At 63.7% G+C, this 230,686-nt stretch carries 185 protein-coding genes, 7 tRNA genes and 2 pseudogenes (1 of these 194 cut by a window edge); 134 read left to right on the forward strand and 60 right to left on the reverse strand.

What is annotated here, in order from left to right; genetic code table 11:
• Window positions 1-210, reverse strand: a pseudogene (locus AABE10_RS28385) (MFS transporter); the annotation flags it as partial.
• Window positions 211-999: 789 nt separating this feature from the next.
• On the opposite strand from AABE10_RS28385, the gene AABE10_RS28390 reads away from it, so the two are divergent.
• Window positions 1,000-1,257, forward strand: a complete 258-nt coding sequence (locus tag AABE10_RS28390) for a hypothetical protein (RefSeq protein WP_342936534.1) — start codon at window positions 1,000-1,002, stop codon at window positions 1,255-1,257.
• Window positions 1,258-1,331: 74 nt separating this feature from the next.
• Here AABE10_RS28390 and AABE10_RS28395 read toward each other — a convergent pair whose 3' ends face one another.
• Window positions 1,332-1,607: an oxidative damage protection protein gene (locus AABE10_RS28395; protein WP_012400884.1), complete on the reverse strand. Its 276-nt coding sequence runs from the start codon at window positions 1,605-1,607 to the stop codon at window positions 1,332-1,334.
• Between the two features lie 62 nt (window positions 1,608-1,669).
• Complete coding sequence (argA, locus tag AABE10_RS28400) at window positions 1,670-3,049, reverse strand: amino-acid N-acetyltransferase (RefSeq protein WP_342936535.1); 1,380 nt, start codon at window positions 3,047-3,049, stop codon at window positions 1,670-1,672.
• Window positions 3,050-3,072: 23 nt separating this feature from the next.
• Between argA and hrpA the strand changes: the two genes are divergently transcribed.
• Window positions 3,073-7,413: an ATP-dependent RNA helicase HrpA gene (hrpA, locus tag AABE10_RS28405; protein ID WP_342936536.1), complete on the forward strand. Its 4,341-nt coding sequence runs from the start codon at window positions 3,073-3,075 to the stop codon at window positions 7,411-7,413.
• Between the two features lie 155 nt (window positions 7,414-7,568).
• Here the strand turns inward: hrpA and AABE10_RS28410 are convergent, their stop codons facing one another.
• On the reverse strand, window positions 7,569-8,867 hold the full coding sequence (locus AABE10_RS28410) for a YadA family autotransporter adhesin (RefSeq protein WP_342936537.1): 1,299 nt from the start codon (window positions 8,865-8,867) through the stop codon (window positions 7,569-7,571).
• Window positions 8,868-9,487: 620 nt separating this feature from the next.
• On the opposite strand from AABE10_RS28410, the gene AABE10_RS28415 reads away from it, so the two are divergent.
• From AABE10_RS28415 to AABE10_RS28430, 4 genes are all read left to right on the forward strand, one after another.
• Window positions 9,488-10,501, forward strand: coding sequence for a beta-propeller fold lactonase family protein (locus tag AABE10_RS28415; RefSeq protein ID WP_342936538.1), 1,014 nt, complete (start codon window positions 9,488-9,490; stop codon window positions 10,499-10,501).
• A gap of 102 nt (window positions 10,502-10,603) precedes the next feature.
• The gene (locus AABE10_RS28420; protein ID WP_342936539.1) at window positions 10,604-11,593 is read left to right on the forward strand and encodes a sterol desaturase family protein; all 990 of its coding nucleotides are present in this window, start codon (window positions 10,604-10,606) and stop codon (window positions 11,591-11,593) included.
• A gap of 217 nt (window positions 11,594-11,810) precedes the next feature.
• Complete coding sequence (locus AABE10_RS28425) at window positions 11,811-12,689, forward strand: EI24 domain-containing protein (RefSeq protein WP_342936540.1); 879 nt, start codon at window positions 11,811-11,813, stop codon at window positions 12,687-12,689.
• Window positions 12,690-12,708: 19 nt separating this feature from the next.
• Window positions 12,709-13,545: a competence/damage-inducible protein A gene (locus AABE10_RS28430; protein WP_342936541.1), complete on the forward strand. Its 837-nt coding sequence runs from the start codon at window positions 12,709-12,711 to the stop codon at window positions 13,543-13,545.
• A gap of 243 nt (window positions 13,546-13,788) precedes the next feature.
• Here AABE10_RS28430 and AABE10_RS28435 read toward each other — a convergent pair whose 3' ends face one another.
• Window positions 13,789-14,253 (reverse strand): rhodanese-like domain-containing protein, encoded by a 465-nt coding sequence (locus AABE10_RS28435; protein WP_342936542.1) that lies wholly within the window; start codon window positions 14,251-14,253, stop codon window positions 13,789-13,791.
• 447 nt (window positions 14,254-14,700) lie between these two features.
• Between AABE10_RS28435 and glnA the strand changes: the two genes are divergently transcribed.
• The 3 genes from glnA to ntrC all read left to right on the forward strand — a co-directional run bounded on the left by glnA (window position 14,701) and on the right by ntrC (window position 19,046).
• Window positions 14,701-16,116, forward strand: coding sequence for a type I glutamate--ammonia ligase (glnA, locus tag AABE10_RS28440; RefSeq protein WP_342936543.1), 1,416 nt, complete (start codon window positions 14,701-14,703; stop codon window positions 16,114-16,116).
• A 241-nt stretch (window positions 16,117-16,357) separates the two neighbouring features.
• Window positions 16,358-17,500, forward strand: coding sequence for a nitrogen regulation protein NR(II) (gene glnL / locus AABE10_RS28445; protein ID WP_342936544.1), 1,143 nt, complete (start codon window positions 16,358-16,360; stop codon window positions 17,498-17,500).
• 34 nt (window positions 17,501-17,534) lie between these two features.
• Window positions 17,535-19,046, forward strand: a complete 1,512-nt coding sequence (gene ntrC / locus AABE10_RS28450) for a nitrogen regulation protein NR(I) (protein ID WP_342936545.1) — start codon at window positions 17,535-17,537, stop codon at window positions 19,044-19,046.
• Window positions 19,047-19,133: 87 nt separating this feature from the next.
• On the opposite strand, the gene AABE10_RS28455 is transcribed toward ntrC, so the two are convergent.
• Window positions 19,134-20,423, reverse strand: a complete 1,290-nt coding sequence (locus AABE10_RS28455) for an amidohydrolase family protein (RefSeq protein ID WP_342936546.1) — start codon at window positions 20,421-20,423, stop codon at window positions 19,134-19,136.
• Between the two features lie 195 nt (window positions 20,424-20,618).
• Between AABE10_RS28455 and AABE10_RS28460 the strand changes: the two genes are divergently transcribed.
• From AABE10_RS28460 to xth, 3 genes are all read left to right on the forward strand, one after another.
• The gene (locus tag AABE10_RS28460; RefSeq protein ID WP_342936547.1) at window positions 20,619-21,323 is read left to right on the forward strand and encodes an aspartate/glutamate racemase family protein; all 705 of its coding nucleotides are present in this window, start codon (window positions 20,619-20,621) and stop codon (window positions 21,321-21,323) included.
• 134 nt (window positions 21,324-21,457) lie between these two features.
• Window positions 21,458-21,534 (forward strand) — tRNA-Met (locus AABE10_RS28465).
• Between the two features lie 166 nt (window positions 21,535-21,700).
• Window positions 21,701-22,477 carry an exodeoxyribonuclease III gene (gene xth, locus AABE10_RS28470; RefSeq protein WP_342936548.1) on the forward strand — a complete coding sequence of 259 codons (777 nt, stop codon included), beginning with the start codon at window positions 21,701-21,703 and terminating at the stop codon, window positions 22,475-22,477.
• 137 nt (window positions 22,478-22,614) lie between these two features.
• On the opposite strand, the gene AABE10_RS28475 is transcribed toward xth, so the two are convergent.
• On the reverse strand, window positions 22,615-24,729 hold the full coding sequence (locus AABE10_RS28475; RefSeq protein ID WP_342936549.1) for a M3 family metallopeptidase: 2,115 nt from the start codon (window positions 24,727-24,729) through the stop codon (window positions 22,615-22,617).
• A gap of 424 nt (window positions 24,730-25,153) precedes the next feature.
• Between AABE10_RS28475 and AABE10_RS28480 the strand changes: the two genes are divergently transcribed.
• Window positions 25,154-26,314: an acyltransferase gene (locus AABE10_RS28480; RefSeq protein ID WP_342936550.1), complete on the forward strand. Its 1,161-nt coding sequence runs from the start codon at window positions 25,154-25,156 to the stop codon at window positions 26,312-26,314.
• 89 nt (window positions 26,315-26,403) lie between these two features.
• Here AABE10_RS28480 and folD read toward each other — a convergent pair whose 3' ends face one another.
• The 5 genes from folD to fixL form a co-directional block, all read right to left on the reverse strand.
• Window positions 26,404-27,261: a bifunctional methylenetetrahydrofolate dehydrogenase/methenyltetrahydrofolate cyclohydrolase FolD gene (gene folD, locus AABE10_RS28485; RefSeq protein ID WP_342936551.1), complete on the reverse strand. Its 858-nt coding sequence runs from the start codon at window positions 27,259-27,261 to the stop codon at window positions 26,404-26,406.
• 346 nt (window positions 27,262-27,607) lie between these two features.
• A complete protein-coding gene (locus tag AABE10_RS28490; RefSeq protein ID WP_342936552.1) occupies window positions 27,608-28,606 on the reverse strand; it encodes a DUF2950 domain-containing protein in 999 nt (332 codons plus the stop codon).
• Window positions 28,607-28,680: 74 nt separating this feature from the next.
• Window positions 28,681-30,027, reverse strand: a complete 1,347-nt coding sequence (locus AABE10_RS28495) for a DUF3300 domain-containing protein (protein WP_428983404.1) — start codon at window positions 30,025-30,027, stop codon at window positions 28,681-28,683.
• 488 nt (window positions 30,028-30,515) lie between these two features.
• A complete protein-coding gene (gene fixJ, locus AABE10_RS28500) occupies window positions 30,516-31,160 on the reverse strand; it encodes an oxygen response regulator transcription factor FixJ (protein WP_090864927.1) in 645 nt (214 codons plus the stop codon).
• Window positions 31,157-33,673, reverse strand: a complete 2,517-nt coding sequence (fixL, locus tag AABE10_RS28505; protein WP_342936553.1) for an oxygen sensor histidine kinase FixL — start codon at window positions 33,671-33,673, stop codon at window positions 31,157-31,159. Before fixL ends, fixJ begins: the two co-directional genes overlap by 4 nt.
• A gap of 275 nt (window positions 33,674-33,948) precedes the next feature.
• On the opposite strand from fixL, the gene aceE reads away from it, so the two are divergent.
• The 3 genes from aceE to lpdA all read left to right on the forward strand — a co-directional run bounded on the left by aceE (window position 33,949) and on the right by lpdA (window position 40,634).
• The gene (aceE, locus tag AABE10_RS28510; RefSeq protein ID WP_342936554.1) at window positions 33,949-36,648 is read left to right on the forward strand and encodes a pyruvate dehydrogenase (acetyl-transferring), homodimeric type; all 2,700 of its coding nucleotides are present in this window, start codon (window positions 33,949-33,951) and stop codon (window positions 36,646-36,648) included.
• 85 nt (window positions 36,649-36,733) lie between these two features.
• A complete protein-coding gene (gene aceF, locus AABE10_RS28515) occupies window positions 36,734-38,398 on the forward strand; it encodes a dihydrolipoyllysine-residue acetyltransferase (RefSeq protein ID WP_342936555.1) in 1,665 nt (554 codons plus the stop codon).
• A gap of 178 nt (window positions 38,399-38,576) precedes the next feature.
• Complete coding sequence (lpdA, locus tag AABE10_RS28520) at window positions 38,577-40,634, forward strand: dihydrolipoyl dehydrogenase (protein ID WP_342936556.1); 2,058 nt, start codon at window positions 38,577-38,579, stop codon at window positions 40,632-40,634.
• Window positions 40,635-41,034: 400 nt separating this feature from the next.
• Here lpdA and AABE10_RS28525 read toward each other — a convergent pair whose 3' ends face one another.
• Entirely contained in the window at window positions 41,035-41,619 is a 585-nt protein-coding gene (locus AABE10_RS28525) for a phasin family protein (protein ID WP_012400861.1), read from the reverse strand.
• Between the two features lie 764 nt (window positions 41,620-42,383).
• On the opposite strand from AABE10_RS28525, the gene pbpG reads away from it, so the two are divergent.
• On the forward strand, window positions 42,384-43,550 hold the full coding sequence (gene pbpG, locus AABE10_RS28530) for a D-alanyl-D-alanine endopeptidase (protein WP_342936557.1): 1,167 nt from the start codon (window positions 42,384-42,386) through the stop codon (window positions 43,548-43,550).
• Between the two features lie 156 nt (window positions 43,551-43,706).
• Here pbpG and AABE10_RS28535 read toward each other — a convergent pair whose 3' ends face one another.
• A complete protein-coding gene (locus AABE10_RS28535) occupies window positions 43,707-44,516 on the reverse strand; it encodes an IclR family transcriptional regulator (protein ID WP_342936558.1) in 810 nt (269 codons plus the stop codon).
• A 199-nt stretch (window positions 44,517-44,715) separates the two neighbouring features.
• Here AABE10_RS28535 and AABE10_RS28540 point away from each other — a divergent pair, with 199 nt between their 5' ends.
• Both AABE10_RS28540 and AABE10_RS28545 read left to right on the forward strand, forming a co-directional pair.
• Window positions 44,716-45,438, forward strand: coding sequence for a (Fe-S)-binding protein (locus tag AABE10_RS28540; RefSeq protein WP_342936559.1), 723 nt, complete (start codon window positions 44,716-44,718; stop codon window positions 45,436-45,438).
• Window positions 45,439-45,521: 83 nt separating this feature from the next.
• Window positions 45,522-46,934 (forward strand): lactate utilization protein B, encoded by a 1,413-nt coding sequence (locus tag AABE10_RS28545; protein ID WP_342936560.1) that lies wholly within the window; start codon window positions 45,522-45,524, stop codon window positions 46,932-46,934.
• Window positions 46,935-47,065: 131 nt separating this feature from the next.
• Here the strand turns inward: AABE10_RS28545 and AABE10_RS28550 are convergent, their stop codons facing one another.
• The gene (locus AABE10_RS28550) at window positions 47,066-47,554 is read right to left on the reverse strand and encodes a hypothetical protein (RefSeq protein WP_342936561.1); all 489 of its coding nucleotides are present in this window, start codon (window positions 47,552-47,554) and stop codon (window positions 47,066-47,068) included.
• A 273-nt stretch (window positions 47,555-47,827) separates the two neighbouring features.
• On the opposite strand from AABE10_RS28550, the gene AABE10_RS28555 reads away from it, so the two are divergent.
• The 10 genes from AABE10_RS28555 (at window position 47,828) to iscX (ending at window position 54,999) form a co-directional block, all read left to right on the forward strand.
• Window positions 47,828-48,064 (forward strand): hypothetical protein, encoded by a 237-nt coding sequence (locus tag AABE10_RS28555; RefSeq protein WP_342936562.1) that lies wholly within the window; start codon window positions 47,828-47,830, stop codon window positions 48,062-48,064.
• Window positions 48,065-48,167: 103 nt separating this feature from the next.
• A complete protein-coding gene (locus AABE10_RS28560; protein WP_342936563.1) occupies window positions 48,168-48,695 on the forward strand; it encodes a low molecular weight protein-tyrosine-phosphatase in 528 nt (175 codons plus the stop codon).
• A gap of 110 nt (window positions 48,696-48,805) precedes the next feature.
• Entirely contained in the window at window positions 48,806-49,330 is a 525-nt protein-coding gene (iscR, locus tag AABE10_RS28565) for a Fe-S cluster assembly transcriptional regulator IscR (protein WP_054924799.1), read from the forward strand.
• Between the two features lie 69 nt (window positions 49,331-49,399).
• The gene (locus AABE10_RS28570) at window positions 49,400-50,623 is read left to right on the forward strand and encodes an IscS subfamily cysteine desulfurase (RefSeq protein WP_342936564.1); all 1,224 of its coding nucleotides are present in this window, start codon (window positions 49,400-49,402) and stop codon (window positions 50,621-50,623) included.
• A 57-nt stretch (window positions 50,624-50,680) separates the two neighbouring features.
• Window positions 50,681-51,100 (forward strand): Fe-S cluster assembly scaffold IscU, encoded by a 420-nt coding sequence (gene iscU / locus AABE10_RS28575; RefSeq protein ID WP_342936565.1) that lies wholly within the window; start codon window positions 50,681-50,683, stop codon window positions 51,098-51,100.
• Between the two features lie 160 nt (window positions 51,101-51,260).
• Window positions 51,261-51,584, forward strand: coding sequence for an iron-sulfur cluster assembly protein IscA (gene iscA / locus AABE10_RS28580; RefSeq protein WP_090864914.1), 324 nt, complete (start codon window positions 51,261-51,263; stop codon window positions 51,582-51,584).
• A 115-nt stretch (window positions 51,585-51,699) separates the two neighbouring features.
• Entirely contained in the window at window positions 51,700-52,227 is a 528-nt protein-coding gene (gene hscB, locus AABE10_RS28585; protein ID WP_342936566.1) for a Fe-S protein assembly co-chaperone HscB, read from the forward strand.
• Between the two features lie 151 nt (window positions 52,228-52,378).
• Window positions 52,379-54,250 carry a Fe-S protein assembly chaperone HscA gene (gene hscA / locus AABE10_RS28590; RefSeq protein WP_342936567.1) on the forward strand — a complete coding sequence of 624 codons (1,872 nt, stop codon included), beginning with the start codon at window positions 52,379-52,381 and terminating at the stop codon, window positions 54,248-54,250.
• A gap of 194 nt (window positions 54,251-54,444) precedes the next feature.
• Window positions 54,445-54,786 carry an ISC system 2Fe-2S type ferredoxin gene (gene fdx / locus AABE10_RS28595; RefSeq protein WP_342936568.1) on the forward strand — a complete coding sequence of 114 codons (342 nt, stop codon included), beginning with the start codon at window positions 54,445-54,447 and terminating at the stop codon, window positions 54,784-54,786.
• A gap of 15 nt (window positions 54,787-54,801) precedes the next feature.
• Entirely contained in the window at window positions 54,802-54,999 is a 198-nt protein-coding gene (gene iscX / locus AABE10_RS28600; protein ID WP_087735476.1) for a Fe-S cluster assembly protein IscX, read from the forward strand.
• A 138-nt stretch (window positions 55,000-55,137) separates the two neighbouring features.
• On the opposite strand, the gene AABE10_RS28605 is transcribed toward iscX, so the two are convergent.
• The 5 genes from AABE10_RS28605 to AABE10_RS28625 form a co-directional block, all read right to left on the reverse strand.
• The gene (locus AABE10_RS28605; RefSeq protein ID WP_342936569.1) at window positions 55,138-55,923 is read right to left on the reverse strand and encodes a glycine zipper 2TM domain-containing protein; all 786 of its coding nucleotides are present in this window, start codon (window positions 55,921-55,923) and stop codon (window positions 55,138-55,140) included.
• A 383-nt stretch (window positions 55,924-56,306) separates the two neighbouring features.
• Complete coding sequence (lysS, locus tag AABE10_RS28610) at window positions 56,307-57,848, reverse strand: lysine--tRNA ligase (RefSeq protein ID WP_342936570.1); 1,542 nt, start codon at window positions 57,846-57,848, stop codon at window positions 56,307-56,309.
• Window positions 57,849-57,950: 102 nt separating this feature from the next.
• Window positions 57,951-59,055, reverse strand: a protein-coding gene (gene prfB, locus AABE10_RS28615) for a peptide chain release factor 2 (RefSeq protein WP_342936571.1) whose coding sequence is annotated in 2 segments (ribosomal slippage) — window positions 57,951-58,973 and window positions 58,975-59,055 — 1,104 coding nt in all. Because the reading frame shifts where the segments join, the coding sequence is not laid out codon by codon here.
• An 828-nt stretch (window positions 59,056-59,883) separates the two neighbouring features.
• Window positions 59,884-61,590, reverse strand: coding sequence for a single-stranded-DNA-specific exonuclease RecJ (recJ, locus tag AABE10_RS28620; RefSeq protein ID WP_342936572.1), 1,707 nt, complete (start codon window positions 61,588-61,590; stop codon window positions 59,884-59,886).
• 46 nt (window positions 61,591-61,636) lie between these two features.
• Window positions 61,637-62,746 (reverse strand): regulator, encoded by a 1,110-nt coding sequence (locus AABE10_RS28625; protein ID WP_342936573.1) that lies wholly within the window; start codon window positions 62,744-62,746, stop codon window positions 61,637-61,639.
• Between the two features lie 310 nt (window positions 62,747-63,056).
• Here AABE10_RS28625 and AABE10_RS28630 point away from each other — a divergent pair, with 310 nt between their 5' ends.
• The 9 genes from AABE10_RS28630 (at window position 63,057) to ftsB (ending at window position 74,156) form a co-directional block, all read left to right on the forward strand.
• On the forward strand, window positions 63,057-64,310 hold the full coding sequence (locus AABE10_RS28630) for a lipoprotein-releasing ABC transporter permease subunit (RefSeq protein ID WP_342936574.1): 1,254 nt from the start codon (window positions 63,057-63,059) through the stop codon (window positions 64,308-64,310).
• Window positions 64,303-65,058, forward strand: coding sequence for a lipoprotein-releasing ABC transporter ATP-binding protein LolD (lolD, locus tag AABE10_RS28635; RefSeq protein ID WP_428983405.1), 756 nt, complete (start codon window positions 64,303-64,305; stop codon window positions 65,056-65,058). The genes AABE10_RS28630 and lolD overlap by 8 nt, the downstream gene beginning before the upstream one ends.
• Before the next feature lie 55 nt (window positions 65,059-65,113).
• Window positions 65,114-65,902: a TatD family hydrolase gene (locus AABE10_RS28640; RefSeq protein WP_342936575.1), complete on the forward strand. Its 789-nt coding sequence runs from the start codon at window positions 65,114-65,116 to the stop codon at window positions 65,900-65,902.
• Window positions 65,903-66,004: 102 nt separating this feature from the next.
• The gene (locus AABE10_RS28645; protein WP_342936576.1) at window positions 66,005-68,539 is read left to right on the forward strand and encodes a DNA internalization-related competence protein ComEC/Rec2; all 2,535 of its coding nucleotides are present in this window, start codon (window positions 66,005-66,007) and stop codon (window positions 68,537-68,539) included.
• Between the two features lie 50 nt (window positions 68,540-68,589).
• Window positions 68,590-69,384 carry an alpha/beta hydrolase gene (locus tag AABE10_RS28650; protein WP_342936577.1) on the forward strand — a complete coding sequence of 265 codons (795 nt, stop codon included), beginning with the start codon at window positions 68,590-68,592 and terminating at the stop codon, window positions 69,382-69,384.
• 237 nt (window positions 69,385-69,621) lie between these two features.
• A complete protein-coding gene (locus tag AABE10_RS28655) occupies window positions 69,622-71,283 on the forward strand; it encodes a CTP synthase (protein WP_342936578.1) in 1,662 nt (553 codons plus the stop codon).
• Entirely contained in the window at window positions 71,280-72,134 is an 855-nt protein-coding gene (gene kdsA, locus AABE10_RS28660) for a 3-deoxy-8-phosphooctulonate synthase (RefSeq protein ID WP_342936579.1), read from the forward strand. Before AABE10_RS28655 ends, kdsA begins: the two co-directional genes overlap by 4 nt.
• A 141-nt stretch (window positions 72,135-72,275) precedes the next feature.
• Window positions 72,276-73,559 (forward strand): phosphopyruvate hydratase, encoded by a 1,284-nt coding sequence (eno, locus tag AABE10_RS28665; RefSeq protein WP_342936580.1) that lies wholly within the window; start codon window positions 72,276-72,278, stop codon window positions 73,557-73,559.
• A gap of 168 nt (window positions 73,560-73,727) precedes the next feature.
• The gene (ftsB, locus tag AABE10_RS28670; protein WP_342936581.1) at window positions 73,728-74,156 is read left to right on the forward strand and encodes a cell division protein FtsB; all 429 of its coding nucleotides are present in this window, start codon (window positions 73,728-73,730) and stop codon (window positions 74,154-74,156) included.
• 148 nt (window positions 74,157-74,304) lie between these two features.
• Here ftsB and AABE10_RS28675 read toward each other — a convergent pair whose 3' ends face one another.
• From AABE10_RS28675 to AABE10_RS28685, 3 genes are all read right to left on the reverse strand, one after another.
• Entirely contained in the window at window positions 74,305-74,694 is a 390-nt protein-coding gene (locus AABE10_RS28675) for a hypothetical protein (RefSeq protein WP_342936582.1), read from the reverse strand.
• A 133-nt stretch (window positions 74,695-74,827) separates the two neighbouring features.
• Complete coding sequence (gene hslO, locus AABE10_RS28680) at window positions 74,828-75,778, reverse strand: Hsp33 family molecular chaperone HslO (protein ID WP_342936583.1); 951 nt, start codon at window positions 75,776-75,778, stop codon at window positions 74,828-74,830.
• Between the two features lie 62 nt (window positions 75,779-75,840).
• Window positions 75,841-76,365 carry a gamma carbonic anhydrase family protein gene (locus tag AABE10_RS28685; RefSeq protein WP_342936704.1) on the reverse strand — a complete coding sequence of 175 codons (525 nt, stop codon included), beginning with the start codon at window positions 76,363-76,365 and terminating at the stop codon, window positions 75,841-75,843.
• Between the two features lie 203 nt (window positions 76,366-76,568).
• On the opposite strand from AABE10_RS28685, the gene AABE10_RS28690 reads away from it, so the two are divergent.
• From AABE10_RS28690 to AABE10_RS28735, 10 genes are all read left to right on the forward strand, one after another.
• Window positions 76,569-77,423: a ferritin-like domain-containing protein gene (locus tag AABE10_RS28690; protein WP_342936584.1), complete on the forward strand. Its 855-nt coding sequence runs from the start codon at window positions 76,569-76,571 to the stop codon at window positions 77,421-77,423.
• Between the two features lie 88 nt (window positions 77,424-77,511).
• Window positions 77,512-78,408, forward strand: a complete 897-nt coding sequence (locus AABE10_RS28695) for an alpha/beta fold hydrolase (RefSeq protein WP_342936585.1) — start codon at window positions 77,512-77,514, stop codon at window positions 78,406-78,408.
• A 95-nt stretch (window positions 78,409-78,503) separates the two neighbouring features.
• Complete coding sequence (locus AABE10_RS28700; RefSeq protein WP_342936586.1) at window positions 78,504-79,334, forward strand: 3',5'-nucleoside bisphosphate phosphatase; 831 nt, start codon at window positions 78,504-78,506, stop codon at window positions 79,332-79,334.
• A gap of 77 nt (window positions 79,335-79,411) precedes the next feature.
• Window positions 79,412-80,047 (forward strand): L-threonylcarbamoyladenylate synthase, encoded by a 636-nt coding sequence (locus AABE10_RS28705; RefSeq protein ID WP_342936705.1) that lies wholly within the window; start codon window positions 79,412-79,414, stop codon window positions 80,045-80,047.
• Between the two features lie 58 nt (window positions 80,048-80,105).
• Window positions 80,106-80,768, forward strand: a complete 663-nt coding sequence (locus tag AABE10_RS28710) for a site-2 protease family protein (protein WP_090864892.1) — start codon at window positions 80,106-80,108, stop codon at window positions 80,766-80,768.
• 9 nt (window positions 80,769-80,777) lie between these two features.
• The gene (locus AABE10_RS28715) at window positions 80,778-81,980 is read left to right on the forward strand and encodes a tryptophan--tRNA ligase (RefSeq protein ID WP_342936587.1); all 1,203 of its coding nucleotides are present in this window, start codon (window positions 80,778-80,780) and stop codon (window positions 81,978-81,980) included.
• 19 nt (window positions 81,981-81,999) lie between these two features.
• Window positions 82,000-82,614: a class I SAM-dependent methyltransferase gene (locus AABE10_RS28720; protein WP_342936588.1), complete on the forward strand. Its 615-nt coding sequence runs from the start codon at window positions 82,000-82,002 to the stop codon at window positions 82,612-82,614.
• Window positions 82,615-82,656: 42 nt separating this feature from the next.
• Window positions 82,657-83,565, forward strand: a complete 909-nt coding sequence (gene dapA, locus AABE10_RS28725; protein WP_342936589.1) for a 4-hydroxy-tetrahydrodipicolinate synthase — start codon at window positions 82,657-82,659, stop codon at window positions 83,563-83,565.
• A gap of 105 nt (window positions 83,566-83,670) precedes the next feature.
• Window positions 83,671-84,819, forward strand: a complete 1,149-nt coding sequence (bamC, locus tag AABE10_RS28730; RefSeq protein WP_342936590.1) for an outer membrane protein assembly factor BamC — start codon at window positions 83,671-83,673, stop codon at window positions 84,817-84,819.
• Window positions 84,820-84,827: 8 nt separating this feature from the next.
• Window positions 84,828-85,601, forward strand: coding sequence for an MBL fold metallo-hydrolase (locus AABE10_RS28735; RefSeq protein WP_342936591.1), 774 nt, complete (start codon window positions 84,828-84,830; stop codon window positions 85,599-85,601).
• A gap of 122 nt (window positions 85,602-85,723) precedes the next feature.
• Here AABE10_RS28735 and AABE10_RS28740 read toward each other — a convergent pair whose 3' ends face one another.
• A complete protein-coding gene (locus AABE10_RS28740; RefSeq protein ID WP_342936592.1) occupies window positions 85,724-86,422 on the reverse strand; it encodes a Bax inhibitor-1/YccA family protein in 699 nt (232 codons plus the stop codon).
• Window positions 86,423-86,722: 300 nt separating this feature from the next.
• Between AABE10_RS28740 and ndk the strand changes: the two genes are divergently transcribed.
• The 17 genes from ndk (at window position 86,723) to AABE10_RS28825 (ending at window position 106,459) form a co-directional block, all read left to right on the forward strand.
• Complete coding sequence (gene ndk, locus AABE10_RS28745; RefSeq protein ID WP_342936593.1) at window positions 86,723-87,148, forward strand: nucleoside-diphosphate kinase; 426 nt, start codon at window positions 86,723-86,725, stop codon at window positions 87,146-87,148.
• A gap of 115 nt (window positions 87,149-87,263) precedes the next feature.
• Window positions 87,264-88,412: a 23S rRNA (adenine(2503)-C(2))-methyltransferase RlmN gene (gene rlmN / locus AABE10_RS28750; RefSeq protein WP_342936594.1), complete on the forward strand. Its 1,149-nt coding sequence runs from the start codon at window positions 87,264-87,266 to the stop codon at window positions 88,410-88,412.
• 209 nt (window positions 88,413-88,621) lie between these two features.
• Window positions 88,622-89,728 carry a helix-turn-helix domain-containing protein gene (locus tag AABE10_RS28755; RefSeq protein WP_342936595.1) on the forward strand — a complete coding sequence of 369 codons (1,107 nt, stop codon included), beginning with the start codon at window positions 88,622-88,624 and terminating at the stop codon, window positions 89,726-89,728.
• Window positions 89,729-89,852: 124 nt separating this feature from the next.
• Window positions 89,853-91,166: a flavodoxin-dependent (E)-4-hydroxy-3-methylbut-2-enyl-diphosphate synthase gene (gene ispG / locus AABE10_RS28760; RefSeq protein WP_342936596.1), complete on the forward strand. Its 1,314-nt coding sequence runs from the start codon at window positions 89,853-89,855 to the stop codon at window positions 91,164-91,166.
• Between the two features lie 32 nt (window positions 91,167-91,198).
• Window positions 91,199-92,539 carry a histidine--tRNA ligase gene (gene hisS, locus AABE10_RS28765; protein ID WP_342936597.1) on the forward strand — a complete coding sequence of 447 codons (1,341 nt, stop codon included), beginning with the start codon at window positions 91,199-91,201 and terminating at the stop codon, window positions 92,537-92,539.
• Window positions 92,540-92,626: 87 nt separating this feature from the next.
• Window positions 92,627-93,256, forward strand: coding sequence for a tetratricopeptide repeat protein (locus tag AABE10_RS28770; protein WP_342936598.1), 630 nt, complete (start codon window positions 92,627-92,629; stop codon window positions 93,254-93,256).
• A gap of 68 nt (window positions 93,257-93,324) precedes the next feature.
• The gene (gene bamB, locus AABE10_RS28775; RefSeq protein ID WP_342936599.1) at window positions 93,325-94,470 is read left to right on the forward strand and encodes an outer membrane protein assembly factor BamB; all 1,146 of its coding nucleotides are present in this window, start codon (window positions 93,325-93,327) and stop codon (window positions 94,468-94,470) included.
• A gap of 530 nt (window positions 94,471-95,000) precedes the next feature.
• On the forward strand, window positions 95,001-96,338 hold the full coding sequence (gene der, locus AABE10_RS28780; RefSeq protein WP_342936600.1) for a ribosome biogenesis GTPase Der: 1,338 nt from the start codon (window positions 95,001-95,003) through the stop codon (window positions 96,336-96,338).
• A 166-nt stretch (window positions 96,339-96,504) separates the two neighbouring features.
• Window positions 96,505-96,741 (forward strand): RNA chaperone Hfq, encoded by a 237-nt coding sequence (hfq, locus tag AABE10_RS28785; protein ID WP_007580427.1) that lies wholly within the window; start codon window positions 96,505-96,507, stop codon window positions 96,739-96,741.
• A 73-nt stretch (window positions 96,742-96,814) separates the two neighbouring features.
• Window positions 96,815-98,044 carry a GTPase HflX gene (gene hflX / locus AABE10_RS28790; RefSeq protein ID WP_428983407.1) on the forward strand — a complete coding sequence of 410 codons (1,230 nt, stop codon included), beginning with the start codon at window positions 96,815-96,817 and terminating at the stop codon, window positions 98,042-98,044.
• Window positions 98,045-98,074: 30 nt separating this feature from the next.
• The gene (gene hflK / locus AABE10_RS28795) at window positions 98,075-99,490 is read left to right on the forward strand and encodes an FtsH protease activity modulator HflK (protein WP_342936601.1); all 1,416 of its coding nucleotides are present in this window, start codon (window positions 98,075-98,077) and stop codon (window positions 99,488-99,490) included.
• 11 nt (window positions 99,491-99,501) lie between these two features.
• Window positions 99,502-100,422: a protease modulator HflC gene (locus tag AABE10_RS28800; RefSeq protein WP_342936602.1), complete on the forward strand. Its 921-nt coding sequence runs from the start codon at window positions 99,502-99,504 to the stop codon at window positions 100,420-100,422.
• A 43-nt stretch (window positions 100,423-100,465) separates the two neighbouring features.
• Window positions 100,466-100,657: a DUF2065 domain-containing protein gene (locus tag AABE10_RS28805; RefSeq protein ID WP_342936603.1), complete on the forward strand. Its 192-nt coding sequence runs from the start codon at window positions 100,466-100,468 to the stop codon at window positions 100,655-100,657.
• A gap of 281 nt (window positions 100,658-100,938) precedes the next feature.
• Complete coding sequence (locus AABE10_RS28810; protein WP_342936604.1) at window positions 100,939-102,090, forward strand: ATP phosphoribosyltransferase regulatory subunit; 1,152 nt, start codon at window positions 100,939-100,941, stop codon at window positions 102,088-102,090.
• Between the two features lie 249 nt (window positions 102,091-102,339).
• Window positions 102,340-103,686, forward strand: coding sequence for an adenylosuccinate synthase (locus tag AABE10_RS28815; protein WP_342936605.1), 1,347 nt, complete (start codon window positions 102,340-102,342; stop codon window positions 103,684-103,686).
• A 3-nt stretch (window positions 103,687-103,689) separates the two neighbouring features.
• The gene (locus tag AABE10_RS28820) at window positions 103,690-104,274 is read left to right on the forward strand and encodes a phosphoribosyltransferase (protein WP_342936606.1); all 585 of its coding nucleotides are present in this window, start codon (window positions 103,690-103,692) and stop codon (window positions 104,272-104,274) included.
• Window positions 104,275-104,572: 298 nt separating this feature from the next.
• Window positions 104,573-106,459 (forward strand): potassium transporter Kup, encoded by a 1,887-nt coding sequence (locus AABE10_RS28825; protein WP_342936607.1) that lies wholly within the window; start codon window positions 104,573-104,575, stop codon window positions 106,457-106,459.
• A 164-nt stretch (window positions 106,460-106,623) separates the two neighbouring features.
• On the opposite strand, the gene AABE10_RS28830 is transcribed toward AABE10_RS28825, so the two are convergent.
• Window positions 106,624-108,963: a Tex family protein gene (locus tag AABE10_RS28830; protein ID WP_342936608.1), complete on the reverse strand. Its 2,340-nt coding sequence runs from the start codon at window positions 108,961-108,963 to the stop codon at window positions 106,624-106,626.
• Window positions 108,964-109,125: 162 nt separating this feature from the next.
• Here AABE10_RS28830 and AABE10_RS28835 point away from each other — a divergent pair, with 162 nt between their 5' ends.
• From AABE10_RS28835 to AABE10_RS28845, 3 genes are all read left to right on the forward strand, one after another.
• Window positions 109,126-110,154, forward strand: a complete 1,029-nt coding sequence (locus AABE10_RS28835) for a colicin transporter (protein WP_342936609.1) — start codon at window positions 109,126-109,128, stop codon at window positions 110,152-110,154.
• 102 nt (window positions 110,155-110,256) lie between these two features.
• On the forward strand, window positions 110,257-110,475 hold the full coding sequence (locus AABE10_RS28840; protein ID WP_087735434.1) for a DUF465 domain-containing protein: 219 nt from the start codon (window positions 110,257-110,259) through the stop codon (window positions 110,473-110,475).
• A 69-nt stretch (window positions 110,476-110,544) separates the two neighbouring features.
• The gene (locus AABE10_RS28845) at window positions 110,545-112,803 is read left to right on the forward strand and encodes an ATP-dependent DNA helicase (RefSeq protein ID WP_342936610.1); all 2,259 of its coding nucleotides are present in this window, start codon (window positions 110,545-110,547) and stop codon (window positions 112,801-112,803) included.
• A gap of 282 nt (window positions 112,804-113,085) precedes the next feature.
• On the opposite strand, the gene AABE10_RS36485 is transcribed toward AABE10_RS28845, so the two are convergent.
• Entirely contained in the window at window positions 113,086-113,361 is a 276-nt protein-coding gene (locus tag AABE10_RS36485) for a hypothetical protein (protein WP_428983406.1), read from the reverse strand.
• 231 nt (window positions 113,362-113,592) lie between these two features.
• Window positions 113,593-114,840, reverse strand: coding sequence for a cupin domain-containing protein (locus AABE10_RS28855; protein WP_342936612.1), 1,248 nt, complete (start codon window positions 114,838-114,840; stop codon window positions 113,593-113,595).
• 32 nt (window positions 114,841-114,872) lie between these two features.
• On the opposite strand from AABE10_RS28855, the gene AABE10_RS28860 reads away from it, so the two are divergent.
• Window positions 114,873-115,424: a peptidylprolyl isomerase gene (locus AABE10_RS28860; protein ID WP_342936613.1), complete on the forward strand. Its 552-nt coding sequence runs from the start codon at window positions 114,873-114,875 to the stop codon at window positions 115,422-115,424.
• On the opposite strand, the gene AABE10_RS28865 is transcribed toward AABE10_RS28860, so the two are convergent.
• The 4 genes from AABE10_RS28865 to AABE10_RS28880 form a co-directional block, all read right to left on the reverse strand.
• Window positions 115,404-116,792, reverse strand: coding sequence for a hypothetical protein (locus AABE10_RS28865; RefSeq protein ID WP_428983408.1), 1,389 nt, complete (start codon window positions 116,790-116,792; stop codon window positions 115,404-115,406). The two genes, AABE10_RS28860 and AABE10_RS28865, sit on opposite strands and share 21 nt — an antisense overlap.
• Entirely contained in the window at window positions 116,779-119,460 is a 2,682-nt protein-coding gene (mutS, locus tag AABE10_RS28870) for a DNA mismatch repair protein MutS (protein WP_342936615.1), read from the reverse strand. Before mutS ends, AABE10_RS28865 begins: the two co-directional genes overlap by 14 nt.
• Window positions 119,461-119,586: 126 nt before the next feature.
• A complete protein-coding gene (gene lplT, locus AABE10_RS28875) occupies window positions 119,587-120,885 on the reverse strand; it encodes a lysophospholipid transporter LplT (protein ID WP_342936616.1) in 1,299 nt (432 codons plus the stop codon).
• A gap of 204 nt (window positions 120,886-121,089) precedes the next feature.
• Complete coding sequence (locus tag AABE10_RS28880) at window positions 121,090-121,893, reverse strand: inositol monophosphatase family protein (protein ID WP_342936617.1); 804 nt, start codon at window positions 121,891-121,893, stop codon at window positions 121,090-121,092.
• A 414-nt stretch (window positions 121,894-122,307) separates the two neighbouring features.
• On the opposite strand from AABE10_RS28880, the gene AABE10_RS28885 reads away from it, so the two are divergent.
• On the forward strand, window positions 122,308-123,129 hold the full coding sequence (locus AABE10_RS28885; RefSeq protein WP_342936618.1) for an RNA methyltransferase: 822 nt from the start codon (window positions 122,308-122,310) through the stop codon (window positions 123,127-123,129).
• Window positions 123,130-123,490: 361 nt separating this feature from the next.
• Window positions 123,491-124,312, forward strand: coding sequence for a serine O-acetyltransferase (gene cysE / locus AABE10_RS28890; protein ID WP_342936619.1), 822 nt, complete (start codon window positions 123,491-123,493; stop codon window positions 124,310-124,312).
• 158 nt (window positions 124,313-124,470) lie between these two features.
• Here cysE and AABE10_RS28895 read toward each other — a convergent pair whose 3' ends face one another.
• From AABE10_RS28895 to AABE10_RS28910, 4 genes are all read right to left on the reverse strand, one after another.
• Window positions 124,471-125,271 (reverse strand): UDP-2,3-diacylglucosamine diphosphatase, encoded by an 801-nt coding sequence (locus AABE10_RS28895; protein ID WP_342936620.1) that lies wholly within the window; start codon window positions 125,269-125,271, stop codon window positions 124,471-124,473.
• A gap of 67 nt (window positions 125,272-125,338) precedes the next feature.
• Window positions 125,339-125,833 carry a peptidylprolyl isomerase gene (locus AABE10_RS28900; protein WP_012400789.1) on the reverse strand — a complete coding sequence of 165 codons (495 nt, stop codon included), beginning with the start codon at window positions 125,831-125,833 and terminating at the stop codon, window positions 125,339-125,341.
• A gap of 281 nt (window positions 125,834-126,114) precedes the next feature.
• A complete protein-coding gene (locus tag AABE10_RS28905; RefSeq protein WP_342936621.1) occupies window positions 126,115-126,696 on the reverse strand; it encodes a peptidylprolyl isomerase in 582 nt (193 codons plus the stop codon).
• Between the two features lie 75 nt (window positions 126,697-126,771).
• Window positions 126,772-127,575, reverse strand: a complete 804-nt coding sequence (locus tag AABE10_RS28910; protein ID WP_342936622.1) for a tetratricopeptide repeat protein — start codon at window positions 127,573-127,575, stop codon at window positions 126,772-126,774.
• A gap of 274 nt (window positions 127,576-127,849) precedes the next feature.
• Here AABE10_RS28910 and cysS point away from each other — a divergent pair, with 274 nt between their 5' ends.
• The 7 genes from cysS (at window position 127,850) to AABE10_RS28945 (ending at window position 135,813) form a co-directional block, all read left to right on the forward strand.
• Complete coding sequence (gene cysS / locus AABE10_RS28915; protein ID WP_342936623.1) at window positions 127,850-129,247, forward strand: cysteine--tRNA ligase; 1,398 nt, start codon at window positions 127,850-127,852, stop codon at window positions 129,245-129,247.
• A gap of 47 nt (window positions 129,248-129,294) precedes the next feature.
• A complete protein-coding gene (locus AABE10_RS28920; RefSeq protein WP_342936624.1) occupies window positions 129,295-130,377 on the forward strand; it encodes a DNA-3-methyladenine glycosylase in 1,083 nt (360 codons plus the stop codon).
• A gap of 122 nt (window positions 130,378-130,499) precedes the next feature.
• On the forward strand, window positions 130,500-131,471 hold the full coding sequence (locus tag AABE10_RS28925) for an acetyl-CoA carboxylase carboxyltransferase subunit alpha (RefSeq protein ID WP_342936625.1): 972 nt from the start codon (window positions 130,500-130,502) through the stop codon (window positions 131,469-131,471).
• A 45-nt stretch (window positions 131,472-131,516) separates the two neighbouring features.
• Complete coding sequence (gene tilS / locus AABE10_RS28930; RefSeq protein ID WP_342936626.1) at window positions 131,517-132,944, forward strand: tRNA lysidine(34) synthetase TilS; 1,428 nt, start codon at window positions 131,517-131,519, stop codon at window positions 132,942-132,944.
• Window positions 132,945-133,425: 481 nt separating this feature from the next.
• Complete coding sequence (locus AABE10_RS28935) at window positions 133,426-134,676, forward strand: aspartate kinase (protein ID WP_342936627.1); 1,251 nt, start codon at window positions 133,426-133,428, stop codon at window positions 134,674-134,676.
• Between the two features lie 216 nt (window positions 134,677-134,892).
• Window positions 134,893-134,986, forward strand: a tRNA-Ser gene (locus AABE10_RS28940).
• 479 nt (window positions 134,987-135,465) lie between these two features.
• Window positions 135,466-135,813, forward strand: a complete 348-nt coding sequence (locus tag AABE10_RS28945; RefSeq protein WP_342936628.1) for a hypothetical protein — start codon at window positions 135,466-135,468, stop codon at window positions 135,811-135,813.
• A 120-nt stretch (window positions 135,814-135,933) separates the two neighbouring features.
• Here AABE10_RS28945 and fabI read toward each other — a convergent pair whose 3' ends face one another.
• The gene (gene fabI, locus AABE10_RS28950) at window positions 135,934-136,725 is read right to left on the reverse strand and encodes an enoyl-ACP reductase FabI (RefSeq protein WP_342936629.1); all 792 of its coding nucleotides are present in this window, start codon (window positions 136,723-136,725) and stop codon (window positions 135,934-135,936) included.
• A gap of 109 nt (window positions 136,726-136,834) precedes the next feature.
• On the opposite strand from fabI, the gene AABE10_RS28955 reads away from it, so the two are divergent.
• From AABE10_RS28955 to AABE10_RS28975, 5 genes are all read left to right on the forward strand, one after another.
• A complete protein-coding gene (locus AABE10_RS28955; RefSeq protein ID WP_342936630.1) occupies window positions 136,835-138,757 on the forward strand; it encodes an extracellular solute-binding protein in 1,923 nt (640 codons plus the stop codon).
• 79 nt (window positions 138,758-138,836) lie between these two features.
• Entirely contained in the window at window positions 138,837-139,877 is a 1,041-nt protein-coding gene (locus AABE10_RS28960; protein WP_342936631.1) for a microcin C ABC transporter permease YejB, read from the forward strand.
• 1 nt (window position 139,878) lies between these two features.
• Window positions 139,879-140,985: an ABC transporter permease gene (locus tag AABE10_RS28965; protein ID WP_342936632.1), complete on the forward strand. Its 1,107-nt coding sequence runs from the start codon at window positions 139,879-139,881 to the stop codon at window positions 140,983-140,985.
• A gap of 17 nt (window positions 140,986-141,002) precedes the next feature.
• Window positions 141,003-142,613, forward strand: coding sequence for a dipeptide ABC transporter ATP-binding protein (locus AABE10_RS28970; protein WP_342936706.1), 1,611 nt, complete (start codon window positions 141,003-141,005; stop codon window positions 142,611-142,613).
• Window positions 142,614-142,763: 150 nt separating this feature from the next.
• Window positions 142,764-143,435 carry a C40 family peptidase gene (locus AABE10_RS28975; RefSeq protein ID WP_342936633.1) on the forward strand — a complete coding sequence of 224 codons (672 nt, stop codon included), beginning with the start codon at window positions 142,764-142,766 and terminating at the stop codon, window positions 143,433-143,435.
• Between the two features lie 156 nt (window positions 143,436-143,591).
• Here the strand turns inward: AABE10_RS28975 and AABE10_RS28980 are convergent, their stop codons facing one another.
• Window positions 143,592-144,545: a patatin-like phospholipase family protein gene (locus tag AABE10_RS28980; protein ID WP_342936634.1), complete on the reverse strand. Its 954-nt coding sequence runs from the start codon at window positions 144,543-144,545 to the stop codon at window positions 143,592-143,594.
• Window positions 144,546-144,951: 406 nt separating this feature from the next.
• Between AABE10_RS28980 and gltX the strand changes: the two genes are divergently transcribed.
• From gltX to AABE10_RS29015, 7 genes are all read left to right on the forward strand, one after another.
• Window positions 144,952-146,361, forward strand: a complete 1,410-nt coding sequence (gene gltX / locus AABE10_RS28985) for a glutamate--tRNA ligase (RefSeq protein ID WP_342936635.1) — start codon at window positions 144,952-144,954, stop codon at window positions 146,359-146,361.
• Window positions 146,362-146,503: 142 nt separating this feature from the next.
• Window positions 146,504-146,579: transfer RNA gene (locus AABE10_RS28990), tRNA-Ala, on the forward strand.
• Between the two features lie 144 nt (window positions 146,580-146,723).
• A tRNA-Glu gene (locus tag AABE10_RS28995) sits at window positions 146,724-146,799 on the forward strand.
• A 79-nt stretch (window positions 146,800-146,878) separates the two neighbouring features.
• Window positions 146,879-146,955: transfer RNA gene (locus AABE10_RS29000), tRNA-Asp, on the forward strand.
• Window positions 146,956-147,021: 66 nt separating this feature from the next.
• Window positions 147,022-147,097: transfer RNA gene (locus AABE10_RS29005), tRNA-Glu, on the forward strand.
• A 78-nt stretch (window positions 147,098-147,175) separates the two neighbouring features.
• Window positions 147,176-147,252: transfer RNA gene (locus AABE10_RS29010), tRNA-Asp, on the forward strand.
• Between the two features lie 163 nt (window positions 147,253-147,415).
• Window positions 147,416-147,880 (forward strand): GNAT family N-acetyltransferase, encoded by a 465-nt coding sequence (locus AABE10_RS29015; RefSeq protein ID WP_090864827.1) that lies wholly within the window; start codon window positions 147,416-147,418, stop codon window positions 147,878-147,880.
• Between the two features lie 108 nt (window positions 147,881-147,988).
• Here the strand turns inward: AABE10_RS29015 and AABE10_RS29020 are convergent.
• Window positions 147,989-148,876 (reverse strand): annotated as a pseudogene (locus tag AABE10_RS29020) (AraC family transcriptional regulator).
• Window positions 148,877-149,072: 196 nt separating this feature from the next.
• Between AABE10_RS29020 and rraA the strand changes: the two are divergent.
• On the forward strand, window positions 149,073-149,567 hold the full coding sequence (gene rraA / locus AABE10_RS29025; protein WP_342936636.1) for a ribonuclease E activity regulator RraA: 495 nt from the start codon (window positions 149,073-149,075) through the stop codon (window positions 149,565-149,567).
• 46 nt (window positions 149,568-149,613) lie between these two features.
• On the forward strand, window positions 149,614-150,021 hold the full coding sequence (locus AABE10_RS29030; RefSeq protein WP_342936637.1) for a gamma-glutamylcyclotransferase family protein: 408 nt from the start codon (window positions 149,614-149,616) through the stop codon (window positions 150,019-150,021).
• Between the two features lie 206 nt (window positions 150,022-150,227).
• On the opposite strand, the gene aceB is transcribed toward AABE10_RS29030, so the two are convergent.
• Both aceB and AABE10_RS29040 read right to left on the reverse strand, forming a co-directional pair.
• The gene (gene aceB / locus AABE10_RS29035) at window positions 150,228-151,820 is read right to left on the reverse strand and encodes a malate synthase A (RefSeq protein WP_342936638.1); all 1,593 of its coding nucleotides are present in this window, start codon (window positions 151,818-151,820) and stop codon (window positions 150,228-150,230) included.
• A gap of 82 nt (window positions 151,821-151,902) precedes the next feature.
• Window positions 151,903-152,703, reverse strand: coding sequence for a haloacid dehalogenase type II (locus AABE10_RS29040; RefSeq protein ID WP_342936639.1), 801 nt, complete (start codon window positions 152,701-152,703; stop codon window positions 151,903-151,905).
• 154 nt (window positions 152,704-152,857) lie between these two features.
• On the opposite strand from AABE10_RS29040, the gene AABE10_RS29045 reads away from it, so the two are divergent.
• Both AABE10_RS29045 and AABE10_RS29050 read left to right on the forward strand, forming a co-directional pair.
• Window positions 152,858-153,760 (forward strand): LysR family transcriptional regulator, encoded by a 903-nt coding sequence (locus tag AABE10_RS29045; RefSeq protein ID WP_087735403.1) that lies wholly within the window; start codon window positions 152,858-152,860, stop codon window positions 153,758-153,760.
• Between the two features lie 258 nt (window positions 153,761-154,018).
• The gene (locus tag AABE10_RS29050; protein WP_012400765.1) at window positions 154,019-154,453 is read left to right on the forward strand and encodes a universal stress protein; all 435 of its coding nucleotides are present in this window, start codon (window positions 154,019-154,021) and stop codon (window positions 154,451-154,453) included.
• A 342-nt stretch (window positions 154,454-154,795) separates the two neighbouring features.
• Here the strand turns inward: AABE10_RS29050 and aceA are convergent, their stop codons facing one another.
• The 3 genes from aceA to AABE10_RS29065 form a co-directional block, all read right to left on the reverse strand.
• Window positions 154,796-156,103 (reverse strand): isocitrate lyase, encoded by a 1,308-nt coding sequence (aceA, locus tag AABE10_RS29055; protein WP_342936640.1) that lies wholly within the window; start codon window positions 156,101-156,103, stop codon window positions 154,796-154,798.
• Between the two features lie 392 nt (window positions 156,104-156,495).
• Entirely contained in the window at window positions 156,496-158,148 is a 1,653-nt protein-coding gene (locus tag AABE10_RS29060) for a DEAD/DEAH box helicase (protein WP_342936641.1), read from the reverse strand.
• Between the two features lie 399 nt (window positions 158,149-158,547).
• Complete coding sequence (locus tag AABE10_RS29065) at window positions 158,548-158,817, reverse strand: acyl-CoA-binding protein (RefSeq protein WP_342936642.1); 270 nt, start codon at window positions 158,815-158,817, stop codon at window positions 158,548-158,550.
• A gap of 158 nt (window positions 158,818-158,975) precedes the next feature.
• Here AABE10_RS29065 and tsaB point away from each other — a divergent pair, with 158 nt between their 5' ends.
• From tsaB to AABE10_RS29085, 4 genes are read left to right on the forward strand one after another with little or no spacing between them, the layout of a single operon-like run.
• Window positions 158,976-159,821, forward strand: coding sequence for a tRNA (adenosine(37)-N6)-threonylcarbamoyltransferase complex dimerization subunit type 1 TsaB (gene tsaB / locus AABE10_RS29070; RefSeq protein ID WP_342936643.1), 846 nt, complete (start codon window positions 158,976-158,978; stop codon window positions 159,819-159,821).
• Complete coding sequence (gene rimI, locus AABE10_RS29075; RefSeq protein WP_342936644.1) at window positions 159,818-160,312, forward strand: ribosomal protein S18-alanine N-acetyltransferase; 495 nt, start codon at window positions 159,818-159,820, stop codon at window positions 160,310-160,312. Before tsaB ends, rimI begins: the two co-directional genes overlap by 4 nt.
• Window positions 160,299-161,378, forward strand: a complete 1,080-nt coding sequence (locus AABE10_RS29080; RefSeq protein ID WP_342936645.1) for a uracil-DNA glycosylase family protein — start codon at window positions 160,299-160,301, stop codon at window positions 161,376-161,378. The genes rimI and AABE10_RS29080 overlap by 14 nt, the downstream gene beginning before the upstream one ends.
• A complete protein-coding gene (locus tag AABE10_RS29085) occupies window positions 161,375-162,358 on the forward strand; it encodes a DUF1853 family protein (RefSeq protein ID WP_342936646.1) in 984 nt (327 codons plus the stop codon). The genes AABE10_RS29080 and AABE10_RS29085 overlap by 4 nt, the downstream gene beginning before the upstream one ends.
• Before the next feature lie 43 nt (window positions 162,359-162,401).
• Here AABE10_RS29085 and thiD read toward each other — a convergent pair whose 3' ends face one another.
• Together thiD and lplT (AABE10_RS29095) are read right to left on the reverse strand one after the other, a co-directional pair.
• Window positions 162,402-163,208, reverse strand: a complete 807-nt coding sequence (gene thiD, locus AABE10_RS29090) for a bifunctional hydroxymethylpyrimidine kinase/phosphomethylpyrimidine kinase (protein WP_342936647.1) — start codon at window positions 163,206-163,208, stop codon at window positions 162,402-162,404.
• 130 nt (window positions 163,209-163,338) lie between these two features.
• Entirely contained in the window at window positions 163,339-164,646 is a 1,308-nt protein-coding gene (lplT, locus tag AABE10_RS29095; protein ID WP_342936648.1) for a lysophospholipid transporter LplT, read from the reverse strand.
• 219 nt (window positions 164,647-164,865) lie between these two features.
• On the opposite strand from lplT (AABE10_RS29095), the gene alr reads away from it, so the two are divergent.
• The 3 genes from alr to AABE10_RS29110 all read left to right on the forward strand — a co-directional run bounded on the left by alr (window position 164,866) and on the right by AABE10_RS29110 (window position 167,790).
• Window positions 164,866-165,936, forward strand: coding sequence for an alanine racemase (gene alr, locus AABE10_RS29100; protein WP_342936649.1), 1,071 nt, complete (start codon window positions 164,866-164,868; stop codon window positions 165,934-165,936).
• A gap of 73 nt (window positions 165,937-166,009) precedes the next feature.
• Window positions 166,010-167,386, forward strand: a complete 1,377-nt coding sequence (gene radA / locus AABE10_RS29105; protein WP_342936650.1) for a DNA repair protein RadA — start codon at window positions 166,010-166,012, stop codon at window positions 167,384-167,386.
• Between the two features lie 140 nt (window positions 167,387-167,526).
• On the forward strand, window positions 167,527-167,790 hold the full coding sequence (locus tag AABE10_RS29110) for a DUF2866 domain-containing protein (RefSeq protein ID WP_342936651.1): 264 nt from the start codon (window positions 167,527-167,529) through the stop codon (window positions 167,788-167,790).
• A 91-nt stretch (window positions 167,791-167,881) separates the two neighbouring features.
• Here AABE10_RS29110 and AABE10_RS29115 read toward each other — a convergent pair whose 3' ends face one another.
• Window positions 167,882-168,934, reverse strand: coding sequence for a CaiB/BaiF CoA-transferase family protein (locus AABE10_RS29115; RefSeq protein ID WP_342936707.1), 1,053 nt, complete (start codon window positions 168,932-168,934; stop codon window positions 167,882-167,884).
• A gap of 89 nt (window positions 168,935-169,023) precedes the next feature.
• The gene (locus AABE10_RS29120; protein ID WP_342936652.1) at window positions 169,024-170,976 is read right to left on the reverse strand and encodes an ATP-binding cassette domain-containing protein; all 1,953 of its coding nucleotides are present in this window, start codon (window positions 170,974-170,976) and stop codon (window positions 169,024-169,026) included.
• A 127-nt stretch (window positions 170,977-171,103) separates the two neighbouring features.
• Between AABE10_RS29120 and AABE10_RS29125 the strand changes: the two genes are divergently transcribed.
• Window positions 171,104-171,595 carry a glutathione peroxidase gene (locus tag AABE10_RS29125; RefSeq protein WP_342936653.1) on the forward strand — a complete coding sequence of 164 codons (492 nt, stop codon included), beginning with the start codon at window positions 171,104-171,106 and terminating at the stop codon, window positions 171,593-171,595.
• Between the two features lie 110 nt (window positions 171,596-171,705).
• On the opposite strand, the gene AABE10_RS29130 is transcribed toward AABE10_RS29125, so the two are convergent.
• The 6 genes from AABE10_RS29130 to dapC form a co-directional block, all read right to left on the reverse strand.
• Window positions 171,706-173,307: a cardiolipin synthase gene (locus AABE10_RS29130; RefSeq protein ID WP_342936654.1), complete on the reverse strand. Its 1,602-nt coding sequence runs from the start codon at window positions 173,305-173,307 to the stop codon at window positions 171,706-171,708.
• A gap of 356 nt (window positions 173,308-173,663) precedes the next feature.
• Window positions 173,664-174,548: a 50S ribosomal protein L3 N(5)-glutamine methyltransferase gene (gene prmB / locus AABE10_RS29135; protein ID WP_342936655.1), complete on the reverse strand. Its 885-nt coding sequence runs from the start codon at window positions 174,546-174,548 to the stop codon at window positions 173,664-173,666.
• Window positions 174,549-174,563: 15 nt separating this feature from the next.
• Entirely contained in the window at window positions 174,564-175,703 is a 1,140-nt protein-coding gene (gene dapE, locus AABE10_RS29140; RefSeq protein WP_342936656.1) for a succinyl-diaminopimelate desuccinylase, read from the reverse strand.
• 211 nt (window positions 175,704-175,914) lie between these two features.
• Window positions 175,915-176,286 (reverse strand): ArsC family reductase, encoded by a 372-nt coding sequence (locus AABE10_RS29145; RefSeq protein WP_342936657.1) that lies wholly within the window; start codon window positions 176,284-176,286, stop codon window positions 175,915-175,917.
• Window positions 176,286-177,113 carry a 2,3,4,5-tetrahydropyridine-2,6-dicarboxylate N-succinyltransferase gene (gene dapD, locus AABE10_RS29150; protein ID WP_342936658.1) on the reverse strand — a complete coding sequence of 276 codons (828 nt, stop codon included), beginning with the start codon at window positions 177,111-177,113 and terminating at the stop codon, window positions 176,286-176,288. Before dapD ends, AABE10_RS29145 begins: the two co-directional genes overlap by 1 nt.
• Before the next feature lie 114 nt (window positions 177,114-177,227).
• Entirely contained in the window at window positions 177,228-178,445 is a 1,218-nt protein-coding gene (gene dapC, locus AABE10_RS29155) for a succinyldiaminopimelate transaminase (RefSeq protein WP_342936659.1), read from the reverse strand.
• A gap of 527 nt (window positions 178,446-178,972) precedes the next feature.
• Between dapC and AABE10_RS29160 the strand changes: the two genes are divergently transcribed.
• From AABE10_RS29160 to AABE10_RS29170, 3 genes are all read left to right on the forward strand, one after another.
• On the forward strand, window positions 178,973-179,938 hold the full coding sequence (locus tag AABE10_RS29160; RefSeq protein WP_342936660.1) for a DMT family transporter: 966 nt from the start codon (window positions 178,973-178,975) through the stop codon (window positions 179,936-179,938).
• Window positions 179,939-180,110: 172 nt separating this feature from the next.
• Window positions 180,111-183,629 carry a chromosome segregation protein SMC gene (smc, locus tag AABE10_RS29165; protein WP_342936661.1) on the forward strand — a complete coding sequence of 1,173 codons (3,519 nt, stop codon included), beginning with the start codon at window positions 180,111-180,113 and terminating at the stop codon, window positions 183,627-183,629.
• A gap of 161 nt (window positions 183,630-183,790) precedes the next feature.
• Window positions 183,791-185,029: a cell division protein ZipA C-terminal FtsZ-binding domain-containing protein gene (locus AABE10_RS29170; protein ID WP_342936662.1), complete on the forward strand. Its 1,239-nt coding sequence runs from the start codon at window positions 183,791-183,793 to the stop codon at window positions 185,027-185,029.
• 254 nt (window positions 185,030-185,283) lie between these two features.
• On the opposite strand, the gene AABE10_RS29175 is transcribed toward AABE10_RS29170, so the two are convergent.
• On the reverse strand, window positions 185,284-186,126 hold the full coding sequence (locus AABE10_RS29175; protein ID WP_342936663.1) for a hypothetical protein: 843 nt from the start codon (window positions 186,124-186,126) through the stop codon (window positions 185,284-185,286).
• Window positions 186,127-186,334: 208 nt separating this feature from the next.
• On the opposite strand from AABE10_RS29175, the gene ligA reads away from it, so the two are divergent.
• Window positions 186,335-188,386: an NAD-dependent DNA ligase LigA gene (gene ligA, locus AABE10_RS29180; RefSeq protein WP_342936664.1), complete on the forward strand. Its 2,052-nt coding sequence runs from the start codon at window positions 186,335-186,337 to the stop codon at window positions 188,384-188,386.
• Window positions 188,383-188,916 (forward strand): peptide deformylase, encoded by a 534-nt coding sequence (def, locus tag AABE10_RS29185; RefSeq protein ID WP_342936665.1) that lies wholly within the window; start codon window positions 188,383-188,385, stop codon window positions 188,914-188,916. The genes ligA and def overlap by 4 nt, the downstream gene beginning before the upstream one ends.
• A 119-nt stretch (window positions 188,917-189,035) precedes the next feature.
• Here the strand turns inward: def and AABE10_RS29190 are convergent, their stop codons facing one another.
• From AABE10_RS29190 to map, 3 genes are all read right to left on the reverse strand, one after another.
• Window positions 189,036-190,322 (reverse strand): pseudouridine synthase, encoded by a 1,287-nt coding sequence (locus tag AABE10_RS29190; RefSeq protein WP_342936666.1) that lies wholly within the window; start codon window positions 190,320-190,322, stop codon window positions 189,036-189,038.
• 828 nt (window positions 190,323-191,150) lie between these two features.
• The gene (locus AABE10_RS29195; protein WP_342936667.1) at window positions 191,151-193,730 is read right to left on the reverse strand and encodes a [protein-PII] uridylyltransferase; all 2,580 of its coding nucleotides are present in this window, start codon (window positions 193,728-193,730) and stop codon (window positions 191,151-191,153) included.
• Window positions 193,731-193,749: 19 nt separating this feature from the next.
• The gene (map, locus tag AABE10_RS29200) at window positions 193,750-194,562 is read right to left on the reverse strand and encodes a type I methionyl aminopeptidase (protein WP_152757440.1); all 813 of its coding nucleotides are present in this window, start codon (window positions 194,560-194,562) and stop codon (window positions 193,750-193,752) included.
• Window positions 194,563-194,987: 425 nt separating this feature from the next.
• Between map and rpsB the strand changes: the two genes are divergently transcribed.
• The 16 genes from rpsB to AABE10_RS29280 all read left to right on the forward strand — a co-directional run bounded on the left by rpsB (window position 194,988) and on the right by AABE10_RS29280 (window position 211,316).
• Complete coding sequence (gene rpsB / locus AABE10_RS29205) at window positions 194,988-195,740, forward strand: 30S ribosomal protein S2 (protein ID WP_087735373.1); 753 nt, start codon at window positions 194,988-194,990, stop codon at window positions 195,738-195,740.
• Between the two features lie 191 nt (window positions 195,741-195,931).
• Complete coding sequence (tsf, locus tag AABE10_RS29210; protein ID WP_342936668.1) at window positions 195,932-196,813, forward strand: translation elongation factor Ts; 882 nt, start codon at window positions 195,932-195,934, stop codon at window positions 196,811-196,813.
• Between the two features lie 244 nt (window positions 196,814-197,057).
• Window positions 197,058-197,771 (forward strand): UMP kinase, encoded by a 714-nt coding sequence (gene pyrH / locus AABE10_RS29215; RefSeq protein WP_090864794.1) that lies wholly within the window; start codon window positions 197,058-197,060, stop codon window positions 197,769-197,771.
• A 96-nt stretch (window positions 197,772-197,867) separates the two neighbouring features.
• A complete protein-coding gene (frr, locus tag AABE10_RS29220; protein WP_342936669.1) occupies window positions 197,868-198,428 on the forward strand; it encodes a ribosome recycling factor in 561 nt (186 codons plus the stop codon).
• A gap of 73 nt (window positions 198,429-198,501) precedes the next feature.
• Window positions 198,502-199,284, forward strand: a complete 783-nt coding sequence (gene uppS / locus AABE10_RS29225) for a polyprenyl diphosphate synthase (RefSeq protein ID WP_342936670.1) — start codon at window positions 198,502-198,504, stop codon at window positions 199,282-199,284.
• Complete coding sequence (locus tag AABE10_RS29230; protein WP_342936671.1) at window positions 199,278-200,099, forward strand: phosphatidate cytidylyltransferase; 822 nt, start codon at window positions 199,278-199,280, stop codon at window positions 200,097-200,099. Before uppS ends, AABE10_RS29230 begins: the two co-directional genes overlap by 7 nt.
• Window positions 200,100-200,121: 22 nt before the next feature.
• A complete protein-coding gene (locus AABE10_RS29235) occupies window positions 200,122-201,327 on the forward strand; it encodes a 1-deoxy-D-xylulose-5-phosphate reductoisomerase (protein ID WP_342936672.1) in 1,206 nt (401 codons plus the stop codon).
• A gap of 7 nt (window positions 201,328-201,334) precedes the next feature.
• Window positions 201,335-202,726 (forward strand): RIP metalloprotease RseP, encoded by a 1,392-nt coding sequence (rseP, locus tag AABE10_RS29240; protein WP_342936673.1) that lies wholly within the window; start codon window positions 201,335-201,337, stop codon window positions 202,724-202,726.
• A 65-nt stretch (window positions 202,727-202,791) separates the two neighbouring features.
• Window positions 202,792-205,104, forward strand: coding sequence for an outer membrane protein assembly factor BamA (gene bamA, locus AABE10_RS29245; RefSeq protein WP_342936674.1), 2,313 nt, complete (start codon window positions 202,792-202,794; stop codon window positions 205,102-205,104).
• A gap of 41 nt (window positions 205,105-205,145) precedes the next feature.
• On the forward strand, window positions 205,146-205,700 hold the full coding sequence (locus AABE10_RS29250; protein WP_342936675.1) for an OmpH family outer membrane protein: 555 nt from the start codon (window positions 205,146-205,148) through the stop codon (window positions 205,698-205,700).
• 115 nt (window positions 205,701-205,815) lie between these two features.
• Window positions 205,816-206,892: a UDP-3-O-(3-hydroxymyristoyl)glucosamine N-acyltransferase gene (lpxD, locus tag AABE10_RS29255; protein WP_342936676.1), complete on the forward strand. Its 1,077-nt coding sequence runs from the start codon at window positions 205,816-205,818 to the stop codon at window positions 206,890-206,892.
• Between the two features lie 151 nt (window positions 206,893-207,043).
• Window positions 207,044-207,505: a 3-hydroxyacyl-ACP dehydratase FabZ gene (gene fabZ, locus AABE10_RS29260; RefSeq protein WP_342936677.1), complete on the forward strand. Its 462-nt coding sequence runs from the start codon at window positions 207,044-207,046 to the stop codon at window positions 207,503-207,505.
• A 215-nt stretch (window positions 207,506-207,720) separates the two neighbouring features.
• Window positions 207,721-208,509, forward strand: coding sequence for an acyl-ACP--UDP-N-acetylglucosamine O-acyltransferase (gene lpxA / locus AABE10_RS29265; protein WP_342936678.1), 789 nt, complete (start codon window positions 207,721-207,723; stop codon window positions 208,507-208,509).
• Between the two features lie 3 nt (window positions 208,510-208,512).
• On the forward strand, window positions 208,513-209,682 hold the full coding sequence (lpxB, locus tag AABE10_RS29270) for a lipid-A-disaccharide synthase (RefSeq protein ID WP_342936679.1): 1,170 nt from the start codon (window positions 208,513-208,515) through the stop codon (window positions 209,680-209,682).
• Window positions 209,679-210,431 (forward strand): ribonuclease HII, encoded by a 753-nt coding sequence (rnhB, locus tag AABE10_RS29275; protein WP_342936680.1) that lies wholly within the window; start codon window positions 209,679-209,681, stop codon window positions 210,429-210,431. The genes lpxB and rnhB overlap by 4 nt, the downstream gene beginning before the upstream one ends.
• A gap of 84 nt (window positions 210,432-210,515) precedes the next feature.
• Window positions 210,516-211,316 (forward strand): RNA methyltransferase, encoded by an 801-nt coding sequence (locus tag AABE10_RS29280; RefSeq protein WP_342936681.1) that lies wholly within the window; start codon window positions 210,516-210,518, stop codon window positions 211,314-211,316.
• A 17-nt stretch (window positions 211,317-211,333) separates the two neighbouring features.
• Here the strand turns inward: AABE10_RS29280 and ppsR are convergent, their stop codons facing one another.
• Entirely contained in the window at window positions 211,334-212,149 is an 816-nt protein-coding gene (gene ppsR / locus AABE10_RS29285) for a posphoenolpyruvate synthetase regulatory kinase/phosphorylase PpsR (protein ID WP_087735357.1), read from the reverse strand.
• A 429-nt stretch (window positions 212,150-212,578) separates the two neighbouring features.
• On the opposite strand from ppsR, the gene ppsA reads away from it, so the two are divergent.
• The 3 genes from ppsA (at window position 212,579) to AABE10_RS29300 (ending at window position 216,569) form a co-directional block, all read left to right on the forward strand.
• Window positions 212,579-214,984, forward strand: a complete 2,406-nt coding sequence (gene ppsA, locus AABE10_RS29290; RefSeq protein WP_342936682.1) for a phosphoenolpyruvate synthase — start codon at window positions 212,579-212,581, stop codon at window positions 214,982-214,984.
• Window positions 214,985-215,102: 118 nt separating this feature from the next.
• The gene (locus tag AABE10_RS29295; RefSeq protein ID WP_342936683.1) at window positions 215,103-215,552 is read left to right on the forward strand and encodes an NfeD family protein; all 450 of its coding nucleotides are present in this window, start codon (window positions 215,103-215,105) and stop codon (window positions 215,550-215,552) included.
• Window positions 215,553-215,642: 90 nt separating this feature from the next.
• The gene (locus tag AABE10_RS29300) at window positions 215,643-216,569 is read left to right on the forward strand and encodes a stomatin-like protein (protein ID WP_342936684.1); all 927 of its coding nucleotides are present in this window, start codon (window positions 215,643-215,645) and stop codon (window positions 216,567-216,569) included.
• 113 nt (window positions 216,570-216,682) lie between these two features.
• On the opposite strand, the gene smpB is transcribed toward AABE10_RS29300, so the two are convergent.
• On the reverse strand, window positions 216,683-217,129 hold the full coding sequence (gene smpB, locus AABE10_RS29305) for an SsrA-binding protein SmpB (protein WP_342936685.1): 447 nt from the start codon (window positions 217,127-217,129) through the stop codon (window positions 216,683-216,685).
• A 131-nt stretch (window positions 217,130-217,260) separates the two neighbouring features.
• On the opposite strand from smpB, the gene AABE10_RS29310 reads away from it, so the two are divergent.
• The gene (locus AABE10_RS29310; RefSeq protein WP_342936686.1) at window positions 217,261-217,698 is read left to right on the forward strand and encodes a type II toxin-antitoxin system RatA family toxin; all 438 of its coding nucleotides are present in this window, start codon (window positions 217,261-217,263) and stop codon (window positions 217,696-217,698) included.
• A complete protein-coding gene (locus AABE10_RS29315) occupies window positions 217,695-218,027 on the forward strand; it encodes an RnfH family protein (protein WP_342936687.1) in 333 nt (110 codons plus the stop codon). Before AABE10_RS29310 ends, AABE10_RS29315 begins: the two co-directional genes overlap by 4 nt.
• Before the next feature lie 172 nt (window positions 218,028-218,199).
• Here AABE10_RS29315 and AABE10_RS29320 read toward each other — a convergent pair whose 3' ends face one another.
• Entirely contained in the window at window positions 218,200-219,186 is a 987-nt protein-coding gene (locus AABE10_RS29320; protein WP_342936688.1) for a DMT family transporter, read from the reverse strand.
• 283 nt (window positions 219,187-219,469) lie between these two features.
• Here AABE10_RS29320 and guaB point away from each other — a divergent pair, with 283 nt between their 5' ends.
• From guaB to AABE10_RS29350, 6 genes are all read left to right on the forward strand, one after another.
• Window positions 219,470-220,930 (forward strand): IMP dehydrogenase, encoded by a 1,461-nt coding sequence (gene guaB, locus AABE10_RS29325; protein ID WP_342936689.1) that lies wholly within the window; start codon window positions 219,470-219,472, stop codon window positions 220,928-220,930.
• A gap of 6 nt (window positions 220,931-220,936) precedes the next feature.
• A complete protein-coding gene (locus AABE10_RS29330) occupies window positions 220,937-221,716 on the forward strand; it encodes a hypothetical protein (RefSeq protein WP_342936690.1) in 780 nt (259 codons plus the stop codon).
• A gap of 273 nt (window positions 221,717-221,989) precedes the next feature.
• Entirely contained in the window at window positions 221,990-223,573 is a 1,584-nt protein-coding gene (guaA, locus tag AABE10_RS29335) for a glutamine-hydrolyzing GMP synthase (RefSeq protein WP_342936691.1), read from the forward strand.
• Window positions 223,574-223,894: 321 nt separating this feature from the next.
• Entirely contained in the window at window positions 223,895-225,157 is a 1,263-nt protein-coding gene (locus AABE10_RS29340) for a tyrosine-type recombinase/integrase (protein ID WP_342936692.1), read from the forward strand.
• Window positions 225,158-225,686: 529 nt separating this feature from the next.
• Window positions 225,687-229,178, forward strand: coding sequence for a DUF3320 domain-containing protein (locus AABE10_RS29345; RefSeq protein WP_342936693.1), 3,492 nt, complete (start codon window positions 225,687-225,689; stop codon window positions 229,176-229,178).
• Between the two features lie 49 nt (window positions 229,179-229,227).
• On the forward strand, window positions 229,228-230,686 hold the 5' portion of the coding sequence (locus AABE10_RS29350; RefSeq protein WP_342936694.1) for a KAP family P-loop NTPase fold protein. The gene runs 2,627 nt beyond the window's last position; 1,459 of the gene's 4,086 nt are visible here — the first part of the coding sequence; the start codon lies at window positions 229,228-229,230; the stop codon falls past the right edge of the window.

Here is a 230,686-nt window from a genome sequence, read left to right on the forward strand (position 1 = left end):
GAGCGTGACGGCGATGTAGCTGTACACGCCGAAGTCGAACCATTCCATTGCGTTGCCGAGCGCCATCGCGCCGACGGCACGCTTGAGCAGCGTGTTGTCGACAACCGTGATGTCGTCGAGGGTGAGGCTGTTGTCTTTGGACTTGTGTCGCCAGAAGCCGTTGCTGGTAGCGGTCAAGGTTAAAACTCCTATGACTGCGGCCGAACGCATAAGCGCTCCGCCACGGATTGCTGGAAGTGCAGTTTCGCGAGCGGCCAAAGGCATCTTGCCTGGCGCGGACCGCGTAAGGGCGCACTGCGCGAACGTGCGGGGCACCTGCGCAGAAAAAATGACGCCCGTGCAACGCGAAGGTCGTCGCGAAACTGCACTCGTGGGGTTGCTGCTAAACGTTGGTATCCGCGTGGCCTTGCAGGGGGCAGATACCGGAGGACATTCGCGCACGCAATGCGCTCATGCCGCTTGAAAGGCTTGAAACGAAAAAGGCCGGCGAGGCGTCGCTTTGGATCGCGTCAGTTCAGGCGGGCGCGACTTGCAACGAAACAACCGACAAGCCTTCTTGTATAAAACAGCTCAATCCGAACCCCGCACGCATGGCTGGGTTATGAACTGAACGCGAATGAAGGGTTAATGCTGTTAGAACGACACACATGATAGCACGATGAGCGAGGATCGTGCAAATCGCCCGTCCGGCAAGGCGGTGGGAACGCGCGCAATCCGTTGCCGGGCGGACGATTGCGGGAATTCGGCGACGGTTGAAGAAGTGGGGTGGGATTAACGGTTTCGTTCAAATCCGGCTTCTGACTGCCCCGAAGCCAGAAGAAATCGAGCGCTTGGGGAGAACCGGCTCAGTTTGTCCGAAAGATCGCACACGAGCGACGTGATGCTCTGATTGTCGTTGACGATGCGGAAATTGACCATCACGGTGCCAGTCAGCGCTGGCGTTCTGATGCGATCGCCCGATGACAGGTTCCCACAACCATATCTGCAAGGATACTGACGATGAACAAGCTCGCCGCCGTGCTGCTTTTCCTTTCCATAACGCCTTCGGCGTTTGCGGACCAATACGTGCACGGCTATACCCGGCGTGACGGTACCTACGTCAACGGATATCACCGGACGGAACCCGATTACACTCGCAACGACAACTACTCGACGCGCGGAAATTTCAATCCCTATACTGGCGAGCCAGGCCATGCGCCGCGGGATGAAGACTACTGGGGATCGCGCTCATACGGCGCACAGGACGACGGCTTTTAGCGCCGGCATCGGACGGGCGAAAAAAATCCGCGCCTGTAGCGCGGATTTTTCTACCATTGGCTCGCGGCGACCGCTCAGCCTTGCGCCGGCGGCACGTAGCCCGAAGCCTGGTCGGCTCCTTCGCCGAAAAAGAATTTTTCCGTCTGCTTCATCAGGTACTGACGCGCGCGCGGATCGGCCATGTTCAGCCGGTTTTCGTTGATCAGCATCGTCTGTTGCTTCAGCCACTGCTGCCACGCTTCCTTCGAAATGCTCTCGTAGATCCGCTTGCCGAGTTCGCCCGGCAGCGGCGGGAAATCGAGACCTTCGGCTTCCTTGCCGAGCTTCGTGCATTGAACCATGCGAGTCATGCTGTGCTTCTCCTGTAATCGATATGGGACGGCGTCGCGCGATAGGGCGTTATGTTGAGCGTTCAGAGCTGTTTCATCAGCACGAGCGACTTGCGCTGCCAGTTATAGAGCCGTCGGCGATCTTCGGGCAGATCGTCGACGGTGGCCTTCACGAAGCCTCGCTTGAGGAACCAGTGTTCGGTGCGCGTCGTCAGCACGAAGATGCGCGTGAGGCCGCGCGCCCGCGCGCGCTGCTCGATGCGCTTCAGAAGCCGCTCACCGTCGCCCGAACCCTGCGCTTCGGGCGCGACCGTCAGGCACGCCATTTCGCCGATGCGCTCCTGCGGGTACGGATACAGCGCCGCGCAGCCGAACAGCACGCCGTCGTGCTCGATCACCGAGAAATGGTCGATGTCGCGCTCGATCTGGTGACGTCCGCGCCGCACGAGCGTCCCATCCGTCTCCAGTGGCTCGATCAGCGTGAGAATGCCGCCGACGTCGTCGGGCGTTGCTTCGCGCAGGCTCTCGAGGTTCTCGTACGAGATCATCGTGCCGACGCCATCGTGCAAGAACAGTTCCAGCAGCAGGCTGCCGTCGAGCGCGTACGGAATGATGTGCGCGCGCGCCACGCCGCCGCGACACGCGCGGATCGAGTGCTTCAGATAGAAACCGGCGTCTCCCGTCACCGCGCCGCTTTCGTGCAGCCGGTAAGCGTCGTCCAGCGACATTTCGCGGATCAGCGCGCGTTCTTCGTCGAGCAGGCCTTCCGTTTCGGTGAGAAACACGATCTTGTCCGCGCGCAGCGCAATCGCGGCCGCCGACGCGACGTCTTCCATCGCCAGATTGAACGCTTCGCCCGTTGGCGAGAAGCCGAGCGGCGACAGGAGCACGAGCTTGCGGCTCGCCAGCGAATGACGGATGGACTCGGCATCGATCTTGCGCACGACACCCGTGTGCTGGAAATCGACCCCGTCCAGAATGCCGACCGGGCGCGCCGTCACGAAGTTGCCCGACACGACGCTGATGTGCGCGTGCGCCATCGGCGTGTTCGGCAAGCCCTGGCTGATTGCGGCCTCGATGTCGAGACGCACTTCGCCCGCCGCTTCCTTCGCGGATTCGAGCGCGCGCGCATCGGTGATGCGCATGCCGTGCGAAAACTCGGACTCGACGCCATGCAGGCTCATCTGCTCTTCGACTTGCGGACGAGACCCGTGCACAAGCACGATCTGGATACCCATGGCCTGCAACAGCGCGATGTCGGAGACGAGCGCGTTGAGCAGCCCCTGATGCACGACTTCGCCGCCAAAACCCACGACGAACGTCTTGTTTCGGAACGCGTGAATGTACGGCGCGACCGATCGCATCCAGTCGACGAATTGCGCATGCTGCAACAGGATTTCCGCGTCGCTGGACGAGGCCGGCGAGCTGGCGGGCGAGGGGACGAGGTCGGTTTGGGAATTCATGCCCCGGATTATAATGCGCCCCCATGTCGAATGTACCCAAAAGCTCCGCTGGAGCCGATACGAAAAACGCGGCTGACGCTGCTGCGAAGGACGCCGCGAAGCCGACCCCGCGCGACCGTCAAGACGCGCGGCGCGACGCACGCGGTGAAGCTTCGCGTCGTGATGTTTCCGTGAACGCTGCGAATGCGCCGCGTTCGGGCGATTCCGCGTCCGGTGACGCGATGAAGAAAGAAGCGGGCGCCGCTCGCGATCGCGCAAAAAGCGGCGCGCACGGCCAGCCGCGCGCTGAAGGCGGCAAGCACGCCGCCGGCCAGCAAAAAGAAAAGCAGCGTGAAAATCCGCGCGAAAGGCCGCGCGCAGGCCCGCGCGAACCGCAAAAACCCGCACGTGCAATCGAACCGAATCCGGTTCCGCCCATCACGTTCCCCGAAGCGTTGCCCGTTTCCGGCAGACGCGAGGAAATTGCGCGCGCGATCGCTGGCCATCAGGTCGTGATCGTGAGCGGCGAGACGGGTTCGGGCAAGACGACCCAGCTGCCGAAAATCTGTCTCGCGCTCGGACGCGGGCTGGGCGCGGGCGGCAGCGGACTGATCGGCCACACGCAGCCGCGCCGGATTGCGGCATCGGCGACGGGCCGGCGCATCGCCGAGGAACTCGGCACGCCGTTCGGCGAAGTGGTCGGCTATAAGGTGCGTTTCACCGACAATCTCGCGCAGGGCGCCTCCGTCAAACTGATGACGGACGGCATTCTGCTCGCGGAAACGCAGACCGATCCGCTGCTGAAGGCGTACGACACGCTGATCATCGACGAAGCGCACGAGCGCAGTCTGAACATCGATTTTCTGCTCGGCTATCTGAAGGAAATCCTGCCGAAGCGTCCCGATCTGAAGCTGATCGTGACATCGGCGACCATCGATGCCGACCGTTTCGCGCGCCATTTCGGCAGCGAAGAGAAGCCCGCGCCCGTGATCGAAGTGAGCGGGCGGCTCTATCCCGTCGAAGTGCGCTATCGCGCCGTCGCTGAAGACTCGCCGGCCGTGAAAGCGGCGGAAGGCCATGCGGGCCGCGAGCGCGGCGACCGGCCGGATCGTGCGAAAACGCAGCGCGAGACGGATCGCGATCTGATGGACGCGATCGTCGAAGCCGCCGACGAGTTGTGCCGCGAAGGCCCCGGCGACGTGCTCGTGTTCCTGCCCGGCGAGCGCGAGATTCGCGACGCGGCGGAGGCGCTGCGCAAGCACCATCCGCCGCACACGGAAATCCTGCCGCTGTTCGCGCGGCTCTCCGCGGCCGAACAGGAGCGCGTGTTCCGTCCGTCGAACGCGCGGCGCATCGTGCTCGCGACCAACGTCGCCGAAACGTCGCTGACGGTGCCCGGCATCCGCTATGTGATCGACACGGGCCTCGCGCGCGTGAAGCGCTACTCGTATCGCAACAAGGTCGAGCAGTTGCAGGTCGAGTCGATCTCGCAGGCGGCCGCGAACCAGCGGGCAGGGCGCTGCGGCCGCGTCGCCGATGGCATCTGCATCCGTCTCTACGAAGAAGCCGACTTCGCGGCGCGGCCGCGTTTCACGGACCCGGAAATTCTGCGTTCGTCGCTGGCCGCCGTCATCTTGCGGATGAAGTCGCTGCACCTGACGGCGATCGAAACGTTCCCGTTCATCGAGCCGCCGCCAGGGCGCGCAATCGCAGACGGCTATCAGCTGCTCAACGAACTCGGCGCCGTCGACGACGACAACGCGCTGACGCCGCTCGGCCGTGAGCTTGCGCGTTTGCCGCTCGATCCGCGCGTCGGCCGGATGATTCTCGCCGCGCGCGACCAGCAGTCGCTGCGTGAAGTGCTGATCATCGCGAGCGCGCTGTCCGTGCAGGACCCGCGCGATCGCCCGGTCGATGCGCAAGAGCAGGCGGACCAGGCGCATCGCAAGTTCGCCGACGAGCGCTCGGAGTTCCTGCAATGGCTCAAGATCTGGGCGTGGTTCGAAGAGGCCGTCGCGCACAAGAAGTCGAACAGGCAGCTCACCGATGCATGCCGGCAGAATTTCCTGTCGCATCTGCGGCTGCGCGAATGGCGCGACGTGCATTCGCAACTGCTGACGGTCGTGCGCGAACACGGCTGGCGCCTGAACGAAAGCGACGCGACTTTCGAGCAGATCCATCTCGCGCTGCTGACGGGCCTGCTCGGCAACATCGGCCTGAAAGCCGACGACGAGCCGTACTATCTCGGCGCGCGCGGCATCAAGTTCTATCTGTGGCCGGGCTCGGCGCTCGTAAAGAAGGCGGGCAAGTGGGCGATGGCGGCAGAACTGGTCGAGACGAGCCGGCTGTACGCGCGCTGTATCGCGAAGATCGAGCCGGAATGGGTCGAGCGGGTGGGCGCGCATCTGTTGAAGAAGTCGCTCTCCGAGCCGCATTGGGAAAAGCGCGCCGCGCAGGTGTCGGCATTCGAGCGCGCGGTGCTGTACGGCTTGCCCGTCTATCACCGGCGGCGTGTGAGCTTCGGCAAGCAGGACCCGGCGCGCGCTCGGGAATTGTTCATTCGCGGCGCGCTCGTCGAAGGCGAGTTCGACACGAAGCTCGCGTTCTTCGCGCACAACCGCAAGCTGCTCGGCGAAATCGAACAGTTGGAGCACAAGTCGCGCCGCCAGGACGTGCTGGTCGACGACGAACTCATCTACGCGTTCTACGATCAGGCGATTCCGAACGGCATCTATACGGGCGCGTCGTTCGAGCGCTGGTATCGCGATGAAGTGAAGAAGAGCGGGCAGCAGGAAGACAAGCTGCGTCTGCTGTATCTGTCGCGCGACGATCTGATGCGTCACGAAGCGGCCGGCGTCACGACCGATCTGTTCCCGAAGCGGATGACGATGTCGGGCGTCGAAATGGCGCTGACGTATCACTTCGAACCGGGCTCGCCGCGCGATGGCGTGACGCTCGCGGTGCCGCTTTTCGCGCTGAACCAGGTGGATGGACGGCGCGTCGAATGGCTTGTGCCGGGCATGCTGAAAGAGAAGACGCAACTGCTGCTGAAGTCGCTGCCGCAGAAGCTGCGCCGTCACTGCGTGCCGTTGCCGGAGTATGCGGCGGGTTTCGTCGAGCGTCATGGCGGCACACGCTTCGGCACGGGCGGTCTGCTCGACGCGCTGATCGCCGATGTCCGCGAGCAGAAGCAGGTCGCGATGAAGCAGTCGGACTTCAAGCTCGAAACGCTCGCGCCGCATCTGTTCATGAACTTCAAGGTCATCGACGAGCACGGCCGTCAGCTCGCGATGGGCCGCAACCTCGCGCCGTTGCGCGCGGAACTCGGCGGCCAGGCGCAACAGCATTTTCAGAAGATCGCGGCGAGTGCGGCAGGGGCGGCGCTCGCCAATGCGGCTTCGGGCGGCGGCACGCCTGCGCGAGGTGCAACGGGCGACGGCTCGCGCGGTACGAAGAGCGCCGCCGCGCGAAGCGCTTCGAGCGCGCCGCACACGCCGTCGACGGCCGAATCCGCCGCGGCATCCGCGACAGCGCTGTACGAAAACCTGACGACCTGGAATTTCGGCAAGCTGCCTGAACTGCTCGAAATTCGCCGGGGCGGACAGATGCTGTTCGGCTACCCCGCGCTCGTCGATTGCGGCACGCATTGCGACGTGGAAGTGTTCGATTCGCCCGACGAGGCTGCGCGCATCCATCGCGCCGGGTTGCGGCGACTCTTCGCGTTGCAGTTGCGCGAGCCGATCAAGTACCTTGAAAAGAATCTGCCGGGCTTGCGCGAAATGGCGATGCAGTTCATGCCGCGCGGCACGCAGGAAGAGCTGCGCGATCAGCTGATCGATACGGCGCTCGACCGCGCGTGCCTGCAAGACCCGCTACCCGACGACGACGCGAGCTTCCACGCGCGCAAGGACGAAGGCCGCAGCCGGCTGACGCTGCTCGCGCAGGAAATCGCGCGCCTCGGCGGACTGATTCTCGGCGAGTACACGGCGGTGGTCAAAAAGCTCGCGCAGGCGAAGCCGTTCGCCGCGCCTTATGCGGACATGCAGAACCAGCTGGATGCGCTGATCGGCAAGCGTTTTATCGTCGATACACCGTACACGCAACTGAGCCATTTCCCGCGCTATCTAAAGGGCATTGCGCTGCGCATCGACAAGCTGAAAGCCGACCCGGCGCGCGATGCACGTCAGTCCGCGGAATTGCAGCCGCTTGCACAGCATTACCAGCGCGCGCTCGCGCAGCGCGGCGGCGTGCCCGATGCGCGGCTCGCCGAGTTTCGCTGGCTGCTCGAAGAACTGCGCGTGTCGCTTTTCGCGCAAGAACTGCGCACGCCGATGCCTGTTTCCGTCAAGCGGCTCTACAAGGTCTGGGAATCGATGCAGCGGTAATGGAGTTCGGCGCTTTTTGTTCAGTGCGCCGGACGGCTCGCATCCCGCGCTCGTCGCGCGGCGTGGCGCGGCGTGCCATTGCGGACGAAAATCACGTGGGCAAAATCACACCCTGTGATTTTCGTCATCCGCTCACTCGCGAGGCGACCCGCGTCTCACCAGTGCATCCCCGCGCCGATCGACGCGCCGACTTCGCCGCGCGAGCTTGCTGTGCCCTGGAGTTTGTACACCCACTTGCCCGTGTCCGACAGTTGCGACACGCCGACGGCCATCGCCGACTGTCCGCCGTATGTGCCCGCAGCGAGCGCGACCATGCCTCGGCCGGGCAGCACCGCTTGCGGAAGGCCCGCCATCGCGATCGCCGCGGCTGCGCCGCCGTAGCCGTCCTTGCGGACCGAGCGCACCTGGTCATCGGTATAGCTTTTTGCCCGGCCGACTGCGCTGCTCACGCTCTGATTCAACTGGCTGACGTTGACGGCATCCGTGCCCTGGACGCCTGCCGCGACGTTCGTGATTTGCCGCTCCTGTCCCGCCGCGCCGACGGACACGGTATTCGCGCGATCGGCGACCGAGCCCTGGCCGAGCGCGACGGCATTGTCCGCGCTCGCGTTCGAGCCGGCGCCCAGAGCCACAGCATTCGCGCCGTTCGCATGCGCATTGGCGCCCGCAGCGATGGAATGCGCGCCGCTGGCCACTGCCGGTTCGGTGGCAGGCAAGCCCTCTGAACTGAACATCGGATTCGACGTGTTGACCGTCACGTTGCCTGCGGCGCTGTCGAGCAGCGCGGAAAGCTGGCCGAGATTGACGGCATCGTGGGCGTCGACGGCATCCGCGACGTTGCGCACGCGTGTGCCGCCGTTCGCCGGATCGCCTTGCAGCGTAACGCTGCCGTCGTTGATCGTGCCGTCCGGGTTGCGGTCGTACATCACCGCGCCGTCGATCCTGCTCGCCACGGCTTGCAGTTGCGCGACGTTGACGGCGTCCTGGTCGACCCGGCCCGCAGCCACGCCGCTGATCGTGCGATTGCCGACGTTGACCTCGCCGGATGAAGTCTGCGACGCATCCAGGCCAAACGCCGCGTACCCGGACTGCGCGCCGAAGAGCGTTGTCGAACCTGCGCCGAGCGCCACACTGTTGCTGAAGTTCGCCATCGAATTCGCGCCGAGCGCGAGCGACTCGAAGGCAATCGCTTGCGCCGCATGACCCAGCGATGTAGCCGATGCCGCCATCGCGCGCGAGTGAGCGCCGATCGCCGTTGTATTGTCTGTGCCCGCAGTCGAGGTATCTCCGATGGCGCTTGCATCGACGCCACCGGAGTACGATGCATTGCCGAACGCCAGGCCCGTCTCGTCGAGCACCACCGCGGCTTCACCTATCCGTATCTGGGCGTTTGCATCCGTCAGCGTGAAGGAGAACGCGGCGCACGCCAGCATCAGTTCGGCGATACGCTTCACGCGCCGCCTTTTTCCAGTACTCGAGACGGCGCGATGTTGCGTAATTGGCGCGCACGCCATTTCAATCGTTATTTTCATGCCTCAAAACTCCGGGTAAAGCAGGGCAGCAATCGTTCGGAAACGCCGGGCGGCTGGACAAACATCGGTTGTGGCAAGACCCGCTTTGCTGGGATGGCGAGATGCTTGTGGAGGCACGGGCTCGTTTCGCCCGCGCTGGCCGGCGCGTATCCGTTCTGCTGGCAAGCGTCAAAACGGGTATTGCACTTACGGATTTTTGTGGCGAATGACGAGGCGCCGATATGAGGTAACTCTTAATTAATAACGATCTGAAATTTCCGTCTGCAATCAGTGAAAACCGCTCGCGATTAATCCGCTTTTACCTTCAGTTTTTATAGCCGGATTAAAGAGCGGCAGTGGAATTCCAGAGGCAGAAATCCGATTGATTCGGCGATGCGAACGGCGATGTTCGGACCCGCGCGCCGACGGCAAGAATGCCCGCGTCGGATCGCGCGAGACCCTCGCGACAACCGGCCGCAAGTGCCTGTTTTTCCGCGATCCAGGTCAACCGTTGGGCCGTGCAAACGTTCTACAATGGCGACTGTCCCCTGATGTGAGTTTTCATGCGCAAATTTTCCCTTCCCGGCTTGAACAGTGCGTTTGCAGCCGGCGCGGCGCTCGTCGCGGCAGCAAGCTTCTTCTCCCCGGCAGTTCAGGCGAACAACGTGATCGTGCTCAATTCCGGCGAAGCCACGCTGAGCCTGATCGACGAGGCCACGCGTCAGGTTGTCGACACCGTGCCGACCGGCAAGGAGCCGCATCACCTGATGGCGACGCCGGACAATTCCTCGCTGATCGTCGCGAATTCGGTGTCGAACAATCTGATGTTCGTCGACCCGAAAACGGGCAAGCTGCAGCGCTGGATCGAAAACATCGAAGATCCCTATCAGATCGGTTTCTCGCCGGATCGCAAATGGCTCGTGACAACGGGCTTGCGTCTCGACAGGCTCGACATTTACCACTACGACGGCCACAACATGACGCTGGCGAGCCGTCTGCCGCTCGCCGTGATGCCGAGCCACATCGCGTTCACGAACGACAGCAAGACAGTGTTCATCACGTTGCAGGTGTCGGGCGAACTGGCGGCTGTCGATCTCGCCACGCAGACGGTCAAGTGGAAGATGAAAGTCGGCAAGGTGCCGGCCGGCCTGTGGATGACGCCCGGTGACAAGTACCTGCTGGTCGGCATGACGGGCGCGGACTATGTGGCTGTCGTCGACTGGAGAAACCAGAAGGTCGTGAAGACGATCACGACGGGCAAGGGCGCGCACAACTTCCGCTCGCTCGCCGACGGCAAGCACGTCGCGGTGTCGAACCGGGTGGCCAGCACGATCAGCATCATCGACGAGGACACGCTCACCAACGTCGGCGACATCACGGGCCTGCTGCCGGGACCGGACGACATGGAACTTTCCGCGGACAAACGGTATCTGTGGGTGACGTTCCGTTTCGCGAAGCACGTCGGCGTGATCGATTTGAGCACGCGCAAGCTGATCCAGACGATCGCCGTGGGCCGCTCGCCGCACGGCATCTATTTCTTCGATCGCGCGCCCGTCACCGCGCCGAACGGAGCGTAACGCGGCATGCCACGCGGGCGGCGCGCCTCCCTGAGCGCCCGCCTGCGAGCCGCGAAGCCACGCGGTAAAGTCACGGTAATGCCGAACGCGACGAAGAGCCCCATGTTCCACCTGATCGTTTCCAATCTCGACAGCTTCATCTCGTCGATCCAGACGCTGCTGTACATCGATATCGTGCAGCCGCTGCTGTTTCACTTCGGCCTGATGGACTACGACGAAGACACGTACGACAGCCTCTACTGGGTGATCGTCGGCGTGCTGGAAGTGCTCGCCATGTACGCGCTGCTGCGGCCGCTCGAAGCGCTGCGGCCGGTGGAGCAGTGGAAGGACCGCAGGGCGGTGCGCGTCGACGTGCTGTACACGTGGATCGCGAAGCTCGGCATTCTCAACCTGTTCTTCTTTTTCGCGCTGCAGCCGTTTTTCGACTCGGTGCAAGGCTGGCTGCGCCTGCATGGCATCGCGAATATCGAGCTGGACAACCTGTGGCCCGGCGTGACGACGCAGCCGATCGTCACGTTCATCATGTATCTGCTGGTGCTCGATTTCGCGGGCTACTGGTATCACCGTGGGCAGCACAGGATCGGCGTCTGGTGGGAGCTGCACGCGGTGCATCACAGCCAGCAGCAGATGTCGCTCTGGGCCGACGACCGTAACCATCTGCTCGACAATCTGCTCCAGGCGTGTTTCTTCGCGGTCATCGCGCTCTTCATCGGCGTGCCGCCGTCGCAGTTCGTCGTGCTGGTCGCCGTCACGAATCTTGCGCAGAGCGTGCAGCACGCGAATATCCGGATGTACTTCGGCTGGCTCGGCGAGCGTCTGCTCGTCAGCCCGACGTTTCACCGCCGTCATCACGCGATCGGCTACGGCCACGAAGGGTTGAAGTACGGCTGCAATTTCGGCGTGCTCTTTCCGTGGTGGGACATGCTGTTCGGCAGCGCCTCGTGGAGCCGCGAGATGGAGCCAACGGGCATCCGCGATCAGCTCAGCGGCCGACACTACGGCGAAGGTTTCTGGGCGCAGCACTGGCTGGCGTTCGTGCGCATCGCGCAGCGCATCGGCGGCAACAGGAAGCAGCGGCGCGCGGCCTCCTGACGCGCGCTGTCGACGTAGCTTCTCCATTGCATCTTTCACAAGCGCACGCGCGCCCGGTAATCGCCGGGTTCCCGTGCGTGGCTCGCGCCGGCGCAACCGCGCACGCAGGTTGCTATCCGCGCGGCAAGTTCTGCATTCGCCGTCCGAACTCGACGTGGTTTATCCTGTCCACGTTTTCTTCTTTTCCCTGCGCTTCCGCTACCGGCACTGACTTCGCATGAATGACCTTTTGCGCTCGTTTGGGCGCGCGCTTTCTTCTGTGCTGCATCCGCGCATGCTCTGGCTGACGTTCATGCCGTTCGCTGCGGCGGCGATCGTCTGGGGCGTGGTCCTCTGGTTTTCCTGGCAGACGCTGATTGGCGCGACGCGCGGCTGGCTCGAAGGCTGGCCGCTCACGACCACGCTTTACAGGCTGTTCGACTGGCTCGGGTTTTCGTCGCTGCATGCGGCCGTTGCGCCGTTCATCGTGATCGCGGTCGCGATTCCCCTCATCGTCGTGACGGTGCTGCTGCTGATTGCGACGCTGTCGATGCCCGCCGTGATCCGGCATCTGTCCGCGCGTCAGTTTGCCGGGCTGGAGATGCGGCGCGGCGGCACGTGGTACGGCAGCCTCGTCCATGCCGTCTGGACGACGCTCGTGTGCCTCGTCGTGCTCGTGGTCACGTTGCCCCTGTGGCTGATTCCTCCTTTTTTCGCGCTGATCCCGCCGCTGCTCTGGGGCTGGCTCACGTATCGCGTGATGACGTACGACGCGCTCGCGCTGCACGCGAGCAGCGAGGAGCGGCGCGCGCTCGTGAGCCGTCATCGTTTGCCGCTGCTGCTGATCGGCGTGGCGAGCGGGCTGCTCGGCTCGCTGCCGACGCTCATCTGGGCGTCGTCCGTCTGGCTGATCGTACTGTTTCCCGTCATGACCGCGGCGACCATCTGGATCTATGCTTTCATCCTGGTGTTTACGGCGCTGTGGTTCGGCTTCTACTGCCTGCGCGCGCTGCAGCGGATGCGCGCCGAAGAGCACGGCGCGAACGGTCATCACGGTCGCGATGGCCCACGCGATGGTCCTTACGGTGCGCGGGACCCGGCGCGCATTTCCTACTGATACTGGACACGAGGCTGCAATGGCATTTGGCGTCATCATCATCGGCGATGAAATCCTGTCGGGCAGGCGCGTCGACAAGCATCTGCCTAAGGTTATCCAGCTTCTGAGCTCGCGCGGGCTGTCGCTGTCATGGGCCGAATATATCGGCGACGACCCTGCGCGCATCACCGCGACGCTGCGCCGCTCGTTCGCATCGGGCGATGTCGTGTTCTCAACGGGGGGCATCGGCGCGACGCCGGACGATCACACGCGTCAATGCGCGGCCGCCGCGCTCGCCGTGCCGCTCGAACTGCATCCGGAAGCGAAAGTGCTGATCCAGGAGCGCATCCGCGAGATGCATCCCGCCAACGCGTCGACAGCCGTCGATTTCAATTCACCCGAGAACCTGCATCGTCTGAACATGGGCACGTTTCCGCGCGGCGCGTCGATCATTCCGAACGGCTACAACAAGATTCCTGGCTTCTCTGTCAGCGATCACCATTTCGTACCCGGCTTTCCGGTGATGGCCTGGCCGATGATCGAGTGGGTGCTGGATACGAAGTACGCGCATCTGCATCACTCGACTCCGCACGCAGAAAAGTCGCTGCTGGTTTTCGAATTGCCTGAGTCGACGCTGACACCGTTGATGGAAAAGATCGAGCACGACTTCCCGGGCGTGCGCGTGTTCAGCCTGCCGAGCGTCGGCGATGCGGAGCGTGGCGGCATCTATGCGCGCCGCCATATCGATCTTGGCGTGAAAGGCGAGCCCGAGGCCGTCGCTGCGGCGTTCGTGAAGCTGCGCGAAGGCGTGCATCTGCTCGGCGGCGATATTGTGGAGCCGGAAACGGCTGCGGCACAAGCGCAGTCACGCGGCTGATCGCGCCGAGGCGATATCGGCGCTGACATCGCATGAGCGGTGCGTGCGACGCGCGCCGTCTGAAGAACCTCATGCGCGTGTCACATCGCGCGCGGACGATTCAAATGGAAGGGCAAACGAAAGCGGCGCACGGTTAGCACCGTGCGCCGCGTGATTCTGGAAAGCCGTCGGCTTCGCTTCGTCGTATTCGAAGCGGGCGCGAATCGGGCGCGAATCGGCCGAGTCGTATGCGAATCGTGCTTCTTACGCGCCGATCCACGGCAGTCCGCGGAAACACCAGCCCGATACCGTCTTGCGATGTCCCTGCCCGTCCTTGTCGCCTTCGAAGCCTTCGAGCAGATCCAGCGCCTTCGTGAAGCCGGCCTGCGTCGCGGCAATCGCGGCGAGCTTCGAGCGCGCGGCGCTGCGGCACAGGAGCAGCACGGGCGTATCGGGTGTCGCGATCTGACGCAGCTGGTCGATGAATTCGACATTCGGTACGCCGCCCGGATAGCGCGTCCATTCGACATGCGCATACTGGCCGTCGCCGACGACGGGGCGGCCGACCCAATCCAGCTCGGCGCGCGTGCGGACGTCGACGAGGCGGGCGCGTGGGTCGAGTTGCAGAAGCTCGAACGCTTCGGCAGGCGAGACGGCGCCCGCATATGGAAGCTGGTTTTCGACGCGGCGCTTTTCCGCCTGGCTGTACAACTGTTCGAGCGTACTCATGACAGCAGATCTCCTCGGAGCCAAAAAATCATTCTAGCAAGCACGCGCATACCGGGCGCCACAATCGGAAACGGAAGCCGACGGCATGCGCAATGCTTCATTTTGGTGCAAGATGACCGTCATGCACCAAATTGGCCTGTTAAGTGATGGCGGATTTTTATGATGCACGACGATGGTGCGGCAGCCCGGTTTCGGGCCACGCAATTCCCGCAAAGGGTGTGCGCCGATTCCCCGCAAACGCGCGTCGGTACTGGCGTTGTAGCGAGCCGGCGCGCGCGCGGCAAGAATATGGCATGGAAGCTGCTTTAATGGTCCCGATCAAACTGGCCCGACGCCAGAAACGGTCGACCCCGGAATGCCGGTATTGGAGGGGTGGACGCGTCGGGGCTGGTCAGCTAGATTGGGCGGCGGCTCAACCCGCCGAATTCGTTAATCAGGAGATAGGTTATGAGTAAATCCGTGGCCGACGTCATGCAGCTCGTCAAGGACGAGGACGTCAAGTTTGTCGACTTCCGTTTCACCGACACGCGCGGCAAGGAGCAACACGTTTCGGTGCCGGTGTCGGCATTCGACGAAGACAAGTTTGAAAGCGGCCATGCATTTGACGGTTCTTCGATTGCCGGCTGGAAGGGCATCGAGGCATCGGACATGCTGCTCGTGCCGGACGCGAACACCGCCTTCATCGACCCGTTCTACGAAGAATCGACTCTCGTGCTGACCTGCGACGTCGTCGAACCGGCTGACGGCAAGGGCTATGAGCGCGATCCGCGCTCGCTCGCGAAGCGCGCCGAAGCGTACCTGAAGAGCACGGGTCTCGGCGACACGGCTTTCTTCGGTCCGGAACCGGAATTCTTCATTTTCGACTCGGTCCAGTGGAACACGGACCAGTCGGGCTGCTTCGTCAAGATCGGGTCGGAAGAAGCACCGTGGTCGTCGGGCAAGGAATTCGAAGGCGGCAACACGGGCCACCGTCCGGGCACGAAGGGCGGCTACTTCCCCGTCGCTCCCGTCGATTCGTTCCAGGACATCCGCTCGGAAATGTGCCTGCTGCTCGAGCAGATCGGCATCCCCGTCGAAGTCCACCACCACGAAGTGGCGGGCCAGGGCCAGAACGAAATCGGCACGAAGTTCTCGACGCTGGTTCAGCGCGCGGACTGGACGCAGCAACTGAAGTACATCGTCCACAACGTCGCGCACACGTACGGCAAGACGGCGACGTTCATGCCGAAGCCCATCGTCGGCGACAACGGTTCGGGCATGCACGTTCACCAGTCGATCTGGAAGGACGGCCAGAACATGTTCGCAGGCAACGGCTACGCCGGCCTGTCGGAATTCGCGCTGTTCTACATCGGCGGCATCATCAAGCACGCTCGCGCGCTGAACGCGATCACGAACCCGGGTACGAACTCGTACAAGCGTCTCGTGCCGCACTTCGAAGCGCCTGTGAAGCTGGCTTACTCGGCACGCAACCGTTCGGCATCGATCCGTATTCCGCACGTCGCGAACCCGAAGGGCCGCCGTATCGAAACGCGCTTCCCGGATCCGCTCGCGAACCCGTACCTGTGCTTCTCCGCGCTGATGATGGCGGGTCTGGACGGCGTGCAGAACAAGATCCATCCGGGCGAAGCGGCGGACAAGAACCTGTACGACCTGCCGCCGGAAGAAGATGCAAAGATTCCGACCGTGTGTGCCGGCCTCGACCAGGCGCTGGAAGCACTCGACAAGGATCGCGAGTTCCTGACGCGCGGTGGCGTGTTCACGGATGCGATGCTCGACGCTTACCTCGAACTGAAGGAAGGCGAACTGCAACGCGTGCGCATGACCACGCACCCGGTCGAATTCGAACTGTACTACTCGCTGTAAGAGGCGCTGCGCCTTGCCTGCGCGTATGCGGGCAGGCGTAGCCCCGACGCTGCGATCGGTCATGAAGGGACGGCGGCGCCGTCCCTTTTTCGTTGGACAGAAGCGATGACTTTTTTATTGCAGATTGATGTTGCCGTATTGAACAGCGTGCACTGAAGCCCGCTTCACCATCGCTGCCGGCGGGAGTCAGCGCTCGAGCGCTTGCTCCCGCCTCATGCAACGCTCTCTACCCGACTGCAAGATGGTACTGAAGAACCTGATCAAGGCCAGAAAAGGGCATGCCGACGCGCTGTCGGACGATGTGCAGCTCGTCGAGTCCGGTTTGCTGCCTGGCTTCGAGGCGCTGCCGACTGTCGTGCTCGTGCTCGACAAGCGAACGCTGCGTGTCGCGTTCGCGAACCCGTCGGCGGAATCGATGCTCGAAATGTCGCGCCGGCAACTGACGCAGATGGCGTGGCCCGAGATCTTCGCGAACGGCGACGAGCTGACTGCGACCATCGCCGCGATCGCCGCTCATCGTTTTCACGCGACGCATCTCGATGCCGTGCTCGAACGTCCCGGCCACGAGCCGCTGCATGTGCATGCCGTCGTCGGCTTTCTGGAGAGCGCGCAAGACTACGTGCTGCTGGAACTCTTCGAGAACGAGCGGCACTTGCGCTCCGATCGAGAAGAGCGCATTCACGATCTGACGGCCGTCAACAAGCAGTTAATCCGCAATCTCGCGCATGAGATCAAAAATCCGCTCGGCGGCATTCGCGGCGCGGCGCAACTGCTCGAATTCGAACTCGGCGCGCGCGAACGCGACGAGCTACGCGAGTACACGCAGGTCGTCATCAAGGAATCGGACCGGCTGCAGACGCTCGTCGACCGGTTGCTCGAACCGCATCGTCATCCGCATATCGTCGGCGACGTGAACATTCACGAAGTCTGCGAGCGCGTGCGCGCCGTGATTCTCGCGGAGTTTCCGCGCGGCCTCACGGTCGAGCGCGACTACGACGTGAGCGTGCCCGATCTGCGCGGCGACAAGGAGCAACTGATCCAGGCGCTGCTGAACATCGTGCGCAATGCGGCCGAAGCCTTGCGCGAACGCATCTCGCAAGGCGATGCGCGCATCGAGTTGCGCACGCGCGTCGCGCGCAAGGTGACGATCGCGAAACGTCTTTGCAAGCTGGCACTGGACTTGCATGTCGTCGACAACGGGCCCGGCATTCCCGAAGAAATACGCGAGCGCATCTTTTATCCGCTCGTATCGGGGCGCGACGATGGCAGTGGCCTCGGCCTGACGCTCGCGCAGACATTCGTGCAACAACACGAAGGGATGATCGAAGTGGAGAGCCGTCCCGGTCACACCGAGTTTCAGATCCTGCTGCCGCTCAACTGCTGACACGACACGCATACAAGACTTCTGACGGACCTATATGAAGCCGATCTGGATAGTAGACGACGACCAATCGATCCGCTGGGTGCTCGAGAAAGCACTCGCACGCGAGAACTTCGCGACGCGCAGCTTCGCGAACGTCCGCGAAGCCGCGGGTGCGCTGGAACACGACAGCCCGCAGGTGCTCGTCTCCGATATCAGGATGCCAGGCGGCTCCGGGCTCGAACTGCTGCAGACCGTGCGCGACCGCGTGCCGGGATTGCCCGTCATCATCATGACGGCGTTCTCGGATCTCGACAGCGCCGTTGCTGCATTCCAGGGCGGTGCATTCGAATACCTCGCGAAGCCGTTCGATGTCGACAAGGCCGTCGAACTGATTCGCCGCGCCGTCGACGAAAGCGTGCGCGGCGAGCATACATGGGACGACCGCGTGGCCGAAGCGCCGGAGATGCTCGGCCAGGCGCCCGCGATGCAGGACATGTTCCGCGCGATCGGCCGGCTGTCGCATTCGGCGGCGACCGTGCTCATTACGGGCGAATCAGGCACCGGTAAGGAACTTGTCGCGCGCGCCTTGCACCGACATAGCCCACGCGCGAACGGTCCGTTCATCGCGCTCAACACGGCAGCGATTCCGAAAGATCTGCTGGAATCCGAACTGTTCGGTCACGAGCGCGGCGCATTCACGGGTGCGCAGGCGATGCGCCAGGGACGATTCGAGCAGGCTGAGAACGGCACGCTGTTTCTCGATGAAATCGGCGATATGCCGTTCGATTTGCAGACGCGTCTGTTGCGCGTGCTGTCGGATGGGCAGTTCTATCGCGTCGGTGGACACAATCCGCTGCGGGCGAACGTGCGCGTGATCGCGGCGACGCATCAGAATCTCGAATCGCGCGTGCGGCAAGGGTTGTTTCGCGAGGACCTGTATCACCGGCTGAATGTGATCCGCTTGCGTCTTCCCGCTTTGCGCGAGCGCAGCGAGGACATTCCGCTGCTGACGCGCCACTTCCTCCAGAAAAGCGCGCGCGATCTCGGCGTCGAGCCGAAGCGCGTATCGGACGAGGCGCTGGCTTATCTCACGTCGCTGCCGTTTCCGGGCAACGTGCGTCAGCTCGAAAACCTCGCGAACTGGCTGACGGTGATGGCGCCCGCGCAGACGATCGAGGTCAAGGACTTGCCGCCCGATCTCGTGTCGACGCAACAGGCGGGTGTGGAACTCGTGTCGACTGGCGGAGCGATGCCGATCGATGCCACGTCGGGCGCAGCCGTAGCAAACGGCGTGGCGCCGCTGCTGGGCACGCCCGCCGTGCAGGGCGGCGCGACGATACCGTCGCCTGTCGCCGCATGGGAGAACGGGCTGCGGACAGAAGTCGCGAAGCTCTTGCGCGAGAACGCCGCCGATGTAATGGACGAGCTGTCGCGCCGTTTCGAGGCGGCCGTGATTCGCGAAGCGCTCGACTTCACGCGCGGACGCAAGGTGGAAGCGGCGGAGCGCCTCGGCATCGGACGCAATACGATCACGCGCAAGATCCAGGAGTTGAACCTCGAATCCTGATTGCTGGCGCTTTCACTGCGCTCCGCTCACGCGATGGGAATGAAAGCGGCTCGACGGCGCCACGCGCCATCGGGCCGCCTTTCTTTTCTATTCGCGATGTAGCTTGAAGTCCACTTCCGCCGGCCGCCCTTCGAGCGACAGTTGCGCCCGCGCCGCCGGCGCGCGGCTCGCCACTTTCCCTCGACTCACGACGGCGAGCCGCGCCGCGCGCAAGCGTATCGCTTCGACGGCATCGCGCGCGTCGAGCACGACGAGGTTCGCATCGCACCCCGGCTCGATGCCGTAACGCTCGAGCCCGAGGATGCGCGCCGCATTTGCCGTCACCGCATCGAAGCACGCATGCATCGCGTCGATGCCCGTCATCTGCGCTACGTGCAGGCCCATATGCGCGACTTCGAGCATGTCGCCGGAACCGAGGCTGTACCACGGGTCCATCACGCAATCGTGACCGAACGCGACGTCGATGCCCGCCGCCATCATCTCCGGCACGCGCGTCATGCCGCGCCGCTTCGGATATGTATCCGAACGCCCTTGCAGCGTGATGTTGATCAGCGGGTTTGCAATGGCCGCGACGCCCGCCTCGCGCATCAGCGGCAGCAGCTTGCTGACGTAGTAGTTGTCCATCGAATGCATCGACGTCAGATGCGAGCCCGTCACGCGGCCTTGCATGCCGAGACGATGCGCTTGCGCGGCGAGCGTTTCGATATGGCGTGACATCGGGTCGTCGGATTCGTCGCAATGCATGTCGACGCGCAAGCCTTTCTCGGCCGCGAACTCGCATAGCAGACGCACCGACTCCGCGCCGTCCGCCATCGTGCGCTCGAAATGCGGAATGCCACCGACCACATCGACGCCCATCGCGATCGCGCGCTTGAGGTTGTCGAACGCGCCCGCGCTGCGCAGCAGCCCGTCTTGTGGAAACGCGACCAGTTGCAGATCCATATAAGGCGCCACGCGGCGCTTCACTTCGAGCAGCGCTTCGACGGCGAGCAGGCGCTCGTCGCATACATCGACATGCGTGCGGATGGCCAGCAGCCCGCGCGCGACGGCCCAATCGCAATACTGCAACGCGCGAGCGACGAGCGCTTCCTGCGTGAGATGCGGCTTCAGCTCGCCCCATAGCGCGATGCCTTCGAGCAAGGTGCCCGACGCGTTCACGCGCGGCAAGCCATACGAGAGCGTCGCGTCCATATGGAAGTGCGCATCGACGAACGGCGGCGTGACGAGCGAACCATTCGCGTCGATCTCTTCGCGCGCGGTGGCGGCGAGCGTCGGCTCGACAGCGATGATGCGGCCGCCCTCGATGCCGATGTCAACAGGGCCATTCGATTGAGCCGCGCTGCGCGGCAATACGGCACGACGGATGATCAGGTCCATGGGCGGCTCCTTTGCATGACGTCGATTCTATCGGTGGAACAAATGCGTGTGGCGCTGATCCGCATCGTCCCGACGGCATAGGACAAACGACCCTGCTGTACCGGCTGGCACCACGCGATCCGTACCGCTCGCGCGTGCGCCGCCGTCCTATACTTGGCGACGGGACACAACCAACATGAACGGGCACGAAGCGACATGAAGACGATAGGCGTGATCGGCGGGATGAGCTGGGAATCGTCGGCCGAGTACTACCGGCTGATGAACCGTCACGCAAAGGCGCGCCTCGGCGGCCATCACAACGCGCGCAGCCTGATGCTGACCGTCGATTTCGCGCCCGTCGAAGCGAATCAGCGCGCGGGCGACTGGCATGCGCTCGGTATGCAGATGGCCGATGCCGCTCGGCAACTGGAACGCGGCGGCGCCGATCTCGTGCTGCTCGCGACGAACACGATGCACCGCGTGTACGAAGCGATCGAGGCGGCGATCACGGTGCCTTTCCTGCACATCGCCGATCCGACGGGCGAAGCGCTGCGCGCGGCGGGTGTCGAGCGTGTCGGCTTGCTCGGCACGCGCTATACGATGGAGCAGACGTTTTACGCCGGGCGTCTGCGCGAGCGCTTCGGGCTCGATACGCTGGTCCCCGATGACGAGGGCCGCGCGAACGTGCACCGGATCATCTATGACGAGCTCTGTCATGGCGTGATCGAGCCGCACTCGCGCGAGATCTACCGGAGCGTAATCGACGACTTGAAAGCGCGCGGTGCGCAGGCCGTCATTCTCGGCTGCACGGAGATCACGCTGCTGATCAAACAGGAAGACTCCGCGCTGCCCGTCTTCGATACGACGGCGCTGCATGCGCAAAGAGCCGTCGACTGGGCGATCGAAGAGGACCGGCAGTGAGCCCCCTTCTGTGAGTCCCATGCAGTGAGTCCCTGATGCACGAGCGTCGCCGGCCTCAAACAGAAGGCAGCTAAAAAAATTCGCTCAAGTGTTTGACGTGTGCCACAGGTGTCAGTACAATTCGCTTCCTCTGACGCGGGGTGGAGCAGTCTGGCAGCTCGTCGGGCTCATAACCCGAAGGTCACAGGTTCAAATCCTGTCCCCGCAACCAGTTTCATGGCATCGTGTCCTGCTCCACACGGCCAAAGCGTTCGAAGCCCGCATCGCCGCAAGCGTTGCGGGCTTTTGCTTTTTTATTTGCGCACGTTGCCGCACGCAGCCGCGCTGCGCGATCGCGGTAAGATTCCGTCCAGCACCCGAGACAACGAGAACGAGCGATGAAATTAGCCACGTGGAACGTGAACTCCCTGAAGGTTCGTCAGCAGCATGTGATCGACTGGCTCGAACTCAGCCAGACCGACGTGCTGTGTCTTCAGGAACTTAAGCTGCCCGACGAAAAATTTCCGCGCGCCGAACTCGAAGCAAAGGGCTACCGCAGCTGGTTCGCGGGACAGAAGACCTATAACGGCGTCGGCATTCTGGTGCGCGACGGCGTGAACGTCGATGAAAGCCACATCGTGCGCAACATTCCCGGCTTCGATGATCCGCAGCAGCGCGTGATCGCCGCGACCATCGACGGCGTGCGCGTGATCTCCGCTTACTTCCCGAACGGCCAGGCGCCGGGCACCGACAAATTCGCGTACAAGCTGCGCTGGCTCGACGCGCTGCACGACTGGATCGCGGGCGAACTGGCGCAGTATCCGAAGCTCGCGCTGCTCGGCGATTACAACATCGCGCCGGAAGACCGCGACGTGCATGATCCGAAGGCGTGGGAAGGGCAGAACCTCGTGTCGCCGGAAGAGCGCGCGCAGTTCCAGCGTCTCATCGAACTCGGCCTCGTCGATTCGTTCCGGCTCTTCGAGCAGCCCGAGAAAACCTTCACGTGGTGGGACTACCGGATGCTCGCATTCCGCCGCAACGCGGGTCTGCGCATCGACCATATTTTGCTGTCGAAGCCGCTCGCGGCGAGCTGCACGCATTGCGACGTCGACAAGACGCCGCGCAAGTGGGATCAGCCTTCGGATCACGCGCCCGTCATCGCGCTGACAGAATAAGCGCATGCGCGAATAAAAAGCGGGTCCAGTCATCCCGAACCCGCCTCTCTTGCAGCAGCATTGCAGCAGAACTCGCGAGCCCGAATTGAAGCGCTACGCGCGGGCGCGCCGGCTGCGCGCCCGTATCCGCCTCGACATCAATGCGTTGAACCAGGCACCGCGTCAGGCGCCATGCCGTTGTGACGCAGCAGCGCGTCGATGTTCGGCTCCCGGCCGCGGAACGCCTTGAACGAGTCCATCGCGGGACGGCTGCCGCCCACTTCGAGAATCTCCTTGCGATACCGCGTGCCAGTTGCCGCGTCGAGCACGCTGCCGGTGCCCGACTGTGCCGCTTCTTCGAATGCCGCATACGCATCGGCGGACAGCACTTCAGCCCACTTGTAGCTGTAGTAGCCCGCCGCATAGCCGCCCGCGAAGATATGGCTGAACGTATTCGGCCAGCGCGAGAACGCAGCCTGCGGAATCACATGGAAGCGCTCGTTCATTTCGCGCGCGAGATCGTTCGCGCTCTTCGCACCGGACGTGTCGAAGTCGACGTGCAGCTTCATGTCGAACATCGAGAACACGATCTGACGCAACGTGCCCAGGCCGCTCTGGAAGTTCTTCGCGGCGAGCATCTTGTCGAACAGATCACGCGGCAGCGGCTTCGCCGTATCGACGTGCGAAGTCATATCGCTCAGCACGTCCCACTCCCAGCAGAAGTTCTCCATGAACTGCGACGGCAGCTCGACGGCATCCCATTCGACGCCGTTGATGCCCGACACGCCCAGTTCGTCGACGCGCGTCAGCATGTGATGCAGCCCGTGCCCGAACTCGTGGAAGAGGGTGATCACTTCGTCGTGCGTGAAGCACGCGGGCTTGCCGCCGACGGGCGCCGAGAAGTTGCACGTCAGATACGCGACGGGCGTCTGCACCGCGCCGTCGACGGGCTTGCGCCGCGAGCGCGCATCGTCCATCCATGCGCCGCCGCGCTTGCCTTCGCGCGCGTACAGGTCGAGATAGAACTGCGCGACGAGGCCGCCGTCCTGATTCTCGACGCGGAAGAAGCGCACGTCCGGATGCCACGTGGCCGCTTCGTCGCGGCGGATCTTCACGCCGAAGAGCGTCTCCGTGACCTTGAACAGACCCTTGAGCACCGTGTCTTCCGGGAAGTATTGCTTCACTTCGTTTTCGGAGAACGAGTAGCGCTTCTGACGCAGACGCTCGGCAGCGAACGCGACATCCCACGGCTGCAATTCGCCGAGTCCCAGTTCGCTCGCGGCGAACTCGCGCAACTCCTGCCAGTCGTGCTCGGCGTGCGGACGCGCGCGTGTCGCGAGGTCTTCGAGGAACGTCATTACCTGCTCGGGCGACTCGGCCATCTTCGGCGCGAGCGACACTTCAGCGAAGTTTTTGTAGCCGAGCATATGCGCTTCTTCTTCGCGCAGCTTCAGGTTTTCGGCGATGTTCGCGGTGTTGTCCCAGTCCGCATTGCCCTTGCCGTATTGCGGCCCGAGCTCCGATGCGCGCGTGACGTAGGCGCGGTACATCGTCTCGCGCATCGCGCGGTTTTCGGAGTACTGCATCACCGGGAAGTACGACGGGAAATGCAGCGTGAACTTCCAGCCGCTTTTGCCCTCGCGCTCGGCCGCTTCGCGGGCGGCTGCGATCACGTCTTCGGGCAGTCCCGCCAGTTCATCCTGGCTTTCGGCGACATACGCATAGGCATTGGTTGCGTCGAGCACGTGATCCGAAAATGCCTTCGACAGCGCGGCCTGACGTTCCTGCAATTCCGCGAAACGCGGCTTCTGGTCTTCGGGCAGTTCGGCGCCCGACAGGCGGAAGTCACGCAGCGCGTTGTTAAGGATCTTCTTGCGCTCGCCCGTCAGCGATTCGAAATCGCTGGCGGCGGCAATCGACTTGTACTTCTCGTACAGCGCGAGATTCTGTCCGACGCTCGACCAGAACTCGGTGACGCGCGGCAGGTTCTCGCCATAGACGGCGCGTAGTTCGGGCGTATCGGCGACGGCGTTCAGATGGCCGATCACGCCCCATGCGCGTGACAGCGGTTCCGTCGCGCGTTCGACGGGCTCGACGACGTCGGCCCACGACGCGGGCGTCGACGGCTCGCTCGCGCGTTCGACGGCGGCGTTCGCGTCCGCGAGTAGCACATCGAGGGCGGGCGTCACGTGTTCGGGGCGGATCTCGCCAAAGCGCGGCAGATCGGAGAAATCGAGGAGCGGATTGTCGGATGTCGATTGGGATGTGGACATGTTGCTTCCTGTCTGACGCGTTGAGTGGAGGCCCGGATGACGTCAGCCGGGCCCGAAACGGAGCGGCGCACAGGGCGCGGCCCGCACGCGCGCGGGCCGCCGTCTGGCGTCCTGTGGAGCATATTGGGGCGCCATTCGCCATTTCCAGCCGGGATCGATCGATTGCAGCACAAATTATCAGAACTGCCGGCCGCGCGCAGAAGCGGCGGGCTCACGCATATTTGTACCAGAACGGGAAAGTGGGCAAGCGAACGGTCGCAACAGGGATTTTCGCGCATCGTTGGACGGTCGGCGCGCGCGTTTCGTGTGTGTCTCGCATGTGTCCCGCGCGTACCCGTCGTTCGCGCCCCGTTCGCCGATTTGCGCATCCTTCAATTGCCGCTCGCCGTTGCGCGGCGGCCGCTTCGCAGCAGGTAGCATCCCGATGACTCCGCCTTCGAGCACTCTTTCGCGCGCCCTCGCTCGCGACGCCAACAACTTCGATCTCGTGCGACTGGTCGCCGCGTGCGCCGTCGTCTATTGCCATGCCTACGTCGTCCAGAGGACGGCCGCGACCGACGGCGTTGCGTCCGCGCTGGGATTCGACGGCGCGGGCAGTCTCGGCGTGTACGCGTTCTTTCTGCTGAGCGGACTGCTGGTCAGCGCGAGCTTCGACAGGCAACGCTCGGTGCCGCGCTTCATCGCGTTGCGTCTTGCGCGTCTGCTGCCGGCGCTGGTCGGCGCGTCGCTGGCGGCGATCTTTATCGTCGGGCCGATCTTCACGACGCTCACACCGCACGACTACTTTTCGTCGGGCGTCACGTGGCGCAATCTCGACTATTTCTCGACGCTCATCATGAAGCGCGGCTGGACGCTGCCGGGCGTGTTCGAGCACAACCGCTTCGCACGCGATGTGTGCGCGCCGCTATGGACGTTGCCGCTCGAAGTGCGCTGCTATCTGCTCGTGCTGGTCACGGGTGTGTTCGGTCTGCTGTCGACGCGCAAGGGCAGCCTGATCGCCGTGCTGCTCGCGGCGGCCGCGTTCTCGCTTCGCGTGAACGTCGCGGAGTTGCATATAGGCTGGCGCGATTTCGCGGAGAAGGCGGGCGGCTATTCGTTCTTCCCCGAGCCGTTCTTCTTTCTCGGCATGCTGCTGTATGGATGGCGCGAGCACGTCAACATCAACGGTCTGGCCGCGCTGGGACTGATGCTGGTGTATCTCGTGTTTCGCGATACGGCGGGCGCGCAAGCGCTGTTCTATCTCGCGTTCGTCTACGGACTGCTGTGGGTGAGCGTGACACCGGCGTTGCGCCGCTGGGTGCCGCGCCACGACTATTCGTACGCGATCTATCTGTATGGGTTCATGGTGCAGCAGTGCGTGGCGGCCCTCGCGCCGCGCATGCCGCCACTGCTGTCGATAGTGGTCAGCGCGCCGTTTATCGTTGCGTGCGCGGCGCTGTCGTCGCGCTGGATCGAGCGGCCCGCGATGAACGGGTGCCGCGCGTGGCTCGCACGCAGCGCGGCCCGCAAACGCGAGCGCAACGCGACGGCCGAAAGCTCGCCGACGACGGCAGCGGATCTGACCGTCCGCTGGCCGCCTTTCTGATGATGCGTTGATCCGCTGAGAGCACGCGCGCGGATGGCTTTGGCGATCGGCGCGATTCGACGAAAGAGGGCGTTTGTCGCGAGGCCCGTTCAGGCCTTGCCTGCCGCGCGCTCGGCGGCTTCGATCGTATTGACGAGCAGCATCGTGATCGTCATCGGGCCAACGCCGCCCGGCACCGGCGTGATATGGCCGGCCACTTCCTTGACGCTCGCGAAGTCGACGTCGCCGCACAGCTTGCCGAGGTCGTCGCGATTCATGCCGACGTCGATCACGGTTGCGCCGGGCTTCACCATGTCTGCGGTCAATGTGTTGCGCAGGCCCGTCGCGACCACGACGATATCGGCATGGCGGGTGTACGCGGCGATATCGCGCGTCTTGCTGTGGCAAACCGTCACTGTCGCGTTCGCCTGGAGCAGCAGCAGCGCCATCGGCTTGCCGACGATGTTCGAGCGCCCGATCACGACGGCGTTCGCGCCATTCAATTCGATGCCGTACGCTTCGAACATCTTCATCACGCCATACGGCGTGCACGGGCGAAAGAGCGGCTTGCCCGTCATCAGCGCGCCTGCGTTCGCGATGTGAAAGCCGTCGACGTCCTTCTCGGGCGCAATCGCTTCGATCACCTTGTGGCTGTCGATATGCGCGGGCAGCGGCAGTTGCACGAGAATGCCGTGAATCTTCGGATCGCGGTTGAGTTCGTCGATGCGCGCGAGCAGGTCCGCTTCCGTCATGCTCGCGGGATAGCGGTCGTAAGACGAGAAGAGTCCGTTGTCCTCGCAGGCTTTCACCTTGTTGCGGACGTAGACCTCGCTGGCGGGATTGTCGCCGACGAGCACGACGGCAAGACCGGGCTGATGTCCGCGGGCGGTGAGGGCGGCGGCGCGTGTGGCGACGCCGGCGCGCAGGGTCTTGGAAAGGGCGATGCCGTCGATCAGTTTGGCTGTCATGGTCGGTCGAGATACGGTGTTCGGAATGCGGGCGGGACGGGCAGGCGCGGGGCGGGTGATCACGTTGCCGCGCATGCAGCGCGTGCTGCGCGCGCGTTCGCGACATGCGCTCTCGCGCGGCCGTCGCGAATCGCACGGATGGCGCTCGGAGGCAGGAACAGGTCGCGTGCCGAAAAGCGCACGGCGCGAAAACCGCGCCGCAGCGAAGTTCGACATTATACCGTCGGGGATGGGATCGGTTGGCTTCGTGGATCAGCGCACTGGCCGCCGCCGGGTCAAGCGGCCAGTGCGACACGCGGTCGTCGGGAAGATTTCGATGTGCGTTCGAACTACGTTCAATGCGGGTTCAGGGCTGCGTCGCCGTCCACGACGAATCGGGATTGAACGACGTGATCGCGCTCGCCGCGCGCGACGTCTGCGCGCCGAGATTCTTCTCGTAGACCTGCCCGCTCTGGTTGACGATGAAGCTCATCACGCCTGTCTTGCCGTATTCCGCCGGCCACGCGACGAGGCCGAAGCCTTTCGACAGCGCGCCATCCTGCACGTAGTTCTGCGCGCCGCCCTCGGCGTTCGCGCCTTGCGACGTGAGGATGCGGTAGTGATAGCCGTTGTACGCTTCGCCCGGCGCGACCTGATGCGGCATCGTCGCGGCGAGCGGCCCGAGCGGGCTTTCGGGCTCGCCGGGCGCGGTGGCCCAGTAGAGTCCGTCGCGCTGGCCGGGCGAGCTGATGAACTTCTGCGCGTAGTGCTGCATCTGGCTTCGATAGTCGTTTTGCGCATCGACGTAGGCGAGCGATGTGAGTATCGCCGCGCGCTCGTTGCGGCCGATGCGGCGCGTGAGCATCTCGTCGGTGGCGGCGGGCGTATCGAACTGCCAGCCGCGCGCGCTCTGCACGATCGGAATCGGCAGCGTCCAGCCGTCGTTGCCGACGGCCAGATGCACGCTCTTGCGGCCGCGGCGCGGCGCCGGATCGTCGACGATCTGATGACCGTCCGCCCATTGCCCGAGGAACGCATAGATGTCGTCCTCGCCGATGTTGGTCGTCGGGATGTAGCGGCCGTAGTTCTTGCCGAGCACTTTCTCCATCGCCGGATGATCGTTCGTCGCGAGCGCGTCGGCAAACGCGCTGGCGGCCGCGTCGGGCGTCGGATAGACGGCTTGCGCAGCGGCAGTTTGCGCAGCGGCGCACAGCGTCACGGCGACGACGGCCGCGAGCGCGTTCGATGTGCGCGCAAACGGCGAGACGGTTGAACCGGATGGAACCTGTGAAACGGCAGCGCGCTGCGCAATCTCACGCGCGCAAAGCAGCGCGCGCGGTGCGCGGCGGGTCGAAATGCGGATCATGTGTGCCTCCTGTCGATCATTCGTGATCGTTCGCGACGGGTTGCGATTGCTCGTGACTGTTCTTGATCGTTCGCTCAGCGGCGATGGAACTGGCGTCCGCCGCCACCGCCCGCACCGCCGCCAAAACCGCCTCCGCCCCTGCCTGCGCCGCCGCCTCCGCTGAAGCCGCCGCCTGCCTGTCCTGCGCCGCCGGCCCCGAGCCGGCCGCCTCCCGCCTCGCCGCCGCCGAACTGCTGACCGCCTCCGCCCGCGCCGACACGATTGCTCGCGCCACCGTTGCTCGCGAGCGACTGACGGCTTGCCTGTCCGCGCTGCAAATCCTGACGCGAGCCCGCGCCATCGCCGGCGCCGCGCAATGCGTTGTCGCGGTTCAGGTTTTGCGCGCTGTTACGGATCTCGCCCGCGTTCGCGCCGCCTTGATGGATGTTCTGCACGCGCTGGCTCGCGTTGCCGCTCAGGTTCTGGCCGGTGCGGTTCTGCAGCGTCTGCTGTGCCTGCGCGCGCGATGCGTCGCGTCCGCGATATTGATCGCGCTGCGCGGCGAGGTTGTTGTTGATGTTGGCGTTGTTGCGATTGAAGTTCGCGTTGTTGCGGTTGACGTTCGCGTTGCGGTTCCAGTTCGACGTCGCAGTGTTCGAATTGATCCGGTTGTTGACGTTGACGTTGTTGTAACGATTGACGTTGATGTTGACGTCATGGTTGTTCCAGTTGAATCCGCCCCACAGCGAATTGACGACGGCCACGCCCGCGCCGAACGCAAGCCCTGCCGCGAAGCCCGACGCGATCGCGTAGCCGGGAGGGGGCGGCACATACACGGGCGGATAGGCGGGATAGGGCCACGCGCCGTAGACGACGGTCGGGTTGTACGTCGGCACGTAGACCACTTGCGGATTGGCCGGCTGGATCTGGATCGTGTTCTGCTCGACGATCACCTTCTGCTGCTCGGTCGTCTTCAGATTGCCTGCCGATTGCGCCTGCTTGCGCAGCCGCTGCACGGAGTCCATCACGTCGTTCGGCTGCGCGAGAAATGCGTTGCCGAGCTGCGTGACCCAGTCGGGCTTCGAGGCCATCGTCGCGAGCACCTGCGGGAACGCGACGAGCGATTGCACGCTCGGGTCCCATGGTTCCGATGCGACGGCCTTGACGGCATCGTCGCCCTTGTACTGCGTGTTCGACTTCGACCACGCGGCGGCCGCATCGACGTCCTGCGGAAAGGTCGATGCCATCAGCACCTGTGCGAGCAGCGCATCCGGGTAGAGGGCGATGGGCGCCGTCAGCGAATCGAGTTGCTGGCTCGAGATCTTCGCGGGTGTCTGCGCGATGGCGTCAACGGGTGCCACGCTGCCCGCAGCGAGCGGCATGCCCGCAAGCGCGGCGCAAAGCAGCCATGTGCGGGGCCGGTAGCGTTCGTATCGATTCACGGTGAGAACCTCCTTGCTGCGTTGTGAGCGCCGCGGGTGTCGGTCGAATCCGACGTGCCGCAACGCGTGTTGTGGCAATGGAGCGAATGGGGGAACGACGGTGTAAATCGACTGATAATAGAAGTGAGGTGCGGGCGCAAGCGCGATGTGAACCGGCGATGTGAGCGATGTATGTCGCGCGCATCGCAGCGGCGTTGATGACGGAAACTGCAACAGAGCGAGGATGACGCGTCAAAACGCGGCTCGTTGCGCGCTGCGATTTAGTCTGGATGTCTAACGAAAAGCGGCGTCGCGCGCGAAATGCGAGACGGCCGAGATGCGCGAGGGCGGGGTAAAGAGGGGAGTCGACGAAGGGCGCCGCGAATGCAGCGCCGCATGATGCGATCAACGATGCTTCGGACGCCCGCGCAAGATCCAGCGAAGAGCGGGCGAGGGCGCCGAACTGCGAGGCCGTCATCACATGATGACGCCCGCACGCCGCGCAGGGGCTATTGCGCCTGCTGCGGCTTGTTAGACAACGCGAGACGCAGCAGGTCGGCCACCGTGTTCACGTTGAGCTTTTCCATGATGTTTGCGCGGTGCGCTTCGACCGTCTTGATGCTGATGCCGAGATCGTCGGCGATCTGCTTGTTCAGGCGGCCCGCGATGATCCGCTCGAGCACCTGATGCTCGCGCGCCGTGAGCTTGCCGAGGCGCTCGGCGGCGGCGCGCTGCTGCTGGACGCTGGTGCTTTCGCTGCGCGCCTTGTCGAGCATGCGCTCGACGAGCTTGCGCAGTTCGGCTTCGTCGAACGGCTTTTCGATGAAGTCCATCGCGCCTTTCTTCATCGTCGACACGGCCATCGGCACGTCGCCGTGACCCGTCACGAAGATGATGGGCAGCAACGTGTTGTCGGCGATCAGGCGCTCCTGCAATTCGAGGCCGCTCATGCCCGACATCCGCACGTCGAGAATCAGGCACGCGATCTGGCCGGGATGCTGATGCGGCTGCCATGCGTCGAGGAACTGCTCCGCGGCGGAGAAGCATTGAACGCGATAGCCGTTCGCCTCCAGCAGCCAGCGCAGCGAATCTCGCACCGCTTCGTCGTCATCGACGACAAACACGGTTTCCTGTGTGGTAACTGGGGTGTTCATAGCTCTCCCGTAACGGTTTGTGGTGTCGGCGCCTCGGACCCGCCGTTGCTCGGGCCGTCAGGCTCTCCAATAGGCAGACTGCAATGGAAAGTGGCGCCCGTGATGTGGCCGTCGGACTCGACGTTGTTCACCACCCACAGGCGTCCGCGATGCGATTCGATGATCGAACGGCAAATGTTCAGCCCCATGCCCATGCCATCGGACTTGGTGCTGTAAAACGGTTCGAAGAGACGCTCGGCCGTGGCTTCGTCGACGCCCGGACCCTGGTCGACGACGCTGATGCACACGAAGCCGGAGTCGAGCCGCACGACCACGCGAATGACAGGGTCGACGGCATCGGGCCGCGCGTCGTGCATCGCTTCCGCGGCGTTTTTCAGCAGGTTCACGAGCACCTGCTCGATCAGCACTGGATCGACATAGATGACGGGCAGGCGCGAGCGCATGTCCGTCACGATGCGGATGCGGCGCTTGCGCGCTTCGATCTCGGCAAGACCCACGGCGTCGGCGACGATGTCGGCGACGCGGGTGGCCTGTCGTTTCGGTTCGCTGCGTTTCACGAATTCGCGGATGCGCTTGATGATCATGCCGGCCCGAACCGCCTGCTGCGCGGTCTTTTCGAGCACTGGTAACAGGTTGTCGGGAGTTGTCCGACCAGATTTAACCAGCGCCACGGTTCCAGAGCAATAGTTATTGATGGCCGCGAGAGGCTGGTTCAGCTCGTGCGCAAGCGACGATGCCATTTCGCCCATCGTCATCAGGCGGCTCGTGAATTGCAGCTTTTCGTCCTGCTGGCGCGCGAGTTCCTGCGCCTGCTTGCGCGTCGTGATGTCGGTTGCGATCTGCATCTGCGCGAGGTGGCCGTCGACCCACTGGATGTACTGCCGGCGCACTTCGAACCATTTCTGGATGCCTTGCACGTAGACTTCCTGCGCGTCGGCCGTGCTTTCGGTGAGCGCGGCGGCTGGCAGGCCCGCGAACGCGTCGACCATGTCGATCGAGTCCGACGACGCAGCGGAGCTGTCGAAGCTGCCGCCGCCCGCGAGTTCGAGATGACCGTCGGGACGGATGCCGAACAGATGCCGGTAATAGCGGTTCGCGAACAGCAGTTCGGCTTCGTCGGCGGCGAGCACGGAGACGGCGGCATCGAGGCTTTCGAGCACCGTCGTGAAGCGTTCGTGCGCGGCGGCGAGTTCTTCGCGCGCGCGCTTCGGCTCCGTGATGTCCGTCATCGACGACATCCAGCCCGTTTGCCGTCCCGAACTGTCGATCAGCGGCGATACGTACAGCCGCGCGTGGAAGAGCGACCCGTCCTTGCGGCGCACGCGCAACTCGAAGCCGGAAGAGGGCGCCTTGCCGCGCAGCGTCATGTCGAGCTGCCGCTGCATCTCCGGGTACGAATCGCGCGGCCAGTACGGGAACGGCGCGTTCTTGCCGACGAGATCGCTTTCGTCCCAGCCCGTCATCCGGCAGAACGCGGGATTCACGTGCGTGATCCGGCCGTGCATGTCGAGCACGCGCATGCCGATCAGCACGGAGTTTTCCATCGCACGCCTGAAGAACGCTTCGGCGTACAGCGCCTGCTGCGCCTCGAAGCGCTGGCGCGTGTGCTTCCACAGGCTCCACAGACTCCACAGCACGAAGCACGACAGCCCCGCGACCAGCCACACGAGCGTGTTGTTCGTGAAGTTGGTCATCTGCGGATACGCGTAGACGCGCACCGACACGCCTTGTCCGGGCGGATCGAGCGGCAGGTCGTAGTACGCGTCGCGCGGCAGGCGCGGGCGCGTCGACGTCGTGGCCAGTTCGCGGTTGTTGATGTCGATGATCGAGATCTTGTACTTCGCCGACAGCTCGGGCGGGATGTCGCGCTTCAGTATCCCTTCGATCGAGAACACGGCGGCGACCGTGCCAAGGAACTCGCGGTCGCGATAGACGGGGGTTTGCAACGTGATGTAGCCGTTGCCGACATCGTCGTACATCAGCGGCGAATAGACCTGGCGGCGCGTGTTGCGCGCTTCGGCGAACGCGGCCTTGACGGCCTCGTCCATCTGCTGGTCATTCGGCTTGGCGAGACGCTGGCCCAGGCCGGGCAGCGCATTGTTCGGCCAGCGCGGCTGCTGCGCGCTCGTGTACCAGTTCATGTAGAGGATCTCGGGATGCCCCTGCATGATGTCGGCCGTCGACACCTGGAAGGAATGCGGGTCTGCGTGACCGGAGACGAGATCGCGCGACAGCGCCTGCAACTGCTCCTGCGCGCCCGTCATCGACAGCCGGATCTGCTGCTGCGCCCACGCGACATTGCGGTAAAGCGTGTCTTCCTGCTGCTGCTGTTCGCGCCGGTTCAGGCTCCACAAAATCAGGCTCATGACGACCAGGAAAACGAGGATCGACAGGAGCGGCGTCAGCAAATAGGAGTTCGACCACCAGGGTCCGTGGTGCCAGCGAGAGGGCGACGAGTCCGCCGACGAACCGGCGGAGCGCGCCGAGCGTGCGAAAAGCCGATCGGTCAACATGGCTCGCATTGTAGCGCAGCGGCTGACACGCAATTGCCGCAAAAAAGCGATGAAAGTCGCGCAATTCGGCGCAAACTAGCCGACGTACTCGCTGATGGGCAGTCAAACCAGGGTGCGCCGCAACAATTTTCCGCATTATGAGAAACGCTCTCGTAATCTGAAAATTTCCTTGCGTAGGCGTTGTGGGCCTTATTACAATCGGCCGGAAGCTGCCGCGGTCGACGTTCGTCCGCGCCGCCTGTTCACAGTGCGTTCCCCATATCCAGGAGACGAGCATGTCCGCTGTACCCGACGAAGTCATGAAGTACGTCGCCAATGCCAAAGACGATGGCGACCCGCAAGAAACCGCCGAATGGCTCGAAGCGCTAGATGGCGTGATTTCTGCTGTCGGTCCCGACCGCGCGCACTACCTCATCGAGAAGCAGATCGAATTTGCGCGCGTGCATGGCGAGCATCTGCCGTTCTCCGCCAACACCCCGTACATCAACACGATTCCCGTCGCGAACCAGGCGAAGATCCCCGGCGACCAGGACATCGAGCACCGCATCCGCTCGTACACGCGCTGGAACGCGATGGCGATGGTGCTGCGCGCCGGCAAGGAAACCAACGTCGGCGGCCATATCGCATCGTTCGCGTCGGCTGCGACGCTGTACGACGTCGGCTTCAACCACTTCTGGCACGCGCCGTCCAAAGATCACGGCGGCGACCTCGTGTTCGTCCAGGGCCACTCGTCGCCGGGCGTCTACTCGCGCGCGTTCCTGCTGGGCCGCCTGTCCGACAAGCAGCTCGACAATTTCCGCCAGGAAGTGGGCGGCGAGGGCATCTCGTCGTATCCGCACCCGTGGCTGATGCCCGACTTCTGGCAGTTCCCGACGGTGTCGATGGGTCTCGGCCCGATCATGGCGATCTACCAGGCGCGCTTCATGAAGTACCTGGAGGCGCGCGGCATCGCGAAGACGGACGGCCGCAAGGTGTGGGCGTTCCTCGGCGACGGCGAAACGGATGAGCCCGAATCGCTCGGCGCCATCGGCATGGCCGGCCGCGAGCGTCTCGACAACCTCGTGTTCGTGATCAACTGCAACCTGCAACGCCTCGACGGTCCCGTGCGCGGCAACGGCAAGATCATCCAGGAACTGGAAAGCGAATTCCGCGGCGCGGGCTGGAACGTCATCAAGGTGATCTGGGGCAGCCGCTGGGACGCGCTCTTCGCACGCGACAAGTCGGGCGCGCTGATGCGCCGGATGATGGAAGTCGTCGACGGCGAATACCAGACGTACAAGTCGGAGTCGGGCGCGTTTGTCCGCGAGCACTTCTTCAACACGCCTGAACTGAAGGCGCTCGTCGCCGACTGGTCCGACGATGACATCTGGAACCTGAACCGCGGCGGTCACGATCCGCACAAGATCTACGCGGCATTCCACGCCGCGACGCAGAAGAAGGGCCAGCCGACCGTGATCCTCGCGAAGACGATCAAGGGCTACGGCATGGGCGAAGCCGGCCAGGCGATGAACATCACCCACCAGCAGAAGAAGATGCAGGTGGAGGCGCTCAAGCACTTCCGCGACCAGTTCCGTCTGCCCGTCTCGGACGAGGAGATCGCGCACGTGCCGTACCTCACGTTCGAGGAAGGCTCGAAGGAACTCGAATACATGCGCGCCCGCCGCCAGGAACTGGGCGGGTATCTGCCGGCGCGCCGCCAGAAGGCGGAATCGCTGCCCGTCCCGGCGCTCGACGCATTCGAGCCGCTCCTGAAGGGCACGGGAGAAGGCCGCGAGATTTCGACGACGATGGCGTTCGTTCGCATCCTCAACATCCTGTTGAAGGACAAGGCGATCGGCAAGCGCGTCGTGCCCATCGTGCCGGACGAGTCGCGTACGTTCGGCATGGAGGGTCTCTTCCGCCAGATCGGCATCTGGAATCAGGATGGGCAGAAGTACGTGCCGGAAGATTCCGACCAGCTGATGTTCTACAAGGAATCGGAAACCGGCCAGATCCTGCAGGAAGGCATCAACGAAGCGGGCGGCATGTCGGACTGGATCGCAGCGGCGACGTCGTACTCGACGCACGGCGAGATCATGATCCCGTTCTACATCTTCTACTCGATGTTCGGCTTCCAGCGCATCGGCGATCTGGCGTGGGCGGCGGGCGACATGCGTTCGCGCGGCTTCCTGCTGGGCGGCACGGCAGGCCGCACGACACTCAACGGCGAAGGCCTGCAACACGAAGACGGCCACTCGCTGCTGTGGGCGGCATCCGTGCCGAACTGCATCAGCTATGACCCGACGTTCGGCTACGAACTCGCCGTCATCATGCAGGACGGTCTGCGCCGCATGGTGCAGGAGCAGGAAGACGTGTTCTATTACGTCACGGTGATGAACGAGAACTACGAGCACCCGGCGATTCCGCAGGGCGAGAGCGTGGCGAAGGACATCATCAAGGGCATGTACGCGTTCCGCAAGGGCGCGGACAACGCGAAGGCGCCGCGCGTGCAGCTGATGGGCGCGGGCACGATCTTCAATGAAGTTATCGCCGCCGCCGACCTGCTGAAGAACGACTGGGGCGTCGAGGCCGACCTGTGGAGCGTGCCGAGCTTCACGGAGCTCGCTCGCGAAGGCCACGAAGTGCAGCGTCAGAACCTGCTGAACCCGCTGGCTGAAAAGAAGTTGTCGCACGTCGAGACGCTGCTGAAGGACGCGAAGGGCCCCGTCGTTGCCTCGACCGACTATGTCCGCGCGCTCGTCGAGCAGATCCGCGCATTCGTGCCGCAACGCTTCGTCGTGCTGGGCACCGACGGCTTCGGCCGTTCGGACACGCGCGAGAAGCTGCGTCACTTCTTCGAAGTCGACCGCTACTGGACTACGGTTGCTGCGCTGAACGCGCTGGCCGATGAGGGTACGATCGAGCGCAAGGTCGTGGCCGACGCGCTGAAGAAGTACAACCTCGATCCGTCCAAACCCAACCCGATGACCGTCTAAGGCATCGCCCCCGCGAGCCCCTGACGCGCACCTCGTCGCCCGAAGCGGGCGGCCGAGGTGCGCGCGGCCCTGGAGACAGAAAACAATGAGCCAAGCGATCGAAGTCAAGGTACCGGACATCGGCGATTACAAGGACATTCCTGTAATCGAGGTGCTGGTGAAGGCGGGTGATACCGTCGAGAAAGAGCAGTCGCTCGTCACGCTGGAATCCGACAAGGCGACGATGGATGTGCCGAGCCCGGCGTCGGGCACGGTGAAGGAAGTGAAGGTCAAGCTTGGCGATACGGTGTCGGAAGGCACGCTGATCGTGCTGCTCGACGGCGAAGGCGGCGCGGCTGCCGCGAAGCCCGCGCAAGGCAATGGAGCGGCCGCACCCGCGCCTGCACCGGCTTCCGCCGCTGCACCGGCTCCCGCTCCCGCTGCCGCATCGAAGGGCGGCGGCGTGCAGGAAATCAAGGTGCCGGACATCGGCGACTACAAGGACGTGCCCGTGATCGAAGTCGCCGTGAAGGTCGGCGACCGCGTCGAAAAGGAGCAGTCGCTCGTCACGCTCGAATCGGACAAGGCGACGATGGATGTGCCGAGCCCGGCCGCCGGCGTCGTCAAGGAAGTGAAGGTCAAGGTTGGCGACAACGTGTCCGAAGGCACGCTGATCGTGCTGCTCGAAGCCGAGGGCGCCGTCGCTGCGCCGGCTCCCGCGCCCGCTGCCGCGAAGCGCGAAGAAGCGCCATCGGACGCGCCCGTCGCGCCGTCGCCGGCTCCCGCTCAACCGTCCGCGCTCGCGCAGGCGCCCGTCATTCCCGCAGGCGAAGGCGGCGCGTATCGCGCGAGCCATGCGTCGCCGTCGGTGCGCAAGTTCGCGCGCGAACTGGGCGTCGATGTGTCGCGCGTGCAAGGCACGGGTCCGAAGGGACGCATTACGCAGGACGACGTCACCGCGTTCGTCAAGGGCGTCATGACGGGCCAGCGCGCGGCGCCCGCTGCGGCTGCCGCGCCGGCTGCGGCGGGCGGCGGCGAGCTCGGCCTGCTGCCGTGGCCGAAGATCGACTTCACGAAGTTCGGCCCGATCGATCCGAAGCCGCTGTCGCGCATCAAGAAGATTTCCGGCGCGAACCTGCACCGCAACTGGGTGATGATTCCGCACGTCACGAACAACGACGAAGCAGACATCACCGACCTCGAAGCGCTGCGCGTCCAACTGAACAAGGAGCACGAAAAGGCGGGCGTGAAATTCACGATGCTCGCGTTCGTGATCAAGGCCGTCGTCGCGGCGCTCAAGAAGTTCCCGACGTTCAATGCGAGCCTCGACGGCGACAACCTGGTGTTCAAGCAGTACTACCACGTCGGGTTCGCCGCCGATACGCCGAACGGTCTCGTCGTGCCCGTGATCCGCGATGCGGACAAGAAGGGTCTCGTCGATATCGCGAAGGAGATGTCGGAGCTGTCGAAGCTCGCTCGCGAGGGCAAGCTCAAGCCCGACCAGATGCAAGGTGGCTGCTTCTCGATTTCGTCGCTCGGTGGCATCGGCGGCACGCACTTCACGCCGATCATCAATGCGCCTGAAGTCGCGATCCTGGGCCTGTCGCGCAGCGCGATGAAGCCGGTCTGGGACGGCAAGCAGTTCGTGCCGCGCCTGACGCTGCCGCTGTCGCTGTCGTATGACCATCGGGTGATCGACGGTGCGGAAGCCGCGCGCTTCAATGCGTATCTCGGGTCGATTCTTGCCGATTTCCGGCGTGTGATTCTTTGATTGTTGATGTGATGGCCGTCGCCTGAACCTCGCGTCGATGCGTTCGTTCAGGCGCGTTCGCTGGATCTGCGTTGCCGTCCCGCCTTGCTGGCGGACGGCATCGGGCCTGCGCTTCGTGTCGCGGGTTCGGCGTTTTGGCGGCCTTCTTTCAACACGGTCAATAAGAGAAGGGGACACTATGAGTCTCGTCGAAGTGAAGGTGCCGGACATCGGCGATTTCAAGGACGTCGATGTCATCGAAGTCAATATCAAGCCGGGTGACACGATCGAAAAAGAGCAGTCGCTGTTGACGCTCGAATCGGATAAGGCATCGATGGAAGTGCCGAGCGACACGGCCGGCTCCGTCAAGGAAGTCCGCATCAAGGCCGGCGACAAGGTCTCGCAGGGCACCGTCATCGCCGTCGTCGAAACGTCCGGCGAAGCGAAAGCCGGCAAGGAACCGGAGAAGGCCGCACCTGCGCCTGCTGCTGCTTCGACGGCAGGCGGCGGCGTGCAGGAAATCAAGGTGCCGGATATCGGCGACTACAAGGACGTGCCCGTCATCGAGATCGCTGTGAGGGCCGGCGACCGCGTCGAGAAGGAGCAGTCGCTCGTCACGCTCGAATCGGACAAGGCGACGATGGACGTGCCGAGCCCCGCGGCTGGCGTGGTCAAGGAAGTGAAGGTAAAGGTCGGCGATACCGTGTCCGAAGGAACCGTGCTCGTGCTGCTCGAAGGCGCGGGCGCTCCTGCGGCTGCACCGAAGGCGGCGGCGCCTGCACCGGCTGCAGCATCGGCTCCCGCCGCTGCGCCTGCGCCGCAAGCAGGCAGCTATTCCGGCTCGGCGGATATCGAGTGCGACATGCTCGTGCTCGGCGCGGGTCCCGGCGGTTACTCGGCCGCGTTCCGCTCGGCCGACCTCGGCATGAAGACGGTGCTCGTCGAGCGCTACCCGACGCTCGGCGGCGTGTGCCTGAATGTCGGCTGCATTCCGTCGAAGGCACTGTTGCACACGGCGCTCGTCATCGATGAAGCGGAAGAGCTCGCATCGCACGGCATCTCGTTCGGCAAGCCGCAGATCGATCTCGACAAGCTGCGCGACTTCAAGTCGGGCGTCGTCAAGAAGCTGACGGGCGGTCTCGCCGGCATGGCGAAGGCGCGCAAGGTCGAAGTCGTCACGGGCGTCGGCACGTTCGTCGATCCGCATCATATGGAAGTGCAGGGCGAGAGCGGCAAGAAGGTCGTGCGCTTCAAGCAGGCGATCATCGCGGCCGGTTCGCAGGCCGTGAAGCTGCCGTTCATTCCGGAAGATCCGCGCGTCGTCGATTCGACGGGCGCGCTCGAACTGCGCCAGATTCCGAAGCGCATGCTCGTGATCGGCGGCGGCATCATCGGGCTGGAAATGGCGACGGTTTATGCGACGCTCGGCGCGCAGATCGACGTCGTCGAAATGCTCGACGGCCTGATGCTGGGCGCGGACCGCGATCTGGTGAAGGTCTGGGAGAGGTTCAACAGCAAGCGTTTCGCCAATGTGATGCTCAAGACGAAGACCACGGCCGCCGAAGCGAAGGCCGACGGCATCTACGTGTCGTTCGAAGGCGAGAAGGCGCCTGCCGAGCCGCAGCGCTACGACCTGGTGCTCGTCGCCGTGGGCCGCAGCCCGAACGGCAAGAAGATCGGCGCGGACAAGGCGGGCGTGGCCGTGACGGATCGCGGCTTCATCGAAGTCGACAAGCAGCAGCGCACGAACGTGCCGCACATCTTCGCGATCGGCGATATCGTCGGCCAGCCGATGCTCGCGCACAAGGCCGTGCATGAAGGCCACGTCGCGGCGGAAGCGGCGCGCGGCGAGAAGGCGTACTTCGACGCGTTGCAGATTCCGTCGGTGGCCTACACCGATCCGGAAGTGGCCTGGGCAGGCAAGACGGAAGACCAGTGCAAGGCCGAAGGCATCAAGTACGGCAAGGCGGTGTTCCCGTGGGCCGCGTCGGGCCGAGCGATCGCCAATGGCCGCGACGAAGGCTTCACGAAGCTGATCTTCGACGAAGAGACGCATCGCGTGATCGGCGGCGGCATCGTCGGTCTGAACGCGGGCGATCTGATCAGCGAAGTGTGTCTCGCGATCGAAATGGGCGCGGATGCAACGGATATCGGCAAGACGATCCATCCGCATCCGACGCTCGGCGAATCGATCGGCATGGCCGCCGAATTGTATGAAGGCGTCTGTACGGATCTGCCGCCGCAAAAGAAGAAGTGAGCGGCACGCGGCGTGAACTCGTCACGCCGCTTTCGCGATCGGCGCATGTGACAACGGCGCGTCCCTCTTTCGAGGGGCGCGCCGTTTTTCATGGCGTCGCGTTGGCGTCGCGATTGCCGCCGTCGCGCGGTCGCATCTTGCACGAAACGCACGATGACGCAGATGGCAAAGCGAACGCTCAGCGAGCGGACAAAAAAATCCCGGCCTGAGCCGGGGAAACGATACGCTGTTTAACGTATCGGAGCGTCTGGCCGCCCGGTCGCCGAAGCATTGACCGTGCGGCGCCATTCCGTTCCGCCAGTCACTTCGACAGTGTTTCTCGCGGCTGCGCCTCGACGGATGCCGGAGCATCCGTCAGGCGCGGGTGAGGCCCGATCCGTTGAAACCGTTTCGTTGATTCTCAGACAGCAGCCTTCTTGGCCGATGCTGCCGTACGCGAAGCCTGAGCAGCAGCTTGCGAAGCGGCCTTCGATGCAGCCGTTGCAGCCGCGTTGAAGTTGCTTTCAGCGATTTCGACAGCTTGCTTCGTTGCCTTGTGAACCGTTTCGTACGTCGTGTTAGCAGCGGTGATGGCCGACTTGATCACGGCGACAGCCGTTTCCGAACCAGCCGGTGCGTTCTTCGCGACGTTCTCGACGAGCGCTTGCACCTTCTTGTTCTGCTCTTCGTATTGAGCTTCAGCGACACGTGCGAATTCCGCTTGCGTAGCCGATGCGATTTCGTACAGGTGACGGCCATACGACAGAACCTTTTCTGCCACCGGCTGCGTCAGGCCCGCTTGCAGCGCGAGCAGTTCTTGCGCGTCCTTCACTGACAGCGCGCGTTGTGCGTTTTCCTGGCTTTCCGCGATCGTCGACTTGACGACTTGCAGATTCAGCTCGACCAGCTTTTCGACGCCTTCAAATGCCTTCGAGGTCAGGCCGAACAGGGTTTCGAGGTTTGCCTTCTGCGCTGCGGCGAATTGCTCAGGGGTCAGCAGAGTCATGTTTACGCTCCTGGATTACCGGCCCGTCTATTGCGGACCGAGTTGGGTTAACTGCAGATCGGATGAGTTCGCTGGTCCGCAGTGCGTTGTGCGTCGCAGCAACGGTTCCCATTTTAGGACGGCGCCGATGGAAGTCAAGAACTATTTTGTGCAACGCACAACGCATGGAAACTGCTGTTAAAACAGTAGGTTATGTAGCGTTTATGACATTGCGGTGAAGCGCCCGCACACTAGGGTTTGCACTGATGTGGTGCCGCAAAATACGCGCTCTCCCAAGCCGTGAAAGGCGGCGACAAGCCAGCGGCGCATTTTTGGTCGAAAAGGTAAAATTCTCAGGTAAACCGAAAACCGTAGCGGAACGTTAAAACTCCATTCCGGTCGAACGCGCGATGTGCTGTTTCCAGTAATCGCTTAAAAGCCGGCGGCTTGCGGTGTCTGCGGAACGCGCATCGGTTGCGGATGGTGACGTTCCGGGACGTTTGCGAGTCGGATCGATTCTCTACCGTACGCGACCGTACTTCCCCTGATCAAGTTTCTGTCGAATATGCCGATATGCTGATCGAGTGAGTCCCGTTCAGTGGCAAGGCAGTGGCGACATGCCGGCGTGTCATTGGTTTTTTCGATGACACACCGTGGCTTATTGTCTTTCTTAACAAGGCCTGACAACTTGGTTTAAGGAAGGTGGATAAGTGCTTAATATTGCTAATTTTTAACTGTTTTACTACACTGGCGAAAACTCTCTCGCCGCTCCAATCAGAACACCAATGAAAACCGACATGTTTTCGTCACTGAAAGTGATGCACGGCGCGGCGCTCAGCACCGCTCTGTCGGTGGCTGCCTCGGTGGTCATCGCAGCGGCTTTTGCCGCACCCGTCGACGCGTTCGCCGCGTCCACCACGGCTCCCGCCAAAGCTGCGAAAGCTGGCAAGAAGGCGTCCAGAAAGGCGTCTGCCGAGAAGGTCTCCAGCCGGTCGTCGAAAGCAGTGAAGGCGGCGGCTGTTGCCAACGACGAAGAATCCCGTCCCGTTTCGAAGAAGCGCCGTGTCGCGTACACGATGAACGGCCGGCATCACACGGCCGTTCGCCGCGTCGCGTTCGAGCCGCGTCAGCCGTCCGTCGGCACGGCGTTCGGGCTGCACGAAACGCCCGATGCGCTGATGCTGCGCTCGAGCGTCGCTTATGTGGTCGACCAGAATACGTCGGAGACGCTGTTCGACAAGAACTCGCGCGCCGTCGTGCCCATCGCGTCGATCACGAAGCTGATGACGGCGATGGTCGTGCTCGATTCGAAGGCGCCGATGACCGAGCAGATCGAAGTCACGGACGAAGACCGCGACTACGAGAAGAACACAGGCTCGCGTCTGTCCGTCGGCTCGGTGCTCTCGCGCGAAGACATGTTGCACATCGCGCTGATGGCGTCGGAGAACCGCGCCGCAGCCGCGCTGTCGCGCTATTTCCCGGGCGGCCGTCCCGCTTTCATGGCGGCGATGAACGCGAAAGCGAAGGCGCTCGGCATGACCGATACGCACTTCGAGAATCCGACGGGCCTGACGAGCCAGAATGTGGCGAGCGCGCGCGATCTCGTGAAGATGGTCAATGCCGCGTATCAGTATCCGATGATCCGCAAGTTCTCGACGGATCGCAGCTACGAGGTGTACACGGGCAAGCGCACGATCGCGTACAACAGCACGAACGCGCTGGTGCGCAATTCGTCGTGGGATATCGGCCTGCAGAAGACGGGCTTCATCAACGAAGCGGGCGAGTGCCTCGTGATGCAGGCGACGATTCACGACCGTCCGATGATCCTGGTGCTGCTCGATTCGTCGGGCAAGTACTCGCGTTTCGCCGACGCGCAGCGTCTGCGAACGTGGCTCGACAACGGCGGCGAACAGCGCATCACGAGCGCGGACGCCAACGGCGCAGGCACCTGAGCGCAAGCCTGATCCCGACGAGACACAACAAAAAAGCCCCGCATCAGCGGGGCTTTTCGCTTGCGTCCGTTCTAACGGCTTGCAGCGTGCTTATGGGCATGCTTATGGGCTTGCTTGTGAGCTTGTTTGCGAGCGTATGACGCGGCAAGACGCAAGTCACGCGGAATGCGCGGGCGACGTAGCGGCCTGCTGTTCCTGCGGGTGATAGCCGAGCGATTCGGAAATCACCAGCGCCGTTTTGCTCAACTGGCCGAGCCACGAATCCTGCAGGCGGTCGGCGGGCGCGGAAAGCGACAGGCCCGCGACCAGCTTGCCCGTATCGTCGTAGATGCCCGCCGCGATGCAGCGCACGCCCAGTTCCAGCTCCTCGTTGTCGCGCGCACAGGCTTGCTGGCGGACGTACAACAGCTCGCGTTCGAGTTTCGCGAGATCGGTGATGCTGTTCTGCGTATGGCCGGACAGGCCGGTGCGCGTCGCATACGCGCGCACGCGGGTCGATTCGTCGGCGGCGAGGAAGAGCTTGCCGACGGAGGTCAGATGCAGCGGCGCGCGGCCGCCGATCGCGCGCACGACCTGCATGCCAGAGCGTTCGGAGTAGGCGCGTTCGATATAGACGATCTCGTCGCCCTGGCGCACCGACAGATTCACGGTCTGGCCCGTCAACCGGTGCAGCTCGCGCATCGGCATTAGCGCGGCGTCGCGCACCGACAGGCGTGCTTTGACGAGGTTGCCGAGTTCCAGCAGCCGCATGCCGAGGCGATAAGTGCCCGGGTCGGAACGGTCGACGAGACGGCACGTCACCATGTCGTTCAGGATGCGATGGGCAGTGGAGGGATGAAGATCGGTGCGCTGCGCGAGTTCCTTCAGACTGACGGGATCGCTGTGCGCGGCGAGGGCGTCCAGCAGGCGCATCATGCGCTCGATCACCTGGATCGAGGTTTTGGGGTCCGGGTTCGTGTCGCTCATAGGACTAAACGGTTGACGCGTCAAACAGCGGAAAACCGATTGTATCTCGTATTGTGAAAAAAGCGAACGCCGGTCGAACCTGTATCGACTGGCGGCAGCGCGCGGCGCATGACGGGTTCATTGCGCGTAGGGGCCGTCACGCGTTGGTATTGCGCGCCAAACAGCGGATAATCAGGGACGTTTCCCCGGAGGAGCACTCATGCGAGTCGGTTTTTTCGTCACCTGCCTGATCGATCTGATGCGCCCCGAAATCGGCTTTTCCGCGATCAAGCTTATCGAGCGCGCGGGGTTTGAGGTTTTCGTGCCGCCGGCGCAAACGTGCTGCGGACAGCCGGCCTACAACTCCGGCGATCGCGGCATTGCGCGCGATCTCGCCGAAAAGACGCTGCGCGAGTTCGAGCAGTACGATTATGTGGTCGTGCCGTCGGGGTCGTGCGGCGGGATGATCCGCACGCACTACGGCGATCTTTTCGCGGACGACCCCGAGCTGATGGGCCGCTTCGCGCGCCTGCGTCCGAAGGTCTATGAGCTGACCGATTTTCTCGCCACTGTCGCAAAGATCGAGTTGACCCCGGGAGACTTCCGCGGGCCCGTCACGTATCACGATTCGTGCTCGGGGCTGCGCGAACTGGGTGTCAAGGAGCAGCCGCGCGCGCTGCTCGCGCAGGCGGGCGTCGCCGTAACCGAGATGAAGAACTGCGAGCACTGCTGCGGCTTCGGCGGCACTTTCGCGCTCAAGTTCGGCGATATCTCGACGGCGATCGTCGACGAGAAATGCGCCAACATCCAGGCAAGCGGCGCGAATACCGTCGTGCTGGGCGACCTCGGCTGCATGCTGAACATCGAAGGGCGCCTGCGCCGCACAGGTGATACGACCACGCGCGTTCTGCACATCGCGCAGGTGCTGGCGGGCGACGCTTAAGCCACGTTCTGGCCGGAGCCATGCCGTCAACGGCAAGTCAGCAACTGGCAGTCAACACCGATAACCCGATCCCCAAGGCCGTCATGCAAGTCCAAACGATGCAGTTCAAGGCGCGCGCGGGCCAGAAGCTCGCGGACCAGCGCCTTCAGCAAAATCTGACCAAGCTGTCGACGAAATTCGTGTCGGCGCGTGCTTCGGCGATGACCGCGATCGATTTTCCGGCGACGCGCGCCGCGCTCAAGGAGCGCCGCAACCGTGCACTGGAGAACCTCGATGTCTGGCTCGAAACGTTCGAGCGTGAGGCGACGCGGCGTGGCGTCAACGTCCTGTTCGCCGAGACGACGCAGGACGCCGCGAAGCTCGTCGCCGATATCGCGCGCAAGCACGACGTGAAGAAGGTGATCAAGACGAAGTCGATGGTGTCCGAGGAGATGCGCCTGAACGAAGTGCTCGGACAGATGGGCGTGCAGTCGATCGAAACCGATCTCGGCGAGTACATCCTGCAGATCAACGACAACGAGCCGCCGAGCCACATCATTGCGCCCGTCGTCCACAAGGACAAGGACGAAATTGCCGACCTGTTCGCGAAGACGCACGAGCGGCCGCGCCTGACCGAAATCCCCGAGATGACGCGCGAAGCACGCGAGATGTTGCGTCCGCATTTCATGACGGCCGACATGGGCGTGACGGGCGGCAACTTCGTAATCGCGGAAACGGGCTCGGTCGCGCTCGTGACGAATGAGGGCAACGAGGGCATGTGCACGGTGATGCCGCGCGTGCACGTCGCGGTGACGGGCATCGAGAAAGTGCTGCCGACCCTCGAGGATCTCGCGACGGCCATGCGTCTGCTGCCGCGCTCGGCAACGGGGCAGGACATTTCGAACTACTTCTCCGTGCTGACGGGGCCGCGCGCCGCGGACGAGCAGGACGGGCCGGAGCATATGTACGTGGTGCTCGTCGACGGCGGGCGCACCGGGCTGATCGGCGGCGACTTTCAGGAGATGCTGCGCTGTATCCGTTGCGGCGCGTGCATGAACCATTGCCCGGTGTATCAGAAGGTCGGCGGCCATACGTACGGCTGGGTCTATCCGGGGCCGATGGGCTCGGTGCTGACGCCGAGCTATGTGGGCATCGAGAAGGCGCTCGACCTGCCGCAGGCCGCGACGCTCTGCGGCGAATGCAATAGCGTGTGTCCCGTCGGCATTCCACTGTCGGACCTGCTGCGCAAGCTGCGCGAGCGGCAGATGGAGCGTCATCTGCGGCCGTGGCAGGAGCGGTTCGGGCTCGCCGTCTGGGGCTATCTCGCGATGCACCCGACGGCTTATGGACTCTTCACGAAGCTCGCCGTGCGAATCCTGGAGTGGATGGGCGGCGGCAGCAAGTCGATCGCGAAGCTGCCGCTCGGCAGCGGCTGGACGAACACGCGCGAAATGCCCGCGCCCGTGGGACGCACGTTCCGCGAGCTGTATGCCGCGAGCAAGACGCATATCGGATAGACTGCTGCTCGCTTGTCGATGGCATCGCTGCCGTCAAGGGCATCAACAGAAAGAGGCTGCATCGCCTGAGCGATGCAGCCTCTTGTTCTTTGGCCGCATATGGGAGCCAGTCGGCGGGCCGACGATGTCCGTCAATGCCAGTTGCTCTGGCCACCGGCCCACGGGTTGTGGTAATTGCCGCCGCGATCTCCGCCGCCCCGGTTGCCACCCTGCGGTTGTCCCCCACCGGGTTGAGCCGGCGGCCGGCTGCCGTGCCCGCCGCCGCCCGCGTTCGGCGGCGGGTTGTTCGCTTGCGGCGGCGGCCCGTGCGGTCCACCGCCCCCGTTCGGTCCGCGATGATCGTTCCAGTTTCCGCGATCGCGATCATGACCACGGTCACCCCAATGGCGGTTATCGTAGTCGCGGCCCGAATAGCCGCCACCGCCAAAGCCGAGGAACAGGCTCGATTGCACAGGCGGCTCGGCATAGCCGTATGCGGGCGCGCCGTAAGGGTCGTAATAGCCGTCGCTGTAACCATACGCGGGCGCTCCGCCATATGGATAGGCGGCACAGCCACTGAGCGCGGCAGCCGCGCAGACGGCTACGGCAATGGGTGCGAGAGAAGGAATAAGACGTTTCATTTGAGTGTTAGACAGACTGACGAGAGGCACATTGCCCATACGTTATTTGTAGCGCCAGCCGAGTATTACCTGTGTGTGCTTTTGTAAGGATTTCTTTCGGCTGTCGAAAGGCATGGCTCGCGGTGACTGCAAACCGGTCAGTGGTCCGACTGTTCATCCGACTGCAACGCAGCGTTGTCGTGGGGTGGGTTTTTCCGGATTGCGCCTTCATCTACCATTTCGACTGGGCAAAGTGCGCCTGTGCACCTCGGCCCGCTTTGAGAGAACGACATCATGAAAAAGAAAGTATCGGTGTATTGGCCTTGGGCAATCATCCTGCCGCTCGCGGCCGCTGCGTACCTGCATCTGTACAACGACGCGGGTGCGCAATCGTCGCAGTCGCCGCTCGCCGCCGATCGCGTGTCGGCGGAACTGGCGCGCGCCGTGTCTTATGGATACGTCGGCGACGAAGCGTCGATGCCCGCTGCCACGATGCACCCGGCCTCCCACATGCCGGCCCAGCCGCTCTGACGGCCGGGGCTGGCACGGCGCCGGCGTGATTTTGCACGGCTTTGTATAATCGCGACACTGTTTCACCTTTTATGACATATGCGGCTGAGCCGCTCAGCCATCGATGAATACCGTCGCCATCTGCTTCGTGTGCCTTGGGAACATCTGCCGTTCCCCGACCGCGGAAGGCGTCATGCGAGGCCTGCTGGCCGAGGCGAAGCTGACTGATCGCGTGATCGTCGATTCGGCGGGCACGGGCGACTGGCACATCGGCGAAGCGCCGGACGAGCGCGCGCAGCGCGCGGCCAGAAGCCGCGGTTACGATTTGTCGACATTTCGAGGGCGTCAGATCACCGCCGCCGATTTCGAGCGCTTCGACCTGATCGTCGCGATGGACGACAAAAACGTCGCGGCGCTCAGACAAATCTGTCCGCCGGCACAGCGTGACAAGATTCGTCTCCTCATGGAATTTGCGACGGATGCAGGCGCGCCGGTCGCGGATGAGTTGGAAAAGGTTGCGCCAGGTTTCGATATGCGCGAGGTCGTCGATCCATACTTTGGCGGCGGCGAGGGCTTCGAAATCGTGCTGGACCAATGCGAAGCGGCCTGCCGTGGTCTCATTGCGGCACTTCGGCCCCAATTGACCCTGTAACAAAAGTTTTCGTTAAGCGAATGACCCAATTCACATTGGGGATACTTGACTAAAACTGTCATGTATTTATACTTGACCAAACTTGTCGAGAATTGCGGTTCCCACCAGATATGAGACTCACCACGAAAGGCCGTTTCGCCGTCACGGCGATGATTGACCTGGCACTGCGCCAGGAGCAGGGCCCGGTGACGCTTGCAGGTATCAGCCAGCGCCAACACATCTCCTTGTCCTACCTCGAGCAGCTGTTCGGCAAGCTGCGCCGGCACGAGATCGTCGAATCCGTGCGCGGACCAGGCGGCGGCTACAACCTCGCGCGTCGCGCTGAGGATGTGACGGTGGCGGACATCATCATCGCCGTGGACGAACCGCTCGATGCCACGCAATGCGGCGGCAAGGGCTCGTGCGAGGGCACGAAGCATCACGACGGCCATTGCATGACGCACGAACTGTGGTCGACGCTGAATCAGAAGATGGTCGAATACCTCGACTCCGTTTCCCTGAAAGACCTGGTCGACCAGCAGCGCTCGCGCGAAGGCGCGACGGCCGTGCTGCGCGACCGCCGCACCGAAGCGCCCGCCGTCGAGCCGCGCGTGGTGCCGAAAGGTCCGAATTCCGTTTTCAATATGGCCGGCTGACCGAGCGCGCAATCAGACGCGTACGCCAGAACCGCAACGCCAAATGCATTGATGTCCCCGGAGCGATTGATGAATAACGACATTCCCCACCTGCCCATTTACATGGACTACAGCGCGACGACGCCTGTCGATCCGCGCGTGGTGGACAAGATGATTCCGTATCTGCGCGAGCAGTTCGGCAATCCGGCGTCGCGCAGCCATGCATACGGCTGGGACGCGGAGCGTGCCGTCGAGGAAGCGCGCGAGAACGTCGCGGCGCTCGTCAACGCCGACCCGCGCGAAATCATCTGGACGTCGGGCGCGACGGAATCCGACAACCTCGCGATCAAGGGCGCTGCGCACTTCTACAAGACGAAGGGCAAGCACGTGATCACGGTGAAGACCGAGCACAAGGCCGTGCTCGACACTTGCCGCGAGCTCGAGCGCGAAGGCTTCGACGTGACGTATCTGGACGTGAAGGACGACGGCCTGCTCGATCTGGACGCGTTCAAGGCAGCGCTGCGCCCGGACACGATTCTCGTGTCGGTGATGCACGTGAACAACGAGATCGGCGTCATCCAGGACATCGAGACGATCGGCGAGATCTGTCGCGAGAAGGGCATCGTTTTTCACGTCGACGCGGCGCAGGCGACGGGCAAGGTGCAGATCGACCTGCAGAAGCTGAAGGTCGATCTGATGTCGTTCTCGGCGCACAAGACGTATGGCCCGAAGGGCATCGGCGCGCTGTACGTGCGCCGCAAGCCGCGCGTGCGCATTGAAGCGCAGATGCACGGCGGCGGCCACGAGCGCGGCATGCGCTCGGGCACGCTGGCCACGCATCAGATCGTCGGCATGGGCGAAGCGTTCCGTATCGCGCGCGAAGAAATGGCGACGGAAAACGAACGCATCCGCATGTTGCGCGACAAGCTGCTGCGCGGGCTGCAAGAGATCGAAGAAACGTATGTGAACGGCGACATGGAACAGCGTGTGCCGCACAACCTGAACATCAGCTTCAACTTCGTCGAAGGCGAGTCGCTGATCATGGCGGTGAAAGATGTCGCTGTGTCGTCGGGCTCTGCGTGCACGTCGGCTTCGCTGGAGCCGTCGTATGTGCTGCGCGCGCTCGGCCGCAACGACGAGCTGGCGCACAGCTCGATCCGCTTCACGGTCGGCCGCTTCACGACGGAACAGGACGTCGATTACGTGATCAACCTGCTGAAGAGCAAGATCGCGAAGCTGCGCGATCTGTCGCCGCTGTGGGAAATGCACAAGGACGGCATCGATCTGTCGACGATCCAATGGGCCGCGCACTGAGCGCACCCGAATCAGTCGATCACGAACGCAGGTTGAATCGAATCAAGGAGTGACAACATGGCATATAGCGACAAGGTTCTGGACCACTACGAAAACCCGCGCAACGTCGGCTCGTTCGCGAAAGACGACGATACGGTCGGTACGGGCATGGTCGGCGCGCCGGCTTGCGGCGACGTGATGAAGCTGCAGATTCGCGTCGGCGCGGACGGCGTCATCGAGGACGCGAAGTTCAAGACGTACGGCTGCGGTTCGGCCATCGCGTCGAGTTCGCTCGTCACGGAATGGGTGAAGGGCAAGACGCTCGATCAGGCGCTCACGATCAAGAACACGCAGATCGCCGAAGAACTGGCGCTGCCGCCGGTGAAGATCCACTGCTCGATCCTCGCGGAAGACGCGATCAAGGCAGCGGTTGCCGACTACAAGCAGCGTCATGGCGAAACGGCTGCCGCGGCAGCGAGCGCCGAGCAGTCGGCGTAAGCAGGCACATAAGCACGCATTGCGCGCCGCTTGAGCGCGATAGTGGCGCGGCGCGGCGACCGATACTTGAAATCGTCGCCCGCCGGAACGATTTGAGATGCAGGCAGGGTCGCGACACCCGTCGTGAGGAATGACGGCGTGCCGCACATTGAGAAACGCTATGGCAATTACGTTGACCGAAAAGGCAGCACAACACGTCCAGAAATATCTGACCCGGCGCGGCAAGGGCGTCGGACTGCGGCTCGGTGTGCGCACGACGGGGTGCTCGGGGCTTGCATACAAGCTCGAGTATGTCGATGAGCTCGCACCCGAAGACCAGGTGTTCGAATGCAATGGCGTGAAGATCGTGGTCGACCCGAAGAGCCTCGCCTATATCGACGGCACCGAACTCGACTTCGCGCGCGAAGGGCTGAATGAAGGCTTCAGGTTCAACAATCCGAACGTGAAGGATGAATGCGGCTGCGGCGAATCGTTCCGCGTGTAAGCGCGCGAATTACGCGGAAAAGGCGGCCTGTGCCGCCTTTTTTCAATTTCGCCACGAGCATCGCGGGATGCCTGCCTGACCTTCGCCTCGCGCTTACGACGGACAAACCAATCTGATGGCCTCGCTGAACGACAGTCACTTCAAGCTTTTCGATCTGCCCGAGCAGTTCGCGCTCGACGCATCCGCACTCGATCACGCGTACCGCACGGTGCAGACGCAGGTGCATCCCGACCGCTTCGCCGCGGCGGGCGACGCGCAGAAGCGCATCGCAATGCAATGGGCGACGCGCACGAACGAGGCGTATCAGACGCTGCGGGATCCGCTCAGGCGCGCGCGCTATCTGCTGTCGCTGCGCGGCGTCGATGTAGGCGCAGAGAACAACACGGCGATGGAGCCGGCATTCCTGATGCAGCAGATGGAATGGCGCGAGAGCATCGAAGACGCATCGACCGCGAAGAACGTCGATGCGCTCGACGCGCTGCTCGCGGAACTGCGCGACGAAGAGAAGGCGCGCTTCGCAAAGCTCGCCGCGTTGCTCGACAGCGGCTCGAACCAGGCAGCAGGCGAAGCGGTGCGACAACTGATGTTCATCGAGCGCGTGGCGTCGGAGATCGGCACGCAGATCGAACGGCTGGACAGCTAGTGCGACGCGTAGAATTGCGCCGCGTGAATCCAGAGCCGTCTGATTAACGCTGCACGAATGCGCCGCCCGAACGACACGCGAACCTACATGATCAGGACCGGGGGCCTAATCGATTGCGATGGACCCCGACGGACCCCGAAGAAGATTCCAGATGGCTTTACTGCAAATTTCCGAACCCGGCATGGCGCCCGCGCCGCATCAGCGGCGACTCGCGGTCGGCATCGACCTCGGCACCACCAACTCTCTCGTCGCGGCGGTGCGCAACGGCGTGCCCGACGTTTTGCCCGACGACGAAGGCCACTATCTGCTGCCCTCCGTCGTGCGGTATCTGGAGAAGGGCGGCCGGCGCATCGGGCGCGTGGCGAAAGCGGAGGCCGTCACCGATCCGCGCAACACGATCGTCTCCGTCAAGCGCTTCATGGGGCGCGGCAAGAGCGAAGTCGAGCACGCGGAAAACGCGCCGTATGATTTCGTCGACGCGCCCGGCATGGTGCAGATCCGCACTGTCGACGGCGTGAAGAGTCCCGTCGAGGTATCGGCGGAAATTCTCGCGACGCTGCGCTACCGCGCGGAAGACACGCTCGGTGACGAACTCGTCGGTGCGGTCATTACGGTGCCCGCCTATTTCGACGAAGCGCAGCGCCAGGCGACCAAGGACGCCGCGCGTCTCGCCGGTCTCAACGTGCTGCGGCTGTTGAACGAACCGACGGCGGCCGCGATCGCCTACGGTCTGGATAACGGCGCGGAAGGCCTGTACGCGGTATACGACCTCGGCGGCGGCACGTTCGATCTGTCGATCCTGAAGCTGACCAAGGGCGTTTTCGAAGTGCTCGCGGCGGGCGGCGATTCCGCGCTCGGCGGCGACGACTTCGATCACGCGCTGTATCGCCACGTGCTGGAAAAAGCGAATGTCGCGGCACAGTCGCTGACGCCCGAAGACGTGCGCCAACTGCTCGACACGGTGCGCGAGGCAAAAGAGGCGCTGTCGTCGGCGCCCAGCACGGCTGTCCAGGTGGCGCTCGCGAGTGGCGCGAAGATCGACGTCACCGTCGACGAAGCGACGTTCGAGACGATCACGCGGGCGCTCGTGCAGCGCACGCTCGGGCCGACGAAAAAGGCACTGCGCGATGCGAAAGTGACGCCCGCCGACATCAAGGGCGTCGTGCTGGTCGGCGGCGCGACGCGCATGCCCGTCATTCGCCGTGCCGTCGAAAACTTCTTCGGTCAGCCGCCGCTGATCAATCTCGACCCCGACCAGGTCGTGGCGCTCGGCGCCGCGATTCAGGCCGACCTGCTCGCGGGCAACCGTGGCGGGGATGGCGACGACTGGCTGCTGCTCGACGTCATACCGCTGTCGCTTGGGGTCGAAACGATGGGCGGGCTCGCCGAGAAAATCATTCCGCGCAACTCGACGATTCCGACCGCGCGCGCGCAGGAATTCACGACCTTCAAGGATGGCCAGACGGCGATGGCGATTCACGTCGTCCAGGGCGAGCGCGAGCTCGTGTCCGATTGCCGTTCGCTCGCGCGCTTCGAGCTGCGCGGCATTCCGCCGATGGCGGCGGGCGCGGCGCGCATCCGTGTCACGTATCAGGTGGATGCCGACGGACTGTTGTCCGTGTTCGCGCGCGAGCAGCACTCGGGTGTTGAGGCATCGGTGGTCGTGAAGCCGTCGTACGGTCTCGCCGACGACGACGTCGCGCGCATGCTCGAAGACAGCTTCCAGACAGCCGAAGTCGATATGCGTGCCCGCGCATTGCGCGAAGCGCAAGTCGAAGCGGAGCGTCTGATCGAAGCGACGGAAGCGGCACTTGCCGCCGACGGCGAGCTGCTCGACGCCGACGAGCGCGCGACGCTCGATAGCCTCGTGGAGGCGCTGCGAGTGGTCGCGCCAAGCGATGACGTCGACGCAATCGAAGCGGCAACGAAGACGCTCGCGGAGGGCACCGACGAATTCGCCGCGCGCCGGATGGACAAGAGCATCCGGCGGGCGCTCGCGGGCCGCAAGCTCGATGAGATCTGAAGCGGCGTTTTGACGGCAAGGCGAGCGGGGCATCAAGATGCGCCTCGCGCAATGACGGCGATGCAGTGAAAACGCGATTCACGCGTCGCCGGCGGAGAATCACGCAGCGCGTGCCAAAAACGGCCGCGCGATCAGTAAAATGGTACGGTGCCTGAAGGGCGGCGTCCGTGCCCCACAGACCAAACGGAATTTGTATGCCTCAAATCGTTGTGCTGCCTCACGTCGAACTGTGTCCGGACGGCGCGGTCATCGACGCCGTGCCGGGCAAGAGCATCTGCGACAACCTGCTCGACAACGGCATCGAGATCGAGCATGCGTGCGAGAAGTCCTGCGCGTGCACGACGTGTCACGTGATCGTGCGTGAAGGCTTCAACGCACTGGAACCGTCGGAAGAAGACGAGGACGATCTGCTCGACAAGGCATGGGGTCTCGAGCGTGAATCGCGGCTGTCATGTCAGGCGCTCATGCCCGAGGACGACGATCTCGTCGTCGAGATTCCGCGTTATTCGATCAACCACGCGAAGGAAAATCACTAACAGGAGCATGCAGCCATGAAGTGGACCGATACGCAAGACATCGCGATGGCCTTGACGGACAAGCATCCGGAAATCGACCCGCAACAGGTGCGCTTCACCGACCTTCACCGCTGGGTGATGGAGCTGGACGGCTTCGACGACGATCCGAACCGCTCGAGCGAAAAGATCCTCGAAGCGATTCAAGCGGCATGGATCGAAGACGCGGACTACTGAACGCGTTCCGTCCGTTGCTTGCCGTATCAGGCGCGGCAAAAGAAAAGGCGACTCACGCGTGAGTCGCCTTTTTCGTATGTGGCGCGGGAATGGCGCTCGCGAACAGGGCGCGAACAGGGCGCGCCTGATCGTCTTCGCCTAGCCGGCCACCAGTGTGCCGTTCTGCACGCGTACGCGCTGGCCTTGCTGGAACGGCGGCGCCTCGTGATATGTGAAGTAGCGTGTCTTGCCGTTCTCCATACGCACACGCACCGAATAGCTGGTCGTGCTGCGCAGATGTTTTTCGACCGAATTGCCGGCGAGTCCGCCGCCGAGCGCGCCGAGCAGCGTCATCGCGGTACGGCCGCCGCCGCTGCCGAACTGGTTGCCGACGACGCCGCCCGCCACCGCACCGCCGACAGCGCCGATGCCCGTGCCATGCCCTTCCTGACGCACGGCCGAGATCGCCTCGACCGTGCCGCAAGTCGAGCAGCGGGCCGGTTGCGCCGGCTGTTGCGGCGCATATTGCTGCTGCGGTTGCTGCGCGTACTGCGGCTGTTGCACGTATTGCGGGTTCATCGGCGCCGGCGCGCGCGGGGCCTGCTCGGCCCGTTGCTGTGCGCCTTGTTGCTGTGCGGCTTGTTGTTGCGCCGCCTGCTGTTCAGCGGCTTGCTGCTCAGCCGCCTGCTGTTGAGCGGCGGCTTGCGTCTGTGGCTGCGCGGGCAGACGTGCCGGTTGCGCTGTGTCGACGACAGGTTGCTGCTGCTGCGTGACTGCAGCCGATTGCGTCTGATCGTTGACCGCGCCGTTGCTCGACGCCTTCGGGAACAGGCCCGTTACGGCTGCAGTGGCGGCGAGACTGGCGATGATAACGGCGCCTGCTGCCACCGCAATGAGCGGGTGAAGCCGGCGCGGCGAGGTTTGCGGGTTGTTCGGATTGTTCATAGTGATCGGCCTCCGTCTGGACAGAGTTGCCTTTCGAGACTCGGGGTGAGGCATCAGGATGCGCCAAAAGGCCCAGCCCTAAGTGTCGGACATGCCATTCGTGCCTGGGTTTCAATTTGTAACGCCAGGCGCGCGCAGTATTTACGCGCATGAAATGCAAGAAGCGCACCCGGCGGCGCAATCGGCGTCGTCCGTGGGTGTCAGCAGGCTTCGATGAACCTGACGCGCGCTGGCATCGTGCAGCTTTTACCGCTGGTTACAAACGACCAGCCGCCGTCGGCAAGAAAGGGAAGGGTAGTGAGGCGAGGAAACGCACATGGCCCGGGAACACGGGCCATGCGCGAATGCCGCCGCGCGGGGCAGCAGATGGGACAACGGCGCGATCAGTCTTCGCGGCGCAGATGCGGGAACAGAATGACATCGCGGATGCTCGGGCTGTCGGTGAGCAGCATCACCAGACGGTCGATGCCGATGCCGCAGCCGCCCGCAGGCGGCATGCCGTATTCGAGCGCGCGGATATAGTCGGCGTCGTAGTACATCGCTTCCTCGTCGCCGGCGTCCTTCTGGTCGACTTGTTTTTTGAAGCGCGCAGCCTGGTCTTCCGGATCGTTCAGCTCCGAGAAGCCGTTAGCGATTTCGCGGCCCGTGATGAACAGCTCGAAACGCTCGGTGATGCCTTCGACGCTATCCGATGCGCGCGCGAGCGGCGACACTTCGACGGGGTAATCGATGATGAACGTCGGCTCCCACAGCTGCGATTCCGCCGTTTCCTCGAAGAGCGCCAGTTGCAGCGCGCCCGTGCCCGCATTGAGGAACTGCGGCTGCGTCGTATCGACGCCGAACCTCTTCAGTTCCGTGCGCAGGAACGCGCCGTCCGTCAGTTGCGCGTCCGTGTATTGCGGCGCGTATTTCTGGATCGCCTGCGTGATCGTCAGCCGATGGAACGGCTTCGACAGATCCAGTTCGCGGCCCTGATACGCGATCGTCGCGGTGCCGAGCGCGTCGACGGCGGCCTGGCGGATCAACTGCTCGGTGAAGTCCATCAACCACTTGTAGTCGGTGTAAGCGGCGTAGAACTCCATCATCGTGAATTCCGGATTGTGACGCGGCGACACGCCCTCGTTACGGAAATTCCGGTTGATCTCGAACACGCGCTCGAAGCCGCCGACCACCAGCCGCTTCAGATACAGCTCGGGCGCGATGCGCAGGAACATCTGCATGTCGAGCGCATTGTGGTGCGTGACGAAAGGCTTCGCCGCCGCGCCGCCGGGAATCGGGTGCAGCATCGGCGTTTCGACTTCCATGAAGTTCGCGTCGGCCATGAACTTGCGGATCGACGACACCGCCTTCGTGCGCGCGACGAACGTCTTGCGCGCTTCCGGTGTGACGATCAGATCGACATAGCGCTGGCGATAGCGCATTTCCTGGTCGGCGAGACCGTGGAACTTGTCGGGCAGCGGGCGCAGCGCCTTCGACAGCAGACGCAGTTCCGTGCAGCGCACCGACAGCTCGCCCTTGTTGGTGCGGAACAGCACGCCTTTCGCCGCGACGATGTCGCCCAGGTCCCACTTCTTGAAGGCTTCATACGTCGCTTCGCCGACGTCGGCGGGCGTGATGAAGAACTGGATCTGGCCCGAACCGTCGCGCACCGTCGCGAAGCTCGCCTTGCCCATCACGCGCTTGAGCATCATGCGGCCGGCCAGCGCGACTTGCAGCGCCTGCGCTTCGAGCGCGTCCTTGTCGGTGTCCGCGAATCCGGATTGCAGATCGGCGGCGTGATGGGTCGGACGGAAGTCGTTCGGATAGGCGACGCCTTGCTCGCGCAGCGCGCGCAGCTTTTCGCGACGCTCGGCGATGATCTGGTTGTCGTCCAACTCGGCGACAGCGTTCAGCGGGGCCGCATTCGGCTGGGTCGGTTCGGTCATGGTGATGATGGTCGGTGTTCGGTGCCTCGTGCGCGCCTTCACGGCGTGGACGCACAGGCGGTCAAAAATACGGCGCGGCGAAATGCGCCGCGCCCGTTGCGCTCAGATGCCCTGTTTGAGGCTCGCGCTGATGAACGCGTCGAGGTCGCCGTCGAGCACGCTCTTCGTATTGCTGATTTCGACGTTGGTGCGCAGATCCTTGATGCGGCTGTTGTCGAGCACGTACGAACGGATCTGGTGGCCCCAGCCCACGTCCGACTTGCCCGCTTCGAGCTTGTCCTGCTCCGACTGACGCTTGCGCATTTCGGCTTCGTACAGGCGCGACTTCAGCATCGCCATCGCTTCCGCGCGGTTGCGGTGCTGCGAGCGGTCGTTCTGGCACTGCACGACGATGCCCGACGGGATATGCGTGATACGCACGGCGGAGTCGGTCTTGTTGATGTGCTGACCGCCCGCGCCCGAAGCGCGGTACGTGTCGATGCGCAGATCGGCCGGATTGACTTCGATCTCGAACGAGTCGTCGATTTCCGGATACACGAACACTGAAGAGAACGACGTGTGACGGCCGCCCGACGAGTCGAACGGCGATTTGCGCACGAGGCGGTGAATGCCTGTTTCGGTGCGCAGGAAGCCGTATGCGTATTCGCCTTCGACTTTGATCGTCGCGCTCTTGATGCCGGCGACGTCGCCTTCCGATTCTTCGAGTACTTCGGCCTTGAAGCCTTTGCGTTCGCAGTAGCGCAGATACTGGCGCAGCAGCATCGACGCCCAGTCGCACGCTTCCGTGCCGCCGGCGCCTGCCTGGATGTCGATGAACGCGTTGTTCGGGTCGGCCGGGTTCGAGAACATCCGGCGGAACTCCATGTCTTCGATGCGCGCTGTCAGCTTCGTGGCGTCTTCTTCGCACGCGACGAGTGTGTCCTCGTCGTTTTCCTCGCGCGCCATGTCGAAGAGATCCTTCGTGTCGCGCAAGTCGTTATCGAGCGCGCCGAGCACCTCGACGACGCCTTCGAGCAGCTTCTTTTCCTTGCCGAGCGCCTGCGCGTGCTGCGAGTCGTTCCAGACGTTCGGGTCTTCGAGTTCCTTGTTGACTTCGATCAGCCGTACTGCCTTGGCATCGTAGTCAAAGATACCCCCGTAGCTCGCCTGCGCGCGTGCGCAGGTCGGCCAGAGAGGCTTCGATCGCGTTGAGACGTTCCGCTTCCATGTCGATCCACTTAGTGATGAATAAGGTTTTTTGTCTGCGACGCCTGGTTGGTTTTTTGCCTTTGCGTGGGCATCCGCGATGCGGTTTTTTTACCGTTGCGCTGGCATCCGCGATGCGCCTCGCGGCGCGGGCGTTGCCCCTGTGCGGGGCGGCACCTGCTTTTCTTTGCCGCCGCAAAGAAAAGCAGGCAAAAGAAAGCCGCTCACACCGCCAGCGCTTGACCTTTACCCACGGGCTCTCAACGTCCCCACAATTCGAGCGGCAACTTGCTGGTTCGCCTTCGTTGCCAGCGAACTATCAAACGCCTCACCCGCTTCACACACCCGCGTTGCAGCCCACGATACCGAACGTTCCGCGCCCCTTCGCGGCAAACTGTGTGCAGGCATTCGCACCACACAGGAAACCCTCGCTACGCGATGCCGCCACAAGGGAGGGTGGCGTCCTGCACGACACTGCGCCCACATTCACTACCGCAAGGCGGCGCTGAAACGTTCGATATCCTTCGTCGTGCCACGCGTGCATGAAGCGGGTGAGGCGCTTAGCCAGCACGTTGGCAACTATATGAGCCAGCACACTGCCGAGTGAAGGATGGGAACGTTGAGAGCCCGTGGGTAATGGTCAAGCGCGGGCGGTGTTAGCCCGCTTTCTTTTGCCTACTTTTCTTTGCGGCGGCAAAGAAAAGCAGGTGCCGCACCGTACAGGGGCAACGCCCGCACCGCGAGGCGCAATCGCGGATGTCAGCGGCAGGCTAAAAAACCACAACAACCAACGACGCAGCCAAAAACCAAAATTATAACGGATCAACGCGCCAGAGACGGCGCCACCGCCCTACAACACCGCGTGCTCGACGATCAACTGCACCCGCGATACCCCATTCCACGTATCCGCCGAGAGCCGATAGGCGACCGTCGTCCGCGCAGGTAGCGGCTGCGTATGGTTGAACCATATCGCACTGAAACGCTGGCGGCCGCGCATCAGTTGCAGCTTCAGGTGCTTGTCCTTCACCAGCGCCTGCGACATCACATCGAACTCGCCCGAGAAAACGGGCGCCGGAAAGCCCTGTCCCCAGACAGCTGCATCGAGCATCTCGACGAACTGCGGCGTGAAGTACGCATCCTCGAGATCGCCGTCCGTCTCGACCGTGCGCGCAAGCACGTCCTCGGTCAGCCATTCGCGGCCGACCTGCTCGAAGGCCGCAGTGAAACGCGGGACATCCGTTGCCGCGATCGTCAGGCCCGCCGCCATCGCGTGGCCGCCGAACTTGAGGATCAGCCCCGGCTCGCGCTTCGAGACGAGATCGAGCGCATCGCGCAGATGAAAGCCCGGAATCGACCGGCCCGAGCCCTTGACCGTCGCGCCGCAGTCGTCGGCGGGCGCGAACGTGAACGACGGCCGGTGGAATTTTTCCTTCAGCCGTCCTGCGACGATGCCGATCACGCCCTGGTGCCACGCCGCGTTGAAGAGCGTGATCGTCGTCGAGCCGGCGGGATCGACCGTCGACAGATCGTCGAGCGCCTGCTGCTGCATGCCCGCTTCGATCTCGCGCCGCTCGCGGTTCATCGCGTCGAGCTGCTGCGCGAGTTCCCATGCGCGTCCGACGTCGTCCGTGGTCAGGCATTCGATGCCCAGCGACATATCCGACAGCCGTCCCGCCGCGTTCAGACGCGGCCCGAGCGCGAAACCGAGATCGAAGCCCGACGCGCTGCGCGCATCGCGGCCCGCCGCGCGAAAGAGGGCGGCGATGCCCGGCTGCATGCGTCCGTTGCGGATGCGCTGCAAGCCTTGCGCGACCAGCACGCGATTGTTGCCGTCGAGCTTCACGACATCGGCGACCGTGCCGAGCGCGACGAGATCGAGCAGTCCGTCGAGGCGCGGCTCCGGGCGCGCATCGCCGAACGCGCCACGCCGGCGCAGTTCCGCGCGCAGCGCGAGCAGCACATAGAACATCACGCCGACGCCCGCCATGCACTTGCTCGGAAACGTGCAGCCCGGCTGGTTCGGATTGACGATTGCGCGCGCGGGCGGCAGTTCGTCGCCGGGCAGGTGATGATCGGTGACGAGCACGTCGATGCCGAGTACGTTTGCTGCTTCGACGCCGTCGACGCTCGCGATGCCGTTGTCGACGGTGATCAGCAGATCGGGTTTCCCGCCCGCGCGTTGCGCCGCCAGCGCGACGATTTCGGGCGTGAGGCCGTAGCCGTATTCGAAGCGGTTCGGCACGAGGTAGTCGATCTGCGCGCCGAACATCCGCAAGCCGCGCACGGCGACCGCGCAGGCCGTCGCGCCGTCGCAATCGTAGTCGGCGACGACGAGCATGCGGCGCTTGCCTTCGAGCGCATCGGCGAGCAGCGTCGCCGCCGCGTCGCAGCCTTTGAGCGACGCGGGCGGCGTGAGGCGCGCGAGGCCGGTTTCGATTTCATCGGGCAGGCACACGCCGCGCGACGCGTACAGGCGCGCAAGGACGGGGTGCAGGCCGTGGCGGATCAGAGCTTCGGCGTCGGCGGGAGAGCACGCGCGCGTAACGATTCGAGTCATGCGGCAAGACCAGGAAATGGCGCAGAAAAATACGCAGAAAAACGGTTCATTCGATAAAGAGCGACGCGAAAAGACGCCGCCGCCAGAATTTGCGCAGATCGCCGCGCGTGATGGTGAGCGTCACCGAGCCGGTATCGCCGCACAGCGTAAGACCGAGCTCGCCGAGTGCGCCTGCCTGCAGCGCTTTCAGCGCGGGCGCGAACCAGTCGCGCTCCAGCGTCGCGAACGCGTCGTTCCAGCGGCCCCAATCCTGCTCGATGAACGGCGCGGAGAACGGATCGAGTTCGATCAGCGTGGCGGTCGCGCTGCCGTTGGCGCCATTTGCCCCATTCGCGCGCCAGGCGTCGAAGGAAGCGGGCGGCGCGTCGATCGCCGCTTTCGCCGCGAGCGCGAGACCGCGCGTCGCCGCCGCATCCGACAGCACGCGCGTAAAGCCGCTCTTGACCGGTTGCGCCGCGCCCTGCGCGTGGAACCAGATCGAATTGACGGCGGGCAGCCCGCGCGCCTCGCGTGCTTCGTTCACCGGGTGCTCGAACCAGGCCATCTGCACTTCGTTCTGGAGCTTCATCCACGCGCGCGAGCGCTCACCCGTGTGCGCTTCATGCGGCAGCCAGATTTCGATGTTGCGCCCGCTCGCGCGCAGCGGCGACGCGCCCGCCAGCGTGCCGAATGCGTCGCTCGACAGATACCAGCGCGACGGCTGCGGCGCTTCGATGCGCACGCCTAGTTCCTCGATCAGCGGACGCGCGACGCCGAGCAGCGTGCGCGCGTCGTCCTCCGTCAGTTCCAGCGACGCGGGGTCGATCAGCACCAGATGGTCGTGCGCGATCCGCACATGCACGGGCTCGACGCAGGCCCATGTCGCGTCGCCGGGGTTGCCGCCGTCGGCGAGCAGCATGTACGGCGCGAGCGGCGCCTCGTCGGCGGCTGCTGTTCCGGCGGGCACCGCGCCGAAGCTGCGCGCGACCCAGCGCTCGTGCGGCAGCGTGCGCTGAAAGTCCTCGCCGATTACGCGCTCGACGAGCGTCGCGCGGGCAACCAGTTTGTCGAGAGCCGGGATGTCGAGGGAATGCAGCGCAGTGGACGCATCGGCAGCAGCGGGCAGCGCGAAGGGCAGAAGGAGGTGCAGTCGGTTGGCGTTCATGATGCTGCGCATTGTATGGCAAACTTCGCCCCGTTGATCCGCGATGACGGGGAACGGAAACGGCGACTTGTGCGTCGATGCGTACGATTCGCGCAATGATTGCGCGACGGGGCGCGTGGCGTTGGAATCGGCCGCGACCCGGCACGATCCGGCACCGCGCATGCGTCGTACGAGGAGACGGCCGCAAGCCGCGTTCTGGAACCATCGGCCGTCATTCGCGCCCAATCGACACGGCTTTCACGCTTGCCGCAGCGGAATTCCCCGCGCGGCGCACGAAGGCATGCCCATGCAGAACAGCGCAAGCGCGCTGAAAAGGACTCGCTTGAAACTTCCATACGAATGGCAGATTGGCTGGCGCTACACGCGCGCCGGCAAACGCACCACGGGTAACGGCTTCATCTCGTTCATCGCGCTCGTGTCGATGTCGGGTATCGCGCTGGGCGTGGCCGCGCTGATCGTCGTGCTGTCGGTGATGAACGGCTTCCAGAAAGAGGTGCGCGACCGGATGCTGTCGGTGCTCGCGCACGTCGAAATCTTTTCGCCGACGGGCTCGATGCCCGACTGGCAACTGACCGCGAAGGAGGCGAAGCTGAACAAGGAAGTGACCGGCGCGGCGCCTTACGTCGAGGCGCAGGCGCTGCTGACGCGCCAGGACGCCGTGAGCGGCGTCGCGCTGCGCGGCGTCGAGCCGTCGCTGGAACCGGAAGTGTCGGACATCGGCAAGGAGATGAAGGCGGGCAGCCTGAACGAACTGAAGCCCGGCGAATTCGGCATCGTGCTCGGCGCGGATCTCGCGGCGAACCTCGGCGTGATGGCGGGCGACAAGATCACGCTTGTCGCGCCCGAAGGATCGATGACGCCCGCGGGCATGCTGCCGCGGCTCAAGCAGTTCAACGTGGTCGGCATTTTCGAGTCCGGGCACTACGAGTACGACAGCACGCTCGCGCTGATCAACATCAAGGATGCTCAGGCGCTGTTCCGGCTGCCCGCGCCGACGGGCGTGCGGCTGCGGCTCAAGGACATGCAGCGCGCGCCGGAAGTCGCGCATCAGCTGGCGCGCACGCTGTCCGGCGATCTCTACATCCGCGACTGGACCCAGCAGAACAAGACGTGGTTCTCGGCGGTGCAGATTGAAAAGCGCATGATGTTCATCATTCTCACGCTGATCATCGCGGTGGCGGCGTTCAATCTGGTCTCGTCGCTGGTGATGACGGTGACGAACAAGCAGGCCGATATCGCGATTCTCCGCACGCTCGGCGCGCAGCCCGGCTCGATCATGAAGATTTTCGTCGTGCAGGGCATGACGATCGGTTTCGTCGGCACGGGTATCGGCGTTGCGCTCGGCTGTCTGATTGCGTGGAGCATTCCGTGGCTCGTGCCGATGATCGAGCACGTGCTCGGCGTGCAATTCCTGCCGCCGTCCGTGTACTTCATCAGCGAACTGCCATCCGAGCTCGTTCCCGGCGATGTCGTCAAGATCGGCGTGATCGCGTTCCTGCTGTCGTGTCTTGCGACGCTGTATCCGAGCTGGCGTGGCGCCAAGGTCCGTCCGGCGGAGGCGCTGCGTTATGAATGATCGTCCCAACAAGAATCTGATGGCTACTGACGAGACGGGCCTGCATCCGGGTCTACACCCCTACGTGCTCGAAGCGACGGGCATTTCGAAAGCGTTCGTCCAGGGCGGCTTGAACGTGCCCGTGCTGAACAACACGCAGCTGTCGGTGCGGCGCGGCGAGAAGCTCGCGATCGTCGGCGCGTCGGGCTCCGGCAAGAGCACGCTGCTGCACGTGCTCGGCGGACTCGACGACCCGAGCGCGGGCCACGTCGAAGTGATGGGCAAGCCGTTCACGAAGCTCTCCGAGCGCGAGCGCAACGATCTGCGCAACCGCGCGCTCGGCTTCGTCTATCAGTTCCACCATCTGCTGCCGGAATTCAGCGCGCTCGACAACGTCGCGATGCCGCTGCGCATCCGCCGCATGACGACCGAGGACGCGCGTGCGCAGGCACTCGGCATGCTTGAGCGTGTGGGGCTCGCGCATCGGGCGAAGCATCGTCCGGGCGAACTGTCGGGCGGCGAGCGCCAGCGCGTCGCGATTGCGCGGGCGCTGGTGACGAAGCCCGCCTGCGTGCTGGCCGACGAGCCGACGGGCAATCTCGACGGCGGCACGGCGGATACCGTGTTCAATCTGATGCTGGAACTGTCGAACACGCTGTCGACCAGCTTCGTGATCGTCACGCACGATCCCGATCTGGCCGCGCGCTGCGACCGGATCATGCGGCTGCGCGACGGCGTGCTGTACGAGGAGCCGACGGTTCCCGTCTGACGCCCGGCGCTTTCCATTCGACACTGACCGACACGATCGGCACGAGGCTGCGCGCATGTGGATCGATACGCACTGTCATCTTGACGCTTCGGAATTCGACGCGGACCGCGACGCGGTCGCGGACGCCGCGCTCGAAGCGGGCGTCAGCCGGATCGTGATTCCAGGCATTGCGCGCAGCAATTTCTCGACGGTGCGCGAACTTGCGCATCGCGTGAAGGGCGGGGCATATGCGCTCGGCGTCCATCCGCTCTTTACGCCGCAGGCGCAGCCGTCCGATCTCGACGCGCTGCGCATGGAAATCGAGGCGAGTCTCGACGATCCGCTGTTCGTCGGGCTGGGCGAAATCGGGCTCGACTACTTCGTGCCCGGACTTGACGACGAGACCCAGCAGTTCTACTACAACGAGCAACTGAAGCTTGCGCGCGATTTCGATCTGCCCGTGATCTGCCATGTGCGCAAGTCGCAGGATCAGGTGTTGAAAGGCCTGCGGCGCAACCAGGTGCATCGTGGCATCGCGCATGCGTTCAACGGCAGCTTTCAGCAGGCGCAGGCGTTCATCGATCACGGCATGCATCTCGGTTTCGGCGGCAACGTGACGTTCGGGCGTGCATTGCAGATTCGCCGGCTCGCGGCGCAATTGCCGCTGGATGCGCTCGTCGTCGAAACCGACGCGCCCGATATTGCGCCCGCATGGCTCTACAGGCAGCGCAACACGCCGGACCAGATTCCGGCGATCGGCGCAATCCTGGCCGAACAGCGCGGCATCGACAAAACCGAGCTTGCGATAGGCACAACGGCTAATGCGCACGCTGCATTGCCGCGGCTCGCGCTTTACTCTGCATAATCACTGTGTTTAATCACTGTTTGGCTCGCGTCCCGTCTCGCCGCCGTAGATAATTCGGCTTCCTGATGAAAGCGCTACGCGAGCATCAGGCGCGGAGGTGGCATGCGGGCAGTGTGGTGCGGATTTGCGTTGGGCGTCGTGTGGTTGCAGCAGCAGGCGTCGCTGCCGGGGTGGCTCGGGTCTCTTGGGCTTTGGGTGATGGCCGGCGCGCTGATCGCTATCGCGTGCATGTGCTTTCGACGCGGCGGCGCCCGGACCATCCGAGGGGGCTGGTGCGCGGTGTTTTGCGCTGCCGGATGCCTCGGCTTCGGCTACGCGTCGTGGCGCGCGCAGACGCGCCTCGCGTTCGATCTGCCGCATGCATGGGAAGGGCGTGACATCGTCGTGATCGGATCGATCAAGGGCTTGCCGACGCGCAGCGCGGACGGCGTGCGCTTTCTCTTCGCAGTCGAATCGGCGGATGTGCCCGTCGGACGCTTTCCCCGCACGCTGCAACTGTCATGGGTCGCGGACGATGCTCCGTCTCCCGCGCTCGATCCCGGCTCGCGCTGGCGCCTGAACGTGCGGCTCAAGCGTCCGCATGGCAATGCGAATTGGGGCGTGCGCGACGGCGAGGCGGCCTTGCTGGCGCGCAACGTTCGGGCGACAGGTTATGTGAGCGCGCCGTCGCAGGCCGTGCGGCTGCGGGGCATGGCAAGCGGCGCGAGCGTCGTGATCGATCGCTGGCGATGGGCGATTCGCGAGCGCATCGCCGCCGTGTTGGGCGATGCGCCGCATTACGGCATCGTCGTCGCGCTCGCGATCGGGGCCCAGGATGCCGTCAGCACCGCCGATTGGCTCCTGATGCGCCGCACGGGCACGAGCCATTTGGTCGCGATTTCGGGCTTGCATATCGGCTTTGTCGCGGGGCTTGCGGGTTGGTTGATGGGTGCGTTATGGCGCCGCTCGCTTTTCGTCGGGCGAAGCTGGCCTCTGCTTATGCCCGCACAGAAAGTGGCGATCGCGAGCGGAGCCTTGTTTGCCGCGTTTCATGCGGCGCTCGCCGGCTTTAACGTGCCCGCGCAGCGCTCGCTATGGATGGCGTGCGTCGTTGCGCTCGCCTATATCGGCGGAAGGCGCGCCGCGCCTTCAATGGTGCTCGCGTGGGCGCTCGGGCTCGTGGCGCTCGTCGATCCGTGGGCTGTGGTGTCGGCGGGATTCTGGCTGTCGTTCTGCGCGGTCGGCGCGATTCTGTTCGCGATGTCGTCACGCGCGCGAGTCGTTCAAAACGATTCGCCTGTTCCGCAGCAGGACGAAGCACGCAAGCGTTCGATTGCTTTGCGTTGCGCGGACACCTTGTGCTCGTGGCTCGGCGCAATAATCGAGCGGATACGCGGTGCCGCTCGCGTGCAGTTCGCGGTGACGATCGCGCTCGCGCCATTGACGGTCGTCTTCTTCTCGCAGATTCCGTTGATCGGGCCCGTCGCGAATGCATTTGCGATTCCCTGGGTCAGCGCCTTCGTGACGCCGGCTGTGATCGCGGGCGTTGCGTTGCCAGCGCCGCTCGATGCATTCGCGTTTCGCTGCGCGCATTGGTTGCTCGAGTGGCTCGCGAGCGCGCTGCAAATGTTGTCGGGGCCCGCGTGGACGATCTGGCAATTGCCGCAGCCGGGCGTGTGGGCGATGGCGTCGGCGGCCGTCGGCGTCGCGTGGTGTCTCGCGCCTTCCGGCTGGCCGTTGCGCTGGGCCGCGCCGCTCACGTGGCTGCCGCTGCTCGCGCCCGCGTCGTCCGCGCCCGCCGACGGAACCTTCCGCCTGACGGCGCTCGATATCGGCCAGGGCTCGTCGATCGTCGTCGAAACGGCGCGTCATACGCTGCTTTTCGACGCCGGTCCCGGTCCTGAATCGACGCATGCGGGCGAGCGCATCGTCGTGCCGTACCTTCAGTCGGCGGGCATCTCGACACTCGATGCGCTGATTATCAGTCACGCGGACTCCGATCACTCGGGCGGCGCACCCGCCGTGCTCGACGCAATCGCGGTGCGGCAACTGCTTGCGGGTCTCGCGCCGGAGAATCCGTTATGGATTCAGGCGCGCCGGTTGGGAGCGCAAACCGTGCGCTGCGCGGCTGGCCAACACTGGCAATGGGATGGCGTCGACTTCGCGATACTGTGGCCCGATCCGGGACCGTTGCAGGGCAAGCCGAACGCGCATTGCTGCGTGCTGCGCGTGAGCGCACCCGGCGTGCTTCGTGACGGCGCGCGCGTTCAGACGCCCATCGTCGCAAGAATGCCGATGACGGCCTTGCTGGCCGCGGACATCGAAGCGCCCGTCGAACGCACGCTGCTCGCGCGCGACCGCACGGCCTTGCGCGCGCAAGTTCTGCTCGTGCCGCATCACGGCAGCAGGACTTCGTCTACCGAGCCGTTCCTCGACTCCATCGAGCCGTCCATCGCGGTATTTCAGGTAGGCTATCGCAACCGGTTTCATCATCCTCAGCTCGGCGTCTACGAGCGGTATCGCGCGCGGCACATCGAACTTTCGCGCAGCGACGACGACGGCGCCGCGCGTATCGAGGCGGACGGTGCGACGTTGTCGCTGGAGCGCTTTCGGCAGACGCATCGTCGGTACTGGATGGATACGACGACCGGTCCATGACAGCGCAACTGAGAACGAACTAGAACGAACTGAAACGGAGGCGTCAGCGCTTGAAGAACATCATCCATTTCTCGCATGCAAACGGGTTTCCGGCGTCCACCTATCGGACGATCTTCGCGGAACTGGCAGACGACTACGACTTGCGTTTCATCGATCGGATAGGACACGACGCGCGCTATCCGGTGACGCGCGATTGGCCGCATCTTGTCGAAGAGTTGCTGGATGACATTGAGCGTTCTTATGAGAATCCGGTGTGGCTGGTCGGGCATTCTCTGGGTGGTTATCTGTCACTGATGGCGGCGCTGAAAAAGCCGCAGTGGGTGCGGGGCGTGGTGATGCTCGATTCGCCTGTGATCGCGGGTTGGCAGGCGAGCATGCTGCGCGTGTCGCAGTGGACGGGTCTCGACGAACGGCTGTCGCCGGCCGCAGCGACGCGGACGCGGCGCACGCGCTGGGCGAGCCGCGACGAAGCGTGGCGCCACTTTCACGCGAAGCCGGCGTTCGCGCGGTGGGACGAGCGGGTGCTGTCCGATTACATCGAGTTCGGCATTCCGCAAGTATCCGCGGACGGCACGCGCGAACTGGCCTTTGACCGGCAGACGGAATACCTGATCTATCGGACATTGCCGCACACGTGCGGAAGCCGCCTCGCGCGGGGCGCGCCCGTGCCCTTCGGGTTCGTGGCCGGGACGCGCTCGGTGGAAGTGCGGCAAGCCGGTCTGCACGCGACGCGGCGGCTGGCTGGCGAACATTTCGAGTGGATCGAAGGGAGTCATCTTTTTCCGATGGAGCGGCCGCTGGAGACGGCGCGGGCCGTGCAGCGGCTGCTGCGCGAACTGGACTGACGGATCGGCTGAACACTGCTGAAGGTTGGCGGGAGGGGCCGAAACGCCGCGCGGCAAGCTCACAAGAAAGGCAAGAAAAGCCACGAAGCGGGTGAAGCGAAAAGTCCCAATCCGCATATCGGGAACGATGCCGTGAGTGCGTCAAAAAGCACGTTCGATCGGCGCGAGGGAGCGGCCTCGGGCTGGGCTGAAACGGCACGTTCGGGTATAATCCGTTTTTCCCGCGAGCATCCAGCGATGACCAAATATGTTTTCGTCACCGGCGGCGTAGTTTCTTCCCTCGGCAAGGGTATTGCCGCCGCTTCCCTCGCCGCGATCCTCGAATCGCGCGGTCTGAAAGTCACCCTCCTCAAGCTAGATCCCTACATCAACGTCGACCCCGGCACGATGAGCCCGTTTCAGCACGGCGAAGTGTTCGTGACGGAAGACGGCGCTGAGACGGACCTCGACCTCGGCCACTACGAGCGCTTCATCAGCACGAAGATGCGCAAGGCCAATAACTTCACGACGGGGCAGATCTACGAATCGGTGATCCGCAAGGAACGCCGCGGTGACTATCTCGGCAAGACGGTTCAGGTCATCCCCCACATCACGAACGAAATCCAGGCTTTCGTCGAGCGCGGCGCGGCATCCGCGACGTGCGGCGAGCCGGATGTCGCGATCGTCGAAGTGGGCGGCACGGTCGGCGACATCGAATCGCTGCCGTTCCTCGAAGCCGCGCGTCAGATGAGCCTGCGCCTCGGCCGCAACAGCGCATGCTTCGTGCACCTCACGCTAGTTCCGTTCATCGCCACCGCGGGCGAACTGAAAACCAAGCCCACGCAGCACAGCGTGCAAAAGCTGCGCGAAATCGGTATCTATCCGAACGTGCTGCTGTGCCGCGCCGACCGCCGCATTCCCGACGACGAGCGCGCGAAGATCTCGATGTTCTCGAACGTGCCGGAAGACGCCGTGATCTCGGTGTGGGACGTCGACAGCATCTACAAGATTCCGCAGATGCTGCACGATCAGGGCCTCGACGAACTGATCTGCGAAGAGCTGAAGCTGACGGCCAAGCCGGCCGATCTGTCGATCTGGTCGGAAATGGTCGAGAAGCTCGAACACCCGAAGAGCGAAGTGACGATCGGCATGGTCGGCAAGTACGTCGAACTGACAGAGTCGTACAAGTCGCTGATCGAAGCGCTGCGCCATGCGTCGATCCACACGTCGACGAAGGTCAACATCGAATACATCGACTCCGAAGAGCTGGAAGAAAACGGTGTCGACGGCCTCAGGCATCTGGATGCCGTGCTCGTGCCGGGTGGCTTCGGCCGTCGCGGCACTGAAGGCAAGATCAAGGCGATCCGTCATGCACGCGAAGCGAAGGTGCCGTATCTCGGCATCTGCCTCGGCATGCAGCTGGCCGTGATCGAATTCGCGCGCGATGTCGTGGGCCTGAAGGATGCGAACAGCACGGAGTTCGACCCAGCTACGCCGCATCGCGTCGTTGCGTTGATCACCGAGTGGTACGACCGCGAAGGCAAGGTTGAGAAGCGTACGGAAGAATCCGATATGGGCGGCACGATGCGCCTCGGTTCGCAGCGCTGCCCGATCAAGCCGGGCACGATGGCCGAAGAGATCTACGGCAAGGACGTGAACGAGCGCCACCGTCACCGTTATGAGGTCAATAACCGCTACGTGCCCCAGCTCGAAGGCGGCGGCCTTATCATCAGCGCCCGTACCCCGAGCGAAGACCTGCCGGAAATGATGGAACTGCCGCGTTCGATGCACCCGTGGTTCGTCGGCGTGCAGTTCCACCCTGAATTCACGTCGACGCCGCGCGACGGCCATCCGCTCTTCAAGGCATTCGTCGAAGCGGCGCGCGCGCATCGCGAAGCGGCCGTCGAGGAGAAAGTATGAAACTGGGCGATTTCGAAATCGGCCTCGACAAGCCGTTTTTCCTGATCGCGGGCACTTGTGTCGTCGAATCCGAACAGATGACGATCGACACGGCCGGCAAGCTGAAGGAAATCTGCGCGAAGCTGAAGATTCCGTTCATCTACAAGTCGTCTTACGACAAGGCCAATCGCAGCAGCGGCAAGTCGTTTCGCGGGCTTGGAATGGATGAGGGCTTGCGCATTCTGTCCGAAGTGAAGCGTCAGCTCGGCGTGCCCGTTCTGACCGACGTTCACACGGAAGAAGAAATCGGCCCGGTGGCATCGGTGGTCGATGTGCTGCAAACGCCCGCGTTTCTGTGCCGCCAGACTGACTTCATCCATGCGTGCGCGCGTTCGGGCAAGCCCGTCAACATCAAGAAGGGTCAGTTTCTCGCGCCGCACGACATGAAGAACGTGATCGACAAGGCGCGCGACGCTGCGCGTGAAGCCGGTCTGTCGGAAGACCGCTTCATGGCGTGCGAGCGCGGCGTGTCGTTCGGCTATAACAACCTCGTGTCGGACATGCGCTCGCTCGCGATCATGCGCGAGACGGGCGCGCCAGTCGTGTTCGATGCGACGCATTCGGTGCAACTGCCGGGCGGGCAGGGCACGAGCTCGGGCGGCCAGCGCGAATTCGTCCCCGTGCTGGCGCGCGCCGCCGTCGCGACGGGCATCGCGGGTCTCTTCATGGAAACCCATCCGAGGCCGGCCGAAGCGAAGTCGGACGGTCCCAATGCCGTGCCGCTGCATCGCATGGCCGATCTGCTCGAGACGCTGATGACGCTCGATCAGGCCGTGAAGCGCGCGCCGTTCCTCGAGAGCGATTTCAACTGATGCGCGGGCGCGCGAGGTTCGCCGTGATCCGGCGTGGCTCGCGCGCGCCAACCCGATGGTCGTCGAACGCGTCTGGACGCGAGCAGTCCAAGTGAACCGGACGTCTCACCTTAAGAATTCATCGTCATTTCAGAGGAAACCATGAGTGCTATCGTAGATATCATCGGTCGCGAGATTCTCGATTCGCGAGGCAACCCCACCGTCGAATGCGACGTGCTGCTCGAATCGGGCACGATGGGCCGCGCGGCCGTTCCGTCGGGCGCATCGACGGGCTCGCGTGAAGCGATCGAACTGCGCGACGGCGAAGCCGGCCGCTACAGCGGCAAGGGCGTGCTGAAGGCCGTCGAGCACATCAACACTGAAATCTCCGAAGCGATCATGGGTCTCGACGCTTCCGAGCAGGCATTCCTCGACAAGACGCTGCTGGAGCTGGACGGCACCGACAACAAGTCGCGTCTGGGCGCGAACGCGATGCTGGCCGTGTCGATGGCCGTCGCGAAGGCCGCCGCTGAAGAAGCCGGCCTGCCGCTGTACCGCTACTTCGGCGGCTCGGGCGCGATGCAGTTGCCCGTCCCGATGATGAACATCGTCAACGGCGGCGCGCACGCGAACAACAGCCTGGACATTCAGGAATTCATGATCGTCCCCGTCAGCCAGCCGACGTTCCGCGAAGCGCTGCGCTGCGGCGCTGAAGTGTTCCACGCGCTGAAGAAGATCCTGTCGGACCGTGGCATGAGCACGGCCGTCGGCGACGAAGGCGGCTTCGCGCCGAACTTCGGCAGCAACGACGAGTGCCTGTCGACCATCCTGCAGGCCATCGAGAAGGCAGGCTACCGCGCCGGTGAAGACGTGCTGCTCGCGCTCGACTGCGCGGCGAGCGAGTTCTACCACGACGGCAAGTACCAGCTGGCGGGCGAAGGGCTGCAACTGTCGTCGGCGGAGTTCACGGACTACCTGGCCACGCTCGCCGACAAGTTCCCGATCGTCTCGATCGAAGACGGCATGCACGAAGGCGACTGGGAAGGCTGGAAGCTGCTCACCGACAAGCTCGGCAAGAAGATCCAGCTGGTCGGCGACGACCTGTTCGTGACGAACACGCGCATCCTGAAGGAAGGCATCGAGAAGGGCATCGCGAATTCGATTCTGATCAAGATCAACCAGATCGGCACGCTGACGGAAACCTTCGCGGCGATCGAAATGGCCAAGCGCGCGGGCTATACGGCCGTGATTTCGCACCGGTCGGGCGAAACGGAAGATTCGACGATCGCGGACATTGCGGTTGGCCTGAACGCCGGTCAGATCAAGACAGGTTCGCTGTCGCGCAGCGACCGTATCTCGAAGTACAACCAGCTGCTGCGTATCGAAGAAGATCTCGGCGATATCGCCAGCTATCCGGGCAAGTCGGCGTTCTACAACCTGCGTTGAACGACGCCCGACCGGCTCCCTTCGAGACAGGTCGACGCGCGAGAGTGACGCTTGCCGTCAACAATTTGTCTCATTAACCGCTAAAACGGTTATGCTTCGCTACTGACTCACCCTTGCCGCCCTGCGTACAGCGCAGGGCGGCGCGTATTCCACCCTGCAATTCAATTCATGCGGCTCGTCACCGTCGTTCTGCTCGTCCTGCTGGTGCTGATCCAATATCCGCTGTGGTGGGGCCATGGCGGCTGGCTGCGCGTTCACGAGCTGCAACAGGAACTCGCTCAGCAACTGCAAAAGAATGCTGACGAGAAGACGCGCAACGAACGCATTCAGGGCGAAGTGCAGGATCTGCAGAGCGGCACGGCCGCCGTCGAAGAGCGTGCCCGCTACGAGATGGGCATGGTGAAGGACAGCGAAGTGTTCGTGCAGTTCGTGTCGCCGAACGCGCCGCTGTCCGCTTCGAGCGCCGCGCAATCGAATACGTCGACGCGCGGGCAGATCACGGGTGCGCCGTTGCGCGTGGTGCCGAATCCGGAGTCGCGCGCGAAGCCGGATCGCAAGCACCCGAAGAAGGATGCGAAGGAGAAGAAGCCGGGTTGATGTCTGGCGCGGCGTGGCGACAAGCCAATGCGGATGCAACGAAAAAGGCGCGGTTCATGATGAGCCGCGCCTTTTGTTTTTGATCGCGCAGGCCGATCGAACGAGCCGTGCGGCGCCTGCTCATGCAAGCAGCGATCCAAGGGGCGTATTACCAGCCCCAACCCCAGCCCGGCGCATATCCATAGCCGATGCCCGTGCCCCAGCCATGTCCCCAGCCGCCGCTGGAGTAGCTGCCATAGACCGTGACGGGCGGAGCGGCATAGCGCGACCAGGCCTGCGCGGCGGCATCGGCGGCCATGGCCTCGTTTTGCTCGACCATCACCTGCTTGTCGATTGCGTCGTAACGCGCGCGTTCTTCGGGCGTGAGCGGATGCGCGGTCGCCGCGATACCCGACTGGTCGGCGGGCAAGCGGCTGTAGATCGGCGACGGACCGGGCGGGTCCATCATGCAGCCGGACAAGGCGGCAGCGCCGGCAACGAGTGCAAGCGCCGACATCCGGGCCGGACGAGCGATACGTAACAGGACAAACGTCTTCATTTCGATCTCCATCGATCGGATGCCTAAGCAATTCCGCTATCAGCATTTGCGGAAATCAGGCAACCGCCAATGTCCGATGATACTGCGCCGCCCGCCGACGAAAGCGGCTCGCGGCGACGCAGTCTGTTCCGGCTCAATGCCGCTGGTCAGCGGCCGGCGCCACACCCTCTGAGAGCCCGGCGGCGACGAAAAGTTGCGCCACGTCGACGGGGTCGAATTCATACCGCTGATTGCAGAACTCGCAGTGAATCTCGACGTGACCGCGTTCTTCGATCACGCTGTCCACTTCCTCGCGCCCCAGCATCTTCAGCATGCGGCCGACTTTTTCGCGCGAGCACGTGCATTCGAAGCGCGTTCTCGCCGGCTCGAAATGCTGGACGTTCTCCTGCCAGAACAGGCGCCGGAACAGCGTGGTCGGCTCTTCGCTCAGCAGTTCATCCGACGACAGCGTGCCGCCGAGCGTGCAGAGACGATTCCATGTATCGGCGTCGATTTCGCTGGGATGCGGGACGATGCCGCCGTCGCCGGGCAGCTTCTGCAGCAGCATCCCGACTGCGCGCTGGTCGTTGGCCGCGAGCCACAGACGCGTATCGAGCTGCTCCGAGTGATGCATGTAATGCTCGAGCACTTCCGCCATCGACTTAAGCGGCCCGTCCTCGCCCGACAGCGGCACGATGCCCTGATACGGTTGCTGGCCGGGCGTCTTGCTCTTCGGATCGAGCGTGATCACGCAGCGGCCATGGCCGCCCGCATTGAGGAGATCGACGAGCGTGAGATCGTCGGTGATCGTGTGCGCGGCGTCGCCCGCGAACTTCGCGGTCGCGCGCATCGACAGGTCCGAGTTGCATTGCACGACGAGCATCTTCACGGGACCGTCGCCGAAGATCTGCATGATCAGTGTGCCGTCGAATTTCAGATTCGCCGACAGCAGCGCGCACGCGGCCATCATCTCGCCGAGCACGTTCCGCACCGGGGCGGGATAGCTCCTGCGCGTCAGCACTTCCTGCCACGTATTGGCCAGCGAAACGATCTCGCCGCGAACGGGCGCCGCGCTGAACATGAATTTTTGCAACTGATCACTCACAACTTTTCCTCGGTCGAACCGCGCGGCGGGAAGGCCGCGCTTGACGCGTCGTGCCGCCGGCCTTAGCCGATGCGGACGAGTTGCGCCTTGAAATAGTCCCTGCGCTCGACGTAATTATCGGCGACGCGCTGCAGGCCTTTGATATCTGCTTCAGTCAATTCCCGGACGACCTTTGCGGGCGCGCCGAGAATTAGCGAATTGTCGGGGAAAACCTTGCCTTCGGTAACGACGGCACCCGCTCCGACCAGACAATTGCGGCCGATGACCGCTCCGTTCAAGACCACAGCCTGAATGCCGATCAACGCGCCTTCCTTGACCGTGCAGCCGTGCAACATCGCCTGGTGGCCGACCGTCACGTTCGCTTCGAGCGTCAGCGGAAAGCCAGGATCGGCATGTAGCACGGCGCCTTCCTGAACGTTGGTGCCCGTGCCGACGATGATCGGCTCGTTGTCGCCGCGGATCGAAGCGCCGAACCAGACGCTCGCGTTTTCTTCGACCGTCACTTTGCCGATGATGGTCGCGGTGTCCGCGACGAACACGCTCTCGTGAATGGTCGGGGCGGCGTCGCCCAGCTTGTAGATTGCCACAGTGTCTCCTCGGTCGTCGGACGCGTTGCCGCCGCTCATCGGCGGCCGGCGCGGCACGTTGCGCGGGATGGCGGCATCCCGCACTGTATGGTCGGATCGCGTATTGTAAACGGTTGTGCAATAAGCCCGCCTCCAGCGTGTGCGCTCCGGGCGTTTGGCAGCATCGCCGATTTCCCTTTTCACGTATCGCCCAGTAAAGCACCATGCATTCTCCCGATTCCGCCCGTTCCGATGCCCTGATTTGTGCCCGCACTGAAGCGCTGGCCGTATTGGGCGAGCGCGTGCCCGCGACAAAGGCCGCAGCGGCGCAGGCTCTCCATGCGCGGGTGCAGGACGGCACGGCGGCCGTGTCGCCGGAACGTATGCTGGAAGAGCCTGCCGGACTGCCTGGGCGTCCCGAGCGTCCCGAACTTGTCGAGCCGCGCAAGCTCGGCCGGCGCAGCATGCAGTCGGCCGAAGGGCGCGCGGTGCTGCTGCACGCGCTCGCGCATATCGAGTTCAACGCGATCAATCTGGCGCTCGATGCCGTGTGGCGCTTCAGCGGCATGCCGGCGGCGTTTTACGTCGACTGGATGAAGGTCGCGTCGGAGGAGGCGCATCACTTTTCGCTGCTGTCCGCGAGACTTGCGGAGTTCGGCCACGCGTACGGCGACTTCCCGGCGCACGACGGCCTGTGGGATATGTGCGAGCGCACGCGCGGCGACGTGCTCGCCCGCATGGCGCTCGTGCCGCGCACGCTGGAGGCACGCGGGCTCGATGCATCGCCGCCGATCCGCGCGCGGCTGCAACAGGCGGGCGATCACGCGTCGGCGGCGATTCTGGACGTGATCCTGCGCGACGAAATCGGTCATGTGCTGATCGGCAACCGCTGGTTCCGACATCTTTGCGACGAGGCGGGCGTCGATGCCCATCAGACCTATCTGCGTCTGTCCGATGAGTATCGCGCGCCGAAGCTGCGCGGGCCCTTCAATTTCGAAGCGCGGCGCAGCGCCGGCTTTGAAGACGAGGAACTGGCAGCGCTGACTGGCCTGGAAGCGCAGCAGCGCGCCGACGACTGAACGACCGAGGCGGACTTCCACGCCGCCACGCGCGGCGGCGTGGCTATCTCGATATAATCGAACGATCATTCTGTTTTTAGGCCGCGTCATGGACCGTCCCTTGAATCCCTCCGTTTCCGAATTCGTCACCGTGCGCGGTGTGCGCCTGCACGTGCGCCGCTGGGGCAATCCCGACTCGCCGACGCTCTTCATGCTGCATGGCTGGATGGATGTCGCCGCATCGTTTCAGTTCGTCGTCGATGCGCTCGCCGGCGATTGGCAGGTGATCGCGCCCGATGCGCGCGGTTTTGGGCTGTCCGACTGGCCCGTCGCGGAGAAGGGCGGCGGCCACTACTGGTTTCAGGAGTATCTGGCCGACCTCGACGCGCTGCTCGATCACTACGCGCCGACGGGCGAAGTCAACCTCGTCGGGCACAGCATGGGCGCGAACATCGTCTGTCTGTATGCGGGCGTGCGGCCGGAGCGCGTGCGGCGCGTGATCGATCTGGAAGGGTTCGGGCTCGCGCCGTCGATGCCGTCGCAACTGCCGCGCCGTCTCGCGTCGTGGCTCGACGAATTGCGCGAGCCGCCGTCGCTGCGTCCGTACGCGACGCTCGACGATGTCGCCGCGCGCCTGATCAAGACCAACGCGCGGCTGGACCCGCGGCGCGCTCGCTTTCTCGCGCAGCACTGGTCGAAGCCGGATGGAAAGGGCGGCTACGTGCTGCTCGCCGATCCCGCGCACAAGATTCGCGGACCGATGCTGTACCGGCTCGACGAAGTGATGGCCGTCTGGGCGAACGTGCGCGCAAAGGTGCTGCACGTCGAAGCGACGGCATCGCCGACGCTCGCGATGCTGGCGGGCAATATTCCACTCGACGAATTCAAGGCGCGCTTCAGCGCGTTTGCCGACTGGCGCGAAGCGTTCATCGACGAAGCGGGCCACATGGTTCATCACGACCAGCCCGAGCACGTCGCCGCGCTGATCGAGGGCTTTTGCGCATAGCGCGTATCAGGAGTGTTGCGGTTCGGGCCGGTGATTCCTCTGCGTTTGCTTACTGCGTTGCAGTAGAATGAGACGTTCAGCTTATCCAGACGACGATGAACGCCGACTTGCATTGCCATTCCACTGTGTCCGACGGCGCGTTCGCGCCCGCCGAAGTTGCGCGCCGCGCGCATGCGGGCGGCGTGACGCTGTGGGCGCTGACCGATCACGACGAAGTCGGCGGTCAGGTGGAGGCGCGCGAAGCGGCTGAGGCGCTCGGCATGCGGTATCTGAACGGCGTCGAGATTTCAGTCACCTGGGCGTCGCGCACGATTCACATCGTCGGCCTGCATGTCGATCCCGCCTGCAGGGAATTGCTCGATGGGCTCTATCGCACGCGCAACGGCCGCGCGGCGCGGGCCGAGGCGATCGGCGAACAACTGGCCACGCTCGGCATTCGCGATGCGTATGAAGGCGCACTGAAATACGTGTCGAATCCCGACATGATCTCGCGCACGCATTTCGCGCGCTTCATGGTCGAGCAAGGCTACGCGAAGGATACGCAGGACGTGTTCTCGCGTTTTCTCGGCGAAGGCAAGCCGGGGTATGTGCCGCATCGCTGGTCGAAGCTCGCCGACGCCATCAAGTGGATCAAGGCCGCGGGCGGCGAAGCGGTGATCGCGCATCCGGGCCGCTACGCGTACACGCCGACTGAATTCGACGCGTTGTACGGCGAGTTCATCGATCTCGGCGGCAAGGCGATCGAAGTCGTCACGGGCAGCCACACGCCCGATCAATACCGCGAATATGCGGACGTCGCGCGTCGCTTCGGCTTCGAAGCATCGCGCGGGTCCGATTTCCATGCGGCGGGTGAAGGCCGCGTCGAACTGGGCAGCCTGCCGCCGCTGCCGTCCGATCTGAAGCCAGTCTGGGACCGTTGGCTGTAAGCTCTGACTTCGCGCCGCGCGGGCACGCGCGCTGCGTGGATACGCTGTCGCTGTTCCCCGACCTCCTGACCGACATCATGTCCCAATACTTTCGGCTTCATCCGGACAATCCACAGCCGCGTCTGATCAAGCAGGCGGCCCAGATCATCGAAGGCGGCGGCGTGGTCGCGCTGCCAACCGACTCGAGCTACGCGCTCGCGTGCCAGCTCGACAACAAGAACGCCGTCGACCGCGTGCGGCGCATCCGTGGAATCGACGAGCGGCAGCTGCTGTCGCTGCTCGTGCGCGATCTGTCCGAACTGGCGAACTTCGCGATCGTCGACAACCGCCAATACCGTCTGATCAAATCGGTGACGCCCGGTCCCTACGTATTCGTGCTGCAGGCGACCAAGGAAGTGCCGCGCCGCCTGTCGCATCCGTCGCGCAAGACGATCGGCCTGCGCGTGCCGGACCACGCGATCACGCTCGCGATACTCGAAGAACTTGGTCAGCCGCTGCTCGGCTCGACGCTGATCATGCCCGGCGAAACCCAGCCGTTGAACGATCCGGAGGAAATCCGCGAAAGGCTCGAAAAGCAGCTCGATCTGGTGATCGACGGCGGCGCGTGTCCGTGCGAGCCGTCGACGGTGATCGACCTGACGGGCGACGAGCCCGTGCTGGTGAGAGCGGGGCGCGGCGCGCTCGCGCCGTTCGGTCTCGAAGAGACGGCCTGATCGCGACATGAGCGAAAGCCGACAGGGCCGCAAGGCGGCGTTGTTACAATAGAGCAATATGGATTCCTCCCTGATACAGACCATCGTCGTCTACGCGCTGCCCGTGATCTTCGCGATCACGCTGCATGAGGCCGCGCACGGCTACGTCGCGCGCATGCTCGGCGACAACACTGCTTACGTGCTCGGGCGCGTGTCGTTCAATCCGATGCGACACATCGACCCGCTTGGCACGATCTTCATTCCGCTGCTGCTTTACTTCGCGACGAGCGGCGCGTTCATGTTCGGCTACGCGAAGCCCGTGCCCGTCGCATTCGGCAATCTGCGCAATCCGCGCTGGGGCTCGCTGTGGGTCGCGCTCGCGGGCCCGATGTGCAACTTCATTCAGGCGCTGGTGTGGGGCGTGTTCGGCGTGTCGCTGGCTCTCATGCACGTCGACGAGCCGTTCTTCACGCGCATGGCGGCCGCGGGCGTCGGCGTGAATCTCGTGCTCGGCGTGCTCAATCTCTTTCCGCTGCCGCCGCTCGACGGCGGACGCGTGCTGACGGCGCTGCTGCCCGTGCGTCCGGCAATGATGCTGGCGCGCCTGGAGCCCTATGGCTTTTTCATCGTGATGGCGCTCGTGATGACGGGCACGTTGACGCGCTTCTGGCTGCGTCCGCTCGTGAATATTGGCTATGAAGCCGTCACGGCTATCCTGACTCCTCTCGTTTCGCTTTTCTAATCCAAAACCATGTACCCCGACCGTATCTTCTCCGGCATGCGGCCCACCGGCTCGCTGCACCTCGGCCACTATCACGGCGTGCTGAAAAACTGGGTGCGTCTGCAGTCCGAATATCCGTGCTTTTTCTGCGTGGTCGACTGGCATGCGCTGACGACCCACTACGAAACGCCCGACGTGATCGAAAAGAACGTTTGGGAAGTGCTGATCGACTGGCTCGCGTCGGGCATCGATCCCGCGCAGGCAACGCTGTTCATCCAGAGCCGCGTGCCCGAGCATGCGGAACTGTCGCTGCTGCTCGGCATGAGCGCGCCGCTCGGCTGGCTCGAACGCGTGCCGACGTACAAGGAGCAGATCGAGAAGCTGAAGGACAAGGATCTGTCGACCTACGGTTTTCTCGGCTATCCCGTGCTGATGGCGGCCGATATTCTGCTGTACCGTGCGTCGCTCGTGCCCGTCGGCGAAGATCAGGTGCCGCACGTCGAGATGACGCGCGAACTGGCGCGCCGCTTCAACCATCTGTACGGCCGCGAACCGGGCTTCGAAGAGAAGGCGATGGAAGCGGCGAAGAAGCTCGGCGGCAAGCGCTCGAAGCTGTATCACGAGCTGCGCAATGCGTATCAGCAGGAAGGCGATGACGAAGCGCTCGAACAGGCGCGCGCGATGTTGCAGGAGTCGCAGAGCCTGTCGATGAGCGATCGCGAGCGGCTGTTCGGCTATCTCGAAGGCTCGCGCAAGATCATCCTGGTCGAACCGCAGGTGCTGCTGACGGAAGCGTCGCGGATGCCCGGCCTCGACGGCCAGAAGATGTCGAAGTCGTATGGCAACACGATCGGTCTGCGCGAGGACGCGGAGACCATCACGAAGAAAGTCCGCACGATGCCGACCGACCCGGCGCGCGTGCGCCGCACCGATCCGGGCGATCCCGACAAGTGCCCGGTGTGGCAGCTGCATCAGGTCTACACCGACAAGGACACGCACGACTGGGTGCAGAAGGGCTGCCGCTCGGCGGGCATCGGTTGCCTGGAATGCAAGCAGCCGGTGATCGAAGGCATCCTGCGCGAGCAGCAGCCGATGCTCGAACGCGCGCAGAAGTACATGGATGATCCGTCCCTGTTGCGCGCGATCGTCGCGGACGGCTGCGACAAGGCGCGTCGTTTCGCATCGGAGACGATGCGCGACGTGCGCGAGGCGATGGGCCTCGCGTACACCTGATGCTGGCGACAGGCGGACGATGAGCGGCGAGTTTCCCGACGTGCATTGCGCGAGCCATGTGGCCGTCGGCGAGCCGTCGCGCTGGGTGAAGCGCTGGGCGCATCTGGTGAAACATGGCGGCGCGGTGCTCGATGTAGCGTCGGGCGCGGGGCGCCACGCGCGGTTTTTCGCGTCGCGCGGCCATCCCGTGACGGCCATCGACCGTGATGCAGCCGCGCTGGCCACGATGAACGGCGTTTGCGGCATGACAACGCTCGCCGCCGACATCGAAAACGGTCCGTGGCCGCTTGCCGCCGATGTGCGTTTCGCGGCCGTCGTCGTGACCAACTATCTGCATCGTCCGCTCTTTCCACAATTGCTGGACGCGCTGGCGCCCGCCGGCGTGCTGATCTACGAAACCTTCGCGCGGGGCAACGAAACCGTCGGCAAGCCGTCGAACCCTGCGTTTCTGCTCGAGCCCGGCGAGCTGCTCGACGCGGTGCGCGGAAAGTTACGTGTCGTTGCATTTCAGGACGGCTTCCTCGCAGAACCGCGCCCTGCCTACATCCAGCGCATCTGCGCGATTCGCGAGCCGGACGGATCGGTCAAAACGGATAATGCGGGTCTTCCCCCGCGTTACGATTTGGCCGGTTAATCCGCTACAATCGCAGTTTATTGAACAAATTCATGGCGTTTCATGGCTAACGGCACTCAGCAAGACGGCGTCGCGATTCGCGGCAGCATTCCCGCCATCATCACTCCGATGCTCGAAGACGGCAGTCTCGATCTGCCGGCCTTCCGCGAACTGATCGACTGGCATATCGAAGAAGGCACGAACGGGCTCGTCGTGGTCGGCACGAGCGGCGAATCAGCGACGCTGTCGGTCGAAGAGCACGTGCTGATGGTCAAGACGGCCGTCGAACAGGCGGCCGGCCGCATTCCCGTGATCGCGGGCGCGGGCGCCAATTCGACGACGGAAGCGATTGAGCTGACCGAGCAGTCGAAGAAAGTGGGTGCCGATGCGACGCTGCAGGTCGTGCCGTACTACAACAAGCCGACGCAGGAAGGCATCTACCGCCATTTCGCGAAGATCGCCGAAGCCGTCGATCTGCCCGTGATCCTCTACAACGTGCCGGGCCGCACGGTCGCGGACATGTCGAACGAAACGATCCTGCGTCTCGCGAACGTGCCGGGCATCGTCGGCGTGAAGGAAGCGACGGGCAACATCGATCGCGCGGCGCACCTGATCAAGTCGGCGCCGGCGCACTTCGGCATTTACAGCGGAGACGATCCGACGGCGATCGCGCTGATGCTGCTGGGCGGCCACGGCAACATCTCGGTGACGGCGAACGTCGCGCCGCGTCTGATGAGCGAATTGTGCAAAGCCGCGATCGCGGCCGACGCAAAGACGGCGCGCGAGATCCATCTGAAACTTCTCTCGCTGCACAAGAACCTCTTCATCGAATCGAATCCGATTCCGGCGAAGTGGGCCTTGCAGCAACTGGGCCGCGTCAAGGGCGGCATTCGTCTGCCCCTCACGCCGCTCGACGCGCGCTACCACGACGTAGTCCGCGCCGCGCTGCGCGAGGCGGGGCTGCTCGGCTGAGCGCCTGAGGGTTTAGGCGCCTCCCGGCATTTTTTCAACTGACGTCGATATCGCCCCCGGTCACGCACCGAACCAGGCAGCGCGTTTAGCTTCACGAAGGACCCCATGAAACGTTCCGCACTTTCCCTCCACGCAACGCGCCTGGCGGCGCTGACGCTTGCGGCTGGCACGGTTGTGTCGCTTTCTGGCTGTGAGTCGCTGAACGACGTGCTCGCGTCGGATCGCGTGAACTATAAGGACACGGCAAGCGCGCCGCCGCTCGCCGTGCCGAGCGATCTGACGGCTGCGCAGATCGATCAGCGCTATGTTGCGCCGCCCCTGGGCACGGCGCTCGGCGGCGCGCCGCAGCGGGCGAAGACGCAGGCGGGCAACCTGACGGAAGGCGTGCCGAGCGCGCAGGACCCGCTCGGCATGCACGTCGAGCGTGACGGCGACCGCCGCTGGCTGGTCGTCGACGGCCGGTCGCCGGAGCAGTTGTGGCCGCAACTGAAGGAGTTCTGGACGGAGAACGGCTTCTCGCTGAAGACCGACGCGCCGACGACGGGCATCATGGCCACCGACTGGGCCGAGAACCGCGCGAATATTCCTGACGACTGGTTCCGCCGCACGGTCGGCAAGGTGATCGATTTCGCGTACTCGTCGGGTACGCGCGATAGCTTCCGCACGCTTGTGTCGCGCGATGCGACGGGCGCAACCGACATTTCGATCACGCACGCGGCGATGGAAGAGGTGCTGACGGGACAGGACAAGACGTCGTCGCGTTGGGTCGAGCGTCCGCGCGATCCCGCGCTGGAAGCCGAGTTCCTCGCCAAGCTGATGCAAAAGTTCGGCCTCAGCGACGCGCAATCGAAGCAGCTTCTGACCGACGCGCGTCCGTCGACGGCACAGGCGCACCTCGACGGCAGCGCGGGCGGCGCGACGCTGGATCTGCCTGAATCGTTCGACCGCGCGTGGCTGCGCGTCGGCCTCGCGCTGGATCGCACGAACTTCACCGTCGACAACCGCGATCGCGAAAAGGGCATCTACTACGTGCGTTACGCGGATTCGATGCAGGAACTCAAGCGCGACGGCATCTTCGGCAAGCTGTTCTACAGCGACAAGAGCACGAAGAAAGATGCCCACGAGTTTCTCGTGAACGTGCGCTCGAAGAGCGACACGTTGACACAGGTTGCCGTCGTCGATGCAAACGGCCAGGTGGATACCTCGTCCGACGCGCAGCGCATCGTGTCGCTGCTGCATGCGCAACTTAACTAAGGCGGGTCGTGCGATTCGCCAGTCTGGGAAGCGGCAGTGAAGGCAATGCATTGCTAGTCGAGGCCGAAAACGGAGCGACCACCACGCGCGTTCTGCTGGACTGCGGCTTCTCGGCGAAGGAAATAGCCAGGCGGCTGGAGCGGCTTGGCGCGGGCGTCGATGAACTCGACGCCATTCTCATCACTCACGAACACAGCGATCACATCGGCGGCGCCCTGACGCTCGCCCGCAAGCTGTCGATTCCGCTCTACATGAGCTGGGGCACCGCGCGCGCTGTCGGCGCGGACGAAGCCGATATCGATCTGCACGTGATGTGGAGCGACGAAAGCGTCGCGATCGGCGATCTGAGCGTGTTGCCTTATACCGTTCCGCACGATGCGCGCGAGCCGTTGCAATACGTGTTTTCCGATGGCGCGTCGCGCCTGGGCGTGCTGACGGACGTTGGTACGTCGACCCCGCATATCAGCGCCGTGCTGAGCGGTTGCGACGCGCTCGTGCTCGAATGCAACCACGATGTGCAGATGCTTGCGGCTTCGCGTTATCCGCCGTCGCTGAAGGCGCGGATCGGCGGCAATCATGGGCATCTGAACAACGACGCGGCGGCGGAAATACTCGCGTCGCTGGATCGTTCGAAGCTGCGGCATCTGGTCGCCGCGCACCTGAGCCAGCAGAACAATCTGCCGGAACTGGCGCAAGCGGCGATGGCGGCCGTGCTCGGCGCGGCGGCGACGGACGTGGTGGTCGCCACACAAAGCGAAGGCTTCGGCTGGCTCAGTCTCTAAAAGTCTTGATCGCAGCGATAGCGCTCAAAGTCTTGTAAGTGCAAATCGTAAGCGCAAACAGCAAAACGCCCGTGACGATTGCTCGTCACGGGCGTTTCGTTTTGGCTCAGGCGTGAAGGCGATCAGTTACGGTTGCCGCCGAAGATGCCGAGGATCGACAGCAGATTTACGAACACGTTGTACAAGTCGAGGTAGATCGCCAGTGTGGCCGTGATGTAGTTCGTCTCGCCGCCGTTCACGACGCGCTGCACATCGAACAGCATGTACGCGGAGAAGATCAAGATCGCGAGCACCGATACTGTCAGCATCAACGCGGGCAGTTGCAGAAACAGGTTCGCGACCATGGCCAGCAGCAGCACGATCACGCCGACGAACAGCCATTTGCCGAGGCCCGAGAAGTCGCGCTTGCTGACCGTGGCGACCGTCGCCATTGCGGCGAAGATCACACCAGTGCCACCGAAGGCGAGCATGATCAGCGACGGCCCGTTCGTAAAGCCGAGAATGAAGCTCAGCAGCCGCGACAGCATCAGGCCCATGAAGAACGTGAAGCCGAGCAGCACGAATACGCCGGCGGCGCTGTCTTTCGTCTTCTGGATCGCGAACATGAAACCGAACGCGATCGCGAAGAACGCCAGCATGCTCATGGCCGGGCTGGTCGCGGCGAACAGCGAGAAGCCGGTCGCGACGCCCACCCACGCGCCGATTACCGTCGGCACCATCGACAGCGCGAGCAGCCAATAGGTGTTGCGCAGTACGCGGTTGCGGGTCTCGGCCGTGGTGACGGAACCGCCCCGGCCGAAGTTATAGGGATATTCGTTCATGGTCTCTCCTTGCGTCGGACGCAGTGTTGCTTCGTGGCTTGCAACGGTTTTCGTACGCTGCCGGCAGGCGGGTTGCCGCCGGCATGCGGTTCCACAACCCTAAGATTAACGCCAGAACGAGGAGTTTCAACGCTTGGGAATTCACCCGCTATTACGTTTTGTTACCCGTCGGCCGGCATCTTCGGTGCTGAAACTCCGACCCTTACGGAATCGTAAGGGTTCAATCGCAATCATACACGGGAACATGCTACAATAGCGGATTCATTTAAATCTGTAACCTCTTAATTTTCTGGAGTTTTTATGGCGATCGAACGCACCCTGTCGATTATCAAGCCGGACGCAGTGGCCAAGAACGTGATCGGCCAGATCTACAGCCGTTTCGAAAACGCTGGCCTGAAGATCGTGGCATCGCGCATGGTTGCGCTGTCGCGCGCCGACGCAGAGAAGTTTTATGCAGTGCACGCTGAGCGTCCGTTCTTCAAGGATCTGGTCGAATTCATGATTTCCGGCCCGGTGCAGGTTCAGGTTCTGGAAGGCGAAAACGCCATCCTGAAGAACCGTGATCTGATGGGTGCAACGGATCCGAAGAAGGCCGACAAGGGCACGATCCGTGCTGACTTCGCCGACAGCATCGACGCGAATGCAGTCCACGGTTCGGACGCAGCCGAAACGGCAGCTGTCGAAATCGCCTTCTTCTTCCCGGAAGTCAACGTCTACTCGCGCTAAGCAGATAGTCTCCAGTAGAACAGCAGTAACAGCAGCAGGAGCGGGCGCGAACGGTATCCGCGTTCATGCAGCTTGTTGCATGAACGCAGTCTCGCACTGAATGGCAGGATTCGATATGACGAGCAGTACAACCGTCAACCTTCTCGATTTCGACGCCGCAGGCCTCGTCGCGTATTGCGACAGCCTCGGCGAGAAGCCGTTTCGCGCCAAGCAATTGCAGCGCTGGATTCACCAGTACAACGCTGCCGACTTCGACGGCATGACCGATCTCGCGAAGTCGTTGCGCGAAAAGCTGAAGGGCCGTGCATCGATCACGATGCCTGGCATCGTCAGCGATCATATTTCCGCCGACGGCACGCGCAAGTGGCTCGTCGACGTCGGCAACGGTAATGCCGTCGAAACCGTCTTCATCCCGGAAGAAACGCGGGGCACGCTGTGCGTGTCGTCGCAGGCGGGATGCGCGGTCAACTGCCGGTTCTGTTCGACCGGCAAGCAAGGGTTCTCACGCAATCTCAGCACGGGCGAAATCATCGGCCAGCTTCGCATGGCCGAATTTGCGCTGCGCGCGTCGCTCGGCGAGGCCGGCGGTCGCGCGACGGGCGGTGAGGGCAAAGGCGAGCGCGTCGTCACGAACGTCGTGATGATGGGCATGGGCGAGCCGCTGCTCAATTACGACGCCGTCATGCCGGCGATGCGCCTGATGCTCGACGACAACGCCTACGGCCTGTCGCGCCGGCGCGTCACGCTGTCCACGTCGGGCGTGGTGCCGATGATGGACCGGCTCGGCGCCGATCTGCCCGTGGCGCTCGCCGTCTCGCTGCACGCGCCGAATGACCCGTTGCGCGACATGCTCGTGCCGCTCAACAAGAAGTATCCGCTGCGCGAGCTGATGGCCGCGTGCCAGCGGTATCTGAAGGTCGCGCCGCGAGACTTCATCACGTTCGAGTACTGCATGCTCGACGGAGTGAACGACAGCGAGGCGCATGCACGCGAGTTGCTGGCGGTTACGCGTGACGTGCCGTGCAAATTCAACCTGATTCCGTTCAATCCGTTCCCGGAATCGGGTCTGTTGCGCTCGAAGAACGAGCAGATCAAACGGTTCGCGCAGGTGTTGATCGACGCAGGGGTCGTCACGACAGTGCGCAAGACTCGCGGCGATGACATCGACGCCGCCTGCGGCCAGCTGGCCGGCGCCGTCAAGGACCGCACGCGCCTTGCGGAGCGCACCGGGAAGGCGAAAATCATCGAAGTCCGCGCGGTGTAAGGCTCGTGACAGGCAAATGAGCCGGGATGTCAGCCAGTCCGCATATCGGAATGGGCCTCCTCGCGCGAAGTGAAAAGAAAGTTTGCAAAAGCGATCGGAAGCGGTACGCACAGCCGCGCATTTTGTTATAAACGGTCTGCGAAACCGGACGAGGCCATGTGCCGCCGGTTCGCACGAGTGAAAAAAGAATCGACGCGAAAGGATTTGGGATGAGTGAGCCGCAGCACCCGCAACCGCACGACGAGGATACGCATTCGGGTCGCCCGCTGTCGGCGGCCGCACCGGCAGCAGCGCAGCCGGCCGTGCCGGGCGCATTCGACTCACTGGCTGCCGTCGGGGCACGGCTTGCGCAGTTGCGCGAATCGAAGGGCATGTCGGTGGAGGACGTGTCGGCGCGTCTGAAGGTCGCGCCGGGCAAGCTGCGGGGACTCGAAACGGGCGATCTGAGCCAGTTCCCGGATACGACGTTCGCGCTCGGCGTCGTGCGCAGCTACGCAAAGATCGTCGGCGCCGATCCGGCCCCGATGACGCAGGCGCTGCGGCGCGAAAAAGGCGTACCCGAGCCGGCGCTGACGATGCCGGCTTCCGCAGGCACGGACCTGCCGCGCGGGAAAGTATCGCTGTCGCTGGGCGGCAGCGCGCCGCGCCGGCGTTCGTGGATCTGGGGCTTGGCGCTCGCCGTCGTCGTGGTGATCGCGCTTGCCATGTGGCATACGAATAATGGCCAGTCGACAGCGTGGCTCGCGCGATTGAAGGGAATCGCGGGCGTTCCTGCTGCGACAACTGACAAGGCGTCGGCGGCTGTCGGCGAGTCTGCCAGCGGCGCGGCCGCGACGGGCGAGATGGCGGCATCGCAGGCGCAGACGGATACGCAGGCGGCCGCAGCCGACGGCGCGTCGGCCACGCCGATGCCCGCGCCTCTGCCGATGACAGGCGCGGCGCCGGCCTCGACGGCTGCACCAGCATCCACGCCGGCCGCTGCGGCGCCGAAAGCGGCGAGCGCCGCGCCGGCAGTCGCGGCTACGGCGTCGGCGTCGGCTGCGAGCGAGCCGACCGCTGCGCCGGCGGGTTCGTCGACGATCTCGCTGGCCGTCAAGCAGGACAGCTGGTTCAGCGTGCGTCAGAAGGATGGCAAGGAAATGTTCTCGGGCCTTGTCCACGCGGGCGAGACGAAAGAGGTAAGCGGGTTGCCGCCGCTCAAGGTGACGGTCGGCAACAAGGCTGGTCTGGAATCGATCACGCTGGACGGCCAGCCGGTCGACGCGGCCAAATATGCGTCGGCGAAGGGCAATGTGGCACGCTTCGCGCTGCCCTGACGCAGTTCATTCGTGCGCGTCGCGGCTTTTGAGGCCGCGACGCTTTGTCAATTTACGCGTCGTACTCAGCGACCGGCCGGGACGCTTTCCAGGCCGCGAGCGGGCGGCGTAAGCGGGTTTATCGATGCACTCCGATCAAGTGAAATCCAGCAGCCAGATTGTTTCGAACGTGCCGGTGTTCGGCGGTCACGCAGCGCGTCGCCGCTCGCATGCCGTCGACGTCCGTTGGGGCGGCCAGCTCGTAACGATCGGCGGCGACGCGCCGGTGCGCGTGCAGTCGATGACGAACACGGACACGGCTGACGCGATCGGCACCGCGATCCAGGTGAAGGAGCTGGCGCAGGCGGGCTCGGAACTCGTGCGCATCACCGTGAACACGCCGGAAGCGGCGGCGGCCGTGCCCGCGATTCGCGAGCAGCTCGATCGCATGGGCGTGACGGTGCCGCTCGTCGGCGATTTTCACTACAACGGCCATCTGCTGCTGCGCGACTATCCGGGCTGCGCGGAATCGCTGTCGAAGTACCGGATCAACCCCGGCAACGTCGGTCAGGGCGCGAAGCGCGACACGCAGTTTGCCCAGATGATCGAAGCCGCCGCGAAATACGACAAGCCGGTGCGCATCGGCGTGAACTGGGGCAGCCTCGATCAGGATCTGCTCGCGAAGATGATGGACGAGAACGCCACGCGCGCCGAGCCTTGGGAAGCGCAAAGCGTGATGTACGAGGCGCTGATCCAGTCGGCGATCGGTTCGGCGGAACGCGCGGTCGAACTCGGCCTCGGCCGCGACAAGATCATCCTGTCGTGCAAGGTGAGCGGCGTGCAGGATCTGATCGCCGTGTACCAGGAGCTCGCGCGCCGTTGCGAATTCGCGCTGCACCTGGGCCTGACGGAAGCGGGCATGGGCTCGAAGGGCATCGTCGCGTCGACGGCCGCGCTCTCGGTGCTGCTGCAGCAGGGTATCGGCGACACGATCCGCATTTCGCTGACGCCGGAACCGGGTGCATCGCGTACGGGCGAAGTGATCGTCGGTCAGGAAATTCTGCAGACGATGGGCCTGCGCTCGTTCACGCCGATGGTCATCGCGTGCCCGGGCTGCGGCCGCACGACGAGCACGCTGTTCCAGGAGCTGGCCTCGCAAATCCAGACGTATCTGCGCACGCAGATGCCCGTGTGGCGCGGCACGTATCCGGGTGTCGAAAAGATGCATGTCGCCGTGATGGGTTGCATCGTCAACGGTCCAGGCGAATCGAAGCACGCGAACATCGGCATCAGCCTGCCTGGCTCGGGTGAGAATCCGGCTGCGCCTGTCTTTATCGACGGCGTGAAAGTCAAAACGCTGCGCGGCGAAAACATCGCGCAAGAATTCCAGCAGATCGTGAGCGATTACGTCGAGCGCAGTTATGGTCCCAATGCAGTCCGCGCCGAAGCGACGAACTGATTCGCACCACCCAATTCGTCAACCGAAGACAGATGACTGAACAGAAGAAACGGCTTGAAAAGTTGTCCGGCGTGAAGGGCATGAACGACATCCTTCCGCAGGACGCCGGCTTGTGGGACTTTTTCGAAACGACCGTCAAGTCGATGCTGCGTTCGTACGGATACCAGAACATCCGCACGCCGATCGTCGAGCACACGCAGCTCTTCACGCGCGGTATCGGCGAAGTGACCGACATCGTCGAGAAGGAGATGTACAGCTTCACCGACGCGTTGAACGGCGAAAATCTCACAATGCGTCCGGAGAACACTGCCGCGGTCGTGCGCGCGTCGATCGAGCACAACATGCTGTACGACGGCCCGAAGCGCCTGTGGTACATCGGGCCGATGTTCCGCCACGAGCGTCCGCAGCGCGGCCGTTATCGCCAGTTCCATCAGGTGGGCGTCGAGGCGCTCGGCTTCGCCGGTCCCGATGCTGACGCGGAAATTATCCTGATGTGCCAGCGTCTGTGGGACGACCTCGGGCTGACGGGCATCAAGCTCGAAATCAACTCGCTGGGTCTCGCCGAAGAGCGCGCGAAGCATCGTGTCGAGCTGATCGCATATCTCGAGAAGCACGTCGACGTGCTCGACGACGACGCGCAGCGCCGTCTGTACACGAATCCGTTGCGCGTGCTGGACACGAAGAATCCGGCCATGCAGGAAGTCGCGCAGAATGCGCCGAAGCTGATCGATTTTCTCGGAGAGGAGTCGCGCGCGCATTTCGAAGGACTGCAGCGCCTTCTCAAGGCGAACAACATTCCGTTCACGATTAATCCGCGTCTGGTGCGCGGTCTCGATTACTACAATCTGACCGTGTTCGAATGGGTCACGGACAAGCTCGGCGCGCAAGGCACGGTCGCGGCGGGCGGGCGTTACGATCCGCTTATCGAGCAGCTCGGTGGCAAGCCGACAGCCGCTTGCGGCTGGGCGATGGGCATCGAGCGCATTCTCGAGCTGCTGAAAGAAGAAGACCTGGTGCCCGAAGCGGAAGGCTGCGATGTGTACGTTGCGCACCAGGGCGAGGCGGCTCGCGAACAGGCGTTCATCGTCGCCGAGCGTTTGCGCGACACGGGGCTCGATGTGATTCTGTATTGCAGTCCTGACGGTCAGGCCGCGAGCTTCAAGTCGCAGATGAAGCGCGCCGACGCGAGCGGCGCCGCATTCGCGGTGATCCTCGGCGAAGACGAGATCGCGAACGGCACGGCAGGCGTCAAGGCGCTGCGCGACACGGCGCAAAGCGGCGAGAAGAGCGAGCAGCAAGCGGTGCCGCTAGAAAACTTGACCGAATATCTAATCAATGCGATGGTTGCGTCCACCGAAGACGGCGACGACTGATCGCGGCGTCGCGCATCGTCGTTAAACGGGCCGCACAATTCGCGGCCCAATCAGACAAGGCACCACGAAAGAGGAAATCGCGTCGCGATGAGTTACCACGACGAACAGGAATCGATTGAGAGCGTGAAGGCATGGTGGGCGCAGTGGGGTAACGCGACCACGTGGATCGTGCTGGTGGCGCTCGTGGCCGCAGCGGGCTGGAACGGCTGGAACTACTGGCAGCGTCATCAGGCAGCGGAGGCGGCCGTGCTGTACGACCAGGTCCAGCAAGCGGCAGCGGGTACCGACAAGGCGATCATTACGCGCGTCGCCACAGACATGGAAGACAAGTTCGGCAGCACCGCGTATGCGCAGATGACGGCGCTCACGGCCGCGAAGGCGCTCTACGGAGCAGGTGACGAACCGGGCGCGAAGGCGCAACTTCAATGGGCCGTCGACCACGCGAAGGACGACGAATTCAAGCAGATCGCGAAGCTGCGTCTTGCGTCGCTGCTGCTCGACGAGAAGGCTTATGACGCCGGTCTTGCGTTGCTCAACGAGCCGCAATCGGCTGCGTTCAAGGGCGTAGTCGCTGACCGCCGCGGCGATCTGCTCGCCGCCGAAGGCAAACGCGACGACGCGCGCGCCGCGTATAAGCTCGCGCTCGACTCGCTGTCGAAGAATGATGCGTCTGCCCGTCAGTTGATCCAGTTCAAGCTCGACGCGCTGGGCGGTTGAGCGCTGCAGTTTGTTGCAGCGCTCGCCGTTTCCCTTTGATTACTAGAACCTACATGCTTCGCTCACCGATGAATCTGCTGAAACGTTACGCCGTGCCCGTTGCCTGTGCGATGACCGTGCTCGCTCTGACGGCCTGCTCATCGTCGAAAGACGAGCGCCGCGTGCCTACGCCGCTCACCGAGTTCAAGCCCGTGCTCGATGTCCAGCAGACGTGGACGGCTAGCGTCGGCAAGGCCGGGCGCTATATGTTCTCGCCCGTGGCCGTCGGCGACGCCGTGTATGCAGCGGGCGCGAATGGCTCCGTCGCGAAGATCGACGCGAAGACAGGCAAGGACGTCTGGCGCACGAAACTCGATGGCGACCTGTCGGCGGGCGTCGGCACTGACGGCACGCTTACGGCTGTCGGCGGCCTGAAGGGCGAAGTGTTCGTGCTCGACCAGAACGGCAAGCTGTCGTGGAAGGGCACGGCACCGGGAGAAATCCTGTCGCCGCCGCTGGTCGGCAACGGTCTCGTGGTCGTGCGCACCGTCGACGGCCAGATCACCGCGTTCAATGCGCAAACGGGCGAGCAGAAGTGGACCTATCGCAATCGCGCGGTGCCGCTCAATTTGCGCGTGTCGTCGGGCATGACGTTCGCCGGCGACGCGGCCGTGCTGGCCGGCTTCCCGGGCGGCCAGTTCGCGGCGATCAACCTGCAGACGGGCGATGCTTACTGGACGACGCCCGTGTCGTATCCGAAGGGCGTGACGGAAGTCGAGCGCATCAACGACGTGACGGGCCCGCCGACGCTGGTCGGCGCTGAAACCTGTGCGGTGACGTTCCAGGGGCAGCTCGGCTGCTTCGACGCGAACTCGGGCCGCGCGCTGTGGGAAAAGGCGTTCTCGAGCACGAGTGGCCTCGCGCAGGATGACCGCGTTGTGGTGGCGGGCGATGACTGGGCGATCGTCTCGGCGTTCGACGCTACGACGGGCCAGCAGTTATGGCGCAACGACCAGTTGAAGAGCCGCGACGTCAGCGTGCCGCTGCTGCTCGGCCACGCCGCCGTGGTGGGCGACTACAAGGGCTTCGTGCACTTCCTGTCGCGTGACGACGGCACGTTCGTCGCCCGCGCCAAGACGGATGGCAGCGCGATCACGGCTGCGCCCGTCCTGGCCGGCGATACGCTGGTCGTGCAGACGCATGACGGCGACCTCTACGGTTTCCGTCCGCGCTAAAGGCTGTTGGACTGTGCGGCGCATCTGATTTCCAGCGCGCTGTGCGGTGACATGCTGGCCGGCTTTGCCGGCCAGCATGCATTTTAATGGTGCAGACGGGTCGTCGATGGCGCCCGACGATTCGGTACATGGTTGCTGCATGAGTCCTGTCGAACAGGACCAGGCGGACCGCCTTCGATGCCGTCAAAAATTCGAGATCGTCAGTCGGGCTGCGCGGGCGATCGTTCAATGCGCGTTGTGCTGCTGTCGCTGGCGAACGATTGCAACGATTGCAACGATTGCAACGAGGCGGCGGCGCAATCGCTGCGTCGCGCATTCGATGCAAATGGGTGCCGGGCCTTGTGCTCAACGCTCAACGCAGCCACCTAGGCAGCCAACCTGAAATCCGTTCGTATGTGCAAGCTCCGCGCGTCCGAAACGGGTCAAATTCGTGATAATTTTCGTCAAACGCAGCCGTGCAACGGCCGCATGGCGTTGCCAGTGCGGAAGGTCGGGTTTTCGACGCCGCGCTTCACTGTGAACAACATCTGATGAAACCCGTTATTGCCCTCGTCGGGCGCCCCAATGTGGGGAAATCCACGCTGTTCAACCGTCTGACGCGATCGCGCGATGCGCTCGTCGCCGATCTGCCGGGCCTCACGCGCGACCGTCACTATGGCGAAGGGCGTCTCGGCGACCGGCCGTATCTCGTCGTCGATACGGGCGGCTTCGAGCCCGTCGCGAAGGACGGCATTCTGCACGAAATGGCGCGCCAGACGCGCCAAGCCGTCGAAGAGTCGGACATCGTCGTCTTCATCGTCGACGGCCGCAACGGTCTCGCGCCGCAGGACAAGTCGATCGCAGACTATCTGCGCAAGACGGGCCGGCCTATTTTCCTCGTCGTCAACAAGGCCGAGGGGATGCGGTATTCGGCCGTGGCCGCCGACTTCTACGAACTCGGCCTCGGCGACCCGCGCGCGATTTCCGCTGCGCACGGCGACGGCGTCGCGGAGATGATCAACGAGGCGCTCGACGCCGCGTACGCCGGCCAGCCGGAAGAGAGCGACGAAGAGAAGCAGGCGCACGGCATCAAAATCGCGATCGTCGGGCGGCCGAACGTCGGCAAATCGACGCTCGTGAACACGCTGATCGGCGAAGACCGCGTGATTGCGTTCGACATGCCCGGCACGACGCGCGATTCGATCTACGTCGACTTCGAGCGACAAGGCAAAAAATACACGCTGATCGATACGGCCGGGCTGCGCAAGCGCGGCAAGGTGTTCGAGGCGATCGAAAAGTTCTCGGTGGTGAAGACGCTGCAATCGATCTCCGACGCCAACGTCGTGATCCTGCTGCTCGACGCGCGCCAGGACATTTCGGAACAGGACGCGCACATCGCGGGCTTCGTCGTCGAGCAGGGGCGGGCGCTCGTCGTCGGCGTCAACAAGTGGGACGGGCTCGATCCGCATGTGCGTGAGCGCACGAAAGGCGATCTTCAGCGCAAGCTAAAATTCCTCGAGTTCGCGAAGTTCCATTTCATTTCCGCAGCCGAAAAGACGGGAATCGGCCCGCTGATGCGCTCTGTCGACGATGCGTACAAGGCCGCGATGTCCAAGCTGCCGACGCCGAAGCTCACGCGTGCGCTGATCGAAGCCGTCGAGTTCCAGCAGCCGCGTCGCCGCGGCCCGGTGCGTCCAAAACTGCGCTACGCGCACCAGGGGGGACAGAATCCGCCGATCATCGTGATCCACGGCAACGCGCTCGATGCCGTCACCGACACGTATAAGCGCTACCTCGAAAACCGCTTCCGGGAAACTTTCGCGCTGACGGGCACTCCATTGCGGATAGAGTTCCGGTCGTCGACGAACCCCTACGCGGACAAGGGCTGAAACGCGCCGGCGATCGGGCCCGAAACCCGCGTGTAGACTGGCTCCTGGCCGGATGGCCAGGTGAAGCGCTGGTCAATAAAAATCGGCTATAGTGTAGCGATTGACGGCGGATTTCTTTTTCTTCGCCGGCAATTAAGTCAACCTGCAAAAAAATACGGAGTTTGCTATGAGCAACAAAGGGCAATTGTTACAAGACCCGTTTTTGAACGCACTGCGTAAAGAGCACGTGCCGGTCTCGATCTATCTCGTCAACGGCATCAAGCTTCAAGGGAACATTGAATCGTTCGACCAGTACGTCGTGTTGCTCCGGAATACGGTGACCCAGATGGTGTACAAGCACGCAATCTCGACTGTCGTGCCTGCCCGTCCGGTAAATTTCCACCCCGATTCCGAATCGTCCTAACCTCTCGTCGCGGCCGGTCGAGCGTCGTCGGCTGGCGACACTGACCGGCCGCTTCATTTTGACATCCACCAATTTGATCAACGCAGCGCTTGTCGGCATCGACTTCGGCAAAATCGATTTCGAAGCCAGTCTCGAAGAACTCAGTCTGCTCGCGCAAAGTGCGGGCGCCCACCCTGCCGTCACCCTCACCGGACGCCGTTCGAGCCCCGATGCCGCCATGTTCGTCGGCAGCGGCAAGGCCGAGGAATTGCGCCTCGCGTGCGAGGCGAACGACATCGAAATCGTCATCTTCAATCACGCACTTGCGCCGGCTCAGCAGCGCAATCTGGAGCGTGCGCTTAACAGGCGCGTCGTCGACCGCACAAGCCTCATTCTCGACATTTTCGCGCAACGCGCGCGCAGCCACGAAGGCAAGCTGCAGGTCGAGCTCGCGCAGCTGCAATATCTCGCGACGCGGCTGATTCGCGCGTGGACTCACCTAGAACGTCAAAAGGGCGGTATCGGCCTGCGCGGCCCCGGTGAAACGCAGCTCGAAACCGACCGCCGGCTGATCGGCGATCGCATCAAGATGCTCAAGGGGCGGCTCGAGAAGCTGCGCCGCCAGCACGGCACGCAGCGCCGCGCGCGCGCCCGCAACCAGACGATGTCGGTGTCGCTCGTCGGCTATACGAATGCGGGCAAGTCGACGCTGTTCAATGCGCTGACGAAAGCGCAGGCGTATGCCGCCAACCAGCTGTTCGCGACGCTCGATACGACTTCGCGCCGCGTCTATCTCGGCGAGGAAGCGGGGCAGATCGTCATATCGGACACCGTAGGATTTATTCGCGAGCTACCTCACCAACTCGTGGCGGCATTTCGCGCGACGCTCGAAGAAACCATTCACGCCGATCTGTTGCTGCACGTTGTGGATGCATCGAGTGCGGTGCGGCTCGACCAGATCGATCAGGTCAATGACGTCTTGCGCGAGATCGGCGCGGACACGATCCGGCAGGTGCTCGTATTCAACAAAATCGACGCGGTGCCAGAACTGGCGGCCCGAGGCGACGCGGTCGAGCGGGACGAGTATGGTAATATTTCGCGCGTCTTTTTGAGCGCGCGCACGGGGCAAGGGCTGGACACACTGCGCGCTGCCATCGCCGAAATCGCAACAGCCGAACATCTTTCGGAATCTGACGGTCTACTGTCGGAGGGAGACCCGAGAGCCGCGGCATTCCAACAAGATCAGCGCGATGATGCGGGCGAAGACCACCGCGAAGACCGCAAGATCCCAGACACGGGCATCGACCCGTTCCAATTGCATTGACCCGCTGTCTACTCTGGTGAACGAACACAGGTGAACGATTACAACGAGCGGAGTATCTGGCTGCGTCTGCGCGCCATGTTGTCGCTGAACGACCCGCGGTGGGGTCGGGGCGATAGCAATGGCGACCGCCAGCGTCTGAACGATTCGAAGCGTCCGCCCAACGGCAAGGAAAGCGAAGGACCGCCCGATCTCGACGAAATGTGGCGCGACTTCAACCGGCGCCTGTCACGCATGTTCGGCCGCAAGGGCGGAGGCGGCGACCGTCGTCCCGATAACGGGCGCGGTGCGCGGATCGGCGTCGGCATCATCATCGGCGTGTTGATCGCGATCTATCTCGGCAGCGGCGTATTCGTCGTGCAGGACGGTCAGGAAGCAGTGGTGCTGCGCTTCGGCCAGTTGCGCGGCACGGCCGCGCAGGGCGTGCACTGGCGCCTGCCGTATCCGTTCGAATCACATGAAGTCGTCAATGTCGGCCAGGTACGTTCGGTTGAAATCGGCCGCAACAACGTCGTGCGTCTCGCGAACGTGAAGGACGCGTCAATGCTCACGCACGACACCGATATCGTCGATGTGCGCTTTGCCGTTCAGTACCAGATCCGCAAGCCGACCGACTACCTGTTCCGCAGCGCCGATCCCGATCTCAGCGTGATGCAGGCGGCGCAGGCGGCCGTGCGCCGGATCGTCGGCTCGCGCAGCACGAACGACATCCTCTATCAGGACCGCGAAGCCATCCGCGCTCAACTGACGGAAGCGATCCAGCATTCCCTGGATGAATATCACACGGGTCTCGCCGTCACGGGCGTGACGATCCAGAGTGTGCAGGCGCCCGACCAGGTGCAGGCCGCATTCGACGACGCCGCGAAAGCGCGTCAGGATCGCGCGCGGGCGAAGCGCGACGCGCAGGCCTATGCGAGCGACCTGTTGCCGCGCGCGCAGGCGGAAGCCGCGCGGATGATCGACGACGCGAAAACCTACAGCGACCGCGTGGTCGCGCAGGCGGAAGGCGACGCCGAGCGTTTCAAGGAAGTGTACGCGCAGTACTCGAAGGCGCCCGCCGTGATCCGCGAGCGCATGTACCTCGAAACCATGCAGCAGATCTATTCGAATACGACGAAGGTGTTCGTCGACAGCAAGTCGGGCAGCAACGTGCTCTATCTACCGCTCGACAAGCTGGTGGAACAGACGCGTCAGCGCTCGGCCGAAGCGGCTGCAGCCGCCGCGGCTGGCTCGGCATCGGGTGCCCAGGCCGCGCCGTCCACGCCAAATGCACAGGGCGCGCCGAGCCTGTCCAATACGCAGCCAGCGACCCAGGGTGGCAACCCGCCGACCATTGTCGCGCCGCCCGCTGCACCCGTGAGCAGCGCAAGCCAGGCCGCCGCCGCGAGCGACGCGTTCCGTTCGCGCGATTCGTTCCGCAGCCGCGGACGCGAAGACGAGTTGCAATAAGGAGCGCGAATATGAACAAGATCGTTGCGCTCGTCGTAGCCATTGTGATCGTGTTGTTCGCGGCATCGTCGATGGTGTTCGTCGTCGATCAGCGGCATATGGCCGTCGTCTCCGCGCGCGGCGATGCCGCGCCGACGCTGGCCGGTCCCGGCTTGCACGTGAAGCTCCCGCCGCCGTTGGAGACGGTGACGTCGGTGGATACGCGCATCCAGTCGCTCGATTCGCCCGACGAGGACCACTACGCGACGTCCGACAAGACGGAAGTACTCGTGAATCCCGTCGTGAAGTTCCGCGTGTCCGATCCCGTGAAGCTGGTCACCGAAACGAAGGGCGACATGCAGAGCCTGCCGGATCGTCTCGCGCTGCTCACGCGTGGCGCGCTCGGCGACGCGTTCGCGAAGTACTCGCTGCCCGACGCGCTCGCGAAGCAGGATGCGATCGCAACCGAGGCGCGCGACGGCATGCAGAAGGCCGCGGCGTCGCTGGGCGTCGATGTCGTCGATGTGCAGCTCACGCGCATCGACTTCCCCGCTGCGATGGCTGACACGGTGTACAAGCGGATGATCGCCGCGCGCGAAGAGGCGGCCAGCCAGGAGCGCGCGCAAGGCGCGGCGGAAGCGGATCAGATCAAGGCGGATGCGGGCCATCAGCAGCAGGCGATCCTCGCCGATGCGTACAAGCAGGCGCAGTCGATCAAGGGCGACGGCGACGGCAAGGCTGCATCGATTGCCGCCGACGCATTCAGCCGCGACCCGCAGTTCTATCAGTTCTACCAAAGCATGCTGGCCTACAAGAACAGCTTCAAGCCGGGTGACGTGATGGTCGTCGACTCGAGCAGTGAGTTCTTCCGCTTCATGCGCAGCCCGGACGGCGCAGCAGCCGCTGCTCAACCGACTTCCGGCGCGTCGACGGGCGCGCACAACAAACACTGATTACGGGAGCGCCGCGGCAAACGCATCGCGGCGGCCGCATCGCATGGACATAGCCGGCTCGTTTTTGCTCGCGATCGCACTGATGCTGATCATCGAGGGGATGTTCCCGTTCGTATTTCCGAGCGCGTGGCGCGACACGTTTCGTAAAATAGCGGAGCGCCCGCCGCACCATATCCGGATCGGCGGACTGATTGTCATGGTGCTCGGACTGTTGTTGCTGTTGGTCGCGACATGACGAAGGGACAATGCGGCGTCGAGCGGCGCTCATGAGGCGCGGCTCGTACACGTATTTCACGCGTTGAAATTTGCGGCATCACGCGCTGTTGCCGGTGTCGATCGTGTGCCGAGCGCCGCGGCGCTTGGAGGCAGCATCGACCGGCCAGCAGTTCGCCGCCGCTCGCCGAACGCAACGCGCAGCGCCGGCACCAAGGCATCGTGTCCACCTGCACCGCGCGCCATTCATATTTCCAACGGCGTTTGCCATGACGCCGGATTCACCGTCGTAGGACTGTATCGATGTCGACCTGGTTACTTCCCGAGAACATTGCCGACGTGCTGCCGTCGGAGGCACGCAAGATCGAAGAACTGCGCCGCCGGCTGCTCGACCGTTTTCGCGCATACGGCTACGAGATGGTCATGCCGCCGCTGCTCGAATACCTGGAGTCGCTGCTGACGGGCGGCGGCACCGATCTGAACCTGCGCACCTTCAAGCTCGTCGATCAGCTGTCGGGCCGCACGTTGGGCTTGCGCGCCGACATCACGCCGCAGGTCGCGCGCATCGATGCGCACCTGCTGAACCGACAGGGCGTGACGCGGCTGTGCTATGCGGGCAACGTGCTGCACACGCGTCCGCGCGGACTGCACGCGACGCGCGAGCAGATTCAGATCGGCGCTGAAATTTATGGCCATGCGGGCCTCGAAGCGGATCTGGAAATTCAGCAACTGATGCTCGATGCGTTGCATCTGGCGGGTCTCGGCCGGGTGCGTCTCGATCTGTGCCACGCTGCCGTGCTCGCTGCGCTGATCGACAACGAGCCGGCTGCCGCGTCGCTCGGCGAAGCGCTGTTCGAAGCGCTCGCGGGCAAGGATGTTCCGCTGCTGAACGAATTGACGGCGAATCTCACGTCCGTCACGCGGGACGCGCTGCGCGCGCTGCCCACGCTCTACGGTGATGCATCGGTGCTCGAGGAGGCGCGCGCGCGACTGCCGAACGCGCCGGAAATCTCGCGCGCGCTCGACGATCTCGCGTTCCTCGCGCAGCAGGTCGGCGGCGCAGAAGTGATGATCGATCTCGCCGATCTGCGTGGCTATGCGTACCACAGCGGCGTGATGTTCTCGGCGTATGTCGACGGCGTGCCGAATGCCGTCGCGCGCGGCGGTCGTTACGACAAGGTCGGTCAGGCGTATGGCCGCGCCCGCGCGGCAACGGGCTTTTCGCTGGATCTGCGCGAAGTCGCCCGCATTTCGCCCATCGAGGCGCGCAGCAGCGCGATTCTCGCGCCGTGGCAGCACGACGACGCGCTGCGCACGAGCGTCGCCGCGTTGCGCGATGCAGGCGAGGTCGTGATCCAGGCGCTGCCGGGCCACGATCATGCGCTCGACGAATTTGCATGCGATCGCGTGCTGGTCGAGCGCGACGGCCAGTGGGTCGTCGAAGCGAAGCCCTGAGCGTGGTGTGCAAGTGTCGTGCTCGGTGTAGTGCCCAGTGTCGTAATTACGCACTGCGTCATATGAAACGTGACGTCGCAACCATCGGGATGCGTGCCGCCGCGAGCCGCGCGTGATAGCGCCAACGCGCGTCGCCGCATCCCATGCCTTTGAGCGGAAACGGAAAAATCCCGGGATCAGTCGGTGAAAAAATCGGGAACCGTCGTCGAACATAGGTAAAATACGTTTTTAACCAGCTTAAGAATCAACATGTCTGCCAGCGCAGTGAATGTGAACCCTGGGCGCAATGTCGTCGTCGTGGGTACCCAGTGGGGTGATGAGGGCAAGGGCAAGATCGTTGACTGGCTGACGGACCACGCGCAAGGCGTCGTTCGTTTCCAGGGCGGTCACAACGCCGGACACACGCTCATCATCGGGGGCAAGAAAACCATCTTGCGTCTGATTCCGTCGGGCATCATGCGCCCGGGCGTCGCCTGCTACATCGGCAATGGCGTCGTGCTGTCGCCGGAGGCGCTCTTCAAGGAAATCGAAGAGCTGGAATCCGCCGGCATCGACGTCCAGAAACGGCTCTTCATTTCCGAAGCCACTACGCTGATCGTCCCGTATCACGTCGCTATCGACCAGGCCCGCGAAGCACGCAGCGGCGCCGGCAAGATCGGCACGACGGGTCGCGGCATCGGCCCGGCGTATGAAGACAAGGTCGCGCGCCGCGGGTTGCGCGTGCAGGACCTGTTCGAGCCGAAGGCATTCGCGGAACGTCTGCGCGCGAATCTCGACTTCCACAACTTCGTGCTCACGCAATACCTCGGCGCGCCTGCTGTCGATTATCAGCAGACGCTCGACATGATGCTCGGCTACGCCGACCGTCTGCGGCCGATGGTAGCGGACGTTTCCCGCCGTCTGTACGACGAGAACCACGCCGGCAACAACCTGCTGTTCGAAGGCGCGCAAGGCACGCTGCTCGATATCGACCACGGCACGTATCCGTTCGTCACGTCGAGCAACTGCGTCGCGGGCGCGGCCACGTCGGGCGCGGGCATCGGTCCGCAGAAGCTGAACTACATCCTCGGCATCACGAAGGCGTATTGCACGCGCGTCGGTTCGGGCCCGTTCCCGAGCGAGCTGTACGACGCGGACAACGCGAGCCGCCAGGAAGAAGTCGGCCTGACGCTCGCGAAGGTCGGCAAGGAATTCGGCTCGGTCACGGGCCGTCCGCGCCGCACGGGCTGGCTCGACGCCGCCGCGCTGCGTCGCTCGATCCAGATCAACGGCGTGTCGGGCCTGTGCATCACGAAGCTGGACGTGCTCGATGGCCTCGATGAAGTGAAGCTGTGCGTCGGCTACACGGTCGACGGCAAGGATGCCGACATCCTGCCGCGCGGCGCGTATGAAGTGTCGCGCTGCGAGCCTGTCTACGAGACGTTCGGCGGCTGGAAGGAAAGCACCGTCGGTATCAAGGAGTGGGACAAGCTGCCCGCGAATGCCCAGGCGTATCTGGCGCGCGTGCAGGAAGTGGCGGGCGTTCCGATCGACATGGTGTCGACGGGCCCGGACCGCGACGAAACCATTCTTCTCCGTCATCCGTTCAAGGCTTAATACATGACGCAGGGTGTACCGATGATCGCGATGAAAGACCCACGCAACGATGACCGCAATCTGTGGGTCGGCTGGGACGAATACCACCGCCTGATCGAAATGCTCGCGCTGCACGTGCACGAATCAGGCTGGAAATTCGACAAGATCCTGTGCCTCGCGCGCGGCGGCTTGCGTGTCGGCGATCAGCTGTCGCGCATCTACGATCTGCCGCTCGCCATTCTCGCGACCAGCTCGTATCGCGAAGCGGCAGGCACGGAGCAGGGCGAGCTCGACATCGCGCAATACATCACGATGACGCGCGGCGAACTGTCTGGCAACGTGCTGCTCGTCGATGATCTGGTCGACTCGGGCGTGACGCTCGCACGCGTGCAGCAGCATCTGAAGGAACGTTACCCGGCCATTACGTCGGTGCGTTCGGCCGTGCTGTGGTGGAAGGCATGCTCGAAGGTGAAGCCGGACTATCACGTCCAGTATCTCGCGACGAACCCGTGGATCCACCAGCCGTTCGAGGAGTGGGACACCGTGCGTCCGCACAATCTCGGCGCGTGGATCAAGCGCGGCCAGGAGCGTTCGACGGACGCAGGCTAGCCAGCGTTGCAAATGCCGTTGCGCATCGTCGCGGCGGTCGGCAGCGAATCGAGCGGAGCCCTTCGGGGCTCCGTTTTTTTTCGTCTGAAAACTGGCGAACGCGAGCGGCGGAGAATTTAACAATCACGCAATTGACATTCGCGAATGCCCGGCCGGAGCGGATGCGCGATGCTAAACTGCTGTCACGAAGCGTTGCTACGTGGCGTTTGCACAACGGGTCGAATGGTGGGCTTTAATGCCCATATTCTTTAGAATAGCGTTCGTTTTTGCCGCTCAGGAACGGATTCTTTTCGCGTTTATGACAAACAATCATCACGTCCCGAAGCAGCCGTTGCCATCGCTTGCAGTCGCTGCGATCGGCGTGGTTTTCGGGGACATCGGTACTAGCCCGCTGTACTCGCTGAAAGAAGCCTTCAGCCCCTCCCACGGCATTCCCCTTACCGACGGTTCCATTCTCGGCGTCATTTCGCTGCTCTTCTGGGCGATCGTCGTGGTCGTGAGCATCAAGTACGTGATGTTCGTGATGCGCGCCGACAACAACGGCGAGGGCGGCGTCCTCGCGTTGATGGCGCTGTCGCTGCGTTCGTTCGACGTGAAAAGCAAGGCGGCCGGCCTGCTGATGATGCTGGGCATCTTCGGCGCGTGCATGTTCTACGGCGATGCCGTGATCACGCCGGCCATTTCGGTGATGTCGGCCGTCGAAGGTCTTGAGATTGCGGCGCCCAAGCTCTCGCATCTGGTGTTGCCGCTGACGATGGTGATCCTGATGCTGCTGTTCTGGATCCAGCGCCACGGCACGGCGATGGTAGGCCGCCTGTTCGGTCCCATCATGGTGATCTGGTTTCTCACGCTGGCCGTGCTCGGGGTGTCGCATATCGTGCAGTCGCCCGAGGTCATCAAGGCGCTCAATCCGTACTACGCGGTCTCGTTCATGGCGGCGCACGTGCTGCAGGCGTACGTGGTGCTCGGCTCGGTCGTGCTGGTGCTGACGGGCGCCGAAGCGCTGTACGCCGATATGGGCCACTTCGGCGCGAAGCCGATTCGCTGCGCGTGGTACGCGCTCGTGATGCCGTCGCTGGTGCTGAACTACTTCGGCCAGGGCGCGCTCCTGATGCACGATCCGAAGGCCATCGAAAACCCGTTCTTTCTGCTCGCGCCGGAGTGGGCGCTGCTGCCGCTCGTGGTGCTGTCGACGGTCGCGACCGTGATCGCGTCGCAAGCGGTGATTTCAGGCGCGTATTCGCTGACGAGCCAGGCGATCCAGCTCGGCTACGTACCGCGCATGAAGATCCTGCACACGTCGGAGTTGGCGATCGGACAGATCTATGTGCCCGTCGTCAACTGGATGCTGCTCTTCATCATTCTGTGCATCGTCATCGCGTTCAAGAGCTCGGATAACCTGGCCGCCGCATACGGTATCGCCGTGACGGCGACGATGGTGATCACGACGGTTCTCGCGAGCGTCGTGATGGTGAAGGTGTGGAACTGGAACAAGGGCATCGTGGCGCTGATCATCGCCGCGTTGATGACCGTCGATCTGGGCTTCTTCGGCGCGAACCTGCTCAAGGTCGCCGAGGGCGGCTGGCTGCCGCTTTGCATCGGCGCGCTGCTTTTCTTCCTGCTGATGACGTGGTTCAAGGGCCGCATGATCGTGAAGGAACGCACGGCCGCCGACGGCATTCCGCTGATGCCTTTCGTGCAGGGTCTGCTTGCGCATCCGCCGCATCGCGTGTCGGGCACGGCGATCTATCTGACGGGCAGCGCGACGCTGGTTCCCGTGAGCCTGCTGCACAACCTCAAGCACAACAAGGTGTTGCACGAGCGCACGATCTTCCTGACCTTCATCACGCGCGATATTCCCTATGTGGACGACAAGGACCGCCTGACCGTCAAGGACGTGGGCGGTGGTCTGTTCCTCGTGAAGGCCGCGTATGGCTTCAACGAAACGCCCGATGTGAAGGCAGTGCTCGAGCAGATCAGCGTGACGCACGACATGTCGTTCGAACTGATGGACACGTCGTTCTTCCTCGCGCGCGAAACGGTGGTGCCGACGCAATTGCCGGGCATGTCGGTATGGCGCGAGCGCGTGTTCGCATGGATGCATCAGAACGCCGCGAAGCCGACGGATTTCTTTAGTATTCCCGCGAATCGCGTCGTGGAGCTGGGGACGAAGATCGAAATTTGATCGGGCGAGCGCGCTTCGCGTCAGACGGAGTGCCTCGGTCCGCAAAGACAAAGGCCCACGCATGAAAATGCGCGGGCCTTTTGCTTTTCTTGTTACGCGTGGTGGCTTCGATGCGATCGGCAGCAGCGAGATACGATGCCGCGGATCTTCGACAGTGCGCGCGCTTAACGCTTCAGCTTTGCAAACGCCGCCGCCATTGCGTTGACAGGCTCCGGTTCGCGCGAGCGCTGTTGCGGACGTCCGCCGCCGCCCGAACGGCCGCCCATGCTGCCGCGGTCCTGCTGGCCACTCGCGCGCGGGGCCGAAGCCGGCGAGAAGTCGTCGTCGAGACGCATCGTCAGCGAAATACGCTGGCGCTTCACGTCGACTTCGAGCACTTTCACCTTGACGATTTGCCCCGCCTTGACGACTTCGTGCGGGTCCTTGATGAACTTCGTCGACATCGCCGACACGTGCACGAGACCATCCTGATGCACGCCGACATCGATGAACGCGCCGAACGCGGCCACGTTCGTCACGACGCCTTCGAGCACCATGCCGGGCGACAGGTCCGAAATCTTCTCGACACCTTCGCGGAACGTCGCCGTCTTGAACTCGGGGCGCGGATCGCGGCCGGGCTTTTCGAGTTCGGAGAGAATGTCGCGCACGGTCGGCAGACCGAAGCGATCGTCGACGAACTCGGTGGGCGACAGTTTGCCGAGCGCGTCGCGATTGCCCAGCACTTCGCCGATGCTCTTGCTGATCTTCGCGAGCATTCGCTCGACGACGGGATACGCTTCCGGGTGCACCGACGAGCGGTCGAGCGGATTCTCGCCGCCGTTGATGCGCAGGAAGCCAGCGGCCTGCTCGAACGTCTTGTCGCCGAGACGCGGCACCTTGCGCAGATGATCGCGCGTCGGGAAGGGACCGTTCGCGTCGCGGTAATCGACGATATTGCGCGCGAGCGTCGCGTTCAGGCCGGACACGCGCGCGAGCAGCGCGACAGACGCCGTGTTCGCATCCACGCCGACGGCGTTCACGCAGTCCTCGACGACGGCATCGAGCGAGCGCGCGAGTTCGCGCTGGTTCACGTCGTGCTGATACTGGCCGACGCCGATTGCCTTCGGCTCGATCTTCACGAGTTCGGCGAGCGGGTCTTGCAGACGGCGCGCGATCGACACCGCGCCGCGCAGCGACACGTCCAGTTCCGGAAATTCCTTCGCCGCCAGTTCCGACGCCGAGTAGACGGAAGCGCCCGCTTCCGACACGACGATCTTCTGCAGCTTCAGTTCAGGATGGCGCGAGATCAGTTCGCTTGCGAGCTTGTCCGTCTCGCGCGACGCCGTGCCGTTGCCGATGCTGATCAGTTCCGCCTGCGTCTGCGCGGCGATGCGCGCGAGCTTCGCGAGCGAGCCGTCCCAGTCGCGGCGCGGCTCGTGCGGGTAGATCGTATCGGTGGCGAGCAGCTTGCCCGTGCGATCGACGACGGCGACCTTCACGCCCGTTCGCAGGCCCGGATCGAGGCCGATCACCGCCTTTGGGCCCGCCGGCGCGGCAAGCAGCAGATCCTTCAGATTGCGCGCGAACACGCGGATCGCTTCGCTTTCGGCTTCCTCGCGCAGGTTCGTCAGCAGTTCGTTTTCGATGTGCGGCTGCACCTTCACGCGCCAGCACCAGCGGCACACGTCCGAGAGCCACTTGTCGGCGGGGCGGCCCTGATTCGCAATGCCGAAGTGGCGCGCGATCATCGCTTCGCCCGGATGCGGCACCTGCGCGTCGAGTTCTTCTCCGAGGCCGAGCTTGATCATCAGGACGTCTGCATTACGGCCGCGGAAGAGCGCGAGCGCGCGGTGCGACGGCACGGTGCGGATCGTTTCCGAATAGTCGTAGTAGTCGCGGAATTTCTCGCCTTCTTCGCCTTCCTTGCCTTCGACCACCGCCGACACCAGCACGCCCTGGTTGAACAGATAGTCGCGCAGCTTGCCGAGCACTTCGGCCGTTTCGCCGAACTGCTCCGAGAGGATGTCGCGCGCGCCGTCGAGCGCAGCCTTGACATCGGCGACGCCTTTCTCGGCATCGACGTATAGCGCGGCTTCCGTCTGCGGATCGAGCAGCGGGTTCGCGAGCAGTGCATCGGCGAGCGGCTGCAGGCCGGCTTCGCGGGCGATTTGCGCGCGCGTGCGGCGCTTCGGCTTGTACGGCAGATAGAGGTCTTCGAGCACCTGCTTGCTGTCGGCGCCTTCGATCGCGCCGCGCAGCTCGTCCGTCAGCTTGCCCTGTTCGTCGATGCTCGCGATGATCGCGGCGCGGCGGTCTTCGAGTTCGCGCAGATACAGCAGGCGTTCTTCGAGCGTGCGCAGTTGCGTGTCGTCGAGATTGCCGGTGACTTCCTTCCGGTATCGGGCGATGAACGGAACGGTCGCTCCTTCATCGAGTAGTCCCACCGCCGCCGCGACCTGGCGCGGCTGGACGGTCAATTCGGTGGCAATGCGCTGTACGATCTTGAGTGCTACGTTGTCCGTCATAGGGTCTTGATGTTCCTGCCGGATTCGACTGGTGGCACACCTGCGCGCAGGCAAGGCGGCCGGATTGCTGAAAGGTCGCTAAAGCTCGTGAAAGCTTGCTGGAGCGGGGCATTTTGCCATAAATGGCCGAGCGCTCAAGCGCGGGGTGATAGAATTTCAGGCATGTTCCGTTGCCCATCTACGACGTTGCCAACCTCCCGCATTTCGCCCGGATCTTCACGCCGATCTCTGCTCGCATCGCCCGTCTTCGGGCCGCAGATTGCTCCGATTGTCTTCGGGTTCGCCGTTGTTGCCCGTCGCGTCGCGGTTGCCGCTTCGCTTGCATTCGCTGTCGCTGCGCCGGCGTTCGCGCAGCAGACTTCCGCGGCCGGGCCTATGGTCGTTGCCGCATCGGATGCGGGTGCCGATGCCGCATTGCCCGGTGCCGCGTCGGGCGTCCAGAAGGATGCGGACGCGGGCTCGCACGCTGCCGCAGCCAACGACTTCGATGCGCGGCAAAAAGCGCTCGATGACCGCACCGCAGAGAACAACTACCGTTACGCCGTTGCGCAGCACAACTGCTACAGCAGGTTTTTCGTCAATCACTGCCTGAACTCGGCGCGTGACGACATGCGCGTCGTCGCTGCCGATATCCGCAAGGAACAACTCGCGCTCGACGACGAAAAACGTGTCGAGCACGCGCGTCAACGCGACGAAGAGGCGGCGATCAAGCGCGCGCAAAACGAAGCCGACGCGCCCGCGCGCGCCGCGCAGGACGCGCGCAACGCACAGGCTTACGACGAGAAGCAGCGCCAGCATCAGTTGAGCCAGGCGCAGCGCGAAGCGGAAGCGCCGCAGCGCGCCGCGAACGAGAAGGCCTATCAGCAGAAGCAGCAACAGCACGCGATTGATCAGGCGCAGCGGGGCATCTCGCCGTCGCAGGCGGCGGCGAACCAGAAGGCCTATGACGCGAAGCAGGCCGACTTCCAGCGTAAGCTCGATGAGGCGCACCAGCAAGCCGCGCAGAAGGCGCAGGAACGGGCCGAGAAACAGCAGCGCTTCGAACAGAAGCAGAGCGAAGCCACGCAGCACAAGGCCGACGTCGAGGCGCGCCAGAAGCAGGCCGCCGAGAAAGCCAAACAGAAGCAGGAAGAGCAGGCGAAGCAGCAACAGCAACTCGACCAGCAACAGAAGCAACAACCGCAGCAGTAAGCAGCGAGCATCATCAGCCGTAACGCGTTTCAGGCCGGACAGCAACCTCGAGCGGAGCGACTGCACGACGCGGCCTTCGCCATTTCGAAAGAGGAGGCGAGCATGCGCGACCATCATCGCGTCATCAACTCGGACACACTGCGCGACCGCATTCTGCAACTCGAATCGGAGCACAGCGGACTTGATCGGTTGATCGACAGGATGTCCGAGGAACCCGGCATCGACGACCTCGAGATACAGCGCCTGAAAAAGCGCAAACTCAAGGTCAAGGACACCATCATCTTGCTGCAATTGCAGCTTGAACCGGAAGCGCGCAGCTGACACAGCGGCCAGGCAGGCGCCGGCCGCGTTCAGTTCGTAGCGCGCCCGACTTTGCAGGAAACGCTTGCCTTGAACTCACCGCTTCAATCTACTTCGCGCGCGGCCTCCGCCGACGACGCGCCGGCACGCGACGAGCGCGCCGCGAAACCCGCAGCGGGCGGCGGCGCGCTGGTCGCGTCGCTGAGTCATAAGCGCTCGTCCGAACTCGCCGATATCTTCGCCGCCGACGGGCTGCTCGCCCGCCAGATCGACGGCTACCGGCCGCGCGCGTCGCAGATCGAGATGTCACGCGCCGTTGCGGCAGCGATGGAAGCGTCGGGCCGCGCGATGCCCGAGCCCGCGATGTTCGAAGCGCAGAAGCGTCCGGCGAGGCGGTTGCAGCAGTCGGCGTCCGCATCGGCGGCAGCGCCGGACGACGTGGCGCCGACGGACGCCGACGTGGACGGCGGCGAAAACACGCTGATCGTCGAAGCCGGGACGGGCACGGGCAAGACCTACGCGTACCTCGTGCCCGCGATGCTGTGGGGCGGCAAGGTCATCGTCTCGACGGGCACGAAGCACCTGCAGGATCAGCTCTACCAGCGCGACATTCCGACCGTGCGCGATGCGCTCGCGGTGCCCGTCACCGTTGCGATGCTGAAGGGCCGCGCGAACTATCTGTGCCACTACTATCTGCAGCGTACGGCGGACAACGGACGTCTGCCGTCGCGGCAAGAAACGTCGTATCTGCAGGACATCGTCCGCTTCGCGAAGATCACGCGCACGGGCGACAAGGCCGAACTCGCGAGCGTGCCGGAGACGGCGGCCGTGTGGTCGATGGTGACGTCGACGCGCGACAACTGCCTCGGCCAGGAATGTCCGCATTACAAGGACTGTTTCGTGATGCAGGCTCGCCGCGAGGCGCAGCAGGCCGATATCGTCGTCGTCAATCACCATCTGTTTTTCGCCGACATCATGTTGCGCGACACGGGCATGGCCGAGCTGCTGCCGACGGCGAACACGGTCATCTTCGACGAAGCGCATCAACTGCCCGAAACCGCGACGCTCTTTTTCGGCGAAACGCTCTCGACGACGCAGTTCCTCGAACTTGCGCGCGACTCGGTCGCCGAAGGCCTTGGCCATGCGCGCGATGCCGTCGACTGGGTGAAGCTCGGCGCGGCGCTCGAGCGCTCGGCGCGCGATGTGCGGCTCGCGTTCAAGGAAGATTCGGTGCGTCTGTCGATCGGACAACTGCCCGGCGATCATCCGCTGTTCCCCGCGCTCGAAGCCGTCGAAACCGAACTCGATGCGCTCGCCAGCGCGCTGGCGGGGCAATCGGAGCGTGCGGAGTCGCTGGGGGCGCTGTTGCGTCGCGCGCGCGAGTTGCAGGACGTGCTGGCGGGCTGGACGACGCCGCCGACCGCGACCGAGCGCGATGCGGCGTCGGGCTCAGTGCCGCAAGCGAGCGATGCGAATGATCCGAACGAGAAAGTTCGCTGGATCGAAGTCTTCTCGCATACCGTGCAACTGCATGAGACGCCGCTGTCCGTCGCGCCCATCTTCGCAAAGCAGCGTGCGGGCGTGCCGCGCGCGTGGGTCTTTACGTCGGCGACGCTTTCCGTGCGCGGCGACTTCACGCACTATGCAGCGCAGATGGGCCTGAACGCGCGTCGCTCGATGACGTTGCCCAGTCCGTTCGACTACGGCACGCAGGGCTTGCTGTACGTGCCGCGCAACCTGCCGCAGCCGTCGTCGCCGATGTTCACCGACGCCGTCTTCGATGCCGCGTTGCCGGCGATCGAAGCGTCGGGTGGCGGCGTGTTCATGTTGTGCACGACGCTGCGTGCCGTCGATCGCATTGCGTCGAAGCTGCGCGATGTCATCGAATCGCGCGGCTGGAACATGCCGCTGCTCGTGCAGGGCGACGCGAGCCGCACGGAATTGCTCGAGCGTTTCCGTTCGTTTGGCAATGCGATTCTCGTGGGCAGTCAGAGCTTCTGGGAAGGCGTCGACGTGCGCGGCGATGCGCTGTCGCTTGTGATCATCGACAAGCTGCCGTTTGCGCCGCCCGACGACCCCGTGCTGTCCGCCCGGCTCGACGCATTGACGAAGAAGGGGTTGAGCCCGTTTGCCGTTCATCAGCTGCCGCAGGCGGTCATTACGCTCAAGCAGGGCGCGGGGCGGCTGATTCGCTCGGAGACCGATCGCGGCGTGCTGATGATCTGCGATACGCGTCTCGTCGATAAACCGTATGGACGCCGTATATGGCAAAGCCTGCCGCCCTTCAGGCGGACGCGGGAGCTCGATGTGGTGCGGGCGTTCTTCGATGAGAACGTGCAGGCTCAGTGAAGCGCGAGACGCCCGTTGCATCGATGCACAATGTTGCCGGTGCAACGGGCGCGTCATTGCGATGACGGCAATTCGACGCGTCGCCGTTTGAATTCACTTCAGGTTCAAATAGAAGTCGAAATGCATCGAATACATGCAAGCGGGATAATCTCGATATAAAAGACGGCGCATAAAACAAAACGCCACGGACTGAAATCCGTGGCGTTTTGTTTTTTTCGCCCGGGAAGCCCTGCGGACCTCCCGTTGCAGTTTTCGCCCAGAGGACGAACCCTGTGCTACAGCTTACTGGCTTGCGCCCGAAGCCGGAGCAGCTGCCGACGCACCAGCGTCCGAAGCGGCAGCGCCTGCGTCCGAAGCAGCCGTCGAAGCCGAAGCAGCAGCGTCGCTCGCAGCAGCAGCAGCGCCCGAAGCAGCAGCAGCCGAATCCGAAGCAGCAGCAGCCGGTGCCGATGCGGCAGCAGCGTCGCTAGCCGGGGCAGCTGCCTGGTCGCTGCTCTTGTTGCATGCAGCCAGTGCCACAGCTGCCAACAGGGATGCTACGAGGAGGGATTTCTTCATGATCACGTCCTTTTATGGTTAAAGGTAAGCAACAGCGCAAAATAATACCGGTAATGTGCTCCAACACCGACCTGGGCCGCTGGTGGAGACCGCACTTCATGAGCGTGAATCTTCCCTACGGCTTGGGCGGAAATTATATGCACTTTCGTATCGACCGTCGACAAATCCGGGGCCAATACGTTGTCTTTCTCAGACAATTTTTCGCTATACGGTATAACAGCGGAGCGAATCTTATCGCAGTTCGCCCATCTGTATCCAGCCCGCACGATACCACTCGTGAAGTAGTGCTGTCACCGACGATTGCGGAGAGAGTGTTACAAAGCGTTTCGCACTCAGAGAGCGGTTGTCGGCGAGTTCAATCACCCATTTTTTCACGCCTGCGAGCCTGCTTTCTTCTCCATTTAGATAATAAGCGCGGTTGTCGTAAAGCAGCACGGTTTTACGGTCGAGCCGCACGCCTTCCTTCATCGCGCGCTTGATAAAACGCGCTTCGTCGAGCGGACGTTCAGGTGGATCGAACACCACGCTCGGCTTCGGCTCGCTCAGATACGTGCCGAGGAACGACGACACGTCTTTATCGTTCCAGTCGACGGCAGCAAGGATCGCGCCCACACGGTTGACTAGCGCGGGAGGCAGCTCGGCCGGGCGTTCGACGGCGGGCTGCTGCGGATCGCGATAGAGCGCGGAACCATTCGGCGATGCATGTGCCTCACCGCGTTCGGCGAGGTAGTAGAGGAACTGCGCAGCGAGTTCACTCGTGGAGGGCGCGCGAAAGCCGATCGAGCAGGTCATGCATTCGCCTTGCGCAACGCCGTCATGCGCGATATGCGGCGGCAGGTAAAGCATGTCCCCTGGCTCCAGCACCCATTCCTCTTTGGGCTCGAAGTACTGCAGCACCTTCAACGGCAGGCCAGGCTGCAACGACAGATCGCGCTGCGCGCCGATGCGCCAGCGTCGCTTGCCATGAACCTGCAACAGAAAGACATCGTAGGAATCGAAGTGAGGGCCGACGCCGCCGCCGTCCGTCGCGTACGAAATCATCAGATCGTCGAGGCGCGCGTCGGGCACGAAGCGAAAGCGATCAAGTAGGGCGCGTGCCCGGTCATTATGCAGATCGACGCCCTGCACGAGAAGTGTCCACGCACGTTGCCTGACGGCGGGCAATTCGTCTGCAGCAAACGGGCCATGCTCGAGCTGCCAACGGTTGCGAAAATGCGTGATGAGGCGCGATTCGACGTCGTCCTGATCGGCGAGTTCGAACAGTTCGTCACGCGCGAGCGGCGCGACGATGTCGGGGATCGCCTGGCGGATCAGAAGGGGCTTTTTCTGCCAGTAACGTCGCATGAATTGCGACGGCGTCAGGTTGCCTAACAGAGGTGTGGGCTGGTCCGGCGAGGGCGCCGACGAAGCGGAAATGGAAGTAGGGGAAGTACGCGCTGAAGCTTTGGCAGCGGGGTAGTCAGGGGGCCGCACGGGCATCGTATAATGTGAGTCGTAATCTGGAGAATCGAATGAAAATCGTAAAGAACACCGTCGTATCGGTCGCGTACAAGCTGTCGGATGCGCAAGGCAATCTGATCGAGGAAAGCGACGAGCCGATGGTTTATCTGCACGGCGGCTATGATGGCACGTTCCCCAAGATCGAGGAAGAGCTCGACGGCCATGAGCCCGGCTTCGAAACCCAGATCCAGCTGGAGCCGGTGGACGCGTTCGGCGAGTACGATCCGGAGCTCGTGAAGATCGAGCCGCGCAACCGTTTCCCCGAGCCGCTCGAAGTCGGCATGCAGTTCGAAGGTACGCCCGAGGAAGGCGATGAAGACCTCGACTCGTTGATCTACACGGTGACGGACGTCGCCGAGGACAAGGTCGTGCTCGACGGCAATCATCCTCTCGCGGGCATGGCGCTGCGTTTCAAGCTGACGGTCAAGGACGTGCGCGAAGCGACGGAAGACGAAATCCAGCACGAGCACGCGCACGGCGCGAGCGGCCTCGAAATCGCCGATGAAGACGATGACGAAGACGATGCCGACGACGCCGAACCGTCACGGCCGACGTTGCACTGAACTCGCAGGGTCGGCGCCCGGGCCGATGCCTGGGTAGACGCCGGAAGGCTGGGCAGTTCCTGAAGCGGGCGCGTAAGCGCCCGTTGTCGCATCTGGCGGGCCGTATCGGTATGTGATGCCGTTGCCAGCGTTACCGCCGTCGTTGCCATTGCCCGTATCGGACGACGGCGCGCGCGGCGGTTCTGGCAGAATCGGCGGCAATTCGGAAGCGGGCGCGGAGCCTGGCACCGCGGGCATCGAAGGCGGCATCGGCGGTGCCGCGTACTCGTTATGCGACGGCAATGCCGGCGTCGCAGGCAGCGGCAGATTCTTCGGCACATTCTGTACGCTTACGCGAAACGGGGGCCGTTTCGCAAGATCGGCATCGATCTGTATCCACTGGTTCTGACGATTGCGCGGAGCGAATGCGATGCGCGTCAGATTCGTGACCAGGTCGCCCTTATCGTCGCGCAGCGGTTGATCGATCATGAAGCCGGCGTGCATTCGATCGTCATCCTGATGAATCACGACGACGGGTCCGTGAAAGGTCTCGGCCAGCTTCACGAGGCTGCGCTTGAACTCGAGAAAGCCGTCGCGCTTCGCCTTGTGGCCGAAGCGCAGCCACGCGAAGCGCTCGGGGCGCTCGTAACGTTCAGGATCGAAGTCGCCCTGAAGCAGCACGACGATCGCGCGGGCGTTGTGCCGCTTCGCATATTCGGCGGCGTGGTCGAGCCAGAACGCATTTGCGATCACGCGGTCTTCGAACTCGCCGTTGCGTCCGCCTGCATACAGGAAATGATTGTTCGGGCCCGGCACATTCAGGCCGACGAACACGGTATCGCCGAGCTGCCAGCGCACGTTCTCCCGATACGTACGAAAGCGCGATACCTCGCTTTCGCGCACGAGCGGAATCGGGTTTTGCCCCATCGACGACGTATCCGCGAAGAGCGTCTGCCGCAGCAGGTCGAGCCGTTCTACGGGATCGTAGCCGCCCGCTTCGTCCGTTCCGCAGTCGGCCCAGTCGTGCTGTCCGGGAATGAAAACGAGCGCGGGCTTCGACATTTCGAGCAGCGTCTGGCGCGTCGCGAACAGCGAGTCGCGGCACGCTTCCTTGCTGCTTTTCAGATTGCCGTCGTAGACGATGAACGAAATATCGGGCTCGCGTCCAATTGCCTCGAGGAGCCGTTGCGTTTGCGCTTCGTCGGCGGGACTTTGCAGCGTGCTGCCGATGACGGCGAACGAGTAGCGCGGCTCCGATTCCTTCGCGAATGACGCGCGCCCGGGCAAGGCCAGTGACACGCCGGCCGCGAGCGCGAAGGCGAGCGCCGCTCCGCGCGAGCGACGACGCCTCGCCGATGCGTGGCGCGCGTACGTGTCAGTGTTGCGCATCTGGCGACTTGGCCAGTTCATGCAGTTCGTACAGCAGGTCGAGCGCTTCGCGTGGACGCAGATCGTTCGGATCGATCTCGCGCAACCGCTCGGCGAGCGCCTGCATGGCGGGGTCTGGCGCCGTCGCGGCGGGTTCGTCGTCGTCGGCGTCTTCGAGCATCGTCACGGGCGCCGCAAACAGATCGAGTTGCGGCGCGGGCTGCGCGGCCGATTGCTGTTCGAGATACGCGAGATGCTTGCGCGCCGCGCGAATCACGGCGTTCGGCACGCCTGCCAGTTGAGCGACCTGGAGACCGTAGCTCTGGTTGGCGGGGCCTTCGTTGACGGCGTGCAGAAACACGATGCCATGCCCATGCTCGACGGCTGACAGGTGGACATTCGCCGCATGCGGAAACTCGGCGGGCAGTTGCGTCAGCTCGAAGTAGTGCGTCGCGAAGAGCGTGTGACAGCCGTTGTGAGCGAGCAGATGGCGCGCGATTGCCCACGCGAGCGCAAGGCCGTCGAACGTCGACGTGCCGCGGCCGATTTCGTCCATCAGCACGAGGCTTTGCGGCGTCGCGTCGTTCAGGATAGCCGCGGCTTCCGTCATTTCGACCATGAACGTCGAGCGGCCGCCCGCCAGATCGTCGGCCGCGCCGATGCGCGTGAAAATGCGATCGATGGGGCCAAACGACGCGCGGCGCGCGGGCACGTAGCTGCCGACATAGGCCATCAACGCGATCAACGCAGTCTGACGCATGAAAGTCGATTTACCGCCCATGTTCGGGCCGGTGATCAGCAGCAGCTTGCGTTCGGGGTTGAGCGTGCAGTCGTTCGCGATGAACTGCTCGACTTGCGCCTCGACGACGGGATGCCGTCCTTGTTCGATTTCGATGCCGCCAGCCGGCGTGAAGTTTGGCGCAACCCAGTCGAGCGCGCGGGCCCGTTCGGCGAACGCGGCAAGCACGTCGAGTTCGGCGAGCGCCGAAGCGACGCGCTGGCAATCCGCGATGAACGGCAGCAGCGCCTGCAACAGCGCGTCGTACAGCGCCTTCTCGCGCGCGAGCGCGCGTTCCTGAGCGGACAGCGCCTTGTCTTCGAAAGTCTTCAACTCGGGCGTGATGTAGCGCTCGGCGTTCTTCAGCGTCTGACGTCGGCGATAGTCGTCGGGGACTTTATCGGTCTGGCCGCGCGTCACTTCGATGTAGAAGCCGTGCACCTTGTTGTACTCGACGCGCAGATTGCCGATGCCCGTCCGCGCGCGCTCGCGCGTTTCGAGATCGATCAGGAACTGTCCGCAGTTCTCCGAAATATCCCGCAGTTCATCGAGATCGGCATCATATCCGCGTGCGATCACGCCGCCGTCGCGCACCATCGCGGCGGGCTCCTGCGCGACCGCGCGCTTCAGCAGGTCGATGCACTCGGCCGGTGGCTCCAGCGACGCGTCGATGCGCGCGAGCGAATCGGCGGCCTGCGTGACGGCGGCCAGTTGCGCGCGCAGTTCGGGCAACGCGATGAACGTGTCGCGCAGACTCGACAGATCGCGCGGACGCGCCGACAGCAGCGCGAGCCGGCCCGTGATCCGTTCGATATCCGAGATCTGACGCAATGCGCTGCGCAGCGAGTCGAGACTGGCTTGGGGCGGCGCATCGAGCAACGCGCCGATTGCCTGCTGGCGTGCCTGCGCAAACGCGGCATTGCGCGGCGGATGGTGCAGCCAGTGCCGCAGCAGACGGCTGCCCATCGTCGTGCAGCACGTGTCGAGCAGCGAGCAAAGCGTGGGCGAATCCGTGCCGCGCAGCGTTTCCGTCAATTCCAGATTGCGGCGCGAGGACGGATCGAGACCGATGTACTCCGATTCATATTCGACCTTGAGGCTGCGCACATGGCGCAGTTGCTGGCCCTGCGTCGCCGCTGCGTATAGCAGCACTGCGCCCGCCGCGCCGCACGCGCACGACAGCGAATGCGCGCCGAACCCGTCTAGGCTCGCGACTTCCATTTGATCGCACAGCCGTTGCGTGCCCGACGCGACATCGAAATGCCATGCCGGGACGCGCGTCACCGCGCCGAAGCCGGAGGGGAGCGTCCACGCATTCGATTCGCCGGGCGAGGGCGTGTCGGCGACGAGAATCTCCGCGGGACGGATTCGCTCCAGCGCGGCGGCGACCTGGTCGGGCGCGACTTCGGCAAGACGCAGCGCGCCGCTCGCCAGATTCAGCCAGGCGAGGCCGACGGCCGACACCACGCCACGCCGGTTGTGCGCCGCGCACACGGCGAGCAGATACGTATCGCTCTTGTCGGAGAGCAGCGCGGCGTCTGTCAGCGTGCCGGGCGTGACCACGCGCACGACCTTGCGCTCGACGGGTCCCTTCGACGTCGCCGGATCGCCGATCTGTTCGCAGATCGCGACCGATTCGCCGAGTTTTACCAGTTTCGCCAGATACTGTTCGACGGCATGATGCGGCACGCCCGCCATCCTGATCGGATTGCCGCCCGACGCGCCGCGCTGCGTGAGCGTCAGATCGAGCAGGCGCGCGGCCTTTTCGGCGTCGTCGAAGAACAGTTCGTAGAAATCGCCCATCCGATAGAACACGAGCGTGCCCGGATGCTCCCCTTTAATGCGCAGGTACTGCTGCATCATGGGAGTGTGTTGCGCGAAGTCGTTTGCGGCTGCGGTTTGAGTGCCCATCCTCGTGTCTTTCTTGCTTGACTGTTCAGGGCGTGAGTTTAACCCGTCGACGCGGTGCGCGAACCTGGCCGGATGGCCAGGTTGCCGTCGCGATCGTCACACGGCTATGCTGCGCTCAGTTTTCGTTTATTCCTCGATCAGCGCGTGCATGTCCACCTTGTGCGCATTCGCGTCGCTGCGGCGTTTGGCGAGCCACATCATGCCCGTGATGAAGAGTCCGAACACGGCGATGATCCACTGCACGGGCATCGTCGCCGTCAGCAGGATCGCGTAGGCGCCGAGCATCAGCAGCACGGCGAGATTCTGGTTGAAGTTCTGCACGGCGATCGAGTGGCCCGCCGTCAGCAGCGTCGCGCCGCGATGCTGGAGGATCGCGTTCATCGGCACGATGAAGAAGCCGGAGAGCGCACCGAGCAGGATCATCAACGGATACGCGAGGATGATATAGGCGGGCGCGAAGAGGGAGCCGACGCGCAGCCCCGCGCCGGGCGGAAAGAGGCTTTTGCTGTAGAACGCCATCGCGACGGCGACGGCGCCCATCAGCAGCCCGACGGGCAGCACCTTCAGCGAACTGCGCAACGGAATCCATGCGGCGGCGGCCGCTGCGCCGATCGCGATGCCGAAGCCAGCCACGCCCTGCATCACGGCCGCCTTCGACAGCGACAGCCCGAGATTCGCGTCCGCCCACTTCAGCACGAGCAGTTGCAGCGTGACGGCGCCGCCCCACATCAGCGTCGTGACCCACAACGCGATCTGCGCGAGGCGGTCGGACCAGAGTATGTTGAAGCAGCGGATGAATTCGCCGAGCAGCTGGCCGGGCTCGACGAGCCGGTTCCGGTAGCGCGCGCCCGTGTCCGGAATGCCGACGTTCAGCGCCGCCGCAATCGCATACGTGATCATCACGGCGAGCATCGCGAGATCGGCGGCCGTGTGAATCAGCGGCAGTTGCGCGTGCTGGACGAAGTGCGACGCATACGTGCTGATCAGCGCGCCGCCCAGCACCGTGCCGGCGATCGTCGACAGCACGGTCGCGGATTCGAGCCAGGCGTTCGCAGTGACGAGCCGCTCGGCAGGCAGCAGTTCCGTCAGAATGCCGTACTTGGCGGGCGAATACGCGGCTGCGCCGAAGCCGACCACGCCGTACGCGATCATCGGATGCACGCCCGCGATCATCATCAGACAGCCGGCTGCCTTCAGCGCGTTCGAGATGAACATCACGTGGCGCTTTTGCAGCGCATCGGCGAATGCGCCCACGAACGGCGCGAGCAGCACATAGGAAATCGTGAAGAAGATCTGCAGCAGCGGCGTGATCCACGCGGGCGAGCGAATCACGGCAAGCAGCGCGATGGCCGCGATCAGGAGCGCGTTATCGGCGAGCGACGACACGAATTGCGCGGCGATGATCGTATAGAAGCCTTTCTTCATGGTCCCGATTGGAACACAGCGCTCGCGTTCGTGCGCGGCGAGCGCATCCGGGAGCGCATTAAGCCGCTCATCAGGCCTCGCATCAGGCAGCGCATCAGGCAGCGCATCTGGCAGCGCATCCGGCAGTCCGTGGCGCCGCGCGGCAAAACCGGCGCCCCATACGAAAAAAGCGGCCGAAGCCGCTTGTCGAATGCGTGCGGCGTCTTAGGCTGCCTGTTCCTTCGTACGGGTGTAGCGCGACAGGATCGGAATCATCTGCGCGTATATCTTTGGATTGCCCGCGACAATCTCATGCTTGTGCAGGAAGTCCGAATCACCCGTGTAGTTGCCGACGAGGCCGCCAGCTTCCGTGATCAGCAGGCTGCCCGCTGCCATGTCCCATGCGCTGATGCCTTGCTCGAAGAAGCCGTCGAGGCGGCCTGCCGCGACGTTCGCCAGATCGAGCGCGGCCGCCCCCGGACGGCGCAGGCCCGCGCATGCTTTCGTCATTTCGGCGAAGAGCTGTGTGTACGGCTCGAGCGTGTCCTTTTCGCGGAACGGGAAGCCCGTGCCGATCAGGCCGTCGGCGAGACGGTCGCGGCGGCCGACGCGGATGCGCCGGTCGTTCAGATACGCGCCGCGGCCGCGTGACGCCGTGAAGAGATCGTTGCGCGTCGGGTCGTAGACGACGGCTTGCGTGACGATGCCCTTGTGCGCGAGCGCGATCGACACGCAGTAGTACTGGAAGCCGTGGATGAAGTTCGTGGTGCCGTCGAGGGGATCGATGATCCACTGGAATTCGGACTCGTTGCCCGATTCGCCGGATTCTTCGGCGAGGATCGAATGATCGGGGTAGGCGGTGGTCAGCGTTTCGATGATGGCCGCTTCCGACGCCTTGTCGACCTCCGTGACGAAATCGTTGTGCTGCTTCTTGCTGACCTGCACGAGGTCGAGATCGAGCGACGCGCGGTTGATGATCTGCCCGGCGCGGCGAGCGGCCTTGACAGCGATATTGAGCATGGGATGCATGAGTCCGATCCTTGTGCCGGACGCGCATGGCGGCTGTCCGGTGTTGAGCTGAAAATAAGCTGTAAATCACGCGAAACGGGCGCCTGGCAAGACAGGGTCAAAACCTGGACACACATTCCGTCGACGGAGACGAATTGAAGAAGAGCGATGCGCGGTGACGTGAGTGCCTTGTGAGGGGCGAGACGGCACGGCGCGGAATGTCAGGATTTTACCTGAGTTTTATCGGGCTTTTATCCCCACCTTGCTGATCTCAGGCGCAATGGCGCTGGCCTGGATCTGCGGCAGAAGGCGAAAGACAGGGCGAAAGGCGGGCCGTCAAACGTGCGACAAGCGCGGCACTGGCCAAACGGCAGATGGAAACGCGGCACCGCTTGGCGCTACCATTACTGTTTCCTTGCCATCCAATTCCTCATCGTGGTTCAAACGCCTTCGTCACCTCAATCCAGCACCGCTTCCGACAATGCGAACAGCATCGGCGGCGGATTTACGTCGACACGCTTCGTGCTCGTCGAGCCAAGTCATCCCGGCAACGTCGGCGCGGCGGCGCGCGCGCTGAAGACGATGGGATTCTCGCGGCTAGTGCTCGTTTCGCCGCGCTCGCCGGACGTGAAAAACAATCCGGATGCGATCGCGATGGCGAGCGGCGCGGACGACGTGCTTGCGTCCGCACATGTCGTGCCGACGCTCGCCGATGCGCTCTCGGGCGCGCAATGGTCGCTCGCGCTGACCGCGCGCGCCCGCGAGTACGGGCCGCCGCAGCTCGCGCCTCGCGCCGCCGCGACACAGGCCCGCGAGCATGCCGTGCACGGCGACATCGCGCTCGTGTTTGGCAACGAGCGCACAGGGCTGTCGAACGAAGACGTCGAGCGATGCAGCGCGCTCGCGCATATTCCGGCCAATCCCGCGTACAGCTCGCTGAATCTCGCGCAGGCCATCCAGGTGCTGTCGTATGAGCTTCGCATCGCATATCTGGTCGAAGATGAAACCACGGACCCGGCGTCCGGCAGCGCGGGTATGTTTGCCCCCAGCGACGAGATCGAGCGCATGTACGTACACCTGGAAAACGCGTTGATCGCTCTCGACTTTCTCGATCCCGGCAATCCGAAAAAACTGATGTCGCGGTTGCGGCGCCTTTTCGCGCGCTCGGGTCTCGAACGAGAAGAGGTCAATATCGTGCGGGGTATCGCGAAGCACATTCTGCTGAAGGCGAAGGGGCGCGACGGCGAGCAAGGGTGAGCGAGCGTGAGCAAGGGGCGGCAAGGGTGAGTGCCGGCCCTCGTGCGTTCCGTCTCGATACTGATCTTTGGCGCAGCGGTTTGCGCCAGCTTTCCCGTCGTGGCCGGCGGGCGGTCGCAGCAACGACGCAGGGCGGCGAAAGCGCCTGCTGACGTGCTTGAGCGGCCGATGCACTGACACTTTCGCTGCCGGTTCGGCCCGCGAAATCCCAGGCCTTATCGATCGTGCGGACTTCCGGCAGCTTCCGCGCATTCGCCATACAATGACCCGAAAACGTCATAAGCAAAGCGCTCCGTCTGCAATAGATGCGAATGGATGCAAACGGCAGCGCTCAATCCCTACGACACGACAGTCCACTGCCATGTTCACGAGACTCCGAGAAGACATTGCCACGATCCGCGAGCGCGATCCCGCCGCCCGCAGCGCCTGGGAAGTTCTCACATGCTATCCGGGCTTGCATGCGCTGATGTTCCATCGATTCGCGCATGCATGCTGGCGCGCGAAGCGCCGCTGGCTTGCGCGCTTCATATCGCAGTTCGGCCGCTTCATGACGGGCATCGAGATCCACCCGGGCGCGAAGGTTGGGCGACGCGTGTTCATCGATCACGGCATGGGCGTCGTGATCGGCGAGACGGCTGAAATCGGCGACGACTGCACGATCTATCAGGGCGTCACGCTCGGTGGCACGTCGCTCACGCGCGGCGCGAAGCGTCATCCGACGCTCGAGCGCGGCGTGATCGTCGGCGCGGGCGCGAAGGTGCTGGGCGGCTTCACGATCGGCGCGGACGCGAAGATCGGCTCAAACGCCGTCGTCGTGAAGCCCGTGCCGGCGGGCGGCACAGCCGTGGGCAATCCGGCGCGCGTGATCGTGCCCGCCACGGCGGCGACGGCTGTCCGTACGCCGGCCGCCGACGCGAAGGTTGCCGATGCCAAAGCGGCTCCCGCGCGCGCCGCTTTCTGCGCATACGGCATTACGCCGAACGCGGACGATCCCGTGTCGCTCGCGATCCACGGCCTGATCGATCATGCGGCGACGCAAACGCAGCGCATCGACGAAATCGTCGCCGCGCTCGAACGCCTCGGCGCGAGTCTCGAAGCGCTTCAGGGCGCCGATGCGGCGTTGGTGGATTTGCGGCGCCTGTCGGCGGTGATCCAGGGGAAGGTCGAGGAAGCGGCTCGCTGATCCAGCGCTCGTTGAAAGCGGGACTCAAAGGAACGCCGACGCAGGCGTGCCCGTCAGTTCCGCACGAAACGCAGCGTTGGCTCGAGTAACGGATAACGCATCGATCGGCCGGCCGCGCGCTGCTCGGCGCATTTCGCGTCGAACAGCATGAGAGGCCGCTACTTGTCCAGCCGCAGCGCCTTGATCCCTTCCGAATCGATACGCACGTAACCTCCACGGCGCTCGCCGTGATCGAGGTCCCAATCGGGCAGCACCCAGCGCATGCCGCCTTTTTCATGATGCAGCGCGGGCCGATGCGTGTGGCCATGAATGATCGTTGCCGTCTTCGTCTTCTTGAAGAGCGCGGCGATGCCCTCCGACGTCACGTCGTAACGCGGTGACACCGGACGCATGCGTCCCGATTCGCCCGTGCGGCGCATCTTTTCGGCCAACGCCTTGCGCCAGCGGTATGGCCACACCAGAAACAACCACTGCGCAAAATGATTGCGCGCGAAGCCGCGAAAGTGCTGATAGCGGCGGTCCGCAGTGCATTGCGCGTCGCCGTGCGTGAGCGCGATCTTCGTGCCGAATGCAGTGATGACGAACGGATCGGGCAGCCAGATCGCGCCCGCCGCTTTCATGAAGCGCTTGCCCAGCAGGAAGTCGCGGTTGCCGTGCATGATGTAGAGCGCGATGCCGCGCTCCGACAGCGTATGCATCAGCTTCGCCATGCGGGCGGGGAAGGGCTCGGCGAGCATGTCGTCGCCGATCCAGTATTCGAACAGATCGCCGAGGATGAAAACGGAATCTGCGTGCTCGGCCGTCACGTTGATGAAGTGCTCGAACGCGGCAACCGTGTGCGGGATCGCCTCGCTCAGGTGCAAGTCCGAGATGAAAAAAAACGGGCGCGCCGCGTGCGGGCGTTTGCCCTCGCCAGGCACGCCCGCAGCGACACTCCGCAGCGGCGTTTCTTGCAGCATGTGAAGTGTGCTTCTCTCAGTTGCTCAGCTCTTCAATGAGAAGTTGCTGACCGTTTGAGTAATCGTCTTACTCGACCACGACGGCCTTTTCGATGATCACGTCGTCGACGGGAACGTCCTGGTGAAAGCCCTTCGAACCCGTTTTCACCTTGCGGATAGCATCCACGACGTCGAGACCTTCGACGACCTTGCCGAACACCGCATAGCCCCAGCCTTGCGGCGTCGGCGACGAGTGGTTCAGGAAATCGTTGTCGTTGACGTTGATGAAGAACTGGGCCGTTGCTGAGTGCGGGTCGTTCGTGCGAGCCATCGCGATCGAACCCTTCACGTTCTTCAGGCCGTTGTTCGCTTCATTCGCGATCGGCGCGTTGGTCGGCTTTTGCTGCATGCCGGGCTCGAAGCCGCCGCCCTGGATCATGAAGCCGTCGATCACGCGGTGAAAAACCGTGTTGTCGTAGTGACCGGCCTTCACGTAGGCGAGGAAGTTCTCGACCGACTTCGGCGCCTTCTCGGCGTCCAGTTCCAGCTTGATGACGCCGTGGTTCGTGTGCAGTTCAACCATGATGTTTTCCTTTAGGTCTAAGTGAGTGGGGAGCGCGGTGCATGGCCAGTTGAGCGGCCAGCAGCCCGCGCCCGTGGCATGGTTAGTTCCGGTGTTGCGCGCGCATGCGGTGCGTGGTTCGACCCATGCATGTGGCTTGCGCATCACCCTGTTTGCAAATGCGTCGTCCGCTATCGGGCGCCTTTTCGTGACGTCCGGGCGGCTCCCGTTTCCGCCCGGACGTCATACTGCCTGTCAACGTGACTGCCGGCAGCGACCCGCCGGCAGTCACGTGCCAACCGTCATTTACCGACAATTGTCGCCGACTGGATCACGATCTGCTTTTGCGGCACATCGCCCATCGGGCCGCGCGAAGTCGTGGGCGTCGCTTCGATCTTCTTCACGACATCCATCCCCGATGTCACCTTGCCGAACACCGCATAGCCGTTGCCGTCCGGATTCGGATAGTCGAGGCCCGCGTTGTCGACCGTGTTGATGAAGAACTGCGCCGTCGCCGAATTCGGGTCGCTCGTGCGCGCCATCGCGATCGCACCCGTCATGTTCTTCAGCCCATTGCGGCTTTCGAGCGGGATCGGCGCGCGCGTCGGCTTTTCCGCGAAGCTCGTCGTATAGCCGCCGCCCTGGATCATGAAGCCGGGAATCACGCGATGAAAGATCGTCCCGTTATATTGACCGGATTTCACGTAGTCGAGGAAATTGGCGACCGTCTTCGGCGCTTTCTCAGGATACAACTCCACGCGGATATCGCCTTCCGACGTCTTCAAGAGAACGGACGGATGCGCAGCCTGTGCGCCGTTCTGCGCAAAAGCCGGTGCGTTTGCGATCAGGGCGGCGCTGCCAAGCGCCAACATCAACCATTTCATGTAAATCCTCGGGGTGAACTCAAGTGAGAAAAACGGCGGCTGACGCGCAGCCCGAAGGCATGCGCGAAAGCGCGCTCACTGCGATGGTGCGATGTACGGCGGAGTCGCAAGCGAACCGTTCGGGCCGCCGAACTGGAAGCCCGGCGTGTTGGTGATGTTCGACGTGGCCCGATTCGTGTAGTCGATGGTTTCGGTAGAGGGCGGCACGGTCTTTTTTGCAGCCGCCTTGCGCGGCGTCACGATCTTCTCGATATCGGCGATACGCTGGTTCGTCGTGCCGTTCCCGCTGCCCAGACTCTGTGCGCGTCGATAGGCCTGATCGGCCATGCGCAGATACAGATCGCCGAGATTTTCATACGCGAGGCCGTAGCCGGGGCTCGCCTTGACGGCTGTTTCGAGCGCGGCGCGCGCTTCCGTATAGCGGCCCTGCTTCGCGTAGAGCGCAGCGAGATTGTTGTACGGTTCGGGCAGTTCGGGATAGGTCTGCGTGAGTTCGGTGAAGGCGGCGATCGCTTCGTCGTCGCGGTTCAGGCGCGCAAGCACGGTGGCGCGCTTGAACTTCGCCTGGGCATCGCGCGGATTCGCGGCGATGCGCGCGTCGAGTTGCGCAAGGGCGGCCGTCCAGCTCTTCTGCTCGATGGACGCATCGGCGTCCGGCGTCACGTCGCGCACGGCCGCACCGTGTGGAATGGTCGAAGCCTTTTGGGCCAGAGCCGATGAAACGGGCAGGACCGTGAAGGCGAGGCCGCAGCAGACGGTGCCCGCCGCCGCGCTCAAAGCCGTCGCAAAAGTCGGGCGGAACGTGGCGCGAAACGCTGAACGGAGCGCCGTCGCGAAGAGGGGCTTGGCGCCTCGCGCGCGGCCGCTTGAGTGTTTCATAGGCTCAGGTCAGGATGTTATACTCCGACCCATTCTAACAAAAGGTCTGCGCGTTCCGTCGAGCCTCAGACTGTCTTTCGCCACTCGTGGTCGTCCCCGCCTTGACGTCAGCCTGATTCCGCACGCGGTGCGCGACATGCTGTCAGTCATGCCGCGCCGCCTGTGTTCGTGCATGTGGTTGCATGCCTGAATTGCACGAATGGGTTGCCTGCTTGTATCGGGCGCGGTATGAACGAACACCAAGCGGATTTCTTTCGGCCCACGCATCGTCTCTATGGAATCTCTGCGCATCTACAACACGCTCGCGCGTGACAAGCAAAATTTCGTGCCGCTTCATGAAGGCGAAGTGCGTATGTATGTCTGCGGGATGACGGTGTACGACTACTGTCACGTGGGCCATGCGCGGGTCATGGTGGTCTTCGACGTCGTGCAGCGCTGGCTGCGCACGCTCGGCTACAAGGTCACCTATGTGCAGAACATCACCGACATCGACGACAAGATCATTCGCCGCGCCGTCGAAAACGGCGAGACCATCAAGTCGCTGACCAATCGTTTCATCGCGGCGCTGCACGAAGACGCGGACGCGCTCGGCATCCAGCGTCCCGATCTCGAGCCGCGCGCGACGGATTTCATTCCGCAGATGCTCGGCATGATCGAGAAGCTGGAAGCGAACGGCTACGCGTACCAGGCCACCGACGGCGACGTGAACTACGCGGTGCGCAAGTTCGCGCAGTATGGCGCGCTGTCGGGCAAGTCGCTCGAAGACCTGCGCGCGGGCGAGCGCGTGGCCGCCAACGACGCAAAGCAGGATCCGCTCGACTTCGTGCTGTGGAAGCAGTCGAAGCCCGACGAGCCCGCCGACACCGGCTGGGATTCGAAGTACGGGCGCGGACGTCCCGGCTGGCACATCGAGTGCTCGGCGATGGGCTGCACGCTGCTCGGCGATCGTTTCGACATTCATGGCGGCGGACAGGACCTGCAGTTTCCGCACCACGAGAACGAGATCGCACAAAGCGAAGGCGCCACGGGGCAAACCTTCGTCAATTACTGGATGCACAACGGTTACGTGCAGATCGACAATGAGAAGATGTCGAAGTCGCTCGGCAACTTCTTCACGATCCGCGAAGTGCTCGCGAAATACGATGCCGAAGTCGTGCGCTTCTTCATTGTGCGTGCGCATTACCGCTCGCCGCTGAACTACAGCGACACGCATCTCGACGATGCGCGCAGCGCACTCACGCGTCTTTACACAGCGTTGAAGGACACGGCGCCGGAAGCGGGCGATGTCGACTGGAACGAAGCGTACGCTCAGCGTTTTCGCGCGGCGATGAACGACGACTTCAATACGCCTGTCGCCGTTTCCGTGCTGTTCGAACTGGCAAGCGAAGTGAACCGCACGCGCGATGCGGCGCTTGCACGGCAATTGCGGGGTCTTGCGCGCGTGCTCGGGTTGCTCGATCGCGAGCCGCGCGCGTATCTGCAGCAAGCGGCGGGGAGTGAAGGCGAGGGCGCGCCGGATGTGGCTGCGATCGAAGCGAAGATCGCCGCGCGCGTCGCCGCGAAGCAGGCAAAGGACTATGCCGAGGCAGACCGGATCCGCAAGGAATTGCTGGACGCCGGTATTGCGCTCGAAGACAAACCGGGCGGGTTGACCGAGTGGCGGCGCGTTTGAGCGCACCTCGTACTTCCCACTGATCGACTCGCCAGGCAGGAGGCAGGATGTCAACGGCCACGAAGACGGCGGCTAAACGGGCCACGTCTCAATCAAACGCGTCAGCAAAGGTAAAGGCAGTGCGTGCGCGAAGCGGCGTCGCCGCGAAGGGCGCAGCGAAGGTGGCAACGAAATCGGCATCGGCGAAAGGCCTGAAGGCTGGTCAACATGCCGCGCGTAAAAAGAGCACGGCGACGGGCACGGCGAATTCGCAGGGCGCGCTTGCGAAGCAGCCATCTGCCAGGCGGCTGCCCAACGGAGCGGACCTCCCCGAGTCAAACGCCGCCAGGCCGCCGCGCGCGCGCGCCGCGCAGGTCAAGGGCAACGGCTCGTTGCCGCCCGAGCTCGCGGGCGATCTGCAGGAACTCGCGCACGAAAGCCACGATGGCGAAACGTCGCGAAAGTCGCGCGCTGCGTCGTCGGCGGATGGCGAGGCTGCTGCGGCGCAAAGCGATGCAACGGCCTCGGCGATCACGCGTCCCGCGTACTGGGACAAGGCGTGCGCCGACCTCGTGAAGCGCGACCGTATTCTCAAGAAGCTGATTCCGAAGTTCGGCCCCGTTCATCTGTCGAGCCGCGCCGATCCGTTCGTCACGCTCGCGCGCTCGGTGGTTGGCCAGCAGATTTCCGTCGCCTCGGCGCAGGCGATGTGGCAGCGCATCGTCGCGGCATGTCCGAAGCTCGTGCCGCAGCAGATCATCAAGCTTGGCCAGGAGAATCTGACGGGTTGTGGCGTGTCCAAGCGCAAGGCCGAATACATCCTCGATCTCGCGCATCACTTCGTATCGGGCGCGCTGCATGTCGGCAAGTGGACGTCGATGGAAGACGAGGACGTGATCGCCGAGCTCACGCAAATCCGCGGCATCAGTCGCTGGACGGCCGAGATGTTCCTGATTTTCGACTTGTCGCGTCCGGACGTGCTGCCGCTCGACGATCCGAATCTCATTCACGCGATCAGTCACAACTATTTCAGCGGGGAGCCGGTGACGCGCAGCGAAGCGCGCGAAGTCGCCGCGAACTGGGAGCCGTGGCGTACCGTCGCGACGTGGTACATGTGGCGCAGTCTCGATCCGGCGCCCGCCGGCAGTTGACGGAATAAGTGATTTCCGATTCGAGCTATTGATTTGATAAAATCAATAGTTTTGAGACGGTTTTGACGTGGCCGCGCGCGGTTAGAATACGCGCTGCCGGTAAGTCCAAGGATTAAAAACCAATGAAGACCACCTTTCTGGATTTCGAGCAGCCGATCGCCGAGCTCGAAGCGAAAATCGAAGAATTGCGCTTCGTGCAGGACGATTCGGCCGTCGATATTTCGGAAGAGATCGAGCGGCTGTCGAAGAAGAGCCAGCAACTCACGAAGGATCTGTATACGAACCTGACGCCGTGGCAGGTTTCGCAAATCGCACGTCATCCGCAGCGTCCGTACACGCTGGATTACGTCAACGAGCTGTTCACCGATTTCCACGAACTGCATGGCGACCGGTCGTATGCGGACGACCTGTCGATCGTCGGAGGTCTCGCGCGTTTCAACGGCCAGCCGTGCATGGTGATCGGCCATCAGAAAGGCCGCGACACGAAGGAACGCGCGCTGCGCAACTTCGGCATGCCGCGTCCCGAAGGCTATCGGAAGGCCGAGCGCCTGATGCGTCTCGCCGAGAAGTTCGGCCTGCCGCTGTTCACGTTCATCGACACGCCGGGCGCGTACCCGGGCATCGGCGCGGAAGAGCGCGGCCAGTCGGAAGCGATCGGCCGCAACCTGTACGTGATGGCCGAACTGAAGACGCCGATCATCTCGACGATCATCGGCGAAGGCGGGTCGGGCGGCGCGCTGGCTGTCGCCGTCGCCGACAGCGTGCTGATGCTGCAGTTCTCCACTTACTCGGTGATTTCGCCGGAAGGCTGCGCGTCGATTCTGTGGAAGAGCGCGGCGAAGGCGCCTGAAGCGGCTGAAGCGCTGGGCCTGACGGCGCATCGTCTGAAAGCGCTGGGCCTGATCGACAAGATCGTCAACGAGCCGCTCGGCGGCGCGCATCGCGATCCGAAGGGCATGGCCGCGCTGCTGCGCCGCGCGCTCGCCGACTCGCTGCGCCAGTTCCAGGGCATGAGCACGAGCGATCTGCGTCAACGCCGTTTCGAGCGCCTGATGGCCTACGGCAAGTTCAAGGAAACGACGCCGGGCGCCTAAGCGCGCTTGCGTCCCATCCGAAGGCGCCGCGCGCGCCGTCACACCGTGATTCCCTCAGCTGACACATCCGCCGACCGCCTCGTTATCGACGCGGTCGGCGTGTCGTTTGCGGCCTTGCCCGATAACGCGCGCGTCGCGATCGCCTACAGCGGCGGCGTCGATTCGACGGTGCTGCTCGATGCGGCCGTGCGGGTCGGCGGCGCGGCGCGCTGCATCGCTTTTCATGTCCATCACGGTCTGAGTCCGAACGCCGACGATTGGCTCGCGCATTGCGAGGCGTTTGCGCGCGAGCGGGGTGTCGAGTTTGCGTCGCTGCGTGTCGACGTGCAGCGCGCGGCGGGCATGAGCATCGAAGCGGTGGCGCGCGATGCGCGTTATCGCGCGCTCGATGCGTTGTGCGCGCAGCATCGCGTGGATGTGCTGTGGCTTGCGCAGCACGCGGACGATCAGGCGGAGACCGTGCTGCTCCAGCTGTTGCGCGGAGCAGGGCTTGCGGGGCTCGCGGCGATGGCGCCGGAGCGTTTGCCTTCGGGTGCGTCGGTGACGCGCGCGCGTCCTCTGCTGCATCTGCTGCGCGCGCAGCTCGAGCGTTACGCGCGCGCGCGCAATTTGCGCTGGATTGACGACGAGTCGAACGCCGACACGCGCTATGCGCGCAACGCGTTGCGTCACAATGTGCTGCCCGCGCTTGCCGTGCACTTCCCGGGCTTTCGCGATGCGCTCGCGCGCACGGCTGCGCACGCGGCGTCGGCGCAGCGTCTGCTCGACGAGCTCGCGCGCATCGATTTGCAAGCGGTGCGCAGCGACGAAGAAGGGACGCTTTCGCGCGATGCGCTTCTCGCGCTCGACGACGAACGTGCCGCGAACGTGCTGCGTTACTGGATGCGCACGCTCGGTTTTCCGGCTGCATCGACGGCGCGTCTGACGGATGCGCTGCGCCAGTTGCGCGAGATCGGCGATGCGCACAGCCTGCGCGTCGATCACGCGGGCCACGCGTTGCGCAGCTATCGCGGGCGAATTTACTGGGAAGCGGGTGACAGCGCCGATCCCGCCGACGAAACCGCGCTCGTCGAGCGCGCCGAGAGCGTGCTGAGCTGGCAAGGCGAAAGCGTGTGGCGCCTGCCGCAATGGCGCGGTACGTTCGTTTTCGGCGACGTCGCCGCCGACGATGCCGATGCGATTCCCGTCGCTGCACTCATGCGCGCGCCGCTCGTCGCGCGCTCGCGCAAGGGCGGCGAACGGATGCGCTGCGCGGCGAACGGCCCGAGCCGCACGCTGAAGAATCTCTTCCAGGAGCGCGGCGTGCCGTCATGGAAGCGTGACGTGCCGCTGGTTTTCGTCGGCGATGTGCTGCTGTTCGTGCCGCTGATCGGCGTGAACCGCGCGGCGTTCGACGAAGCCGGGCAGCAGGCGAACGTGCCGGGCGCGCGCTTCGTCCGGATCGAATGGCGCGAGGATCTGACGCTCGCCTAGTGCGCGAGCCCAACGCGGCGGTTCCAGGTTGCGCATATGGTGTGCGTGGCGCGCTCACGCGACCAACGACAGGACGGTCATGGTCATCGACGTGGCCACGCGCATGCAAGATTGACCGCAAATCCTTGTCCGACAAGCATTTGCAAAGGCTTTTGCCGGGATTTTGGCTTGTCTTTTTAGCCCTGATCGGGTAGTGTAACTTGTTTGCCCGACTCGCTTTTTGTCGCGTTTCCCGGCTGTTCTTATGCGAATGCCCGGGCGCGCTCCAAGCCGTTAGCCACCCCGTTAGCGTCCGTCAGTCCTGTCGATCGACAGGGTTTCAGGGCAAATCCCGCGTGTACCGTACGCGCGCTGCATCTGTGCCGCCACACTCCGCCGTCGTTCCCGAACGTTGTGCCCTGTGCTTATTGTGCGGCCGTCTCCAGCGCGCGGGGCGCGCCGGTTCGCGTAGCTCCAGTTTCTCCTTCAGTTCAGAACGACAATGGCACTCATCGTACACAAATACGGCGGCACATCGATGGGCTCGGTCGAGCGCATCAAGAACGTCGCGAAGCGCGTCGCGAAATGGCACAAGGCAGGCCACAAGATGGTCGTCGTGCCCTCGGCGATGTCCGGCGAAACGAACCGCCTGCTGGGCCTCGCGAAAGAGATTTCGCCGCAGCCGAGCCCGCGCGAACTCGACATGATCGCGTCGACGGGCGAACAGGTCAGCGTCGGCCTGCTGTCCATCGCGCTGCATGACGCAGGCGTCGACGCCGTCAGCTACACCGGCTGGCAAGTGCCCGTCAAAACGGATAGCGCGTTCACGAAAGCGCGCATCAACGACATCGACGGCGAGCGTGTGTTGCGCGATCTCAACGAAGGCAAGGTCGTCGTCATCACCGGTTTCCAGGGCATCGACCCGGAAGGCCACATCACGACGCTCGGCCGCGGCGGCTCGGACACGTCGGCGGTCGCGGTGGCCGCGGCGCTGAAAGCGGATGAATGCCTGATCTACACGGACGTCGACGGCGTCTACACGACGGACCCGCGCGTGGTCGAAGAAGCGCGGCGTCTCGACCGCGTGACGTTCGAAGAGATGCTGGAAATGGCCAGCCTCGGTTCGAAGGTGCTGCAGATCCGCTCGGTCGAATTCGCCGGCAAATATCAGGTCAAGACGCGTGTGCTGTCCAGCCTGACCGATCCGCTGATGTCGCTCGACGACGAAATGAAGTCGGGCACTCTGATTACTTTTGAAGAAGACGAAACCATGGAAAAAGCAGTCATCTCGGGAATCGCGTTTCAGCGTGACGAAGCCCGTATCGCCGTGATGGGTGTGCCCGACAAGCCGGGCATCGCATACCAGATCCTCGGCCCCGTCGCCGACGCGAATATCGATGTCGACATGATCATTCAGAACCAGAGCGTCGAGGGCAAGACGGCGTTCACGTTCACGGTCGGTCGCGGCGACTATCAGCGCGCAATGGACATCCTCACGAACCAGGTGAAGGGCCACGTGAGCGCGGAACAGGTACTCGGCGATCCGAAGGTGTCGAAGGTATCGGTGGTCGGCGTCGGCATGCGCTCGCACGTGGGCATCGCAAGCAAGATGTTCCGCACGCTGTCGGAAGAGGGCATCAACATCCAGATGATCTCCACGTCGGAGATCAAGATCTCGGTGCTGATCGACGAGAAGTACATGGAGCTCGCCGTGCGCGCGCTGCATAAGGCGTTCGAACTCGATCAGGCGTGATGCGCTGGCCGATGTCCGTGTGGTCGGCGTACATCGGCAACGGCATTGGCGTAAAGGTTATTGGAAATAACGCGGCGCAGTGTGCGAGGATCGGAGAAGGGTCGTCGAATTGACGCTTCTGGCACAAAAAGTGTGAAGTAGAAATTGACCCCGGCCCGCGAACCCGCTATTATCTTGGCTTCGTCGCGCTGCCTCCCTGGCGCGAGCGAAGATTTGGGAGACGTGGCCGAGAGGTCGAAGGCACTCCCCTGCTAAGGGAGCATCTGGGCCAAAACCTGGATCGAGGGTTCGAATCCCTCCGTCTCCGCCAGAAATGGCGGTGGAACCCCGTAGAGCCGCGGCTCTGCGGGGTTTTTGTTTTTTGCGCGCGTTTTTCCGTGGATATTCGGTGCTGCGGTTTGCGTGTGGCGCTGACGCCGTCGCGCGTCGCAACTATTCAAGCGGCTGCGCATCAACGCGGCTCAACTTTGCATCGATACGTCCGTAAACATCGGTGCGGGTGCAGTGTCTTTTCTGGCGAACCGCTCTTTACCTGGGATAACCAAACGAACGTCCTATGCGGTTTGCAAATCGAATGCCGAGACGGCGAAATTTGCGCGCACGCGACAATGAAAAACGGGCGTGCATGTGACCAAAACCTGTCGCGTGTAACTGCAGATTACGACGCGCTTTGCAATGCGATGTTATGCATCAGTTATTACAAAGTTGAAATACGCATTCAGCGTTGCTTTGTTATATTCGAATCAAGCAGTCGATAAACACAAACAACTCCGCAAAAAAGGTGAAACCATGAAGTCCATGCGTGTTATCCCGTTGATCGCTGGCGTGCTGGCGATTGGCGCGTCGAGTGCGGCGATGGCTGGGGGACTGAACGTCGGTGTGAACATCGGTATTCCCGCTCCCGTTTACGTCGCGCCGGCGCCCGTTTATGCGCCGCCGCCGCCCCCGCCGCCGCCTGTCATCTATCAGCCGGCGCCCGTCGTCGCTGCGCCTGCCGTCGTGATCGGCTGGCACGGCGACCACTACTGGGATGGCCGCCGTTACTGGGGTCGTGACGAATGGTATCGCCATCACGGCGGTGGCTATGGCCATGATCATGGCCACTGGGACAACGGCCGTCACAACGGCTGGCATTGATCCCGGCGCTGAACTGTCCGCGCCAACAAAAAACCGCCCCAATGGGGCGGTTTTTTATTCTGTTGCGCGAGCAACGAGGAGACATCGACGCGTGCCGCAAGCGCACGCCTCAGACCATCATCACTCGCCGACAGCAGCCATTCCGCCGACCACGGCGCTGAAGCCGCTGTCGACGTGCATAATTTCAGCCGTCACGCCGGCGGCGAGATCGGACATCAGGAACGCCGCCGCATTGCCGACCTGTTCGATCGTGACGTTGCGCTTGAGCGGCGCGTTGCCTTCGACGAAATCGAGAATCTTGCCGAAGCCCTTGATGCCGCTTGCCGCGAGCGTCTTGATCGGGCCAGCCGAAATGCCGTTGACGCGAATGCCCTTCGCGCCCAGCGACACGGCCAGATAGCGCACGCTCGCTTCGAGCGACGCCTTCGCGAGACCCATCGTGTTGTAGTTCGGGATCGCCTTTTCCGCGCCGAGGTACGACAGCGTGAGCAGTGCCGCGTCGTTCGACAGCATCGGCAGTGCGGCCTTCGCGAGAGCAGGGAAGCTGTACGCGGAAATATCGTGCGCGACGCGGAAATTTTCGCGCGTCATGCCGTCGAGGAAGTCGCCCGCGATCGCTTCGCGCGGCGCGAAGCCAATCGAATGAACGAGGCCGTCGAGACTGTCCCACTGCTCTTTCAACGACGCGAATAGTGCATCGATTTGCGCATCGTCGGCGACGTCGCACGGGAACACGAGGTTGCTGTCGAATTCGTTCGCGAACTCGGTGATACGGTCCTTGAAGCGGTCGCCGACATACGTGAACGCCAGTTCAGCGCCTTCGCGCTTGCAGGCCTGCGCGATACCGTATGCAATCGAACGGTTCGACAGGAGGCCCGTCAGCAAGATTCGTTTACCAGCGAGGAAGCCCATGAATTCTCCTAATGAGGTCAGCGCGCCGCGATGACAGCGTGCGGGAACGCGCAGGATTTTGGGTAGAATTCTCTCACATTGCAACCGCCCACCGACCAATAAGGCACTCATGACGACAGGCACGCGACGGGTTGAAGCGCCGCGCTCGATATGGCGCACCATGATTCGTCTCGTGTCGCGCGCCCGTTGCGGGACGACGCCGCGCGCCGTGCTTGCCTTATGCGCGGGTTCGCTGATTGCCGCGTCGCCTTTGGGCACATCGCATGCGCAGGCCGCGTACGCAATCGCGCAATACGGCAACCCGAAGTATCCGCCCGACTTCAAGCACTTCGATTACGTCAACCCCGACGCGCCGCGCGGCGGCACGCTCGTGCTAGCGAATCCCGACCGCTCGACGAGCTTCGACAAGTTCAATCCGTTCACGTTGCGCGGTAATGCGGCGCCCGGCATCGGGTTGCTGTTCGAAAGCCTGACGACGGGCAGCGCCGACGAAGTCGCGTCCGCCTACGGCCTGCTTGCCGACGACATCAACGTCGCGCCCGACGGTCTGTCGACGACTTTCCACCTCAACCCGCATGCGCGTTTTTCGAACGGCGATCCCGTCATCGCCGAGGACGTGAAGTTCTCGTTCGATACGTTGAAGAGCCCGCAGGCCGCGCCGCAATTCGCTGCGTATTTCGTGGACATCACGCGTGTCGTGATCGTCGATCCGGCGACGGTGCGCTTCGAGTTCAAGCAGCGCGACCGCGAGTTGCCGCTGCTCGCGGGCGGCATGCCCGTGTTCTCGCACAAGTGGGGTGTGAAGCCGGACGGCAGCCGCACGCCATTCGATCAGCTCGCATTCGAAAAGCCGATCGGCAGCGGTCCGTATCTGATCGAGAGCTACGACAACGGCCGCACGATCACGTACAGGCGCGACCCGAACTACTGGGGCGAAAAGCTGCCCGTGCGCGTCGGCACGTATAACTTTGAGCGCATCAACTACAAGCTGTACTCGGATGCAACCGCGCGCCTCGAAGCGTTCAAGGCGGGCGAGTACGACGCGCTCGTCGAGAACATTGCGCGCAACTGGGTGCGGCGCGACGTGGGCAAGAAGTTCGACAGCGGCGAGCTGATCAAGCGCGAATTTCCGCATCACAACGGCACGGGGATGCAGGGCTTCATCCTCAACCAGCGCCGGCCGATTTTCTCCGACGTGCGCGTGCGCAAGGCGCTCGATCTCGCGCTGGATTTTCAATGGCTCGACCGGCAGCTGTTCTACAACCAGTACAAGCGGATCGACAGTTTCTTCGTCAATACCGATTTGCAGGCGAAGGGCTTGCCGTCGCCAGGGGAACTGAAGCTGCTCGATCCGTGGCGAGCGCAGTTGTATCCGTCCGTGTTCGGCGTGCCGCCGAAGCAACCGGACACGGACCCGCCGGGCTCGCTGCGCGCGAATCTGCTCGAAGCGCGCGCGCTGCTCGCGCAAGCGGGCTGGACCTATCGCGACGGCGCGCTGCGCAACGCGAAGGGCGAGCCGTTCGTGTTCGAGATACTCGACGATTCGGGTTCGTCGGCGGCGTTCGAGCCCGTGATCGCGCCGTATGTGCGCAACCTGCAGAAGCTCGGGATCGAGGCGCGCTTTCGCGTGACGGACTTCGCGGTGTATCAGAAGCGTCTCGATGCGTTCGACTTCGACGTGACGACGATCCGCTTTCCCGATGTGCAGGTGCCGGGCGCGGACATGATCGACCGCTTCGGCAGCAAGGCCGCCGGCGAGCCGGGCTCGGGCAATCTGATCGGGCTGAAGTCCCCCGCCGTCGATGCGATCCTGCGCGCGCTCGTCGCCGCGCAGACGCGCGAGCAACTGGTCGATGCCGTGCATGCGCTCGATCGCGTGCTGATCAACGGCTACTACATCGTCCCGCACTGGTACAGCGCGACGCATCGCGTGGCGTTCAAGCGCGGGCTCGCGTGGCCGAAGACCTTGCCGCTGTACTATACGGCGGACGCCTGGATCACTTCGATGTGGTGGTTCGCGCAGCCGCAGTGATCGCGCCTCGCACATTCGCATCACGCCTTCTTGATCAACGCGCCGTTCACTTCCGATCGACGCCTAACGGACCGCCGCCATGTGGAGCTATATCCTCAAACGTCTGCTGCTGATGATCCCGACGTTGATCGGCGTGCTGACGCTGACCTTCGCAGTGATCCAGTTCGTGCCGGGCGGTCCCGTCGAACAGGCGGTGCATGAACTGCGCCGCAATACGGCCGAAGGCGGCGCGCCGTTCGGCCTGCGTGCGCATAGCGGCGTCGACGCGCAACAGGTCGCGCAACTCAAGGCGCTCTACGGTTTCGACAAGCCGCCGCTCGAGCGCTACTGGCTGATGCTCAAGCGTTTCTCGCACTTCGACCTCGGGCAGAGCTATTTCCGCCATCAGAGCGTGTGGTCGCTGATCGTCTCGAAGCTGCCCGTGTCGATCAGCATCGGGCTGTGGACGTTCTTCCTCACATATCTGATTTCCGTGCCGCTCGGCATCGCGAAAGCGGTGCGCAACGGCTCGCGCTTCGATATGGCGACGAGTCTCGTCGTGCTGATCGGCTATGCGATTCCTGGCTTCGTGCTCGGCGTGCTGCTGCTCGTGCTGTTCGGCGGCGGTACGTTTTTGCAGCTTTTTCCGCTGCGCAATCTGACCTCCGACAACTGGGACCAGCTGAGTTTCTTCGGCAAGATAATCGACTATCTGTGGCACATCACCTTGCCGATCGTCGCGTCGGTCGTCGGCAGTTTTGCCGTCGTCACGATGCTCACGAAAAACGCCTTCCTCGACGAGATCCGCAAGCAATACGTGCTGACGGCGCGCGCGAAAGGTCTTACCGAGCGGCGCGTGTTGTGGAAGCACGTGTTTCGCAACGCGCTGTTGCCGCTGATCGTCGGTTTTCCGGCGGCGTTCATCGGCGCTTTTTTCACGGGCAGTCTGCTGATCGAAACGCTGTTCTCGCTCGACGGTCTCGGACTGCTGTCGTATGAATCGGTGGTGCGGCGCGATTATCCCGTCGTGCTCGGCACGCTGTATCTCTTCACGCTGATCGGGCTCGCGACGAAGCTCATCTCCGACCTCTGCTACGTATGGGTCGATCCACGCATTCAATTCGAACAACTGGAGCGCTGATTTGAGCCGCGTCCGTACCGATGCCGAAGTGTCGTCGCGCGCGCAGCCGGTGCGCGCGTTCGTATCGCCGACGCCTGCGCGCCGCGTGTGGCTGCGCTTCAAGCAGCAGCGCCTCGGCTACTGGAGCCTGATCGTGTTCGTCATCGCGTTCGCGGCGAGTCTCGCCGCGCCGCTCTGGTCGAACGACAAGCCGCTCGTCGTGCGCTACGGCGGCCACTACTATTTCCCGCTCGCGAAGGACTACGCGGAGACGACGTTCGGTGGCGACTTCCCGACGCCCGCCGATTATCTCGATCCGTACATCAGGCATCGCTTCGACACGCCGGGCAACTTCGCGATCTATCCGCCGAACCCGTACTACTACGACACGCTCAACTACTTCTCGAAGGTGCCGAATCCGGCGCCGCCTTCCCGCGACAACTGGCTCGGCACCGACGACCGCGGCCGCGATCTGTTCGCACGGCTCGTGTACGGCTTTCGCGTGTCGGTCGAATTCGCGCTCGTGCTGACGTTCATCGGCACGGTGCTCGGCGTGCTGGCGGGTGCGGTGCAGGGCTATTTCGGCGGCAAGACGGACATCATCGGGCAGCGTCTGATAGAAATCTGGAGCGCGCTGCCGGAGCTCTATCTGCTGATCATCTTCGCGTCGATTTTCGAGCCGGGCTTCATCCTGCTGATCGTGCTGTTGTCGCTGTTCGGCTGGATCGGGCTGTCCGACTACGTGCGCGCCGAATTCCTGCGCAACCGGCAACAGGACTACGTGCGCGCCGCGCGCGCGATGGGGCTGTCGAACTGGCAGATCATCTGGCGGCACGTGCTGCCGAACAGCCTGACGCCCGTCATCACGTTCCTGCCGTTCAGGATGAGCGGCGCGATTCTCGCGCTGACGAGTCTCGATTTTCTCGGCCTCGGCGTGCCGCCGCCGACGCCGAGTCTCGGTGAGCTGCTCGCGCAGGGCAAGGCGAATCTCGATGCGTGGTGGATCTCCGTGTCGACGTTCGGCGTGCTCGTCGTGACGCTGCTGCTGCTGACGTTCATGGGCGACGCGCTGCGCAACGCGCTCGACACGCGCATCTCGGACGCGATGAAGGCAGGGTGCAATCAGTGAGCAAATCAGTCAGCGCCATGCCGGTCACGAACGAAGGGCCGCTGCTCGAACTCGAACACTTGCGCGTGACGTTCGGCGATACGGTCGCGGTGAACGATGTGTCGCTCGCGATCGCGCGCGGCGAGCGCGTCGCGCTGGTCGGCGAATCCGGCTCGGGCAAGAGCGTGACGGCACTGTCGATCCTGCGCCTGCTGAACGACGCGCAGACGAGCGGGACGATCCGCTTCAGTGGAGAGGATCTGCTCGCGAAGAGCGAGCGCGAGATGCGCGGGCTGCGCGGCTCGGATATCGCGATGATCTTCCAGGAGCCGATGACGGCGCTCAATCCGCTGTACACGATCGGCGAGCAGATCGCGGAAACCATCGTGCTGCACGACGGCGTGCCCGCGAGCGAGGCACGCAAGCGCGCCGTCGCGCTGCTCGAACGCACGGGCATCGCCGAGCCGGGCAAGCGCGTGAACAGTTATCCGCATCAGCTGTCAGGAGGGCAGCGGCAGCGCGCGATGATCGCGATGGCGCTCGCGTGCCGTCCGCGCCTGCTGCTTGCCGACGAACCGACGACGGCGCTCGACGTGACGATCCGTGCGCAAATCGTCGAGCTGCTGCTTGAACTGCAGCGCGACGAAGCGGAAAAACGCGGGATGGCCGTGCTGCTGATCACGCACGACCTGAACCTCGTGCGGCACTTCGCGCAGCGCGTCGCGGTGATGGAGAAGGGCGTGCTCGTCGAAAGCGGGCCCGTCGAGATGCTCTTCACGTCGCCGCAGCATCCGTACACGCAACGCCTGCTGCAAAGCCGACCGGAACGCACGGTGGTGCCCGTGCTGCCGATTTCGCCCGTGCTGCTCGATGCGCGTGATGTCTGCGTCGACTTCAAGACGAAGCTGCCTGGCTTCGCGGGCTGGTTCCGCTCGGGACGCTTTCGTGCTGTCGCGGATGCGACGGTGTCGGTGCGGCAGGGGGAGACGCTCGGCATTGTCGGCGAATCCGGCTCGGGAAAATCTACACTCGCGATGGCGCTGCTTGGCCTGCAACGCACGGCGCACGGCGCGATCGAGTTTCAGGGGCGGGCGCTCGGCAGCTATCGGGGCCGTGACCGGACGGCGCTGCGCTCGAACATGCAGGTCGTCTTTCAAGACCCTTTTAGTTCGCTTTCGCCGCGGCAGACGATCGAGCGGATCGTCGGCGAAGGGCTTGCGCTGCATCGGCCGCAGCTCGGCGCCGACGCCCGGCGAGACAAGGTGATTGCCGTGCTGCGCGAAGTCGGCATCGACCGCACGGCGCTGCACCGTTATCCGCATGAATTCTCAGGCGGACAGCGCCAGCGCATTGCGATTGCGCGCGCGCTCGTACTCGAGCCGCGCATCCTGATTCTCGACGAGCCCACCAGCGCGCTCGACGTCTCAATCCAGCAACAGGTGTTGAAACTGCTCGCTGGTTTGCAACGCAAATACAACCTGGGTTTCGTGTTCATCAGCCACGATCTGGCCGTCATCGGGGCAATGGCGCATCGGGTCGCGGTGATGCAAAACGGGGCGGTCGTCGAGTCGGGCGACGTGGAGCGGATCTTTGCCGAACCCGCGCATCCTTACACGCGAAAGCTCTTGAAAGCGGCGTTTACGAGCTGACATTCACCAATTGGGTGCGACGAGTCATTGTATTTTTCTATTTGTTTTGACATGTGAATACTTAATGGCTAGTATCGACCAAACTTTTTCCTAGCCTGTTGATTTTCGGGCAAAAACTACCGGCATCAACCGATACCAACCACCAGACCAATGCAGCACCGACACCTAACCCAGGCATGCACGCGCGTTGTCGCCGGGATGTTCATTGGCGTACTGATGGCCGCGGCTCCCGGCGCTTTTGCCGATGAAGTAAGCAGCTCTAACCAGAATGCCTCATATTCGACCAGTTCCGCGTCGAATTCCGTGTCCTCCACCACACAAGCCACGCAAAGCACCAGTTCGAATTCCGAGAGCGGCGCCCGTTCGTTTCTGTCGGGCGTTGCCGGCAAGGCGGGCGACGTCGTCGTCGGCGCGCTGAACATGATCGGCGTGCGCTACCGTTGGGGCGGCGATACGCCCGATTCGGGCCTCGATTGCAGCGGCTTCGTCCGCTACGTGTTCCAGGATACGCTCGGCATGGCGCTGCCGCGCCGCGCCGAAGAGATGAGCCGCGTCGGCGAAAAAGTGCGCGTCGCCGATCTAAAGCCGGGCGATCTCGTCTTCTTCAACACGATGCGCCGCACGTTCTCGCACGTCGGCATCTACATCGGGGACAACAAGTTCGTGCATTCGCCGTCGACGGGCAGCACGATCCGCGTCGACGATCTGGATAGCGGTTACTGGGAAAAGCGCTTCACGGGCGCGCGTCGCATCGAGACGTCGGTTCCTCAGCAGCAGGAGCTGCGTCAGCGCGTCAGCGCGACGATCGGCAACGGCAACTAAGGCGATCGTCCGTCTCAGTCCTCAGCCAGTTTTATGCAAAAGGCCCGCTTCGAAAGAAGCGGGCCTTTTACTTTCTGGCTTTTCGATTACTTGCTAGAGCTTCGCGGGGCACTGACCGGCGTCCGCTTCCCGCAGCAGGCGCCTTTTCAGCCTCGATCAGGCGGTCGCGCGTGCCGCCGCCAGCTTGCTGATCAACTCCGGCGCGATACGCGCAGCGGCCTCCTCGCCAGCAAGGATCGCAGCGTTCCGCTGTCCGAAGTCGGTGCCGCTCATCGCGTTCAGGTTCGGACGAATCACGACGTCGGCGTATTTGTCGAGCTCATAGGCCTTGATTGTCTGGCCCATGATCGTGAACGTCTGCATCAGGATATCGAACGAACTTTCCGTGACGGCCGTTTCGGGCCGTGCGGAGATATCGACGGCAATCACGAAGTCCGCGCCCATCTTGCGCGCGAACGAAGCGGGCACCGGGCTGACGAGGCCGCCGTCGACGTACTCATGGCCGCCGATCTTCACCGGCTCGAACACTGACGGAACGCTCGACGACGCGCGCACCGCGATTCCCGTGTTGCCTCGCTGAAAAAGAATCGGCTGGCCCGTTTTCAGATCTGTCGCAACGACGCCGAGCGGCTTCGCCATCTTCTCGATGGGACGGTTGTCGAGCGTGCGGTTCAGGTAGTTCTGCAGCGCGACGCCTTGGAGAAAGCCGCGCGTGCGGAACGGCATCGCCCAGTCGCTGATCGACGCTTCGTCCATCGTCAGCGCCAGCTTGTTGAGCGCGAACCCGTTCAGGCCCGATGCGTACAGCGCGCCGACCACCGACCCGGCGCTCGTCCCGCAGACCAGATCGATCTTGATATTGCGCGCCTCCAGCGCCTTGATCACGCCGATATGCGCGAAGCCGCGCGCGGCGCCGCCGCCGAGCGCGAGCCCGACGCGCAACGGGCGCTGCGGCTTGATGGCGGGCGGCAGAGGATTGTTCGATGCCGTGCTCGGCGTCGGCGTGACGTTTTCGGGCTTGCTGCCCGTCGACGCGCAAGCGGAGAGGACAGCGGAGGCCGCGGCAATCGAGAAAGTGCGGCGGGACAGACGTGGCGATGACGGTTTCAACGGGTTCTCCAGCGACGGCGCCGGCGTCCATGTAAATGCGCCGCGCCGCGTGTCTTGCAAAGATGATCGCCTATCGCGATCGTAGCGCGCTGCGTCGATGCGGATAGCGGCGCGCGCACATCATAATGCAAAGCGATCATGCGGCGACAATCCGTCGAGGCCGGTCGAGGGAATCGTCTACCCATGCGGCGTCACGTACTCTGCGCCAACCTTTTGTGCGAGCACGCGGCCAGGTGGAGTTGCCGTCGGCGGTTATAATTTCGGCTCTCTCTTTTTCAATCGCGTCCGCACTGAGCCAGCCGTTGATGTCGACGTGCTGTTGCACGTGTCAGGCGCGAACCGTTTTCGTTGCCGCGCCCGGTTTCGATGTCCGCCGGCGCCGGCGTCCGTCTTCGAGTTACGACACATGACCACTCCCGTTCGCACCCGTTTCGCACCGAGCCCAACCGGCTTCATTCACTTGGGCAACATCCGCTCCGCGCTGTATCCGTGGGCGTTCGCGCGCAAGATGAAGGGCGTGTTCGTGCTGCGTATCGAGGACACCGACGTCGAGCGCTCGAGCGAGCAGTCCGTCGATGCGATTCTCGAAGGCATGCAATGGCTCGGCCTCGACTACGACGAAGGTCCGTTCTACCAGATGCAGCGCATGGATCGTTACCGCGAGGTGCTCGCGCAGATGCGGGAGCAGGGGCTCGTGTACCCGTGCTACATGTCGACGGAAGAACTCGACGCGCTGCGCGAGCGCCAGCGCGCCGCGGGCGAAAAGCCGCGCTACGACGGCACATGGCGCCCCGAGCCGGGCAAGGTGCTGCCGACGCCGCCCGCCGGCATCGAGCCCGTGCTGCGCTTTCGCAACCCGCTGACGGGCGTCGTCGCGTGGGACGACGCGGTGAAGGGGCGCGTCGAAATCTCGAACGAAGAGCTCGACGATCTGGTGATCGCGCGTCCGGACGGCACGCCGACCTATAACTTCTGCGTGGTCGTCGACGACCTCGACATGAAGATCACGCACGTAATTCGCGGCGACGATCACGTCAACAACACGCCGCGCCAGATCAACATCCTGCGCGCGCTCGGCGCCGAGCCGCCCGTCTATGCGCACCTGCCGACGGTGCTGAACGAGCAGGGCGAAAAGATGAGCAAGCGTCATGGCGCAATGAGCGTGATGGGCTATCGCGACGCGGGCTATCTGCCGGAGGCCGTGCTGAACTATCTCGCGCGGCTCGGCTGGTCGCACGGCGATGCCGAGATCTTCTCGCGCGAGCAGTTCGTCGAATGGTTCGATCTCGAGCATCTGGGCAAGTCGCCCGCGCAGTATGACCACAACAAGCTCAACTGGCTGAACAATCACTACATCAAGGAAGCGGACAACGCGCGCCTTGCTGAACTGAGCAAGCCGTTCTTCGCGACGCTCGGGATCGACGACGCGGCGCTCGCAAAGGGCGCCGATCTCGCGGCCGTGATTGCGTTGATGAAGGATCGCGCGTCGACGGTGAAGGAAATCGTGGACAACGCCGCGATGTTCTATCGCGAGCCCCAACCAGACGCGGAATCGCTCGGGCAGCACGTGACGGACGCGGTGCGTCCCGCGCTTGCCGATCTGGGTGCCGCGTTGAAGACCTGCGACTGGACGAAGGAGGGCATCGCCGCCGCATTGAAGGCGACGCTCGGCGCGCACAAGCTGAAGATGCCGCAGATCGCGATGCCCGTGCGCCTGCTGGTCGCGGGCACGACGCATACGCCTTCGATCGATAGCGTGCTGATGCTGTTCGGTCGCGACGTGGTCGTGAGTCGTATCGAAAAGGCGCTCGCGTGAACGTCGCTCAGTCATAAGCTGGATGGGTCGAAGAAGCCGCGTCGTATGGACGACGCGGCGTCGCAAAAAAATTGCGTGAATCGACTCAAGAGGTATTTACAAAGCGAAGATTGCTATCTACAATCTCGCTTCTGTTCTGCAAGGGGGTATAGCTCAGCTGGGAGAGCGCTTGCATGGCATGCAAGAGGTCAGCGGTTCGATCCCGCTTACCTCCACCATCAGAACAAAGTGAAGTCGTTCCGGTTAGCCGGAAGTTGTAGCAAAAAAGACTTCACAAGCAGTAGTAGAGCAGTTAGAATAGCGGTCTTCGCTGCTGTTGAGTGAAGTTAGCAGCAGGAACGAGACAGATCTGAAAAGATTATGTCCCCTTCGTCTAGAGGCCTAGGACATCACCCTTTCACGGTGAGTACAGGGGTTCGAATCCCCTAGGGGACGCCAAATACTGGCGTTGCTTGATGAGATTCAAGTGATGCGCTTGCGAGAAGTAACCGACGCTCGCAAGTCAGGTAGCAAGACTGGAGTGGTAGTTCAGTCGGTTAGAATACCGGCCTGTCACGCCGGGGGTCGCGGGTTCGAGTCCCGTCCACTCCGCCAGATTAAGCCCGTTCGGTGAGCGGGCTTTTTCATTAAAGGTGTAAGCAGTAGTGTGTGAAGCACGTTGTCCCCTTCGTCTAGAGGCCTAGGACATCACCCTTTCACGGTGAGTACAGGGGTTCGAATCCCCTAGGGGACGCCAGATACTGGCGTTGCTTGATGAGATCAAGCGATGCGCTTGCGGGAGCTAACCGACGCTCGCAAGTCAGGTAGCAAGACTGGAGCGGTAGTTCAGTCGGTTAGAATACCGGCCTGTCACGCCGGGGGTCGCGGGTTCGAGTCCCGTCCGCTCCGCCAGAAACATGAAGCCCGCTGAATCGTCAGCGGGCTTTTTTGTTTTTGCCCGCAATCTGTAGTCTGCGTCTGCAATGCCGCCGGGATCGCTGTCGGGCAAACAGCCATTGCCAGCGCGTCCCGCCTGTCTTAACGTTGTGCGGACCGAACCTTTCGTCCCCGCGCGATGCTCGACCCGACCGACGATCCGTCTCCCTTCTACTTGCGCAAGGCCAGCATGGACGACTTCCAGTTCGCCGAAGCGCTGACGCGCAACAACATGGGCGGGTACTACCGTCGGCATCACCTCGTGTGGCGCAGCGACCTGTTTCTCGCGAGCTGGCGCGAGTCGGAAAACTTCATTCTCGAAGTGGACGGCGAACGTATCGGCGTGCTGCGCATCACTGAAGAGGGCGACTCGCTGCACATCCGCGATGTGCAGATTGCCGAAGGCCACCGGCGACGCGGCGCGGGCACGTATCTGCTGAATACGTCGCATCGCTGGGCGCGGGCCCGGGGGCTCTCCGAACTTCAACTGCGCGTGTTCGTCGACAATCCCGCCGCGCGTCTCTATCAACGGATGGGCTATCGGCTCGCGGGCCCGCGTCTCGCGCAACTGGGCTCGATCCGGCATATGGCGCGGCGCGTCTGAGGGACGTCAGCGGCGCCCTGTCGATCGATCACGAGTCACGATTGGCGCCTGCGTTCAGGCGGTCGTCGAGCTTTGCCTTGCATCGACGCACGGCCCTTGCCCGCGCGCTCACATCGAAGCGTCGTCATCCTCTTCGCGCTCCGGCTCGTCTCGCCGGTGTTCTGCGCCGCGAAGCATGAATGCTCGCGGACTCTCTCCGAACGCACGCCTGAACATTGCGGAAAACGCGCTCTGGCTTTGATACCCCAACTCGCGCGCGACATGCGATAGCGGACGCCCCTGGCTGAGCAACGGAATCGCGCGGGCGAGCACGGCCTGCTGACGCCATTGCGAAAAGCTCACGCCCAGTTCCTGCCGAAAGAGCCGCGCGATCGTGCGCGTGCTCGCGCCGGCCGTCGATGCCCATCGCTCCAGCGAGTCGGCATTGGCGGGATCGGCGAGCACTGCTTCGCATAACGCGCGCAGACGCTTTTCCGTTGGCATCGGCACGGACAGCGGCAGTGGCTGCGAGCGCGTGATCTCGTCGAGCGCCAGCGAGCCGAGCAGCCGCTCGCGATCCGGCTGCAGGCCCGGCGTATCGAGTGCGGCAATCACTTCGCGCAGCAGCCCCGACACCTCGACGACGCGGCACGTATCCAGGCCCGCCGGCACGGCCACCTCGTTCACATAGAGCGTGCGCAAAAATGCATCTTCGACGATCACCACTTCGTGCAGCACGTAAGGCGGCACCCAGATCGCGCGCGACGGCGGCACCATCCACGTGGTGCCGAACGTGCCGACGCGAAGCACGCCGCGCGACGCATACGCGACCTGCGCCCACGCGTGCGTGTGGCGCGCGATGCGCACGCCCGCGGGCATCGGCCGCGAGCGCACGCGGATGGGATGCGTCGGCGTCGGCGCGAATTAGGGCGGAATGTCGGCGAAATCGACGCGTGTCGATAGCCCAGTCGGGGCTTTCGCGGCAGCGGGCGGAGTTGAACGGGCGGCTTCAGTCATGACGTAATGGGCTGAACTGCGGGGCTGTACTGCGGGGGCTGGACGGCCGCGCCGCACAGCAGCGCGGGCCGAGCCACCCCGATGCATGTCATTGTAGGGTCCTGCGCGTCGTCCCGACATTAGCCGAACGGCCGATGGGACATCGTCGAAATGGCGCGGCATAATGCACTGAATCCGTTTCGACAGGAGGGCGTTTATGAACTTCGCAACCGCAGATCTGTGTGATGCGCATGAAGACCAACTGGCCGCGGGCACGTTGCGTGTGCTCGATCCCGTATTCACCCGTTTCGGCCGTGCGGCGAGTTTTGGCGGCGAGGCCGTCACGCTGAAGGTATTCGAAGACAACACGCTGGTGCGCGCGACGCTCGAAGAGAAGGGCGCCGGGCGCGTACTGGTGATCGACGGGGGCGGCAGCCTGCGCTGCGCGCTCGTCGGCGGCAACCTGGGCAAGATCGGCGAGAAGAACGGCTGGGCGGGCATTGTCGTGTTCGGCTGCGTGCGCGACGCGTTTGAACTCAACGAATGCAATATCGGCATCGTTGCGCTCGCGACGAATCCGCAGCGCAGCCAGAAACGCGGCGGCGGCGAGCGTGATGTACCCGTGCGTCTGCCCGGATCGGTAGTGCGTCCAGGTGAATGGGTCTATGCGGATATCGACGGCGTGCTGGTCGCAAGCGCATCGCTCGCGTGACCGTATTGACCGATGCAAGTCTTGTTCGATCGAGGATAGTGAACGGATGCGAAACGTCTTTGTATATGGCACCTTGCGTGCCGGCGAAATCAACGACATCGGCGCCGCGGCGGCGCGCAACGACATCGCGGCACCCACGCTGATCGGTTCAGCCACCGTGCGCGGACGTCTCTTCGACTTCGGCGCGTATCCGGGTTTCGTTCCCGACGACGCGGGCATTCACGTGCAAGGGGATGTCTACGAAATCGACGACGGGCTGATCGCCGTGCTCGATGAGATCGAGCAGGTCTATCCGGGTGTCGAGGGCCTGTTCGTGCCGCATGAAGTGACCGTCGAGATCGAAGGCGCGCCCATCACGTGCCGCTACTATCCGGTGCAGCACGAGGCCGTCAAAGGATTGCCGGAGATTCGTTCGGGCGACTGGGTTGCGCACCGGCGTTCGAACGGGCGTTGATCGGAACGGAGGCGGGGGCGTTCGTTGGGGGCGCATCCCGTTTGCAGAAAGTCGAAGCGACAAAAATCCGCAGCGGGAAAAGAACGGCCCAGCAGGCATGACGCCCGCCAGGCCATTCCCGGTCGGTCAACCGTCGAGCTATCGCGTCGCGCGCCTGGCGGTAAGGCCGCAAGCAGCGGCTAACCGTCCGGCACGCATCGTCATGCTCAGAGTTCTTCGTAAAGCGGCAGCGTCAGGAATTCGGTGAAGTTTTCTGACGTCGACATCTCGCTGAAGATTTGCGCCGCGCGATCGTAGGGCTTCGTATCGCCTGCGATCACGGCCTTCACCTTGTCGAGTTCCTGGGCCGTCAGTTCGCGCACGAGATCAGGCGTCACCTTGCGTCCGTCCTCAAGTTTGCCCTTCGGCGATCGAATCCACTGCCAGACCTGCGATCGCGAGATTTCCGCCGTCGCCGCGTCTTCCATCAGATTGTGGATCGGCACGCAGCCATTGCCTGCGAGCCACGAGCCCAGGTAGTGGATGCCGACGTTGATGTTGTTGCGCAGGCCCGCTTCCGTGACGGGCGCTTCTGGGCGGAAGTCGAGCAGGTCCTTGCCCGTCACCTGCACGTCGGCGCGCTGCTTGCCGATCTGATTCGGCTTGTCGCCGAGCACCTTCACGAACTCGTCCATCGCGATGGGCACGAGACCCGGATGCGCGACCCAACCGCCGTCGTAGCCGTCCGTCGCGTCGCGCGCCTTGTCGGAGCGCACGCCGGCCATCGCTTTCTCGTTCGCGGCCGCGTCGCTCTTGATCGGAATCAGCGCGCTCATGCCGCCGATCGCCGGTGCGTTGCGGCGGTGGCACGTCTTCAGCAGTTGCAGCGCATAGGCGCGCATGAACGGCACCGTCATCGTGATCTGCGAGCGATCCGCGAGGCAGAAGTCCTTGTCGTTCTTGAACTTCTTGATCGCCGAAAAGATGTAGTCCCAACGACCGGCGTTCAGACCCGAACTGTGCTCGCGCAGCTCGTACAGGATTTCATCCATTTCGAACGCGGCCAGGATAGTTTCGATCAGCACGGTTGCGCGAATCGTGCCGCGCGGCACGCCGACGGCTTCCTGCGCGGCGATGAAAATGTCGTTCCACAGACGCGCTTCGAGATGGCTTTCCAGCTTCGGCAGATAGAAGTACGGGCCCGTGCCGCGCGACAGTTGCTCGTTCGCGTTGTGATGCAGGAAAAGCGCGAAGTCGAAGATGCCACCCGACACGCGCTGGCCATCGACCGTCACGTGCTTTTCGTCCAGATGCCAGCCGCGCGGACGCACGATCAGCGTCGCGATCTTGTCGTTCAGCGTGTATGACTTGCCGTTCTGCTCGAGCGAGATCGTCCGGCGCACGGCTTCTTTCAGATTGATGTGACCGGTGATCTGGTTGTCCCAGCTCGGCGCATTCGAATCCTCGAAATCGGTCATGTAGGAATCAGCGCCCGAGTTCAGCGCGTTGATGATCATCTTGCGGTCGACGGGACCCGTGATCTCGACGCGGCGGCATTGCAGATCCTGCGGCAGTGGCGCGATCGTCCAGTCGCCTTCGCGGATGCTCTTCGTTTCCGCGAGAAAGTCGGGGCGCTCGCCGGCGTCCAGCCGTTTTGCGCGCTCGGCGCGCGCTTTCATCAGCTGCTGGCGGCGCGGCTCGAACGTGCGGTGCAGGCTGGCGACGAGTTCGAGCGCTTGCGGCGTGAGAATGGTCTCGAATCCGGGCTTGATCTCGCCCGTGATGGTCATGCCCTGCGGCAGCGACAGCGTGTTCACCATGATTTCTCCTTGGTCGGTCAGTTCTAAAGGTGCTTGTTGATGCAATTGCAATGCGTCGTCTCAGTAGCGTGCGGGCGTGTCGTCATGCACCAGGGCTGTGGCGCGCGCGGTTGCTGCCTTTCTCCCGTCTGCCAGTTTTCTCTGCTGTCCCGGACGACGCGAGGTTGTCGATAAACGCGATCAGTTCGCTCATGCTCCTGCCCATGCCATGCGGCGCGACGCCCAGTTCCTCGGCGGGCGCGCCCTGGCGGTTGAGCCAAAACACCGTGTAGCCGAACCAGTTCGCGCCGCTCGCGTCCCAGCCGTTCGACGACACGAACACGATCTCGCGCGCGCTCGCGCCGAACGGCTGTGTGCCGAGCGCGTAGCTCACGGGCGCCGGCTTGAACGCGCGCACGGCATCCACTGAGAGAACGTGATCGAACATCCCAGCCATGCCCGCGCTTTTGACAGCAATGTCGAGCATCTGCGGATTGCCGTTCGAGAGAATCGCGAGACCGATCGGCGCGGCGCTTTCCTGGGCGCGCATGCCGCGAAGCTGCCGCAGCGCGGGCAGCACGTCCGGAAACGCGGAAAGGCATGCGTATTCGTCCATCAGGCGCTTTTCGCCGGCCGCGGTCAGCGCGAGGCCCAGCTTGCGAGCGGAGAAGCGCAGCGCGTCGAGCGTTACGTTCCAGAACGGCTGGTAGCGCGCGCCGGCCGGATCGGACAGCGTACGCAACTGCGCGTATTCGATCTGCTTTTGCCGCCACAACTGCGAGAGCGCATCGCCGTGGCCGGGGAACATCTGCTCCGCCGCAGCGACGACGGAATGCACGTCGAACAACGTGCCGTATGCATCGAAAATCACTGCTTTGGGGAAGAGTGTCGTTGTGGCCGACATCGCCATGCGCTCCATTCAGAGGTCGGGTTGATTCTATTCGTGACGGCATGTACTTAAAAAGACTCTAAAGATCACTTGATCTTTTACTTTCATCAACCTAATCTGACGCGCATCACCTAATTCGTGCGCGATCGACGCGTGCAGTCATTCGCAGATGGACCGCTTCAAGCAGATCGAGACTTTCGTGACCGTCGCGGCGCGCGGCAGCCTGTCCGGGGCCGCGCAGGCGGAAGGCGTCGCGCCCGCGATCATCGGCCGCCGCATCGACGCGCTCGAAGAGCGCCTCGGCGTCAAGCTCCTCGTGCGCACGACCCGGCGCATCACGCTGACCTACGAAGGCTCGGCGTTTCTCGAAGACTGCCAGCGCATCATTCACGACATGCAGAACGCGGAAGCCAGCGTGTCCGCAGGCGGCGTGAAGGCGAGCGGCCATTTGCGCGTGACGGCGCCGGCCGGTTTCGGCCGCCGGCATGTCGCGCCCCTCGTGCCGACGTTCACGGTCGCGCATCCGGACGTGACGATTTCTCTCGATCTGTCCGATCGCATGGTCGATCTCGTCAACGAAGGTTTCGACTGTGCGATACGGCTCGGTGAATTGCCCGACTCGTCGCTGGTGTCGTTGAGACTGGGTGAGAACAAACGAGTATGCGTCGCGTCGCCAGCCTATCTGGCGCGTCGTCCCGCGCCGCAGACGCTCGCGGATCTCGCGCATCACAATTGCCTCGCGCTCGGCGCGAGCGCGAATCAGCAGCGCGGCTGGATGTTCCAGCAGGGCGACAAGGTCGTGACGATCAAGGTATCGGGCACGATGGAATGCTCGGACGGCGCGGTGCTGCACGAGTGGTGTCTCGAAGGCTATGGACTCGCGTGGCGCTCGTGGTGGGAAGTCGGCATGGATATCGCGGCGGGGCGCCTCGTCAGCGTGCTCGACGAATTCGCCGCGCCGCCCATCGGCATTCATGCGGTGTTTCCGCAACGCCGTCACCTTCCGTTGCGCGTGCGACTTTTCCTCGATTTTCTCAAGCATACGTACGGCGATCCGGCGTATTGGGGTTGATTTCGGCGTGTGCCGGATTGCAAGCGGAACGTCAGAGCCCGCGCGGGTTTCCGATATGCGGACAACCCCGCACGCGCCCGTTGCACTACATTTCGGCGCACTACAATCGTTTTGACGGCCTGCCGCGCCGCTTCGCTGCCGGCGCGACGCAGGCGATTCGAAATGCATGAGCGCACGCATCGGCGCGCTCGTAACGATGCAAAGCGGCGAGCGGCAACCGGGCGTTTCCCACACCTGCAGTCGACGACGGAGGGCACCATGTTCAAGCACATCCTCGTACCGACCGATGGTTCGGATCTGTCGAAAAAAGCGATCGACGGCGCGATCGATCTTGCTCAGGCAGTCGGCGCGCGCGTCACCGCGTATGCGTGCTTGCCGCAATATCCGTACTCGCCGTTTTCCGAAGTCGTGATCGAACCGCCCGTGGACTTTCAGGACCGCAGCGAGCGCGAAGCGCGTCAGCATCTGCAGGAGGTCGAGGAGGCTGCGCGCGGCGCGGGTGTCGAATGCACGAGCCAGACGAGCGTGCATCCATCGCCGTATCTCGGCATCATCGAAGCGGCCGAGCAGGGCGGCTGCGATGTGATCTTCATGGCGTCGCATGGGCGGCGCGGACTCGGCAGTCTGCTGATCGGCAGCGAGACGCAGCGCGTGCTCACGCATACGAAAATTCCGGTGATTGTCTATCGATAGCACGCGGCTTCTGCCCACGTGCCTGGTGCTTCGCGGGCCTTCTGACGGGCAGTTCGCGGAGGTCGCGATCTTGACTCAAGACGTCTGAAAGGACGCGCGCCAGCGGATAGCCGGCGCGCGTATTTCCAATTGCATCGGCGCGTCATGCGGGCCGACTTCGCTTCCGTGTTGTATCTCTCAGGTTCGCTGCGTCCGTATTCGGACGGCCTTCAGCGGCCGTCCGAATCGGGTAGGGAAGCGGCCCCCTGCGGGGCCGTTTTTCACGATGCTGCGTGCGAAAGGCGCATATCGTCGCCCGCTGTAGCCGCCGCGGTCAGACGACGTCAGACAGCGTCAGACCGTTCAGGCGACCTTCTTGTTGTCGAAGAACTGCTCGTCTTCCGTCGAACCGTGCAGGGCAGTCGTCGATGCTTCGCGCTCGACCGTCTGCGTGACGGCATCGAAGTAACCCGTGCCCACTTCGCGCTGATGCTTCACGGCTGTGAAGCCCTTTTCGGCAGCCGCGAACTCGGCCTGCTGGAGTTCGACGAATGCGCTCATCTGCTGGCGCGCATAGCCGTGCGCGAGGTTGAACATCGAGTAGTTCAGCGCGTGGAAGCCGGCGAGCGTGATGAACTGGAACTTGTAGCCCATTGCGCCGAGTTCCTTCTGGAACTTCGCGATCGTCGCGTCGTCGAGGTTCTTCTTCCAGTTAAACGACGGCGAGCAGTTGTACGACAGCATCTTGCCCGGGAATTCCTTGTGGATCGCCTCGGCGAATTTCTTCGCGTATTCGAGGTCCGGCTTGCCCGTTTCGCACCAGACCAGATCGGCATACGGCGCGTACGCAAGACCGCGCGACACGGCCTGCTCGAGGCCCGGCTTCGTGCGGAAGAAGCCTTCCACCGTGCGCTCGCCCGTGAGGAACGGCTTGTCGTTGTCGTCGACGTCGGACGTGATCAGGTCAGCGGCTTCCGCGTCGGTACGCGCGATCAGCACGGTCGGCACGCCGCACACGTCGGCGGCGAGACGGGCGGCCGTCAGCTTCGCGACGTTCTCGCGCGTCGGCACGAGCACCTTGCCGCCCATGTGGCCGCACTTCTTCACGGAAGCAAGCTGGTCTTCGAAGTGCACACCGGCGGCGCCCGCTTCGATCATCGCCTTCATCAGCTCGAACGCGTTCAGCACGCCGCCGAATCCGGCTTCGGCGTCGGCCACGATCGGCGCGAAGTAGTCGATATAGCCTTCGTCGCCCGGATTCTTGCCTTCCGACCACTGTATCTGGTCAGCGCGGGTGAGCGTGTTGTTGATGCGCTTCACGACGAGCGGCACCGAGTTCGCCGGATACAGCGACTGGTCCGGATACATTTCGCCCGCCACGTTGGCGTCGCCGGCGACCTGCCAGCCTGAGAGATAAATGGCCTTCAGACCGGCCTTGACCTGCTGCATCGCCTGGTTGCCCGTCAGCGCGCCGAGCGCGTTGACGAACGGCTCTTCCTTCATGCCGTTCCACAGCCGTTCGGCGCCGCGACGCGCGAGCGTGTGCTCGGGTTGCAGCGAGCCGCGCAGGCGCACGACGTCTTCCGCCGTGTAGCTCCGCTTGATGCCGTTCCAGCGGCTATCGGTTTCCCATTGTTGTTGAAGTTGCTTTGCCTGTTCGTTACGCGACATGGTGTGCTCCTTTTTGCCTGAAGAGGGTTCGGTGGACTCGTGACTTCCACGAAGCGAGGACTGCCGGAGGCATCTCGTTGGGCGAAGTCTTATATAAGAGTCTAGGCAAAAGGCTGTAGTCCGAACAGACATCACCAAGTCTTTTTCGGCGATTTTATTTCATTGTTTTTCAGGTATTTACGTCCATCGTTCCGCATTGAGAAATGAAATTTTCCATCCTGCAACAGCCGTTCTTGTGCCACGCAGCACGATTTTTTACGACGCAAAAATTTTTTTCGCATCGTGAAACGCGAGTTGGGGCATAAAAAAACCGACGCCGGGGCGTCGGTTTTTCATGTCTGGGTGTTCTCGTCCGCCTTTGTCAGACGTTCGAGAGCCCGAGCTCAAGCGGTTTAATCGCCGCGGCGCGTGTTGCGCGGGCCGTCGTTGCGGCGTGCGCCGTAGCCGCCGTCACGCGAATAGCCGCCTTCGCGGTTGCCACGGTAGCCTTCGCTGCGATAACCGTCGCGTGAGCCGCCGTCACGCGAGCCGCTTGCGGGCCGGTTGTTGCCCCAGCTACGGCCGCCGTTGCCGCCTTCGCGAGCACCGTAGCCGCCGTTGCCTTCACGTGCGCCATAGCCGCCGCCATTGCCGCCGCCGTCGCGCGAGCCGTAGCCCGGCTTGCCGCCGAAGCGTCGGCCGCCGTTGCCGTTCGGACGGCCACGGCCGCCGAATCCACCGCGGCCGTTGGCCGGCGGCGCCTTGCGCGGCTCGAAGCCGGCGATCACGTTGACGGGCAGCGTCGAACGCACGAAGCGCTCGATGCGTTTCAGCGCGCCCTGTTCGGCGTGATGCACGAGGCTCACTGCGATGCCCGAGCGGCCCGCGCGGCCCGTGCGGCCGATACGGTGCACGTAGTCTTCAGCGAACTTCGGCAGATCGTAATTGAACACGTGCGTGATGCCGGGAATGTCGATACCGCGAGCCGCGACGTCGGTGGCGACCAGCACGCGCACGCGACGCTCGCGCAGCGCGCGGATCGTCCGGTTACGCGCGCCTTGCGGCAGATCGCCGTGCAGCGCAGCCGATTCGAAGCCTGCGTCGGCGAGACGGCCGGCCAGCATGTCGGCGTCGCTCTTGGTCGCCGTGAAGACGATCGCCTGGTCGAGGCCGGCGTCACGCAGCAGATGGTCGAGCAGGCGATCCTTGTGATCGCGGTCATCGACGTAATGCACGGTCTGCGCAATGTTCGTGCGCTGTTCGATGCGCTGGACGATCTCGATGCGCTCGGGATCCTTCAGCAGACGGCCCGTCAGCGAGCCGATCTTGCCGTCGAGCGTCGCCGAGAACAGCATCGTCTGGCGCGTGGCGGGCGTCGCGGCGACGATCGTCTCGATGTCGTCGATGAAGCCCATGTCCAGCATGCGATCCGCTTCGTCGAGCACGAGCATCTGCAGCTGCGACAAATCGATGCGGCCGCGCTCCAGATGATCGAGCAGACGGCCAGGCGTCGCGACGAGAATTTCGGGGTTCTTGGCGAGCAGCATCAACTGCTGGCCATACGCGACACCGCCGAGGATGCTGACGGTGCGCAGACGGCGCAGGTGCTTGCCATAGGTCGAAGCGGCCGTCGTGACCTGCATCGCGAGTTCGCGGGTCGGCGTGAGGACCAGCAGGCCCGGACGCGCGACGGGCATCGGACGGCGGCCGCGGCCACCGCCGTTGTTCTCGCGCGGCTCACGCGGCTGACTGGCTTGCGTCTTTTGCAGCTGGGCGAAACGCTCGATGGCGGGCAGCATGAACGCAGCCGTCTTGCCCGAACCCGTCGGGCTCGACACCAGAAGGTCGCGGCCAGCGATGCCAGCGGGAATGGCGCGCTGCTGAACGGGGGTCGGCGTCTTGTAGCCGGCTGCCGTCAGTGCAGAGACGATCTCCGCCGACAGACCCAGCTCAGCGAACGTCGGGCCTTCAGCTTCGGGAGCTTGCACGGCCGTGTCGGGCGTGTCGAGACCGAGGGCTTGATCGGCGATGGCGTTCAGCGGGCTGGAGGTATTGCTCGAAGTCATGAGAATCCTTGAAACATGGGAAGTAATACGTCGGCGCCAATCGGCATACCCAAGTCGTCGGATTCAGCGAGCAAAGAAGCAGCGAGCAAATCGAAAAACGGGGGCAACTCGCGACAATGAAGGCGAGTTTCTCGTTAGAAGCTGTATCGAATGCGACAGGCCGGGATTGGCTTGCCGCCAGCCTGGACTTGACGGCCCGTGGGGCCTTGCAGGAGGGGACAGGTTCTAAACTGGATTGGAGCAAAACGTTTCGAGACGCTTTTTCCGCCAAAGCGGTGAAGCGCAGACCGCATTATATCGATATTTGCTGCACTGCGCCACCATTAAGACTTGTCTCAACGAAAGCCGTCGATTCGTAAGAGGAATCGGCGGCTTGTTCCGCCGGTGTGGCGGTATCGCTCAAACCTCGGTGCCGTTCCTGAGCGACTCGACGAGCTCAACATATTGCTGTTTTGCCGTATCGGGCGCCGTGCCTTGCAGCGCGGCCCAGGCGTCGTACTTGTATTTGCCGACGATATCGGTGAAGCCGGGCTTGTCGCCGTGCACGTCGCCGTCGATGGCCTGCTTGAAGAGCGCGTACAGGCGCAGCAGTGTGAGGTTGCCCGGACGCTCCGGCAGTTGCTTCACGTCTTCCTGTGCCTTCGCGAAGAGACCGTCCACGTCGCTCATCAGATCCTCCATGCTTTTCGAGATAGGGCGTCGATCATAGCAAGCGAGACCCGGCGCGCGGCCGTGTGAGGCTGGAGCGATCCTTCCAAACGGATCGCTTCGCAGGCCCGGTCGCGTTCGCATCCGGCGACGCTGGGCGCCGCATTACAATAGCGGTCATGACGAAAACCGTGCTGCTTGCCCTCGATACTTCGACCGAATTTTGCTCGGTCGCCCTGTTGTCCACCGAATCCGCCGATGACACGTCATCGGCCGAAGAGGCGGACGCGTCTGCTCCCGAATCGCGCGTCTGGGTGCGCCACGAGTCGACGGGCGCTGTCTCCAGCACGCGGCTACTTCCCGCCATCCGCGAACTGTTCGACGAAGCGGGCCTCTCGCTCGCCGACTGCAACGCGATCGCGTTCGGCGCCGGGCCCGGCTCGTTCACGGGCTTGCGCACCGCGACGGGCGTTGCGCAAGGACTGGCATTCGGACTGAATTGCCCCGTGGTGCCCGTCGGCACGCTGCTCGCGTGCGCCGAGAGCGCGCGCCGGCGCGACCCGTCGGCCACGCGCGTGCTTGCCGCGCTCGATGCGCGCATGGACGAGGTCTATTGGGCCGACTACGCATGGGATACCGACGCGGGCGAGTGGCGCACGGTCCACTCCGCCGCGCTCGGCTCGCCCGATGCGCCCGACTTGCCGGATCAGCCGTTCACGCTGGCGGGCAATGCCGCTGCGGCATTCGGCGATCGTCTGAAGGCGGCGAGCGCGGCGCGAACCGTCGATCACGAAGCCGTGCCGCACGCGCTGCCGATCGCATTCGCCGCGCTGCGCGCGTTCCGCGCGGGCCGCACGCTGCCCGCCGACCAGGCGGCGCCCGAGTACATCCGCGACAAGGTCGCGCAGACCACGGAAGAGCGCCTGGCCGCGAGAGCCGCGCAGCATGCGCAAACGGCGGCGCCGGGGTCATCGGCGCCATCGACACATACGGCGCATACCGCCGAAGGCGAGGGCACGCGATGAGCGGCGTGCTGCTGGCGGACCGCTATATGTCGCCGATGACGGAGGGCGATCTCGACGAGGTCGCGGCAGTCGAAAAGCTCGCCTATGAATTTCCGTGGAGCCGCGGCAATTTCGAAGACTCGCTGCGTAACGGTTATTTCGGCATATGTCTGCGGCACGTGACGGGCACGCTGATCGGCTATTGCGTGCTGATGCCCGTCGTCGACGAGATGCATCTGCTGAACCTGTGCGTCGCGCCCGCCGCGCAGCACGCGGGCGCGGGTCTTGCGCTGTTGCGCGAAGCCGTTCGGGTGACGCGTACTGAAAGGCTCGCTGGAATGCTGCTCGAAGTGCGGCCGTCTAATCATCGCGCGATCAAGCTGTACGAGCGCTTCGGCTTTGCGTCGATTGGCCGCCGCAAGAACTATTATCCGGCGCGGCATCGCAGCCGGGAGGACGCCATCGTGATGCGTTTCAGTTTCGACAAGGAGGGCGCAGATGGCGCTGCATGAATCCGCGCTGGAAGAACTCGGCCTTGCGCCGATGTGGATGCGCCGAGGGATCGCACAGCGCGCGGCCGCGTCTGACGATGCGCAATCGCAGGCGGAAAGCGCCGATGCCGCAACTCGAGCCACGGCGAGCGCAGATATCGAGGCTCGCGGCGAAGATATGGCCGTTCGAGCCGCCGCCGTGAGTGCCGGCGGCGATAACGGCAACAGCACCGAAACGGCCAGCGCGGCTGTGTCGCGCGACGCAAGCCAACCGCAGGACGAGCCGCAAACAGAGCCGCAAGGTGCGCCGACGTCACGCCGCGAAACGACGTCGGACGAAACGCAACGGGCGATGTCGCAGCCATCCCGCCGCGCGCCCGCGGCCGACACGGAAGCAGCGCCACCCGACGACGACTTCGCATGGTTCGACGACCTTCCCGCCGAGCCGCCGTCGCGCGCCGAAGCGCAAGTCGCCCGCCAGCCGCAACCTGCTGTCGACATGCTCGACTGGAGTGCGCTCGAAGAACGCGTGTCGGCGTGCGAGCGCTGCCGCCTCTGCGAGAAGCGCACGAACACGGTGTTCGGCGTCGGCGATCGCGACGCCGACTGGATGCTGATCGGCGAAGCACCCGGCGAAAACGAGGACAAGCAGGGCGAGCCGTTCGTCGGCCAGGCGGGCAAGCTGCTTGACAACATGCTGCGCTCGCTCGGTCTTGCGCGCGGCATGAACGTGTATATCGCCAACGTGATCAAATGCCGCCCGCCCGGCAACCGCAATCCGGAGCCGGACGAAGTCGCGCGTTGCGAACCGTATCTGCAGCGGCAGGTGGCGCTCGTGAAGCCGAAGCTGATCGTCGCGCTCGGCCGCTTCGCCGCGCAGAGCCTGCTGAAGACGGACGCGAGCATTTCGTCGCTGCGCGGACGCGTCCACGAATACGAGGGCGTGCCCGTGGTCGTCACATACCACCCGGCGTACCTGCTACGCAGCCTCGGCGACAAGGCGAAGTCGTGGCAGGACCTGTGCCTCGCCCGCGATGCCTGGCGCAACGCGTCGCCGCAAGACACGCAAGCGGGCGCATCCAAATGATGGACGCGGCCGGGCCGACCGCTTCGTTCGAGGCGCCATCGACGGCCCGGCTCGATGCGCTGTCCGACGCCGCCGTGCGTGACATCGCGTGGCTCCTGTTCAGTCCCGATCTGTTGCGCTCGCAACCGCCATCTGGCGTGCTCGCCAAGCCGTTCGAGTCACCCGATGCAGCGGCCGCGACGATGGACTGGCTCGACGCGCAGGACGCCGATCCCACCGCGTTGCACCGGCATATCGCGGCCGCGCGCGTGACGCGCCTCGGCCGCTACGCCGAGTGTCTGCTCGCGTGGTTCCTGTCCCACGGTCCGGCCGCGCGGCTGGTCGCCGCTAACGTGCCGCTGCGGCGCAAAGGCATCACGCTTGGCGAATGCGATTTTCTCGTCGAGACGCCGACGGGCCGGCGGCTGCATTGGGAATTGGCCGTCAAATGCTATCTGCACGCGGGCGACGGCCGCGCGGAGCTCGCCGACTACGTGGGCCCGAATCTCCAGGACCGCTTCGATCTGAAGCTCGCGCATCTGCTCGATCATCAGTTGCGGCTGAGCGCGCGCGAGGAGTTTGCGTCGCTGGGCCATCGCGGGCCCTGGGACGCGCAGATGTTCGTCAAGGGCTGGCTTTTCTATCGCAACGGTATGAACGAGCGCGATGCCGCCGAAATCGATCCGGCGCACGCGCGCGGCTGGTGGTCGACGCAGGCCGACTGGCCATCGTTTTCCAGCGGTCATGCGGATGCGTGGATCGTGCTGCCGAGGCTCGAATGGCTTTCGCCGCGCATCCACGACAGCCAGCATGCGTCGAGCTTCGTTTCAGCGGAAACGCTGGCGCAGCAACTGATGCAGCAGACGGCACCGACGATGGTGGCCGCATTCGTCCGGAATGCAGAAGGACGTTGGGCCGAGCGTTCGCGCGGCTTCATCGTGCCCGACGACTGGCCGGAGCGGGCACAAGCGTTTGCGCGGCGGCCGACGCGTCAGGCGTGACGCAACACGACGCGTGACATCGCGCGGTTGCTACGTCCCGCCGTTACCACCAGCGATAGAAGTGATGCACCGGTCCGACGCCATGACCGACGTCGAGGCGGCTGCTTTGTTCGAGCGCGCCCGTCAGATAGGCCTTCGCATCGGCGACAGCACTTGCGAGGTCGTCGCGCTGCGGAATCAATGCCGCGATCGCCGAGGACAGCGTGCAGCCCGTCCCGTGCGTGTTCTTCACGGGCACGCGCGGGCCGGCAAGACGCATTGTGCCGCTGTCCTGGATGAGCCAGTCGGGGCTGTCGGCGGCGGCGAGATGGCCGCCCTTCATTAGCACCGCGCGCGCGCCGAGTTTGCGCAGCGCTTCGCCCTGGTCGACCATCGCGGCCTCGTCCGCGGCGCTCGGCGCGCGAAGCAGCGCGGCCGCTTCAGGCAGATTCGGCGTCAGCAGATCGGCGAGCGGCAGCAGTTCGTCGCGCACGGCATCGACGGCTTCGGGCGCGAGCAACGCGTGATTGCTCTTCGAAATCATCACAGTGTCGAGCACGACATGCTTCGGCTTGTGGCGGCGCAGCGCTTCAGCGACGGCGCGCGCGATCGACGCGTTCGCCAGCATGCCGATCTTCACGGCGTCGATGCGGATGTCGTCGAACACGGCATCCAGTTGCGCGACGACGAACGCGGGATCGGGCGTGTGAATCGCCGTCACGCCGCGCGTGTTTTGCGCCGTCAGCGCGGTGATCACGCTCGCGCCGTACGCGCCGAGCGCCGAGAAAGCCTTGAGATCGGCCTGAATGCCGGCGCCGCCGCCGGAATCGGAGCCGGCGATCGTCAGGACGTTGGGAATCGGTCGGGTCATGGCAAAACCTGGAAAGCCTGAAAAGCGAAGGGCGCATGGCGCGCCCTCGGACGATGCTCAGAGAAAGCGCAGTCGACGCTCAGTCAAAGCGTAGTCGAAGAACAATACGCAGCGGACCGGCGAACGGATCTCAGTGATGCGCTTCGCCGATCAGCGAAACCGAATCGAACGCGCGCTGGTTGGCCTGATGGCGGCGCATCACGAGCCACATCATCACGCAGACGAAGGTGCCGAACAGCACGATCACGACGGTAACGGGCACGTCGAGCCACACGAGCACGGCGTAAAGACACAGCATCACGAGCACGGACAGGTTCTCGTTGAAGTTCTGCACGGCGATCGAGTGGCCCGCCGACAGCAGCACGTGCCCGCGATGCTGGAGCAGCGCATTCATCGGCACGACGAAGAAGCCCGACAGCGCACCGACGACCATCAGGAAGGCATAGGCGAAAATCAGATAGCCGGGGATGTGCATCCTGCCGTAGTACACACCCCAATGAGGCGGAAACAGATGCTTCGTATAGAAGGCCATCAGCATCACGGCGATTCCCATGATGATGCCGACGGGCAGCACCGTCAGCGACTTCTTCAGCGGCACGCGCGCGGCGGCGATCATCGCGCCCGCCGCGACGCCGACGGCGACCACGGCCTGCAGGATCGCGCCTTCCGACAGCGACATGCCGAGCGATACTTCGGCCCATTTCAGCACGATGAACTGCAGCGTCGCGCCCGCGCCCCAGAAGAGCGTCGTGACGGCGAGCGATATCTGCCCGAGCTTGTCGCGCCAGAGCACGAGAAAGCAGTCGGCGAAATCGGTGATGAGCTTGATCGGCCCGTGCTCCTGGCGCGGATAGCGGGCGCCCGTGTCGGGGATGCGCAGATTGAAGAGCGCCGCGATCACGTAGATCAGGATGATGATGAGCATCGCCGCTTCGGCGGGCGTGTGGATCGCGTGGGGCGTGTGCTTGATGAGGTGCGATGCGATGTGCGGGCTGATCAGCGCGCCGCCGAGCACGGTGCCAAGAATGATCGAGCCGACCGTCGTGCCTTCTATCCACCCGTTCGCGGCGACGAGGCGGTCAGGCGGCAGCAGCTCGGTGAGAATGCCGTACTTCGCGGGCGAGTACGCGGCCGCGCCGAAGCCGACGATGCCATACGCGAAGAGGGGATGCGCGCCGACCAGCATCGCCACGCAGCCGACGACCTTGATCGTATTGGTCACGAACATCACGCGGCCCTTCGGGCGCGAATCCGCGAAGGCGCCGACAAAAGCCGCGAGCACGACGTACGACAGCACAAAAAACAGCTTGAGCAGCGGCGTCATCCAGTTCGGGGCGTGAAGATCTTTCAGCAGTGCAATAGCAGCGATCAGAAGCGCATTGTCGGCCAGCGAGGAAAAAAACTGCGCGGCCATGATGGTGTAAAAACCTTTTTTCATCTGATGCGATGCTGTCCTCGCTGCGGTCCGTCCGCCCCGGCCGTCAGTGGCGCGTCCGGGCTTATTCCGTTCGAAATGGGTTGTGCGCACGGCTTTATATCACGAAAATAGACAAATCCCGACTAGCAGTATCCTTGATCGCATTGTCACGTCAGCCTACGAAGTGTTGAAAACGCACTGTAAGCTCCTGATTCGACAGTGTCTTTACGAAAAAATCCCATGCCGCGCCCAGTCTCAGCCACTATTCACACCGCCGCTCTCGCCAATAACCTCGCAGTTGCACGCCGTTATGCGCCGAAGTCCAAGATCTGGGCCGTCGTCAAGGCCAATGCCTACGGTCACGGTCTCGCTCGCGCCTTTCCGGGGCTGCGCGCAACCGATGGCTTTGGTTTGCTCGACCTCGAAGAAGCGGTGAAGTTGCGCGAATTGGGCTGGGCCGGCCCGATTTTGTTGCTCGAGGGCTTTTTCCGGCCGACGGATATCGACGTCATCGACCGCTATAGCCTCACGACGGCGCTGCATTCGGACGAGCAGTTGCGCATGCTGGAAATGGCGCGGCTGTCGAAGCCCGTCAACATCCAGCTGAAAATGAACAGCGGCATGAACCGGCTGGGCTACACGCCCGACAGGTTCCGCGCAGCGTGGGAGCGCGCGCGCGCGTGCCAGGGCGTCGGCCAGATCACGCTGATGACCCATTTCTCGGACGCGGACAGCGAGCGCGGCATCACTCACCAGATGGAAGCGTTCGAGCGCGGCGCGCAAGGCATCGCGGGCGCGCGCAGCCTCGCTAATTCAGCGGCGACGCTGTGGTATCCGGAAGCGCATTTCGACTGGGTGCGGCCGGGCGTGATGCTGTACGGCGCGTCGCCGTCGGGCGTCAGTTCCGCGATCAAGGACACGGGCCTGCAGCCCGCGATGACGCTCGCCTCCGAGCTGATCGCCGTGCAGACGCTGTCGGAAGGCAGCACGATCGGCTATGGCTCGATCTATACGGCGCGCGCAGGCATGCGCATCGGCGTCGTCGCGTGCGGCTATGCGGACGGCTATCCGCGCATCGCGCCCGAAGGCACGCCCATCATCGTCGATGGCATCCGCACGCGGATCGTCGGACGCGTGTCGATGGACATGATCACCGTCGATCTCTCGCCCTGCCCGCAAGCGAATGTCGGCTCGCGCGTCGAACTGTGGGGCGCGCAACTACCCATCGACGACGTCGCGCAGGCATGCGGCACGATCGGCTACGAGCTGATGTGCGCCGTCGCGCAGCGTGTGCCCGTGCGCGCCGAATGACCGGCACCGGCTCATGACGCAACGAACGGCGACATAACGAGACATAACGAATCATCACGCGTGAACAGACAAGTTGGCTAAACAGAAAACGTTGTACACCTGCACGGAATGCGGCGGGCAGGCGCCGAAGTGGCAGGGCCAGTGCCCGGCGTGTCACGCGTGGAACACGCTTGTCGAAACGGTCGCGGAATCGCCTGCCGCTCATCGCTTTCAGTCGCTCGCGAAAAACCAGCCCGTGCAGCGGCTCGCGGATATCGAGGCGTCGGACGTGCCGCGCTTCTCGACGGGCGTCGGCGAGTTCGACCGCGTGTTGGGCGGCGGGCTGGTGGCGGGCGGCGTCGTGCTGATCGGCGGCGATCCGGGCATCGGCAAGTCGACGCTGCTTTTGCAATCGCTCGCTCAGATCGCGAGCGAGCGGCGCGCGCTCTACGTGAGCGGCGAGGAATCGGCTGCGCAGATTGCGTTGCGCGCGCAACGGCTGTCGCTGCTCGAGCCGGGATCGCACGCAAGCGAGCTGAAGCTGCTCGCCGAAATCCAGCTCGAAAAGATTCAGGCGACCATCGCCGAAGAAAAGCCGGACGTCGCCGTCATCGACTCGATCCAGACCATCTACTCGGAAGCACTCACGTCCGCGCCGGGTTCCGTCGCGCAGGTGCGCGAATGCGCGGCGCAACTGACGCGCGTCGCCAAGCAGTCGGGCACGGCCATCATCATGGTCGGCCATGTGACGAAAGAGGGCAACCTCGCGGGCCCGCGCGTGCTCGAGCATATCGTCGATACCGTGCTGTACTTCGAGGGCGATACGCACTCGTCGTTCCGGCTCGTGCGCGCGTTCAAGAACCGTTTCGGCGCCGTCAACGAACTGGGCGTGTTCGCTATGACGGAGCGCGGTCTGCGCGGCGTCGCGAATCCGTCCGCGCTGTTTCTGTCGCAGCACGAGCAGATCGTGCCGGGCTCGTGCGTGCTCGTGACGCAGGAAGGCACGCGGCCGCTGCTCGTCGAAGTGCAGGCGCTCGTCGATACGGCGAACGTGCCGAATCCGCGCCGGCTTGCCGTCGGCCTCGAACAGAACCGGCTCGCGATGCTGCTGGCCGTGCTGCATCGCCACGCGGGCATCGCCTGCTTCGATCAGGACGTGTTCCTGAACGCGGTGGGCGGCGTGAAAATCAGCGAGCCCGCCGCCGACCTGGCCGTCCTGCTCGCGATTCATTCGTCGATGCGCAACAAGCCGCTGCCGAAGGGACTGATCGTGTTCGGCGAAGTGGGGCTGGCGGGTGAGATCCGTCCGTCCCCGCGAGGCCAGGAACGTCTGAAGGAAGCCGCGAAGCTCGGCTTTTCGATTGCGCTGATTCCGAAGGCCAACGCGCCGAAGCAAGCCATCGACGGACTGCAGGTGATCGCCGTCGAGCGCATCGAGCAGGCGATCGACCGCATCCGTACACTCGAATAATTGGCGTCAGACGCTGCCTGAACGCGTCCGCTTTTCGACGTAACGCGCTGTAAATTTCTCGACTGAGTCTGTAACCCAGGCGCCTGTCGTTTTCCCTATCCTCGTGAGATGTAACGTCACGACTGGAAAAGGAAGACGTCTTGAAACGGTCTCATCAAACTTCGGACGAGCTTCTGTCGAATCTGCGCGGCTGTCGCGTCTCCGCGCCGATTCACGGGCTTTGGGGCGGCGGCTGCCGGATCGTCGAATGGATCGACACGGCGGGCCAGATTTCACGGCGCGTCGTCGCGGAAAACGTCACGGCCGACGAAGTCCGGGCGACGATCCGCCATCATGTGGAAGGGCGCAAGCACCGGCTGGTCGACGACGAACGCGAGCCGCGGCAGACCTTGCCGCGGCGTTAAAAACCCCGTTCGGTCAAGGCGATAAGGGTGGCGAGCGGGGCAATCTACGCACGCCGCGATGTTCAGCAACACATCACGCGCCGCTCGTCATTCACTCCGCGTTTTCATCGCTCGCCTGCTGCGCGATCAGCGCCTCGCGCGCGGCCGCGTTGAACAACGGGTGCTCGGCCGCTTCCGCCGCCGTCAGTACGGGGGACACACAGCAATCCAGCGGGACCAGCAGTTCGACCCATTCGGCAAGCGGCCGCGTCGCAATCAGCTCGGCCATGGCCTTGATCAATTGCGTGGCATCCGGCCCGGCGATCGCCTGGCCGAGGCTCCAGTGGCGCGTCGCCCAGTCCGGGCGATCGAGCGCCATGCACAGCGTTTCCCAAAACTTGAGTTCGAGCGCGCCGACTGCGAGCCATCGTCCGTCGAGCGTGCGATACAGGTTGTAGCAGGGCACGCCGCCGTTCAACAGGCTGCTGCCCGCGACGGGCGCCGCGCCGCCGTTGGCGAGCGCGACTTGCGCGACGACGTTGTGCGCGTAGGTGCAATGCGCCATCGACACGTCGACGAATTGCCCGTCGCCGCCGCGCGCCACGGCCCACAATGCCGCGAGGATCTGGTTGACGGCCGACAGCGCCCCGCCCAGCAGATCCGCGATCTGGAAGTTGGGCAGGATCGGCGTGCCGTCGCGCGTGGCCAGCTGGTCGAGCACGCCCGCGTAGCCGATGTAGTTCAGATCGTGTCCCGCCAGTTGCGAATACGGCCCTTGCGCGCCATAGCCCGAAATCGCGCAATAGACGAGCTTCGGATTGATCACGCGCAGCACGTCGTAGCCGAGACCGAGCCGATCCATCACGCCAGGCCGGAAGCTCTCGATCAGCACGTCCGCTTCGCGCGCGAGCGCCATCAGCACGTTGCGTCCACCTTCGGACTTCAGATCGAGCCGCGTTTCGCGCTTGCCGCGATTCAACTGACGGTAGAACGCGCCGGGACGCCCGGCGACGCGGTCGGCGCTGCTTTGCATCATCACGCGCGACGCGTCCCCGGCGCCGGGCGCTTCGATCTTCAACACGTCGGCGCCCATTTCCGCGAGCCGAAGCGTCGCGGCGGGACCGGGCAACAGGCGTGTCAGATCGAGCACGCGCAAGCCCTTCAATGCGACAGTAGACGACAATGCCCAGCCCTCCGTGGATGCTGGCGCGGCCTCGCTTTTCTCATCTCTTCCTTCGCGACGCGAAGGGGCCGCTAGCCGATTTGTTCGAGTTCCTCGTGCGCTTCGAGCCATTCGGCTTCAAGCGTTTCGAGGCGTGCGTTGACTTCTGCCTGACGGCGTATCGTTTCCGTCAGCCTGGTTTTCTGCTCGGCGCCATAGCTGGCAGGATCGGCGACGAATGCATCGAGCGTCGTCTTTTCCGCGTTGAGCGCGTCCATTTCCTTTTCGATTTTCGCGATGCGCGTCTGCAATGGCTTCTTCAGATGCGCGAGCTTCTGACGCGTTTCCGCTTCCTGGCGACGCTGCTCCTTGCGATTCACCGACGCGTCCGCGCCATTCGCATTCCCGCCGTTGGCCGTCGTCGCGTCCGCAGCAGCCTTCAGCGCGGCGCGCTGCTCGGCTGCGTGCTGCAACAGCCAGTCGCGATAGTCGTCGAGCTCGCCGTCGAACGGTTGCAGTTGATGCTTCGCGACGAGCATGAACTGGTCCGTGGTCGCACGCAGCAGGTGGCGGTCGTGCGAGACGAGGATCAGCGTGCCTTCGAACTGCGCGAGCGCCATCGTCAACGCGTGGCGCGTTTCGAGATCGAGGTGATTGGTCGGCTCGTCGAGCAGCAGCAGGTTCGGCTTCTGCCAGATGATCAGCGCCAGCGCGAGCCGTGCCTTTTCGCCGCCCGAGAAGGGCGCGATGGCCGCCGTCGCCATATCGCCCGAGAAGTTGAAGCTGCCGAGGAAGTCACGCAGTTCCTGCTCGCGCGTATCGGGCGCGAGCCGCGAAAGGTGCTGCAACGGCGAATCGTCGGGGCGCAGCGTTTCGAGCTGATGCTGCGCGAAGTAGCCGATCTTCAACCCCTTGCCTTCGCGCACATGGCCACCAAGCGGCTCGAGTGTGCCGGCGAGCGTCTTGATGAGCGTGGACTTGCCCTGGCCGTTCGCGCCGAGCAGGCCGATGCGCTGCCCGTTCTGGATCGACAGCGCGACGCGCCGGACAATCGGAATCTCGCCGCCGTCCGCCGCGCGATAGCCGCAGCGCACGTCTTCCATCACCATCATTGGGTTCGGCGCGGAGTCGGGCGCGCGGAATTCGAACGTGAACGGCGACGCGATGTGTGCGGGCGCAATCAGTTCCATCTTTTCAAGTACCTTCATCCGGCTTTGCGCCTGACGCGCTTTGGTCGCCTTCGCCTTGAAGCGGTCGACGAAGCTTTGCAGGTGCTCGATGGTCTTGCGTTGCTTCTCGTAAGCGCTCTGTTGCAGCGCCAGTTGCTGCGCGCGCTGCACTTCGAACTGCGAGTAGTTGCCGCCGTATCGCTTGATCTGCTGGTTTTCCAGATGCAGCGTAACATTGCAGACCGAATCGAGAAATTCGCGGTCGTGTGAGATCACGATCAGCGTGCCTGGATAGCGATGCAGCCAGTCTTCGAGCCAGACGATCGCGTCGAGGTCCAGGTGGTTGGTCGGTTCGTCGAGCAGCAGCAGATCAGAGCGGCACATCAGAGCCTGCGCGAGATTCAGGCGCATGCGCCAGCCGCCCGAAAAACTGCTCACGCTAGCGCGCGTCTGGTCGAGCGTGAAGCCGAGCCCGAGCAGCAGTGTTTCGGCGCGCGCGGGCGCGGTGTAGCCGTCGGCATCGGCAAACGCGGCGTGCGCTTCGGCTTCGGCCGCGCCGTCATGCGCGGCGGACGCCGCCGCGATGCGCGCTTCGATCGCGCGCAACGCTGCGTCGCCGTCGAGCGTATAGTCGAGCGCGGTTTTATCGACGGCAGGCGTCTCTTGTGCGACGTGCGCGATCTGCCACGACGGCGGCATCGCGAAATCGCCCCCGTCCGCATGAAGCTCGCCGAGCAGCACCGAGAACAGGGTCGATTTACCTGCGCCATTTGCGCCCACGAGGCCCGCCTTCTCGCCGGGATTGAGCGTGAAGGTGGTCTGTTCGAAAAGCGGCTTCGTGCCGCGCGCGAGACTGAACTGGTTGAAGCGGATCACAACGAGGCCGGCTTGAAGAAAAACGCTATTTTAGACTGCGCGACGCAAGCTCAGGCATTGGCCGATCGGCCAGGTGGCGCGCGGCGCGAGAGTCCGTAGACTGGCGATATTCCTGGAGAGCAAAAACATGGCAGCGGACAAGACTTCTATCTATTCTTTTTCGGCGCGCTCGCTGGATGGCGAGCCGATCAGTCTCGGCATCTACGACGGCAAGGTCATGCTGATCGTCAATACGGCGAGCGAGTGCGGATTCACGCCGCAATACGCTGGCTTGCAGAAACTGCATGAGCAGTATGGCGTGCGGGGCCTGCAGGTGCTGGGCTTTCCGTGCAACCAGTTCGGCAAGCAGGAGCCGGGCGACGCCGCGCAGATCGGCGCGTTCTGCGAAAAGAACTACGGCGTCACGTTCCAGATGTTCGACAAGATCGAGGTCAACGGCGCGGACGCGCATCCGCTTTTCAAGCATCTGAAGGACGAGGCGCCCGGCGTGCTCGGGCTCGAAGCGATCAAGTGGAACTTCACGAAGTTCCTGATCGACCGCAATGGGAAGGTCGTGAAACGCTACGCACCGACTACGAAGCCCGAAACGATCGCGGACGATATCGAGGCGCTGCTGTAGCGCGACGACACGGCTGCGTGGCGTGGCCTCAGCGGCCACGTTGCACAGCCGCGTTGCACAGCCACATTAAGCAGCCACGTTAAGCAGCCGCGCGCGTCACGCGTCGCGCGTCAAAGAATCGGCGCGAAAAGCCGCGCGACATGCATCGCGACGCGTCTCACCGCAGACGCATTGCGATATTCGCTGCGGTCGATCTCGAACGATTCGTCGAAGTCGCGCAGCAGCATCGCTTCGATCCCGGCGGCGAATTTGCTGTCGACGGTCAGCACCATGATCTCGAAGTTCAGGCGGAACGAGCGGTTGTCGAGATTCGCGCTGCCCACGGCGGCGGCAATGTCGTCGATCAGCACCACCTTCTGATGCAGAAAGCCCGGCCGGTAGCGGAAGATGCGCACGCCCGCGCGGATCGAGTCGTACGCGTACAGCTTCGACGCCTCGAACACGACGCGGTGATCGCGCCGGCTCGGAATCATGATGCGCACGTCTACGCCGCGTAGCGCCGCGAGCCGCAGCGCGGCGAACACGGCTTCGTCGGGAATGAGATAGGGCGTCGTGATCCAGATGCGCTCGCGCGCCGCGTTGATCGCTTCGACGAAGAAGAGCGAACAGGTTTCCTGCTTGTCGGCGGGACCTGTCGGAATGACGAGACAGTGCATGCCGTCGCCCGCTGCGTCGCACGGCGAAGCGGGCGGTGAAGTTGGCGGTGAAGTTGGCGGTGAAGCGGACCGTGAAGCAGGCCGTGAAGCAGGCAATGAAGCAGGCAATGAAGCAGGCAATGAAGCAGGCAATGAAGCAGGCGACGGGACGGACGGCGAAACCGAAGGCGCGGACGACGAAACGGGCGCCGGGTCGAATTCCGGCAGTTGCTGCGTAGCCCAATACCAGTCTTCCGTGAATACGAACTGGATGCTCGCGACGGCGGGTCCGCGCACTTCGATATGCGTGTCGCGCCACGGCGAGAGCGGCGGCTTGCCGCCCAGATATTCGACGCCCACGTTGTGTCCGCCGACAAATGCGCGCTCGCCGTCCACCACGACGATCTTGCGGTGATTGCGAAAGTTGAGCTGAAAGCGGTTGACGAACCTGCGGTTCGTCGCGAACGGATGCATCTGCACGCCGCCCGCCAGCATCGAAGCGACGTAGCGATGCGGCAGATCGAAGCTGCCGATGCTGTCGTACAGCACGTACACGCGCACGCCTTGCGCGGCCTTCGCGATCAACAGGTCCTTGAGCATCTCGCCAAGCGCATCGGCGCGCACGATGAAGAACTGCACGATCACATATCGCTGCGCGTTTTCGATTGCCTCGAAAATCGCGGCGAAGGTCGCCTCGCCGTTCACGAGCGTGCGTACGCTGTTGCCGGGCAGAAAGGGCATGCCGCCCAGACGCGTGAGCGAGCGCACGAACTGTTGTCCGAGCGCTTCCGTCGGCCGGCCCGGCGACGACGCCGCGCTGTCCCATTCGGGCGGATGCGCGCGCGCGCGCAGCATCTCGTTTTCGATGCGGCGCGCATCCGCATAGCCGGCGAACTTGCTGCGCCCGAGAAAGAGGTACGGGACCAGCGTCAGATACGGCATCGCGACGAGCGACACTGCCCACGCGATCGCGCCTTGCGATGTGCGGGTGTGCAGGATGGCATGGCACGCGGCGATCACGCCCAGCATATGAGCGAGAAACACGAGCGTACCGACGTGAAGCAGATCGAATTGCATAAGCGTGCGAACGATAATCGTCGCGCTGCGCGTGGATGACTTTCGTCGTGAGTGCCACCTCATGTCGCCCGAGGTGGCCTGATGTCGCCTGATGTTGCGTTCCGGCCTGGTTGCGTTGCTCAGTTTTGTTTGGGCAGCGCGGTCGCGCTCATATTACCGAAAGCGTTCGCATCGCGGTCTGCCCGTCGGCAACCGGCAGCGGACTTTTTTGCGTGATCCGATGAAGACACAACGAGCGGAAGCGCACGGCATGGACTGCCCGAAAAGCACACAACGCACGGCGTCGCGCTGGACGGCGTGCGTTGTGCGATGCGACGAGAAGGCGCCCGCGGCGAGACCCGGGCGCTTGCGAAAGATCAGGCAGGCAGATCGTTCGCCTGAATCAGAAAGACGTTGTCGTCGCCGGCGCTCGTGGACATCCACACGAGGTCGAGGCCGCCGAACGCCGCTTCGACATGCGCGCGCTCGTTGCCGATTTCGACGACGAGCACGCCTTCGTCGGTCAGCCAGTTGCGCGCGTCGGCGATGATGCGGCGCACGATGTCCATCCCGTCCGCGCCGCCCGCCAGCGCCATTTCGGGTTCGTGCTTGTATTCGGCGGGCAGCGCTTTCATCGATTCCGCATTCACGTACGGCGGGTTCGTGATGATCACGTCGTAGCGGCGCTCGGGTAGCGGCGCGTACAGATCGCCTTCGAAGAGCGCGATGCGATCGTCGAGGTGATAGTCGTGGACATTGCGCGCCGCCACTTCGAGCGCGGTGGGCGACAGATCGACGGCATCGACGTCGGCATTCGGGAACGCGTGCGCCGCGAGAATCGCGAGGCACCCGGAGCCCGTGCACAGTTCGAGCACCGCGGCGACCTGTTCGGGGTCCTCGACATACGGCTGCAGGCCATCCTGGAGCAGTTCGCCGATAAACGAGCGCGGCACGATCACGCGCTCGTCGACATGAAAGCGGTAGCCGTGCATCCACGCTTCCTGCGTGATGTAGGCGGCGGGCACGCGATCCGTCGCGCGCCGCTCGATCACCTTCAGCACCGCGTCGATTTCCTCGGACGTGAGGCGCGCATCGAGAAACGGATCGAGCAGATCGATGGGCAGATGCAGCGTGTGCAGCACCAGATAGGCGGCTTCGTCGTACGCGTTCGACGAGCCGTGGCCGAACGACAGCCCGGCCTGGTTGAAGCGCGACACCGCGTAGCGCAGCACATCGCGAACCGTGGAAAACGGATGAGTCATGATGGAGGCCCTCCGTCAGGCGATCAGTTGTTCGAGCACGCGTCGGTAGATATTCTTCAGCGGCTCGATGTGTGCGATTTCGATATGTTCGTCGATCTTGTGGATGCTCGCATTCAACGGCCCGAACTCGACGACCTGCTTGCAGATGCGCGCGATGAAGCGGCCATCGGACGTGCCGCCCGTGGTCGACAGTTCCGTCGCGATGCCCGTCTCGTCGCGGATCGCTTTTTCGAGCGCATTCGACAGCTCGCCGCGCGGCGTGAGAAAGGGCAGGCCGCTCACGGTCCACGTCAGATCGTAGTCGAGGCCGTGCCTGTCGAGAATGTCGCGCACGCGCGTTTGCAGCCCTTCGACCGTGCTGGCCGTCGAGAATCGGAAGTTGAACATCACGTCCGCGTGGCCGGGAATCACGTTGGTTGCGCCCGTGCCGCTGTGCAGGTTCGAGACCTGCCATGTGGTGGGCGGGAAGTACTCGTTGCCGTCGTCCCAACGTTCGGCGACGAGATCCGCGAGCGCGGGCGCGAGCAGATGGACCGGGTTCTTCGCCAGATGCGGATACGCGATATGCCCCTGGACGCCCTTGACGATCAGCTTGCCCGTCATCGAGCCGCGCCGGCCGTTCTTCACCGTGTCGCCGAACTGCGTGCCCGACGTCGGCTCGCCGACGACGCAATAGTCGAGCCGCTCGCCGCGCGCCTGCAACGCTTCGACCACTTTCACGGTGCCGTCCGTCGCGGGACCTTCTTCGTCGCTCGTGATGAGGAACGCCAGCGAGCCGCGATGCTGCGGATGCGCGGCGACGAACTCTTCGCTTGCCACCACGAAGCCGGCAATCGACGCCTTCATGTCGGCGGCGCCGCGGCCATACAGCTTGCCGTCGCGATGGCTCGGCTCGAACGGCGCCGACGACCATTGATCGAGCGGGCCCGTCGGCACGACGTCGGTATGGCCGGCGAACGCGAGCAGCTTGCCGTCAGAGCCCATCGCGCCGCGCTTCACGGCCCACAGATTGGTGACGCCGTTCGATTCGATCGTTTCGCATGCGAAGCCGATCGCGGACAGGCGCTCGACGAGGAGACGCTGGCAGTTCTGGTCGTCGGGCGTCACGGACGCGCGCGCGATCAGGGCTTCGGTAAGGGCAAGAGTGCCGGACATCGATTCAGTTCCTTCCAACCAGCTGGCAGATAAGATGCGCGGACCGTATCCACGCTTGAAACTCGGGTGAAAAAATGCCGGCCTGAGTGGGCCGGCAACAGCATGCAAATCGTCGCGCTCGGTGCGCTTTCCGCGCTCAGTCCGCTCTCGCGCCGCGATGCAATGCGACGCGTGCCCACGCGTTGAGCGACGGCGCGAAAGACGCGGACGCTCAGTCGAACAGCGACGCGTACTGATCGGCCGAAAAGCCGAGCGTCTTCACGCGCCCGTCGACCACCACGACAGGCCGCTTGATGACGGAGGGCTTTTCGATCATCAGCGCGATCGCGCCGGCTTCGCTGTCGGCGGAGGCCTTCACATCGTCGTCGAGGCCGCGCCACGTCGTGCCGCGCCGGTTCAGGAGCGCGTCGAGCGACACGTCCTTCAGCCAACCCTTCACGAGCGGCGCATTCACGCCTGCCTTCCTGAAGTCGTGAAACTCGAATTCGACGCCATGCTCTTCGAGCCACACGCGAGCCTTCTTCACGGTGTCGCAGTTCGGAATGCCGTAGACGACGATCGTCTTCGCCGCAGCGCACGCCATCAGTCGCCTCGCAGCAGTTCGTTCAGACCGACCTTCGCGCGCGTCTTCGCGTCCACCTTCTTGACGATCACGGCGCAGTAGAGGCTGTGCGTGCCGTCCTTCGACGGCAGGTTGCCCGCGACCACGACCGAGCCCGCCGGAATGCGGCCATACGACACTTCGCCCGTTTCGCGGTCGTAGATCTTCGTGCTCTGGCCGAGGTACACGCCCATCGAGATGACCGAGTTCTCTTCGACGATCACGCCTTCGACGACTTCCGAGCGCGCGCCGATGAAGCAGTTGTCTTCGATGATGACGGGGTTTGCCTGCAGCGGCTCCAGCACGCCGCCGATACCCACGCCGCCCGACAGGTGCACGTTCTTGCCGATCTGCGCGCACGAGCCGACGGTGGCCCACGTGTCGACCATCGTGCCTTCGTCGACGTAGGCGCCGATGTTCGTGTACGACGGCATCAGCACGACGTTCTTCGCGATGAACGAGCCGCGGCGCGCGATGGCGGGCGGCACGACGCGAAAGCCGCCTGCGGCGAAATCTTCAGCCGTGTAGTTCGCGAACTTCGACGGCACCTTGTCGTAGAACTGCGAGTAGCCGCCCGCCGGCATCGGCGCGTTGTCCTCGAGGCGGAACGACAGCAGCACGGCCTTCTTCAGCCACTGATTGACGACCCAGTCGCCGTCCTTCTTTTCGGCGACGCGCAGCGCGCCCTTGTCCAGTTGCTCGATCGCGTGCGCGACGGCTTCGCGCACTTCGGCGGGCGCGGCCTTCGGCGACAGGTCGGCGCGGTTGTCCCAGGCGGTATCGATGATCTGCTGAAGTTGTTGCGACATGTTCGTGGTGTCAGTAGAGAAAGGTTTGAAATCGGAAAGCGGCTGAGGGCGCAGCGGCGGCGCTTTCGTGCAGCGCGTGGACTGCCGGAATCGGCCCCGAAAGGAGCACGGAAGCTAGCCCTTCAGGGAACGGCAGAAATCGACGATGCGCTGCGCGCCTTCCGTGCATTCATCGACGCCGGCGACGAGCGCAAGGCGGACGAAATCGCGGCCGGGGTTCGTGTCGTGCGCGGTGCGCGCGAGATACGAGCCGGGCAGAACCGTCACATTATAGTCGGCGTACAGGCGGCGGGCGAACCCGGTATCCGACAGCCCCGTGCGCGCGACGTTCGCCCACAGGTAGAACGCGGCGTCGGGCAGCTTGACGTCGAGCACGTCGGCGAGCATCGGCGTGACGGTCGAAAATTTCTGCACGTATTTCGCGCGGTTCTCGCGTACATGCGTCTCGTCGCTCCATGCGGCGATGCTCGCGGCCTGATAGACCGTCGACAGCGCCGCACCGTGATATGTGCGGTAGAGCAGGAATTGCTTGAGGATCGACGCGTCGCCGGCGACGAAGCCCGAGCGCATGCCCGGCACGCTCGATCGCTTCGACAGGCTCGACAGCATCACCAGCCGCTCGAAGCCGCGGCCCAGCCGGTGCGCCGCTTCCAGGGCGCCCAGGGGCGGGCGCGCTTCGTCGAAGTAGATCTCCGAGTAGCATTCATCGGACGCGATCACGAAGCCGTGGCGATCCGACAGATCGAACAGCTCGCGCCAGTCGTCGAGCGTGAGCACGGCGCCCGTCGGATTGCCCGGCGAGCAGACGTAGAGCAACTGCGTGCGCGCCCAGACGTCTTCGGGAACGGCCGCGTAGTCGCACGCGAAGTTGCGCTTCGGGTCGCTGTTGGCGAAATACGGCTGCGCGCCCGCGAGCAGCGCCGCGCCTTCATAGATTTGGTAGAACGGGTTCGGACAGAGTACGATCGCAGGCTCTCCCTGCGCGTTCTTCTTCGGGTCGATCACCGTCTGCGCGAGCGCGAACAACGCTTCGCGCGAGCCGGACACGGGCAGCACCTGCGTGGCGGCATCGACGGGCGGCAGGTTGTAGCGCTTCGTGACCCACTTTGCGATCGCTTCGCGCAGCGCCGGCGTGCCGACGGTGGCGGGATACGACGCGAGACCGCCGAGCGAATCGACCACGGCGTCGCGGATCAGGTCCGGCGTCGGATGTTTCGGCTCGCCGATCCCGAAGCTGATGTGCGCGAGGCCGGCGGGCGGCGTGACGTCCTTGAAGAGCGCGCGCAGCTTTTCGAAGGGATAGGGCTGGAGGGAGGCGAGTAGCGGATTCACTTGGCGGTTCGGGCGTGTGTTCGGCGTGTTACGGGACGGACTGACACAGGTGAAGGCGGCGCGCGGCGGCTGCGATGCTTGCCAGGAACATGATCCGAAAGGCCCGGAAGTGCTTGCGAAGCGCACTAGATCGGGCACGGCAGCGGCAACAGGATTCGGGCGGACAGGCATCGGCGCAGCACCGGCGACGAGCGATCGATTATAGCGTGTCGGCGGGCTGTGGAACGGCGCATCATCCGATCGGACAAGGCCGCGCGGCGCGCTTCGAACGGCGCGGCGGGCGCGATGCAGGTAACGTGAGCGACGCAACGAACACGGCGAAGAACGCAGCGAAAAAAGCGCGCAGACGCCATGTCGGCAGTATCCCCGACGCGGCGGGAAAGGATTCAACCGGATTCAAAGGGATTCAACGGCAGCGGACGGCAGCGATCACGCGCCGCCGTCGCCGGGAACGGACAAAGCAGACAAGGCAGACAGGGCATGCAGCACGAGCCGGACATGTTGAACCTCGCGGGGAGTGGCCCGCGATGAATCTCTCGCTTCGCAACACGTGGCCGACGCTCGCGATCATGATGGGCGCGTCGGTGTGGGGCATGGTGTGGTATCCGCTGCGGATGCTCAACGCGCTTGGCGTGACGGGCACGGCGGCGAGCGCGCTGACGAGCGGCGCCGGCTGTCTCTTTGTGCTGCTGGTCCGGCGCAACGCGATCAGGACCGTCCGCTGGCACTGGCTGTTGCCCGCGCTCGCGCTGTTCGCGGGCATCACCAATCTCGGATTCGTGTGGGGCGCGATCCACGGCCAGGTGATGCGCGTGCTGCTGCTGTTCTATCTGACGCCCGCGTGGACCGCGCTCTTTGCGCACTTCATCCTGCACGAGCGGCTGACGTGGGCGGGCGCGGGGCTCGCCGCGCTGTCGCTGGCGGGCGCGATGATGATGCTGTGGTCGCCGCAGCTCGGGCTTCCCGTGCCAGGCAGTCTCGCCGAGTGGGCGGGGCTCGCGGCCGGGATGAGCTTCGCGATGAGCAACGTGCTGATCCTGAAGACGAGCCGCGAGCTGCCCGACATGAAGGCCGAAATGCGCACGGCGATCATCTTCGGCGGCGCGGCGATCTTCGGCGGATGCGCGTCGTTCTTCGAAGCGATGCCGACGCCGCCGACGGGCGCTCACCTCGGCACGGCGGCGCTGCTCGTGCTCGCGATCGGTTTCGTGCTCGCGACCAACAACATGCTCGTGCAATATGGGCTCGCGCGCGTGCCCGCGAACCGCGCGTCGATCATCATGCTGTTCGAGATCGTCGTGACGGCGCTGACGGCCTGGCTTTTCGCCGGCGAAGTGCCCGGTCCGCGCGAGTGGGCGGGCGGCGCGTGCATCGTGCTGGCCTCGGCGCTGTCGAGCTGGGTGCATCGGACGAAGCCCAATGAAGAAGCGAGGCCCGGCAACGACGGAAACGCGGATGACAACGGTAAGAATCGCCCACGCGCGATGGTATGATTGCCCCTCATTGGCCGGCGGTGCAGCGTAGCGCGCGCCGCGGCGCCGGAATCGCAGCGGGCTCGCGCTCCGTTGTGCCGCTCGCGGGCTTTGCGCCTGAAGCGGTCCACATACGAACACGCACGAACCGCGCGTTCCGTTTCCATAATTACTTTCAAACAGCGATATCGCCGTGCGTCTGACCTCGATTAAACTCGCTGGCTTCAAGTCATTCGTCGATCCCACGCATTTCCAGGTTCCGGGCCAGCTTGTCGGCGTGGTCGGACCCAACGGTTGCGGCAAGTCCAACATCATCGATGCCGTGCGCTGGGTGCTCGGCGAATCGCGCGCCTCCGAGCTGCGCGGCGAGTCGATGCAGGACGTGATCTTCAACGGCTCGACGGCTCGCAAGCCGGGCAGCCGAGCCAGCGTCGAACTCGTGTTCGACAATGCCGACGGACGGGCGGCCGGCCAGTGGGGCCAGTATGCGGAGATCGCCGTCAAGCGCGTGCTGACACGCGACGGCACGTCGAGCTACTACATCAACAATCTCCCCGCGCGCCGCCGCGACATCCAGGACATCTTCCTCGGCACGGGTCTTGGCCCGCGCGCGTACGCGATCATCGGACAAGGCATGATTGCGCGGATCATCGAGGCCAAGCCCGAAGAACTGCGCGTGTTCCTCGAAGAAGCCGCGGGCGTCTCGAAGTACAAGGAGCGCCGCCGCGAAACCGAGAACCGTCTGCACGACACGCGCGAAAATCTGACGCGCGTCGAAGATATCGTCCGCGAATTGACGGCGAATCTCGAGAAGCTCGAGGGGCAGGCGGTCGTCGCGACGAAGTTCAAGGATCTGCAAGCCGAAGGCGAAGAAAAACAGCGCCTCTTGTGGCTGCTGCGCAAGAACGAAGCGGGCACTGAGCAGGACAAGCAGAAGCGCGCGATCGAACAGGCGCAAATCGACCTCGAAGCGCACACGGCGAAGCTGCGTGAAGTCGAGGCGCAACTCGAAACACTGCGCGTCGCGCATTATTCGGCCAGCGACGCGATGCAGGGCGCGCAAGGCGCGCTGTACGAAGCGAATGCCGAGGTGAGCCGCCTTGAAGCCGAGATCAGGTTCATCGTCGAATCGCGCAACCGCGTGCAGGCGCAGATCGCCGCGTTGACGGCGCAGCGCGAGCAGTGGCTCGCGCAGGCGCAAAAGGCCCAGGACGATCTCGAAGACGCCGAAGAGCAGCTCGCGGTGGGTGATGAGAAAGCGGTGATTGCCGAAGAGGCGGCCGCCGCGAAGCACGACGCGATGCCAGCGCTCGAGGCGCGCTGGCGCGACGCACAGGCGCAACTGAGCGACGAACGCGCCGGGATCGCGCAGACCGAGCAGGCGCTCAAGCTCGAAGCCGCGCATCAGCGCAATGCCGACCAGCAGTTGCAGCAGCTTCAGCAGCGTCAGGAGCGTCTGAAGACGGAAGCGGGCGGCCTGGATGCGCCGGACGAAGCGCAGCTCGAAGAACTGCGCATGCAGCTGGCCGAGCACGAAGAAATCCTGCGCGACGCGCAAGGGCGTCTCGCCGACGCGCAGGACACGCTGCCGCGCCTTGACGCCGATCGTCGCGCCGCACAGGAGCGCGTGCAGACGGAAAGCGCGCAGATCCATCAACTGGAAGCGCGGCTTGCCGCGTTGCGCCAGCTGCAAGAGAACGTGCAGACAGAAGGCAAGATCCAGCCGTGGCTCGACAAGCACGAGCTGGGCGCGCTGCCGCGTCTGTGGAAGAAGCTGCATGTCGAAGCCGGTTGGGAAACCGCGCTCGAATCGCTGTTGCGCGAGCGCCTTGCCGCGCTGGAGGTGTCGAATCTCGACTGGGTGAAGCACTTCGTGAGCGACGCGCCGCCCGCGAAGCTCGCGTTCTACGCGCCGCCCGCCGCCGGTCAGCCGGTGGCCGCGCCGCCGTCGCTGCGTCCGCTGCTGTCGCTCGTGCGCATCGACGATGCGGGCATTCGCGCCGTGCTTAACGACTGGCTCGGCAACGCGTTCGTCGCCGACGATCTGCCCCAGGCGCTCTCGATGCGCTCGCAATTGCCGGAAGGCGGCGCATTCGTCGTGAAGGCTGGGCACGTGGTGACGCGCGTCGGCGTGCAGCTGTACGCGGCCGATTCCGAACAGGCGGGCATGCTCGCGCGTCAGCAGGAAATCGAAAATCTGACACGGCAGGTGCGCGCGCAGGCGCTGCTCGCCGAAGAAGCCAAGGCCGCGGCGATTCGCGCCGAGGCCGCGCATACGCAGGCATCGAACGCATTGACGGAAGTGCGCCAGCAGGCCGAGCGCGCGACCCAGCGCGTGCATGCGCTGCAGATGGACGTGCTCAAGCTCGCGCAGGCACACGAGCGCTACACGCAGCGCAGCACGCAGATCAGCGAGGAACTCGAGGAAATCACCGCGCAGATCGAAGAGCAGCGCGCGCTGCGGGCGGAATCGGAAGCCAGCTTCGAGCGGTACGACGGCGAGCTCGCCGAACTGCAGGCGCGCTTCGAAGACAACCAGCTCGCGTTCGAAGCGCTCGACGAAGAACTGGCCAACGCGCGCAACGAATCGCGCGATCTTGACCGCGCCGCCACCGATGCACGCTTTGCGGCGCGCAACATGGCGAACCGTATCGACGAGCTGAAACGCACGATTCAGGTCGCGCACGAGCAGAGCGAACGCGTCGCGGGCTCGCTCGAAGACGCGCGCGCCGAACTCGAAACGATCAACGAACAGACTGCGCATACGGGCTTGCAGGATGCGCTCGAAATCCGCCGCGTCAAGGAAGAGGCGCTGCATGCTGCGCGTCTCGAACTCGACGATCTGACGGCCAAGCTGCGCCAGTCCGACGAACTGCGTCTGACGAGCGAGCGTGCGCTGCAGCCGCTGCGCGACCGCATCACCGAATTGCAGCTGAAGGAGCAGGCGGCGCGCCTGAACGCCGAGCAGTTCGTCGAGCAACTGACGGCGGCAGGCGTCGACGAAGCCGAATTGCAGGCCAAGCTTACGCCGGACATGAAGCCGTCGTATCTGCAAGGCGAAGTGACGCGCATCAACAACGCGATCACGGCGCTCGGCCCCGTCAACATGGCCGCGCTCGACGAGCTGAAAGCGGCGACGGAACGTAAGACTTTCCTCGACGCGCAGTCGGCCGACCTGACGCATGCGATCGAAACACTTGAAGACGCGATCCGCAAGATCGACCAGGAAACGCGCACGCTGCTGCAAGGCACGTTCGACGAAGTGAACCGTCATTTCGGCGAGCTGTTCCCGCGTCTCTTCGGCGGTGGCCAGGCGAAGCTCATCATGACGGGCGACGAGATTCTCGACGCGGGCGTGCAGGTGATGGCGCAGCCGCCCGGCAAGAAGAACTCGACGATTCACCTGCTGTCGGGCGGCGAAAAGGCGCTGACGGCGACGGCCCTCGTGTTCGCGATGTTCCAGCTGAATCCGGCGCCGTTCTGTCTGCTCGACGAAGTGGACGCGCCGCTCGACGACGCGAACACCGAGCGTTTCGCGAACCTCGTGCGCGCGATGTCGGACAAAACACAGTTCCTGTTCATTTCCCACAACAAGATCGCGATGGAAATGGCGCAGCAACTGATCGGGGTGACGATGCAGGAGCAGGGCGTGTCGCGGATCGTTGCCGTCGACATGGAAACGGCTGCGGGATTTGTCCAGAATATCGTTTAAACGTCCACTCTCGCGCGGTCTTCGGACCGCGCGTGGGTGTTGCTGAACACAGAATCGAATTCGCTGCGCGCCGGCGCCCGCAGCGGCGGCACGCGGTGCGTGCAGGCCGCGCGAACGAGGCGCGGCGCGCAGCGGCGAAAAGAATTGCAGATGGAGCGTGCATGGACGAGTTGACACTCGGTTTGATCGGCGCGGGCGCCGTGGTGGTCGGGGGCGTGGTGGTCTACAACGCGTGGCAGGGCGCGAAGGTGCGCCGCAGGATGCCACGGCCGATGCCCACCGACACGGCGGAGCCCACGGCTCGTGACGAGCTCGTCGAGCAGAGCCCATTCATCGAACCGGCGCGCCCGACGACGCGTCGAGAGCCCGCATCGGGCGAGCATGCCGAGTCAGCGCGCGTCGAGCCGACCTTCGGCGGTGCCGCGCCCCTCGACACGCCCGCCGACATCCAGGCCGAGAACACGTCGCCGAACGGTTTCCCCGAAGACGAAGAACGCGAGCAGCAGGCCGTCGAGCGCGAGGCCGACGACGAGCGCAACGAGCCGATCATGCCCGCTGCCACGACGATTTCGTCGGCGCCGCCGGCGATCGTCGACCGGCGCATCGACTGCATCGTCCCCATCAGGCTTTCCGCTCCCGTCGCGGGCGACAAGGTACTGCCGCTCGCGCAGCGTCTGCGCCGCGCGGGCAGCAAGCCAGTGCATATCGAAGGCAAGCCGGAAGGCGGCGGCGCGTGGGAACTGCTGCAAGGCGGCGTGCGCTACGAGGAACTGCGCGCGGCCGCGCAACTCGCGAACCGCAGCGGCCCGCTCAATGAACTGGAGTTCTCCGAGTTCGTGACGGGCGTCCAGCAGTTCGCCGACGCGCTCGATGCTTCGCCCGAGTTTCCGGACATGATGGAAACGGTATCGATGGCGCGCGAACTCGACGGTTTTGCTGCGCAGTGCGACGCGCAACTGTCGATCAACGTGCTGTCCGACGGCGCGCCGTGGTCAGCGAACTACGTGCAGGCCGTCGCGTCACAAGACGGGCTGCTGCTGTCGCGCGACGGCACGCGCTTCGTCAAGCTGGACGCGAAGCAGAGCCCCGTGTTCATGCTGCAGTTCGGCGACACCAACTTCCTGCGCGACGACCTCACGTACAAGGGCGGCCAGATGATCACGCTGGTGCTCGATGTGCCCGTCGCCGACGAAGACATCCTGCCGTTCCGCCTGATGTGCGATTACGCGAAGTCGCTCGCCGAGCGCATCGGCGGTCGCGTGGTCGACGACGGCCGCCGGCCGCTGCCGGAGAGCGCGCTGCTCGCCATCGAGAAGCAGCTGATGACGCTGTACGCGAAGCTCGAACAGGCCGGCATTCCGGCCGGCTCGCCCGCGACGCGTCGCCTGTTCAGCCAGTAGGCGCACGACACGCTTTGAGCATGACGCGGTGGCTTATGCTGCCGTCGATGACACCGCCTGATGCATGGGAATGCGTCGGGCGGTTTTCGTTTGGGCTGTGCGTTCCATTCGGGCCGCACGTTCCGTTTGGGCCACACGTTCCGTTTGGGCCACACGTTCCGTTTGGGTCGCGCGTTTCCATTTGCAGCCGCGCTGAAAGCGCGATGACCTTCGCTGGGCGAGACGCCAACCGACGACGGGTATTCCGCACCCGTTCATCCCACGTCGTCGGGCCACGGTCGCCCGCTGATCCACGCCTTGACCGCGCCGACGACGGCCTCTTCCCTTCCATAAAACCCGTGATGCGACATCGCCTCGCAGGGCTTGCCGCGCGTGTCGCCGCCGTGCACGGTGATCAGCGCATATTGGCCGCTGTCGGCGATGCGTTTTAGCGCTTCGTAGGAACAGAGATAGCAGCCGTCGTCCGCGTGCTGGACGAACAGCTGGCGCGGACGAATCGCTCCGTAGTCGAAGCCGATCAGCGGCGTTGCCTGGCCGCGCGCAGGGCTGCTGAGCGTCGACATATGCACGACGGCGCTCCACACATCAGCCAAGGCGCGTCCCACGTAAGCCGACGATATCGTGCCGCGGCTCGTGCCCGCCAGCACGAGCTTCGCCTGTGGGAAGCGCTTCCGCAGGTTCGCCGCGATCTGCGCGAGATCTTGCGCGGAACGCGGCGACGCACGAAACGCATCTGAATAGCCGCCCGGCTGATCCGACGGCGCATCGACGATGGCCGTCGCGAACAGCGAATCCACGAAAAGATTGCGCGCGCGGATGAGGAAGTTGTTCTTCTCGCGCATATGGATCGTGCCGCCTGGCCGCTGCGAGAGTTCGAGATCGCCTTCGCCGCCCGGAAACATCACGAGCACCCACTGCGGCTGGCTGCCGTCCTGCTGGGTCAACAGATAGGAGATCGACGCGCCTTGACCGAGCGGCACGTCGACGACCTGTTCGCTCGCCATCGCGCCTCGCGCATGGCACACCGCGAGCGTGGCCAGCACGATGGCGAGCACGATGAAGCGACAGCGTATGAAGCGGACGAAGGATGCGGGCATGTGGACGGTTACGCAACGGATGGCACGTGACAAGTTCGCATTACGGCTGGCGCGCTGTCAACGGCTTGCGCATCGATTAGCCGATCGGCCAGGATCGGCAGGTCATGTTGGGTTTCCGCGCGCACCAAACTGGCCATTCGGCCGATGCCACGGGAAGCGCTTCCTGAGATAATCTGACATCCATTACATATGCGCAAACGCTGACAGCATGGCCCGAACCAAAGTCCCTGATCCTGCGACCAGCGCACCCGCCGAGCGGGCGTTGTGGCTGCGTGCCGAACTCGAACGCGCGAACCACGCGTACTACGTGCTCGACCAGCCGGATCTGCCCGACGCGGAGTACGACAAGCTGTTCAAGGAACTGCAGCAGATCGAAAGCGAGCATCCCGATCTGATCACGCCGGATTCGCCGACGCAGCGGGTCGGCGGCGAAGCAGCGAGTGGCTTCAGGCCCGTCGTGCACGACATGCCGATGCTGTCGTTGAACAACGGTTTTTCGGACGAAGACATCGCGGCCTTCGACAAACGCGTATCGGACACGCTGCATCATTCGCGCGTCGACTACGCGTGTGAGCTGAAGTTCGACGGCCTTGCGATCTCGTTGCGCTACGAGGACGGGAAGTTCACGCAGGCGGCCACGCGCGGCGACGGCGCAACGGGCGAGGACGTCACCGAAAACGTCCGCACCATCCGCTCGATTCCGCTCAAGCTAAAAGGCAAGCGCGTGCCAAGGCTCATCGACGTGCGCGGCGAAGTGCTGATGTTCAAGCGCGATTTCGATCGGCTGAACCAGAGGCAGCGCGACGCGGACCAGCGCGAGTTCGCGAATCCGCGCAACGCGGCGGCAGGCAGCTTGCGGCAGCTCGATTCGAAGATCACGGCGCAGCGTCCGCTGTCGTTCTTCGCGTATGGCATTGGCGTCCTCGATGGCGTCGAGATGCCGGCGACGCACAGCGAACTGCTCGACTGGTATCACGAGATGGGCTTGCCCGTGAACAGCGAGCGGGCCGTCGTTCAAGGCGCAGAAGGCCTGCTCGGCTTCTTCCGTAAGGTTGGAGAGAAGCGGGAGACGCTGCCGTACGACATCGACGGCGTCGTCTACAAGGTCGACCGGCGCGATCAGCAGGACATGCTGGGCTTCGTTTCGCGCGCGCCGCGCTTTGCGCTCGCCCACAAGTTTCCGGCACAGGAAGCGCTCACGAAGCTCGTCGCCATCGACGTGCAGGTCGGCCGCACGGGCGCGATCACGCCTGTCGCGCGGCTCGAGCCGGTGTTCGTCGGCGGCGCGACGGTGACGAATGCGACGCTGCACAACGAGGATGAGATTCGCCGCAAGGACATCCGGATCGGCGATACGGTTGTGGTGCGGCGAGCAGGCGATGTCATTCCCGAAGTGGTGAGCGCGATGCTCGATCGCAGGCCGGCGGACGCGCGCGAATTCGTGATGCCGACCGAGTGCCCCGTATGCGGCTCGGCCATCGAGCGTCTGCCGGACGAAGCGATTGCGCGCTGCACAGGCGGCCTCTTCTGCCCGGCGCAGCGCAAGCAGGCGCTGTGGCATTTCGCGCAGCGCCGCGCGCTGGACATCGACGGACTGGGCGAAAAGATCATCGATCAGCTGGTCGAACTGAATCTTGTGCGTACGCCCGCGGATCTCTTCAATCTGGGATTCGCGACGCTCGCCGAACTCGACCGCTTCGCGGAGAAGTCCGCGCAGAACCTGCTCGACTCGCTGGAGAAAGCCAAGCACACGACGCTCGCGCGGTTCATCTACGCGCTCGGTATCCGGCACGTCGGCGAATCGACGGCGAAGGATCTGGCCAGGCATTTCGGCTCGCTCGATCCCATCATGAACGCGACGGTCGAAGAACTGCTGGAGGTCAACGACGTCGGGCCTATCGTCGCCGAAGCCATTCATCAGTTTTTCGCCGAGGACCACAACCGCACGGTCATCGATCAGTTGCGCGCGCCCGGCAAGGTGACATGGACGGAAGGCCCGCCCGCGCCGAAAGCGCCGCAGGGCGTGCTGGCGGGCAAGACGGTCGTGCTGACGGGCACGCTGCCGAACATGGGCCGCGACGAAGCGAAGGAGTTGCTGGAGGCGGCCGGCGCGAAGGTGGCCGGTTCGGTGTCGAAAAAGACCGATTACGTGGTGGCCGGTGCAGAAGCGGGCAGCAAGCTTGCGAAAGCCGAGGAACTTGGCATCCCCGTGCTCGACGAAGATGGTATGCGTAAGCTCCTGGAGGGGCACACAACATGATTCACGAAATCCTCAAGATGGGCGATCCGCGACTGTTGCGCATCGCCAAGCCCGTCGATCACTTCGACACGCCCGAGTTGCACGACCTCGTCCGGGACATGTTCGAGACGATGCACGACGCGAACGGCGCGGGGCTCGCCGCGCCACAGATCGGCGTCGATCTGCAGGTGGTGATTTTCGGATTCGGCCATAACGAGCGCTATCCGGACGCGCCGTCCGTGCCCGAGACGGTGCTGATCAACCCGACGATCACGCCCGTGTCGCTGGATACAGAGGAGGGCTGGGAAGGGTGTCTCTCCGTGCCGGGGCTGCGCGGCGCTGTGACCCGTTTGTCGATGATCCGCTATCACGGCTTCGATCAGTTCGGCAAACCGATCGATCGCGTCGCGGAAGGTTTTCACGCGCGCGTCGTCCAGCACGAGTGCGATCATTTGATCGGCAAGCTGTATCCGATGCGGATCACCGATTTCGCCAAGTTCGGCTTTACCGAGGTGCTGTTTCCCGATCTCGATCCGGAGTCCGACGAATGAGAGGATGACAGGGCGTCAGCAGTCGCCTTGGTCCTTGTGCTGGAAAAGGGAAAAAGGAAAAAGAAATAGCCCGCATGCGCGGGCTTTTTCACACGAACGACAGGCGACGCCTACGAGCCTCAGAACGACTCGTCTGGGCCTAAATAGCGCCATTGTCCGGGCGGCAGCGCGCCGAGCATCACATGACCCATTCGCACACGCTTGAGGCCCACGACATGCAAGCCGACGAGTTCGCACATGCGGCGAATCTGGCGCTTCTTGCCTTCACGCAGCACGAAGCGCAACTGCTCTCCATTTTGCCAGCTGACCATCGCGGGCTTGAGCGGCACGCCGTCCAGTTCGAGCCCATGGCGCAGCATCGCGAGGCTTTCCGGCGGGAAATGGTGCTCGACATCCGTTTCGACGTCGCCGTACGTGACGCGCACGAGATATTCCTTGTCGATCTGCGAATTCCCGCCGATCAACTGTTTGGCGACGCGCCCGTCCTGGGTCAGCACCAGCAGCCCGGTCGAATCGATATCGAGGCGGCCCGCCGGCGCCAGCTGACGCAGATGCGCGGCCGAAAAGCGGATGTCGGTGTGGTCGCCGTCCCACCGATTTTCGGGCTTGACGAGCGTCACGGCGGGCTCATAGCCTTCCTCTGCCTGGCCGGAGACGTAACCCACGGGCTTGTGCACAAGGATCGTCACCTGCTTGAGTTGCGCGGCCTGGGCGGCGGGGTCGATCTGAATATCGGCGTCGGGGCGGACCTTCGTGCCGAGCGTATCGACGACAGCGCCATCGACCGTCACCCAGCCTTTTTCGATCCACTCGTCGGCTTCGCGGCGCGAGCACAGGCCGAGCTCGGACATCAGCTTCGACAGGCGCAGATTGCCTGGCACGTCGTTGTATTCGCCTTCCTCGCGGCGGCGCGGCTCCACAGCAGGGCGCGACTTGCGCGCGGGCTTCCCGGCGGGGCGATCGAAGATCGCGGGACGGTCGAAGCTGTCTGCGATCGAGCGGGCATCGCGCTTTGCCTTGTTCGTGCGTGGCGTGGGCGCCGATTTGGTCGGCGTGACGTCGTCGCGGTCTGAGTCGGCACTCTTGACGGGTCTCGCGTAGGTGCGTTCGCTGCGGGCCGAAGTCTCGTCGCCGGTTGCGCGGCGTGCTGCGCCTTCGCTCCGGGGGCGACGATCTTGCGACGCGTCGCGGCCTTCATATGCGGCCTTAGCGGGGCGTGCAGACGTGCGTTCGCGCGAAGGTGCGCCATCCGCGGCGCGGGCCGTACGCGGCGCGCTGCGGCGCTCTTCGTTGTCGCGTGGGGCGCGACGCGCGCGGGGTGCATCATCGTCGTGCGAGAAGCGCGGCGCGCGTTCGCCCGTCGAGGCGCCGCGCGAAGGTCGATCGGACGAACCGCGCCGATCCACAGGCGCCTCTGCATTGCGCCGGAAACCATCGCCTGTAGACGTGGCTTGATTGCGCGCCGGCCGGTCGCCTGGAGGACGGCGTTCGAACGAACCGGATTCACCGCTTCGTGCACGCGCCGGCCGGTCGCCCGCAGAGCGACGTTCGAACGACCCGGATTCGCCGCTTCGTGCGCGTGCCGGCCGATCGCCCGCAGAGCGGCGTTCGAATGACCCGGATTCGCCGCTTCGTGCGCGTGCCGGCCGGTCGCCGGCAGAGCGACGTTCGAATGAGCCGGATTCGCCGCCGCGTGCACGCGCCGGACGATCGCCCGCAGAACGGCGGTCGAATGACCCGGATTCACCGCTTCGTGCACGGGCCGGCCGGTCGCCCGCAGCACGGCGGTCGAATGACCCGGATTCACCGCTTCGTGCACGTGCCGGCCGGTCGCCCGCAGAGCGGCGTTCGAATGATCCGGATTCGTCGCTTCGTGTGCGTGCCGGCCGGTCGCCCGCAGAGCGACGCTCAAATGAGCCTGATTCGCCGCTCTGCGCGCGCGCCGGTCGGTCGCCCGCAGAACGGCGTTCGAATGAACCGGATTCACTCCGCCCGCCCGCCGTCTTGCCGAACGAGCGCTTCTCGGGCCCCGCCGAGGCCGTCTCGCTGCGGCGCGCGGCCGCCGGCGTGGAAGAACCCGCGCCGCCGCGCGGCCCCTTGGACGGAGCGTCCTTGGCCTCCGGCGCCGCTGGCCGTGCCGGCTTGCGCGCAGTTGTGCTGCCCGGACGGACGGGGGCGCGTTCGGACGAAGCCGGCCGCGGATGCTTGGCTGTCAGTTTGACTCGCATGAAATCTCACACTGCGATCGCGCGCAGCAGCTCGGTTTCGACCTGGATTTGTCGTCGGTTGTCCGAGAGGCCGTGTCCATCGAGTAGGAACACGTCCTCGACGCGTTCGCCGAGCGTATTGATCCGCGCCGCATGGACGCCGACCCGGTGCTCGGCCAGCACGCGCGCGATCGAATAAAGAAGGCCTGGCCGGTCGTTTGCCGACACGGACAGGATGTAGTACTGGCCGCGTTCGTCGGCCCGCAGGTCGACGCGCGGCGTGACGGGGAACGTGCGCGACAGGCGCGACAGACGGCCCTTCGACGGTTCCGGCAGCAGCGTGCCTTCAGCCGCGAGGCGCTCCGCCAGTTCCTGTTCGACGAGGTTGGCGATGTCGCGATAGTGAACGTCTCGCTCCGTGTGCGCGACAAGAAAGTTGTCGAGCGCGTAGCCGTGCTTCGTCGTGCTGACGCGCGCATCCAGCACGGACAGCGCGTTGCGGTCGAAATACGCGCAGATGCCCGCGAACAGATCGGGGCGGTCCTTCACGTAGACCAGCACCTGAAGCGCTTCGCCGATGGGCGACGGACGCGCGCGCACGATCGGCGTCGCGGTTTCGACGTGCCGGTGCAGCACGCGTGTCTGCCAGGCGATATCGGCCGCGTCGTGGCGCAGGAAATAGCCGACGTCGAGCTTGTCCCACAGCGCGCGGTGCGCGTTCTCAGGCACGGTCTCGAGACGCAGCAGCGCGAGTGCTTCCTCCTGACGCAACTTCAGTTCCGAATGCGCATCGGGACGAGCGCCGCCGAGCACGGCGAGCGTCGCGCGGTACAGGTCTTCGAGCAGCTTGCCCTTCCACGTGTTCCAGACTTTCGGGCTGGTGCCGCGAATATCGGCGACCGTCAGCAGATACAGCGCCGTCAGGCGCCGCTCGGTGCCGACCAGATCGGCGAAACGCTTGATCACCTCCGGGTCGCTCGTGTCCTGCTTCTGCGCGACCTGGCTCATCGTCAGATGATGTTGGACCAGCCATACGACGAGCGCCGCGTCGTCGGCGAGAATGTCGTGCTCGCGGCAGAAACGCCGCGCGTCGGCCATGCCGAGCGTCGAGTGATCGCCGCCGCGGCCCTTGGCGATGTCGTGAAAGAGGGCAGCTACGTACAGCAGATACGGACGCTCGAAATTCGCGATCAGCTGGCTGCAGAACGGATATTCGTGCGCATGCTCGGCGACGGCGAAACGCCGCATGTTCCGCAGCACCATCAGGATGTGCTGATCGACGGTATAGACGTGATACAGATCATGCTGCATCTGTCCGACGATACGGCGGAAGTTCAGCAGATAACGCCCGAGCACGCTCGTCTGGTTCATCAGACGCAGCGCATGCGTGATGCCCTGCGGCTGCTTCAGAATTTCCAGGAAAAGCCGCCGGTTTTGCGGATCGCGGCGCCAGCGATGGTCCATCTTGTCGCGCGCGTTGTAGAGCGCGCGCAGCGTGCGCGCCGACAGGCCTTTGACGCCCGGCGTTTTTTCGTACAACAGGAACGCTTCAAGAATCGCATTCGGCTCGCGTTCGAACACGTCGTCGCTGGCGATTTCCAGCATGCCTTGCTTTTCGACAAAACGATCGGACAAAACCCGCGTGATGCCGCTCGTGTTCGGAAAGAGCTGGGCTTCGATGTTCTGGATCAGAATGGTCGAGAGCTGCGTGACGGCTTTGGCGGCCCAGTAGTAACGGCGCATCAGCTGCTCGCTGGCGCGGCGCGTGGACGTGGCCTTGAAGCCGAAGCTCTCGGCGACTGTCGTCTGCAGGTCGAAGACGAGGATGTCCTGGCGGCGTCCCGCGAGCACGTGCAGACGCGCGCGCAACGTCTTCAGAAAACCTTCGTTGCGGCGCAGCTCGCGTGCTTCGCGATCGGTGATGAGGCCGCGCTTGTCCAGTTCGCGCCAACTGCTGCCGAACCCTGCCGCCTGCGTGACCCACAGAATTAGCTGGAGGTCTCGCAAACCGCCCGGGCTTTCCTTAATGTTGGGTTCGAGCGCGTAGGGTGTGTCCTGAAACTTCGCATGGCGCTGGCGCATTTCCAGCACTTTCGCCTGGAAGAACGCGCGCGGGTCGAGCGCGTCGCGGTATCGCAGCGAAAAGCCCTCGAACAGGGTGGTGCTGCCGACGATGCGCCGCGCTTCGAGCAGCGACGTGCGCACGGTCACGTCGTTCGCGGCTTCTTCGAGGCACTGCGACACCGTGCGCACGCTGCTGCCGAGTTCCAGCCCCAGATCCCACGCAAGACCGATAAAGCGCTCGATGCTGGCTTCCAGGTGCGGGACGTGCTCGTCGGGCAGCAGGACGAGAATGTCGATGTCGGAATGCGGGGCCAGTTCGCCGCGCCCATAGCCGCCGACGGCAAGCAGCGCCAGCGACGCAGGCAGGTCGCACGCAGCCCACGCGCCGCGCAGCGCATCGTCGGTGATGCGCGCGAGCGAGCGCATCAGCGTGTCGACATTGGACGCCGTCCTGAAGCGATCGATAAGCGGGGTCTTGGCCACCTTGTAATCCGCCTTGAGCGACGTGGCATCGGAAAGGGCGACGGCGGAAACGCTGCTCATAGGCGAAGGGGCGAAGAAATCAGGCGGTGGCGGCGGCCACGATTTGCGGGCGCGCGGGCGTGCCCGCCGACACGGTTAGCACTTCGTAGCCCGTCGGCGTGACGAGAATCGTGTGCTCCCACTGCGCGGACAGGCTGCGGTCCTTCGTCTTGACGGTCCACTGATCGGGCATTGTGCGGATTTCGCGGCGGCCGGCGTTGATCATCGGCTCGATCGTGAAGATCATGCCGGGCTGCAATTCGATGCCCGTGCCGGGACGGCCGTAGTGCAGCACTTGCGGCTCGTCGTGGAAAACCTGGCCGATGCCGTGACCGCAATATTCGCGCACCACGCTGTAGCCCTGGCCCTCCGCGTGCTTCTGGATCGCGTAGCCGATGTCGCCGAGATGCGCGCCCGGGCGCACCTGCTCGATGCCGAGCCACATGCATTCGTAGGTGGTCTGGATGAGGCGCTTGGCCATGATCGAGCCTTCGCCGACGATGAACATGCGGCTCGTGTCGCCGTAGTAGCCGTTCTTGATCACGGTGACGTCGATATTGAGCACGTCGCCGTTCTTCAACGTCTTGTCGCCGGGAATGCCGTGGCAGATCACGTCGTTCACGGACGTGCAGACGGCCTTCGGAAACGGCGGATAGCCGGGCGGCTGATAATTCAGCGGCGCCGGAATCGTGCCTTGCACGTTCGTCATGTATTCGTGGCAGAGTCGGTCGAGCTCCCCCGTCGTGACGCCGGGCTTGACGAACGGCGTAATGTAGTCGAGGACTTCGCTCCCGAGGCGTCCGGCGACGCGCATCTGGGCAATATCGTCTTCGTTTTTGAGCGTAATAGCCATGAGTCGGGCCTGAAAAGCGGTGTATCGCGTAATTATCGCACCTTATTTCCGTGATCGCTGGCTTTTGCTGGGCGGGTAGCCACGCGCGGAGCGGGCCGCAGCGTCTATCTGTGGCGCGCTGCGCGGCCGCGGGTGCAACCCGCGGCCGCCTCACGTGCTACCGCGTAGGTTGAGTCCTGCAATGCTCGCGTGCTATACTCTTCGGCTAAGTCAATCGCCAATCCGAATATTCGGAATATTCATCACGGCGGCAGACTTTCCTCGCGAACTGCCCATAAATATGTAAGACCCATATGGCGCAATTCGCGAGATTCGCAAGCCGGCGCACCCAGGGTGTTCGCGGCGTCAGATCTTCCCGAAGAGCGCGGAAGGCGGCGCGGCGGATACGGCAGCCGGCTTAAGACCTAACCCTAGCGGAGATATTCATGGCAGTTACCATGCGTCAAATGCTGGAAGCCGGTGTCCACTTCGGTCACCAGACGCGCTTCTGGAACCCGAAGATGGCCCCCTTCATTTTCGGTCATCGCAACAAGATTCACATCATCAACCTCGAAAAGACGCTGCCGATGTACAACGACGCACTGAAGTACGTGCGTCAACTGGCAGCGAACCGCGGCACGATCCTGTTCGTCGGCACGAAGCGTCAATCGCGCGACACGATCGCCGAAGCGGCTCAGCGCGCTGGCATGCCTTATGTCAACGCACGCTGGCTCGGCGGCATGCTGACCAACTTCAAGACGCTGAAGGTTTCGATCAAGCGCCTGAAGGACATGGAAGCGGCAGTCGAGGCAGGCGAGCTCGAGAAGATGAGCAAGAAGGAAGCGCTGCTGTTCGAACGCGAAATCGCCAAGCTGCAAAAGTCGATCGGCGGCGTGAAGGACATGGGTGGCATTCCGGATGCGATCTTCGTGGTTGACGTCGGCTACCACAAGATTGCCGTGACGGAAGCGAACAAGCTGGGCGTGCCCGTCATCGCCGTGGTTGATACGAACCACTCGCCGGAAGGCGTGGATTACGTGATCCCGGGCAACGACGACGCGAGCAAGGCCGTTACGCTGTACGCGCAAGGCGTGGCTGACGCGATCCTCGAAGGCCGTGCAAACGCGGTCAACGAAGTCGTGCAGGCTGCCCGCGGCGGCGACGGCGACGAGTTCGTCGAGGTCAACGGGGAAGCGTAAAGCACCCTGTGTCCGGCAAAAAAGGGGGCTCTCGATAGGCCCCCTTTTTTTAAGCCGCGACGATCTGGAGTGAGCGTGCGGCAACGCGCACGCGGCAGCGCCGGAAATAAAAGTGCGCTGCGCGGAAACGAAATTCTGCCGTCGGCATCGAATGCGGGCGGCGTGTGACAGACAGACTCAAGGAGCGAATGATGGCGGCAATTACCGCAAGCATGGTGGCAGAACTGCGCGCGAAGACCGACGCGCCGATGATGGAATGCAAGAAGGCGCTGACGGAAGCTGACGGCGATATGGCGCGCGCTGAAGAGCTGCTGCGCGTTAAGCTCGGCAACAAGGCGTCGAAGGCGGCGTCGCGCGTCACGGCTGAAGGCGTGATCGCTTCGTTCATCGAAGGCGGCGTTGGCGCGATCGTCGAACTGAACTGCGAAACCGACTTCGTTTCGAAGAACGACGACTTCATCGGCTTCTCGAAGAAGGTTGCCGAGCTGGTCGTCAAGCAGAACCCGGCTGACGTCGCCGCGCTGTCGGCACTGCCGCTGGAAGGCTCGACGGTCGACGCAGTGCGTTCGGCGCTCGTCGGCAAGATCGGCGAAAACCTGTCGATCCGCCGTTTCGCGCGCTTCGAAACGTCGAACAAGCTGGCTGCCTACCTGCACGGCACGCGCATCGGCGTGCTGGTCGAGTACACGGGCGCGGACGAGCAGGTCGGCAAGGACGTCGCGATGCACATCGCGGCGATGAAGCCGGTCTCGCTGTCGGCAGACGACGTTCCCGCTGACCTGATCGCCAAGGAGCGCAGCATCGCCGAGCAGAAGGCAGCCGAATCGGGCAAGCCGGCTGAGATCGTCGCGAAGATGGTCGACGGCTCGGTGCAGAAGTATCTGAAGGAAGTGTCGCTGCTGAACCAGCCGTTCGTGAAAAACGACAAGCAGACGATCGAACAGATGCTGAAGGCCGCGAACTCGAGCGTGCAGAAGTTCGCGCTGTTCGTCGTGGGCGAGGGCATCGAAAAGCGTCAGGACGACTTCGCTGCCGAAGTCGCGGCGCAAGTTGCTGCTGCGAAGCAGCAATAAGCTTCGTTTAAGTTTTACGTTGTACCGTTTGACCCGCGGCGGGGCTGGACCTCGCCGCGGCCGGCAGCGCCGCTGGGGTTGCGCGTGTGCAAGGCGCACGGCGGCCGGATATCGACTCGCCTCGGTCGGTCGTTGAGGCGCATCAATTTGGCGGCGCTTGCCCGAATTCGTATTTCACCCCTACAGTTAGTTCCTTGTTGTTTGGCGGCTTTTTGGCCCTGCTCAGCGCAATCTGGATATCTCTATGCCCACTGCCTATAAACGCGTCCTCCTCAAACTCTCTGGCGAAGCCCTGATGGGCGATGATGCATTCGGCATCAATCGCGCGACGATCGAAAGAATGGTGGCGGACGTGGCCGAGGTGGTGCGGCTCGGTACGCAACTGGCGGTGGTGATCGGCGGCGGCAACATTTTTCGCGGTGTGGCGGGTGGCGCGGCGGGTATGGACCGTGCGACGGCCGACTACATGGGCATGCTGGCCACGATGATGAACGCACTGGCGTTGCAGGACGCGATGCGGCACGCCGGAATCGAAGCGCGCGTGCAGTCGGCGCTGCGCATGGATCAGGTCGTCGAGCCCTACATCCGTCCCCGCGCCATCCGTCAGCTGGAAGAGGGCAAGGTCGTGATTTTCGCGGCCGGCACGGGCAATCCATTCTTCACGACGGACACGGCGGCAGCGCTGCGCGGCTCGGAGGTCGGCGCGGAAGTGGTGCTGAAGGCGACCAAGGTCGACGGCGTCTATTCGGCCGATCCGAAGAAGGACCCGTCTGCGACGCGTTATTCGACGATCAGTTTCGACGAGGCAATTGGCCGCAACCTGCAGGTGATGGACGCCACCGCCTTTGCGCTGTGCCGCGACCAGAAGCTGCCGATTCGCGTGTTTTCGATCGTGAAGCCGGGCGCGCTCAAGCGCATCGTGCAGGGCGAGGACGAAGGCACGCTCGTCCACGTGTAAACTCTCTTTCACGTCTGTGGGCTTGACCGCGGGCTTGGGCGCCGCCTCGCGCGCGCTGGCGGGCCCGCATCGTTTTGAAGGTTCGGAGGTTTAATCATGTCTGTGGCTGATACCAAGAAGAGCGCTGAACAAAAAATGCAGCGCTCGCTCGACGCGTTCAAGAACGATCTGTCGAAAATCCGCACGGGCCGTGCGCACACGGGCCTGCTCGATCACATCCAGGTCGACTACTACGGCTCGCCCGTGCCGATCTCGCAGGTCGCGAACCTGACGCTCGTCGACGCCCGCACGATCGGCGTGCAGCCGTGGGAAAAGAAGATGGTCTCCGTGATCGAGAAGGCGATCCGCGAATCGGATCTGGGCCTGAACCCGGCCACGCACGGCGATCTGATCCGCGTGCCGATGCCCCCGCTGACGGAAGAGCGCCGTAAGGAACTCACGAAGATCGTCAAGAGCGAAGGCGAGACGGCGAAGGTGGCGGTGCGCAACCTGCGCCGCGACGCGAACGAGCAGCTGAAGAAGCTCGTGAAGGACAAGGAAATCTCCGAAGACGATGAGCGCCGCGCCGGCGACGATGTTCAGAAGCTGACGGACAAGTTCGTCGCGGAAATCGACAAGCTCGTGCAAACCAAGGAAGGCGAGATCATGACGGTTTGATGGTCTGGCGCACACCAGACACGAGAACTTTCACTGATCATCTCTTCTTTATTTGCTGCTTTACCCGACGGCCATGACCTATACAAGCTCAACCGTTCGCGTCCCTGACGTCTCAGCCGTACCGCGTCACATCGCGATCATCATGGACGGCAATGGCCGTTGGGCGACTCAACGCCGCCTGCCGCGCGTGGCGGGCCATACGCGTGGCCTCGACGCCGTGCGCTCGGCCGTCGACGCCTGTGCCCGACGGGGCGTCCAGTATCTGACGCTGTTCGCATTCAGTTCCGAAAACTGGCGCCGTCCGATCGACGAGGTGTCGTTCCTGATGCGCCTGTTCGTCACCGCGCTCGAGCGCGAGATCGGCAAGCTGCACGCAAACGGCATCCGTCTGCGCGTGGTCGGCGATCTGTCGATGTTCGACAAAAAGATCCAGGACCTGATCACCCGCGCCGAAACCAAGACGGCGAAGAACACGCGCCTGACGCTGACCATCGCCGCGAACTACGGCGGCCGCTGGGACATCATGCAGGCCACGCGCAAGCTGGTCGAGGAGTCGGTGGCGGTGGGCAGCCCCGTCGAGGTCAACGAAGACGCGTTCGCCCAACACCTCGCAATGGCTTACGCGCCCGAGCCGGATCTTTTCATCCGCACGGGCGGCGAGCAGCGCATCAGCAACTTCCTGCTGTGGCAGCTCGCGTACACCGAGTTCTATTTCACCGATACCTACTGGCCGGATTTCGACGCCGACGCGCTGGGCCGCGCAATCGCGTCGTACACCGAGCGTGAGCGCCGCTTCGGCCGCACGAGCGCCCAGCTCGAGCCGCAATCGCAAAACGCCGATTCGCTTCCATGCTAAAAACCCGTGTCATCACGGCGATCGTCCTGCTGGCCATTCTTATTCCCGTCACGCTATGGGCGCCGATCGGCGGCTTCGGCGCGCTGATCGCGTTCGTCGTCGTGTTCGCCGCGTGGGAGTGGGCGCGGCTGCTGAAGCTTCCGGGGGCGGGTCCCGTGATCTACGCGATCGTTGCTGCGCTGGCGCTGGTGGCCAGCACGAAGCTCGGCACGGGCTTCGTGGCGCCACGGCCGCTCTTCGAAGCGTCGTCAATCTTCTGGGTATTCGCGGGCCCGTTCGTGCTATTGCGTAAGCCGGCGCTCGCTCAGGGCGCCTGGCGGCCGTTCCTGCTACTGGCGGGCGTCGTCGTGTTCGCAGCTTGCTGGCACGCCCTCGTCGCGGCCCGAATCGAGGGCGTGCCGTTCGTGCTTTCCCTGCTCCTCGTGGTCTGGTTGGCCGATATCGGCGCATACTTTGCGGGTAAGGCCTTCGGAAAGCACAAACTTGCGCCATCGATCAGCCCCGGCAAGACCTGGGAGGGCGCCGTCGGCGGGTGGCTCGCGGTGATGATCGTCGCGGCCATTGCCGTCGTCACTCATGTGTTCGCGCCAACCCTGTTTTCCGCGCTGCTCGAGCACCTCGGCGGCGCGCGCGCGTTTGCCACGCTGACGCTGCTGGTCGTGTTCAGCGTGGTGGGCGACCTGTTCGAGTCGATGCTCAAGCGCCAGGCCGGCGTGAAGGATTCGAGCAACCTGCTGCCGGGACATGGCGGCGTGCTCGACCGCATCGACGCCCTGTTGCCGGTGCTGCCGCTCGCGATGCTCGTATTGTCGTAGCCCATCGGCTAGAGAAAGAGATATGCAAAAACGACTCACTTTGCTCGGTTCCACGGGCTCGATCGGAGACAGCACGCTCGACGTCGTCGCGCGTCATCCCGAGCGTTTCTCGGTGTATGCGCTGACCGCGCATCGCAACGGCGACAAGCTCGTCGAACAATGCCTGCGCTTCAAACCCGAAGTGGCCGTCGTCGGCGATGCCGAGACGGCCGCGAGCGTGGCCGCGAAGCTGCATGCTGCGGGTTGCAGGACGGAAGTCACGTACGGCCCGCAGGCGCTCGTCGATGTATCGAAGAGTGACGGCTGCGACACTGTCGTCGCGGCGATCGTCGGCGCGGCGGGTCTTGAGCCGAGCCTTGCGGCCGCGCGCGCCGGCAAGCGCATCCTGCTCGCGAACAAGGAGGCGCTTGTGATGTCGGGCGCGATCTTCATGGACGCGGTACGCGACAACGGCGCGATCCTGCTGCCCGTCGACAGCGAGCACAACGCAATCTTCCAGTGCCTGCCGCGCGAATCGGCGTTGCATGGCGGGGTATCGAAAATCATCCTGACGGCGTCGGGCGGGCCGTTCCGCACGCGCGAGCCGTCGACGCTCGTCGACGTCACGCCGGAAGAAGCATGCAAGCACCCCAACTGGGTGATGGGCCGCAAGATTTCCGTGGACTCCGCAACGATGATGAACAAGGGCCTCGAAGTGATCGAGGCGCACTGGCTGTTCGGCCTGCCCGGCGAGCGCATCGACGTGCTGATTCACCCGCAGAGCGTGATTCATTCGCTCGTGTCGTACGCGGACGGATCGGTGCTCGCGCAACTAGGCAACCCGGACATGCGCACGCCGATCGCACACGCGCTGGCTTTCCCGGATCGCGTCGATTCGGGTGTCGCGCAGCTCGATCTCGCGCAGATCGCATCGTTATCGTTCGAGAAGCCCGATTACGCGCGCTTCCCGTGCCTCGCGCTCGCGATGCAGGCGCTGGCCGAAGGCGGCGTTGCCAGCGCTGCGCTGAACGCGGCGAACGAGATCGCCGTCGAGGCGTTCCTGTCGCGCCGCATCGGCTTCATGGCGATTGCCCGGGTCGTCGAAGCCGTGCTGAACACATTGCCCAATCGCGAGGCGTCGAGCCTCGCGGACGTGGTCGACGCGGACGCTGCTGCGCGCCGCGCCGCCCACGCTTTGATCGACGGTCTGCCGGCGGGCGCTCGCCTCACGGAACGCGCCGTCCAGTGAGGCGTTTATGAACGTGCTGATCGAACTGGTCGCCTTCGCAGTCGCGATCGGCGTACTGGTGGTCGTCCATGAGTTTGGCCACTACAGCATTGCGCGCCTGTGCGGCGTGAAGGTGCTGCGTTTTTCGATCGGCTTCGGCAAGCCGCTTGCGCGCTGGGTCAGCGCGAAGACGGGCACCGAGTGGACCATCGCCGCGCTGCCGCTCGGCGGCTACGTGAAGATGCTCGACGAGCGCGAAGAAGGCGTGCCGATTCCTCCCGCCGATCTGCCGCGCGCGTTCAATCGTCAGTCGGTCGGCAAGCGTATCGCGATCGTCGCGGCGGGTCCCGTCGCGAACTTCATCCTCGCCATCGTGCTGTTTGCGGCCGTGTTCGCCACGGGTGTCACCGAGCCAGCCGCAATTGTCGCAGCGCCTGTTGCCGATACCGTCGCGGCGCGCGCGGGCTTCGAGGGCGGCGAGACCGTGGTCGGCGTGCGCGACGCGGACGGTGGCGAGTTCGAGCGCGTTCGCTCGTGGTCGGATTTGCGCTGGAAGCTCCTGGGCGCCGCGTTCGACCACAAGCGCGTCATATTGAGCGCGAAGGACGGCGGGCACGGCACGTTCGACTTCCCGCTGGACTTGCAAGGCCTCACCGACAAGGAAGTCGACGACGACTTCATGTCGCGGCTCGGCTTCGAGCCCGGCGGCGGCACGCTGTCGGTGGCGGGCGTGCAGCCGGGCAGCGCTGCGGTGCGCGCGGGCCTGCTCGCCGGCGACCGGATCCGCGCGGTCGACGGACGTCCCGCCGATAACGCGACGACCTTCATCAACTACATCAAGTCGCACGCGGGCAAGCCTGTCGTGCTGCAAATCGAGCGCGGCGCGAAGAACCAGCAGCCGGGGGTGTTGCAGAATCTGACTATCGTGCCGGGCGTTCAGCGCGACGAGATGACGGGCCAGCAGATCGGCCGCATCGGCGCCGAGCTGGCGACGCAAGTGCCATCGATCGACGTGCGCTACGGTCCTGTCGAGAGCGTGCGCCTCGGCGCGCGCCGCACATGGGACCTTGCTGTGTACTCGGTGCGGATGTTCGGCCGGATGATCGTCGGCGAGGCTTCGCTCAAAAATCTGTCCGGGCCCGTCACCATCGCGGACTACGCGGGCAAGAGCGCGCGACTCGGTCCGTCAGCATTCCTGTCGTTCCTCGCGCTTGTCAGCATAAGCCTCGGCGTCCTCAACCTTTTACCAATACCGGTATTGGACGGGGGGCATCTGTTATATTATCTGGTTGAAGCTGTTACCGGCAAAGCCGTATCGGATCGCTGGCAGCTCGTTCTTCAAAGAGCGGGACTGGCTTGTATCGTCGCCTTGTCGGCGATTGCGCTGTTCAACGATCTTGCTCGTTTAATCCATTTTTAAAGTGTCTGGCGGCGTACGATGGCGCCCGCCTGACCTGATGCAGCTATACACACTGGGGAAGCACGTTGTTTAAACCTCATCGCTTTGTTCCAAAGACGGTTGTAGCCGCGGCATTCGCCGCGCATGGGCTGGTAGCTCACGCGACGACACCCTTCGTGGTGAAAGACATTCGGATCGAAGGGCTGCAACGGGTAGAACCCGGCACGGTATTCTCCTATCTCCCCATCAAGCAAGGCGATACGTTTAACGACGAAAAGGCTTCCGAAGCCATCCGCGCGCTGTACGCAACGGGTTTCTTCAACGACGTGAAAATCGCCACGGAAGGCGACGTCGTGGTGGTGCAGGTGCTGGAGCGTCCCGCCATCGGCACGATTGATTTCTCCGGCCTGCATGAATTCGAGAAGGACAACCTGATCAAGGCGCTGCGCGCGGTCGGTCTGTCGCAGGGCCGTTACTACGACAAGGCGCTCGTCGACAAGGCCGAGCAGGAACTGAAGCGCCAGTATCTGACGCGCGGCTTCTACGCCGCGGAAGTCACGACTACGATCACGCCGATCGATCGCAACCGTGTTGCGGTCCTGTTCGCCGTGATCGAGGGTCCTAGCGCGAAGATCCGCCAGATCAACTTCATCGGCAACAAGGCATTCAGCACGGGCACGCTGCGCGACGAAATGCAGCTGTCCACGCCGAACTGGTTCTCGTGGTACACGAAGAACGACCTGTATTCGAAGGAAAAGCTCACCGGCGACCTCGAGAACGTCCGCTCGTATTACCTGAACCGCGGCTATCTCGAGTTCAACATCGAGTCGACCCAGGTGTCGATCACGCCGGACAAGAAGGACATGTATCTGACGGTCACGCTGCATGAAGGCGAGCCGTACACGATCAACAGCATCAAGCTCGCGGGCAATCTGCTCGACCGCGAAGCCGAACTGAACAAGCTGATCAAGATCAAGCCGGGCGACCGTTTCTCGGCGGAAAAGCTGCAGGCCACGACGAAGGCGATCGTCGACAAGCTCGGCGAATACGGCTACGCGTTCGCGACCGTGAACGCGCTGCCGCAAATCGACCAGGAGCATCACAAGGTCGACCTGACGCTGCAGGTCGATCCGAGCCGCCGCGTGTACGTGCGTCGCATCAACGTGAACGGCAACACCCGCACGCGCGACGAAGTGGTGCGCCGCGAAATGCGCCAGCTCGAAAGCTCGTGGTTCGATTCGAACCGCCTCGCGCTGTCGAAGGACCGCATCAACCGTCTTGGCTACTTCACGGATGTCGACGTGACAACGGTACCCGTCGAAGGCACGCCGGACCAGGTGGACGTCGACGTGAAGGTCGCCGAAAAGCCGACGGGCGCGATCACGCTGGGCGCGGGCTTCTCGTCGACGGACAAGGTGGTGCTGTCGGCGGGCGTGTCGCAGGACAACGTGTTCGGTTCGGGCACGAGCCTGTCCGTGAACGTGAACACCGCGAAGACGTACCGCACGCTGACGGTCACGCAGGTCGACCCGTACTTCACGGTCGACGGCATCAAGCGCATTACCGACGTCTACTACCGCACGTACGAGCCGCTGTACTACTCGACGGATTCGAGCTTCCGCATCGTCACGATGGGCGGCGACCTGAAGTTCGGCATTCCGTTCTCGGAAGTGGACACGGTGTACTTCGGCGCGGGCTTCGAGCAGAACACGCTGGACGTCGACGCCAATACGCCGCAGGCCTACAAGAACTACGTGCAGGACTTCGGCCGCGTGTCGAACAACGTGCCGCTGACGGTCGGCTGGTCGCGCGACGCGCGTGACAGCGCACTGGTGCCGAGCCGCGGCTACTTCACGCAGGCGAATGCCGAATACGGCACGCCGATCGGCGGCACCGAGTATTACAAGGCCGACTTGCAGGCGCAGTACTATTATTCGTTTGCTCGCGGCTTCGTGCTGGGCTTCAACATCCAGGGCGGCTACGGTAACGGCATCGGCAACGCGTATCCGATCTTCAAGAACTACTACGCGGGCGGTATCGGCTCGGTCCGCGGCTATGAGCCGAGCTCGCTCGGTCCGCGCGACACGGTTACGCATGATCCGATCGGCGGCAACAAGATGTTCGTCACCAACGTCGAACTCACGTTCCCGCTGCCGGGCACCGGTTATGACCGTACGCTGCGGGTGTTCACGTTCCTCGACGCCGGTAACGTGTGGGGTGATTCGCGTCAGGGCGGCAATACGACGGTCGGCTCGAACGGCTTGCGCTACGGTTACGGTCTCGGTCTCGCATGGATTTCGCCGATCGGGCCGCTCAAGCTGTCGCTGGGCTTCCCGTTGCAGAAGCACGCGGGCGACCAGTATCAGAAGTTCCAGTTCCAGATCGGGACGGCGTTCTGATCGCGCGATCGAGAACCGGAACCCCTTACAGCATCGAGAGGATGACTTTGCTAACTGGTATGTTTTCGAAACGTGTGGCGTGCGCAATGGCCGTGGTCATGACGCTCGGCGTCGGCGCGGCGAATGCCGCACAGGCGCAGGAAGCGCGGATCGCCGCGGTGAATTCGGATCGCATCCTGCGTGAATCGGCGGCGGCGAAGGCGGCGCAGACCAAGCTGGAAGCGGAGTTCGCGAAGCGCGACAAGGACCTGCAGGATATGGCGCAGCGTCTCAAGTCGATGTCCGACTCGCTCGACAAGAATGGCGCGTCGATGGCGCCCGCCGATCGCGCACAGAAACAGCGCGACCTGTCGCAGCTCGACACGGACTTCCAGCGCAAGCAGCGCGAGTTCCGTGAAGATCTGAACCAGCGCCGCAACGAAGAGCTGGCAGCCGTACTTGACCGCGCGAACAAGGTGATCAAGCAGATCGCCGAGCAGCAGCACTACGACCTGATCGTGCAGGAAGCGGTCTATGTGAGCCCGCGCATCGACATCACCGACCAGGTGCTGAAGGCGCTTGCATCGTCGGGCAACGGCAGCAGCAGCGGCAACTGATAAAGCGCAAGCTCACGCAAGCACGGCGCACACGGCGCAAAACCGTCCCGCGAAACGCACCCGGCGCGCGGTTCGCGCGCAAGGCAGGCAACTGAACAGCAGGAGCAGTACACGCATGGCATTCACGCTCGAGGAGATCGTGCAGCGGTTCGGCGGCGAGGTCGTCGGCGATCGCGCGCACCGCGTCGGCAATCTGGCGCCGCTCGATCAGGCTGGCCCGGATCAACTGGCGTTCCTCGCCAACCCGAAGTATCTGGCGCAGGCCGAAACGACGCGCGCGGGCGCGGTGCTGATCAACGCGGCGGATCTCGCGAAGCTCGCTTCGCGCGACGGTCGTAACTTCATCGTCACGCCGAATCCCTACGCTTATTTTGCGCGTCTCGCGCAGGCCTTCATCGATATGGCCGCGCCGAAGGCGCAGCCGGGCGTGCACGCAAGCGCAACCGTCGATCCTTCCGCGCAAATCGCCGCGACTGCCGTGATCGGCCCGAACGTGACGGTCGAAGCAGGCGCCGCGATCGGCGAGAACGTGCGGCTCGACGCGAACGTGTTCATCGGGCGTGACACGAAGGTCGGCGCCGGCTCGCATCTGTATCCGAACGTCGCCGTCTATCACGGCTGCACGCTCGGCGAGCGCGTGATCGTTCATGCGGGCGCCGTGATCGGTTCGGACGGCTTCGGCTTTGCGCCGGATTTCGTCGGCGACGGCGACGCGCGCACGGGCAACTGGGTGAAGATTCCGCAGGTCGGCGGCGTGTCGATTGGACCCGACGTCGAAATCGGCGCGAATACGACGATCGACCGCGGCGCGATGGCCGATACCGTGATCGAAGAATGCGTGAAAATCGACAACCTCGTGCAGATCGGCCATAACTGCAAGATCGGCGCCTACACGGTGATCGCGGGTTGCGCGGGCATTGCCGGCAGTACGACGATTGGCCGTCACTGCATGATCGGTGGGGCAGTCGGCATTGCCGGTCACGTCACGCTGGCCGACTACGTGATCGTCACGGCCAAGTCGGGCGTGTCGAAATCGCTGTTGAAACCCGGCATGTACACGAGCGCGTTCCCTGCCGTGGATCACGCCGACTGGAACAAAAGCGCCGCGTTGATGCGCAATCTCGACAAGCTGCGAGACCGTATCAAGGCACTCGAAGCCGCCGTCGCCAGCGCCTCCGGAGACAAGGCGTAAGCGTCGACCGAAAGAAAGCGCCAGCGCACGCGGCCGTCAGGCGGCGCGCGGCCGGCACAGGAACGGGCGGCAGGGCGCGTTTCGTCATCCATGCGCCAGCACCCAGCATTCGCAGTCATCATCGCGCAACCAATGCGTGAGCGGAAACACCATGAGCACCGAAAAAATCAATCTCGACATCCACAAGATCCTCACGCTGCTGCCGCATCGCTATCCGATCCTCCTCGTCGATCGGGTGCTCGAACTCGAGCCGCACAAGAGCATCAAGGCGCTGAAGAATGTGACGATCAACGAACCGTTCTTCATGGGCCACTTCCCGAAGCGCCCCGTGATGCCCGGCGTGCTGATTCTGGAAGCGCTCGCGCAGACGGCGGCGCTCCTGACGTTCTCCGAAGAGCCGCATGATCCCGACAACACGCTGTACCTGTTCGTCGGCATCGACAATGCGCGCTTCAAGCGCGTCGTCGAACCGGGCGACCAGCTGATCCTGAACGCCACGTTTGAGCGCCATATGCGCGGCATCTGGAAGTTCAAGGCGCGCGCCGAAGTGGACGGCCAGGTGGCGGCCGAAGCCGATCTGATGTGCGCGGTGCGTCAGGCGGACAGCGAGTGACGCAAAGCAACAGGCAGTAACGGCCGCGGCGCGCGGACAGCGGACGGAAGAGGCACGATCGTGCTCCGTCATGTCGGCAGCGCCGCGGCAGAACAATCGAAACTTCGGGCTGTCACAAGATGGATTGCAACGTGGCGGCTCGAACGTGCTGGACGGCGCCGCAGCGTCATCCGCGCCATGTAACGGAAATACAGCGGTAAATACAGCGAGGGCGCATGAGCAGGATCCATCCTACTGCGATCATCGAGTCGGGCGCGCAGCTCGACGAATCGGTCGAGATCGGACCGTACGCAATCGTCGGCGCGCACGTCACGATCGGTGCGCGCACCACGGTCGGTTCGCACAGCGTGATCGAAGGTCATACGACGATCGGCGAAGACAACCGCATCGGCCATTACGCGTCGGTCGGCGGCCGGCCGCAGGACATGAAGTACCGCGACGAGCCCACGAAGCTCGTGATCGGCAACCGCAACACGATCCGCGAATTCACGACGATCCACACGGGCACCGTGCAGGACCAGGGCATCACGACGCTCGGCGACGACAACTGGATCATGGCTTATGTGCACATCGGCCACGACTGCCAGATCGGCAGTAACGTGATCCTGTCGAGCAATGCGCAGATGGCAGGCCATGTGATCATCGGCGATTACGCGATTGTCGGCGGCATGTCGGGCGTGCACCAGTTCGTGCGCATCGGCGCGCACTCCATGCTGGGCGGCGCGTCGGCGCTCGTGCAGGACATTCCGCCGTTCGTGATCGCCGCGGGCAACAAGGCCGAGCCGCACGGCATCAACGTCGAAGGGCTGCGCCGCCGCGGCTTCGCTCCGGACGCCATTTCGGCGCTGCGCTCCGCGTATCGTCTGCTGTACAAGAACAGCCTGTCGCTCGAAGAAGCGAAGGTGCAATTGCGCGAACTCGCGACGGCGGGCGGCGATGGCGACGAGCCCGTGCGCGCGCTCGTCGAATTCGTCGAGCAGTCGCAGCGCGGCATCATTCGCTGACCGATGCCGTTGCCTACCAGTCCGCTGCGGCTCGCAATGGTGGCCGGCGAGCCGTCGGGCGACCTGCTCGCGGCGTCGCTGCTGGACGGGCTCGCGGCCCGTCTTCCGCAAGGGACGCAGTACTTCGGCATCGGCGGCCCGCGCATGACCGCGAAGGGCTTCGACGCGCATTTCCCGATGGAAAAGCTGTCGGTGCGCGGCTACGTCGAAGCGCTGAAGCACATTCCCGAGATTCTCGGCATCCGCAACGAGCTGAAGAGGCAGTTGCTGGCGGAGCCGCCGTCGGTGTTCATCGGCGTCGACGCGCCGGATTTCAACTTCGGCCTCGAGCACGCGTTGCGCGACGCGGGCATTCCGACCATCCACTTCGTCTGTCCGTCGATCTGGGCATGGCGCGGCGGCCGGATCAAGAAGATCGTCAAGGCCGTCGATCACATGCTGTGCGTGTTTCCGTTCGAAAAGGCGCTGCTCGAGAAATCGGGCGTGGCGGCGACTTATGTCGGCCATCCGCTCGCGGATGAAATCCCGCTCGAACCGGACGTGTCGGGCGCGCGCCGCGTGCTCGGCCTGCCGGAAAGCGGCCCGGTGATCGCCGTGCTGCCGGGCAGCCGCCGCTCGGAAATCTCGCTGATCGGTCCGACGTTCTTCGACGCGATGGAACTGATGTTGCAGCGCGAGCCGGGCGTGCGCTTCGTGATGCCGGCTGCGACGCCTGCGCTGCGTGAACTGCTGAAGCCGCTCGTCGACGCGCATCCGAAGCTGCCGCTGACGCTGACGGACGGCAACGCGCAGCTCGCGATGACGGCCGCGGACGCGATTCTCGTGAAAAGCGGCACGGTCACGCTGGAAGCGGCGCTGTTGAAGAAGCCGATGGTGATTTCGTACAAGGTGCCGTGGCTGACGGGACAGATTATGCGACGTCAGGGTTATCTGCCGTACGTGGGCCTGCCGAACATCCTCGCCGGGCGGTTCGTCGTGCCCGAAATCCTGCAGCACTTCGCGACGCCCGAAGCGTTGGCCGATGCCACGCTGACTCAGTTGCGCGACGACGCAAACCGGCGCACGCTGACGGAAATCTTCACCGAGATGCATCACGTGCTGAAGCAGAACACAGCGCAGCGAGCGGCGGATGCGGTCGTCGGCGTCGTCGAAGCGCGTCGGGGGCGTCGATGACGGGCGCGACGCGCAAGGCCGCGCCGCGCCGCAAGGCGTCCGCGACGCTCGCGAAACAGGCCGGCCTCGATTTTTCGTCGCCGGAGGACGTCGTTTGTGGCGTCGACGAAGCAGGGCGTGGTCCGCTCGCGGGCCCCGTGGTCGCCGCCGCCGTCATTCTCGATCCGACGAAACCCCGCATCCGTGGACTCGGCGATTCAAAGACGTTGACGCCGAAAAAGCGCGAAGAGCTGTACGACAAGATCGTCGAGCGGTCGCTTGCGTATTGCGTTGCGTCGGCGTCGGTCGAAGAGATCGACACGCTGAACATCCTGCACGCGACGATGCTCGCGATGAAGCGCGCCGTCGAAGGCCTGAGCGTTGCGCCGACACTCGCGCAGATCGACGGCAACCGTTGCCCGATGCTGAGCATTCGCAGCGCGGCGATCGTCAGCGGCGATGCGCTCGTGTCGTGCATCTCGGCCGCGTCGATTCTCGCAAAGGTCACGCGCGACCGGATGCTGCTCGAACTGCATCACATGTTCCCGATGTACGGCTTCGACGCGCACGCGGGCTACGGCACGCCGCAGCATCTGCTGGCGCTGCGCGACCATGGTCCGTGCGAGCATCACCGGCGTTCGTTTGCGCCCGTGCGCGACGCGTATCTGCGGCTCGGCACGGCCGTCGATCTGCCTGAGGACGTCGTGATCGTGCCGCCCCTCGCAGGTGACGACGACGTGCTCATCGCCGACGATAGCGCGCCGTTCTGACGCCGCGCAGAAACGACTCAAGCGCCTTCGGGCGCTTTTCTTTTCACCCGTTTTTTCACGCTACCGATACGGTCTTCGCTGCCAGTGAAAGCCATTACTTCGCGGGACAATCCGCTCTACAAACGTCTGAAGGCATTGGCCGGTTCGACGCATCAACAGCGCAGGAGCGGCCATGCGCTGCTCGAAGGGTTTCATCTCGCGAGCGCCTATCTCGACGTCGCGGGGCAGCCCGAGACGTGCGTCGTCACGGAAGGCGCGCTGCGCCATGAAGAAGCGCAGGCCATCGTCGCGCGCATCGATGAGCGGCGTATCGTCACGTTGCCCGATGCGCTCTTCGGGCAACTGTCGAGTGTCGTGAATGGTGTCGGCATGCTGTTGCTCGTCGAGAAACTCAACGAGGCGCTGCCCGAACGCGTGACGCAAGGGTGCATCGTGCTCGACGGCGTGCAGGATGCGGGCAATGTCGGCTCGATTCTGCGCAGCGCGGCGGCGGCGGGCATCGCCCATGTGTTCTGCGCGCCGGGTACCGCGTACGCGTGGTCGTCCAAAGTGCTGCGCTCCGGCATGGGCGCGCATTTCCTGCTGCAAATTCATGAGGATGTCGAACCGCAGACGCTGATCGAGCGGCTCGATGTGCCTGTCGCGATCACGGACTCGCACGGCGCGCGGGCGATTTACGACACCGATCTGTCGGGTCCGGTCGCGTGGGTGTTCGGCAACGAAGGGGCGGGCGTTTCGCAGGCGTGGCGCGACGCGGTGACGTATCGCGTGACGATTCCGCAGCCGGGCGGGATGGAATCGCTGAATGTCGCGGCGGCGGCCGCCGTGTGCCTTTTCGAGCAGTGCCGGCAGCAGCGCGGGCACGAGCCGCGCGCTTCCAGCTAACCTTCACACCGGCTGCATCAATACGACGACCGATCGAGCCTGATTTCCTGCAGGATGGTCGTCGCGATTTCTTCGATCGACTTGTGCGTCGACGACAGCCACTTGATGCCTTCGCGCCGCATCATCGTTTCCGCTTCATTGATTTCGTAGCGGCAGTTTTCGAGCGCGGCGTACTTGCTGCCGGGGCGCCGCTCGTTGCGAATCTCCGAAAGCCGCTGCGGATCGATCGACAACCCGAACATCTTCGTGCGATGCGCGAGCAGCGGCGTCGGCAGCTTGCCGCGCTCGAAGTCTTCGGGGATCAGCGGATAGTTCGCCGCCTTCACGCCGTACTGCATCGCCAGATACAGACTCGTCGGCGTCTTGCCGCTGCGCGACACGCCGACGAGGATCACATCCGCTTCTTCCAGATTGCGATTCGACTGGCCGTCGTCGTGGGCGAGCGAGAAGTTGATCGCCTCGATACGGTTCTTGTACTCCTCGGTGTCGGCGTTCTGGTGGCCGCGGCCCATCGCATGGCTCGACTTCAGCTCCAGTTCCTGTTCGAGCGGCTCGACGAAGGTCTGGAACATGTCCAGCACGAGCGCGTTCGAGTCCTTCACGATCTGGTTCGATGCGCTGTTCACGAGCGTCGTGAAGACGATCGGGCGGCGGCCTTCGTGATGGGCGGATTCGTTGATCTTTTCGAGGGTGGCGTACGCTTTTTCCGTCGAATCGACGAACGGCACACGGACCAGGCGAAATTTCTGGTCGAACTGGGAGAGGATCGAATGCGCGAACGTTTCGGCAGTGATCCCCGTACCGTCGGAGACGATGAATACGGTGGGCGGCATCGGTGAGGGAAGGGAACGCGAGCGTCAAAATCCGCTCAAATCAGACATCGCCGCGTGGCGCGCGCTGCCCGGTGGCTGGCCGGAAACCCTGCAGCGGCGCCGTCGCGGCGCAATTCTTGTCCGACTGTCACATTTCGAGAGTCGGCACGGTAGAATAGCGGCAACCTGTTGGATAAGCAATTGCAGCCAAATCGCGGGTAACTATCCGTTATCGCACTTGGATTGCGTCGCGATTTGTTCGGATCTTGCACGGCTAAGTCGCAAGTTCGTTCAATCTCCTGCTTCGTCGGGCTTCGTATCGATGGTCGAGCCTCTTCCGCGATTGCTTTTCCAACAGGTTGCGCAAGGCACGAGCCACGCTTCCCATGAGCGCCTCGTGTTCAAGCCCACTTGCGCAATCGAGCATTTTTTCCACACTTAGGGGCTTGTATGACTAACGCAGTTAACGTTGCTAAGGATCAGGCGTATGTAGTTCCATTCGAGCAGTTGCGAATGACCGACGTGGACATCGTCGGCGGCAAGAATGCTTCGCTTGGCGAGATGATCAGTCAGCTCGCGGAAGCGGGTGTTCGCGTGCCGACGGGCTTTGCGACGACGGCGCTCGCATTCCGCGAGTTCCTGCATCACAACAACCTGACCGAACGCATCGCTCAACGTCTGGAGACGCTCGACGTCGACGACGTGAAGGCGCTTGCCGCTGCGGGCAAGGAGATCCGTCAATGGATCGTCGACGCCCCGATGCAGCCGCGTCTCGAGCAGGAAATCCGCGCGGCGTTCGAAACGCTCTCGAAGAGCTCGCCTGAGGAACTGTCGTTTGCGGTCCGTTCGTCGGCAACGGCGGAAGATCTGCCGGACGCATCGTTCGCGGGCCAGCAGGAAAGCTACCTGAACGTGGTCGGCATCGAAGACGTGCTCGATCGCATGAAGCACGTGTTCGCGTCGCTGTACAACGACCGCGCCATCTCCTATCGCGTCCACAAGGGCTTCACACACGCTGAAGTCGCGTTGTCGGCGGGCGTGCAGCGCATGGTGCGCTCGGACGTCGGCGCGGCGGGCGTGATGTTCACGCTGGACACCGAGTCGGGCTTCAAGGACGCCGTCTTCATCACGTCGAGCTATGGCCTCGGTGAAACCGTCGTGCAAGGCGCAGTGAATCCGGACGAGTTCTACGTATTCAAGACCACGCTCGCGCAGAACAAGTACCCGATCATCCGCCGCTCTATCGGCTCGAAGCTCATCAAGATGGAGTTCACGAAGGCTGGCGAAGAAGGCCGCGTGAAGACCGTCGACGTGTCGCATGAGCAGCGCAACCGTTTCTCGATCACCGACGACGACGTGATCGAACTCGCGAAGTACGCGGTCATCATCGAGAAGCACTACGAGCGTCCGATGGACATTGAGTGGGGCAAGGATGGCCGCGACGGCAAGATCTTCATCCTGCAGGCGCGTCCTGAAACGGTGAAGAGCCAGGGTCACAACAAGGCCGAGCAGCGCTTCAAGCTGAAGGGCCAGTCGCAGGTGCTGGCGACGGGCCGCGCAATCGGCCAGAAGATCGGCGCAGGCCCCGTGCGCGTCATTCACGATCCGTCCGAGATGGAGCGCGTGCAGCCGGGCGACGTGCTGGTCGCGGACATGACCGACCCGAACTGGGAGCCAGTGATGAAGCGCGCGTCGGCGATCGTCACGAATCGTGGCGGCCGGACCTGCCACGCGGCGATCATCGCGCGCGAGTTGGGCGTGCCCGCCGTGGTGGGCTGCGGCGACGCGACCGACGTGCTGAAGGACGGCGCATTGGTCACGGTGTCGTGCTCGGAAGGCGACGAAGGCAAGATCTACGACGGCCTGCTCGAAACGGAAGTGACGGAAATCCAGCGCGGCGAATTGCCGGAAATCCCCGTGAAGATCATGATGAACGTGGGCAATCCGCAGCTCGCGTTCGACTTCGCGCAACTGCCGAACAAGGGCGTGGGTCTCGCGCGTCTGGAATTCATCATCAACAACAACATCGGCGTTCACCCGAAGGCAATTCTCGAGTATCCGAACGTCGATCAGGACCTGAAGAAGGCCGTCGAAAGCGTCGCGCGCGGCCATGCATCGCCGCGTGCGTTCTATGTCGACAAGCTGACGGAAGGCATCGCGACGATCGGCGCGGCGTTCTATCCGAAGCCCGTGATCGTGCGTCTGTCGGACTTCAAGTCGAACGAGTACAAGAAGCTGATCGGCGGCTCGCGCTATGAGCCGGACGAGGAGAACCCGATGCTCGGCTTCCGCGGCGCATCGCGTTACATCGCCGAAGACTTCGCGCAGGCGTTCGAAATGGAGTGCATGGCGCTCAAGCGCGTGCGCGAAGAGATGGGCCTCGACAACGTCGAGATCATGGTGCCGTTCGTGCGGACGCTGAAGCAGGCGGAGCGCGTCGTGAACCTGCTCGCGAAGTACGGCTTGAAGCGCGGCGAAAACGGTCTGCGCCTGATCATGATGTGCGAAGTGCCGTCGAACGCGATTCTTGCCGAGGAGTTCCTCGAGTACTTCGACGGCTTCTCGATCGGCTCGAACGACCTGACGCAGCTCACGCTCGGCCTCGACCGCGACTCGGGCATGGAACTGCTCGCTGTCGACTTCGACGAGCGCGATCCCGCCGTCAAATTCATGCTCAAGCGCGCGATCGACACGTGCCTGCGCCTGAACAAGTACGTCGGCATCTGCGGCCAGGGCCCGTCGGATCATCCGGATTTCGCGCAATGGCTGACGGACGAAGGCATCGCGTCGATCTCGCTGAACCCGGACACGATCATCGAAACGTGGCAGGCGCTGGCGAAAACGACGGCGAAGTAAGCATTGCGCATTGTTTGTAGAGGTATGTAAAACGTACTTCAGCGAACGATAAAACGTTGACGCTTCATGCTATAAACACCCCGGTAGATCCGGGGTGTTTTGCTTTTTGGAGGCCGACGTGATGCATAGCGGGCTGTTCTGGTGGGTTGGCGCAGGCGTGCTGATCGTGCTCGAACTGATGCAGGGCACGTTCTATCTGCTGATGGTGGCGCTGGGCTTTATCGCGGCGGCGCTTGCGCGCCTGGCGGGAGCCGGTTTGCCATTGCAGTTCGGCGTTGCGGCCGTCGTCGCGCTTGGCGCGGTGCTCGTGCTGCGCAAGTCGCGCTACGGGCGCAAGACGAAAACGCGCGCCGAAGCGGCGCGCAATCCAGATGTCAATCTCGACATCGGCTCGACCCTCACGGTGCCCGCATGGCACGACGGGCGCGCGCGGACCAGCTATCGCGGCGCGTCATGGGAAGTCGAGCTCGCACCCGGTGAGCCGGAAGACGCGAATCTCTACGAAATCACCGCGTTGCATGGCAACTGTCTCGTCGTTGTCGCGAGAAAGCATGCGGCTCGGGTTTGAATAACGGACTCTGATTCAGGCGTCGTTCGGACGCGAGTCACGCGCATCCAGATGCGCACAACAATTCAAAAACAGTTTGGGGGTGCAGGAATGGAACCGTCGAGTGTCGTTGGACTCGTGTTGCTGATCGTCGTGATCGTGACTGCCGCGAAGACGATCAAGATCGTGCCGCAGCAGCATGCATGGGTGCTGGAGCGGCTCGGCCGCTATCACGCGACGTTGACGCCGGGCCTGACTTTCGTGCTGCCGTTCATCGACCGGATCGCGTACAAGCACGTGCTCAAGGAGATTCCGCTCGACGTACCGAGCCAGGTCTGCATCACGCGCGACAACACGCAGTTGCAGGTCGACGGCGTGCTGTATTTTCAGGTCACCGATCCGATGAAGGCTTCTTACGGATCGAGCAATTTTGTGTTCGCGATCACGCAGCTGTCGCAGACCACGCTGCGTTCGGTAATCGGCAAGCTCGAACTCGACAAGACCTTCGAGGAACGCGACTTCATCAATCATTCGATCGTGTCGGCGCTCGACGAAGCGGCCGCGAACTGGGGCGTCAAGGTACTGCGCTATGAGATCAAGGACCTGACGCCGCCGAAGGAAATCCTCCACGCGATGCAGGCGCAGATCACGGCCGAGCGGGAGAAGCGCGCGCTGATCGCGGCGTCGGAAGGGCGCAAGCAGGAGCAGATCAACATCGCGTCGGGCGGACGCGAGGCGGCCATTCAGAAGTCCGAAGGCGAGCGTCAGGCAGCGATCAACCAGGCGCAGGGCCAAGCGGCAGCTATTTTGGCTGTCGCCGAAGCAAACTCTCAGGCAATCCAAAAGATCGCGGCGGCGATTCAGTCGACGGGCGGTATGGAAGCCGTGAATCTGAAGGTCGCCGAGCAGTATGTGAATGCGTTTGCGAATCTGGCGAAAGCGGGCAATACGCTGATCGTGCCGGGCAACATGGCGGACATGAGCTCGATGATCGCGTCGGCGCTAACGATCGTGAAGCAGGCCAAGACGACCGCCTGAACGTTTGGCGAGCGCGATATAAGCGCGCATCCACGCCGGCATGGCAACGAGAAAATGGCCCGCATGTTGGTGCGGGCCATTGTCTATCCGGTGACTGAAACGGGTGCGCCCGCTCAGGTCGGTGTGCGCATCAGCCGCGCTTTTTCGCGCTCCCAATCGCGCTTCTTCTCGGTTTCGCGCTTGTCGTGCAGTTTCTTGCCCTTCGCGAGGCCGATCTCGCATTTGACGCGGCCGTTCTTGTAGTGAAAGTTCAGCGGCACGAGCGTGTAGCCGCGCTGCTCGACCTTGCCGATCAGTTTGCTGATTTCTTCCGCGCGCAGCAGCAGCTTGCGCGTGCGGACGGGGTCCAGATTGGCGAATTTCGACGCCTCGGGCAGCGGGCTGATGTGCGTGCCGATCAGAAACAGCTCGGCGTTTTTGATCACGACGTAGCCTTCCTTGATCTGGCCGCGCCCGGCGCGCAGCGCCTTGACTTCCCAGCCCTCCAGCACGAGCCCCGCCTCGTAACGCTCCTCGATCGAATAATCGAAGAACGCTTTTCTGTTGTCGATGATGCTCATGAATGGAAACGGCTCAACTCGTTTAAAATCACGATTTTAGCAAAGCGGGCCGCCGAAAACCCGCCGCGGTGTCACTCAGTTGTCACGCGTTCGCTATTTCCCAATCACCGTTGCCACGCGCTGTTCAATTTATGGCAGATGTCCAGAAAACCGTGTTGATACGCCATTCGGCGGAGCAGATGTTCGACCTCGTCACCGATGTCGCCGACTACCCCAATTTTCTTCCGTGGTGCGGCGGCGTCGAGATTCGCCGCCAGGAAGACAATCTGATGGAGGCGAAGATCGACATCAACTTCAAGGGCATCAAGCAGCACTTCGCGACGCACAACACGCAGGAACGTCCCACGCGCATCGACATGGAGTTCGCCGACGGTCCGTTTCGCAAGTTCACCGGCTACTGGCGCTTCACGCCGCTGCGCGCGGACGCGTGCAAGATCGAATTCGCGCTGCACTACGAGTTCACGAGCATCTTGCTGGAAAAGATCATCGGGCCGGTGTTCAACCATATCGCGAACACTTTCGTCGAATCGTTCGTGAAGCGCGCCGATCAGCGCTACGGCAAGGCATGAGCGTGAACCTGACCATCGAAGTCTGCTACGCGCTGCCCGGCGAGCAGACGCTGATCGAGCTCGAACTGCCGCAAGGCGCGACGCTCCGGCAGGCCATCGACGCGAGCGGCATCCTCGCGCGGCATCCCGACATCGATCTGACGAAGCAGAAGACGGGCGTGTTCGGCAAGCTCAAGCCGCTCGATGCCGTGCTGGCGGATCACGATCGCGTCGAGATCTACCGGCCGCTGATCGTCGATCCGAAGGTGTCGCGGCAGCGACGAGTCGAGAAGTCGCGCAGGGAAGGATCGATCGAGGGCCGCAAGTGGCTGCCCAAGGATTCACGCTGACGTAAGCACCATTAACGCAGAGAAAGAACGTCAAACGGCGCACCGCATGACACGGTGCGTCGTTTTTTGTCTTCGATGATTGGGGCCGTGCGCCGTGTTTCTTGCCTGGGCGAGGCCCGGGTGCCACGCATCGTTCTTCTTGCCTGGTCGACGGCCGAACGCCCCGCGACGCTCAATGCACGGCCGCCTGGGCCTTTTCTTCGAGCGTCGAATGGTCCGAATCGTCGCCGGCATGCTGGCGCACCGACCAGCTGACGCCCGCAACCAGCAGCACGATCGCCGCCAGCTCGAGCGGACGCGGCATCCGATGGTCGTAGATGAACGCGTAGAGCAGCGCGAATAGTGTCTCGAACACGATCAACTGGCCCGACAGCGTGAGCGGCAGGCGCTTGGACGCCGCGTTCCACAAGCCGTTGCCGAGCCACGACGCGCCGAACGCGAGCCCCAGATTCAACAACCAGAACAGATGCCAGCGCGTATCGACGTGCGACGTATCGACCGCTGCGGACGGCAGCAGCGCGACGACGAGCCACAGCAGCGCGCCAAGCAGGCCCGTGACGACGCCCCACAGCACTGACCATTCGTTGCCGCTGAAATGCGTCTGACGTTGGAGATAGCGCGCGTTTTCGACGGCGAACCACGTCCAGCAGGCGAGCGCGCCGACCGCGCAGGCAATTCCGATCAGCTTCGTCACGATCGACACCGATCCGGCTCCCGACGTCGGGCCCGACCCGCTGAACACGTCGACATTGATGCACGCGATGCCTGCGACGACGAGCGCGAGCGGCCATACGAGGCGTGCGAGCGGCACTGCGCCGTGATCGCGCCGGCCGAGCAGCGTCACCGTGACGGGCAGCACGCCGACGATCAGCGACGACGGCGCAATGCCGACGAGGTGAACCGCGCCCGTCAGCAGCAGGTAGTAGAGCAGATTGCCCGCGAGCGCGAGCTTGACGAGCGCGTTCAGGTCTTCGCGGGTGAGCCGGCGCAGCAGCGAGCGCGCCGACGGCAGCGCGGCGACGAGCGACACTACGCCGTACATCACGTATCGGCCGGCGCTCAGCAGCACGGGCGAAAAATCGGGCAGCAGGCGCGGCACCAGAAAGACCATGCCCCATAACGCTCCCGCCAACATCCCGTACACCACGCCGCGCTGCATGCCTGCCTCGAACCAAAAACCGAAAGTGTGCGAAGCATAGCGGGCCGCAAGCGCCTGCGTCTTGTTCGATTCTGCACTTTGCGGGCGTAGCAACTATGCTGGCGAAAGCACCCGCGCTCGAATGAGCAAACGAAACCGGATCGAACACGAGCCGAACGCACAAGCGAAATTCGGCCGTCGCCCGATGCGATAAAACATTGAACAATTTCGCTAACTGACTGTTCGCGCAGTGAAAACCGGGATGTATCGCGTATAATTCGCTTTTGCGCCTATAGGATTTGCCATGCGTCTGATCCAAAAAGCACTCACGTTCGATGACGTGCTCCTCGTCCCGGCCTTCTCCGACGTTCTGCCGCGCGACACCAGCCTGAAAACCCGGCTGACCCGCAAGATCTCCCTCAATATGCCGCTCGTGTCCGCCGCGATGGACACCGTCACGGAAGCCCGCCTCGCCATCGCCATGGCGCAGATGGGCGGCGTCGGCATCATCCACAAGAACCTCACGGCCGCTGAACAGGCTCGCGAAGTCGCGAAGGTCAAGCGTTTCGAATCGGGCGTCGTGCGCGATCCGATCACCGTCCCGCCGCAGATGAAGGTGCGCGACGTGATCGCCCTGTCGCGCCAGCATGGCATTTCGGGTTTCCCGGTCGTCGAAGGCTCGCAGCTGATCGGAATCGTGACGAACCGCGACCTGCGCTTCGAAACGCGTCTTGATGAGCCCGTGCGCACGATCATGACGCCGCGCGAGCGGCTCGTGACGGTCAAGGAAGGCACGCGGCTCGCCGAAGCGAAGGCGCTGATGCACAGCCACCGCCTCGAGCGCGTGCTGGTCGTCAACGACGCATTCGAATTGCGCGGCCTGATGACCGTGAAGGACATCACGAAGCAGACGGAGCACCCGGACGCCTGCAAGGACGAGCACGGCAAGCTGCGCGCGGGCGCCGCGGTCGGCGTGGGCGCGGACAACGAAGAGCGTGTGTCGCTGCTGGTGCAGGCGGGCGTCGACGTGATCGTCGTCGATACGGCGCACGGCCACAGCAAGGGCGTGCTGGAGCGCGTCCAGTGGGTCAAGAAGAACTTCCCGCACGTCGAGGTGATTGGCGGCAACATCGCGACGGCCGATGCAGCGAAGGCGCTCGTCGAATACGGCGCGGACGGCGTGAAGGTTGGTATCGGCCCGGGCTCGATCTGCACGACGCGTATCGTCGCGGGTGTCGGCGTGCCGCAAATCTCGGCAATCGCGAACGTTTCGGCGGCGCTCAAGGGCTCCGGCGTTCCCGTGATCGCGGACGGCGGCGTGCGCTTCTCGGGCGACGTCAGCAAGGCGCTGGCCGCGGGCGCGAACGCCGTGATGATGGGCAGCATGTTCGCCGGCACGGAAGAGTCGCCGGGCGACGTGTTCCTGTATCAGGGCCGCCAGTACAAGTCGTATCGCGGCATGGGCTCGGTCGGCGCGATGAAGGACGGCGCGGCTGATCGCTACTTTCAGGACAACTCCGCGAACATCGACAAGCTGGTGCCCGAAGGCATCGAAGGCCGCGTCGCGTACAAGGGCTCGGTCGGCGCGATCCTGTTCCAGCTGATCGGCGGCGTGCGCGCGAGCATGGGCTACTGCGGCTGCAACACGATCGACGAACTGCACGAGAAGGCCGCGTTCGTCGAAATCACGGCGGCGGGCATGCGCGAATCGCATGTGCACGACGTGCAGATCACGAAGGAAGCGCCCAACTATCACGTGGACTGATCGCCGATGAAGCCGCTGCTGCGTGCCGTACTGATCATCGATGCTCTGATACTGCTGGCGTTCGGGCTGCTGTTCCTGCTCACGCCGTGGAAATCGCTGTACGACGCGCTGCAGCTGGCGCAAACGGACCCGGTGCTGGTCGGTCAAGGCTTCGGCCTCGCGCTCGTCGGACTCGCGTGGCTCGCGCTGCATGCGTCGATCGACGGCGCGATGACGGCGACGGTGGCCAAGGTCGTCGGCCATGTGAACTGGCTGACGGGTGTGGCGATGCTGATCTGGCTGGTCGGGCTGCATACGCCGCCGCTGTCGGGTCTCGGTCAACTGGTCGCAGTCGCGACGGGCGCAGTGCTGCTCGTCATCGGCCTGGGTGGCGTGAGACTGGCGAGCGCCGTGCGCCGGCGCGATCGGCTGGCGGGCGCAGCGTCCGCCGGGCGTGCCGACCGCGTGGCCGCCGCCCGCGACACGGCGAACGAAGCGCGCAAGGCCGAGCGCGAGCGCAATGCGGCGCGTCCGGGTGGCGTCTATCCGGCGGGCGGGTCGCATGCAGTCGAGCCGATGCTCGGCACGACGCGTCCCGCGAGCGCAGCGTCGCCCGTGAGTCCCGCGACGGGCCATCCTGTCGAGCCGGACCTGACGGCGGTAGCGCCGGGCGCGGCAGCGGCCCGGTCGCGTGAAGACGCGCTCGCGCGCGAGCGCGCAGCCGCTGCGGACGAGGAGGCGGCCGCACGGGAGCGCGCCGGAGCCGAAGCGAAGTCCGGCACACCCCGGCCTCCGTTTCATGGCTGATCCGCGACACGATACGCTCTCTGCCGAAACAACCGGAGTCCGTCTGCGCGCAGGCCGTTTACCGATGGAATTTCGCCGCTGCGAGTGCAGCGCCGATGCTGCGTCGATGATGCCTCGTTGCGATGGGCCGGTTATGCCGTCCGCGCGACCCGCTTGTGCTGTCCGTGCCGCTTGTGTCCGGTGAACCGGTCCGTTTTGAATACCACGCCGCCCCGTCGCGAAGCGACTCGCGCGGCTTTCCCTTTCCGTTCTTTTTAGATTCCGTCCGCTGCCATGCATGACAAGATCCTGATTCTCGACTTCGGTTCGCAAGTCACCCAACTGATCGCACGCCGCATCCGCGAAGCGCACGTGCTGTCGGAAATCCATCCGCACGATGTCAGCGACGAGTTCATCCGGGAATTCAAGCCGAAGGGCATCATCCTGTCGGGCGGCCCGAACTCGGTGACCGAGACCGATACGCCGCGCGCGCCGCAAGCGGTGTTCGAAGCGGGCGTGCCGGTGCTGGGCATCTGTTACGGCATGCAGACGATGGCCGAGCAGCTCGGCGGCAAGGTCGACACTGGCCATCTGCGCGAGTTCGGCTACGCGGAAGTGCGCGCGCGCAATCATACGAGCTTCCTTGATGGCATTCAGGACTTCGCGACGCCCGAAGGCCACGGCATGCTGAAGGTATGGATGAGCCACGGCGACAAAGTGCTGGAAATGCCGGCGGGCTTTCAGCTGATGGCATCGACGGAATCTTGCCCGATCGCCGCGATGGCGGACGAAGCGCGCCACTTCTACGGCCTGCAATGGCACCCGGAAGTCACGCACACGGTGCAGGGCCGCGCGATGCTCGAGCGTTTCGTGCTGAAGATCTGCGGCGCGAAGCCTGACTGGGAAATGGGCAACTACATCGACGAAGCCGTCGAAAACATCCGCAAGCAGGTCGGCGACGAGCATGTGATTCTCGGTCTGTCGGGCGGCGTGGACTCGTCGGTGGCCGCGGCGCTGCTGCATCGCGCGATCGGCGATCAGCTCACGTGCGTGTTCGTCGATCACGGCCTGTTGCGCCTGAACGAAGCCGAGCAAGTGATGTCGATGTTCGCGGATAACCTCGGCGTCAAGGTGATCCATGTCGACGCGAGCGAAGCGTTCATGTCGAAGCTCAACGGCGTGACGGATCCCGAAGCGAAGCGCAAGATCATCGGCGCGGAATTCGTCGAAGTGTTCCAGACCGAAGCCGGCAAGCTGACGGACGCGAAGTGGCTCGCGCAAGGCACGATCTATCCGGACGTGATCGAATCAGCGGGCAAGGGCAAGAAGGCGGCGCACACGATCAAGAGCCACCACAACGTCGGCGGCCTGCCGGAAACGCTGAACCTGAAGCTGCTCGAACCGCTGCGCGAACTCTTCAAGGACGAAGTGCGCGAACTGGGCGTGAAGCTGGGTCTGCCGCCGTCGATGGTCTATCGCCATCCGTTCCCGGGCCCGGGCCTCGGCGTGCGGATTCTCGGCGAAGTGAAGCGCGACTACGCGGACCTGCTGCGCCGCGCGGATGCGATCTTCATCGAGACACTGCGCACGTTCGTCGACAAGGAAACCGGCAAGTCGTGGTACGACCTGACGAGCCAGGCGTTTGCGGTGTTTCTGCCCGTGAAGAGCGTCGGCGTGATGGGCGATGGCCGCACGTACGAGTATGTCGTCGCGCTGCGTGCCGTGCAGACGCTGGACTTCATGACGGCGCACTGGGCACATCTGCCGCATGATCTGCTCGGCCATGTGTCGAACCGGATCATCAACGAAGTGCGCGGCATCAATCGTGTCGTGTACGACATTTCGGGTAAGCCGCCGGCGACGATCGAGTGGGAGTAGGCGGTAAAAAATTCCCAATAAAATCAATGGCTTGAATCTGCGCGAGGAATCTTTGCTTGCTCGAATGCGGATTTCATTGAATATAAAAGGATTTTTCGGCGATTCCAGAGACAGCCAAGGACGTCTGCGTCACAAGATGACGGCAAAACAGACGGTATCCATCTCATTCATTATCCGGACTCGATAATCTACCGACAGCGCAATTCGGGCGTGACGGTAGATTTTTTTCCAAAAAGCTAGGCGTGATGCGGGTTTGCGGGCACATCCAGGGCTCGTGGTTGATGACGGTAAAAGTTGTACCAACCACGAGAACTAGAAACGATGCTCACCGAATTTGCACTTCGCAACCTCAAGCCCCGTGCAGCCCTGTACAAGATCGCCGACCGCGACGGCATGTATGTCGCAGTCTCTCCGGCGGGCACCATTTCTTTTCGATACGACTACCGCGTGAACGGGCGGCGGGAAACGCTGACCATCGGCCGCTATGGGCGAGGGGGCATCTCGCTGGCGTTGGCGCGGGAAAAACTGCTGGACGCCCGTCGTGCCGTCCGTGAGGGCAGGTCGCCGGCCGTGGAGAAACAGCGGGAAAAGCAGCGGCGCGCGGTGGCGAAGACCTTGGGTGAATGGGCTGACAGCTGGCTCGATGGAGCCCGAATGGCGGACACGACGCGGTCCGTGCGCAAGGGCATCGTCGTGCGCGATATTCTGCCGGCCTTCAAGGGGAGGTTGCTCTGCGAGGTCACCGCGGATGATCTGCGTGCGCTCTGCATGCGGGTCAAGGAGCGGGGTGCGCCGGCTACCGCAGTTCAGCTTCGCGATATTATCAAGCAGATTTTTGCCTACGCGAATCTGCACGGGGAGAAGGTCGAGAATCCGGCTGATGAGGTTGGCGTCGCGTCGATCGCCACGTTTGTGCCGAAGGACCGGGTCCTCTCGCCGCTGGAAATTCGGCTCATGCATCGACAGTTGGAGCAGGTGGCGACATACCCGACGATCCGCCTCGCCCTGCGTCTCATTTTGCTGACGATGGTGCGCAAGAGCGAACTGATCGAGGCAACATGGGATGAAGTCGATTTCGACGCTGCGGTATGGACCATACCGAAGTCCCGGATGAAAGCGCGCCGAGCCCACAACGTATATTTGTCCCGCCAGTCGATCGACATCATGGTGGCGTTGCATACCTGCGCAGCAGGCTCCCGATATGTGCTGCCTTCCCGCTATTCTGCGGATCGATGTATGTCCAGGGCCACGTTAAATCGCGTCACGCAGCTCATTGCCGAACGGGCAAAAACGGCCGGACTGCCTTTGGAGCCATTCACCGTTCACGATTTGAGGCGAACCGGCTCGACGCTGCTTAATGAAGCAGGTTTCAATGGCGACTGGATTGAGCGGTCTCTTGCGCATGGCGGGGAAGGGCGATCTTCGCGAGCTGTGTACAACAAGGCCGAGTACGCCGTGCAGCGTCGGCATATGCTCCAGGAGTGGGCGGATATGGTCGATGCGTGGGTGCAGGGAGGCGGACATAGGCCGAATCTACTGCCTTCTGATATGGCGATGCCGACAGTCATCGCCCGTGCGCTGTGACGCCGGGCGTCCTTCCTACGCTCCGTTAGATTTGCCGAATTTCCGTCGCGTGCTGATCAGCAGGGTTGAGCTCAGTCCCTGGGGCGCCATACGCGCGTTCAAGGACTTAAACCTTGGCCGACCTTTCTGAGCGTTACCCGTCAGCGTCGGCGGAATTGCATGCCGGGGCCTCCAGAATCGGGTTCTCGGTCGTGGGCAAGCTTGTACAACAGTTCCTGCTGTCCACGACGCGTGTACCGACGGAAATTTTGGACAATTCAGTCGTGGCGGAAAGTCGGCCAAGTGAAGAAAAGCCGCACGCTGCGGCTTTTCTTCGCACTCGTCATGCCAGTCGGAGCATCAGTAGGAGGGGATGAATCGGAGACGGTGTGAACCCGTACCCGCTTCATTCGTATGGTTCAAGATGTCCCCGTCACAATTTTTCTGGGATCGCTGGCGTTTCGTTCTCAGAGAAGGGTTATAGTCTTCGTCGAAAAGGGGCCTTCGAATAACAAGAAGGCAAAAAGGACCGGGGGATTCATGGAATCAGGTGGGATCGGCGCCGCCCGCCAGCCCGGAAACCTTCGCGTCGGACCTATGGAGTGATGGGATTGAGCGGGCCGGTGAACTCGCGCAAGCCGTGGCCGACCTCGATGCCGCCAAGATCGCGATTGGGGCGCAGTTGACCGAGATGGCGTGGTCCCTCAGCTTAGCTCCCGCGCGTGCAACTTTGGCATCACGCGGCACAAGCGTCTTCCGTCATTTAAGCGGTGAATGGCGTGCAGCCCGTCGGTTGGTGGAATCGGTTCTGGCAACCCCAAATCAGCCCCTACCCATGGTGCTGGGATTGCTGGATACCTTGGCCAAGGGGCAGGACGCGAAGAAGATCATCGACGCCGAAGATGCTTTTGGACGCAGCGCGTTTGGCGACGATTGGCGTGGCGCCAGATCGCAGTCAGCACCGCTATTGGCGTTGGTCGAGTGGATGCGGTCTCTGAAGGGGTTAGGTGCCGAGCCCCGGCTGATCGCCGCGCGCAGCCCGGAAAAAACGGAAGTGGCGGCGCGCGCCAGGCAACTGTCGTCCGTTTGCCTGCAGATCGAACACGGACTAAGAGAAGTCTGGGAAGACCTGGGGGCGGTTCGAGGGCCGGTATTCGGCGACGTGGCAGCGGTGGAGCGTGCTGATTTGAGTTCCCTGCTCCAACTCGCAGTGCGATATACGAGCGCACATTCAGCCGCCGGCGCGCAATTCTCCGCGTCAGTCTCTGACGCCGGTAAAACCCGTGCTCTACTGGAAGCGCTGGCCGCTGGTCAACGCGATCGTCAGGCCGTGCGCGAAGGTTTAACTTTGGGGCAGGCAGCCTTCGACAGTGCGTGGCAGGCAGAACAGTCCAACTGGACCGTGCTCAAATCCGCCGCGGACTGGATCGCACAGAACCCGGACATCCGGGCTCTAGCCGGCCGGATCAGCGAGCGAGAGCATTTGGTACCTCGTGCCAGAGTGCTGACGGAATCCCAAGCGCTTATCCAAAGCAGCCTCAAGGCGTTGGCTGACGAACTCCAATTGGACCTGGAAGCGTCCATTGGCGGCACGATTCCGGATGCACGGCTTGAAGTTATTGTTTGGCGCCTGCGGCGCTGGAGCGAGGAACACGAACATCTCTTCCGCTGGGTGAACTATCGGGATCGCTCGGCACGGGCCCGGACTCAGGGTTGCGGTGATCTGGTGGCTCGCCTGGATGACGGCCGACTTGCGCCGGAAGCATTGGCCACGGCATTTGAGATGGCCTATTTCGAGGCAACTTATGCGCGCATGGTTCGTCTCCAACCAGATCTCGCCCGGTTCGATGGGGCCACGCATGGACGTCTTGTGCAGGAGTTTGCCTCGCTGGATCGGCAGCGGATTATTGCCGCGAGCTCGGAAGTGGTACAGGCGCATTACCAGAGCGTTCCACCTCGCGATGGTGGCGCGCTCGGGCCGCTTGGAGTACTCCGGGGCGAAATTCAGAAAAAGAAGGGGCACATTTCGTTGCGCAAGCTTGTGGAGCGGGCTGGACCAGCTTTACGAGCGCTCAAGCCAGTTTTCATGATGAGCCCGCTATCTGTTGCGCAGTTTCTCGTGCCGGGAAGTATGGAGTTCGACTTGCTGGTGATGGACGAAGCCAGTCAGATTCAGCCCGTTGATGCTTTGGGTGCAATCGCGCGATCAAGGCAGGTTGTCGTCGTTGGTGACCCCAAGCAGTTACCGCCCACCGCCTTCTTTGCCAAGATGACCTCGAGCAACGAAGACGAGGATGACGAAGGCGCGACCGCAGTTGCAGATATTGAGAGCATCCTTGGACTGTTCGCAGCTCGTGGCCTGCCTGCCCGGATGTTGCGCTGGCACTATCGGAGCCGTCACCAGTCACTGATTGCGGTCAGCAATCGTCAGTTCTATGAGAACAAACTTTACATCGTGCCTAGCCCTTACACTGCACAGGGTGGTAGGGGCCTGCGATTCCATCACGTCCACGAAGGTTTGTTCGATGCGGGCAACAAGCGCAATAACCTGATCGAGGCGAAAGCAGTGGCACAGGCGATCATTGCTCATGCGTGCACCTATCCGAAGCTCTCCTTGGGAGTCGCGGCGTTCTCCGCTGCCCAGCGCCGCGCCATCATTGACGAACTCGAACTTCTGCGCCGCGAGCTGTCACCGGACGTTGAGGAGTTCTTCAAGGCGCATCGTTCAGAACCGTTCTTCGTCAAGAATCTGGAAAACGTTCAGGGCGATGAGCGCGATGTCATCTTTATCTCGGTCGGCTATGGCCGATCCGTGCCTAACGGCCGCGTGCCGATGCGGTTTGGCCCACTGGGTACGGCAGGCGGTGAGCGACGCCTGAATGTTTTGATTAGCCGCGCCAAGCAGCGATGCGACGTGTTTGCGTCCATGACGGATGAAGACATTGATCCGGCCTATGCGTCGGAGCGGGCTGGGGTCAATGCGTTCCGGATTTTTCTCCAGTATGCCCGCACGGGGCGCCTGCCGATGGCGGAGGTCACGGGGCGCGATCATCACAGCGTGTTTGAGGAGCAGGTGGCCAACGCATTGCGGGCGAGAGGTTACGAAGTCCAGGCACAAGTAGGTTTGGCTGGCTTCTTCATCGATCTGGCTGTCGTCGATGCCGAACGCCCCGGGCGATTTCTACTGGGTATCGAATGCGATGGTGCTGCGTACCACAGTGCCCGCTCGGCCCGGGATCGCGATCGGCTGCGGCAGGCCATCCTGGAAGAGCACGGCTGGACCATCCACCGGATATGGAGCACTGACTGGTTCCAGCGCCCGATCGAACAATTGGACGTTCTGATTCGTCGCATTGAAGCGCTCAAGTCTGAGTTCGATGAGTTGCGGGAAGATGCTGCGCTCGCCGAGCAACTGGATATCGAGGCACCTTATGTAGAGCGGGAGACGGTAACGGACAAGGAGGACGCTGCCGGTTTCGCACCCTACGAAGAAGTGACCTTGCTGCGGCCGCACCATCTTACCGGCGAGTTGCACGAAGCGCCACAGGGCGCGTTGACGGAGTTGGTGGTTCAGACAGTTCAGGTGGAGGGACCCGTGCATCGCGACCACGTCATTACCCGGATGCGGGAAGCGTGGGGTTTGAAGCGGGCCGGTGTCCGGATTGAAGATGTGGTCGGGCGATCCATTGATGTTGCGGTAACGATGGGCCGTATTGCGCGTTCCGGAGAGTTCCTGTCGACGCCGAACCATGTCCCGGTGCCTCGTGATCGTTCGGGGGTCAACGCGATTGCCCTTCGTCGAGCCGATATGCTACCGCCGGCGGAGATCGAAGTCGCCACTCTTCAACTGATTGAGAGGAGCTTTGGCGCCACGCGGGAGCAGGTCGTTCAGGCGGTGTCACGTGGGTTTGGTATCCGCAACACAAGCAGTCAGGTTAGAAGCGTCCTTGAGCAAGCCGTCGACAGCATGATCGCTCGACGGCAATTGAAGGAAATCTCGGGAGTGTTGACTGCCACGGATGAAACGAGGCGGGCGGTGTGACCTGCCGAACAACCAGCGATACATCTAATACCCGCCCCCTCAATAAGACATGAACGACCGGTTGCCCATTCACGACGCTATGCCGTCGATTCTCGATAGAGAAATTTCACAGAACGATCAGGACGCTTTTGGGCACCGGCACTTTGCCTTGGCGCTGAGAAGCATGATCGAATCTGATCGGCATCAAACGCCATTCAGCATCGGTTTGCTTGGCGGTTGGGGAACAGGGAAGAGCAGTATCAAGGAGCTTTATCGGGCGGATCTGGCGAGCGATGCGGTGAAGCAAGATGGCCGGCGTCGTTCTGAGCGTTTCCATTGCATTACTTTTAATGCATGGCGCTTCGGCGGTCGTGACCACGACATCAAGCGTGCATTGCTTCGGCACGTGTTCTTGGAACTCGGAGGAGAGGAGGACAGCCTGCAGGATCGGCTCTTCCGGCAGATCAGCGAGACCACCGAGCAGCCGAAGTCGTGGCGCGCGGTGACCGGGGAAACGTTGCGTGCATGGCTCATACCGCTTCCCGCGCTCGTCATCGTTTTTGCCTTCCTTTTCGCCGTATTGTTTCTGGCGAAATGGCTGCTTCATCTGGAGGGCCCTGCGCAAACAATCCTGGTCGCGTGCGCGACCGCACTTTCTGGATATGTTATTCACCACGTCAAACCTGCCGAAGTAAAAACGAATCGTGCACAAACTAGGATTGCGTTACCCAGCACGACGTCGGAGCAGTATGAAGACATGTTGCTCGAGCAACTCGGTCGCTATAAGGATGGCCAGAGCCGGATGCCTGACGGCACAAATGGTCGAACCTGCGAGCGACTGATCATCTTTGTGGACGACCTTGATCGGCTGTCGGCCGACGAAATGGTGCTGGGTCTCGATGCAATCCGCACGTTCATGGAAATCCCGGCGGGGAAATTACCCAAGGGGCTCGGGCTGGTATTTGTGATTTCCTGTGATGAATCACGTGTAGCCGATGCCTTGGCGAGGGGGCGCCGTTCAGGCGATTTGCCGGCGACTGTGTTTAATCAATCGGACGCGCGACGCTACTTGGATCGTATTTTCCAGTTCCGGTTGGAAATCCCGCCACCGCCTCGCAACGACATGCGCGAATTCGCGCTATCGAAACTGAAGAGCCTGACTGAGGTGACTGGAGATCTCCAGGCCCGCGGCGTGCCTTTGGAGTCCTTGGTTGATAGGATGATCCATGTTGGCGTGCAAGATCCAAGAAATGCGCTGCAAATCGTGAATGCATTCGCGCAGGCCTGGTGGATTGCTGTGCGCCGCGAGCACGAGGGTGTTGGTAGCGATCGTCCCGGCGGCTTGCACGATGGGGCCGTCACAAATCATCCGATTTCTTTGGGAGCGTTGTGTGCGATGAAGGTCAGCTTCCCCGGGTTTTATGGTGACCTTCAGGAGGACCCAACATTTCTCGATGCCTTTACGGATGTCATCGTGAGAGGGCGGTCGCTCGATCATCTGCCAGCGTCGTCAAGAACGCGGCTGATTG

Source organism: Paraburkholderia diazotrophica, assembly GCF_038900755.1.
Taxonomy (GTDB): domain Bacteria; phylum Pseudomonadota; class Gammaproteobacteria; order Burkholderiales; family Burkholderiaceae; genus Paraburkholderia; species Paraburkholderia diazotrophica_A.

Bases quoted from the DNA above. Each gene is read 5' to 3' on its own strand.
- AABE10_RS28960 (WP_342936631.1), top strand. From the start codon at position 138,837: ATGTGGAGCTATATCCTCAAACGTCTGCTGCTGATGATCCCGACGTTG.
- AABE10_RS28695 (WP_342936585.1), top strand. From the start codon at position 77,512: ATGGACCGTCCCTTGAATCCCTCCGTTTCCGAATTCGTCACCGTGCGC.
- dapD (WP_342936658.1), bottom strand. From the start codon at position 177,113: ATGTCGCAACAACTTCAGCAGATCATCGATACCGCCTGGGACAACCGC.
- AABE10_RS28810 (WP_342936604.1), top strand. From the start codon at position 100,939: ATGTCGACCTGGTTACTTCCCGAGAACATTGCCGACGTGCTGCCGTCG.
- AABE10_RS28740 (WP_342936592.1), bottom strand. From the start codon at position 86,422: ATGAACGAATATCCCTATAACTTCGGCCGGGGCGGTTCCGTCACCACG.
- ispG (WP_342936596.1), top strand. From the start codon at position 89,853: ATGCACTCCGATCAAGTGAAATCCAGCAGCCAGATTGTTTCGAACGTG.
- folD (WP_342936551.1), bottom strand. From the start codon at position 27,261: ATGACAGCCAAACTGATCGACGGCATCGCCCTTTCCAAGACCCTGCGC.
- ftsB (WP_342936581.1), top strand. From the start codon at position 73,728: ATGCGGCTCGTCACCGTCGTTCTGCTCGTCCTGCTGGTGCTGATCCAA.
- AABE10_RS29310 (WP_342936686.1), top strand. From the start codon at position 217,261: ATGGCAGATGTCCAGAAAACCGTGTTGATACGCCATTCGGCGGAGCAG.
- AABE10_RS28525 (WP_012400861.1), bottom strand. From the start codon at position 41,619: ATGACTCTGCTGACCCCTGAGCAATTCGCCGCAGCGCAGAAGGCAAAC.
- AABE10_RS28945 (WP_342936628.1), top strand. From the start codon at position 135,466: ATGAAGTCCATGCGTGTTATCCCGTTGATCGCTGGCGTGCTGGCGATT.
- aceF (WP_342936555.1), top strand. From the start codon at position 36,734: ATGAGCCAAGCGATCGAAGTCAAGGTACCGGACATCGGCGATTACAAG.
- AABE10_RS29030 (WP_342936637.1), top strand. From the start codon at position 149,614: ATGCGAAACGTCTTTGTATATGGCACCTTGCGTGCCGGCGAAATCAAC.
- AABE10_RS28435 (WP_342936542.1), bottom strand. From the start codon at position 14,253: ATGAGTACGCTCGAACAGTTGTACAGCCAGGCGGAAAAGCGCCGCGTC.
- der (WP_342936600.1), top strand. From the start codon at position 95,001: ATGAAACCCGTTATTGCCCTCGTCGGGCGCCCCAATGTGGGGAAATCC.
- AABE10_RS29175 (WP_342936663.1), bottom strand. From the start codon at position 186,126: ATGCCCGCATCCTTCGTCCGCTTCATACGCTGTCGCTTCATCGTGCTC.
- AABE10_RS29015 (WP_090864827.1), top strand. From the start codon at position 147,416: ATGCTCGACCCGACCGACGATCCGTCTCCCTTCTACTTGCGCAAGGCC.
- AABE10_RS29250 (WP_342936675.1), top strand. From the start codon at position 205,146: ATGACTTTGCTAACTGGTATGTTTTCGAAACGTGTGGCGTGCGCAATG.
- AABE10_RS28645 (WP_342936576.1), top strand. From the start codon at position 66,005: ATGCGGGCAGTGTGGTGCGGATTTGCGTTGGGCGTCGTGTGGTTGCAG.
- fixL (WP_342936553.1), bottom strand. From the start codon at position 33,673: ATGTTGACCGATCGGCTTTTCGCACGCTCGGCGCGCTCCGCCGGTTCG.
- AABE10_RS28720 (WP_342936588.1), top strand. From the start codon at position 82,000: ATGAGCGGCGAGTTTCCCGACGTGCATTGCGCGAGCCATGTGGCCGTC.
- AABE10_RS29050 (WP_012400765.1), top strand. From the start codon at position 154,019: ATGTTCAAGCACATCCTCGTACCGACCGATGGTTCGGATCTGTCGAAA.
- AABE10_RS29170 (WP_342936662.1), top strand. From the start codon at position 183,791: ATGGACGAGTTGACACTCGGTTTGATCGGCGCGGGCGCCGTGGTGGTC.
- AABE10_RS28820 (WP_342936606.1), top strand. From the start codon at position 103,690: ATGACGCAGGGTGTACCGATGATCGCGATGAAAGACCCACGCAACGAT.
- AABE10_RS28815 (WP_342936605.1), top strand. From the start codon at position 102,340: ATGTCTGCCAGCGCAGTGAATGTGAACCCTGGGCGCAATGTCGTCGTC.
- bamB (WP_342936599.1), top strand. From the start codon at position 93,325: ATGAATCTGCTGAAACGTTACGCCGTGCCCGTTGCCTGTGCGATGACC.
- eno (WP_342936580.1), top strand. From the start codon at position 72,276: ATGAGTGCTATCGTAGATATCATCGGTCGCGAGATTCTCGATTCGCGA.
- AABE10_RS29160 (WP_342936660.1), top strand. From the start codon at position 178,973: ATGAATCTCTCGCTTCGCAACACGTGGCCGACGCTCGCGATCATGATG.
- AABE10_RS28895 (WP_342936620.1), bottom strand. From the start codon at position 125,271: ATGCTGCAAGAAACGCCGCTGCGGAGTGTCGCTGCGGGCGTGCCTGGC.
- AABE10_RS29145 (WP_342936657.1), bottom strand. From the start codon at position 176,286: ATGGCGTGCGCTGCGGCGAAGACGATCGTCGTCTACGGCATTCCGAAC.
- tsaB (WP_342936643.1), top strand. From the start codon at position 158,976: ATGACGAAAACCGTGCTGCTTGCCCTCGATACTTCGACCGAATTTTGC.
- AABE10_RS29080 (WP_342936645.1), top strand. From the start codon at position 160,299: ATGGCGCTGCATGAATCCGCGCTGGAAGAACTCGGCCTTGCGCCGATG.
- recJ (WP_342936572.1), bottom strand. From the start codon at position 61,590: ATGACTCGAATCGTTACGCGCGCGTGCTCTCCCGCCGACGCCGAAGCT.
- AABE10_RS29045 (WP_087735403.1), top strand. From the start codon at position 152,858: ATGGACCGCTTCAAGCAGATCGAGACTTTCGTGACCGTCGCGGCGCGC.
- iscR (WP_054924799.1), top strand. From the start codon at position 48,806: ATGAGACTCACCACGAAAGGCCGTTTCGCCGTCACGGCGATGATTGAC.
- AABE10_RS28910 (WP_342936622.1), bottom strand. From the start codon at position 127,575: ATGAAACACTCAAGCGGCCGCGCGCGAGGCGCCAAGCCCCTCTTCGCG.
- ntrC (WP_342936545.1), top strand. From the start codon at position 17,535: ATGAAGCCGATCTGGATAGTAGACGACGACCAATCGATCCGCTGGGTG.
- AABE10_RS28490 (WP_342936552.1), bottom strand. From the start codon at position 28,606: ATGATCCGCATTTCGACCCGCCGCGCACCGCGCGCGCTGCTTTGCGCG.
- AABE10_RS28545 (WP_342936560.1), top strand. From the start codon at position 45,522: ATGCAAGTCCAAACGATGCAGTTCAAGGCGCGCGCGGGCCAGAAGCTC.
- lpxA (WP_342936678.1), top strand. From the start codon at position 207,721: ATGAGCAGGATCCATCCTACTGCGATCATCGAGTCGGGCGCGCAGCTC.
- AABE10_RS28475 (WP_342936549.1), bottom strand. From the start codon at position 24,729: ATGTCCACATCCCAATCGACATCCGACAATCCGCTCCTCGATTTCTCC.
- hscA (WP_342936567.1), top strand. From the start codon at position 52,379: ATGGCTTTACTGCAAATTTCCGAACCCGGCATGGCGCCCGCGCCGCAT.
- AABE10_RS29235 (WP_342936672.1), top strand. From the start codon at position 200,122: ATGCAAAAACGACTCACTTTGCTCGGTTCCACGGGCTCGATCGGAGAC.
- ppsR (WP_087735357.1), bottom strand. From the start codon at position 212,149: ATGCCGCCCACCGTATTCATCGTCTCCGACGGTACGGGGATCACTGCC.
- hrpA (WP_342936536.1), top strand. From the start codon at position 3,073: ATGTCGAATGTACCCAAAAGCTCCGCTGGAGCCGATACGAAAAACGCG.
- AABE10_RS28755 (WP_342936595.1), top strand. From the start codon at position 88,622: ATGAGTGAGCCGCAGCACCCGCAACCGCACGACGAGGATACGCATTCG.
- aceB (WP_342936638.1), bottom strand. From the start codon at position 151,820: ATGGTGAACACGCTGTCGCTGCCGCAGGGCATGACCATCACGGGCGAG.
- argA (WP_342936535.1), bottom strand. From the start codon at position 3,049: ATGAATTCCCAAACCGACCTCGTCCCCTCGCCCGCCAGCTCGCCGGCC.
- cysS (WP_342936623.1), top strand. From the start codon at position 127,850: ATGGAATCTCTGCGCATCTACAACACGCTCGCGCGTGACAAGCAAAAT.
- AABE10_RS28655 (WP_342936578.1), top strand. From the start codon at position 69,622: ATGACCAAATATGTTTTCGTCACCGGCGGCGTAGTTTCTTCCCTCGGC.
- AABE10_RS28955 (WP_342936630.1), top strand. From the start codon at position 136,835: ATGACGACAGGCACGCGACGGGTTGAAGCGCCGCGCTCGATATGGCGC.
- lysS (WP_342936570.1), bottom strand. From the start codon at position 57,848: ATGACCGAACCGACCCAGCCGAATGCGGCCCCGCTGAACGCTGTCGCC.
- AABE10_RS28800 (WP_342936602.1), top strand. From the start codon at position 99,502: ATGAACAAGATCGTTGCGCTCGTCGTAGCCATTGTGATCGTGTTGTTC.
- AABE10_RS28625 (WP_342936573.1), bottom strand. From the start codon at position 62,746: ATGCGCAGCATCATGAACGCCAACCGACTGCACCTCCTTCTGCCCTTC.
- cysE (WP_342936619.1), top strand. From the start codon at position 123,491: ATGTTCACGAGACTCCGAGAAGACATTGCCACGATCCGCGAGCGCGAT.
- dapE (WP_342936656.1), bottom strand. From the start codon at position 175,703: ATGTCCGGCACTCTTGCCCTTACCGAAGCCCTGATCGCGCGCGCGTCC.
- pbpG (WP_342936557.1), top strand. From the start codon at position 42,384: ATGAAAACCGACATGTTTTCGTCACTGAAAGTGATGCACGGCGCGGCG.
- AABE10_RS28830 (WP_342936608.1), bottom strand. From the start codon at position 108,963: ATGACGGACAACGTAGCACTCAAGATCGTACAGCGCATTGCCACCGAA.
- AABE10_RS29065 (WP_342936642.1), bottom strand. From the start codon at position 158,817: ATGAGCGACGTGGACGGTCTCTTCGCGAAGGCACAGGAAGACGTGAAG.
- aceA (WP_342936640.1), bottom strand. From the start codon at position 156,103: ATGTCGCGTAACGAACAGGCAAAGCAACTTCAACAACAATGGGAAACC.
- AABE10_RS28560 (WP_342936563.1), top strand. From the start codon at position 48,168: ATGAATACCGTCGCCATCTGCTTCGTGTGCCTTGGGAACATCTGCCGT.
- tsf (WP_342936668.1), top strand. From the start codon at position 195,932: ATGGCGGCAATTACCGCAAGCATGGTGGCAGAACTGCGCGCGAAGACC.
- AABE10_RS29320 (WP_342936688.1), bottom strand. From the start codon at position 219,186: ATGCAGCGCGGCGTGGTGTACGGGATGTTGGCGGGAGCGTTATGGGGC.
- AABE10_RS29330 (WP_342936690.1), top strand. From the start codon at position 220,937: ATGAAGCCGCTGCTGCGTGCCGTACTGATCATCGATGCTCTGATACTG.
- AABE10_RS28540 (WP_342936559.1), top strand. From the start codon at position 44,716: ATGCGAGTCGGTTTTTTCGTCACCTGCCTGATCGATCTGATGCGCCCC.
- frr (WP_342936669.1), top strand. From the start codon at position 197,868: ATGTCTGTGGCTGATACCAAGAAGAGCGCTGAACAAAAAATGCAGCGC.
- AABE10_RS28420 (WP_342936539.1), top strand. From the start codon at position 10,604: ATGTTCCACCTGATCGTTTCCAATCTCGACAGCTTCATCTCGTCGATC.
- rpsB (WP_087735373.1), top strand. From the start codon at position 194,988: ATGGCAGTTACCATGCGTCAAATGCTGGAAGCCGGTGTCCACTTCGGT.
- prmB (WP_342936655.1), bottom strand. From the start codon at position 174,548: ATGACTCATCCGTTTTCCACGGTTCGCGATGTGCTGCGCTACGCGGTG.
- AABE10_RS28675 (WP_342936582.1), bottom strand. From the start codon at position 74,694: ATGAAGACGTTTGTCCTGTTACGTATCGCTCGTCCGGCCCGGATGTCG.
- AABE10_RS28550 (WP_342936561.1), bottom strand. From the start codon at position 47,554: ATGAAACGTCTTATTCCTTCTCTCGCACCCATTGCCGTAGCCGTCTGC.
- lpxB (WP_342936679.1), top strand. From the start codon at position 208,513: ATGCCGTTGCCTACCAGTCCGCTGCGGCTCGCAATGGTGGCCGGCGAG.
- AABE10_RS28415 (WP_342936538.1), top strand. From the start codon at position 9,488: ATGCGCAAATTTTCCCTTCCCGGCTTGAACAGTGCGTTTGCAGCCGGC.
- AABE10_RS28710 (WP_090864892.1), top strand. From the start codon at position 80,106: ATGGATTCCTCCCTGATACAGACCATCGTCGTCTACGCGCTGCCCGTG.
- aceE (WP_342936554.1), top strand. From the start codon at position 33,949: ATGTCCGCTGTACCCGACGAAGTCATGAAGTACGTCGCCAATGCCAAA.
- ligA (WP_342936664.1), top strand. From the start codon at position 186,335: ATGGCCCGAACCAAAGTCCCTGATCCTGCGACCAGCGCACCCGCCGAG.
- AABE10_RS29300 (WP_342936684.1), top strand. From the start codon at position 215,643: ATGGAACCGTCGAGTGTCGTTGGACTCGTGTTGCTGATCGTCGTGATC.
- AABE10_RS28535 (WP_342936558.1), bottom strand. From the start codon at position 44,516: ATGAGCGACACGAACCCGGACCCCAAAACCTCGATCCAGGTGATCGAG.
- iscX (WP_087735476.1), top strand. From the start codon at position 54,802: ATGAAGTGGACCGATACGCAAGACATCGCGATGGCCTTGACGGACAAG.
- lolD (WP_428983405.1), top strand. From the start codon at position 64,303: ATGAATGATCGTCCCAACAAGAATCTGATGGCTACTGACGAGACGGGC.
- AABE10_RS28825 (WP_342936607.1), top strand. From the start codon at position 104,573: ATGACAAACAATCATCACGTCCCGAAGCAGCCGTTGCCATCGCTTGCA.
- AABE10_RS28605 (WP_342936569.1), bottom strand. From the start codon at position 55,923: ATGAACAATCCGAACAACCCGCAAACCTCGCCGCGCCGGCTTCACCCG.
- AABE10_RS29060 (WP_342936641.1), bottom strand. From the start codon at position 158,148: ATGACTTCGAGCAATACCTCCAGCCCGCTGAACGCCATCGCCGATCAA.
- AABE10_RS28865 (WP_428983408.1), bottom strand. From the start codon at position 116,792: ATGCGCAACACTGACACGTACGCGCGCCACGCATCGGCGAGGCGTCGT.
- lpdA (WP_342936556.1), top strand. From the start codon at position 38,577: ATGAGTCTCGTCGAAGTGAAGGTGCCGGACATCGGCGATTTCAAGGAC.
- AABE10_RS29130 (WP_342936654.1), bottom strand. From the start codon at position 173,307: ATGCAATTCGATCTGCTTCACGTCGGTACGCTCGTGTTTCTCGCTCAT.
- AABE10_RS28840 (WP_087735434.1), top strand. From the start codon at position 110,257: ATGCGCGACCATCATCGCGTCATCAACTCGGACACACTGCGCGACCGC.
- gltX (WP_342936635.1), top strand. From the start codon at position 144,952: ATGACCACTCCCGTTCGCACCCGTTTCGCACCGAGCCCAACCGGCTTC.
- AABE10_RS28935 (WP_342936627.1), top strand. From the start codon at position 133,426: ATGGCACTCATCGTACACAAATACGGCGGCACATCGATGGGCTCGGTC.
- mutS (WP_342936615.1), bottom strand. From the start codon at position 119,460: ATGGGCACTCAAACCGCAGCCGCAAACGACTTCGCGCAACACACTCCC.
- AABE10_RS36485 (WP_428983406.1), bottom strand. From the start codon at position 113,361: ATGAAGAAATCCCTCCTCGTAGCATCCCTGTTGGCAGCTGTGGCACTG.
- guaA (WP_342936691.1), top strand. From the start codon at position 221,990: ATGCATGACAAGATCCTGATTCTCGACTTCGGTTCGCAAGTCACCCAA.
- ndk (WP_342936593.1), top strand. From the start codon at position 86,723: ATGGCGATCGAACGCACCCTGTCGATTATCAAGCCGGACGCAGTGGCC.
- AABE10_RS28975 (WP_342936633.1), top strand. From the start codon at position 142,764: ATGCAGCACCGACACCTAACCCAGGCATGCACGCGCGTTGTCGCCGGG.
- AABE10_RS29085 (WP_342936646.1), top strand. From the start codon at position 161,375: ATGATGGACGCGGCCGGGCCGACCGCTTCGTTCGAGGCGCCATCGACG.
- alr (WP_342936649.1), top strand. From the start codon at position 164,866: ATGCCGCGCCCAGTCTCAGCCACTATTCACACCGCCGCTCTCGCCAAT.
- AABE10_RS28705 (WP_342936705.1), top strand. From the start codon at position 79,412: ATGTCCCAATACTTTCGGCTTCATCCGGACAATCCACAGCCGCGTCTG.
- AABE10_RS28640 (WP_342936575.1), top strand. From the start codon at position 65,114: ATGTGGATCGATACGCACTGTCATCTTGACGCTTCGGAATTCGACGCG.
- AABE10_RS28460 (WP_342936547.1), top strand. From the start codon at position 20,619: ATGAAGACGATAGGCGTGATCGGCGGGATGAGCTGGGAATCGTCGGCC.
- guaB (WP_342936689.1), top strand. From the start codon at position 219,470: ATGCGTCTGATCCAAAAAGCACTCACGTTCGATGACGTGCTCCTCGTC.
- AABE10_RS28425 (WP_342936540.1), top strand. From the start codon at position 11,811: ATGAATGACCTTTTGCGCTCGTTTGGGCGCGCGCTTTCTTCTGTGCTG.
- AABE10_RS28690 (WP_342936584.1), top strand. From the start codon at position 76,569: ATGCATTCTCCCGATTCCGCCCGTTCCGATGCCCTGATTTGTGCCCGC.
- rimI (WP_342936644.1), top strand. From the start codon at position 159,818: ATGAGCGGCGTGCTGCTGGCGGACCGCTATATGTCGCCGATGACGGAG.
- xth (WP_342936548.1), top strand. From the start codon at position 21,701: ATGAAATTAGCCACGTGGAACGTGAACTCCCTGAAGGTTCGTCAGCAG.
- AABE10_RS28480 (WP_342936550.1), top strand. From the start codon at position 25,154: ATGACTCCGCCTTCGAGCACTCTTTCGCGCGCCCTCGCTCGCGACGCC.
- AABE10_RS28805 (WP_342936603.1), top strand. From the start codon at position 100,466: ATGGACATAGCCGGCTCGTTTTTGCTCGCGATCGCACTGATGCTGATC.
- fixJ (WP_090864927.1), bottom strand. From the start codon at position 31,160: ATGAACACCCCAGTTACCACACAGGAAACCGTGTTTGTCGTCGATGAC.
- AABE10_RS28430 (WP_342936541.1), top strand. From the start codon at position 12,709: ATGGCATTTGGCGTCATCATCATCGGCGATGAAATCCTGTCGGGCAGG.
- fabZ (WP_342936677.1), top strand. From the start codon at position 207,044: ATGAGCACCGAAAAAATCAATCTCGACATCCACAAGATCCTCACGCTG.
- thiD (WP_342936647.1), bottom strand. From the start codon at position 163,208: ATGACCCGACCGATTCCCAACGTCCTGACGATCGCCGGCTCCGATTCC.
- AABE10_RS28905 (WP_342936621.1), bottom strand. From the start codon at position 126,696: ATGAAATGGTTGATGTTGGCGCTTGGCAGCGCCGCCCTGATCGCAAAC.
- AABE10_RS29230 (WP_342936671.1), top strand. From the start codon at position 199,278: ATGCTAAAAACCCGTGTCATCACGGCGATCGTCCTGCTGGCCATTCTT.
- AABE10_RS28855 (WP_342936612.1), bottom strand. From the start codon at position 114,840: ATGCCCGTGCGGCCCCCTGACTACCCCGCTGCCAAAGCTTCAGCGCGT.
- uppS (WP_342936670.1), top strand. From the start codon at position 198,502: ATGACCTATACAAGCTCAACCGTTCGCGTCCCTGACGTCTCAGCCGTA.
- smpB (WP_342936685.1), bottom strand. From the start codon at position 217,129: ATGAGCATCATCGACAACAGAAAAGCGTTCTTCGATTATTCGATCGAG.
- AABE10_RS28970 (WP_342936706.1), top strand. From the start codon at position 141,003: ATGCCGGTCACGAACGAAGGGCCGCTGCTCGAACTCGAACACTTGCGC.
- AABE10_RS29340 (WP_342936692.1), top strand. From the start codon at position 223,895: ATGCTCACCGAATTTGCACTTCGCAACCTCAAGCCCCGTGCAGCCCTG.
- lpxD (WP_342936676.1), top strand. From the start codon at position 205,816: ATGGCATTCACGCTCGAGGAGATCGTGCAGCGGTTCGGCGGCGAGGTC.
- rlmN (WP_342936594.1), top strand. From the start codon at position 87,264: ATGACGAGCAGTACAACCGTCAACCTTCTCGATTTCGACGCCGCAGGC.
- rraA (WP_342936636.1), top strand. From the start codon at position 149,073: ATGAACTTCGCAACCGCAGATCTGTGTGATGCGCATGAAGACCAACTG.
- AABE10_RS29125 (WP_342936653.1), top strand. From the start codon at position 171,104: ATGGCAGCGGACAAGACTTCTATCTATTCTTTTTCGGCGCGCTCGCTG.
- fabI (WP_342936629.1), bottom strand. From the start codon at position 136,725: ATGGGCTTCCTCGCTGGTAAACGAATCTTGCTGACGGGCCTCCTGTCG.
- lplT (WP_342936616.1), bottom strand. From the start codon at position 120,885: ATGAAGAAAGGCTTCTATACGATCATCGCCGCGCAATTCGTGTCGTCG.
- kdsA (WP_342936579.1), top strand. From the start codon at position 71,280: ATGAAACTGGGCGATTTCGAAATCGGCCTCGACAAGCCGTTTTTCCTG.
- AABE10_RS28700 (WP_342936586.1), top strand. From the start codon at position 78,504: ATGAACGCCGACTTGCATTGCCATTCCACTGTGTCCGACGGCGCGTTC.
- rnhB (WP_342936680.1), top strand. From the start codon at position 209,679: ATGACGGGCGCGACGCGCAAGGCCGCGCCGCGCCGCAAGGCGTCCGCG.
- AABE10_RS28835 (WP_342936609.1), top strand. From the start codon at position 109,126: ATGTTCCGTTGCCCATCTACGACGTTGCCAACCTCCCGCATTTCGCCC.
- AABE10_RS28880 (WP_342936617.1), bottom strand. From the start codon at position 121,893: ATGCATCCCATGCTCAATATCGCTGTCAAGGCCGCTCGCCGCGCCGGG.
- pyrH (WP_090864794.1), top strand. From the start codon at position 197,058: ATGCCCACTGCCTATAAACGCGTCCTCCTCAAACTCTCTGGCGAAGCC.
- AABE10_RS28570 (WP_342936564.1), top strand. From the start codon at position 49,400: ATGAATAACGACATTCCCCACCTGCCCATTTACATGGACTACAGCGCG.
- AABE10_RS28395 (WP_012400884.1), bottom strand. From the start codon at position 1,607: ATGACTCGCATGGTTCAATGCACGAAGCTCGGCAAGGAAGCCGAAGGT.
- map (WP_152757440.1), bottom strand. From the start codon at position 194,562: ATGGCTATTACGCTCAAAAACGAAGACGATATTGCCCAGATGCGCGTC.
- AABE10_RS29195 (WP_342936667.1), bottom strand. From the start codon at position 193,730: ATGAGCAGCGTTTCCGCCGTCGCCCTTTCCGATGCCACGTCGCTCAAG.
- AABE10_RS28390 (WP_342936534.1), top strand. From the start codon at position 1,000: ATGAACAAGCTCGCCGCCGTGCTGCTTTTCCTTTCCATAACGCCTTCG.
- AABE10_RS28555 (WP_342936562.1), top strand. From the start codon at position 47,828: ATGAAAAAGAAAGTATCGGTGTATTGGCCTTGGGCAATCATCCTGCCG.
- ppsA (WP_342936682.1), top strand. From the start codon at position 212,579: ATGACTAACGCAGTTAACGTTGCTAAGGATCAGGCGTATGTAGTTCCA.
- glnL (WP_342936544.1), top strand. From the start codon at position 16,358: ATGGTACTGAAGAACCTGATCAAGGCCAGAAAAGGGCATGCCGACGCG.
- glnA (WP_342936543.1), top strand. From the start codon at position 14,701: ATGAGTAAATCCGTGGCCGACGTCATGCAGCTCGTCAAGGACGAGGAC.
- AABE10_RS28925 (WP_342936625.1), top strand. From the start codon at position 130,500: ATGAAGACCACCTTTCTGGATTTCGAGCAGCCGATCGCCGAGCTCGAA.
- iscU (WP_342936565.1), top strand. From the start codon at position 50,681: ATGGCATATAGCGACAAGGTTCTGGACCACTACGAAAACCCGCGCAAC.
- AABE10_RS28770 (WP_342936598.1), top strand. From the start codon at position 92,627: ATGAGTTACCACGACGAACAGGAATCGATTGAGAGCGTGAAGGCATGG.
- bamC (WP_342936590.1), top strand. From the start codon at position 83,671: ATGAAACGTTCCGCACTTTCCCTCCACGCAACGCGCCTGGCGGCGCTG.
- fdx (WP_342936568.1), top strand. From the start codon at position 54,445: ATGCCTCAAATCGTTGTGCTGCCTCACGTCGAACTGTGTCCGGACGGC.
- dapA (WP_342936589.1), top strand. From the start codon at position 82,657: ATGGCTAACGGCACTCAGCAAGACGGCGTCGCGATTCGCGGCAGCATT.
- def (WP_342936665.1), top strand. From the start codon at position 188,383: ATGATTCACGAAATCCTCAAGATGGGCGATCCGCGACTGTTGCGCATC.
- hscB (WP_342936566.1), top strand. From the start codon at position 51,700: ATGGCCTCGCTGAACGACAGTCACTTCAAGCTTTTCGATCTGCCCGAG.
- AABE10_RS28900 (WP_012400789.1), bottom strand. From the start codon at position 125,833: ATGGTTGAACTGCACACGAACCACGGCGTCATCAAGCTGGAACTGGAC.
- AABE10_RS28715 (WP_342936587.1), top strand. From the start codon at position 80,778: ATGTACCCCGACCGTATCTTCTCCGGCATGCGGCCCACCGGCTCGCTG.
- iscA (WP_090864914.1), top strand. From the start codon at position 51,261: ATGGCAATTACGTTGACCGAAAAGGCAGCACAACACGTCCAGAAATAT.
- hfq (WP_007580427.1), top strand. From the start codon at position 96,505: ATGAGCAACAAAGGGCAATTGTTACAAGACCCGTTTTTGAACGCACTG.
- rseP (WP_342936673.1), top strand. From the start codon at position 201,335: ATGAACGTGCTGATCGAACTGGTCGCCTTCGCAGTCGCGATCGGCGTA.
- lplT (WP_342936648.1), bottom strand. From the start codon at position 164,646: ATGAAAAAAGGTTTTTACACCATCATGGCCGCGCAGTTTTTTTCCTCG.
- AABE10_RS29315 (WP_342936687.1), top strand. From the start codon at position 217,695: ATGAGCGTGAACCTGACCATCGAAGTCTGCTACGCGCTGCCCGGCGAG.
- AABE10_RS28455 (WP_342936546.1), bottom strand. From the start codon at position 20,423: ATGGACCTGATCATCCGTCGTGCCGTATTGCCGCGCAGCGCGGCTCAA.
- hisS (WP_342936597.1), top strand. From the start codon at position 91,199: ATGACTGAACAGAAGAAACGGCTTGAAAAGTTGTCCGGCGTGAAGGGC.
- AABE10_RS29040 (WP_342936639.1), bottom strand. From the start codon at position 152,703: ATGTCGGCCACAACGACACTCTTCCCCAAAGCAGTGATTTTCGATGCA.
- AABE10_RS28920 (WP_342936624.1), top strand. From the start codon at position 129,295: ATGTCAACGGCCACGAAGACGGCGGCTAAACGGGCCACGTCTCAATCA.
- AABE10_RS28860 (WP_342936613.1), top strand. From the start codon at position 114,873: ATGAAAATCGTAAAGAACACCGTCGTATCGGTCGCGTACAAGCTGTCG.